At 32.5% G+C, this 230,686-nt stretch carries 265 protein-coding genes, 1 tRNA gene and 1 pseudogene (2 of these 267 cut by a window edge); 67 read left to right on the top strand and 200 right to left on the bottom strand.

All coding sequences use genetic code 11. From position 1 onward, the window contains the following. The 13 genes from AAFU52_RS19690 to AAFU52_RS19630 all read right to left on the bottom strand — a co-directional run. On the bottom strand, positions 1-276 hold the 5' portion of the coding sequence (locus AAFU52_RS19690) for a hypothetical protein (RefSeq protein ID WP_438423261.1). Its footprint begins 171 nt before the window's first position; 276 of the gene's 447 nt are visible here — the first part of the coding sequence; its start codon is at positions 274-276; the stop codon falls past the left edge of the window. A 156-nt stretch (positions 277-432) separates the two neighbouring features. Continuing rightward, entirely contained in the window at positions 433-1,296 is an 864-nt protein-coding gene (locus AAFU52_RS19685; RefSeq protein WP_438423260.1) for a hypothetical protein, read from the bottom strand. Positions 1,297-1,306: 10 nt separating this feature from the next. Then, on the bottom strand, positions 1,307-1,807 hold the full coding sequence (locus AAFU52_RS19680) for a hypothetical protein (RefSeq protein ID WP_438423259.1): 501 nt from the start codon (positions 1,805-1,807) through the stop codon (positions 1,307-1,309). Next, positions 1,807-2,373, bottom strand: coding sequence for a hypothetical protein (locus AAFU52_RS19675; protein ID WP_438423258.1), 567 nt, complete (start codon positions 2,371-2,373; stop codon positions 1,807-1,809). Before AAFU52_RS19675 ends, AAFU52_RS19680 begins: the two co-directional genes overlap by 1 nt. A gap of 10 nt (positions 2,374-2,383) precedes the next feature. After that, positions 2,384-3,661, bottom strand: a complete 1,278-nt coding sequence (locus AAFU52_RS19670; RefSeq protein ID WP_438423257.1) for a major capsid protein — start codon at positions 3,659-3,661, stop codon at positions 2,384-2,386. Next, the gene (locus AAFU52_RS19665) at positions 3,661-4,023 is read right to left on the bottom strand and encodes a hypothetical protein (protein WP_438423254.1); all 363 of its coding nucleotides are present in this window, start codon (positions 4,021-4,023) and stop codon (positions 3,661-3,663) included. The genes AAFU52_RS19670 and AAFU52_RS19665 overlap by 1 nt, the downstream gene beginning before the upstream one ends. 13 nt (positions 4,024-4,036) lie before the next feature. Further along, entirely contained in the window at positions 4,037-4,711 is a 675-nt protein-coding gene (locus AAFU52_RS19660; protein WP_438423252.1) for a hypothetical protein, read from the bottom strand. A gap of 72 nt (positions 4,712-4,783) precedes the next feature. Then, the gene (locus tag AAFU52_RS19655) at positions 4,784-6,202 is read right to left on the bottom strand and encodes a phage portal protein (protein ID WP_438423250.1); all 1,419 of its coding nucleotides are present in this window, start codon (positions 6,200-6,202) and stop codon (positions 4,784-4,786) included. A 3-nt stretch (positions 6,203-6,205) separates the two neighbouring features. Then, a complete protein-coding gene (locus tag AAFU52_RS19650) occupies positions 6,206-7,660 on the bottom strand; it encodes a phage terminase large subunit (protein WP_438423248.1) in 1,455 nt (484 codons plus the stop codon). 80 nt (positions 7,661-7,740) lie between these two features. Next, complete coding sequence (locus tag AAFU52_RS19645) at positions 7,741-8,328, bottom strand: terminase small subunit (RefSeq protein ID WP_438423247.1); 588 nt, start codon at positions 8,326-8,328, stop codon at positions 7,741-7,743. Positions 8,329-8,339: 11 nt separating this feature from the next. Next, positions 8,340-8,513 carry a hypothetical protein gene (locus AAFU52_RS19640; protein WP_438423246.1) on the bottom strand — a complete coding sequence of 58 codons (174 nt, stop codon included), beginning with the start codon at positions 8,511-8,513 and terminating at the stop codon, positions 8,340-8,342. Between the two features lies 1 nt (position 8,514). Beyond that, positions 8,515-8,643 (bottom strand): hypothetical protein, encoded by a 129-nt coding sequence (locus AAFU52_RS19635; protein ID WP_438423245.1) that lies wholly within the window; start codon positions 8,641-8,643, stop codon positions 8,515-8,517. A gap of 36 nt (positions 8,644-8,679) precedes the next feature. Next, positions 8,680-9,081 carry a recombination protein NinG gene (locus tag AAFU52_RS19630; protein WP_438423244.1) on the bottom strand — a complete coding sequence of 134 codons (402 nt, stop codon included), beginning with the start codon at positions 9,079-9,081 and terminating at the stop codon, positions 8,680-8,682. Between the two features lie 179 nt (positions 9,082-9,260). On the opposite strand from AAFU52_RS19630, the gene AAFU52_RS19625 reads away from it, so the two are divergent. Further along, positions 9,261-9,563: a hypothetical protein gene (locus tag AAFU52_RS19625; RefSeq protein ID WP_438423243.1), complete on the top strand. Its 303-nt coding sequence runs from the start codon at positions 9,261-9,263 to the stop codon at positions 9,561-9,563. Between the two features lie 115 nt (positions 9,564-9,678). On the opposite strand, the gene AAFU52_RS19620 is transcribed toward AAFU52_RS19625, so the two are convergent. The 5 genes from AAFU52_RS19620 to AAFU52_RS19600 all read right to left on the bottom strand — a co-directional run bounded on the left by AAFU52_RS19620 (position 9,679) and on the right by AAFU52_RS19600 (position 13,602). Next, positions 9,679-10,953: a hypothetical protein gene (locus AAFU52_RS19620; RefSeq protein ID WP_438423242.1), complete on the bottom strand. Its 1,275-nt coding sequence runs from the start codon at positions 10,951-10,953 to the stop codon at positions 9,679-9,681. Between the two features lie 273 nt (positions 10,954-11,226). Beyond that, the gene (locus tag AAFU52_RS19615; RefSeq protein ID WP_438423241.1) at positions 11,227-11,400 is read right to left on the bottom strand and encodes a DUF2158 domain-containing protein; all 174 of its coding nucleotides are present in this window, start codon (positions 11,398-11,400) and stop codon (positions 11,227-11,229) included. Further along, positions 11,397-12,458 (bottom strand): hypothetical protein, encoded by a 1,062-nt coding sequence (locus AAFU52_RS19610; RefSeq protein ID WP_438423240.1) that lies wholly within the window; start codon positions 12,456-12,458, stop codon positions 11,397-11,399. The genes AAFU52_RS19615 and AAFU52_RS19610 overlap by 4 nt, the downstream gene beginning before the upstream one ends. A gap of 677 nt (positions 12,459-13,135) precedes the next feature. Then, a complete protein-coding gene (locus tag AAFU52_RS19605) occupies positions 13,136-13,435 on the bottom strand; it encodes a hypothetical protein (protein WP_438423239.1) in 300 nt (99 codons plus the stop codon). A gap of 11 nt (positions 13,436-13,446) precedes the next feature. Beyond that, complete coding sequence (locus AAFU52_RS19600; RefSeq protein WP_438423237.1) at positions 13,447-13,602, bottom strand: hypothetical protein; 156 nt, start codon at positions 13,600-13,602, stop codon at positions 13,447-13,449. 105 nt (positions 13,603-13,707) lie between these two features. Between AAFU52_RS19600 and AAFU52_RS19595 the strand changes: the two genes are divergently transcribed. Continuing rightward, positions 13,708-14,379, top strand: a complete 672-nt coding sequence (locus AAFU52_RS19595; RefSeq protein WP_438423235.1) for a hypothetical protein — start codon at positions 13,708-13,710, stop codon at positions 14,377-14,379. 12 nt (positions 14,380-14,391) lie between these two features. Here AAFU52_RS19595 and AAFU52_RS19590 read toward each other — a convergent pair whose 3' ends face one another. From AAFU52_RS19590 to AAFU52_RS19505, 18 genes are all read right to left on the bottom strand, one after another. Next, the gene (locus tag AAFU52_RS19590) at positions 14,392-14,628 is read right to left on the bottom strand and encodes a hypothetical protein (protein ID WP_438423234.1); all 237 of its coding nucleotides are present in this window, start codon (positions 14,626-14,628) and stop codon (positions 14,392-14,394) included. A gap of 112 nt (positions 14,629-14,740) precedes the next feature. Continuing rightward, positions 14,741-14,923 (bottom strand): hypothetical protein, encoded by a 183-nt coding sequence (locus AAFU52_RS19585; RefSeq protein WP_438423233.1) that lies wholly within the window; start codon positions 14,921-14,923, stop codon positions 14,741-14,743. Positions 14,924-14,948: 25 nt separating this feature from the next. After that, positions 14,949-15,581, bottom strand: a complete 633-nt coding sequence (locus AAFU52_RS19580) for a hypothetical protein (RefSeq protein ID WP_438423232.1) — start codon at positions 15,579-15,581, stop codon at positions 14,949-14,951. Then, positions 15,578-16,288: a DnaA ATPase domain-containing protein gene (locus tag AAFU52_RS19575; protein ID WP_438423231.1), complete on the bottom strand. Its 711-nt coding sequence runs from the start codon at positions 16,286-16,288 to the stop codon at positions 15,578-15,580. The genes AAFU52_RS19580 and AAFU52_RS19575 overlap by 4 nt, the downstream gene beginning before the upstream one ends. Then, a complete protein-coding gene (locus tag AAFU52_RS19570) occupies positions 16,281-17,003 on the bottom strand; it encodes a hypothetical protein (RefSeq protein ID WP_438423230.1) in 723 nt (240 codons plus the stop codon). Before AAFU52_RS19570 ends, AAFU52_RS19575 begins: the two co-directional genes overlap by 8 nt. After that, complete coding sequence (locus tag AAFU52_RS19565) at positions 17,003-17,173, bottom strand: hypothetical protein (protein WP_438423229.1); 171 nt, start codon at positions 17,171-17,173, stop codon at positions 17,003-17,005. The genes AAFU52_RS19570 and AAFU52_RS19565 overlap by 1 nt, the downstream gene beginning before the upstream one ends. A 4-nt stretch (positions 17,174-17,177) precedes the next feature. Further along, a complete protein-coding gene (locus AAFU52_RS19560; RefSeq protein ID WP_438423228.1) occupies positions 17,178-17,447 on the bottom strand; it encodes a hypothetical protein in 270 nt (89 codons plus the stop codon). 70 nt (positions 17,448-17,517) lie between these two features. Then, positions 17,518-18,258 (bottom strand): hypothetical protein, encoded by a 741-nt coding sequence (locus AAFU52_RS19555; protein WP_438423227.1) that lies wholly within the window; start codon positions 18,256-18,258, stop codon positions 17,518-17,520. Continuing rightward, complete coding sequence (locus tag AAFU52_RS19550) at positions 18,251-18,673, bottom strand: hypothetical protein (protein WP_438423226.1); 423 nt, start codon at positions 18,671-18,673, stop codon at positions 18,251-18,253. Before AAFU52_RS19550 ends, AAFU52_RS19555 begins: the two co-directional genes overlap by 8 nt. A 71-nt stretch (positions 18,674-18,744) precedes the next feature. Beyond that, positions 18,745-19,965 carry a PD-(D/E)XK nuclease-like domain-containing protein gene (locus tag AAFU52_RS19545; RefSeq protein ID WP_438423223.1) on the bottom strand — a complete coding sequence of 407 codons (1,221 nt, stop codon included), beginning with the start codon at positions 19,963-19,965 and terminating at the stop codon, positions 18,745-18,747. Then, positions 19,958-20,386: a hypothetical protein gene (locus AAFU52_RS19540; RefSeq protein WP_438423222.1), complete on the bottom strand. Its 429-nt coding sequence runs from the start codon at positions 20,384-20,386 to the stop codon at positions 19,958-19,960. Before AAFU52_RS19540 ends, AAFU52_RS19545 begins: the two co-directional genes overlap by 8 nt. 65 nt (positions 20,387-20,451) lie before the next feature. Continuing rightward, positions 20,452-20,613, bottom strand: coding sequence for a hypothetical protein (locus AAFU52_RS19535; protein ID WP_438423221.1), 162 nt, complete (start codon positions 20,611-20,613; stop codon positions 20,452-20,454). Between the two features lie 21 nt (positions 20,614-20,634). Next, positions 20,635-20,763 carry a hypothetical protein gene (locus AAFU52_RS19530; RefSeq protein WP_438423220.1) on the bottom strand — a complete coding sequence of 43 codons (129 nt, stop codon included), beginning with the start codon at positions 20,761-20,763 and terminating at the stop codon, positions 20,635-20,637. 10 nt (positions 20,764-20,773) lie between these two features. After that, a complete protein-coding gene (locus AAFU52_RS19525; protein ID WP_438423219.1) occupies positions 20,774-21,019 on the bottom strand; it encodes a hypothetical protein in 246 nt (81 codons plus the stop codon). A 41-nt stretch (positions 21,020-21,060) separates the two neighbouring features. Then, positions 21,061-21,339, bottom strand: coding sequence for a helix-turn-helix domain-containing protein (locus AAFU52_RS19520; RefSeq protein WP_438423218.1), 279 nt, complete (start codon positions 21,337-21,339; stop codon positions 21,061-21,063). Between the two features lie 6 nt (positions 21,340-21,345). Then, positions 21,346-21,564, bottom strand: a complete 219-nt coding sequence (locus AAFU52_RS19515) for a hypothetical protein (RefSeq protein WP_438423217.1) — start codon at positions 21,562-21,564, stop codon at positions 21,346-21,348. A 2-nt stretch (positions 21,565-21,566) separates the two neighbouring features. After that, on the bottom strand, positions 21,567-21,710 hold the full coding sequence (locus AAFU52_RS19510; protein ID WP_438423216.1) for a hypothetical protein: 144 nt from the start codon (positions 21,708-21,710) through the stop codon (positions 21,567-21,569). A gap of 6 nt (positions 21,711-21,716) precedes the next feature. Beyond that, complete coding sequence (locus tag AAFU52_RS19505; RefSeq protein WP_438423214.1) at positions 21,717-22,070, bottom strand: hypothetical protein; 354 nt, start codon at positions 22,068-22,070, stop codon at positions 21,717-21,719. Positions 22,071-22,173: 103 nt separating this feature from the next. Between AAFU52_RS19505 and AAFU52_RS19500 the strand changes: the two genes are divergently transcribed. Then, positions 22,174-22,578 (top strand): helix-turn-helix domain-containing protein, encoded by a 405-nt coding sequence (locus tag AAFU52_RS19500; protein ID WP_438423213.1) that lies wholly within the window; start codon positions 22,174-22,176, stop codon positions 22,576-22,578. Positions 22,579-22,601: 23 nt separating this feature from the next. Here AAFU52_RS19500 and AAFU52_RS19495 read toward each other — a convergent pair whose 3' ends face one another. Both AAFU52_RS19495 and AAFU52_RS19490 read right to left on the bottom strand, forming a co-directional pair. Further along, positions 22,602-22,850, bottom strand: a complete 249-nt coding sequence (locus tag AAFU52_RS19495) for a hypothetical protein (RefSeq protein ID WP_438423212.1) — start codon at positions 22,848-22,850, stop codon at positions 22,602-22,604. Continuing rightward, complete coding sequence (locus AAFU52_RS19490; RefSeq protein WP_438423211.1) at positions 22,840-23,598, bottom strand: hypothetical protein; 759 nt, start codon at positions 23,596-23,598, stop codon at positions 22,840-22,842. The genes AAFU52_RS19495 and AAFU52_RS19490 overlap by 11 nt, the downstream gene beginning before the upstream one ends. Before the next feature lie 683 nt (positions 23,599-24,281). Between AAFU52_RS19490 and AAFU52_RS19485 the strand changes: the two genes are divergently transcribed. From AAFU52_RS19485 to AAFU52_RS19420, 14 genes are all read left to right on the top strand, one after another. Further along, the gene (locus AAFU52_RS19485) at positions 24,282-25,247 is read left to right on the top strand and encodes a hypothetical protein (RefSeq protein WP_438423210.1); all 966 of its coding nucleotides are present in this window, start codon (positions 24,282-24,284) and stop codon (positions 25,245-25,247) included. Between the two features lie 89 nt (positions 25,248-25,336). Further along, on the top strand, positions 25,337-25,858 hold the full coding sequence (locus AAFU52_RS19480; protein WP_438423209.1) for a DUF4365 domain-containing protein: 522 nt from the start codon (positions 25,337-25,339) through the stop codon (positions 25,856-25,858). A gap of 9 nt (positions 25,859-25,867) precedes the next feature. After that, on the top strand, positions 25,868-26,947 hold the full coding sequence (locus AAFU52_RS19475; RefSeq protein WP_438423208.1) for a hypothetical protein: 1,080 nt from the start codon (positions 25,868-25,870) through the stop codon (positions 26,945-26,947). Positions 26,948-27,072: 125 nt separating this feature from the next. Continuing rightward, complete coding sequence (locus tag AAFU52_RS19470; protein ID WP_438423207.1) at positions 27,073-28,344, top strand: GTP pyrophosphokinase; 1,272 nt, start codon at positions 27,073-27,075, stop codon at positions 28,342-28,344. Positions 28,345-28,471: 127 nt separating this feature from the next. Further along, entirely contained in the window at positions 28,472-29,533 is a 1,062-nt protein-coding gene (locus AAFU52_RS19465; RefSeq protein WP_438423206.1) for a DUF262 domain-containing protein, read from the top strand. Then, entirely contained in the window at positions 29,530-30,150 is a 621-nt protein-coding gene (locus AAFU52_RS19460) for an MAE_28990/MAE_18760 family HEPN-like nuclease (protein ID WP_438423204.1), read from the top strand. Before AAFU52_RS19465 ends, AAFU52_RS19460 begins: the two co-directional genes overlap by 4 nt. 106 nt (positions 30,151-30,256) lie before the next feature. Continuing rightward, positions 30,257-31,030, top strand: coding sequence for a hypothetical protein (locus AAFU52_RS19455; protein WP_438423203.1), 774 nt, complete (start codon positions 30,257-30,259; stop codon positions 31,028-31,030). 232 nt (positions 31,031-31,262) lie between these two features. Continuing rightward, positions 31,263-32,741, top strand: a complete 1,479-nt coding sequence (locus AAFU52_RS19450) for a hypothetical protein (protein ID WP_438423202.1) — start codon at positions 31,263-31,265, stop codon at positions 32,739-32,741. A gap of 64 nt (positions 32,742-32,805) precedes the next feature. Next, a complete protein-coding gene (locus AAFU52_RS19445; RefSeq protein ID WP_438423201.1) occupies positions 32,806-33,033 on the top strand; it encodes a hypothetical protein in 228 nt (75 codons plus the stop codon). Positions 33,034-33,121: 88 nt separating this feature from the next. Then, positions 33,122-33,799 (top strand): DNA-processing protein DprA, encoded by a 678-nt coding sequence (locus AAFU52_RS19440; protein ID WP_438423200.1) that lies wholly within the window; start codon positions 33,122-33,124, stop codon positions 33,797-33,799. Beyond that, entirely contained in the window at positions 33,789-34,412 is a 624-nt protein-coding gene (locus AAFU52_RS19435) for a phosphoribosyltransferase (protein WP_438423198.1), read from the top strand. The genes AAFU52_RS19440 and AAFU52_RS19435 overlap by 11 nt, the downstream gene beginning before the upstream one ends. 35 nt (positions 34,413-34,447) lie before the next feature. Beyond that, positions 34,448-35,320 carry a YDG/SRA domain-containing protein gene (locus AAFU52_RS19430; RefSeq protein WP_438423196.1) on the top strand — a complete coding sequence of 291 codons (873 nt, stop codon included), beginning with the start codon at positions 34,448-34,450 and terminating at the stop codon, positions 35,318-35,320. After that, positions 35,313-35,702 carry a (deoxy)nucleoside triphosphate pyrophosphohydrolase gene (locus AAFU52_RS19425; RefSeq protein WP_438423194.1) on the top strand — a complete coding sequence of 130 codons (390 nt, stop codon included), beginning with the start codon at positions 35,313-35,315 and terminating at the stop codon, positions 35,700-35,702. Before AAFU52_RS19430 ends, AAFU52_RS19425 begins: the two co-directional genes overlap by 8 nt. Then, positions 35,699-36,091 carry a hypothetical protein gene (locus tag AAFU52_RS19420; RefSeq protein ID WP_438423193.1) on the top strand — a complete coding sequence of 131 codons (393 nt, stop codon included), beginning with the start codon at positions 35,699-35,701 and terminating at the stop codon, positions 36,089-36,091. The genes AAFU52_RS19425 and AAFU52_RS19420 overlap by 4 nt, the downstream gene beginning before the upstream one ends. A 17-nt stretch (positions 36,092-36,108) precedes the next feature. Here the strand turns inward: AAFU52_RS19420 and AAFU52_RS19415 are convergent, their stop codons facing one another. Continuing rightward, positions 36,109-37,263, bottom strand: coding sequence for a hypothetical protein (locus AAFU52_RS19415; protein WP_438423192.1), 1,155 nt, complete (start codon positions 37,261-37,263; stop codon positions 36,109-36,111). A 718-nt stretch (positions 37,264-37,981) separates the two neighbouring features. Between AAFU52_RS19415 and AAFU52_RS19410 the strand changes: the two genes are divergently transcribed. From AAFU52_RS19410 to AAFU52_RS19400, 3 genes are all read left to right on the top strand, one after another. Beyond that, positions 37,982-38,458 carry a hypothetical protein gene (locus tag AAFU52_RS19410; protein WP_024769090.1) on the top strand — a complete coding sequence of 159 codons (477 nt, stop codon included), beginning with the start codon at positions 37,982-37,984 and terminating at the stop codon, positions 38,456-38,458. A gap of 207 nt (positions 38,459-38,665) precedes the next feature. Next, positions 38,666-38,857: a cold-shock protein gene (locus AAFU52_RS19405; RefSeq protein ID WP_024769089.1), complete on the top strand. Its 192-nt coding sequence runs from the start codon at positions 38,666-38,668 to the stop codon at positions 38,855-38,857. 371 nt (positions 38,858-39,228) lie between these two features. Continuing rightward, positions 39,229-41,121 carry a PAS domain-containing sensor histidine kinase gene (locus AAFU52_RS19400; RefSeq protein WP_051473680.1) on the top strand — a complete coding sequence of 631 codons (1,893 nt, stop codon included), beginning with the start codon at positions 39,229-39,231 and terminating at the stop codon, positions 41,119-41,121. A gap of 153 nt (positions 41,122-41,274) precedes the next feature. Here the strand turns inward: AAFU52_RS19400 and murA are convergent, their stop codons facing one another. The 8 genes from murA to AAFU52_RS19360 all read right to left on the bottom strand — a co-directional run bounded on the left by murA (position 41,275) and on the right by AAFU52_RS19360 (position 49,869). Beyond that, positions 41,275-42,591 carry a UDP-N-acetylglucosamine 1-carboxyvinyltransferase gene (gene murA / locus AAFU52_RS19395; RefSeq protein WP_024769087.1) on the bottom strand — a complete coding sequence of 439 codons (1,317 nt, stop codon included), beginning with the start codon at positions 42,589-42,591 and terminating at the stop codon, positions 41,275-41,277. 47 nt (positions 42,592-42,638) lie between these two features. Beyond that, on the bottom strand, positions 42,639-43,295 hold the full coding sequence (locus tag AAFU52_RS19390; RefSeq protein WP_024769086.1) for a DUF4290 domain-containing protein: 657 nt from the start codon (positions 43,293-43,295) through the stop codon (positions 42,639-42,641). Between the two features lie 324 nt (positions 43,296-43,619). Then, positions 43,620-43,904: a DUF493 family protein gene (locus AAFU52_RS19385; protein ID WP_024769085.1), complete on the bottom strand. Its 285-nt coding sequence runs from the start codon at positions 43,902-43,904 to the stop codon at positions 43,620-43,622. Positions 43,905-43,990: 86 nt separating this feature from the next. Continuing rightward, a complete protein-coding gene (locus AAFU52_RS19380; RefSeq protein WP_438423188.1) occupies positions 43,991-44,608 on the bottom strand; it encodes a nucleotidyltransferase family protein in 618 nt (205 codons plus the stop codon). Beyond that, entirely contained in the window at positions 44,586-45,641 is a 1,056-nt protein-coding gene (locus AAFU52_RS19375; RefSeq protein WP_438423187.1) for an XdhC family protein, read from the bottom strand. The genes AAFU52_RS19380 and AAFU52_RS19375 overlap by 23 nt, the downstream gene beginning before the upstream one ends. Before the next feature lie 7 nt (positions 45,642-45,648). After that, positions 45,649-47,814: a molybdopterin cofactor-binding domain-containing protein gene (locus tag AAFU52_RS19370; RefSeq protein WP_438423185.1), complete on the bottom strand. Its 2,166-nt coding sequence runs from the start codon at positions 47,812-47,814 to the stop codon at positions 45,649-45,651. Between the two features lie 20 nt (positions 47,815-47,834). Beyond that, on the bottom strand, positions 47,835-48,296 hold the full coding sequence (locus AAFU52_RS19365; protein WP_024769081.1) for a (2Fe-2S)-binding protein: 462 nt from the start codon (positions 48,294-48,296) through the stop codon (positions 47,835-47,837). A 280-nt stretch (positions 48,297-48,576) separates the two neighbouring features. After that, positions 48,577-49,869, bottom strand: coding sequence for a PepSY-associated TM helix domain-containing protein (locus AAFU52_RS19360; protein ID WP_438423184.1), 1,293 nt, complete (start codon positions 49,867-49,869; stop codon positions 48,577-48,579). A gap of 367 nt (positions 49,870-50,236) precedes the next feature. On the opposite strand from AAFU52_RS19360, the gene AAFU52_RS19355 reads away from it, so the two are divergent. From AAFU52_RS19355 to AAFU52_RS19335, 5 genes are all read left to right on the top strand, one after another. Further along, entirely contained in the window at positions 50,237-50,794 is a 558-nt protein-coding gene (locus tag AAFU52_RS19355; RefSeq protein WP_438423182.1) for an AAA family ATPase, read from the top strand. A 1-nt stretch (position 50,795) separates the two neighbouring features. After that, the gene (locus AAFU52_RS19350; protein WP_024769078.1) at positions 50,796-52,703 is read left to right on the top strand and encodes a RecQ family ATP-dependent DNA helicase; all 1,908 of its coding nucleotides are present in this window, start codon (positions 50,796-50,798) and stop codon (positions 52,701-52,703) included. After that, entirely contained in the window at positions 52,703-53,650 is a 948-nt protein-coding gene (fmt, locus tag AAFU52_RS19345; protein WP_438423181.1) for a methionyl-tRNA formyltransferase, read from the top strand. Before AAFU52_RS19350 ends, fmt begins: the two co-directional genes overlap by 1 nt. A gap of 187 nt (positions 53,651-53,837) precedes the next feature. Then, positions 53,838-54,110, top strand: coding sequence for an HU family DNA-binding protein (locus AAFU52_RS19340; protein WP_024769076.1), 273 nt, complete (start codon positions 53,838-53,840; stop codon positions 54,108-54,110). Positions 54,111-54,243: 133 nt separating this feature from the next. Further along, the gene (locus tag AAFU52_RS19335) at positions 54,244-54,804 is read left to right on the top strand and encodes a YqgE/AlgH family protein (protein ID WP_024769075.1); all 561 of its coding nucleotides are present in this window, start codon (positions 54,244-54,246) and stop codon (positions 54,802-54,804) included. On the opposite strand, the gene AAFU52_RS19330 is transcribed toward AAFU52_RS19335, so the two are convergent. After that, complete coding sequence (locus tag AAFU52_RS19330; RefSeq protein WP_438423180.1) at positions 54,801-55,649, bottom strand: aminotransferase class IV; 849 nt, start codon at positions 55,647-55,649, stop codon at positions 54,801-54,803. The genes AAFU52_RS19335 and AAFU52_RS19330 overlap by 4 nt on opposite strands. Before the next feature lie 60 nt (positions 55,650-55,709). After that, positions 55,710-56,102, bottom strand: coding sequence for an START-like domain-containing protein (locus tag AAFU52_RS19325; RefSeq protein WP_024769073.1), 393 nt, complete (start codon positions 56,100-56,102; stop codon positions 55,710-55,712). Positions 56,103-56,300: 198 nt separating this feature from the next. Between AAFU52_RS19325 and AAFU52_RS19320 the strand changes: the two genes are divergently transcribed. Beyond that, positions 56,301-56,374 (top strand) — tRNA-Met (locus AAFU52_RS19320). Between the two features lie 61 nt (positions 56,375-56,435). Further along, positions 56,436-56,582 (top strand): hypothetical protein, encoded by a 147-nt coding sequence (locus AAFU52_RS19315; RefSeq protein ID WP_161635245.1) that lies wholly within the window; start codon positions 56,436-56,438, stop codon positions 56,580-56,582. Here AAFU52_RS19315 and AAFU52_RS19310 read toward each other — a convergent pair. The 11 genes from AAFU52_RS19310 to hisS form a co-directional block, all read right to left on the bottom strand. Continuing rightward, a complete protein-coding gene (locus AAFU52_RS19310; RefSeq protein ID WP_438423179.1) occupies positions 56,579-57,463 on the bottom strand; it encodes an AraC family transcriptional regulator in 885 nt (294 codons plus the stop codon). The two genes, AAFU52_RS19315 and AAFU52_RS19310, sit on opposite strands and share 4 nt — an antisense overlap. 54 nt (positions 57,464-57,517) lie before the next feature. Next, on the bottom strand, positions 57,518-57,982 hold the full coding sequence (locus AAFU52_RS19305; protein ID WP_438423178.1) for a DUF3291 domain-containing protein: 465 nt from the start codon (positions 57,980-57,982) through the stop codon (positions 57,518-57,520). A 152-nt stretch (positions 57,983-58,134) separates the two neighbouring features. Next, the gene (locus AAFU52_RS19300; RefSeq protein WP_438423177.1) at positions 58,135-60,543 is read right to left on the bottom strand and encodes a hypothetical protein; all 2,409 of its coding nucleotides are present in this window, start codon (positions 60,541-60,543) and stop codon (positions 58,135-58,137) included. A 248-nt stretch (positions 60,544-60,791) separates the two neighbouring features. Next, positions 60,792-61,274, bottom strand: a complete 483-nt coding sequence (locus tag AAFU52_RS19295) for a hypothetical protein (RefSeq protein ID WP_438423176.1) — start codon at positions 61,272-61,274, stop codon at positions 60,792-60,794. Next, positions 61,271-67,273 carry a hypothetical protein gene (locus tag AAFU52_RS19290; protein ID WP_438423175.1) on the bottom strand — a complete coding sequence of 2,001 codons (6,003 nt, stop codon included), beginning with the start codon at positions 67,271-67,273 and terminating at the stop codon, positions 61,271-61,273. Before AAFU52_RS19290 ends, AAFU52_RS19295 begins: the two co-directional genes overlap by 4 nt. A 5-nt stretch (positions 67,274-67,278) precedes the next feature. Further along, positions 67,279-68,622, bottom strand: a complete 1,344-nt coding sequence (locus tag AAFU52_RS19285) for a PKD domain-containing protein (protein WP_438423174.1) — start codon at positions 68,620-68,622, stop codon at positions 67,279-67,281. 42 nt (positions 68,623-68,664) lie between these two features. Beyond that, positions 68,665-72,075, bottom strand: coding sequence for a T9SS type A sorting domain-containing protein (locus AAFU52_RS19280; RefSeq protein ID WP_438423173.1), 3,411 nt, complete (start codon positions 72,073-72,075; stop codon positions 68,665-68,667). 3 nt (positions 72,076-72,078) lie between these two features. After that, positions 72,079-74,160 (bottom strand): hypothetical protein, encoded by a 2,082-nt coding sequence (locus AAFU52_RS19275; RefSeq protein ID WP_438423172.1) that lies wholly within the window; start codon positions 74,158-74,160, stop codon positions 72,079-72,081. Continuing rightward, on the bottom strand, positions 74,160-78,899 hold the full coding sequence (locus AAFU52_RS19270; protein ID WP_438423171.1) for a hypothetical protein: 4,740 nt from the start codon (positions 78,897-78,899) through the stop codon (positions 74,160-74,162). The genes AAFU52_RS19275 and AAFU52_RS19270 overlap by 1 nt, the downstream gene beginning before the upstream one ends. Positions 78,900-79,293: 394 nt before the next feature. After that, a complete protein-coding gene (locus tag AAFU52_RS19265) occupies positions 79,294-79,785 on the bottom strand; it encodes a hypothetical protein (RefSeq protein WP_024769062.1) in 492 nt (163 codons plus the stop codon). Between the two features lie 90 nt (positions 79,786-79,875). Continuing rightward, positions 79,876-81,246, bottom strand: a complete 1,371-nt coding sequence (hisS, locus tag AAFU52_RS19260; protein WP_438423170.1) for a histidine--tRNA ligase — start codon at positions 81,244-81,246, stop codon at positions 79,876-79,878. A gap of 319 nt (positions 81,247-81,565) precedes the next feature. Between hisS and AAFU52_RS19255 the strand changes: the two genes are divergently transcribed. Beyond that, the gene (locus AAFU52_RS19255; RefSeq protein ID WP_438423168.1) at positions 81,566-82,801 is read left to right on the top strand and encodes an ABC transporter permease; all 1,236 of its coding nucleotides are present in this window, start codon (positions 81,566-81,568) and stop codon (positions 82,799-82,801) included. 86 nt (positions 82,802-82,887) lie between these two features. On the opposite strand, the gene AAFU52_RS19250 is transcribed toward AAFU52_RS19255, so the two are convergent. Beyond that, positions 82,888-83,367, bottom strand: coding sequence for a DUF6495 family protein (locus tag AAFU52_RS19250; RefSeq protein ID WP_438423166.1), 480 nt, complete (start codon positions 83,365-83,367; stop codon positions 82,888-82,890). Between the two features lie 217 nt (positions 83,368-83,584). Between AAFU52_RS19250 and AAFU52_RS19245 the strand changes: the two genes are divergently transcribed. Continuing rightward, entirely contained in the window at positions 83,585-84,826 is a 1,242-nt protein-coding gene (locus AAFU52_RS19245) for a M20/M25/M40 family metallo-hydrolase (RefSeq protein WP_394331055.1), read from the top strand. A gap of 74 nt (positions 84,827-84,900) precedes the next feature. Here AAFU52_RS19245 and AAFU52_RS19240 read toward each other — a convergent pair whose 3' ends face one another. The 4 genes from AAFU52_RS19240 to rpsF all read right to left on the bottom strand — a co-directional run bounded on the left by AAFU52_RS19240 (position 84,901) and on the right by rpsF (position 89,331). After that, a complete protein-coding gene (locus AAFU52_RS19240) occupies positions 84,901-88,062 on the bottom strand; it encodes a TonB-dependent receptor (protein ID WP_024769057.1) in 3,162 nt (1,053 codons plus the stop codon). Positions 88,063-88,222: 160 nt separating this feature from the next. Then, positions 88,223-88,675 (bottom strand): 50S ribosomal protein L9, encoded by a 453-nt coding sequence (gene rplI / locus AAFU52_RS19235; protein WP_024769056.1) that lies wholly within the window; start codon positions 88,673-88,675, stop codon positions 88,223-88,225. Between the two features lie 18 nt (positions 88,676-88,693). Then, positions 88,694-88,993, bottom strand: a complete 300-nt coding sequence (gene rpsR / locus AAFU52_RS19230) for a 30S ribosomal protein S18 (RefSeq protein ID WP_174412104.1) — start codon at positions 88,991-88,993, stop codon at positions 88,694-88,696. Then, positions 88,993-89,331, bottom strand: a complete 339-nt coding sequence (gene rpsF, locus AAFU52_RS19225; protein ID WP_024769054.1) for a 30S ribosomal protein S6 — start codon at positions 89,329-89,331, stop codon at positions 88,993-88,995. Before rpsF ends, rpsR begins: the two co-directional genes overlap by 1 nt. 171 nt (positions 89,332-89,502) lie before the next feature. On the opposite strand from rpsF, the gene AAFU52_RS19220 reads away from it, so the two are divergent. Continuing rightward, positions 89,503-90,210, top strand: a complete 708-nt coding sequence (locus tag AAFU52_RS19220) for a LytR/AlgR family response regulator transcription factor (protein ID WP_024769053.1) — start codon at positions 89,503-89,505, stop codon at positions 90,208-90,210. Here AAFU52_RS19220 and priA read toward each other — a convergent pair. From priA to nadC, 7 genes are all read right to left on the bottom strand, one after another. Then, positions 90,207-92,660, bottom strand: coding sequence for a replication restart helicase PriA (priA, locus tag AAFU52_RS19215; RefSeq protein ID WP_438423164.1), 2,454 nt, complete (start codon positions 92,658-92,660; stop codon positions 90,207-90,209). The two genes, AAFU52_RS19220 and priA, sit on opposite strands and share 4 nt — an antisense overlap. Before the next feature lie 144 nt (positions 92,661-92,804). Beyond that, positions 92,805-93,371 carry a chalcone isomerase family protein gene (locus AAFU52_RS19210; RefSeq protein ID WP_438423163.1) on the bottom strand — a complete coding sequence of 189 codons (567 nt, stop codon included), beginning with the start codon at positions 93,369-93,371 and terminating at the stop codon, positions 92,805-92,807. 114 nt (positions 93,372-93,485) lie between these two features. Beyond that, the gene (locus AAFU52_RS19205; RefSeq protein ID WP_438423162.1) at positions 93,486-93,923 is read right to left on the bottom strand and encodes a DUF2147 domain-containing protein; all 438 of its coding nucleotides are present in this window, start codon (positions 93,921-93,923) and stop codon (positions 93,486-93,488) included. A gap of 103 nt (positions 93,924-94,026) precedes the next feature. Then, on the bottom strand, positions 94,027-94,590 hold the full coding sequence (locus AAFU52_RS19200; protein WP_024769049.1) for a chalcone isomerase family protein: 564 nt from the start codon (positions 94,588-94,590) through the stop codon (positions 94,027-94,029). A 143-nt stretch (positions 94,591-94,733) separates the two neighbouring features. After that, positions 94,734-95,294 (bottom strand): chalcone isomerase family protein, encoded by a 561-nt coding sequence (locus AAFU52_RS19195; RefSeq protein WP_024769048.1) that lies wholly within the window; start codon positions 95,292-95,294, stop codon positions 94,734-94,736. Positions 95,295-95,327: 33 nt separating this feature from the next. Further along, entirely contained in the window at positions 95,328-96,251 is a 924-nt protein-coding gene (locus tag AAFU52_RS19190) for a YihY/virulence factor BrkB family protein (RefSeq protein WP_438423161.1), read from the bottom strand. A gap of 3 nt (positions 96,252-96,254) precedes the next feature. After that, positions 96,255-97,112, bottom strand: a complete 858-nt coding sequence (gene nadC / locus AAFU52_RS19185) for a carboxylating nicotinate-nucleotide diphosphorylase (RefSeq protein WP_438423159.1) — start codon at positions 97,110-97,112, stop codon at positions 96,255-96,257. 141 nt (positions 97,113-97,253) lie between these two features. Between nadC and rlmH the strand changes: the two genes are divergently transcribed. After that, on the top strand, positions 97,254-97,727 hold the full coding sequence (gene rlmH / locus AAFU52_RS19180) for a 23S rRNA (pseudouridine(1915)-N(3))-methyltransferase RlmH (RefSeq protein WP_438423157.1): 474 nt from the start codon (positions 97,254-97,256) through the stop codon (positions 97,725-97,727). A 105-nt stretch (positions 97,728-97,832) separates the two neighbouring features. On the opposite strand, the gene AAFU52_RS19175 is transcribed toward rlmH, so the two are convergent. The 5 genes from AAFU52_RS19175 to AAFU52_RS19155 are packed head-to-tail and all read right to left on the bottom strand — an operon-like array spanning position 97,833 to position 101,878. Beyond that, positions 97,833-98,858: a hypothetical protein gene (locus AAFU52_RS19175; RefSeq protein ID WP_438423156.1), complete on the bottom strand. Its 1,026-nt coding sequence runs from the start codon at positions 98,856-98,858 to the stop codon at positions 97,833-97,835. Positions 98,859-98,883: 25 nt separating this feature from the next. Continuing rightward, positions 98,884-99,300, bottom strand: coding sequence for a hypothetical protein (locus tag AAFU52_RS19170; RefSeq protein ID WP_438423155.1), 417 nt, complete (start codon positions 99,298-99,300; stop codon positions 98,884-98,886). Positions 99,301-99,328: 28 nt separating this feature from the next. Further along, complete coding sequence (locus tag AAFU52_RS19165; protein ID WP_438423154.1) at positions 99,329-99,775, bottom strand: hypothetical protein; 447 nt, start codon at positions 99,773-99,775, stop codon at positions 99,329-99,331. 24 nt (positions 99,776-99,799) lie between these two features. Next, the gene (locus AAFU52_RS19160; RefSeq protein ID WP_438423153.1) at positions 99,800-100,480 is read right to left on the bottom strand and encodes a response regulator transcription factor; all 681 of its coding nucleotides are present in this window, start codon (positions 100,478-100,480) and stop codon (positions 99,800-99,802) included. A gap of 3 nt (positions 100,481-100,483) precedes the next feature. Beyond that, positions 100,484-101,878, bottom strand: coding sequence for a sensor histidine kinase (locus AAFU52_RS19155; RefSeq protein ID WP_438423152.1), 1,395 nt, complete (start codon positions 101,876-101,878; stop codon positions 100,484-100,486). A 293-nt stretch (positions 101,879-102,171) separates the two neighbouring features. Here AAFU52_RS19155 and AAFU52_RS19150 point away from each other — a divergent pair, with 293 nt between their 5' ends. The 4 genes from AAFU52_RS19150 (at position 102,172) to AAFU52_RS19135 (ending at position 105,591) form a co-directional block, all read left to right on the top strand. After that, on the top strand, positions 102,172-103,074 hold the full coding sequence (locus AAFU52_RS19150) for a geranylgeranylglycerol-phosphate geranylgeranyltransferase (RefSeq protein WP_051473678.1): 903 nt from the start codon (positions 102,172-102,174) through the stop codon (positions 103,072-103,074). A gap of 3 nt (positions 103,075-103,077) precedes the next feature. Beyond that, entirely contained in the window at positions 103,078-103,659 is a 582-nt protein-coding gene (locus AAFU52_RS19145) for a Maf-like protein (RefSeq protein ID WP_024769038.1), read from the top strand. Positions 103,660-103,843: 184 nt separating this feature from the next. After that, positions 103,844-104,005, top strand: coding sequence for a hypothetical protein (locus tag AAFU52_RS19140; RefSeq protein WP_161635244.1), 162 nt, complete (start codon positions 103,844-103,846; stop codon positions 104,003-104,005). A gap of 392 nt (positions 104,006-104,397) precedes the next feature. Further along, entirely contained in the window at positions 104,398-105,591 is a 1,194-nt protein-coding gene (locus tag AAFU52_RS19135; protein WP_438423151.1) for a phage integrase SAM-like domain-containing protein, read from the top strand. Here the strand turns inward: AAFU52_RS19135 and AAFU52_RS19130 are convergent, their stop codons facing one another. From AAFU52_RS19130 to AAFU52_RS18980, 31 genes are all read right to left on the bottom strand, one after another. After that, the gene (locus AAFU52_RS19130) at positions 105,592-106,260 is read right to left on the bottom strand and encodes a DUF6549 family protein (RefSeq protein ID WP_438423150.1); all 669 of its coding nucleotides are present in this window, start codon (positions 106,258-106,260) and stop codon (positions 105,592-105,594) included. It abuts the gene before it with no gap. Beyond that, the gene (locus AAFU52_RS19125) at positions 106,257-106,679 is read right to left on the bottom strand and encodes a TIGR02594 family protein (protein ID WP_438423149.1); all 423 of its coding nucleotides are present in this window, start codon (positions 106,677-106,679) and stop codon (positions 106,257-106,259) included. The genes AAFU52_RS19130 and AAFU52_RS19125 overlap by 4 nt, the downstream gene beginning before the upstream one ends. Further along, positions 106,676-107,179: a hypothetical protein gene (locus tag AAFU52_RS19120; RefSeq protein WP_438423148.1), complete on the bottom strand. Its 504-nt coding sequence runs from the start codon at positions 107,177-107,179 to the stop codon at positions 106,676-106,678. The genes AAFU52_RS19125 and AAFU52_RS19120 overlap by 4 nt, the downstream gene beginning before the upstream one ends. An 81-nt stretch (positions 107,180-107,260) precedes the next feature. After that, positions 107,261-107,740: a hypothetical protein gene (locus AAFU52_RS19115; protein ID WP_438423147.1), complete on the bottom strand. Its 480-nt coding sequence runs from the start codon at positions 107,738-107,740 to the stop codon at positions 107,261-107,263. Then, a complete protein-coding gene (locus AAFU52_RS19110; RefSeq protein ID WP_438423146.1) occupies positions 107,737-108,105 on the bottom strand; it encodes a hypothetical protein in 369 nt (122 codons plus the stop codon). The genes AAFU52_RS19115 and AAFU52_RS19110 overlap by 4 nt, the downstream gene beginning before the upstream one ends. A gap of 14 nt (positions 108,106-108,119) precedes the next feature. Next, the gene (locus tag AAFU52_RS19105; protein WP_438423145.1) at positions 108,120-110,510 is read right to left on the bottom strand and encodes a collagen-like triple helix repeat-containing protein; all 2,391 of its coding nucleotides are present in this window, start codon (positions 110,508-110,510) and stop codon (positions 108,120-108,122) included. A 4-nt stretch (positions 110,511-110,514) separates the two neighbouring features. After that, a complete protein-coding gene (locus AAFU52_RS19100; RefSeq protein ID WP_438423143.1) occupies positions 110,515-110,751 on the bottom strand; it encodes a hypothetical protein in 237 nt (78 codons plus the stop codon). A 22-nt stretch (positions 110,752-110,773) separates the two neighbouring features. Beyond that, positions 110,774-111,127: a hypothetical protein gene (locus tag AAFU52_RS19095; protein WP_438423142.1), complete on the bottom strand. Its 354-nt coding sequence runs from the start codon at positions 111,125-111,127 to the stop codon at positions 110,774-110,776. Continuing rightward, positions 111,124-112,536 carry a hypothetical protein gene (locus AAFU52_RS19090; protein WP_438423141.1) on the bottom strand — a complete coding sequence of 471 codons (1,413 nt, stop codon included), beginning with the start codon at positions 112,534-112,536 and terminating at the stop codon, positions 111,124-111,126. Before AAFU52_RS19090 ends, AAFU52_RS19095 begins: the two co-directional genes overlap by 4 nt. Before the next feature lie 55 nt (positions 112,537-112,591). After that, the gene (locus AAFU52_RS19085) at positions 112,592-114,589 is read right to left on the bottom strand and encodes a hypothetical protein (protein WP_438423140.1); all 1,998 of its coding nucleotides are present in this window, start codon (positions 114,587-114,589) and stop codon (positions 112,592-112,594) included. Further along, positions 114,589-116,784, bottom strand: a complete 2,196-nt coding sequence (locus AAFU52_RS19080) for a hypothetical protein (protein WP_438423139.1) — start codon at positions 116,782-116,784, stop codon at positions 114,589-114,591. The genes AAFU52_RS19085 and AAFU52_RS19080 overlap by 1 nt, the downstream gene beginning before the upstream one ends. Then, entirely contained in the window at positions 116,785-120,492 is a 3,708-nt protein-coding gene (locus AAFU52_RS19075) for a phage tail tape measure protein (RefSeq protein ID WP_438423138.1), read from the bottom strand. Next, positions 120,492-121,088 (bottom strand): hypothetical protein, encoded by a 597-nt coding sequence (locus tag AAFU52_RS19070; protein ID WP_438423137.1) that lies wholly within the window; start codon positions 121,086-121,088, stop codon positions 120,492-120,494. The genes AAFU52_RS19075 and AAFU52_RS19070 overlap by 1 nt, the downstream gene beginning before the upstream one ends. After that, positions 121,085-121,528 (bottom strand): hypothetical protein, encoded by a 444-nt coding sequence (locus tag AAFU52_RS19065; RefSeq protein ID WP_438423136.1) that lies wholly within the window; start codon positions 121,526-121,528, stop codon positions 121,085-121,087. The genes AAFU52_RS19070 and AAFU52_RS19065 overlap by 4 nt, the downstream gene beginning before the upstream one ends. 199 nt (positions 121,529-121,727) lie before the next feature. Continuing rightward, positions 121,728-122,636 (bottom strand): hypothetical protein, encoded by a 909-nt coding sequence (locus AAFU52_RS19060; protein WP_438423135.1) that lies wholly within the window; start codon positions 122,634-122,636, stop codon positions 121,728-121,730. Between the two features lie 3 nt (positions 122,637-122,639). Continuing rightward, positions 122,640-123,182, bottom strand: coding sequence for a hypothetical protein (locus AAFU52_RS19055; protein WP_438423134.1), 543 nt, complete (start codon positions 123,180-123,182; stop codon positions 122,640-122,642). Further along, the gene (locus AAFU52_RS19050; RefSeq protein ID WP_438423132.1) at positions 123,179-123,829 is read right to left on the bottom strand and encodes a hypothetical protein; all 651 of its coding nucleotides are present in this window, start codon (positions 123,827-123,829) and stop codon (positions 123,179-123,181) included. Before AAFU52_RS19050 ends, AAFU52_RS19055 begins: the two co-directional genes overlap by 4 nt. Continuing rightward, positions 123,826-124,002, bottom strand: coding sequence for a hypothetical protein (locus tag AAFU52_RS19045; protein WP_438423131.1), 177 nt, complete (start codon positions 124,000-124,002; stop codon positions 123,826-123,828). Before AAFU52_RS19045 ends, AAFU52_RS19050 begins: the two co-directional genes overlap by 4 nt. After that, complete coding sequence (locus AAFU52_RS19040; protein ID WP_438423130.1) at positions 124,002-125,273, bottom strand: phage major capsid protein; 1,272 nt, start codon at positions 125,271-125,273, stop codon at positions 124,002-124,004. The genes AAFU52_RS19045 and AAFU52_RS19040 overlap by 1 nt, the downstream gene beginning before the upstream one ends. Beyond that, positions 125,266-126,150, bottom strand: a complete 885-nt coding sequence (locus AAFU52_RS19035) for a hypothetical protein (RefSeq protein WP_438423129.1) — start codon at positions 126,148-126,150, stop codon at positions 125,266-125,268. The genes AAFU52_RS19040 and AAFU52_RS19035 overlap by 8 nt, the downstream gene beginning before the upstream one ends. After that, complete coding sequence (locus AAFU52_RS19030; protein WP_438423128.1) at positions 126,147-126,293, bottom strand: hypothetical protein; 147 nt, start codon at positions 126,291-126,293, stop codon at positions 126,147-126,149. The genes AAFU52_RS19035 and AAFU52_RS19030 overlap by 4 nt, the downstream gene beginning before the upstream one ends. Then, positions 126,286-127,488 carry a hypothetical protein gene (locus tag AAFU52_RS19025; RefSeq protein WP_438423126.1) on the bottom strand — a complete coding sequence of 401 codons (1,203 nt, stop codon included), beginning with the start codon at positions 127,486-127,488 and terminating at the stop codon, positions 126,286-126,288. Before AAFU52_RS19025 ends, AAFU52_RS19030 begins: the two co-directional genes overlap by 8 nt. Before the next feature lie 306 nt (positions 127,489-127,794). Beyond that, entirely contained in the window at positions 127,795-128,022 is a 228-nt protein-coding gene (locus AAFU52_RS19020) for a hypothetical protein (RefSeq protein ID WP_438423125.1), read from the bottom strand. A gap of 31 nt (positions 128,023-128,053) precedes the next feature. After that, a complete protein-coding gene (locus AAFU52_RS19015) occupies positions 128,054-128,284 on the bottom strand; it encodes a hypothetical protein (RefSeq protein WP_438423123.1) in 231 nt (76 codons plus the stop codon). Further along, the gene (locus AAFU52_RS19010) at positions 128,281-128,652 is read right to left on the bottom strand and encodes a hypothetical protein (RefSeq protein ID WP_438423121.1); all 372 of its coding nucleotides are present in this window, start codon (positions 128,650-128,652) and stop codon (positions 128,281-128,283) included. The genes AAFU52_RS19015 and AAFU52_RS19010 overlap by 4 nt, the downstream gene beginning before the upstream one ends. 11 nt (positions 128,653-128,663) lie before the next feature. Beyond that, entirely contained in the window at positions 128,664-128,981 is a 318-nt protein-coding gene (locus AAFU52_RS19005; RefSeq protein ID WP_438423120.1) for a hypothetical protein, read from the bottom strand. Beyond that, positions 128,978-129,226, bottom strand: a complete 249-nt coding sequence (locus tag AAFU52_RS19000; protein ID WP_438423119.1) for a hypothetical protein — start codon at positions 129,224-129,226, stop codon at positions 128,978-128,980. Before AAFU52_RS19000 ends, AAFU52_RS19005 begins: the two co-directional genes overlap by 4 nt. Then, positions 129,219-129,491: a hypothetical protein gene (locus AAFU52_RS18995; RefSeq protein WP_438423118.1), complete on the bottom strand. Its 273-nt coding sequence runs from the start codon at positions 129,489-129,491 to the stop codon at positions 129,219-129,221. Before AAFU52_RS18995 ends, AAFU52_RS19000 begins: the two co-directional genes overlap by 8 nt. Positions 129,492-129,750: 259 nt before the next feature. Then, entirely contained in the window at positions 129,751-131,040 is a 1,290-nt protein-coding gene (locus AAFU52_RS18990; protein WP_438423117.1) for a phage terminase large subunit, read from the bottom strand. Continuing rightward, positions 131,037-131,552 carry a terminase small subunit gene (locus AAFU52_RS18985; protein WP_438423116.1) on the bottom strand — a complete coding sequence of 172 codons (516 nt, stop codon included), beginning with the start codon at positions 131,550-131,552 and terminating at the stop codon, positions 131,037-131,039. The genes AAFU52_RS18990 and AAFU52_RS18985 overlap by 4 nt, the downstream gene beginning before the upstream one ends. Positions 131,553-131,682: 130 nt before the next feature. Then, positions 131,683-131,913: a hypothetical protein gene (locus AAFU52_RS18980; protein ID WP_438423115.1), complete on the bottom strand. Its 231-nt coding sequence runs from the start codon at positions 131,911-131,913 to the stop codon at positions 131,683-131,685. A 424-nt stretch (positions 131,914-132,337) separates the two neighbouring features. Between AAFU52_RS18980 and AAFU52_RS18975 the strand changes: the two genes are divergently transcribed. Beyond that, positions 132,338-132,640, top strand: a complete 303-nt coding sequence (locus AAFU52_RS18975; RefSeq protein WP_438423113.1) for a hypothetical protein — start codon at positions 132,338-132,340, stop codon at positions 132,638-132,640. Here AAFU52_RS18975 and AAFU52_RS18970 read toward each other — a convergent pair. The 39 genes from AAFU52_RS18970 to AAFU52_RS18780 all read right to left on the bottom strand — a co-directional run bounded on the left by AAFU52_RS18970 (position 132,637) and on the right by AAFU52_RS18780 (position 151,907). Next, positions 132,637-132,870: a hypothetical protein gene (locus AAFU52_RS18970; protein ID WP_438423112.1), complete on the bottom strand. Its 234-nt coding sequence runs from the start codon at positions 132,868-132,870 to the stop codon at positions 132,637-132,639. The two genes, AAFU52_RS18975 and AAFU52_RS18970, sit on opposite strands and share 4 nt — an antisense overlap. An 8-nt stretch (positions 132,871-132,878) precedes the next feature. Beyond that, positions 132,879-133,166: a hypothetical protein gene (locus tag AAFU52_RS18965; RefSeq protein WP_438423111.1), complete on the bottom strand. Its 288-nt coding sequence runs from the start codon at positions 133,164-133,166 to the stop codon at positions 132,879-132,881. Positions 133,167-133,457: 291 nt separating this feature from the next. After that, complete coding sequence (locus AAFU52_RS18960) at positions 133,458-133,721, bottom strand: hypothetical protein (protein ID WP_438423110.1); 264 nt, start codon at positions 133,719-133,721, stop codon at positions 133,458-133,460. Then, positions 133,718-133,900, bottom strand: coding sequence for a hypothetical protein (locus tag AAFU52_RS18955; RefSeq protein WP_438423109.1), 183 nt, complete (start codon positions 133,898-133,900; stop codon positions 133,718-133,720). Before AAFU52_RS18955 ends, AAFU52_RS18960 begins: the two co-directional genes overlap by 4 nt. 19 nt (positions 133,901-133,919) lie before the next feature. Further along, positions 133,920-134,153 (bottom strand): hypothetical protein, encoded by a 234-nt coding sequence (locus tag AAFU52_RS18950; protein ID WP_438423108.1) that lies wholly within the window; start codon positions 134,151-134,153, stop codon positions 133,920-133,922. A 176-nt stretch (positions 134,154-134,329) separates the two neighbouring features. Next, positions 134,330-134,545 (bottom strand): hypothetical protein, encoded by a 216-nt coding sequence (locus AAFU52_RS18945; protein WP_438423107.1) that lies wholly within the window; start codon positions 134,543-134,545, stop codon positions 134,330-134,332. Positions 134,546-134,553: 8 nt separating this feature from the next. Next, the gene (locus AAFU52_RS18940; protein ID WP_438423105.1) at positions 134,554-134,901 is read right to left on the bottom strand and encodes a hypothetical protein; all 348 of its coding nucleotides are present in this window, start codon (positions 134,899-134,901) and stop codon (positions 134,554-134,556) included. After that, the gene (locus tag AAFU52_RS18935; RefSeq protein WP_438423104.1) at positions 134,898-135,110 is read right to left on the bottom strand and encodes a hypothetical protein; all 213 of its coding nucleotides are present in this window, start codon (positions 135,108-135,110) and stop codon (positions 134,898-134,900) included. The genes AAFU52_RS18940 and AAFU52_RS18935 overlap by 4 nt, the downstream gene beginning before the upstream one ends. Before the next feature lie 34 nt (positions 135,111-135,144). Then, on the bottom strand, positions 135,145-135,432 hold the full coding sequence (locus tag AAFU52_RS18930; RefSeq protein WP_438423103.1) for a hypothetical protein: 288 nt from the start codon (positions 135,430-135,432) through the stop codon (positions 135,145-135,147). Between the two features lie 17 nt (positions 135,433-135,449). Beyond that, positions 135,450-135,629 (bottom strand): hypothetical protein, encoded by a 180-nt coding sequence (locus AAFU52_RS18925; RefSeq protein ID WP_438423102.1) that lies wholly within the window; start codon positions 135,627-135,629, stop codon positions 135,450-135,452. 302 nt (positions 135,630-135,931) lie between these two features. Further along, entirely contained in the window at positions 135,932-136,480 is a 549-nt protein-coding gene (locus AAFU52_RS18920; RefSeq protein ID WP_438423101.1) for a hypothetical protein, read from the bottom strand. Between the two features lie 20 nt (positions 136,481-136,500). Then, on the bottom strand, positions 136,501-136,800 hold the full coding sequence (locus AAFU52_RS18915) for a hypothetical protein (RefSeq protein WP_438423100.1): 300 nt from the start codon (positions 136,798-136,800) through the stop codon (positions 136,501-136,503). Between the two features lie 104 nt (positions 136,801-136,904). Beyond that, complete coding sequence (locus AAFU52_RS18910; RefSeq protein ID WP_438423099.1) at positions 136,905-137,270, bottom strand: hypothetical protein; 366 nt, start codon at positions 137,268-137,270, stop codon at positions 136,905-136,907. A 6-nt stretch (positions 137,271-137,276) separates the two neighbouring features. Continuing rightward, on the bottom strand, positions 137,277-137,573 hold the full coding sequence (locus AAFU52_RS18905) for a hypothetical protein (RefSeq protein ID WP_438423097.1): 297 nt from the start codon (positions 137,571-137,573) through the stop codon (positions 137,277-137,279). Beyond that, complete coding sequence (locus tag AAFU52_RS18900) at positions 137,551-138,522, bottom strand: reverse transcriptase domain-containing protein (protein ID WP_438423096.1); 972 nt, start codon at positions 138,520-138,522, stop codon at positions 137,551-137,553. The genes AAFU52_RS18905 and AAFU52_RS18900 overlap by 23 nt, the downstream gene beginning before the upstream one ends. Before the next feature lie 201 nt (positions 138,523-138,723). Continuing rightward, positions 138,724-139,113, bottom strand: coding sequence for a hypothetical protein (locus AAFU52_RS18895; protein ID WP_438423094.1), 390 nt, complete (start codon positions 139,111-139,113; stop codon positions 138,724-138,726). 10 nt (positions 139,114-139,123) lie between these two features. Then, entirely contained in the window at positions 139,124-139,603 is a 480-nt protein-coding gene (locus AAFU52_RS18890) for a hypothetical protein (protein WP_438423093.1), read from the bottom strand. 513 nt (positions 139,604-140,116) lie between these two features. Next, entirely contained in the window at positions 140,117-140,467 is a 351-nt protein-coding gene (locus tag AAFU52_RS18885) for a hypothetical protein (protein WP_438423092.1), read from the bottom strand. A 5-nt stretch (positions 140,468-140,472) separates the two neighbouring features. Next, entirely contained in the window at positions 140,473-141,252 is a 780-nt protein-coding gene (locus AAFU52_RS18880; RefSeq protein WP_438423091.1) for an HNH endonuclease, read from the bottom strand. Beyond that, the gene (locus AAFU52_RS18875; protein ID WP_438423090.1) at positions 141,233-142,051 is read right to left on the bottom strand and encodes a DNA methyltransferase; all 819 of its coding nucleotides are present in this window, start codon (positions 142,049-142,051) and stop codon (positions 141,233-141,235) included. The genes AAFU52_RS18880 and AAFU52_RS18875 overlap by 20 nt, the downstream gene beginning before the upstream one ends. A gap of 11 nt (positions 142,052-142,062) precedes the next feature. Next, on the bottom strand, positions 142,063-142,773 hold the full coding sequence (locus tag AAFU52_RS18870) for a DnaA ATPase domain-containing protein (protein WP_438423088.1): 711 nt from the start codon (positions 142,771-142,773) through the stop codon (positions 142,063-142,065). Continuing rightward, complete coding sequence (locus AAFU52_RS18865; RefSeq protein WP_438423087.1) at positions 142,766-143,593, bottom strand: DUF4373 domain-containing protein; 828 nt, start codon at positions 143,591-143,593, stop codon at positions 142,766-142,768. Before AAFU52_RS18865 ends, AAFU52_RS18870 begins: the two co-directional genes overlap by 8 nt. Position 143,594: 1 nt before the next feature. Continuing rightward, a complete protein-coding gene (locus tag AAFU52_RS18860; RefSeq protein WP_438423086.1) occupies positions 143,595-143,960 on the bottom strand; it encodes a helix-turn-helix domain-containing protein in 366 nt (121 codons plus the stop codon). After that, entirely contained in the window at positions 143,957-144,193 is a 237-nt protein-coding gene (locus tag AAFU52_RS18855) for a hypothetical protein (RefSeq protein ID WP_438423085.1), read from the bottom strand. Before AAFU52_RS18855 ends, AAFU52_RS18860 begins: the two co-directional genes overlap by 4 nt. Continuing rightward, positions 144,177-144,404 carry a hypothetical protein gene (locus AAFU52_RS18850; RefSeq protein ID WP_438423084.1) on the bottom strand — a complete coding sequence of 76 codons (228 nt, stop codon included), beginning with the start codon at positions 144,402-144,404 and terminating at the stop codon, positions 144,177-144,179. Before AAFU52_RS18850 ends, AAFU52_RS18855 begins: the two co-directional genes overlap by 17 nt. Positions 144,405-144,450: 46 nt before the next feature. Beyond that, on the bottom strand, positions 144,451-144,753 hold the full coding sequence (locus tag AAFU52_RS18845) for a hypothetical protein (RefSeq protein WP_438423083.1): 303 nt from the start codon (positions 144,751-144,753) through the stop codon (positions 144,451-144,453). Between the two features lie 14 nt (positions 144,754-144,767). Beyond that, a complete protein-coding gene (locus tag AAFU52_RS18840; protein ID WP_438423082.1) occupies positions 144,768-145,217 on the bottom strand; it encodes a hypothetical protein in 450 nt (149 codons plus the stop codon). Positions 145,218-145,311: 94 nt separating this feature from the next. Next, positions 145,312-147,396, bottom strand: a complete 2,085-nt coding sequence (locus AAFU52_RS18835) for a DNA translocase FtsK (protein WP_438423081.1) — start codon at positions 147,394-147,396, stop codon at positions 145,312-145,314. Continuing rightward, on the bottom strand, positions 147,393-148,163 hold the full coding sequence (locus tag AAFU52_RS18830; protein ID WP_438423080.1) for a recombinase RecT: 771 nt from the start codon (positions 148,161-148,163) through the stop codon (positions 147,393-147,395). The genes AAFU52_RS18835 and AAFU52_RS18830 overlap by 4 nt, the downstream gene beginning before the upstream one ends. Before the next feature lies 1 nt (position 148,164). Beyond that, the gene (locus AAFU52_RS18825; RefSeq protein ID WP_438423079.1) at positions 148,165-148,551 is read right to left on the bottom strand and encodes a hypothetical protein; all 387 of its coding nucleotides are present in this window, start codon (positions 148,549-148,551) and stop codon (positions 148,165-148,167) included. After that, on the bottom strand, positions 148,551-149,786 hold the full coding sequence (locus tag AAFU52_RS18820) for a DUF7666 domain-containing protein (protein ID WP_438423078.1): 1,236 nt from the start codon (positions 149,784-149,786) through the stop codon (positions 148,551-148,553). Before AAFU52_RS18820 ends, AAFU52_RS18825 begins: the two co-directional genes overlap by 1 nt. Before the next feature lie 40 nt (positions 149,787-149,826). Continuing rightward, the gene (locus AAFU52_RS18815; RefSeq protein WP_438423077.1) at positions 149,827-150,012 is read right to left on the bottom strand and encodes a hypothetical protein; all 186 of its coding nucleotides are present in this window, start codon (positions 150,010-150,012) and stop codon (positions 149,827-149,829) included. A gap of 18 nt (positions 150,013-150,030) precedes the next feature. Continuing rightward, entirely contained in the window at positions 150,031-150,192 is a 162-nt protein-coding gene (locus AAFU52_RS18810; RefSeq protein ID WP_438423076.1) for a hypothetical protein, read from the bottom strand. A gap of 139 nt (positions 150,193-150,331) precedes the next feature. Next, positions 150,332-150,640, bottom strand: coding sequence for a hypothetical protein (locus tag AAFU52_RS18805; RefSeq protein ID WP_438423075.1), 309 nt, complete (start codon positions 150,638-150,640; stop codon positions 150,332-150,334). Positions 150,641-150,644: 4 nt separating this feature from the next. Beyond that, positions 150,645-150,779 (bottom strand): hypothetical protein, encoded by a 135-nt coding sequence (locus AAFU52_RS18800; protein WP_438423073.1) that lies wholly within the window; start codon positions 150,777-150,779, stop codon positions 150,645-150,647. After that, a complete protein-coding gene (locus tag AAFU52_RS18795; protein ID WP_438423072.1) occupies positions 150,776-151,036 on the bottom strand; it encodes a hypothetical protein in 261 nt (86 codons plus the stop codon). Before AAFU52_RS18795 ends, AAFU52_RS18800 begins: the two co-directional genes overlap by 4 nt. 2 nt (positions 151,037-151,038) lie before the next feature. Further along, positions 151,039-151,182, bottom strand: coding sequence for a hypothetical protein (locus AAFU52_RS18790; protein ID WP_438423071.1), 144 nt, complete (start codon positions 151,180-151,182; stop codon positions 151,039-151,041). A gap of 4 nt (positions 151,183-151,186) precedes the next feature. Beyond that, complete coding sequence (locus AAFU52_RS18785) at positions 151,187-151,588, bottom strand: hypothetical protein (protein WP_438423070.1); 402 nt, start codon at positions 151,586-151,588, stop codon at positions 151,187-151,189. Positions 151,589-151,592: 4 nt separating this feature from the next. Beyond that, positions 151,593-151,907, bottom strand: coding sequence for a hypothetical protein (locus tag AAFU52_RS18780; protein WP_438423069.1), 315 nt, complete (start codon positions 151,905-151,907; stop codon positions 151,593-151,595). Positions 151,908-152,039: 132 nt separating this feature from the next. On the opposite strand from AAFU52_RS18780, the gene AAFU52_RS18775 reads away from it, so the two are divergent. The 13 genes from AAFU52_RS18775 (at position 152,040) to AAFU52_RS18715 (ending at position 158,388) form a co-directional block, all read left to right on the top strand. Beyond that, positions 152,040-152,456: a hypothetical protein gene (locus AAFU52_RS18775; RefSeq protein WP_438423068.1), complete on the top strand. Its 417-nt coding sequence runs from the start codon at positions 152,040-152,042 to the stop codon at positions 152,454-152,456. Positions 152,457-152,494: 38 nt separating this feature from the next. After that, positions 152,495-152,854: a hypothetical protein gene (locus tag AAFU52_RS18770; protein WP_438423067.1), complete on the top strand. Its 360-nt coding sequence runs from the start codon at positions 152,495-152,497 to the stop codon at positions 152,852-152,854. Between the two features lie 148 nt (positions 152,855-153,002). After that, the gene (locus tag AAFU52_RS18765) at positions 153,003-153,461 is read left to right on the top strand and encodes a hypothetical protein (protein WP_438423066.1); all 459 of its coding nucleotides are present in this window, start codon (positions 153,003-153,005) and stop codon (positions 153,459-153,461) included. Continuing rightward, on the top strand, positions 153,439-153,873 hold the full coding sequence (locus tag AAFU52_RS18760; RefSeq protein WP_438423065.1) for a hypothetical protein: 435 nt from the start codon (positions 153,439-153,441) through the stop codon (positions 153,871-153,873). Before AAFU52_RS18765 ends, AAFU52_RS18760 begins: the two co-directional genes overlap by 23 nt. A gap of 88 nt (positions 153,874-153,961) precedes the next feature. Beyond that, entirely contained in the window at positions 153,962-154,435 is a 474-nt protein-coding gene (locus AAFU52_RS18755; RefSeq protein WP_438423064.1) for an SHOCT domain-containing protein, read from the top strand. Positions 154,436-154,589: 154 nt separating this feature from the next. Then, on the top strand, positions 154,590-154,748 hold the full coding sequence (locus tag AAFU52_RS18750; RefSeq protein ID WP_438423063.1) for a hypothetical protein: 159 nt from the start codon (positions 154,590-154,592) through the stop codon (positions 154,746-154,748). Further along, positions 154,738-155,271, top strand: a complete 534-nt coding sequence (locus AAFU52_RS18745; RefSeq protein ID WP_438423062.1) for a GNAT family N-acetyltransferase — start codon at positions 154,738-154,740, stop codon at positions 155,269-155,271. Before AAFU52_RS18750 ends, AAFU52_RS18745 begins: the two co-directional genes overlap by 11 nt. 147 nt (positions 155,272-155,418) lie before the next feature. Beyond that, positions 155,419-156,150 (top strand): hypothetical protein, encoded by a 732-nt coding sequence (locus AAFU52_RS18740; RefSeq protein WP_438423061.1) that lies wholly within the window; start codon positions 155,419-155,421, stop codon positions 156,148-156,150. A 9-nt stretch (positions 156,151-156,159) separates the two neighbouring features. Further along, the gene (locus AAFU52_RS18735) at positions 156,160-156,525 is read left to right on the top strand and encodes a hypothetical protein (protein WP_438423060.1); all 366 of its coding nucleotides are present in this window, start codon (positions 156,160-156,162) and stop codon (positions 156,523-156,525) included. A gap of 110 nt (positions 156,526-156,635) precedes the next feature. Beyond that, positions 156,636-157,016, top strand: a complete 381-nt coding sequence (locus AAFU52_RS18730; RefSeq protein WP_438423059.1) for a hypothetical protein — start codon at positions 156,636-156,638, stop codon at positions 157,014-157,016. A gap of 4 nt (positions 157,017-157,020) precedes the next feature. Continuing rightward, positions 157,021-157,590 carry a hypothetical protein gene (locus AAFU52_RS18725; protein ID WP_438423058.1) on the top strand — a complete coding sequence of 190 codons (570 nt, stop codon included), beginning with the start codon at positions 157,021-157,023 and terminating at the stop codon, positions 157,588-157,590. 144 nt (positions 157,591-157,734) lie between these two features. After that, positions 157,735-158,130, top strand: a complete 396-nt coding sequence (locus tag AAFU52_RS18720) for a hypothetical protein (protein ID WP_438423057.1) — start codon at positions 157,735-157,737, stop codon at positions 158,128-158,130. A 9-nt stretch (positions 158,131-158,139) separates the two neighbouring features. Continuing rightward, positions 158,140-158,388: a type II toxin-antitoxin system HicA family toxin gene (locus AAFU52_RS18715; RefSeq protein WP_438423056.1), complete on the top strand. Its 249-nt coding sequence runs from the start codon at positions 158,140-158,142 to the stop codon at positions 158,386-158,388. A 13-nt stretch (positions 158,389-158,401) separates the two neighbouring features. Here AAFU52_RS18715 and AAFU52_RS18710 read toward each other — a convergent pair whose 3' ends face one another. The 6 genes from AAFU52_RS18710 to AAFU52_RS18685 all read right to left on the bottom strand — a co-directional run bounded on the left by AAFU52_RS18710 (position 158,402) and on the right by AAFU52_RS18685 (position 160,597). After that, positions 158,402-158,629, bottom strand: a complete 228-nt coding sequence (locus tag AAFU52_RS18710; protein WP_438423055.1) for a hypothetical protein — start codon at positions 158,627-158,629, stop codon at positions 158,402-158,404. Positions 158,630-158,648: 19 nt separating this feature from the next. Beyond that, the gene (locus tag AAFU52_RS18705; protein ID WP_438423053.1) at positions 158,649-159,110 is read right to left on the bottom strand and encodes a hypothetical protein; all 462 of its coding nucleotides are present in this window, start codon (positions 159,108-159,110) and stop codon (positions 158,649-158,651) included. A gap of 46 nt (positions 159,111-159,156) precedes the next feature. Continuing rightward, positions 159,157-159,321, bottom strand: coding sequence for a hypothetical protein (locus AAFU52_RS18700; protein WP_438423052.1), 165 nt, complete (start codon positions 159,319-159,321; stop codon positions 159,157-159,159). Between the two features lie 305 nt (positions 159,322-159,626). After that, positions 159,627-159,926 (bottom strand): hypothetical protein, encoded by a 300-nt coding sequence (locus tag AAFU52_RS18695; RefSeq protein ID WP_438423050.1) that lies wholly within the window; start codon positions 159,924-159,926, stop codon positions 159,627-159,629. 151 nt (positions 159,927-160,077) lie between these two features. After that, positions 160,078-160,281 (bottom strand): hypothetical protein, encoded by a 204-nt coding sequence (locus AAFU52_RS18690; protein WP_438423048.1) that lies wholly within the window; start codon positions 160,279-160,281, stop codon positions 160,078-160,080. Positions 160,282-160,294: 13 nt separating this feature from the next. Continuing rightward, positions 160,295-160,597: a hypothetical protein gene (locus AAFU52_RS18685; protein WP_438423047.1), complete on the bottom strand. Its 303-nt coding sequence runs from the start codon at positions 160,595-160,597 to the stop codon at positions 160,295-160,297. 208 nt (positions 160,598-160,805) lie between these two features. On the opposite strand from AAFU52_RS18685, the gene AAFU52_RS18680 reads away from it, so the two are divergent. The 4 genes from AAFU52_RS18680 to AAFU52_RS18665 all read left to right on the top strand — a co-directional run bounded on the left by AAFU52_RS18680 (position 160,806) and on the right by AAFU52_RS18665 (position 163,577). Next, positions 160,806-161,756, top strand: a complete 951-nt coding sequence (locus AAFU52_RS18680; RefSeq protein WP_438423045.1) for a septum formation inhibitor Maf — start codon at positions 160,806-160,808, stop codon at positions 161,754-161,756. 36 nt (positions 161,757-161,792) lie between these two features. Beyond that, the gene (locus tag AAFU52_RS18675; protein WP_024769036.1) at positions 161,793-162,080 is read left to right on the top strand and encodes a 4a-hydroxytetrahydrobiopterin dehydratase; all 288 of its coding nucleotides are present in this window, start codon (positions 161,793-161,795) and stop codon (positions 162,078-162,080) included. A gap of 171 nt (positions 162,081-162,251) precedes the next feature. Further along, on the top strand, positions 162,252-162,977 hold the full coding sequence (locus AAFU52_RS18670; RefSeq protein WP_438423043.1) for a YebC/PmpR family DNA-binding transcriptional regulator: 726 nt from the start codon (positions 162,252-162,254) through the stop codon (positions 162,975-162,977). A 99-nt stretch (positions 162,978-163,076) separates the two neighbouring features. Further along, positions 163,077-163,577: a hypothetical protein gene (locus tag AAFU52_RS18665; protein WP_438423042.1), complete on the top strand. Its 501-nt coding sequence runs from the start codon at positions 163,077-163,079 to the stop codon at positions 163,575-163,577. Here the strand turns inward: AAFU52_RS18665 and AAFU52_RS18660 are convergent. The 4 genes and pseudogenes from AAFU52_RS18660 to AAFU52_RS18645 form a co-directional block, all read right to left on the bottom strand. Then, complete coding sequence (locus AAFU52_RS18660; RefSeq protein WP_438423041.1) at positions 163,574-164,092, bottom strand: 1-acyl-sn-glycerol-3-phosphate acyltransferase; 519 nt, start codon at positions 164,090-164,092, stop codon at positions 163,574-163,576. The two genes, AAFU52_RS18665 and AAFU52_RS18660, sit on opposite strands and share 4 nt — an antisense overlap. Before the next feature lie 60 nt (positions 164,093-164,152). Further along, positions 164,153-165,214, bottom strand: coding sequence for an iron-containing alcohol dehydrogenase family protein (locus tag AAFU52_RS18655; RefSeq protein ID WP_438426648.1), 1,062 nt, complete (start codon positions 165,212-165,214; stop codon positions 164,153-164,155). A gap of 78 nt (positions 165,215-165,292) precedes the next feature. Further along, a pseudogene (gene kdsB / locus AAFU52_RS18650) lies at positions 165,293-165,997 on the bottom strand (3-deoxy-manno-octulosonate cytidylyltransferase); the annotation flags it as partial. Positions 165,998-166,143: 146 nt separating this feature from the next. Beyond that, complete coding sequence (locus AAFU52_RS18645; protein ID WP_024769031.1) at positions 166,144-167,571, bottom strand: ATP-dependent DNA helicase; 1,428 nt, start codon at positions 167,569-167,571, stop codon at positions 166,144-166,146. A 136-nt stretch (positions 167,572-167,707) separates the two neighbouring features. Here AAFU52_RS18645 and AAFU52_RS18640 point away from each other — a divergent pair, with 136 nt between their 5' ends. Genes AAFU52_RS18640 through rsmD form a run of 3 tightly spaced genes read left to right on the top strand, consistent with a single transcriptional unit; the run spans position 167,708 to position 169,696 of the window. Next, positions 167,708-168,352 carry a type II secretion system protein gene (locus tag AAFU52_RS18640; protein WP_024769030.1) on the top strand — a complete coding sequence of 215 codons (645 nt, stop codon included), beginning with the start codon at positions 167,708-167,710 and terminating at the stop codon, positions 168,350-168,352. After that, positions 168,333-169,157 carry a DUF3822 family protein gene (locus tag AAFU52_RS18635; RefSeq protein ID WP_438423040.1) on the top strand — a complete coding sequence of 275 codons (825 nt, stop codon included), beginning with the start codon at positions 168,333-168,335 and terminating at the stop codon, positions 169,155-169,157. Before AAFU52_RS18640 ends, AAFU52_RS18635 begins: the two co-directional genes overlap by 20 nt. A 2-nt stretch (positions 169,158-169,159) precedes the next feature. Next, on the top strand, positions 169,160-169,696 hold the full coding sequence (gene rsmD / locus AAFU52_RS18630; protein ID WP_438423039.1) for a 16S rRNA (guanine(966)-N(2))-methyltransferase RsmD: 537 nt from the start codon (positions 169,160-169,162) through the stop codon (positions 169,694-169,696). Positions 169,697-169,721: 25 nt separating this feature from the next. Here the strand turns inward: rsmD and AAFU52_RS18625 are convergent, their stop codons facing one another. The 9 genes from AAFU52_RS18625 to AAFU52_RS18585 form a co-directional block, all read right to left on the bottom strand. Next, positions 169,722-170,177, bottom strand: coding sequence for a hypothetical protein (locus tag AAFU52_RS18625; RefSeq protein WP_024769027.1), 456 nt, complete (start codon positions 170,175-170,177; stop codon positions 169,722-169,724). Between the two features lie 261 nt (positions 170,178-170,438). Further along, the gene (locus tag AAFU52_RS18620) at positions 170,439-171,341 is read right to left on the bottom strand and encodes an aldo/keto reductase (RefSeq protein WP_438423037.1); all 903 of its coding nucleotides are present in this window, start codon (positions 171,339-171,341) and stop codon (positions 170,439-170,441) included. A gap of 46 nt (positions 171,342-171,387) precedes the next feature. Next, positions 171,388-174,312 carry a glycoside hydrolase family 3 N-terminal domain-containing protein gene (locus AAFU52_RS18615; protein WP_438423036.1) on the bottom strand — a complete coding sequence of 975 codons (2,925 nt, stop codon included), beginning with the start codon at positions 174,310-174,312 and terminating at the stop codon, positions 171,388-171,390. A gap of 7 nt (positions 174,313-174,319) precedes the next feature. Then, positions 174,320-174,805: a hypothetical protein gene (locus tag AAFU52_RS18610; protein WP_024769024.1), complete on the bottom strand. Its 486-nt coding sequence runs from the start codon at positions 174,803-174,805 to the stop codon at positions 174,320-174,322. A gap of 113 nt (positions 174,806-174,918) precedes the next feature. Beyond that, on the bottom strand, positions 174,919-175,710 hold the full coding sequence (locus AAFU52_RS18605) for a (Fe-S)-binding protein (RefSeq protein ID WP_438423035.1): 792 nt from the start codon (positions 175,708-175,710) through the stop codon (positions 174,919-174,921). 57 nt (positions 175,711-175,767) lie between these two features. Further along, a complete protein-coding gene (locus AAFU52_RS18600; RefSeq protein ID WP_024769022.1) occupies positions 175,768-176,214 on the bottom strand; it encodes a phosphoheptose isomerase in 447 nt (148 codons plus the stop codon). An 80-nt stretch (positions 176,215-176,294) separates the two neighbouring features. After that, positions 176,295-177,620: a 4Fe-4S dicluster domain-containing protein gene (locus tag AAFU52_RS18595; protein WP_438423034.1), complete on the bottom strand. Its 1,326-nt coding sequence runs from the start codon at positions 177,618-177,620 to the stop codon at positions 176,295-176,297. A gap of 6 nt (positions 177,621-177,626) precedes the next feature. Next, complete coding sequence (locus AAFU52_RS18590; RefSeq protein WP_024769020.1) at positions 177,627-178,577, bottom strand: MlaD family protein; 951 nt, start codon at positions 178,575-178,577, stop codon at positions 177,627-177,629. Positions 178,578-178,663: 86 nt separating this feature from the next. Then, the gene (locus AAFU52_RS18585) at positions 178,664-179,788 is read right to left on the bottom strand and encodes an N-acetylmuramoyl-L-alanine amidase family protein (RefSeq protein ID WP_024769019.1); all 1,125 of its coding nucleotides are present in this window, start codon (positions 179,786-179,788) and stop codon (positions 178,664-178,666) included. A 201-nt stretch (positions 179,789-179,989) separates the two neighbouring features. Between AAFU52_RS18585 and AAFU52_RS18580 the strand changes: the two genes are divergently transcribed. Both AAFU52_RS18580 and AAFU52_RS18575 read left to right on the top strand, forming a co-directional pair. Then, positions 179,990-182,758: a putative LPS assembly protein LptD gene (locus AAFU52_RS18580; protein WP_024769018.1), complete on the top strand. Its 2,769-nt coding sequence runs from the start codon at positions 179,990-179,992 to the stop codon at positions 182,756-182,758. Between the two features lie 57 nt (positions 182,759-182,815). Further along, a complete protein-coding gene (locus tag AAFU52_RS18575; protein ID WP_024769017.1) occupies positions 182,816-183,196 on the top strand; it encodes a RidA family protein in 381 nt (126 codons plus the stop codon). 188 nt (positions 183,197-183,384) lie between these two features. Here AAFU52_RS18575 and AAFU52_RS18570 read toward each other — a convergent pair whose 3' ends face one another. Continuing rightward, the gene (locus tag AAFU52_RS18570) at positions 183,385-183,702 is read right to left on the bottom strand and encodes a 2Fe-2S iron-sulfur cluster-binding protein (protein ID WP_024769016.1); all 318 of its coding nucleotides are present in this window, start codon (positions 183,700-183,702) and stop codon (positions 183,385-183,387) included. Positions 183,703-183,815: 113 nt separating this feature from the next. Here AAFU52_RS18570 and AAFU52_RS18565 point away from each other — a divergent pair, with 113 nt between their 5' ends. Then, entirely contained in the window at positions 183,816-184,157 is a 342-nt protein-coding gene (locus AAFU52_RS18565) for a cupin domain-containing protein (protein WP_024769015.1), read from the top strand. 111 nt (positions 184,158-184,268) lie between these two features. Here AAFU52_RS18565 and AAFU52_RS18560 read toward each other — a convergent pair whose 3' ends face one another. From AAFU52_RS18560 to AAFU52_RS18495, 14 genes are all read right to left on the bottom strand, one after another. Beyond that, positions 184,269-185,270, bottom strand: coding sequence for a S41 family peptidase (locus AAFU52_RS18560; RefSeq protein ID WP_438423033.1), 1,002 nt, complete (start codon positions 185,268-185,270; stop codon positions 184,269-184,271). After that, positions 185,270-186,145 carry a hypothetical protein gene (locus tag AAFU52_RS18555; protein WP_438423032.1) on the bottom strand — a complete coding sequence of 292 codons (876 nt, stop codon included), beginning with the start codon at positions 186,143-186,145 and terminating at the stop codon, positions 185,270-185,272. Before AAFU52_RS18555 ends, AAFU52_RS18560 begins: the two co-directional genes overlap by 1 nt. A gap of 247 nt (positions 186,146-186,392) precedes the next feature. Further along, a complete protein-coding gene (locus AAFU52_RS18550) occupies positions 186,393-186,545 on the bottom strand; it encodes a hypothetical protein (RefSeq protein ID WP_438423031.1) in 153 nt (50 codons plus the stop codon). Positions 186,546-186,629: 84 nt separating this feature from the next. After that, positions 186,630-187,337, bottom strand: a complete 708-nt coding sequence (locus AAFU52_RS18545; protein WP_438423030.1) for a toxin-antitoxin system YwqK family antitoxin — start codon at positions 187,335-187,337, stop codon at positions 186,630-186,632. Between the two features lie 234 nt (positions 187,338-187,571). Next, the gene (locus AAFU52_RS18540; RefSeq protein WP_438423029.1) at positions 187,572-188,150 is read right to left on the bottom strand and encodes an RDD family protein; all 579 of its coding nucleotides are present in this window, start codon (positions 188,148-188,150) and stop codon (positions 187,572-187,574) included. 148 nt (positions 188,151-188,298) lie between these two features. Beyond that, entirely contained in the window at positions 188,299-188,670 is a 372-nt protein-coding gene (locus AAFU52_RS18535) for a JAB domain-containing protein (protein ID WP_438423028.1), read from the bottom strand. 469 nt (positions 188,671-189,139) lie between these two features. Then, the gene (locus tag AAFU52_RS18530; RefSeq protein WP_438423027.1) at positions 189,140-190,654 is read right to left on the bottom strand and encodes an RHS repeat-associated core domain-containing protein; all 1,515 of its coding nucleotides are present in this window, start codon (positions 190,652-190,654) and stop codon (positions 189,140-189,142) included. Positions 190,655-190,886: 232 nt separating this feature from the next. Then, entirely contained in the window at positions 190,887-191,024 is a 138-nt protein-coding gene (locus AAFU52_RS18525; RefSeq protein ID WP_438423026.1) for a hypothetical protein, read from the bottom strand. A gap of 802 nt (positions 191,025-191,826) precedes the next feature. Next, a complete protein-coding gene (locus AAFU52_RS18520; protein WP_438423025.1) occupies positions 191,827-192,717 on the bottom strand; it encodes a tyrosine-type recombinase/integrase in 891 nt (296 codons plus the stop codon). After that, a complete protein-coding gene (locus tag AAFU52_RS18515) occupies positions 192,714-193,631 on the bottom strand; it encodes a tyrosine-type recombinase/integrase (RefSeq protein WP_438423024.1) in 918 nt (305 codons plus the stop codon). Before AAFU52_RS18515 ends, AAFU52_RS18520 begins: the two co-directional genes overlap by 4 nt. Before the next feature lie 151 nt (positions 193,632-193,782). Continuing rightward, positions 193,783-195,315: a hypothetical protein gene (locus AAFU52_RS18510; RefSeq protein ID WP_438423023.1), complete on the bottom strand. Its 1,533-nt coding sequence runs from the start codon at positions 195,313-195,315 to the stop codon at positions 193,783-193,785. A gap of 419 nt (positions 195,316-195,734) precedes the next feature. Beyond that, the gene (locus AAFU52_RS18505; protein ID WP_438423022.1) at positions 195,735-196,076 is read right to left on the bottom strand and encodes a hypothetical protein; all 342 of its coding nucleotides are present in this window, start codon (positions 196,074-196,076) and stop codon (positions 195,735-195,737) included. 1,552 nt (positions 196,077-197,628) lie between these two features. Then, on the bottom strand, positions 197,629-198,450 hold the full coding sequence (locus tag AAFU52_RS18500; protein ID WP_438423021.1) for a hypothetical protein: 822 nt from the start codon (positions 198,448-198,450) through the stop codon (positions 197,629-197,631). Between the two features lie 17 nt (positions 198,451-198,467). Next, positions 198,468-198,968, bottom strand: coding sequence for a hypothetical protein (locus AAFU52_RS18495; protein ID WP_438423019.1), 501 nt, complete (start codon positions 198,966-198,968; stop codon positions 198,468-198,470). A 125-nt stretch (positions 198,969-199,093) separates the two neighbouring features. Here AAFU52_RS18495 and AAFU52_RS18490 point away from each other — a divergent pair, with 125 nt between their 5' ends. Beyond that, complete coding sequence (locus AAFU52_RS18490; RefSeq protein WP_438423018.1) at positions 199,094-199,324, top strand: helix-turn-helix domain-containing protein; 231 nt, start codon at positions 199,094-199,096, stop codon at positions 199,322-199,324. Here AAFU52_RS18490 and AAFU52_RS18485 read toward each other — a convergent pair. The 7 genes from AAFU52_RS18485 to AAFU52_RS18455 form a co-directional block, all read right to left on the bottom strand. Beyond that, a complete protein-coding gene (locus AAFU52_RS18485) occupies positions 199,321-199,770 on the bottom strand; it encodes a JAB domain-containing protein (protein ID WP_438423016.1) in 450 nt (149 codons plus the stop codon). The two genes, AAFU52_RS18490 and AAFU52_RS18485, sit on opposite strands and share 4 nt — an antisense overlap. Positions 199,771-199,987: 217 nt before the next feature. Next, a complete protein-coding gene (locus tag AAFU52_RS18480; RefSeq protein ID WP_438423015.1) occupies positions 199,988-200,365 on the bottom strand; it encodes a hypothetical protein in 378 nt (125 codons plus the stop codon). 9 nt (positions 200,366-200,374) lie between these two features. Next, positions 200,375-204,331: a DUF6443 domain-containing protein gene (locus AAFU52_RS18475; RefSeq protein ID WP_438423014.1), complete on the bottom strand. Its 3,957-nt coding sequence runs from the start codon at positions 204,329-204,331 to the stop codon at positions 200,375-200,377. Between the two features lie 21 nt (positions 204,332-204,352). After that, positions 204,353-208,705, bottom strand: coding sequence for a PKD domain-containing protein (locus tag AAFU52_RS18470; protein ID WP_438423013.1), 4,353 nt, complete (start codon positions 208,703-208,705; stop codon positions 204,353-204,355). Between the two features lie 179 nt (positions 208,706-208,884). Continuing rightward, a complete protein-coding gene (locus AAFU52_RS18465) occupies positions 208,885-209,157 on the bottom strand; it encodes a hypothetical protein (protein ID WP_024771054.1) in 273 nt (90 codons plus the stop codon). A gap of 913 nt (positions 209,158-210,070) precedes the next feature. Then, a complete protein-coding gene (gene pfkA, locus AAFU52_RS18460) occupies positions 210,071-211,057 on the bottom strand; it encodes a 6-phosphofructokinase (protein ID WP_106794450.1) in 987 nt (328 codons plus the stop codon). Positions 211,058-211,094: 37 nt separating this feature from the next. Next, positions 211,095-215,525 carry a translocation/assembly module TamB domain-containing protein gene (locus AAFU52_RS18455; RefSeq protein ID WP_438423011.1) on the bottom strand — a complete coding sequence of 1,477 codons (4,431 nt, stop codon included), beginning with the start codon at positions 215,523-215,525 and terminating at the stop codon, positions 211,095-211,097. A gap of 81 nt (positions 215,526-215,606) precedes the next feature. Between AAFU52_RS18455 and tsaD the strand changes: the two genes are divergently transcribed. Both tsaD and AAFU52_RS18445 read left to right on the top strand, forming a co-directional pair. Then, positions 215,607-216,629: a tRNA (adenosine(37)-N6)-threonylcarbamoyltransferase complex transferase subunit TsaD gene (tsaD, locus tag AAFU52_RS18450; RefSeq protein ID WP_438423009.1), complete on the top strand. Its 1,023-nt coding sequence runs from the start codon at positions 215,607-215,609 to the stop codon at positions 216,627-216,629. A 52-nt stretch (positions 216,630-216,681) separates the two neighbouring features. Beyond that, complete coding sequence (locus tag AAFU52_RS18445; protein ID WP_438423008.1) at positions 216,682-217,386, top strand: 16S rRNA (uracil(1498)-N(3))-methyltransferase; 705 nt, start codon at positions 216,682-216,684, stop codon at positions 217,384-217,386. A 67-nt stretch (positions 217,387-217,453) separates the two neighbouring features. Here AAFU52_RS18445 and AAFU52_RS18440 read toward each other — a convergent pair whose 3' ends face one another. Continuing rightward, positions 217,454-219,139, bottom strand: a complete 1,686-nt coding sequence (locus AAFU52_RS18440) for a T9SS type A sorting domain-containing protein (RefSeq protein ID WP_438423007.1) — start codon at positions 219,137-219,139, stop codon at positions 217,454-217,456. Positions 219,140-219,470: 331 nt separating this feature from the next. Here AAFU52_RS18440 and AAFU52_RS18435 point away from each other — a divergent pair, with 331 nt between their 5' ends. Further along, positions 219,471-220,637, top strand: coding sequence for an esterase-like activity of phytase family protein (locus tag AAFU52_RS18435; protein WP_438423006.1), 1,167 nt, complete (start codon positions 219,471-219,473; stop codon positions 220,635-220,637). Positions 220,638-220,659: 22 nt separating this feature from the next. Here AAFU52_RS18435 and AAFU52_RS18430 read toward each other — a convergent pair whose 3' ends face one another. From AAFU52_RS18430 to AAFU52_RS18390, 9 genes are all read right to left on the bottom strand, one after another. Next, positions 220,660-221,145: a DinB family protein gene (locus AAFU52_RS18430; RefSeq protein ID WP_438423005.1), complete on the bottom strand. Its 486-nt coding sequence runs from the start codon at positions 221,143-221,145 to the stop codon at positions 220,660-220,662. A 74-nt stretch (positions 221,146-221,219) separates the two neighbouring features. Then, a complete protein-coding gene (locus tag AAFU52_RS18425; protein ID WP_438423004.1) occupies positions 221,220-221,591 on the bottom strand; it encodes a DUF1801 domain-containing protein in 372 nt (123 codons plus the stop codon). A gap of 14 nt (positions 221,592-221,605) precedes the next feature. Further along, positions 221,606-222,085, bottom strand: coding sequence for a hypothetical protein (locus AAFU52_RS18420; RefSeq protein WP_438423003.1), 480 nt, complete (start codon positions 222,083-222,085; stop codon positions 221,606-221,608). A 26-nt stretch (positions 222,086-222,111) separates the two neighbouring features. Then, positions 222,112-222,783: an SDR family NAD(P)-dependent oxidoreductase gene (locus tag AAFU52_RS18415; protein ID WP_438423002.1), complete on the bottom strand. Its 672-nt coding sequence runs from the start codon at positions 222,781-222,783 to the stop codon at positions 222,112-222,114. After that, entirely contained in the window at positions 222,780-223,229 is a 450-nt protein-coding gene (locus AAFU52_RS18410) for a DinB family protein (protein WP_438423001.1), read from the bottom strand. Before AAFU52_RS18410 ends, AAFU52_RS18415 begins: the two co-directional genes overlap by 4 nt. A gap of 113 nt (positions 223,230-223,342) precedes the next feature. Continuing rightward, on the bottom strand, positions 223,343-224,251 hold the full coding sequence (locus tag AAFU52_RS18405; RefSeq protein WP_438423000.1) for a sterol desaturase family protein: 909 nt from the start codon (positions 224,249-224,251) through the stop codon (positions 223,343-223,345). Between the two features lie 49 nt (positions 224,252-224,300). After that, positions 224,301-224,882, bottom strand: coding sequence for a sigma-70 family RNA polymerase sigma factor (locus AAFU52_RS18400; protein WP_438422999.1), 582 nt, complete (start codon positions 224,880-224,882; stop codon positions 224,301-224,303). 4 nt (positions 224,883-224,886) lie between these two features. Next, positions 224,887-225,381 (bottom strand): DinB family protein, encoded by a 495-nt coding sequence (locus tag AAFU52_RS18395; protein WP_438422998.1) that lies wholly within the window; start codon positions 225,379-225,381, stop codon positions 224,887-224,889. Between the two features lie 141 nt (positions 225,382-225,522). Next, on the bottom strand, positions 225,523-226,248 hold the full coding sequence (locus AAFU52_RS18390; protein WP_438422997.1) for a DUF1223 domain-containing protein: 726 nt from the start codon (positions 226,246-226,248) through the stop codon (positions 225,523-225,525). Positions 226,249-226,292: 44 nt separating this feature from the next. Between AAFU52_RS18390 and AAFU52_RS18385 the strand changes: the two genes are divergently transcribed. The 4 genes from AAFU52_RS18385 (at position 226,293) to AAFU52_RS18370 (ending at position 229,812) form a co-directional block, all read left to right on the top strand. Beyond that, a complete protein-coding gene (locus AAFU52_RS18385) occupies positions 226,293-226,937 on the top strand; it encodes a DUF4159 domain-containing protein (protein ID WP_024771071.1) in 645 nt (214 codons plus the stop codon). Continuing rightward, positions 226,937-227,458: a TrmH family RNA methyltransferase gene (locus AAFU52_RS18380; RefSeq protein WP_024771072.1), complete on the top strand. Its 522-nt coding sequence runs from the start codon at positions 226,937-226,939 to the stop codon at positions 227,456-227,458. Before AAFU52_RS18385 ends, AAFU52_RS18380 begins: the two co-directional genes overlap by 1 nt. Positions 227,459-227,535: 77 nt before the next feature. Beyond that, entirely contained in the window at positions 227,536-228,624 is a 1,089-nt protein-coding gene (locus AAFU52_RS18375; RefSeq protein ID WP_438422996.1) for an AI-2E family transporter, read from the top strand. Further along, positions 228,625-229,812: a THUMP-like domain-containing protein gene (locus tag AAFU52_RS18370; protein WP_438422995.1), complete on the top strand. Its 1,188-nt coding sequence runs from the start codon at positions 228,625-228,627 to the stop codon at positions 229,810-229,812. It abuts the gene before it with no gap. 22 nt (positions 229,813-229,834) lie between these two features. Here the strand turns inward: AAFU52_RS18370 and AAFU52_RS18365 are convergent, their stop codons facing one another. Further along, positions 229,835-230,305, bottom strand: coding sequence for a hypothetical protein (locus AAFU52_RS18365; protein WP_438422994.1), 471 nt, complete (start codon positions 230,303-230,305; stop codon positions 229,835-229,837). Between the two features lie 30 nt (positions 230,306-230,335). Continuing rightward, positions 230,336-230,686, bottom strand: partial view of a hypothetical protein gene (locus AAFU52_RS18360; protein WP_438422993.1) — the final stretch only. Its footprint extends 1,248 nt past the window's final position; 351 of the gene's 1,599 nt are visible here — the last part of the coding sequence; its start codon lies beyond the right edge, outside the window; it ends in the stop codon at positions 230,336-230,338.

Here is a 230,686-nt window from a genome sequence, read left to right as displayed (position 1 = left end):
CCGAACCTCTGAAAACAAGCTCTCTAAAAATTCCCCTGTGTCTTTTAAATCAAATGGCTGACCTTCTTTTTTTCTTCCATTTGTTATGGATTCTGTACCTGGGGAATAAAAACCAATAGGATTACCATCGACATCTTGACTGTAATCATGTAATCTATTAACATTTACATCAGCTAATTCTTTCTCTAAGGTCCTTATGAATCTAAAAAGCTCACTTTTTATCTTCTGAGGTGTTTGTCTTTTTGCTTTTTGTTGCGCCTGTAGAAATGTTGCCATTGTCTTTAACTGCTATCTTATAAGCTATTTTTAACTCAGCTTCTCTTTTTTTGTGTGGAATCTCTTTAAAGATGTGGGTAGAAGCAAACTCTTCTTTAAATTCCGCAAAGGAGCGGTTATACCCCTTTGCGAAAACTATTCCTTTATAACTGCCCATTAGATAGCAGCAATTACTAGAGGTTTACCACCTTCATACATGATATTTGTTTGAACAACAACTCCATTAACTTCAACAGTAAAACCGTTTGCAAATCCAGTTCCGGTGAACTCATAGACTCCATTTACTGGAGGAACAAAAGAAACTGTCTGTACAGCTCCTGAAGCATCTCTTACGATAAAATCATCAGACTCTAATGAATCAATTTCTGTTCCTGAACAACCGGAAGAAACCTTTACTTTTATAGAAGTAGCGGTAGCTGAATCTTGTGATAATTTCACATCATAAATACCTTCATAATCGGTAAGATCGAAATCAGGCTTTATAATTGACAATGGATATGAGTCAAACTTAAGCTGAACTTTAGTACTTGGAACTCCATCTGCAGGTGCATCTTCTCTAATTCCAACAATAAATGATTTTAACGGTTCTCCTTGAACACTTCCATCTTCGTTTACTTCACATAATAACTCATTGTTATCAGTAACCCTGAACACTCTATTATAGTCAGAGTTTTCATAAGACTTTACTGCTTCGTGAGAACAGGTAGACAAATAATGAGTGTAATTAACTCCTTTAATAGCATCTTTAATTTTGTAATCACTATATCTACCATTTTTGATTTGATTCTCTGTATTGTTGGGCTCCAGTTCTTCAATATCATAAAAAACTACGATATCCTTGTTTGTTTTTGCCTCATCCCATTTCGCATTTGATTTAGCATCGGCTAAAGAATCAAACTTAAATTTACTTTTCGATAAAATGTAGGTTCTAACAGCTCCTTCAAGACACTGCTTCTTACCTCCTGTATTTTTTGTAGAAGAGTCATCTCCTCCGCATGTTTCATTAATTATTACACTCATAATATTTTTTTTAACAGTTAAACTGATATCTTAATTTGCCATTGATTTTTATAAAGTGATAAGGTTGCATATCTATAAGTTTGGTATCAAAATCGCTTAAAGCTTTTATTCCTTTTGTAATTTCTTCTACTTCGAAATATCGACAACGATTTAACACCTTAAGAATATCAACTCTTACCTCTTCATCTGCTCTATGGGTAATTGTAGGTTTTATTTTTTTTAGATCTAACAAGAATATTATATCTACTTCTGTAACTGATTTAGGAAGTTCTATTTTAGATTTTTCATCTTCAATAAAAAAGAACGTGCCAGAAGTACTATCATTAATCAAAACTTCTTTATATTCATTCCCATTAATAAAGTATAAAGGTTTTCTTTTTCCTTTTTTATCCTCCAGGTAAACACGGCCATAACCATCAATACCTTCAAACCTTAATGATTCATATAATTTGATTTGAAGTCTTTGAATTTGTATATCAATACCAACTGGATTTTCTTTTAAATAATTCATCACCAAACTTGTTTTGAGTCAACAATAATGTGGTCTGGGAAAATAATATCAGATGTATTTCTAATTGATTTTTTTAAATCACTTTTTATACCAACTGATCTAACAATCCCATCCACTTTTAACCCTTCCAATTCTATTTTCATAGCTTGATACGCTCCTTCTGCTTTTCTAACAGTAGAGTTGATTCGCGTTGTAGAAATCATTTGTTGAATTCCACTTATCGCTAGCGAATAGCCGATAGCGTCATCAAATAACTCAGGTTGATTTATGATTATATCCGAATAATCTACTTCCGTTTGATACAATCTATTTTTATTGAAAATATCAGCTAGAATAGCTTTTACTGAATCAGTTTTTAACTGAGTTAAGTATGAATTAAAATCGTTGTCCCTCATATTCACCTCCTCTACGGTTTCATAAAGATTATTAACCGTGATTAGTTTATGATAAAAAGAAAACAATCTTCCAGAGGCTCCTCTAATATTAGAGTCGTCAATATTGATTAACTGATAATCTCCAAAACCGATCCTATCCACTAATGACAATATTGACGACTCACTATACATAATATCCTATTTAAACAGACGCTACAATGTTATCTTCAAATACAGCAACTTCATCTTCTGAAAGCTTGTTTATCTTGGTTTGAAGAGTAGTATCTTTTTGGTTAATGGTTGCTTTAAGGCTTGGATTTGCAAGATTAATAGCATCAACAACACTTTGTAAAGTATAGTTAGAACCTTTATAAGCAAATACGGCATCACCTTCTGTTTGAACATCCTCTACAGCTTCTTCTGTATCCAAATAGAAGATAGAGTCTACGTTTTGTAAAACAGGAATAACAATTGCCTGACCAGCCGTTTTCTCACTAACAGGGTCTGTGGTACCAGATTTACTAATAAGGATGTAGTCATTAGGTTTAGCATATGAAACACCTTCATTAGGGAAATTCTCTTCTGCTAGTGTCCCATAAACCAATGACCCTACTTTGATTCCGTTTGTAAAAACTACCATATTAGGTGTCCATCCATTTGTTACGGTTATTTTTCCATCTTTCTCTTTATTGAAAGTTCTATCAATAACCATTACATTAAGCTTTAACTTCTTTTTCAAGTAGCCTATTAATTGATCATCATCTAATGTTGGTATTTTATCACCAACAAAATTCAATGAAAAAGCCCACATTTCTCTAACCTGTTTATTATTAGCCATGTTATAAAAAGTAGATTCATCCATCCAAATGGTGTCTACAATTCTACCGTTATCTCTTGCTCTTTTTCTAATTCTACGAATATCATTGATAGGCATAGCTTCTGGGTCACTCCATTTTACCGAAGCTCCAAATTGGTTTGATTCAGGAATATTATAATTGATACGAATACCGGTACCAACATTATTTTCCTCTTTTATAATCGTAACACCAGATGATAAACCAATTAGAAAAGCTTCTTCAACTGACTCTTTTATACCTAATATACAAGCCTTGGTGTCTTCGAATATCTTTCTAATTAACTCCTTAAGACGTTCAGGGAATTTACTCATGATATGCAATGAATTCATTTGCTTCTCATTAAGAACGTACTTCAAACCTAGCTTTGGAATCTCTCCAGCTGCTGTTTTAATACTTCCCCTTGATTTTAGTGCAACAGGAGAATCAAAAGAAACAACATCTGCAGTTACTCTTGTGAATTTTCCACTGATAGACGAATAGGTCATATCAACGGAATATTCTGGAGTTAAGGCCTGATCATGGATATATTTTGGTTCTTCTTTTGTACCACTAATAAGTTCGTAATACTTTTTTGATACCTTATTAAAATATTTTTTAATAAGGTCTTTGAATATTGATTTCATTAGTCAACTTGATTATAAATCCCGTTAGCTTTCAATACTACTAAAGCAGCTGTATTAAAAGGGTATTTAACGGCGTTGTTATTAATTGTTCCTTGTGTCATTACTCCGGTAGATGGCTTTTCCTTTCTTGTAGTTGATCTTACAACTCCAACAAGTAAAGCTTGTTTTGTTCCATCAATAGGTTGTGGTTTATACACTCCTCCCTCGTTAATTACTCCATGACCAGTACAGATATAATCATCTGCAAAACCTGTCACATCAAGCACAACGCCACCTTCTTTTCCATGAACGTAATGCTTAATCGAAACCTCCCAAGGTCCATCTTGGAAAGATTCGTTCTCTCTATTTAAATCTAATAGCATTTGTTTTTAATTTTTAGATAACAATATCATCGATCTCTTGATCTGTAGCCTCATCACTGCTAAAGCCATTTGGTGGGGTACCTGCAAAATCCTTAGAGTCATTATGTGTCTGAACCAAATCGTTATACTCTTCTTCTAATCCTTTCACTTGATCTTCAAATGAAGTTTCAGATTCCAAGTCGATACGTTTCATCCACGTTTCTTTAATCTCTTCTTTTTTGATAGCTTTTAACACCTTCGAATTTTCAAAAACCTTAGTAGCTTGTTGTAGTTTGTTTTCAATCACCTTACCTTTCTCGAGGTCCGTAACCTTTTCAGTTAATACTTTATTTGAATCAAGTAAAGCTTTAACCCAAGCTGGAGTATCTTCATTTACATTCTGATTATCCGTATTTGGATTAGGAGGGGTTACTGGTGCCTGTGATGGTGTTGGTTTCGGTACCGGATCTACATTCTTTTTCGTCTTAGCTTCTAGATTCCGAACTCTATCGTCTTCTTTAGCTATTCCGTCAAAAGGCATAAAAGCATTGGCACTGTTTACCACTGCATCAATTGCAGCCTCATCAGCATCATCACTAGGCAATTTAGCTAGTCTATCCGATACCTCGTCTATCCTTGCTTGTGATAGATTTACATTAGGAAATAATGCTTTAATTCTATCTTTAATTTTCTGTACCTCTACAGCCATAATAGTCTATGATTATATTGTTAATTGTTTGAATACAAATGTAATAAAAATATTTTATTATTTAGAATCATTCTAAATAAGGTTTTTAACTTGTTGTTTTACAACAGGTTCATTCTCCTTAATTCTTTGTATTTCTTCTTCTGAATTATTTGTTAGGTCCAATAACTCAACTCCAGTTTTTGTGCTAATCAATCCAGCGGTTTTTCCTTGAGACAATGTTTCAATGATATTTTTCAAATCATCAGGAATTATGCTGTTGAATACAACATCGAAAAAGGTTTTAGAGGCCAAAGATTTTAAACTAACATTAGTTGTATTGACATTACCAGCGATGAACACATTGACTATTCGTTCAATGATTGTTCTATTCTGCCCCTCATTCATTTTAGCTTTAATAATAGCATCTAAGAACATTAACTTTATTGCAACACCAGATACATTGCCTAATCCTTTTATGTTGTCAAATGAAATGTCCGGTGTAGAAGTTAAAGAGTATATATATTTTTCCAGTCGATCCATTTCAAGCTTTACTGACTCAGGAGCTTGAGCATATGTTAAGAATTCTACATCTCCATGCTGCCATTTACCATCCTGATCTTTTTTCATTGGAAAATGAAAAGCTTTACCATCCTCATCTTTTCCTGGTGCTCCTGTTACTTCTCCATATATTTTCAAAATAGGATGTCCAGTATAGTCATTTGAATTACCTAGTTTTGATATTGCAACCTCCAATCTATCGATCATATTTTGTGCTATATGCCATTCAGGGTTATCTTGTTCTAGGTAAACTATTGGTATTTTACCAAAACCGTGAATGTTAGCATTATCTAAGCTCATAGAACCACTAGAATCAGAACATTCATATACATTCTTATCATCATATATAAATGCTTTCTTAACCTCTTTACCTGCTTCATTTTTATCTGAAAATTCCCAAACAAAAAACTTCATGTCTCCAAATGAATCAAAGTAAGGAGTCATTTTACCGTTTTTGTTTTCAAGAACCTTAACTTTAATTTCCTTCTTATTGTTAATACCAAGAATTCTATTGAATATATTTTCCGGTTTAATATCCTTGATATGGAAAAGTAAAGCACATTGTAATTCGCTTTTTTGTAATATTTTAAGTTTCTGTATTTTAGAATCAATACGGTTGTTTTTCCAAAGTATATTTATCTCCTCAGATAGTTTATTCACTTCCGATGGTGTTATTGTGACACTAGCACCTACTTCAAATGCAGTTGCTGTCGTTACTATTCTGTTTTGAAATGGAATTGGAATTTTAACCGGTTTAACAACGGTTGTTTTTTCACCTTTTCCAACTATCTTGTCTTTCTGTATTTTCCCTATCTGTGTTTCCCTTTCTTCTCTTTTGATGTCCTTGTATTCCTCAATTAAAGCTTTTATTCTTCCTTGATCTTTAGAATTTGCAGTAAGTAACTTTAATGCTGCTGGTACGTCTGAGTTTATAAGTTTTATTATCTCTTCCATTTCTTAGTAATTAATTCCCATATCTGCTATGGATTCTGTTGTTTCTAATATTTCTGTCTCTGAGTTATATGCGATATGACCATACCTTACACCATCCCAAATGTGATTGTATTTATCAATTGGTTGGTTGATCATTATTCCGTTAATTTCTTTGAATTTGTAGTTCTCTCTTTCTTTTTTTGCGTACTTCCAGAATTCATTCTTGACACAATGAAGTTTCTTTTTCTTCATTGATAATATCCAGTACATTACCGACTTTGTTTTGCTAACCTTAGAAGCTTCCCACCCTTTTGCGACTAGTCCTTTCACCATTTCAACGGTTCCTTTGTTTTCTCCGGTGTATTTATCAGAGCTATCACAAATTATTGGTAGATCCTTTTCAACACCTACTGCTATTAAATACTCGTCTAAATCTTCAACAGTTTCAATAGGAGAATAAGAAAGGACTTCAAACCATATATTTTTTTCGTCCTCTGCATATTTTATAAGTGCATTAGGATCTGCGGTAAAACCAAAATCATTAGTGTAAAAATGTGCAACGTCAGGGAATTCATCTATCCAGGTTAATTGATTAAAGATTACACCTTTCATAGCTCCTCTTAGACCTAACCCGTATACTAACCATTCAAATTCATCAGCTGTTCCGTTTTCTATATTGGTTGGGTGTGGAGGCGGTTGATTTTTATCTGTTACTGGTTTTCCTTTGTAGAGAATAGAATCTTCTGTTACTTCATAGCTATCTGGTAAATATGGTTCCGTAACCAATATTTCAATTTTCTCTTTTGCTGAAACAAATGGGTTGTCCTTAAAGGTTGTTTGAAGAAATGAAACATCTGGCCTAGTAATAACACTATTAAATACCCAATGATCTGTAAAACTAGGATTGTAATCCCCTATCCAATACCTTCTGCACCTTTTAACAGCTTGGAGATATGTTTTTTTTTCAATAAACATCATCTCATTGAATATGGCATAATCACTACCGCTACCGTGACCACTACCTTTTAACTTATCACATCCTAATAAATGTATAGTAGATTCACCAATCTTGAAACTCTCTACTCTTTCAGCGTTATGAAATTTATTAGGTAAGCCAAATAAATCAAGAATACGCTTAAAGTCATCAAAAAGAGTTTTCTTAAAATCTGCAAAATGCTCTCTATAAACATTTATTTTAATGGATTCATCTTTATGCTTAACTGTAGTAAGCCATATAATTATAAAAATCCAACTCCATGTTTTACCACTTCTGGAACTTCCTTCAAGTATTGAACCACTATAACCTTCTATTAGATTCCCTTTCTTGTCAATTACTTGACTGTTTATGGATTCATAAAGATGTGCGTAATTAGGATTAGTTTTGTCATCAAACGTCGAAAGACCTTCTTTTAAGAGGTCTATTTCCTGTTCTTGCAACAATTGCTCTAATTCTTGTATTTCGGAATCACTTAAACTCATTTTATGCTCTATAATCCTATTTTTTGAAATCCCTATAAACAAAGGGCTGAGTCAACATAACTCACACGGTGGAGACAACTTTATTTATTCAGCTTTTCTTTTAATTCAGCAATACGTTTTACTCGTTCCTCCTTTGTTAAATCATTATTCTTTTGATAATTATGCTCAGCATAGAAGCCTATATGTTTGGCTATCTTGTCTATAGTCCAGTCTTTACCATGAAGTTTTAACTCAATTCCATTACGTCCTTGTTTAATAGACTCAATACACATCAACTGTTCTTCTGTGAGTTGATCAAAAGGCTTGAACTGCATTTCTAAGTCAACACCAATGACCTCTAATTCTTTTGTTTTAGGGTTTTCCTCTTTTCGCTCGATTTCTACGAAGTTTATATACTCATCAATACGTGACTTACGTAAAATGTTTAAGTGGTTTAAAATCTCCTTAGAATCAATCCTAAATTCCTTTTCTGCTATCTCAGCAGCTATTGCCTGTAATTCCTTTACCCTTGCATGTACCTTGATATTTTTTAACATTCTGGAAGCAGCTTCATTAACGCTCTTGTCTTTCCATTTAGATGTATTATAAGCCTTTCTATAAGCTGCAGATGCATCATCTAGTTTTACATATTCCGTTGCAAATAATTCTTGCTTCTTTGTTAACTTCATTTATCGTATTTTTAAAACACTATTTTTTCACTAGATAATTCTAATGCATAGCATTCTGTTTCCCCATCCTTTTGGCTAACCAAATAAGTTATGACATTGTGAGGTCTATGTACAATACCTGTTACCAATCTTGGTTCTTGAAGTTCATCAGCTATATGATATACTATGTTTCCTATTTCAAACATATTAAGCCACTTGTAGAACCTTATCCTCTCTCTTCTCTGCCATATCTAATACAGCAAGTCCAATCAATGTAGGATCTGTTGTTTCTTTCCCTTCTACGAATACTTTTCCGTTTTCAATTTTTATATTCATTGTTTAGTTTTAAATATGGTTTGGATACTTTTCTATTTAGCATACCTCCTTTAATTTCGTTTTGTAATATTCTATTATCTCTATTAGTGAAGATCTATCCCACTTGAAAAAGGAACGCTTATATGCATCTACTGTGTCCTGTAGTTCTATGAATGATTCTAAACCTATCTTCTTGATTAAATTAGGTTCATACATAGATAGATTGCCCTCTTCAAAGCAATTACAGTGCTCGCATTGGAGGTTTATATTATTTTCATTAAATCGTACACAGGAATAAAGCTCAGACTTGAAGAAATGTCCGGCTTGCATGATGTCAGCCATAAAAGTGTTCTGACAACTTATACAAATTGCATAATTGCCTTGCCTGTCTCTTGCTTTAATATAAGCATGACATACTTTCTTAACTTCTTTTAATAAATTTGGAATTGATTGAGTCAACTAAATAGGATAAATCCCTATCTCTCTGCTCTTGAGGCCGAGCCGCCACCTTATCTCGTAGAATATCAAAGGTACTGATTATACAGTTAGCATACAATAATCAATTTTAAAACCGTAATTATTTTACGTTAAAACCACAAAAATAATGGATTATTTCCTATTTTTGGGAAAATTTCCCAATGCAAGAATTGAATGATTTCATCGATGTTGATAAAGGGTTTATCGAAAATAAGATAAACAGGGCGTATTGTGGACTGTCCTATATTAAAGTGGTTAATGATGGAATTTACTATGCTCACCTTAAAAATAAAATATATTCTTATCGTGGCATTGGTGGAGATTATTCTGGGAAAAGAAGTTTAAGAGCTAGTATCTCAATATTTACAGGAATAATCGATAGATACAAAAACTTTGAATGTGACGATATTCGATATTATTTTAATGATCATAAAGGAGTTTGGATGTGGCAAGAAGTAGGTTAACAAATCAAACCTAAGTGCTAATTTCTTCCAAATTGATCTACCAATTCCTATTAAACCAAACTTATTTTTATATTCATACCATATCCTATCATTAGAATAATGTTATTATACTATTCTATTGTTGCTGTCGAACGATTTCAAAATCACTCGTATGACTTAGGTTAATATTTTCTTCTTTAAGAGCTTTTTTAACAAATCGTAATTCATTATTCTTATCAGAAGATAAATTTCTTATGGCAATTTTCATAGTATTAATATTATTTGTTTGTTTTAAGTATTGAGGGTATAATTCTAGTAAAGAATTATATTCATTTTTTAGTCTTTGTTTTTCTTCTTTAGCTAAAACCCTACTTACTCTTGCTTCTTCTTTTAAATACAAGGATCTTAATAGATGAGTGGCCTCATATCCTTTTACCTCAGTAATAACACCACTAACAGTAAAATCCCTAGTTAAATCATCAATAAAATCATAATTGCCTTTTCCTGTAACAAAATTAGAAGCATTTAATTCAATCTTTGAATTAACCTTTCTACTTTTTTTAGTCGTAATCTTGAGTCTACCAATAACAAAAGCTTTATCAATAAATCTCATTGTAATTTTTGGACGATCCTTGTAAAGCTGAACAAGAACGTCTTTTGTATCTTGAGGTAGAGCTAAAAACATTTGAGCTAAACTTAATCCATTTTCTGAAGACCAATTATATTGTCCCACATTCTCTATTTCCCATGTAAAGTTAGCAACATCTCCTGTCGAAAAAGCAGAACTAAGAGTCACAATAGGCAGGTTGACACTAGCCGAAGCGGTTGTTTCACTTGAAAAAATCCCTGTGATTGTTTGCTTTAAATTTGGTAACGAAGTTTGTGAAATCTTTGTTTTTAAAATCTTTGGGTCAATTTTATGAATTTCATTTCCATCTTCATCATAAACAATAACAGAACCTATTAAAGAATTGATACCAGTTTGCGTGCTAATCTTCAAATTTTTAGAATCAAGTTTTAATTCCGTAAATTTTGATTTAACTTTTGTAAATTCATCTGCAGGTACTTTTTGCATTATATTGATTAAATCTAACGTGGGTGTTATTTCACCTTTATCAACAGTATAAGAATCTTTTAAATAACCTCCACCATTTAGATATGCTTTGATTAACAAGGTATTTCTTCTTCTTTTATGAAAGTCAAGAATAAGGTTTTTAACACCTAACTTATCGATAGAACCTTTTGATTTATAAATCAGACCCGGATTCATAGATTCAGATTGAGAACCAAACCAATATTCTAATTTCAATATCTTTTGTTCTGTTTTATTTACTACTTTAAAATTTATGTCCTTTGCCCATGAACTTTGAATAAAAAGTAGTAAAATGATTGTGATGGTTAAATTTTTCATAATTAAAAAGTTTTAATAACATCTATTAAGCATGCATTAATATCTTGCAATCATACATCTTGAATATTTTAGATATAGTTACTTTGGTAATAATATTTTTCAATTATAATTGAAGTGTAATTATAATGTAAGAGGATGGGATTTATTATCTAAAAACAATAGATAATTCGAATACGTTAAAAAATAAAAAGCCTCACAACAACATCCCGTAGAACATTGACAATGAGGTAATTTTATATAAAATTAATAAAAAAATGAATACTAAAAACAGTTTTAGTATTTCATTAACATTACAGTTTTTTTTAATGAATGTGTTGGGAAAGAACCACGCATTTCATCACCACGTTTATTTGTCCAAGAGCAATACACGTAGCCGTTATCTTCTACTACTGTAACTGTCATCTTTGGACTATCTGGTTCTAGTTGTACAATATCACCTTCCTTCATTTTTTGTATTTCCTGAAAGCCTGAACAGTTTGAAATATACCATAGAAAACAAATATTTTAGTTATAAAATGGATAAGATACACAGTTAATCCGGCTTGGTTTTCTTCCAAAAAAGCGATTCTATAAAGTGGGGCGAAGTTCCCGAATAGAATACTTAAAAATTTAGGTGAAATTCCGTCAGAAACATATGGCCCATCATACATAGAATAATAAATCCCTAAAGACCCTAACAACCCTACCATAATAGTGAAGAATACTCCTCTCAACCAATTAGTCCCAAAATTATTTGAAATTCTATTGAGAAGTAATAAAATTATTTCCCCTAATTTACTAAACTGGAAATTTTGAATTAGTTCTCTAAAAATGACTTTTTGTTCACAAGCCAATACATTTAAGAAATCAAAAGTATTTCCTCGTTGCTCTAATTCTAGTTTTATTTTTCTTAAAGTCGATAAATTAGTTTGAGTTGCTTTATTTAAATTCAGAAACCGTATATCTAAAGCACTCAGAACTTCATTTTTTATTTGAATTTCTTTTTTGACAGTAACATTAGTTAAAAATTGAATAGCAGAAGTACCATTATATTGTAAAAATAGTTTTTCAAATTCTACATCTTTAATAGTCATATTATCAGAAACATTACGCCAAATGTCTAACTTTTTTATAATAGAGGAATGTATATTAATAAAATTAATGTGCTCCATAAGATATAGGCGTTCAAAATTACATTTCTGTACATTAAATCTATCTATCAAGAAAACTTCTTTGTTAAAAACTTCAGCTAATCCATCAAACATAATCACAGATTTAAAAGAAGAATTATATGCTTCAAATAGAATAATTACATCAAAGCCTTTATTTTGCCAATACACAAGAGAAAAGAACAGTTCCCCTATAATTTCTTCATTTAAATCAATATTAACATTACAATTATTAAATTTAAACCTTAATACACGACTTTCTATTCCAGATCTTTCATTAGTCCTTATCTCCAATGGCGAATTTGTTACAGATACAAAAGGCATTAATTGTTTTACATTATCAATATTCTCCCTCATATCTTTTTATTTATTCTTTTCCTATTTATTTCTCCTTATTTCATTTTTTATACTTGCTTTTTCTGATATAATTAGAATTGAAAATCATTCATCTGTTTATTCTTTTTTTATTGCAATATAAATATACCAAAAATTAGCATTTACCTGTCCCACTCAAATTTATACTGCATCAGATTGTTAGAAATCATATCTAGTTTATTTTCTTTGATTATTATGCCTTCCTTTTTTAGATCGGATTTTAGATGTCTACATATTTTTTTCTCAACATTTATGATAATATATCCTTTTAAGCGTTTGCTTTTTATTTCTAATATCTTTTTAAAGACATGAGCATCTATTGATTCCTTGAAACCAAGATTCATAATAAAATACTGTTTAATTTTTCCCCAAGTAAAGCTAATGAAATTTTAAAACCCTCCATCAGGAAATCTAGAGGGCTTTCTGTCCAATTTTAAAGAAATCATGGGGTAATTATATTTTACGTCCACAGTTAAGACAATGTTTGCTATCTGGGGTAAGTAGTTTCTTGGATTTGCATGCACATAAACTGTGCTTTCTCATCTTGTACTTATACCTCTGAAACTCGTATATTTTTTTTAACCACTTTATCATAATTCAAAGGTATGATTGAGTTGTTTTTTATCCTTGTGGTTTTCCACGGTGAGGAGAGTTATTTTTTAACTATGAACTATTTCAATGTCCTTAATATCTTCTAAATAGATCATTGGATACATATGTTGTCCGCAGATATAAACCTTAAATTGCAAGTAGTAATAATTTCCTCTTGCAAAATTGTAGTTTCCTTCAGTTAAGTGAGCTTGCTTTTCTTCTCTTTGATCATTACAAATTAAATGAACAGCACGAAAGAATTTTGGTTCTGGTGAGTCAATTCTATATCTCTGACCCTTGTATCTGAATTTACATTCGTTTTCTATTAGAATACGTTTCTTGTCTTCCAGTTGTTCTTCTTTAGTCATTGTATTGGTTTTTAATCTTCTCTATGGTCTATAAGAGGTAATGGACATCCTCTACTTGTTGTTTCTGGTTCATTTTCTAAAACCTGAGGACAAAGATCATGATTACAATCTCCACCTCCATCTGCCCAACACTGGGTTAATTTATTTATCTGTTGTTGTTCTTTCATTGTTCTAATTGTTTAGTGTTTTATTTAAGTTCTTTTTCTGTTGCATAATTTTTATGTTTTAAATTGTTTGATTTACCTTTACTCTATACTCTTTAAACCAATTCAATGTTTGACTACATAAAACAGTTTTATGATTTAATATTTGACACAGATAAATCATGGGCCGTAAAAACTGCAAAGATTATTATTACAATTACTCTTGTTCTCTTTGTCGACTTAACACTTAATCTTTCCTATGACCTACACACTTCTAATAAATTATCACAATTAGAAAAAATCACCGCTCTAAAAAAAGTTTATAAGGATACTCCTGAAAACGTTTCAGAGCTTGTCAGAATGGAATCTGACGTTCTTAAAAAGGAGCATTATTCTGAATATTTATCTCGAAAATTTTCCCAAATATTCTTAATCCAAGAAGCAATTGTACAAAAAAGTTCTAATGAAAGTGAAACCAATAGAAATGATAATACTAAAACGATAATACCCATACGTTCTATTTATTGGATGGCTTTAAGTTCAAATGCTGCCTTACTATTTGCAATAATTGCAATGTTATTTCTTTCGATATCATATGTGATTGATGGCGAAAAAGATGTTTTATCTGGCGCAATATCAATATTTGTGATTCTTTGCTTAATGGTAGTTGCAATAACTTGGATTGCTTATCAAATACCTGTAATAATGGGCAAACCATATTTAAATTATATCTTAAATTTTTTAATTCAATTTTTGTTTATAATATTTATAATGAAGAAACTAAGCAACAGTAGTAAATAAGACTTAGAACATCTATACTAATCTTATATCTTCTTTAAATAGCTTATAGATATATTCACCGTTAATTTCTGCTTGCTGTTTACTACCTAGACAATGAAAAAGAAGATGTATTAAGCCACAATCCCCTAAAATATCTCTATACAAATGTTTTTCTTTATTCTTAGCCCAATACACAAAACATGATAGGTGTCCTATCTCACCTAAGTGTGTGGGGTCTTTTAAACACTTTATAAATTCTTTTAACCCCATTGATTCATATTTTTTATACAACCGCATACACGCATCGTAATTAAATGTGTGCTTATAAGTGTGTAATAATCGGTTTTGTATTTCGTAATTGATTCCGCTCATTTTTACTATTTTATTTTACTCGAATTATTAAATTGTCAATTTGAATTTCAGCACATTCAACAGCTTGTGTGATTTCCGTAAAACTTTCAGGATTGTATAGAAATTCTTTATTGAGTTTCATCTGAGCGTTGATTAATTCCTGTCTTGTAAAGGTTTTTTCCATGATTTCAATTTCAAGTATTGGTTTATTCATCTTTTAGGTTTTAAGAGTTGATATTTTATTTTTGTTTTAATTCTTCAAATTCTACTTCTATTTTTTCAACTTTACATTTTCCAATATGAGCATTTAGAGCATTCTTACTTCCGAAATTTTGATTGCACTTAGGGCATGTGGTTGCTTTAACCCTTTCTTCCGCTTCGCTCTCTAGTTGCTCTAATTCGTTAATCTTTTGCTCTAATTCGCTATACCTCTGCTCTCTCTTGCTTAACTCTTGCTGCAAGTCGCTATACCTTTGCTTGTTTTTCTGTTGCCTATATTTGGCCGAAAAAGTGTCTATCAAATGATAACCTACAAATGCCATAAACACACTTATAAAAATGGCGGTTGATATTTCCATCCAATCCTTTGCTTCAAATATTTTAAACACTAACAGAAGAGCTACTGCATCCATACTTGCTATGATGTAAGGGATAGATTTGTGTCTCTCATTAACCGATACGATTAATAACCCTGTAGCTAATGCCAAACCTGTAAAAGATGATGTAATTATCTTTAGATACTCATTAGTTACAATCTCCTGTAGAATACCAGAGAGTAATACACTAAGTTTAACAGCATATCCAATGATGTAGAATATTACTGAACAGGTTATAGCTCTGAGTGAAGTTATTCTATCTTCTAATGTTTTCATCTTCTAAAGCTTTTACCTTCCCATTTGATAATATTGAACATCTCAGGTAACCTATCACCAATACGTTCACCGTATCGTTCGGTTATCTCGGAAGGTTTGTGATTAGTTGTCACATAAGTGATTGCTTTATTCTTGTTTCTCTCGAATAGCACCTCTGCAAATACTTCGGTTTTATTAAATGCTTTCTTTTCAAAGCCTAAATCATCTATGTATAATTTTCCGCTGTAATAGTGTTTAAGTGAAAAGGTGCTTTCTTTATCTCTGGAAGCTCTCATGTAATCATCTATGAATGACCCGGAGCTTATACAATTAAACCAAAGCGAAGCATCGTTTCGCTTTGTTACAAGCTCCTTCCCTATTTTGTGAAGTATTTCGAAAAGTAATGATTTGCCTATGCCATAGTTCCCATATATCAAAAGCCCTTTTTCTAAACTGGGAACACTTTTGATCAAACCGTATTGGTTAAAATCTTCTTGCTTCAAAAAGTATCTGAATATGGTTTTTACAACTTTCTCGTTGTCTGAGTTTATCTCGTAACACTCTTGTGAATGATATTCCCATAATTTCCAAAACATCGCTTTAGTAAGCTTAAAATCGTTTTTAGCTACATCACGTTTCACAGGAATATAAACATCATGATTTTGATTTGATCTTTTTGTGCCAGCAAGATTTCTCAAGGCTGCTATTGCTTTCTGAGGATTAGTCATATTGCTTTACTTTTTCTTTAACTTCGTTATTCATCTCTTTGAGGGAACTTCCTAGTTTTGAAAGCTTATGGTGCCAATTTGTGTTCTCCCATTCAGCTTGGTAGCTAAGCCAACCATGAGTAGTTTCTTCTGATTTAGTTTTGTACAGGATGTACGCCTTTGTTTGTTTTTGAAACTCCTGGAGTTTGTTTTGATTTTTCAATGACTTGAGAAAAGACCAAACTTTCATTTCCCGTTCTTCTCCAACTTGTGAAAAATATTCACAAGTCATTTTCAGGAAATTTTTGTTGATTTCTGTTTTTTCCCTCACACCCCCTTTTTCATATTCTTCTTCTTTTTCATCTTCATCTTCATCTTCAAGCTTAAAGTAACCTTGGTTCAAGCTTGGTTTAAGCTTGAGGTTGTTTTTTAAAATTGCACGAAAAACTGGTTTATGAGGATTATAATTATCCTTTAGAGTGACATAATTAATTGCGATATATTGATTCAATAAAATCAAATCTCCGCTTTTTTCGAGTTCATCTGGAAGCTCCTCTTTAAGAGCTTCGAAATCAAATACGAAACCATTTTCAAACTCGAATAGGTCCATATCAATCTCCCAAACACCGGAAGCGTCACAATTGTTCCAAAGGTAGAACCAAGTTAGCTTCAAGGTTGGTTCAAGCTTGCGCCAAGCTTTAGGTAAGCTTGAAATGTCTATAAATCTTTTACCCATTATTTAATATTTTCATATACGAATATTGATTCTTCTTTAGTTAAAGGTTGAGACGATCTAACCATATTATTTTTGATCGTAAATTCAACCTCTTGCCCATTCTCACGGAAAATGAAAAACCTTTCATCCCATATTGCCGGAATTATGATTATATCATTGTCTGTAAGCATTTTTTCAGATTCTTTGGATTGAAATTGCGATTACATTATTGAAAGTCTTTTTAAGCCTATTTTTCCTACCATGTAGCTTACATTCTACTTGTACTCTATCATTTATTTTAAAGCCTTTTGAGAGAAATGTTCTTAATTCTCTAAAGAACTCCACATTCGCACTCTGACCGTTCATTAAATCAATCGTAGCAATCTTTTTATAAATAGGTGGCCTTCCGTCAACACCTGGTTTATTATCATCTATAATTTCTGTTATAACCCCTGTTAATGTCATATTCCAAATAATAATTTTTACTTAATTTTAATAAGCTAGAAAGGATTATATCCCAACTAGCTTATTTATTTTATATGTAAATCACAGTGGTATACTCTTCTATGGCTTCTACCTCTTTCTGTAGTCTTTCCTCTATGATTTTATCAATCATTTCAGCAGCATCTACACTTTCCAAATAGCAATTGATTTCATGAGCAGAGTTTGCCTCTAGAATTACCTCTACTTTAAACTTTTCGGGTTTTTCGCCTTCAATAACAGGCATAAACAGTGTAAATTCATCAGGAATATTTGAGGTTACCACCTGATCAAAAGTGACATTTACATTTCCTTTTTGATCATCATTATTATTGAAAGCTTGCTTTACTGTTGCTTCAACGTTTCGTAATGCTGTTACTATTTTAGCATGTTCACTTCTATCTTTAAAAATAGATCTCAGAAGCTTGAACTTTTTTGATAATATTTTAGGTTGATAACCTTTCTCTTTATTAATTCCCAATGAAACAAATTGTTTTGCTTGTTCAAGTTTGCCGTTTATTGAGTAAACATTTTTACTTGATTGTTCATTTATTACTAATTTCATTGTTCCATCTGATAATGAAACTAGGCAATGAGATTTTAGTGAATTAAATTCATCATGTCTCTTTTCGCAAAACCTCTTAGGAGCAGTAATCGTTCCTGTTATTTCCACAGAAGAAGGATGATCTGTAAAAGCTTCTGGTGCTTCACCTTCATACTTATAGATAGTTAATACCTTTTCTTCTGATTCCTGTTCCATAGCTTTGTTCATTAGATTGTCATCTGTTTTACTCATCAGTACCTGTTTTAATTGATTTAAGTTTTATTTGTCTTTCTTCTCGATGCATGGCCCTAGATTTAACACATACTCCATTTTCATCGAAATAATACATTGTGTTAGTGTCTTGGTCATCCACTAGATATAGTTTACCATAAGTATCTTGGCTACGGTGATGTATCGCCTCTAGCAATTCTCCATGAGTTTTCTTTTTGGGATCTATCTTAGACTTGATCTGATCGTTGAGTTCCTTCTTTTCCTTATCTAGTTTTGATAGCTCAATAGAAACTTCAGCTAGTTCAGTTTTTTTATCAGTGAGTTCCGTTTCTGATAATTGTTTGGTGTAAGATTCCTCAACTACATCATAACATACAGATTCCAATGTGTCTGTTATTGTATCCTTGTCATATTTAGAAAAGGATGGATCATACAAGCGATTGACTTTAAAATTGTTTTCCATGTTTCCAGTATTTATATAATTTGATTTAGCACCTTTTCTAGCCTTTAATTACTTAAGTCTACAGGCTGCAATTCTTTCGCATTCCAGCTTGGTTGCTTCATATCTATAAGACCAAGATTACCTTCCTCTGAAAAAGCATCGTATGTTGGATATTCCCCTGAGAGTTCACACTCATAAGCTGTTTGTAAAGCTTGGTGATATTTGTATTTACCTATTTCAATATCTTCACCATTCCACACCATTACAGCTACTCCAAAAGGGGCAACTGTTTGAAGCATGATCATAATTGTAGTATTAAAATCCCTACCTGTTACTTGGCTTGCTACTTCTTGATACATCCCTTCAGAAAGCTCATAGCTAAATTTTGCAGTATGATAATAGAAGTGAGAAAGACTCTCACATGACGTACTCTTTACAGAAATAATTGCGTTCTCTCCTATGTTCTCAGCAAATTGCATCGCATCTGGTCTTACCTTTACATCCAGTCCTGTATTTATCTCGTTGGCATATAGAGATATTTCACGCTTTGAGTGCTTTAATAACTTAGGAATAATCCCATCACCATAAGCCAGATAATTGCGTTTTACAACATCTACAATAATTTTATGCTGTTCTGTTATTGCTGTTACTCCTGAAGCTTTTTCAATGATAGTTAAGTAAGCTTTCTTTTGATCTCTTTTAGTGGTGTCGGGGACTTCTGTATTTGCATAGTCAAGAACATCTTGTGCAGTTACAACCTCTCCATCTAAAAAACAACTCTCTTGAGTTTCGAGAACTTCTTCCCAAAATTTAATTAAAGTGTCAAGACCTTCATTACTTGCTTTACTTGCTTCAGGCTCTACTGTTACGCGGCTAAACTTTGTAGGTTCAAGCATACATTCATGTAAGAAATTCCCTAATTTAAAATGTTTTTTGTCCTGAAGTTTATCAAGTTCACGCCTTGCTTCGTCTTCTCTTTCGAAGAAAAGGTGTAAAGGAGTTTTTAAGGCTGCTTTAAGTTGCCCACTTGAATAAGAACTATTTTCAAGATACTTGCTCATATCATCCTGAATGGCTTTTCCGTTTACATTCAGGCTCTTTGTATAAACATGCTCTGTTCCTTCTCTTGTCTTTATAAAATCTGCTATGAATTTTGCAGTTGGATACTCTCCTATTGGTCTTGTGTAGTCAATCGTAGGATTTAACTCTCCTCTTTCATTGGCGTTAGCAAGAGCAGATAAATGATCTGCTCTTAGCTCTTCAAAATTTACATCTATACTATTCATTGCCCCCACCAATTAGATTAACCCCTTCTAACTCGACAACCTCAAATAATGGAATAACATTTCCGTTATTTCCTTTTGTAGACCCTGTACAAGTAACCTGTACACCTTGTCCTAATTCAACACCCATTAAAGCTTGTATTAGAACTGTTTGAGCGCACACAAAAGCTTTTTCACCATCGTGTAATTTTGCTATTAGATAAGGTTTTCCGGTTCCGTCAGTTGATTCTTTGAACCCTAAGAAGAAACACTTTACAGGTTGGTCTTTTTCTGCTAACCAATCCTCTTTAGTCTTGTAGGCAACGGTTAAGGTTCTTCCTGTTTTCGCGCCTTTTAGCATTCCTATTGCGTTAGTAGATGGCATTAAGAATGTTACTTCCCCATTTTTCGGGTACAATTCTGGCTTTACTTGTTGATTTTCCATAATTTTGAAATGATTAAATAATTAAACTTTGGTTTGATTTGCCCACTGTTCCAGCAGTGGGTTTTTTATGCGTGATATGATATTACAGTAGTATGTTTTTCGTCAAAAGGATCAAAAAACATGGATACATTTACTATTACATCTTCTGATTCTATTCGTTTGTATTCTGCTACCGACAGAACATCTAACTTCAATCGATTTTCATGTTTGATTACTGATGTTTTCATATTATTTGGGTTTTAAGTTATTTATGTTAAATAGTGATAGAGAAGTGCTCCACTTAGAATACACAGGTATAGAAAGACCATTGCTACAAAAGCTAGTATCACTATTATTTTTAATGTTTCTAATTCTGATATCATTTCTTTTAGTGTCATGTTCTCTTTATTACAGGTTAAATTTCAGTTTATAATTGACCACCTTTTCCGTATCAAATTCATAGTGGTTTTTTCTGTTTATGATTCTAGCTCCAAACATTTCTTTATTTCGATACAACCATTTACGATCACAATTGAGGTATGCACATACTTCCTTAGTTTTCATAGCAGGCTTAAATTTGACTAGTGAGCTAATCGTAACACCTAAGTTTTCAAAAACTTCTATTGCTATATTTTTAACCTCTGCTTCAGTCATTTTCCCTAATGGAATCCGGTTACTCGTGTACTTTTAGTTTTTTACTTATTCAGTTTTATCATTGCCTGTTCTACTTCTACTCTTTTGTAGTAAACCTTATTGGAAATCCCATACGATTGCAGGATACCGTCTTTTGTCCACCTCCATAAAGTTGTTTTAGTGACCTTTAATAATTCAGAGGTTTCTTCAATTGAGAGGTATTCAATAGGTTGTTTTGGTTGGAATTCCTTTTTCAACTCATCGAATTGAATTTTTACTCCTTCCATAATCATTTTCTGTAACTGCTCTGGTGTTATCTGTATGAGTTGAATACTTTTCATAATTGATCAGGATAATAGTTTACTTAGTTGTTCAATTTGATTTTGTAGGGTGTTTTGTAGAAGCTCCACTACCCTAGCCTGATACTTATCTGGTACCGAAAAAAACCTTATGAACCAGTGATTCTGTAATGTTCTTGGATCTTTACCAAACTCCTCTGCCACTACCTCAATAAACTTCTGCTTATCCTCTACTTTGGCGTATAGTTTTTTAATGTTTTCTATCATGATTAAAAGGGTAATTCGTTGTTGTCATATATAGTACTCACATCACCATCAATTTCATTTGCTATTGAGTTTGCAATTACTTGAGCCATTTCTTTATTTGGTGCTGCTACTTTCTTCTCTATTGTTATTGTGTATGTCTGTTTCATAGCTGATTATTTATATATTAAACTTGAAGCGTGTTGTTTGTCTTGGTGAGTAAATCCACTATCAGAACTAGTTCCCTTTATTGCGTAGTTATAAAGGAAGTTTGCTATCTCAGTAATTGAGGTTTCATTGGTTATTTCAAGATCATCGTAGAAGAATGTGATGTCCTGATAGTCTGTATCTAATTCTAATCTTTCGCAAAGAATATGAAAGCCTGAAGACTCAACTTCTGCAAAGACTGTTCTTTCTTGTGAATCAATCTCTATAGTACCATTTATAAAAAGTTCCGCAAGTGATTCTTGGGTTAAAACTGGATGCGGTTCGACCGAAATCGCAGTTATTTTGTTTGCAGTAGTTTTCATATATTTGCGCTGTTGTTGTTGTTTTACACTACAAATATATAGAACTTTATAGTACTGTGCAATAATTTATAGTACTTTATAGTAAAATAATTATATTTACCATATGGAACTTAAGGAAAAAATAGAGAAGATTTTACTTGAAGAGGAGATTAAAGCTTCTGATTTTATGTCAATTACTGGCATTTCAAAAACTGCGTTCTATGCTATAAGAAATGGTAAAACAAGAAAGTTATCAGAAGAAACAGCCAAAAGTATTTCTGATAATTTTCCAAAATATCAATATAAATGGCTTATGTCATCAGATGGTTCAGATAGTAATAAACAGGACTATATAGGAAAAAACAATCAGATCAAAGTTGATGAGTTCGTTGATATATTCTTTTTATACCAAGAAAAAATTGAAGAAAACGAAAGATTCCAGACTTATAAGGAGAGTGTTGAAAAAGATGCAATAATTAAATATCAGCATGATCTAATTAATAAGATGAACAAAAAGAAAGAAGAATAATCTATTTCCTAGATCTTAAATAATCATTTCAGCGAATCAAAAGTTAATTGATTCTTCTTTTCATAAATAAGCGTATCAAAAAAGTCAATCTGAATTCCTTTTGAATCATTTCTCTCTTTTGTTTTATCATGCTTTAAATTAATGTAATCCCTCTCATCATCACTTAGATCGTCAATGATATCTACAAGTTTATCTTCAAAATGTCTTTCATGAATGAAATCATCTTCTTTTAATCTATTAAGGATTTCGAGTTTCGATCTATTATCTATCATTGCGTACATTTTTTAAAACGTCCCACATTTCCTCTTCAGATTCCTTTTTAGTATTGTTAAACACAAAACCAACTAAATCTTTAATATTTAAAAGAAGCGAATTAACATAACGAGTTTTAGCTTTCAATAATAAGTAGACAGAAAACGTAATTAAAACTGTCATTGCAAGTGCAAAAGCTATATAGGTAGTTTTTTCATAATCTCCTGGTAAAACCGTCCAGTTTATAAAATATAATGAGATAAATAATAATGTAGAATGTAGAATGGTTTCACCGGTTTTAGAATTTCTTTTTCTTAACTGGACCATTACTATATTAAAAATTGAATAAATCAATAAACCAAACGCCCAACCGAACTCACCTAGAAATTGCTTGAAATTATCGAAGTTTAAAAAATGCTCTTCTTTTTCAATAACCAAGTATTCTTCCCAAACTTTGTCAGTATTATTTTTTTCTTTTTGATAGTTATTATGAGCAACAGTTCCTTCGGCCGATTTCTTTAGTATATTGAGTGCTTCAGTTCTTTTACTCTTTGCTTGACTATGCTTAGCAACTATGTCTTTATATTCCTGAGAGTTTTTAGGAACAAATTCATGAACGAAAAAAGCGACGGAACATACCATCGCTATAATATAGTATATAATATTATTTTTAATCTTCGTCGTTACTGGGCTTGTCGTTTCCTCCACCACCCGTGTTGACGCTGTCTCCTTGTTCTGTGTTTTGGATTTCGATTGAGTTGAGTTCATCGTTCAATTCAGTTTTTTCACAACTTACTAATGACATCCCGAATACTACTGCTGCTAATACTACTAGTTTTTTCATTTTTTTATCTTTTTGGTTCAAACAAATTTAGAAATTTGAATAGCCTAAAAGTTACAATAAAAAACTATTTAGTAAACGTGTTATTAACCATAGTAATCGAATATCATTTAATGGTATGTTGATTCATTTTTATTCTTCAAATATAGGGACATTTCCCACTTAATTAAATACGGTTTTTCCGTAAATTTTCTTTCGTAAGCCTAGTGTTTATTACGGTTTTCCGTAAAATAGATTACACAAGATTGCATGCTATTTCATGTGATTAAATAGCAATAAAAAAATAAATTTTGATGAGGGTAGGAATTATAAAAATAGACACAAAAATTAAACCAGAATTACGGGAAATCATCACTTTTTTTGAGCTCAAAAACGTAACCACTTAATACACTGAACTTTAAACTCATGAATAGTTCGAATTTTAACAAAAAAATGCAATTTCAAGAGAAGTGAGTTTTGCGGTTTTACCGTAACCTATTTTCTAATAGCTTTAGTAATTTGGGTTTTAATAAAAATGTAATGGATATGTAGATCACGTAACTACATATCGTAAATATAGCAGGTATAGTTACCAGATTAACTATACTCAATAGTTAGCTGTTATTAGAAAATGGAAACCGAATTCAATTTTTACACAAACTTTAAAGAAGAGACATTTGATGGTGATAGTTGTTTTTTGTGTGGAAAAGAATGTGAAACCAAAACTGCGGAGCATATTTTTCCAAAATGGCTGCAACATAAATATGACTTATGGAATCAAAAGCTTACTGTTACTAATGACACTACAATCCCGTATAGAGTTCTAACAGTTCCTTGCTGTGAAAAATGCAATAACGAAGACCTATCTAGAATGGAAGGGAAATTTCAAGAACTTTTGGAAAGGTCTTTTGAAAATTTAAGCATTGAAGACGAGCAAGTTATTTTTCAGTGGACGGCAAAAATTCTTTATGCTACTCGTTATAAGGAATTGTCATTATTAACAGATAGGAAAAATCCTGAATTAGGTAAAATTCTTACCCCATATGAATTAGAAGGATATTCTGCTCTTCATTTATTTTTGCAGTCAATCAGGTTTAAGACAACGTTTCATTCGCCAAAACCCTGGAGCTTGTTTGTTTTCAAATGCACAGATGAAAAATTTTTCTATCATAATAATATTCCTGGACTCTGTGTATCAATGAAGTTCGGTAACGTTGCTATCACTATTGTTTTTGAAGACAATAACATAATTGAAGAATTTATGGTTGGCTTTAAAAAACTTAAGGAATACCCTATCAATTTCGCTCAATATCTAGAAGTGAATTGCAATATATTTTATAGTGCTGTGATAAAAGAAAATGTCCCTAAATACATTACTGCATATAACAATGTGACTAAAGAAATTAATGTAAACACTATGGGATCTCTAAGGTCTAGGAAGTGGGATGAAAAAGAATACGCTTTTTTATTCGACTATCTTTTAAAAAGTTGTGGGATAGACATTGGACACAGTACTTTACAGGAGGATGGTTCAATTACTTCATTTTTAATCGATGAAAATGGAGAACATTTAACTAGAAAATTATTTGAAAAATAAAAACAACAGCTAACAAAGTACCCTATGTAAAGTCTATTCCCTAATTGTAGGCAAAAACATGTGGTTTAACTATTGAATTACAAAATAATATGACAACAGAGCAAATTAAAGAACAACTTTCAAATAAGTTTATTGGCATATTAGCTAATAATAAAGGATTTGCTCTTGATAAGCCTGATCTAGACATTGGTGTCGATTATCAATTAAAGAAAATCTATACTTACATCACTCCCAAAGGAAAAACAAGGTATAATTATGACAGTAGATATATTGATCTACAGTTAAAAGCTACTACGGAAAATTCAATTATTGATGAACCCGATTTCCTAAAGTATGACTTGGAAGCAAAAACTTATAATGATTTAATTGAGAGGCAAGAAAATGGTACTGCCCCATTAATTTTGATTTTATTTATTTTACCTTACGACCAAAATTCTTGGGTCAACATTAATCATGATGAAATTAAATTAAGAAAACATGCTTACTGGTACAAACCGACAATAGGTTCTGTTGCAACAAAAAATGCACATAGAATTAGAATTGATATTCCAAAATTAAATAAACTTGGAATAGATTGTTTTAACGAATTACATCAATTATTTTATCCATAATTCGAGTAAATGATTAACGAAAATATAATATCATTTCTTATTAATAGAGACTGGCAAGTTTTTAATGAAAATAGTTCTTTTATTGAACTTTCTCCGCCTGAAGAATTTCAATTAAAAGATGAGTTTAAATTACATGTGCCCAAAAATTTAGACAAAGTTGATACAAATAATTTTATAGATAATATTCTCGATATAGTTGGTGAATTTTATTCACTCTCCGTTGATGATTTAAATATTCTTTTAAAACAAGAAAACACTGTTTTTAAAGTTCGAGTATATGATAAGCAAACTGAAGAGGGTAAAATACCTTTAGGTCGATTTGAAGAATTAGTTGATAGAATACGTTCGATTTTAAGTGGTACAGCCAGTTTTGTTATTGATAAAAGTGTAATTTCTACCAAAACCCCCGAAGAAGTTTCTAGATATTTAAATCTTTGCAATTTCATGCAAACGGAAAAAGGGAGTTTTGTTGCGAAAATTCAACTCCCATCAAAAGAATTGATAAAAGAAAATGAACTTTTTGAAAGAAATGAAATTTACTCTCAAGAAATAAATAATAAATTATCTGAAGTTTTAACCTACATAAATCATAATATATTTGAAGGAGATATTAAAGTATCTGAAGAATATTTGATTGAAAATGAAAGTCGAATTAATATTAAATTATTTAAGGATATTGAATCTCTCTTTGAAAAAGCAAAGATTAAGAATGTAGATTTCACTTTTCATAACATTGAATCAAGTAATACTGTCATAAATAAAAATATTACTAAACAAAAGCTTTATAAATTAAATCAATTTGTCGAACAAATTGAATCACATTCATATGAAATAGATGTTTTTACTCTAACAGGTCAGATTGTTGCTTTAAAATCTAAAAACCCTGATGGCTTAAAAAATAGTGTATCATACGTTGGTATTTTTGATAATATGCAAATTACAGTAGCTGCAAACTTGGATAGCGAGCAATATAAACAGGCAATTGAAGCCCATAAAATGAAGTTGAACATATCAATAACTGGGCTTGCAAAAAAGACAAAATCTAGGGCAAGGTTTCTTGAAATAACTGATTTCACAATAGAAGACTAGGTAAAGGTTATAACTAATATCTAGTTTTAAACTATATCGAAAATATAAAGAATTCAAAATGAATAATATGTGTACTAGTACGCATATAGTTTTGTTAGGTACAATATGACGAAACCAACTATCGAATGACCATAATAGAAAAATTTTTAAAAGAATATAACAAACAGTATGATTTCTATTTAGAATTGGCTCGTATTGGAAATAATAAATTAGAAACTGAACTAGCGAAACGTGGAATTAGAGCAATAGTTTCAAATCGAGCAAAAAAACCTGATAGATTAAAAGAAAAACTCGAAAATCGAGATAAAGAAAAAAAGTATAAAAGCACAGATGAAATCTTTAAAGATATAGTTGATTTAGCAGGTATTAGAGTAGCTCTTTACTTTCCAACCGACCGTGAATTAGTAGATGAAATTGTGTCTGATTTGTTTGAAATTGAAAAAATAAAAAGATTTCCAGATTCATCGCATAAACCAGTTTATAAAAAAAGATTTTCAGGCTATTGGGCAACACATTATAGGGTCCACATTAAAAAATCTGACAAGCTACTTAAAAGATATCAGAATACAACATTTGAAATTCAAGTAGCATCTGTATTAATGCACGCTTGGTCAGAAGTTGAACACGATTTAGTATATAAACCATATTCAGGTCAATTAACCGAAGAAGAACTATCTATTTTGGATGAAATAAATGGTTTGGTGTTAACTGGAGAAATAGCACTTGAAAGATTACAAAAAGCAATCACAAAAAGGACTAAAGAAAGTAATCAGATTTCAGATAGATATGAATTAACAAATTTCATTGTAAACTCGCTGGGTCCAAACTATATTGACAAATTAAAACTTGGAGACACAAAAATTCTGAATAATTATTTTAAAAATATTTACAATTATAAACCACAAGAATTCAAATACTTTCTTAAGAATATTAATCAAAGCGTTGATGAATCAATTTCTGACCAATTAATTAATATGTTTTTAGATGATTATCTAAAAGAGAATATGAAAGATAAGTCCCTAAAAGAGTATTTTCATAAAATACAACCTAATCGAGATGCTTCTGGTTTTGAATCGTTTGTAAAAACTTGGATAATTTTAGAAAAAACTTATATGGTTTTACTAGAAGAAAATGATTTAAAAGACAAGCATAGAAAATATTTTGTGCCTGATTTTAATCGTTTGAGAACTATTACAAAAATTACTTTGAAAGACATCAGAAATTTAACATCATATAGAAAATTGAGAAATCAATTAATTCACGGAATTGAATCCCCAAATGATGCTTATTTGAATAATGCGTATGCTGGTTTAAGAGAAATTACAGTTAAACTAATTGAACAACTGAAAAACGAAGAAAAGAAAACAAAACTATTAAATGAGTTGAACGGAATATAAATACTGTACCTAACAACAAGCTAGTAAATAAAACATTATAATTATATAATAACCATACAGGGAATATAAAGGACATATGTCCTTTACATCTTTGTTGTGTTTCATTGAATAAAGAATAAAATTAACCATGGATAAACTAGATAAATTAGAAAATATACTTGAGAAAACAAGAAATGGACTTTCAACCGATAGGCTTGATATGTCTTTCGGTGAGATAATGAGTATGTATGAAAGAGATGAAATTGTAATTGACCCCGAGTTTCAAAGACTATTCAGATGGGATGATTATCAAAAAACTCGATTTATTGAGTCTATACTTATCGGCATACCTATTCCACCAATTTTTGTCGCAGAAGATGAAGATGGTCGTTGGGAGCTTGTAGATGGTCTTCAAAGAATATCTACTATATTTTCTTTTTTTGGTATCCTAAAAACAATGCCTGATAAAAACAATTGGATTCTGGGTAAAGGCGATTTGGTAGAAGACTTTGAAGATTTAGCTTGTAAGGATTTACCTTTAAAATTCCAATTAAACATAAAACGAGCTTCGTGTAGAGTTGAAATCATCAAATGGAACAGTGCTTTTGATATGAGATATGAACTGTTTAATAGATTAAATACTGGTGGATCTGATCTCACAGATCAAGAAATTAGAAATGCAATTTTCAGGGGCGTTTCAAAGGAGTTCAATTCATTCATTAGACGTTGTTCTGAAAATCAAAATTTCATCAATATTATAAAACCTACCGCAAGACAACTTGAACAGCTATATATGGATGAACTTGTTTTAAGGTTTTGTTCTCTAATTGACTCACCAGCTGAATTATCTCAAAATATTTCTCAGCATATGACAAAATATATGAGAGAAGCAGTAAAACAGCCTGAAAAAATTGAAATCCTTGAAACTCTTTTCAATGAAGTTGTTTCTATTTTAAATCCGATTGGTAAAGAAGTTTTTAGAGGTACAAACAGAGTGTTTTCAACGAGTTTATATGACTGTGTCATGATTGGGCTTTCAAATAATATTGAAGTATATAAGGAGATGAGAACGGACAATTTAATTGCTAAAATAAGTGAGTTAAAAGAATCTCCGAGCTTTAAAAAGGCTTCAGGTTCTGCTTCAGCAAGTAAGTCAAGAATTTTAAAAAGAATTGAGGTTGCAAATGAAATATTTGGTACTGAAAAATGAAAGTCTTTGTACAAGAAATAATGGCTGATATTAATTGGCGTGTTTCAGAATTAGCAACAATTAAAAGTTTGCCGATTAAATATAACTTTCGTCCAGACCATAAGGAGCTACAAATAAAATATTCGATACCTGCTCTTTACGCTATTTGGGAAGGCTTTGTTAAAAACACTTTTACTATATATTCAAATCATTTAAATTCATTAAATATAAATCGTTCGGAGATTTCACCACCTTTATTGACCCATCAACTTGATTCTGAATGTGACTTCAACAATCCAAGAACTGCTTTTAAATCAAAGAAAAAATTAGTTGAGCTTATTGATAATATACTTGATGATACAATTACTATTAAGCCTAGTGTGCCAACCGAATCAAATGTGAACTTTAAAGTCTTAAATAGAATACTTGAAAGGTATTGCATTGAACAGCTTGACGATTCCTACGATAGAGGATTAAATAGGTTGCTTAGGTTTCGTAATATGATAGCCCATGGTGAAAATGCATTAACTGTGAACATGACGGATGTTACAGAGTTTATTTCCCTTATAGAAAATCTAATGCTTGATTTGATTATTAATATTGAAAAGAGTGAGGCCAATGAATCGTATACGAAATAGAAAAACGAAAGCACAACAAGATGTATAGTGCATACTCTTCGGGATACGCACCATACAAGAGACGTTAGCGCAAATACAGAAAAACTCATCAAACCCAATTTAAAATATGTCTATTAATGACAAATTATTACAATTACGACTAATCGCAAGAAAGAAAGGTAAGTATGTAATGAATAAATTATTTGATGACTATTTAACCGGTCATATTGACAAAAAAAGAACAATTTCTTGCCTTTTATGCGGTTCTGAATCTAATATAACTAAGGAACACGTATTACCTAAATGGGTATTTGAAAATGACCCAAATAGAACTTTTAGAACAGATGTTAATCAATTATCTCAAAAATATATTGGAACAACATTACCTATGTGTTCAACTTGCAATTCCGAAATACTGAATACACTTGAATTGTATATTCAAAGAACCATTTCAGAAGTTGACCTAAAAACAAAATATTATAGTCCCGAAAACTGGAATAATATTATACGATGGCTGGAAACCATTGATTTCAAATTCCAGTTATTGGATATTACAACAAAATTTAGGGCTCATAAAAAAGCTGGATATGTTCCTTTTTTGGCAGATTTGTCAATAGCAGAAATGAGAGATTTTTCGATTAGAACGATTCAATCGAAAGCTAGGTTATCTTTAAAAAGAATTTCAACAAAAGACAAAAGTAAAAGAGCTAATTCTTTGATTGTTGGAACAACTAAAGTTAAAACATTTAATTACTTTCATAAATCTGGACAGTTCATACATCTTGAGATCCCAAAATATAATAAGGTCTTTTTTTATTTTTTTGAAAGAGAGTTTGAAGACGATGATGATATAGAAACGGAAGTTATGGAAATAATTAAATCAGTTTATGAAATGGATTAAATCTGATTTAAAAATCTAAAAATAAGTACTTGTGCTAACAAACATAAGAAAACATAGGACGTTTGTACATAACCCAAAATTTAGAGTTTTACATGAAGTCCGTCAAATCTTTTGATTTGACTTTAAAAGTGAGTGATACGGTAAAATAAAAAGATTTAGCTACGAAGGTAGATAAAAACAAAAAAGTTTCTTTACCTACCCTACTGGCCATAGCAAAAACCATTCAATACAAATGAAAAACACTACATTTAAATATCAGAAATATGATTGGGAAGGAATTTCTTTTCCTATCGTTGTATCACAGATTCAAAGTGTGACAAATCACTACATCATTCCTTTTGATTCAGAATTAACTATCTGGAGAGATAATGATTATTGGCTAAAAGGTTCGATTAAGGGAATCGTTGATGATGTTAATGATTTGGAATATAGAGAAAAGGGAGAAATTAAGAAAGTTGGGTTTATTCATGGTGAAACTTTAAAAGCTAAATCCAAAGGTTCTGAATTCTTAATTGAAGGACTTGGACTGAACTCATTAAGCCTAGATCCTATTCAATATGATAATGGTATAAAGATTAGTTTTACTTGTGATATATTTTTAGAAAATATTATTCTTATAAATAATTCAACCATTAAATCTCAAATTATCTCTGAATGGTATTTGTGTTCGCTGCCAGAAATCTTGTTTGCAAATCGTACCACAAGATATGATAAACACCCAAGATATAAGATTCGTAATGGTATTGATTTACCTATTGAAAAAGATTTTTCACAGACAAAACAGTTAGGTTCATGGGATTTTGTAATCGTAAAATATGAGAATTATGAAATTGTAATTCAAAATATTCAAAAAGATTATTTACCTCCAAATATAGATGGAATTGCAATTGAATATAGAAATATAGCTGGTGAATTTCCAACCGTCGAATTTAGAAAGATGTTTCGAGAATATATTTCTTTCATTTTAGGAACTAACATTCAAAAGATAGGAGTCTCTGAATATGAACTTGGGTATAAACTATTGTCTTGCAAATCACAAAACCCCTGGAAACGTAGTATTAAAAAGAACAGAAATATAAACCCTATTCCTTTAAGAAATGGGTCCGATAGAAATTATTTCGAATCAATGCTGAATAGGTTATTACATAATTTCAATGAATTATATAGGAAAGTATCTCTATCCGATTGTTTATGGAAATTATGGATTGGTTCAGATTTACCGATTGGAACTAATCTACCAATTATTGCATCTGGTTTTGAAATGTTAGTAAATACATATTTAAAAGACAAAAAGGTTTTAAAAAAATATACAAAAGAAGAGAAAAGTATCTACAATGATCTAGTTCAAAATGAAATTGATTCTTTAAGTAAAAAGTTATCTTCTTATGAATTTAGAACCTTTGTTTTAAACAAACTCAAGAACCCATATAATTATGGAATAGGTGAGAAAATTAGTATATTTTTTAAAAGCATATCAATAGAATTTGAAAGGGGGTCACTCGAAAGTGAGGCTATAAAAGCTCGTAATTTAATGACTCATCAGGGCATTGATGTCAATACCGAGGAAGAACAAAGAAAAATTAAGAAGATATCGGATGCATATGTTACTTTGATAAATAGGGTTATTTTAAAGCTTTTAGATTACGATTGGTACTACGTAGATTATTCAAAAGAAGGAGTGAATTATTTGAAAATGGATGAAAATCTATAATACAAAAGTGCACATCAACTTACCCCATTTAAATATATTGGATGAATTTTAAAAAATAGTGATTATGATAAGTAAAAAAAATGATTCCTTATATGTCTCACTTGAGAATAATAATTTCATCAAACCTAATGAAATTATCAACAAAGAAGACTCATTTGAATTCTTTGAAAAATGTAAAACAAAAGTTGTATTTTCTAAAAATTGGCTTAACAAGCATTTAAAAATGGATGAATGGCTAGGATCTGACAAGGAAGGAATTGTAACTGAATTAAGGAAAAGTTTAAAAAAATAAACTTTCAACACCATTAAAAATTAATTCATTGAAATTCAATTTAACTGTCAATTTTGTATTATTGTAATTAAATCAGTATTTTTCTTTTATGAGTATAAGCAACTATAAAGAATACAAATCTCATCTAACAGAATTCGAATTAAAAAATTCTCCAGAAGATTTATTTTTTGAAGGTGATTTTCCTTTAATTTATGAAGGACAACGTGTGTCAGTTGTAGGTTCAAGAAAAGTAAGTGATGAAGGTAAAAGAAGAGCTGAAATTATAACAAAGGCACTGGTTAAAAAAGGTATTACAGTTGTTAGCGGATTAGCTGAAGGAGTAGATACAATAGCTCATAAAACAGCTATCAATTATGGAGGAAAAACTATTGCTGTTTTAGGAACCCCGCTTAACAAAGTTTATCCTAAATTCAATGAAAATTTACTTACTAACATAAAGAAAGATCATTTAGCAATTTCTCAATTTCCAGAAAATTTTCCTTTTCGACCTGCTAATTTTCCAATAAGAAATAGAACAATGGCTTTAATAAGTGATGCAACTATAATTATTGAAGCTACTGAAAAAAGCGGAACACGCCATCAAGGTTGGGAAGCATTAAGATTAGGAAGGACAGTTTTAATCTTAGAAAATATCATGAAAGACAAATCTATGAAATGGCCTTCTGAAATGATTGAATATGGGGCACAAATTTTAACTAGAGACAATCTAGATATCATCTTAGATGAGTTACCATACTTAACTGCTAAAATTGATTATGCTTTCTAGTCTAGAGTTTGCTACTTTATTAGAATATTGTCCTAAAGGTAATTCGCCCAATGCAGAATTGTCAAAACGAGTTTGTGGTGCTTTAAAAAATGGAATTCCAAAAACTACAATTAACGCTTCAAGGCATATTAAAAACATTCCTATTCTTACTGATTTTTTCAATGAAGATGCAGTTTTGATTCCCATTCCAAGAAGTTCACTAATTACAGAAGGTACATTATGGCCGACTAAAGTAATTGCTGAAGAACTTGTTAAAAATGGTATTGGGCAAGAAATTTCAACTTGCCTAAAAAGAGTTACTCCAGTTGCTAAATCAAGTTTTCAAAATGGTGCTGATAATAGACCATCTGTCCAGAATCACTATGATAGTTTAGAGGTTGAACCAATAATGATTACTTCAACAAGTATTATTCTTATTGATGACATTCTTACTTTAGGTAGAACAGCATTAGCTTGTGCATCAGTTCTCAGTGAAAGATTTCCTGATATTGAAATAAAAATGTTTGGTATGATGAGAACTCGAAGTTTTCGAGATAACGATATTCTTATTCAACCTCAAGTTGGAAAAATGAGATACAGCAACTATTCCGGTAAAGTACAAATGCCCGACTAAGTAGGTTAATTATTAATCACCTAACCAAAAAATAAATGCCAAGATCAATAATTTTCGGAGAAATCCCAGGTATTAAAGAAGGACATTGGTTCGAAGGTCGAAAAGAAATGATGCCATCAAGTTTTCACAGAAACTGGGGGTCTGGGATCGATGGTAATGGAAAAGAAGGAACAGCAGCAATAGTTCTTTCAGGAGGTTATGAAGATGATTATGATCTTGGAGATGAAATTCTCTATACTGGTGCTGGAGGAAATAAGAATGGAAAGCAAATCGCTGATCAAACTTGGGAGAATAGTGGAAATGCCGGTTTACTTAAAAGCATGGATGAAGGTTTACCTGTAAGAGTTATTAGAGGTCATAAACATAAATCAGATTTCTCTCCAAAAAGTGGTTATCTCTATGCTGGACTATATAGTGTTGTTGAAGCATTTGAAAAGGTAGGAACAAACGGTTATAAGGTATGTCTCTTTAAACTAATTTATTCGGGTACCAATCCATCCAAAAAACTACCCGAAGAGATAGAATTGGATTACAGTGTTAGAGATAAAAAAAGAAAAAAAGGAACAGTACTAAGAATTGTTCGAGACTCCAAAATAGCATTAAGCGTAAAACAGTTATATAATTTCCAATGTCAAGTCTGTGGAACTGCAATAAAAACCAAGAATGGGTTTTATGCTGAAGGTGCTCATATACGCCCTTTAGGTAAACCGCACAATGGTGATGATAGTGTTGCTAATTTACTATGTTTGTGTCCTAACCATCATGTAATGTTTGATAAAGGAACTTTTTCAATTTCGGATGAACACCTTCTCTTGGGAGAAGAAAAAGGAAAACTATTTGTACATGATAAACACCAAATTGATCTAAACAATTTTAAATATCATAGAGAATGTCATGGGTATGATTAAAGTAGTTTGTGGAATAATCTACAATGATAATAAGGTCCTAATATGCCGAAGAAAACCAGAGAAATCACTTGGAGGATATTGGGAGTTTCCCGGTGGTAAAGTTGAAGAAAATGAAAACAATGAAGAGTCACTCATTAGAGAACTTAAAGAAGAACTAGAAATGAAAGTTAACATTGAGAGCTTCTTCAAATCTTCTGAGCACGCGTATGAAAATTTCACCATTGAATTAATCGCTTACGTATGCAATTTTGTGAGTTCGAGCTTCAAACTCACTGATCATGACAGATATGAATGGATTGAACCAAATGATTTGTTAAATTGGAAGCTTGCTCCTGCAGATATTCCAATAGCCGAAGAATTAATAAAAATCAGCAAACAATGATTACTGCTTTCCAGTTCTTCAAAAAAGTATTGATTCCAAAAAATAGTTTTTTGATTTTTTGCTTTCTATTAATAACTCAATCATGTGTTTCTACAAAATTTAATAGTGTTGATAAAAGAGCTTGCAAAAAAGTAGAACATAATTTAGAAATAATTTCAAATTTCATTTTTTATTCAAAAGAAAATGTAGGGGCAGTTGTTGATTCCTCTATTTTTATGGGAAAAATTTCTGGTCATGCCTCTGAAGCAGGTTTCCAATACTCAGGACAAGAACCACCTACTATGAATGATTATTACACTTGGACAGCCTGGTACACCGTAAATCACAACAACATAAGATATAATAAAGAAAAAGATGAAATCTATGTTGTTACTGAGGATCAAAATTAATTATACTTTCAAAGGTACTAATCCAAAGAAATGATTTTCTCATGCGCTTCATCTCTTACATGAAAAGGGAATTCATCTTTATAAATACTATGCGTACTTTGTTGGGAGTGTCCTACGATTTCTATAGTGATTCTCTCATCAATTAGCATTTGTTGCGCTCTAGTAATAAAAGTGTATCTAGGTGATTTAAAATAAGGCTTTTTAGTAAGCTTAAGCTCATCTCTTAATTTATCCAATATTGTATATATTCCTTGTCTAAATGACGAATACCTGCCATTTAAAGGCACTAAATACGGTTTACAATCATATAGATCCAAAATCTTTTGCGCTTCTGGAAATATTTTATTCGAAACTAAAACATTTGTACCTCCTTTATGCCTCCTAAACTCTATTCTACCATTTATAACATGTTTGTCATATCTAAGATTTTTTAGATCAACCATATCTATCCCACCGAAATAAAAGCATAACATAAAATAGTTTAAATAATTTCTTTTACCTCCATATACTACATTAGGATTAACTTTATAATCATTATCTCTTATCCGTATCAAATCAGTTTTAGAAAGAGCTTTATTTTTAGTTTTTTCTTTCTTTGGCTTGGATCCCTTGAAAGGATTATTTTTTTCAGTTAGAATATTCCATAATGCCGAAAGCTTATCTATGTAAACTATAACACCATTTGGATTTCTTTTTTGACTGGTATTCTTGACTGGTGTAACCAAAAGAGCATTTACATAATCCTTCACAACCGATTTAGTTATATCTTCATATCTATAACCTGGATAAAAGTCATTAAAGCTATTTAAGGCATGCAAATAAACTTTTGAAGGTAACTTATTAGCAACTTTAATCGCATCATTGTAATATAGTCCTGAAGTGTTTCCGCTTAATATCTTCTCAGCCTGTAATAGACTTATATTATTATTTTTTGCATCGGCAATTAGTTTCTTTACTTGAATCTTTTTTTGTTCTAGGTAATTTAGAAGTTCAATATAATCAGGGTGTTTTTTCTTTGGTAGAGCATTGTTGTTATCCCAATTTTCACGACTTGAAAAGTAACCAATTCGGATTGGTTTATCTTCACTATTTTTGGTTAAATATATTATTATTGGAAATCCCTCTTTTGTTTCGACGTTCTTACGTCCATCAAGTCTAATCTTTGCCCTCATAAAATATTGCGGAATAATTGCGGAAAAAACACCCTTCAAATATACAAATGAAGGGTTTATGGGCAAAACAAAAGCAAATTATTGTTTCAAAAAAACTTGAATATACTAGAATAACAAAGCGATACAAGCTTATTTAAAAAATATTTATTGTTACTACTACTTACGAATTGCATAACTAGAAGCCTTAGGAAGTTCTCTTAAAAAATTTACAATAGTCTTAAAATTCAACCCAAAAGTGGAATAAAAATGATTCATGATTGTGTGATTTAAGGTTAATTAACTCTAATATAACAAGTTATTAACAATAAACCAAATTATTTGTTCATTTAATGTTAATAATTTGTTGAAAACAATTAAAAATCTGTTATATTACACAAATTATTCATATTTATAAATAATTAACACGTAGAAACCTACTTTTATTGTTAATAACTTTGTTAACAACTCTCTCAACCCTTATTTATCAACAACTTAGACATCAAACAGTTATCCAAAAAAGTACAAAAATATAAGACCGTCTAAGCACCAAAGGGTCAAAAGATCGATATTCTATGATTGTAAGTTAAAAGTGAGTTCACCATTTGTAACTATTGTTTTATTTAAATTGCATACATGAAATAAGCCATTGTTATTTGGTAATAATACCCAAATGACTATTGTGATTTTATATTGATCTACATGTACACATGTATGATCCTAAAACACTTAATACCAATAGATGAAAACCGCCACTGTAAAAGAGCTAAAAACCGAATTAACAGATCGTTCGCATCAGGAGCTTATAGAACTATGTCTTCGTCTATCACGATTTAAAAAAGAAAATAAAGAACTACTTACCTATTTATTATTCGAATCAACCAATGAAGAAGATTATATCATAAGTATACAGAGGGAAATTGATGAGCAATTCGAAATGATTAACACTACATCATATTATTATATTAAAAAAAGTATTCGAAAAATTCTACGAACTATAAAGAAGTACATTCGGTACTCAAAAAACAAAGAAACCGAAATAGAATTGCTTCTTTATTTTTGCGAAAAATTAAAAAATTTCACCCCTTCTATACAAAACAATACTGTTATCAAAAACATGTATCATCGCGAAACATCTGCTATCAAAAAAAAGATTACTGTATTACACGAAGATTTACAATACGATTACAAATTAGAATTACAAAAACTATATTTTTAAGTAATTACATAATATACAACCATTTATATTACCTAATTATGACCACCTAAGAATAATCGAGAATTGATAAATTAATTATTTTATACCTATATTAGCAATAAACACTTAAAAATCATGTTAACAAGTAAAGTAAAAAACATCTTGATGATGATCATTTAGATATTTGGCGTTATCTTTGATTTTTATTAACTAATTTAAATTTCAACAATGAACAAAGGAACAGTAAAATTTTTCAACGATGCCAAAGGATTTGGATTCATCACTGAAGAAGATTCTAACAAAGAACATTTCGTACACATCTCTGGACTAATCGATGAAATTAGAGAAGGTGATGCAGTAGAATTTGATTTACAAGAAGGCAAAAAAGGATTAAACGCAGTAAATGTAAAAGTAATTTAATATATACTACTTAATTTTTTAAAGCACTACAACCTGTCAAAAATGACAGGTTTTTTTTATTTATATCAAAACCAAAGTCCAGGTTTGAGCACTTGCACCAGATATAAGCTCATCTTCTCATTTTAAAAAAATAAAAACAAACATAGCTAAAGCAAAAACAAACTGTAAATCAATCTAATATATATCAAAATCCCTTTTTTTTGTTTAACCTTAAGTAATAATTCCTAATTAAAAATCGTTTTTTCGGGCTTTATATATCTAATGTTTTAACAATTGTTCGTAGCTTTAAGGGGCTTAAAACATAAACGCTATGCACAAATAGGTTAACCAAAGAATCTAAAAACGCCTATTAAATGTAGCATTAGACTCTTATGGACACACTAATTTTCTATCAAATCTTAATTTTTCTTTTTCAAGGATTTGTTGTTGCCTTCCTAATATTATTACTGTTTCGTTTACGAACGATAATAGGCTTGGGAGTGCTATTCGCTTCTTTGGGATTGTTTCAATTTGTACAGGTTTTTATGGCCAGTACGCTCTATTTTAAAATATCTGATGCCATTGTAGTTTCTCCTGGTTCATCTGTTTTATTTTCTGCTACACTTTTTGCAATACTTTTAATATACATTAAAGAGGATGCAATTACTGCTCGAAAACTAATCTATGCATTAGTTATAGCTAATATTATATTATGCTTTCTTCTACTAGCTTTTAGAATGAATATGGAAGGAGCCTATAGCTATAACCCTTTTGAAATTTCTACAGATTTCTTCTACACTAATGTATTGGTATTATTTGTCGGAACAGGAGTACTCTATCTAGATGCAATATTGATCATATTTTTATACGAATTTATCTCAAAACACACCTCTAGCCTACTCCTTAGAGTAATGTTCACCATGGTATTAGTCCTCAGTTTTGATGCTGTCTTTTTTACATTAGGTTCATTTTGGTATTTTGAAAACATACCAAAACTTCTGTTTTCAGGTTTGTTATCAAAGGGATTTATGGCTGTTTTCTATAGTATTATATTTACTATATATCTAAAATATTTTGAAAAAGAAGCCTACCATGTTAACTATCATGCTTTTAAAGACATTTTTCATTCCTTAACATACAAGCAAAAATACGAAGTAGCCGAAAAAGCAGTTCAATTCACCAAAGGTAGGTACCAAACTTTGACCAACCTGATACCGGTAGGCGTATTCATGACCCAAAGTGATGGAAAAACCATATTTGTAAATCCCAAATGGTGCTCCATCTCTGGACTATCACAAGAAGAAGCTTTAAATGATGGCTGGCTTAATGCAGTGCACCCAGAGGATAGAAAAAAACTAAAACAAGGATGGTATGCAGCTACAGATAAAAGGAAAACCTCTGATGCCGAGTACAGATTTCTTAAACCCGATGGCTCTGTTACCTGGGTATTAGGTCGAGCGATACCAGAGTATAATGATAAACATCAAATTATTGGGTATGTTGGCACCCTTACAGATATTACAGATATCAAACTATATGAAATTGAATTAAGTCGATTAAAAGAAAAAGCCGAAGAGAGTGATCGACTTAAATCTGCTTTTCTTGCAAATATGAGCCATGAAATAAGAACCCCTATGAATGGTATTCTTGGTCTTGCAGAACTCTTAAACGAACCAAAACTAACTGGTGACGAACAACAACTTTATTTAGACCTTATTAAAGAAAGCGGAGCACGTATGCTTAATATTATCAGAGATATTATCGACATCTCTAGAATAGCTGCAGATCAAGTTAAAGTCTATATCGAAGAAGTTGATATCAACAAACAAACCAAGCATCTATTTAACCTCTTTAAGCCACTAACAGATAAAAAAGATATAGTACTATCGTTATCAAATGATTTACCAACAGAAGATGCAATCATAAAAACCGATAAAGAAAAATTTAATGCCATTCTTTCTAACTTGATAAAAAATGCTATTAAGTATACCAATGAAGGAGGAATCGAATTTGGATATCTAAAAGATGAAGAGGTTCTTCAATTTTATGTAAAAGATACTGGTATGGGAATCGCTAAAGACCGTCAAAAAGCTATTTTCGAACGATTTGTTCAGGCAGACCTTGAAGATCGCTATGCCCTTGAAGGTGCCGGCATTGGATTATCAATTGCCAAAGCTTATGTTGAAATGCTAACAGGAAAAATTTGGTTAGAAAGTAAAAAAGGAAAAGGATCTACATTCTATTTTACTATTCCGTACATCAAAGCATCTCAAACAACAGTTTAATTAATAGAATTCAAAAACAATACATTTCTGAACATATATGAGTACTGAAGCTCTTTTATTTGGCTTTACAGAATCGTTTTAAGCGATAAAAGATGAGTGAAGGATTAGACAAAAGCCTTACAGCTAATTATTAAATCTTGTATCACAAATACATCACACCTCAACTCTAGTAATTTTAGCTCCTATTGCTCTAAGGCGTTCATCAATATTCTCATATCCACGATCAATTTGTTCGATATTATGAATAGTCGACATTCCTTTGGCGCTTAATGCAGCAATTAATAAAGATATTCCTGCTCTAATATCAGGAGATACCATTGTAGTCGCTTTTAATGTAGATTGAAAATCATGACCTATAATTGTAGCTCTATGTGGGTCGCATAATATAATCTTAGCTCCCATATCAATAAGTTTATCAACAAAAAACAAACGACTCTCAAACATCTTTTGATGAACCATTACTTCTCCTCTGGCTTGAGTAGCAATAACCAGAACTATACTCAATAAATCGGGTGTAAATCCAGGCCAAGGTGCATCGGCAATAGTCATAAATGAACCATCAATATAACTTTCAATCTGATATCCATCAGTATGTGCAGGAATATAAATATCATCCCCTACCCGCTCTAATGTAATACCTAATTTTCTAAACGTGTTTGGAATCAATCCCAGGTTCTCCCAGCTTACATTCTTAATAGTGATCTCACTTTTTGTCATTGCAGCCAATCCTATCCATGATCCAATCTCAATCATATCAGGAAGTACACGGTGTTCACATCCTCCTAGATTTTTAACTCCATCAATTACCAATAAATTAGAGCCAACACCAGAGATTTTTGCTCCCATAGCATTAAGCATCTTACATAATTGTTGTAAATAAGGTTCACAAGCTGCGTTATAGATTGTAGTTGTTCCTTTAGCAAGTACAGCTGCCATTACAATATTTGCAGTACCGGTTACCGAAGCTTCATCAAGCAACATATACGTACCTGTTAAACCTTCTGGTGCCTCGACACCATAAAAACGTTCTTCTTTATTATATCTAAATTCTGCACCAAGATTAATAAATCCTTCAAAATGGGTATCCAAACGTCTTCTTCCAATTTTATCACCTCCCGGACGCGGAATATACCCTTTACCAAACCTTGCTAATAAGGGTCCAACAATCATAATAGATCCCCTAAGACCACTTCCTTCTTTCTTAAACTGTTCACTCTCCATATATTCTAAATTGAGTTCATCACTCTTAAAAGAATATTTCCCTTTTCCTAGTTTTTGGACTTTTACACCCAAATTCCTAAGAATATCTATTAATTTATTTACATCTCGTATATCAGGAATATTAGATATTATAACTTCTTCTGGTGTCAATAATACTGCGCAAAGAATTTGTAAGGCTTCATTTTTGGCGCCCTGAGGCGTGATTTCCCCTTTGAGCTGATGCCCTCCTTCTATCTGAAAAGTACCCATGTAATCGTTAGTTCGTTAGCGGTTAGTAATTTGGTAGTTGATTAATTTTAATAGCGTTTTTTACCACGGTTGCTTCGGTAATTCTTTTTACCACTATTATTACTATTTGTTGTAGTATGTTTTTTCTTTTTTCCTCTCATCAAGTTTGAAGAATCTGTAAGATTTTCATCACTTCCTTTAAGATCTATTTTACCATCACTTAGTTCAAAAAGATGATTAAATATTGCACTATCCTCTACTGTATCTTTATTCCAGTTCAGATAGCACTTTTTCATATGATTTGCAATTGTTAAAGTAAGTGCATTTTTCAAATCGCCATCTTCCCAACTATTTGCAACATCAATCATTCGTTTAATATTGTTTCCATAAAAACGATATTTTGGAAAATTCTGAGGGTATTCAAGAGGTTCTGGTCTTTCCTGTAATTTTTCTTTAGTCAACACAGGAAAAGGAGTATCCACATCTAATTTAAAATCACTCATTATAAATAACTGATCCCATAACTTATGCTGAAACTCTGGTACATCTCGTAAATGCGGCTGCAAATTACCCATTACTGCTATAATAGACTTAGCAACCTTATTACGTTCTTCACGATCTTCGATAGCAACCGTATGGTTTATCATTTTCTGCATATGACGACCATATTCTGGAATGATGAGCTTTTCGCGCTCAGTATTGTATTCTATATTATATATATCCATAAAATGTATGTGAAAATTGTGTAGAGATAGCCTAAAAAATCAATATGTAAAGTGTTGTGAATATAAGTCTTTGAAAACTATTTATAAGTAATTATGTATAACCTCTTTAGATTCAGTTTGACAATTGATTACTTTTCGGACTATTCTATAATTTGTTTCGCAAAATACTAAAATAAAATAAGTAAGCTACTGTCATTACTATATTTTATTTATTAATCAATGGTATTTAACAAAGAAAAACAGGTATTAAACGCATCTCAAGTTTTATACTTACTCGAGAATTTGTCATTCTAACACTTTATAGTATTTTTTTTTAAGTGGTTACTATAACGAAATTACCCCCTCTACTTTTTCAGCAACTTCTTTATATTTATTAATCACCTGATCAGGGTTTTTCATTCTAACATTGATAGACACACTGGTATACTTAGCATTTTTAGATTGTTTTGTATGAATTACCGCACCCAGATTATCAAAAATTACTTCGATTTGTTCAATCTTTTCAGCATTTGTAGGTACAATAAACTTATATAAATATGAAGTTGGCCAAAGTGATGTGTTTGCCAGTTGTTCTTTTAATTTTTTATAAAACTCTTCAGGGTCTTTCATAGTATCATTTATCAAATCAAAATTTAGACCAAAGATACATTTATGATTTATAAAAACGAAGTTACCTATAAACTCCTTTTACTTTTTTAAGAAGAAAAATTGCTTTTTACCATAGCAGTATATTGTGCTATCGTATCAATATCTATTCCTTTACCAATAGCATCAACTGTATTTATATTATCTATATGTTTTTTAATAAGGTATCGCGCGCCAAAATCTGCTTGTAATTGCGATAATTCATAGAAGTACTTAGAAGGAATAATTGCAGGAACCCCAATACCAAAACCCAAATCTGTGGCGATAATGGCACTTGGTTCTTCGCTAAACTTAGTAATTAACGAATTAAAATGAGTTGTATCTAATAATGGTTGATCTACCAATGAAATCAAAACTCCATCATACGGTAATTTGTCCTGTTGTATTGCCATAATTCCAGAACGTATTGTAGATCCCATTCCTGATTGCCATTTTGTATTTCTGAGTATTGTAACAGGAAAATGACAAACTTCTTTATATATAGTGTCATAATGTGCTCCCAAAACCACATAGATTGCTGCTTTTTGCACTAATAGTACCTTTTGTATTGCATGGCCAATTAATGTAGTGTTATTCCACGGCAATACTTGTTTTGGTTCTCCCATTCTACTCGAGGAACCTGCTGCAAGGATAAGTTGTGCTATTTTAGGTTTTGGTAGAAATGACATTTATTTTTTTCCTTTTAGGATCATCGTGAATCGCTCCTTTTTTCTCTTGTAATGGTATCGGGTTTTGGCCTCTAATCACAGATAATATTTCGGCAATTATAGAAATTGCGATTTCCTGAGGAGTTTCTGCTCCCAGATTTAAACCTGCAGGGCCATGAACAGTATCCAAAAATCTATCTGTAACCTCGGGAAAATACTCTATAAAAGCAGACAATAATTTTTCTCTGCGTTGTGCTGGTCCTAATAATCCAATATACGTCGGTTTGGTTTCTTTTAACGCTTGAAGATATAATAAATCTTTAGCGAAATTATGAGACATTAAAACAATAGCTGTCTGATCATCTATATGATCCATACTTAAATCTTCTGGAGCACTATGTATCACTTCTTTGGCTCCGGGAAAATCTTCTAATCTCTTAGGATATTGTGGAGAGCCAACAATAGCTACTTCCCATCCAGTAGCCGATGCTAACTGACATAATTGTACAGCATCATGTTCTGTACCTATAATTATCAACCTGAAACATGGTTGTATTTCCCTCATAAAGTCATCTAGACTATCATCTGGTTCAATTTCATGCGAAAAAGAGAGTGCCTGGCCTCCTTTAAATTGAACAATCGATCCCATTATAGAAGTTACCTCATCCATTTTAGAATACCAGGAGGTAATCTCAAATGGCACTCGGGATTTTAAATGTTTCTGTATGGCCTCGATCCCAATATAGCTAATATCAAAAGTCTCAATCAAAATATATAGTAATCCTTCACACCCTAATCTATATTTACCATCATAAGTCATCATTTTTGATTCTCCGGATGCAAATACAGATTGTGATTGTCGTAGCACTTCCTTTTCAACACATCCTCCACTTACAGCACCTGTCATTTTTCCATTTTGAAGAATTAGCATACCAACCCCTGGTCTTCTATAAGAAGACCCTTCTACATCTACTACAGTAGCCATAACAGCAGGTATTCCCTGCTGTTTGGCTTTATGATAAGACTCTATTATTTCTTTGAATTCGTGTGTCATAAGCGTACTATCCCAATGGCGCTTTGGAGTTCATATTTTTAATAAAAGGTTGCTTATATAATCGTATTCCTTTTGCAGCCTTAATTGCATTTGCTACAGCAGCTCCTGCAGGAGGCAATGTAGGTTCTCCTAATCCTGTTGGAGCAATATCACTTTCTACAAAATGTGTTTCGACCACAGGAGTTTCATTAATACGAATTAAACGATATGTATCAAAATTCTTGTCTTGCGGCACCCCATCTTTAAATGAAAAATCACCATACATCGCATGACCTACTCCATCAATAACTCCTCCTTCAATCTGGTTTTTAGCCCCTAGCGGGTTCACAACGATTCCACAATCTACCACGCAAGTAACTTTTTTAACTACAGGAATATCATTCTCTAATACTACATCTGCTACCTCTGCTACATGGGTATTATGGCAATAATATGCACTAAACCCCTGATAAGTTCCTTCTTTTGCTTTTCCCCATCCTGATTTATCTACAGCCACTTGTATTACTTTCTCTAATCGTTCTGGTGAATACTGGATTCTATCATCTGTGGTTCCTTTTACTTTCTGTAGTAAGTCCAAACGAAGTTGAATACGATCAATTTCTAATAGTTCGGCCAATTCATCAAAGAAGCTTTGTTCTGCAAAAGACAAGAAATTAGTATATGGGGCTCTCCATGCTCCTGTTGTAATTTCACTATTGTAATTAGCGACATCTACCTGATAATTTTCAATAGCTCCAGCTGGAAAAAAATTAGGTATCAACCCATACATATTCGAATTTACAGAAGCTTCCTTAAGATGATATCCACTAATTTTACCATCTTTAATTGATGCACTGATTTTATATTTTATTGCCGGACGATATATCCCTGCAGACATATCATCTTCTCTAGAATATACTACTTTGACAGGTTTTTGGGCAATTTTTGATATTTCTGCTGCTTCCAAAGCAAAATCCCCATAGAGTCGTCTTCCAAAACCACCTCCCATTCTGGTCATTTCTACAGAGACATCTTCTGGGTCGCGTTCTAACAAACTGGCAACCCTACGCGCTGTACCTGCCGGTGTTTGTATAGGCCCCACTAAACGAATTTTTTCTGGAGTAACATCTGCAAAGAAATTCATAGGCTCCATACAATTATGGGGTAAGAACGGAGATTCATAAGTTCTCTCGATCACCTGATCTGCCTGAGCAAATGCTTTTTTAACATCCCCATCGGAACGTAGTGTGTTAAATTCTTTACCATTAAGAAGACCTATCAATATTTTATCATGATCTTCTGTATTTTCTAATTTTGAATCTGAAGTCCAATTAGCTTTCAATGCTTTTTTTCCTTTCATTGCGGTCCAGGTATCTTTTGCTAAGACTGCAATTTTATCCCCAAACTTAACCACATCATGCACTCCTGAAATTGCTCTAACAGCAGTATCATCAAAATCAATCAACATTTTACCAAAAGCAGGAGGTCTTAATACCGAAGCATATACCATTCCGTCTTCTTTATAATCCATTCCGTAAAGAGACTTTCCGGTAATAATCTTATCAACATCTACATTAGGAATATCTTTTCCTATGATTTTAAAATCTTTAGGGTCTTTTAATGTTATATTTTCTGGTACTTCGAGGGCTGCTGCTTCTTTAACGACTTCTCCATATCCAAGTGTATCGCCATTGGCATTTATAATTACACCATTTTCTGTTTTACATTCTGAAGCATCTACTCCCCATTTGGCTGCTGCTGCATTAACTAACATCTGTCTGGCTGTAGCTCCTGTTTGGCGTAGTGGTTCCCACCCTTGTCTAAGAGATTGGCTTCCTCCAGCCACTTGTCTTGTAAAGTTTTTGGTATCCAATACACCTTGAGCTACATGAACATTATCCCATGATACATCAAGCTCTTCTGCAATAAGCATAGGCATAGAAGTCTTAACCCCCTGGCCTATTTCTGGATTTGGAGAGAAGATAGTTACCATTCCATTATCAGCTATCTTGATAAAGGCATTAAAATCATTAAAGTTTAATTGAGAAATATCAATAGGTATATCAACAGGTGGTGTTGCTTCAGGTTTACATGCCTGAAATAAATTAAACCCAATTAACATTCCGCCACCAGCCAATGCCGATGTTTTTATAAATGACCTTCTACCGAATGAAGGTGATGCATTATTTTTCATACGTTTAAAATTTAAATGGGTTAACTCATTTTACTGGCAGCAACTTCTACAGCTTCTTCTATTCTGTTGTAAGATGCACATCTACATATATTACCGCTCATTGCATCCCTGATTTCTGATTTATTCGGGTTTGCATTTTGTTTTAAGAAAGCAGCGGCAGACATCATTTGTCCCGCCTGGCAATACCCGCATTGTGGTACATCTACTTCTTTCCAGGCTTGTTGAACGGGATGTGAGGCATCTTCAGATAAGCCTTCGATCGTAGTAATTTCCATATTTTCTACCATAGAAACCTGAAGCAAGCAGCTTCTATTAGCAGAACCGTCTACATGTATAGTACATGCACCGCATTGACCTATACCACAGCCAAATTTGGTGCCAACCATATCAAGGTGATCTCTTAATATCCATAAAAGAGGAGTATCCTGATCCGCCTCAACACTGTGAGATTGACCATTAATTTTTAAATTATAAACAGGCATGAGTATTAATTTTTAAGATTTGTATTTAACTAGTCTAAATAAAGCAAATGCATATCAATTGCTATTGAAGTTACTAAAAATTCACTTCGTTGATCCAACTTTAACAGATCATTACAAATTATTATGATTCCTGAGAATCATTTTATATACATAATATTCACTTCTTATTAATGTCGTATATATACTATATCATTCTATATATAAAATTCAGCATATCAAAATCCATCCGTTTTCGATTTAGCATTTACGAACTGTATTTTATAGCACGATATGGAGTAACCTAATTAATTTTGTTTTCTACACTTCTCGTTTTTCTTATTTTAAAAACTAATAAATAATATAATAAAGCAAATACTGCTGTCCAGAAAATAAAGATTACACAATGGGCCAAAATAGTAGCTTCGTATCTTGTATGTAATCGTTTTAGCATAAAGTAAAACAAACAACTAGTAATTATTGTATTTATAGCGTTTACAGATATTTTTTCAATCATACCTTTCTGTTTCAATCGAGCCTTTCTCTTTAAAGAAATATAGATACCAGAAAGTATCAAGATTGAAATAAAAAGTCCAAAAATGAACCAAATTATTTTAGTTGTTATCCCTCCCCAATACCCGAAGTGCAAAGGATCTACAATATCATTAATCCACATAATAGTAGTACTGGTTGCGGCGTTTTGTATATGTTCTATTTTATAATTATATGGATTGATATACACACGGTTTGCTCTTTGCCTAACTAATGGAACATTACTATTTCCCATTAAATATATTGTTTCGGTAGAATCAATAGCAGGAGAAATATTTTTTACTTTAAGATGAGGAATAGCTTCTTCTGCAATCTTAACTGCCTTATCATAATCTATATTAAAAGGAAACGAACTCTTCTCCTCTTTTTGATAATTAAGAATATCTAATTTTATATGTTTAGGGTTTACCATTGGTTTAATACCCGCAATATTTGCACGTTCTGCAAAATACCAGCTACTAATGATCACAATAAGAAAAATAAAAGGAATAGTCCATAAACCAACTACCCTATGTAAGCTTCTACTAAATTTATTTGACCCTTTTTTTATATCAAGTGTAAAAAGCTTTTTCCACCAGGATTTATAAAAATAAAGAGCAGAAATTACCGAAACAAGCATGAGAAATCCAAAAAGTAAGACAATGTAATTTCCTATTTGAAAAGGTATAAAGAGATAATAATGTAAATCCCTTAGATAAAGTTGAGCCATAAGACTAGTTTCTCCCTGAATCTCTCCTGTATAAGGGTTTGCAAATACAAACGAAAGCTTATTATCCTCTTCTTTATACAACAAATCACATAGGTAAGGCTCATCATGTCGTATCCAATAGGTGATTTTAGCTTTTGGATATGTCATCGCAAAATTATTTGAAATAACATTTCTTGAAACAAAAGTTGATTGTGGTATAGCTCTATAATTTGATTGAATTAACCAATCTAACTCATGACTAATAGTAGAGATTGTTCCAGAAAAACAAATTATAAAAAAGAGTATGCCTAATTGATTACCAATCCACCCATGTATTAAAAACAACTTCTTTTTCACTTTTTTCTAATTCTTAAGTACATACTATATTACACGTTCTAATGCCTTCTATCATTAAAGTAAAACAATCATGCTCTCTACATAAAATCTTTTTGCTGAATGACTTGATTATTCCTTCAAATTGAATATCCATTTCGACATCCTGTTAAAAACTCAATATTTGCATTTCATCGAGGTGTAGATGTTATTGAGAGAAAATAACGATCGATTTTATCCCAATACATGTAAAATATAATTTTATCTATTTGATTTTAGCAACTACCATACTATACATCAAATTGTTTCTGTTTGTTAGAATATAAAAACTTTAAACAACTTCTTTTCAAAATCCTTTTATAATTACGAAATTTGCACCAAAATTATTCCTTTGACAAAGAAAAGAATTGTAATTACCGGAGCACCCGGAACAGGGAAAACCTCGGTTATCCATAAACTTGAAGAAGCAAAATTTTTCTGTTTTCATGAGATTATACGAAGTATGACTCAAGAAGCTTTAAAAAGTGATGATTCTAAAGCTATTGTTTCTAATCCCATAATTTCTGTTTCTGATCCTTATCAATTTAATACACAAATCCTTAACGGAAGGGTCGATCAATTTAAAGATGCCATATCCCAAAAAGAAGATCTCACATTTTATGATAGAGGCATACCAGATGTTTTGGCTTACATGAACTATTTTGACCAGCCCTATAGCGATGATTTTATAAATGCTTGTAAAAAGCATATGTATGATCAGGTATTTCTACTACCACCATGGGAAGATATTTATGTATCCGACAATGAACGCTATGAGAGTTTTGAACAAGCAGAAGAAATTCATCATCATCTGTTAGAAATTTATAATCAATTAGGTTATGATTGTTTTGAAGTACCTTTTGGAACTGTACAGGAACGTTATGATTTTATCCTCAAAAACATAAAATAATTTGCTAAAGTCTCCTCTTAAAATATTACAGCAGTATTGGAAACACGATAGCTTTAAGCCATTACAAGAAGAGATTATAGCTTCGGTATTGGAAGGAGAAGATACTTTTGCATTGCTACCCACAGGTGGAGGAAAATCAATTTGTTTCCAGGTGCCTGCTCTAATAATGGAAGGTATCTGCATTGTTATTTCGCCATTAATTGCATTAATGCAAGATCAGGTACTGCATCTTCAGCAAAAAAATATAAAAGCAATTGCTCTACCTAGCGGTATTAAATATTCAGAATTAGATACTTTGCTTGATAATTGTATTTATGGCAATTATAAATTCCTATACCTTTCGCCAGAACGTCTTCAGCAAGACATTGTGCAAGAGCGATTAAAGCAAATGAATATTAATCTTATTGCAGTAGATGAGGCTCATTGTATTTCACAATGGGGAAATGATTTTAGGCCATCTTACAAAAAAATAGAAGTACTAAGAAAAATACATCCTTCTGTACCTGTAATTGCATTAACCGCTTCTGCCACCAAAGAAGTAGTAGATGATATTGTACTAGAACTGGATCTTTTTCAACCCAAAATATTTAAACAATCATTTTTTAGACCTAATCTGGGATACAGGGTAGAAAATGTAGTCGATAAAAATCATAAACTCACTCAGATTTTAGATAAATACCCGGGAACATCTATCGTTTATGTACGAAATAGAAAATCTGCGGTTGAATTAAGTGATTTTCTTAATGCAAGTGGATATTTGGCAACATACTATCATGGTGGTGTGGATGCGCAAGAAAAAACTAAACGTTTTAACCAATGGTTAAAAGAAGAAATTAGAGTAATGGTTGCTACAAATGCCTTTGGAATGGGAATCGATAAACCCAATGTGCGGACAGTGATTCATTATACAACCCCAGAAAGTATAGAAAGTTATTTTCAGGAAGCGGGAAGAGCAGGTCGTGATGGCAAGCAATCTTTTGCCTATCTTTTAAAAAACACAAATGATAATCAAAGATTACACAATCAATTTATAAAAGTATTACCCGATGTAGATGAAGTAAAACTAGTATATCGAAGACTGTGTAACTATTTTCAAATATCATATGGTGAAGGTGAGCAAACTGTTCATAATTTTGAATTCAATACGTTTTGTAAAACTTATGAGTTAAATACGCTCATTGCCTACAATACGTTACAATTTTTGGATCGCTGTGGTGTAATTAGGTTTACGCAACGATTTACCAAAAAAAGTAGTGTTTATATTCTTACGACGGGAAATCATCTTTTAGAATTTCTAGAAAATAACATAGAGTATCAACTAATTACCAAAGCTATTCTTAGAACTTACGGCGGTATCTTTGATGAAAAAGTGACAATTAATCTGCCTTTGATTGCTTCAAAAGTAGGGAAACCCGAAGCAGAAATAGTTAATGTATTAAATAAATTACAAGAAGCCGAATTACTAGAGTTTATATACAAAATTTCTGATGCAGAAATTATTTTCTTATTACCAAGAGAAGATGACCATACAATCAATCGCATTAAACACCACCTAATAAAACAAAATACTTCAAAAACAAAGAAGGTAGAAGCGATATTAAGATTTACAGGAAATAATACTGAATGCAAAAGCAGGCAATTACTTCATTATTTTGGAGAAAAAGATACTACAGATTGTGGTATCTGTAGTTTTTGCATCACTAAAAAAAGTAATTCCACTTCAGCAGATCTCTATAAAATACAAGAAGATATTATAAGACTTTTAGAAAGAAAAAACTTATCTTCAAGAGATTTACTGACACAGTTAGCATATCCCGAAAAATTAGCATTACGAGTATTGCGGGAAATGAACGAACACCAAATTATAAGGATTAATCACGATAACCACTATCAATTAGTACAAAAATAATGAGAGACTTACGAATCCTGTTTATGGGGACACCGGATTTTGCCGTTGAGACCTTAAAAACAATAATAGAAAACAAGTATACTGTAGTTGGTGTTATTACTGCCCCCGATAAACCGGCGGGAAGAGGTAGAAAACTTAAAGCATCTGCTGTTAAAGAATATGCGTTATCCAAAAATCTAAACGTTCTTCAACCAACAAATCTAAAAGATGAGCATTTTATTGAAGAGTTAAAAGCTTTGGGTGCTAATCTTAATATCGTCGTTGCATTTAGAATGCTTCCGGAAATAGTTTGGAGTATGCCCGAATATGGAACTTTTAATTTACACGCATCTCTTCTTCCTGATTATAGAGGTGCAGCACCGATTAACTGGGCTGTTATTAATGGAGAGCAAAAAACAGGAATTACTACTTTTTTTATTGATGAAAAAATAGATACCGGTCATCTTATTTTTCAGAAAGAAGTTGAAATAAAAAATGATGATACCGCAGGAGTACTACATGATAAACTAATGGAAAAAGGTGCCGATCTGGTATTAGAGACTATACAAGCAATAGAAAATGATTCGGTAACGGTAAGCCCACAACCAAAAGACAGTGCTTTTAAAACAGCATATAAACTAAATCGTGAGAACACCAGAATTAATTGGGAAGAGGACATATATACTATTCATAATCTGATTAGAGGATTAAGTCCCTATCCTGCTGCCTGGTGTGAATTGTACAATAAAGGGAGGGCTGAAAAAATAAAAATATACAATGCTCAACCTATTGAAGAGGCTCATACATATGATATAGGTAAAATTATTATCGAAGATTCGACAATCAAGATAGCAGTAAAAAAAGGATACATTATATTGAAAAAACTTCAACTGCCCGGTAAAAAAGCAATGGAGTCAAAAGCATTATTGAATGGTTATGTCTTTTATAGAGATGCAAAAATGTGTTAGCCCCTATGTAATATAGGGTTTAAAAATCTATCTAAAACAACATTGGTTATTAACAATCGCATTGAGTTATCAACAAATCCCTGTATTTACTGGGCCAATCCTTGCATGAATCATAAATCCGTATAAATTTGTAAAGCGTTTAACATAATAGATTGGTTTAACCAACAATTAATTTAAAAACAGAATTATGAACAAAACAGAATTAATCGATGCAATGGCAGCTGACGCTGGAATTACTAAAGCAGCGGCTAAAAAAGCCTTAGAATCTTTCTTAGGAAACGTTGAAGGTACTCTTAAAAAAGGAGGACGTGTTTCTTTAGTAGGATTTGGATCTTGGTCAGTTTCTAGAAGAGCTGCAAGAGAAGGTAGAAATCCACAAACTGGTAAGACTATTAAAATCGCTGCTAAAAACGTTGTTAAGTTTAAGGCTGGTGCTGATTTATCAAGTTCGGTAAACTAATCAGTTCGTTTTCGATATTATTTAAAAGCTCCCAAATTTGGGAGTTTTTTTTATGATTTTTCGGCAAAAAACTCCTAACTACTTTGATTATTAGAAATAATTATTTAGATTTAAGATAAGTTAAATTGTTAGTATGATATCACTACAACCATCAAAAGGACATTTATTAATCGCTGAGCCGTCTATTATAGGAGATGTGTCTTTTAACCGTTCGGTGGTCCTTTTGGCTGATCATAGTGAACAGGGGTCCATTGGCTTTATAATGAACAAACCACTTGAGTATTTTCTTGCTGATCTGGTTCCAGAAATTGAAATAGAGTTTAAGATTTATAATGGTGGACCAGTTGAACAAGATAACCTATACTTTATACATAAAGTTCCCGATTTAATTCCTAACAGTGTAGAAATATCTGGCGGTATTTATTGGGGAGGAGATTTCTCTATTGTCTCCCAGCTTATTGTTGAAGATAAAATCACTCCAAATGAAATCAGGTTTTTCTTAGGATATTCTGGTTGGGATTCTAAGCAACTTAATCAAGAACTTGAAGCCAACTCATGGGTAATTGTAGAAAATAATTACAAAAAGAATATTTTCGGAAAGTCCTGTGATACTTTCTGGAAAGAAAAAATGATAGAACTAGGAGGAGAATATGTCCTTTGGTCTAATGCTCCAGAGAATCCTACATACAATTAATCCCCTAATCTTATCCTGGTATTTAATATTCCTAATAATCTCTTACTTGTTTTAGAAGTATACTCCTTTTTCCTAAACTTGGTAATTGGTATAATTCCTGTAATTACATTAGTAATAAATAATTCATCTGCTTTTTGTAACTCAAAAGGAGAAATAGAAGCTTCCTCTATTTGATATTCTGGTAATTTCTCAAGAATTCTTATCAACTGAGTTCTTAGTATCCCTTTTAGACACCCATCTGCTATTGGAGGTGTCTTTATTGTATTACCTTTTACAAGAAATAAATTTCCGTTCAAAGCTTCAATAATCATTTTTTCAGAGTTGATTAACAAACAATTATCAAAGCCATTTTCTTTGGCAAAAATTCCACCAAGAACATTAACCAGTTTATTTGTTGATTTTAAAGTAGATAGGATATCTGTATTGATATAATGATCTTTAAAAAGAGTAACTTCATACTTCTGATCAGGAATCGTATAGAAACTGGATTCTAACTTAGAAACCAATATATTGTATTCGATATCGTTAGAAGCGGGCGTATATAGCCCGCCAGAGACTCTATTTACCATTAATTTTATCCTTACCGAAGAATTTGTTAACCCATTTGCAGTGACAAGATCTATGATTTCTTTTTCTAAGAATTCTGGAGTAAATGACATAGGGATTTGCATTCTAAGAATACGCATTGAAGCCATTAATCGAAAATAGTGATCTTCCCAAAATAAAATAGTACCAGAATTAACTCTGATAGTTTCAAATAAAGCGTCTCCATATGCATATCCTCTATTATCAATAGCCAATACTGCTTTATGATCTTCTAGTAAATTTCCGTTGATATTAACCATAAAAAATTCCCATAAATTTTAATGTTTATGGGGTATAGATTTTTATTATAAAAAGAAGAATTATGCTGAGCCTAATACCTGTTTTAGATTCCCTATCATATTATCCCATAACATTTTACTTTCGTCCATTTCATCATCTTCAGAATAATCAGTAACCATAAGAGAAACGTCTTTGGTTATTTCATCAACCTGAATACGCATTTCAAAGAAATAATCATTTCCATCATTTTCATCTTCTACCCATCTAAATTTTATTCGCTCACCACTTTTTTTGCTTAAAAGTTTTGCTTCCTCTTCAGAATCATCCCAGATAAATGTAAACAACTCCCCTCTTGAGTTTACATTATCAGAAAACCACTCTGAGAGACCAGAAGGAGTAGATATATATTGATATAATAGTTGCGGCGACGACTGTACCACAAATTCAAGTTCATATTTTATTTTTTCAGACATATCATTAATTGTTGGTAAGCCAATATATAGATTAATTATCGACTTTAAAAGTACATTGAAAAAAAAATTAATTATGCATTATTGTTTGCGTCAATCCATTTTGTTTTTATATTTGCACCCTCCTTAGGAGTACTACAAAAAGTGTTCTATAAAAAGAAGCTGTTTTAAATAGTTTTTTTATACTAAAATAAGGAATATGGCGAGGTAGCTCAGTTGGTTAGAGCGTCGGATTCATAACCCGGAGGTCGGGGGATCGTGCCCCCCTCTCGCTACAGGAATAAAAAAGGAAAAGCTGACTTATATAAGTCAGCTTTTTTTTATTTAATTCAGAAAATGTATTTTTATGTTGTGGGGATATTTACCGATCATAATGCCGATATTGTTCAGATCATAAGCCTTCCTTTGGAAGTTATTGGGTTTACTCTGGCATTTATTGAAGTGCGTAAGCCATCTCTAGCAGCACATCCCATTACTAATTAATGTTTTTCTCTAAAAGATTTTGGAGAAATAGATACATATTTCTTGAAAAACTTCCAGAAATAGGCAGAATCTTCAAAATGTAACTCAAAAGCAATCTCGGATATACTTTTTTTGCTAAAAATCAGAAGTCGCTTAGCCTCTAAAACAACACATTCTCTAATCAATTCTCCTGCTGTTTTTCCTGTTGATTTCTTTACTGTATCATTTAGATAGGTTGGTGTAATATGTAGTAAAGAAGCGTAATAGCTAACGCTTCTTTCTTTTTTATAATCTTGTTCGATTAACTTCTTAAAAGACTTCACAATCATATTACCCGATGTACCATCTCCAAAACTCTGATCATTATGCATCTGTCGTTGGATATGGATCATCAAAATATTAAGATGATTTTTAATGATCTGATCTTTCTCAACATAGTCATTAGTAAATTCTTTCCAAAGGGCTGTAATACTACTACTAATCATTTTTTCTTCCTTATTAGTTTGCACTACTAAAGATGTATTATGTATTGTCGTATTTATAATTTCAAAACTGGTATTCGCTCTGGTATGTGATAACAAAACATCTGGTGAGAAATGCAATACAAATCCTTTAAAATCATTAGAATTTTCGCATGCATGAACTACCCCTGGGTGAATATAAAATAGTGTTCCTTTCTCCATTTTATACATTTCTTCATCTATCATGATGTTTCCACACCCATGGGTTACCCAAATGATCTGAAAGAGATTAAAATGTCGATGAGGATGATGCGCTGTAGTATTAAGGCCATTAGATGATTCTTCTAGGCGTCTCATATTAAAAAATGAGGCAACCTCACCTTCTTTATTACCATACAAATGATAATTTGGTATCTTATCTACTGCTTTTACAGATATCATATATCCCGATTCATTGCTTTATATTCTCATCAATATAAACATAAAATCATAAACTTAAACCTCTTCACCTATACTATTAAAAGTCTTTTTAAAATTAAAAGCATCAAAAGTCGGTCCATATTCTTCTATATGTTTCAATTTAGACAAGGCTTCTTCTGTTGTTGGTATATGATCGTGATCTACCCACCATAGCACCATATGAGGACTTTTCATTCTTTCAAACCACTTTCTACCATCTCTCACAAAATAACTATGTACAGTACCATAGGCATAGTCTTTAAGAGATTTAAGATCTTCCCAAACAGACATATTAATAAGCATCATATCATCTTCTAAAGGGGATTCAATATTTGCCGCAGAACTGCCATCATCATCTTTTAATCTCCATACAAATCCTGGACTTTCATCGGCCAACTTATTAATCGGTTCCAGAAAATCAACAAATTCTTTTAGTAGAGGAGAATCCAGCGGAGCTTTCATTTTGGCAATATTAATTTCTGCAATATACTTTTTACTCATAATTTTAATTTTTCACTGTATTGTTACAGTATCAATATTCAAAATTAGAGATAGACAGTTAATTTATTTATATAAGGATCACGGTTGTTTCTGTACTTTTTACAGAATTCTATCTTTGGGTTATAAAAATGAGAACCAACTATCAGTATAAACTAGTTTTCTTCTTTTAATAGTTTATGAAATACATCTGCCAGTCGTATTTCGATAAATTTCACAATATCTCTTTCTGGTTTATCATTTTGGTACATAGAGAAGACTTTTGATGCATTGCGTCTTTTTAATGTTTTAATATCTCCTTCTGGATATTCAATATCTTCCGGTTTCAAATTCCATTTTAATAAAGATTGTAAAAGTTCGGTATGTGATTTATACCGTTTCTCTAATACCTTTTGTCTATCCAGATCTTCTTGATTTTTTTCTTCTGCACTATTGATTCTTCCACTTAGTACTGTAAACTCATCCCGTATCTGGCGGTCAATCTCCTGTGCCTCCTCAACTAGTTTTAAATAGGATTCATATATTTTTTCATTGTAAAACTCTGCAAAGTCAAAATAAAGATTCATTGCTTTAAGGTAACTTATGGCGACCTCCTTGTATACTCTTTTATCTTTTTGTTCGGTTTCTACAAGTTGTTCTCCAAGATCACTTAACTTACCTCTTTTATCTTTGATAAGATGAGCAAAACCTTCTTTCTCTGGTAGTGCTAATAACTCTGGAGTGATATCTGTAGGGAGTCCTTCATAACGATATTTTCTATACTGAATTTTAATAGAGTCATTGACTTCTTTCGGCTTTTTAGGCTTCTTATTGAAATTGATTTTGGGTTTCTTAAGTCCAAATGCATAATTATAACTAAAAGTAGCTGTAAATTCGCTTAAACCACCTGTATTGCCACCATTTCTAAATAATTGTACAGCATTAAGATTGAAATTGTGTCTTTCTTTTAAAGTATAGGTCACCGCCCCTCTTAGGTTCGTAACATTTGTTTTAGATGTGAGGCTACTAGAACTATTATATCCTGCAGAAAGTCGGGTGTTCAATGTTTTTTTAAAATATCGCTTACCGACACTTACAGTAGGACCCCAAGTCGTTGCTTCTTCTCTTCCAATTGTATTATAAGTCCCATTAATTGATGTGCTTATACTTAGGCTTCTTTCTGAAAAATCTATCGTATGACCAAGGTTCATATTATGAAAAGTAGAAGCATCTCCCAATCTAACCACGCCACCTTGTTCATTTGAGACATCATTGAGTGCATAATTCATCGTTAGATTCTGGCGAGAGGTCTTTTTTCCTGAAAGCACATAGTTAATCGTTAAAGTAGCTGTTTGTGATAATTGCTTGTAATCCAGTTCCTCTATCTGTTCATCTAAAAGATCGGCATCATTAATCTCATCAAACTGATTAGGCTTGATATTAGTAAACGTACTAAAGTTAGAGTACATACCAGAGATATTCAACCTATCTGATACAGAAAGGGTTGCATTTAATGATCCAACCGTACGATTGGTGTTATTAGCCTTTAAGTTATCAAGATCATCTCTTTGATACCCAATATTAAGAGCTAAGCTTAATTTGTCCTTAAAAAACGTATTAGAGGCATCTAAGGTTATGTTTTCAAAATCATTATTGAAATAATACGCTCCCAGGGTTTCATAACCAGGTTCAATGCGTTCGTATCCCAAACCAAGATTTACTCGTCCTACGCCATAACCTAAACGTGTTTTGATAGCTGTATAATATTCTGTAGAAGCTCGATTATTAAAAAAATTAGCTATCGGCGAGATGTCCGAATTATCTACCTCTTCGGCTCGGGTATCTTTGGTAATCGCTGTAGAGGCATATTCGGCCTGAAGGCTAAAACTTTTACCTAATTTAACTTCTCCTTCTATACTTACTACCAGATTTTCTTGGGGTAATACACCTTTGGCTTCGGGGATAGAATCAATAGAAGTTGAATTATCCTTGGCATAAAAACCAATAACTCCTATTCTATAACGCTCTTTTTCAAAACTCGTTTTTAGTCCATATCCCATACGGCTATACGAAGGAATAGTTCTTGCATCTTCATTATCCTCTACTGCTTTTAGCAAACGGCCACCCATAGCACTTATTTTTAAAGCTCCGGGAGGGGTAAGATCTATACCTCCACCCGTAAACTGATGACCACTTAAAGTATAGGGAGAAAAGGTCATACTTACATTACCAATATGACCAGTAACCCATTTATATTTTGGATGTAAACTAATACGGTTAAAATCAAAAGGAAGCTGATACCCCAGATTCTCTCCCTGGTTCGAAAAACTATAGGATATAGGTAATGAAAAGCTATAAATATTGATGTTAAGCGCTCCTTGTAAAAAATAGGTAAAAGGTTCTCTGTTATTATTTTGGTTGGAACTATAATACACTCCGCTGGCAGAAACCTGACCACTAACTTTTAGAGGTTTGCTTTGAGTGATTGTTTCATAATCCAGAGTTTGGCCATAACACAAAAATGGGAATACCAAAAACACTAATAGTAATTTCTTTAATGGATTTACATTAATTGGTATACTCAAAAATGATTTTATATTAAATTCCCTCACAATTTCTTATAACATAAATGAGATTACTTTTCTCTCCTTTTTAAGTACACTATTTTATATTTTATTTATCTGTCAAAAACCAGAATTTGATCTATACGACTTGACTTCTATTTAGTTTTGATTGTAGTCTTAGATCGAATTATCACACTACAATATTACTTTTAAAAAAAGAAAAATAGTTCACGGTTTTCAGGGATTTACGTTTTTACCTCGTCTAAGAATCAGCATATTGGTTTCCAAATAATTTTCTCCTTTTCTATATCAGATGGCATTGGCACATCATATTTCGATTTTGTTCTTACTTCCCAAACTTTTTCTATTTCTGAGAGTTTAATTTCACCAGAATAATATTCCATTCCTTTAGAATCTATAAGCTTTACAAACGGTAACTCTTCACCAATTTTTTTATCATAAGTTTTTAAGCTAATACTTCTTATATCCTCAAAATAATGATAAGCCTCAAATACAATTCCTCTATAAAGAGCTTTGGTTATAATCCCAAACGCATTCATTAATACATCCTTTTTGATAATTTTTATAAATCCCCCATGAATACTTTTCTTAAATTCATCAATTGGGCATTCTTTTTCATTTTCATAGATTAATATGAAATGAGTAAAAGGAATTGGAGCTTCATGTCTTACTTCATGAAATCTTATTTCATGTCCATGATAACTTGTATATTCTCCGTGTCTTATTATCATTCTACAGAAACAAACTTGTTTTTATCTTTATCAAATTTTGCAATTAATTTCTCAGAACCATCTGACATTAATATAAGCATAGGGTCGCCATGTTGAGGTGTATAACGCGGAGACTCTAATTCGGGAACTCCTAGTCTACCATGGTTTCCAGATGTAAACCCGTTCCCTGTGTATGGATAAGGTAATCCCGATCCTTGAGGTATCGTCAAATTTGGGTTTTTAACTTTGTATCTAATTATACCGCAACTACCGTCAGACAACTTAAAAACTGGACCTTTTTCACTCTCATAATCAAGCCTCATCCCATAGAAAACATCCTCATACGTTTTTAAGTGTTTTGCATCTTTTGCAGCCGTAATAAATCCGCCAACTGTATTATAAGTTCCATCCAAATATTTTTCTATATCAGATTTGGAGATCACTTTTTGAAGTATTGTATTTCCATCTGGTATGGGAATCGAATTCCTAATAGCACTTATTATAGCTTTATCATCTTGTTTTAGTTGATGATATTTCATTTTCTGATAGATTTTCTTAAAATTTTCTACACTTATTCCATGCTTACCTACAATTGAAGCTACATTATCAGAAAAGCCATTAATTGAATTAATAGTAGATCTGCCATATTTCGCATTATCAATTTTCTTAAACCCAACCTCTTTTCCTTTTCTTAAAATTACATGCTCTTTATATTTGCCTGCAACTTCTGCTCCATCTGCCTCGTCCAGAAATTTTTTCTTTATCAGATTTCCTTTGGTATCTATACGTGCTACTTCTGTATTTTTACCATCTATTACAGTAGTAATTATAACATCTCCTTTCTTGATTCCTGAAAATTTAATCGGTAATTTCCAATCAAGTTTAAAAAACTCATTTGCTTTTTCTAGACCTCGGAAAAGATTATTCTTACTTACTGATGAACCATTATTTATAAGTTGGTTAAATCCTAAAAATGAGTCTTGCCCTTCATAAGTAAAACGACCAGAGGTTTTAGCTAGAATTTCTAGATTTTTACCATCATTACCCAATCGAATATTTTCAAAAGATTCAAGAACCCTCCATGATTGTTCAAGCTCTGACTTTCTTGTGGGAGATGCCTCATCGTACATTTTTTTGACCTTTGTATTTGTATACTTAGCATCTAGTAAAACAGTTCTTAATGAAGGGGTCACACCGCTTGCAACGATATCTAGGTCATTTATCGTTTTTTTCAATTTGTTTAGGGCATTTGGGTCTTCTTTTATTGTCTTTGATAATGTCTTTGCCTTATTAATAATAGTCCCTCCTAGACCTTGTACTTTTATAACTGTTTGAATATGTCCTAAATAAGCTCTTATTTCCTTACATGTTTCATCTGCATCACAAGTTTTTGAGTATTTTAATAAAGCCTCTGTACTAGACAATAAAAACTTATGATTTTCAAAATTCTTCAACGCAGTAGCCAAAGCACTTTGTGCCTTCAATTTCCATAATAAGTTTAGTCTTTCATCTGTTATCTTTTCATGCAATCTACTCATCACACGATTAAAATCTGTTCTACTTATATTAGTTGGTAGAAGGTCTGGATTATTATCTACATCATTACGAAGTTGTTTTGATAAATTTGCCAATTCATCCATTTCTTTGACAAAACCAGTAACTCCATTTATCGATGCCAAAATATCTCCCACAAGACCAAATTTTTGACAAAAAGTCATTTCTTTTTTTGTCGTTGGTGACACTACTGAAGTCTGATTAGTTTCGGCACAATAATCGGAGTATTTAAGTACCATATTGGTTACACTTACCATTGTTTCCGTATACTTCAGCCCTTCATAAAACTGTCCTAGCTTACCTAATGTTTTTATATGTCTTAACTTAGTAAGGTTACCTACTCCAGTAGCCGTAAGCGCGACTTCAAAAGTAAGTTGTATTCCTTGTTCTATATTACTTGTACTATACTTTTCATCAATAGCCTTAAGAATGAATATTGGCACTTTTGTAGATTCAACATTAATACCAGAAGTGGCAATCTTATTATATTTTGTCAATCGTATAGGATCATAAATATCATATGTTCCTCTCACTACAGGCTTTTTTACTCCTTTTCGTGCAGTCCCATAATCATCATATCGATAAGTCTGAACATATTCTATAAATTCGACGTCGGTCTTTTCATCTTTAAACTCAACCTCATAATCACTTAAATAAAAAACTCCATATTTACTACTTTCATACGGTATATCGTATACCATACCTGAATTGTATTTAGAGTTTTTCCAAGCTTCATAAATAATATTAATGAATTTTGTGAAATTATCCTTACCTCCCCAATCATCTATCTTGCTATAAAGCTCTCTAAAAGCATTATTGTCATTAATTTTCCTTGATCTTAAATCAGAAAGAAAGGTATTTTCATTATCTTTTGCTATAGCTTCCAAAATAGTTATTACAGCATCTTCTTCAGAAACGCCTATATCATTAACAGAACAGTTTAATAATAATTTTAAAGTTTGCCATAATCTCTCTTTATGAAAATCAACTTTATTAGCTTTTATTAAGTAGTCTTTAGGGATTTCAGAAAAATAGGTATCAATATCATCGCATTCCGTACCTATAGAGATACCATTTTGAGGAAAAAACTCATCATTAAGATACTTAATTATTTCTTTTGAATAATTTGATTCATTAGGTAACGTATAGCTTTTGTCTCGATCAATTTTTATGGCATTGCAAAAATTTTCTACCTCATCGTGATGGTCAAACTCAAAAATATAATCCTCTTCTTTTGTCTTTAAGTTTAATTCGTAATAAACTCCTCCTGTGATGTTCTTTTTTATTTCGAAAACCTCGGTTATATCATTTTTTCTTTGAGATTTATCTTTTGGAAACAGGTGTTCTTTTAATTTTTTCAATTCTACTGGATCAACTACTTCATTTGGCCTAAACACAGGTATAGTTGTAAAAATTTCTACATTTTTATACAGTAAACTGTTACGTTCCTTTTTTCTATTATTATTATCGACTTCTTTGATATACTTCGGAACTAAAGTAGAACTTCCTTCAAATCGTCCTTTATGTATTGATACACTTAGATTGTGATCTTTCCAAGTTCCATGAAAAGTTCCTATTTTTCCAAAAACAGATGTATCTATACTTAGGTTATCTTCTTTTGAATTCAAATACGCATATCGTATAATTTGAAATACTTTACCTATAAATTCATCATCCGAAAAAAGAAACTCCCCCTCTTCATCATCCTGAAATGGATATAATTTAAAATCAGGATTATGAATTTGTGCCCAATCCAAATGTGATAATTCTACTCCATTACCATAGTCCATAAGCCAATTGGTAGCTCCTTTTGATGTTTTCAGCTCTGTAAATGGGTGTTCTAATCCAAAGACACCATGGCCAAGTTCATGAGAAATTGTTCCCGCCAAATTATCTTTACCTTCCTCTTCTTTTGAAAGGTTACCATTAAATATAAACCCAAATTGTCGTTTAATCGGCATAAAGCCAGCAACACCACTTCGGCTAGGTTGTATATTGCTGCCAAACACAAAAAGATAATAGGATTTACGAGAAGTAGTTATGCTTGATTTATACGCCTTAATAATAGCATTTTGATCTTCTGTATAGTTGGTAAAGAAACCACTATCTCCCATCTGTACTGTATCCCCTCCGTAAAGAGATTTATCTACCTTAAAATCACTAGCAATTGTAAGGTCAATATTAACCGATGCTTTACCAAAGATTGTATTGATTTCTGATGTAAGTTCTGATTTACTTGGCAATGAAACTCCATCAACCGGTATAATAGTTACATTAATATCTTTTTTAGACAAATGCCAAAGAGAAAATACACCTGCTATAGTTTGTTGTTTTGTATTATCCTTTGACTCTATCGTAGCGTATATATTTTCATGCTCAAATGCATAATACCCATTGAGTTCTAACGTAATCTCATTACTTCCGGATACTTCATACTTAACATTTTCACCATTAGCTGTTTTAATAACAAGGTCTTTAATCGATAAGCTACTATCGGTAATGGTAACTTTTGCTTTTATTTTATCTGAAGCTCCATTTCCTACTGCCTTATTGATAATAGCATATGGCTTACCTTTTGCATCCTTTATTTGACCGTAATACTTTCCTAATTGTTTTTCCTGCCCATTTGGTATTGAATCAAATCCATAAGCATAACTGTTATCGGCTATAAATTCTACTTTGATACCCTCTGCAGAAAGTTGAGAGACATCTCCATTTTCATCAACTCCAGGAGTGTTTTCTGAATCAACACCTCCACCATCTGCCAATGGTTCTCCCTGTCTAATGTTACCATCTTCGTCAACATGGTATACATCACCATTACTATCAATAATAACCACATCATCTCCACCAGGATACTTTGAAATTGCTCCTGTTACCGGATCTGTTACGGTTATAGTACCATCATCATTTACTCGAATATCATTAATCGTTATATCATAATCAAGCTGTACAGCTTCTAGATCATTATCTCCTTCAAAGACCTCTGTCACATCATTAACAGATTCAATTCCTTCCCAGTTTTCATCATAGTCTGTTACTACAATCCCATCCAAAAGTTGATAATCTGTATTGATACTAATATTGTCAAAACTCACTTTTAACTTAGTATCCTGTAAATACGGAACCACAATATATCCCCATCCCGAAAAAGAGCCACTATCCCCTTTTACCTCTTTTACCGTTACCGGAAAATCTCCTGCAGTAAATACTTCATTTGTAACCAACCTTTCTAAAGGGTCCTGATTGGTAATAATAATCTCGGGTGTAATACCACAGTTATACGTTGACTCTTTGTCGTCTGCCAGTATGGTAGTAAACTCATAGATTTGAGAATAGGTAAACGGACCATTATCCAGGCATTGTCCCCCAACTCTAAACTCATACGTCGTTCCTGGTTCTAGATTATAAATAGTTGTATACTCATTAATAGTGCCTCCCTCAAACCAAATCGCATTTTCTGTATCCTTCTTACGATATTGCACATTATACCTCAAGTGATCTACGCCTTGCCATAAAATCTTTTCGCTGGTTGTATTTTTTGCCTCCGCCAATATATATTCTGGCTCTGCACATTTACCGGTATAAGTAAAGTAATAGATTTCGCTATATCCGTCATTTTTAAACACAGAGGTTTCACTGATCCCGTCACTTATCATGGCTCGTACTCTCCACCCATATGTTTTATCTGGCAGTAAAGAAGTTTCTGCAGGTCCGTATAGCAAAGTAGTAGCAAAAGTATTGGTCTGATACAATGGTCGACTAGCCAAAAATGCAGCTTGCGGATCCATTTGATTATCCCAAAGCTCAGCCAATGTAAACTCATATTCTACATTTGTAGCATTAAGATGCCTAGGAGTCCACTGAAAAATAATGTTTTGCGGATCTCGCATCAATACTTGTTCTCCTCGATTAGGTAGATTTAAAAATGGTGGATCATTAAGAACTAGATAAACTGTAGCACAGCTTTTTCGAGAAATCTGTTGCCCCGATTGCGCATCATATACTTCAAAACAAAAACGATACAAGCCTTCTGGTAAAGGCACGCTATATTGCTGCGGGTTAATTCCTCTTAAATTCTGAAGGGCAAAATAAGGTTGTAAATCTAAATTAGTTAATCGTAATGGTATCCCTCCATCCAGGAAAATCGGATTAGCTCCGATCACTACATCATTACTCTGGATAGACAAACCTGCATTATTTTCTACAAAGAATTTTAAACGCACTTGTCTATTCGATTCTGTTATATCGGTTAGTAGTAAATTAAGTATTAATTTATCTGATGAGGCTGTATTATACTCTGATAGTTTTAAACTATATGGGGGTATTATCTGAGGAGTAACATTTACCGGAAAAACCTGTGCTTGTAATGCACAAGAAAACAAGAATATTACTAGTAAAATATAATACGTGTGTCTTTTAAGCATAGCTGAATCCTTTATCCTATTTATTATACTTATACTCATTTTAATTACTCTTTTTGAACTTTAATATCCACCAGTATGTAAGAATTCTGTCCATCCTCTACAAAGTTCTTAATCTTAATAGCTCCTTTCTTTCCTTCCTTAGTTTGAAAAAGAACAATTCTTGGTACCGTCGTATTATCAAAATCTTGTAACCCTCCCGGAGTTTCAGTTATCACCAGGTTCTTTAACAATGTGTCATCCTGCATAGCATCAAACTGTGATGGTGTTAATGAAGCAGAACAATTACACAGTTCTTGAGAATTAATAAAAATTGTGTTTTTGGGGCTTTGTAATTCATCAAAAGTAGTTCCTGATAATTGATCAGGGCTCACAAATCGATTACGATTAAAAGTGTTGCTTAAACCAAAGAAAATCAAATCAATATCTTGTTCAATACCTGGTGTTATCTCATTAGCTGTAAATAGTGTACGCTTTGCTATGGTATAAAAACTCCCTCTTGTATTCGCAGTATGAGCTGTATTAATCCCAAACCTAATATCATTTAATTCTCTAAGATTTGTATTTTTAAAAAATTCAATCTGTTTGGTGATAGTCTTTGTGTCTTTTCCGTTAAAGGCCGTTAATCTTATTGTTTGAATCCCTTCTTGAGTAAATATTATCTCTGGATTTTCTTCTGCGGAAGAAGAAGAAACAGTTCCTTCAAAAGTCCATTGATATGAGGTAGCACTAATTGAGTTATTCTGAAATTGTACACGAGCAGGTATTTGATAATCATCGTCATCAAAAGCTATCTGATACTCGAAGTCTGAAACTAAAAACGGAGCAACAGTAATTGTTTTTTGTAAATCATATGTTTCTCGCCCGTTACCAATTTCTAATCTAATCACATGATCTCCGGGCTCTGCGAATACTATTTCTCCCGGATCACGATCGGTAGAGCTTGCCGGAGTTCCTCCTTCAAAAGTCCAGGAAAAACTATCTGCTCCAGAAGAGTTATTTTGTATTGTATAACTAGCCGGAGAGAAATTATCTACGAGATTTGTGATTTCAAAATCAACAACCACCGGGTCATCAATTTGTATTTCTAAAGTTTTTGTGCCTTGGGATCCATCTTGATTGGTTGCTGTAAGCTCAATAGTATACACTCCTTTTGCGTCATACCGTATGACTCCCGGATTACGATTTACAGACCTGGAAGGCACTCCGCCTTCAAAAGTCCATTCATAATCTTCTCCTCCTTTTGTTCTATTAAAAAAAACAACCTGAACTGGTATTGAAAAATCATCATTAAAAACTTCAAATTTGAAATCAGTAATAACAGGTATTGCCTCTTCTTTGGCACAACCAAAAAGACAAAGTATAGATAATATGTGTATTATTTTATTCATAGCATAAAAGCACTTCTAGAGACTCTTCGTGACAAAAATGGTTTACTCAAACACTAGTTTACGAGTTTCTGACCCTTTTGGAGTTTCTAATAACATCAAATACACTCCTGTGGGCAGTGTAAGAGAATAGTCTAGTAAAAAATCAAGATTATTTTTTTCTACACGTTCGTGCATTGTTGCTCCCGACATTAGGTTTACTATTTTTAATGTGATATTAGACTCTTCTGCCAAACTGATCTTTGTTTTAAAAGAGCCTCCATTAGGGTTAGGGTAAACAATAAATTCTTCTATAAATTCTCCTTGAGAAGCAAATTGTTCTGGCGCTTCTATAGCCGGTTGAACCAAAATAGTTTTTGTAAAATCCTGATAGCAATCTATCTGATACGATCTTAAATTAATGTCATACGGGCCTTCTTTCTCAAACTTGAGTATTAATTTTTCTTTACTTTCTAAAACAACTTCTACTCCTTCGGGAATTGTCCACTCTACAGTTTCTCCTATAGGCTCACTCACATTAACTAATATTACCTCTTCATCGGTATATGCTTGTGTTGTAATTAAGAAATCAGAATCTATTGGGGTATCAAAAACCTCAACTTCTATATCTCCGATTCCTATACATCCAAGACTGCTGGTAATTGTAGCTACATATCTTCCTGCCTCTGTAATCTCGACAGTACTTGCTGAACTTGTAAATCCATTTTCGCTAAACCATGAATAGGTTGCTCCAGGGTCATTGATCGCAATATCAAGAATAAGTGATTGATCCTTACAGAGTGAACGTTTTTCTTCTAAATTCACTATAATAGGATCGGGATCTATTAACTTTTCTTCATAAAATGCTTTACATCCTTTATTATCTGTTACCTCTATTCTATATGTTCCTGAGGATAATCCATTAATAAATGTAGAAGTACTACCTGTACTCCATGTATAATTATATGGTGGATTCCCTCCTTTAATCTCTACCTCGATTTGCCCATCATTACCTTCAAAACATGTTGGAGATATTACCGATATGGGGTTTATTTCAAGTCCGCCAGGCTGATCGATTTTTACGCTTCCTTCTATTTGACAACCCTTAGCATCTGTAACAAAAATCAAATATGTTCCTGCTATAAGATTGGTTATTGTTGGAGTAGTTTCTCCATTACTCCATTCGTATGTATATGGCGGTGTTCCTCCAACAACAAAAGTCGTTGCTTCTGCATCGTCTCCATTAGCACATGTGACAACCGTATTTGTAAAAGAAATCCCTAGTTTATCGGGTTGTGATAAATATTTTGTGCTATCAATAGCCTGAACTAATCTATATTGTCTGGTACCATCTACATCTGTATATGCCTCATAGGTTCCTAATACAATACCGTTTTTATCTTCTACATTTAAAGCATAATTGCCTACACTTTGATTCTCTATAATACTATCATTTACTGCAATATTTTGCCAAACACCTCCTATATTCTTTTTCCATCGGTAACAATATGGCATAAAATTAGCTCTACATTCTCCTGGATTAGCAATGGTATTATCAAATTTCACACCTCCCTTTGCATGCACCACCAGTGCTCCATCCTGAAATTGATCTGGAATTCCCAGAGGAGTATTAAAATCAAAGCCATCACTATATTCGTTATCAATATTACATGAAATAGGATTATAAATTTCTATGGTTACCTCAAGTGGTTCGGGTTGTTCCAGATTATATTCAATATTGGTAAAGAAGCATCCATCTTTGTATGTGGCAGCATTATAGTTAGCATCTCGTGCACTTAAATTATATACTCCCTCACCAATGGAATGTAATATTATCTGATATCCCTGGTTTCCTGGCAATACACTTGTTGTCGTAGTAGTTAGTATATTTCCAGAATTATCTTTCCATTCAAAAGTATAACTATCATCATTTAATGCGGTTCCTCCAAAAATTCGAACTTTAAAAAAACCATCTAAAAAACCATAGGCTGTCGGTTCTTTATATTCTAACAATTCTACCTGTAATGGTTCACCTGGTTCTTCTATGATTTCAGACTCTACGATATCGTCTCCCAGTCTAATTTCTCCTGCAACATTTATTTGTTCTCTGGCGACACAATATACATTTCCACCTCTAACCTTTTTACGCACCTGCACTTCATAAGTAACCGGTTTTAAACCTGTTATAATATGGGTACTAGCATTTACAAAAGGTAGCCATGTTAAAGAGGATGCTCCTGCTTCTTTTATAGCATATTCATATTGTCCCGTACCACCTCCAGCCGCACTTAGATGTATTTCTCCATCAGTATTATTATTAATGTCTGTATCACCATCATTACACCATACATCTACGATTTCTGTGACTTCAAAAGAAACCGGGGTAGGTTTATTTATATTTACAATAGCGGTATGACTTGCATCTCCTGTGTAATATACAAACCCATTATACCCTCCTATCATATCCAATTTAAAACCAGCAGTACTGGGTGGAAGCCCTGTCAAAACATAGCTATTAGATCCATCAAGTGAAATATTAGAATATGATTCTACAGCAGCATAAATTGTATTACCATCTGGATCAGTTCCTATTGGTCTTGACATATCGCTTACGGCTATTCCCAAATTATCCCCTGGTTCTAATGCTCTGTCAAAAGTTACTCTTACTTCGCCATCAATACTATCATAACAACTAACATCTGTAGTTGTTGGAGGTGAAACAATATGGGGAGCAGATCTGCGCAATCTAAAACTAATGATATTCTCTGATGGCTTATCTGCACAAGGTAAAATCCTAAAATAAATATTTTGCCCTATTGCTGATTTTGGCAAAAAATCCTGCGGTATTGCTCTAAATATATTAGGTGTTGCAGGTAAAGGAATATTTTGCCATGAGCCATTAGGGTTAACAGCTCCAGGTGATAACTGGTATTGCCATTTATAAACTCCAGTATTAAATCCTGCAGTTGCAGTTACTTCAAACGAATCTTCATATCCTATAATATCAGAAACTGCAGAAGTATTTAATGTAATAATGGGTCGTACATTTATAATAGCATTTCCAGGTACAGCAGATGGAGTTGGTGAAAACTCACTAAAATTGTAATCTCTATAATAACATCCAGTAATATTAATATTACCATCTCTTCGTTTAGATTTACAATTACCTATTGAGTTTCTTCTTCGTTTATTTGTATGAAAACGTAAGTGTACAATTTTATTGTTTTCATTAAAAGTAACCGGGGTCATTACTAAAGGTTTATTCTCATACACTCCCGGGTCAAAAATTCTTGTTTTCGTTCCATTTGCATATGTTGCTTCTATATATTGCAACCCTTTGGAGCCAGAACCACAACTTGTTCCAGGGCTACCATCTCCAACATATCCTCCTATTGTAAGCTCATAACTTTGAGCAATACCAGAGGTTCCTAATAATAAGAAAAAAGTCGTAAAAAGTAAATAAACTATCTTTTTCATCTCTTAATATTTTATTTTAATCGTTTCCATAGTAGCATAGCCTCCTGCTTTTAGGAAAGGTTTTATATGGTATACATAGGTATTGTTAGGAGAAATATTAGTGTCTATCAAATTTGTTTTTGATGACAAAAGTTGTTTCCACAATACAGGTGTCTCATTCTCTTTTGATTTATATATCAATACCTCATGCACTTCTTTGGTTGTTACACGCCACGATAAGTTAATTTTCTTGCTTACCCTATCTACCGTTCCCGAAAATCCTTTAATTACCTCATCTAAATCAACATTCTTAATCACAACGGTAATCGGTACAGAAGGCGCCGATACTAATCCACTATCATCCTGGGCGAAAATAGCATATCGATACCTTTGATTTGATTCTAGCTCTGTATCGGTATATGAACTAATGGTATCTGTTTCGAATAATAACTGCCATCCTTTATCGGCTTCATTTGTGTTTTGGCGATACAATTGATGATGACTAACATCATCGCTTGAGCTATTAATCCATTTTAGAAATACCCCTTTATCAATTACTTTATATTCTTCGAATACTGGAGAAGAAGGTGGCACAACATCTGGTTTTTTTAAGGTAAGTTTTTCAGAATACTCAGACATATTAAAGCGCTGATCTACAGCAACAATCTGGTAATATACTTTTTTATTTAAAGATTTTACTTGAACTGTATCCTGAAACGAAGTACTTTCTATAGGAGAAATGGTTATTTGTGTTACTTCTTCATTTTTCAGATTTCCTCTAAATACGCGATACCCTAACATATCTTTTTCTGTATTTGCCTGCCACTTTAATTGTACTACTCCCAAACTATCTACGGTACCTACTAATCCAATAGGTGCTGACGGAGGAATACTATCTATAGTTTGAACGAATGCACTTAATGAGGTACTTTTTTGATTATTTTGCCCATGAGCTGTAATCTTAAAATAATTAGAAGGTTCTGGTTTTTTAAATGTTGTTTTACGGGCATTTGGGCTAATATTAGATACTACAGGTTTATATGGACCAGCCTCCTGGGCTGCCCAATTTAATTCGAAGCTAGTAATCTCTTGTTCTGCTTCTTTTAAAAAATCCCATGTAATAATTACATTTCCTTCTGTATCAAACGCATGTTTAGAAATATGCGGTGTTGCTGTTAATTTTTTAACTCCCTTAGCAGAAGCAATTTTAGAAGCTGGACTTTCTTCTCCAAATGGTGAAATCCCAATTACCCGATAGTGATATGTTTTATTATTTTGTGATATGGTATCTACATAAAACATTCGTTTTGCAGGATGGCCAGGTTTATCATTAAGGTTGACTAAAGGTATATCTCCTAGTCTATTAAAGTCTGAACCATTTTCTGAGCGTTCTACAAAATAAGAAGTAAAAACACTTTTAAACATCTCATATTCCCAGGTTAATAAAATACTTTTATCATCAGGAACAGCAATAAGATCGATAGGAGATGGTAAAGGTTCTGAGTGCACCGTATTAACAATAACCGAACTTGATATCTCTTTTATACTTTTTGTTTCAGGAATTCTGCTTTTTATACGGTACAAATATTCTTCTCCCGGGGTTATTGACTCATCAATGTATCCTAAAGCAGCCATTTGAGCACCTTCAAAATTCATATCTGCCGCATATAATGAAAATGAATATCGCTGCTCTATCTCTGCAGACTTATTAATAATCTGAGCCACTCCTCCTTCTTGCATTTCTTCTACTTGAAAACCTTCACCGTATATAGCTTGAGCAATAATAGCTGCGTAATCATTTTTATGAACTATATCTTCCCATTCTTCTACAGGTCTGGGGCGAATAGAATCTTGCAAAACAACTCTTTCATATGGTGGTGTTAAGAGTTTTCCTTGTTTTTTAACTGTAAATCTCTCTAAAAGATATCCATATTTATTACCTTTTAACCATACTCCAGCAGCAGTTGGTGCCCATCGTAATAGGACTTTACCATTTTGAAACCTGGCAATGATCTGAACTTCATTTTGAGAAGTATCTTCATTACTCTGGCCATAGCCCAAACTAGTTATTCCAAAAAATACTATTATGTATAAAAGCCTTTTCATTAACGTATTTTCATTGGGTTTTTAAATTTGTAATATGCACTACTTCCCGTTATTCCACCAGGAAGCTTATAGGTAAGTTTCACATTATAGTTTCCATATCTAATAAATAGATATTCACTATCCAATATTCGTAAAGCAGGATCATTAGCAGGAATAATGCCGTCTACATAATCATTCATCACCTTATTTCTTACATCTAAATAATCAACCTTATACACTTCTGGTAAATTGTATCGATACGGAAAATTAATCGCTCTCCAGTTTAGATCCACTCCGTGTTCCAGACTAGTAAGATAATTTGAACTAATGGGTAGAGCTCTTTTGGGTATAAATCCTAAGATCGAAGGATCTCTGCTAATCGTATACTTTTTACTTATTCCATAATATCGATATAATATAGGGTCTATATCTTCTATCAAATAATCATCTTTTAATGTAGATTCTACTACTACCAAAGATTTCTTTTCTGAATATTTATTTCCTCTAAGTTCTACAATATCAAAACCTTCATGATTTTTTATCTTAGACGTTAGGTATACTACATCAGAAGTAATTTTGCCCCAATCATTATCCGTAATACTTATATCTTTAACTTTTGCTGCAAAAGTTTTATACTCACTTGATTTAAATTCATAACTCAGCCTTTCTATTTCTCCTTCTTTTATTACATCTTGAGCATTGTTTTTCCGAATTTCGAGTGTATTATTTTCTCCCAGATCTTTAGTCTCTGTACTGGTATTATCCTGATTCGAATCTTTTGAAGATTTGGTAGTACTTACTATAGTCATTAAATACTTAGTCTCTTTATCTGTTTTAGGTATAGTATAACTTACTTTATTCCCCGAATTATTATAGTTAAAAGCAGATTCCTCTATTCTTCCATTATCATCTACATATTTTACTATACTTTGCCATTGCGCATTATCAAAAAGATAATCCTGCCCTCGTTGTAATTGTATATACCCGGTATTATGTTCTCCAGAATAAAATAATTGTTGATCTACTACTGGATAGGAATATTGTATATTATGTAAAGGGATATGATCGGGAGCTGTTCCTGTGATAAAATTTCTCTCTTCAATCTCAATCACTTTTTGTCCATCTTCCAAAATAGTTTTGAAGACACCATCTATTTTTTCCTGAAAGCTTACTTCTACAGTAGCTTTTAATTTAGTTGCCGGAGGTAAAATATCATCAGAGATAAATGTTGCTCTATCATTCATATACCCCCACTCTAATTCTCCTATAATCTCTTTTTCGGTTTCGTCAACAACGGTAAACCTTTCTAGAATAACTTTATATGTTTTATCGCCATCATCTTCTGGAATTACAATAGGTTGATTTACTTTCATTGCAAATGTTGCTTGCGGAGCTGCAAAGACATCTACATCATTATCTCCATCTTTGGGTGTAAGATCAGTAATCATTTTTATACCTCCTAATGGTGCGGCATCTTCAAACTCACATTCTTTACCTAATGTGATCTTAAATCGATAACTTCCTTTTACCAGACCTCCCAATAAATCAAAATATCCTCCTGCATACCCTCGCATCCAAAACGGATTTGGTCCTTTGGCTTGCATTAGTATTGCTGTTCCTCCTTTTATAATCGGAATCTTTTTCTTTATAAAAAATAATTTGATTCGAATCCCTAGCTCTCCCTGCAGATATGCATATGCTTGTCCGTTAGCATACCATCCATTAATCCCAACTTCATCACCTGTATTTACACAGCGAGCATCTCCATAATCTTTAAGCATGATATCGAATCCTAAACCAGCCTGAAAACGTGCATAAAAAATAAGGAATCGTAGATCTCCAGTATCAAGTTTAAAATCACTTCCAAAGGCAAAACCTCTACCATCTCCCAATGCATTTTCGTCTCGCATATAGTCCAGAACTTCTGCTTCTACTCCAAGTATTTGAGCTACCTCGGGTGGTGGTGGTGGGCTACCGGGTATTCGATCCCCAGTCATAAAATACCCTCCTGTTTCCATAGAAAGAGGGCCAATTCCCATTTTTAGACCTAATCTATCTGTTGGTGTCCCCATATGAACATACCATTCATCTGGAGATATATGTACAACACCCCATCCCGCACGACCTCTGGATGCTCTTCCTACGATAACACTACCTACATTAACATATAAATCCAGTGTAGCATGAAATGACTTATTAACAAAATCAAGTTCCATAGCTAATTTTGCACTAATTGCTACTTCTCCTACAATTTCTTCAGGATATTCTTCTGTTGCTTTATCCATGAATGTTTTGCCTGCTTTGGTGTCCATAATGCCATTTACCATTTCATTATCTACCATTCCACTAAGCTTTTCAGACAGTTTTGCTACAGGGTTTTCAAAACTAAATGCTTTCATGGCCTGTGCTTCTCCATAAAATCCAAGTCGATTTACACCTCCACTTTTATTAAACTCTATTTCAAAACCGGCACTTACTGCAATTGCGCTTTCATCTCCGATTGCTGCAAAAACAGCTGCTTTTACCCCCAATCGTGTAGATTCATCAGGAATATAAGAAAGCCCAGAAGGTGAGAAATCAGGTCCTGCATTAGGTCTTCTACTCATTCTATAGAATGCACCACCGGCAAATCCATTTATTTGAAACGGTCCAGCTTGTATTTTTAAACCTTTTATCGCAGCATCAACATACCAATATCTAAATTCATTTTTTCCAAAAATCGCTTTACAGCTCAGTGGTCCAAAACTACCAAACGTACCCGTGATTTCTGCAGAAAAACCATCTCCATACACAGGGTCATTGTCCATTAACAGTAAAGAACCTTCTAATTGTATGGCTCCCATGTCTGCTATAAGATGAATTTCAGAAATATCTAATCTGTCATATTTCCATCGTTGCTTATACTCTTTTTCTTCAAATTTTCCGAAAATTCCTAAACGAGCATCTGCAGCAAACCCCTTTCCCATCAGGTTTACCTTTAGGTCAAATTCAATTCCAGCTTCATGCTCATTTGAAGAAAAAGCAATATCGGCTATAGATACAGGGAAACTGCTTAGTTTTACTTCATCTTTATACCCGAAATAGTCAACTTTCATAATTGGTGAAGTCGTTTGGAGTACTAAATTTTGAAATTCGATTCCTTTAAATTGAACAGTTGCATCATCATCTGTTTTTTTCCCTTCATTAGCCAATGATTCTTTTTGACTTGCAGAAATAGCCATTCTTCCGTTAAGGATAGCTTTGGGTTGAAAAGAACCATCTTTTACCATTAGTTCTACGGCAGAATTAGGTAGTAATTCTGCTTTGGCTTGAAACACATCAAATTGTAGTGTGTCTAAAGTAGAAACAACAAGGCCATATTCTTCTTCTGATATGATTCCTTTATATCCCAATCCCATTTTCTTATCATCATCCTGTTCTTTTCCATTATCAGAAATCGGAAGTAGGATACGGCCACTAAAATCCGCTCCTATTAATCTATTTGAAGCCAATTCGATACCAATCTTATCAACAGAGAAAGCCCATGCCTTAGATTCTGATGTTCTTCCTGATTCTAAAGGGATTATATTTTCGGCAGCAAATTGCCCTGAAACTCCATAACTATCAATGAGTAAATTAGCAGCTTCAAAACGTACTCTATCATTTTTAGAAATGCTTTCTTTTGTTTTAAATTCTTTTGGAAGTACTACTTCTAATGACTCAACAAATACTCCTCGCCATGATTCTTCACTGGGCAATAAAAGTCCTTTTTCGTAATAGTGCTTTGGAAAAGTAACATTTTCTGTTCTTAGGTCACTAAAATCAAATACTGCTTTGTTTAGCGAAAACATAAATTTGTCTTTCTGATTGGTCAGAACAAATGGTGTAATTCCGATCTCTACGATCAGATCATTCCAATTTGATGCTACTGCTTTAAAATTTCCGCGTACTCTATTAGGTATCTGCCTAATTTTATTATCCGCACCAGTATATGATCTCGTTTCTTCTAAAAGTTTTCCTTTCTCATCAACCGGAAGTAACATATTACGAGAAAATTGAACTTCTCCATCCAATCTCATTTCTTTTACCCCATCGCAATTAATCGTTACAGACGTTTTGTTTTGGGTATCTCCGGTTTTAAAATCAAACCCTCCTTTTAATGACAGTAACCAATTTCCTCCATTAAAAGGTATAAACACATCTCCAAGTAATACTAAATTAGCATCGCCCATTAATCCACCTTGGTGTGAAAGTTTTACATTATTAGCTCCAAAAAAAATCTCTAGAGGATCTCCTTTTTCATCTGTTTGTGGGAGAATAACTCTTACAAAAACAGTGAGTTCTGTATATTCTTTATTAAACCTCGCTTTTGTAAAACCAAGTTGATATTCGACTTCGTTTGCTATGTATTTTACCCCAACAGGTAACGTTTGTATATCTTCATTACTAAATGATGTAACCCATTTTCCTTCCTTATCTATTTCTTCAAAACCAACTTTAGCTTCTTCTTTTCCTTTATTAACTAATTCTCCCGGTGCATTGTATTCTTTCTGAATATTACTAAATGTAAATTCTGGAGCATAGGAGACATCTAAAACATTTTTTAGAGGAAATTCTTTATCGAGTTCGGGAAATTTAACAAACTTAGAAATCGTTGTATTCTCTCTTACTACTTTTTCTCCTTTATCTGTTTTAACAGTAAGCGAATCTTTACCATTACTAAAAGGGTATAATAGTGCAGGGACTATCCAAGATAAGATTAGAAGTACTTTTATTTTCATAAAAAATAATTAAAAGTGATGGTACAATAATTATATACTTAAAATCTCTAAAACTGCTATAGTATTATTATTTATATAGGTATCTAAAAGTTTTAAAGAGTTAACATTCTGTGCAAATATATACATATGAATAGCAAATATATCCCCCTGAATTCAGTGAAAAAAGCATGTTATTCAGTATAATTAGTGATTTTTAGGAATTATAATCAAATGCACCCAACATAAGCTATGTTGTTAAAATTGAATATGAAAATCGATTACAAAAGCAGGTGTAAAGAAGTATTTAAGAATCAATACACCTTGCCTGTTTTGGTGTTTCAAATAGGTTATATTACCTACCGAAAGAGAAATTAGTGATTATTTATTCCCTTTTTAAAATATTGAATTAAAAAGACTACATTTTAGAAGATAGCTCTGCAAGTTGCTCGGATTTAACTTGCATATATTCACTTAATTTTTCTATTTCTTCCCCAGGAAGTATATTCATAAGGCGGTTATATTGCTTACTAAGATCGCTACTTGCGTCACTTAATTTAAGAAAAGAATCCATATCGTTTGCTTCTACAGCTTTCTCATAATTTGCCACATATCGTTCATAATCCTTTATATACTTTTTGGAATATGTATTATCTGTAGTATCAAAGGTTCCTGGTATATGGTATGTTTTATCATCAGTAGTACTTTCCTTCTTGGCAGGTTTTTTCTTTTTGGTCGACTTTTTCTTCTTTTTTGCTTCGGACTCCTCATCAACTTCTTCAATAAAATCAGATGTATCTCCTCTAGCAACTTCTACCGGCTCCAAATTATCAGTTTTAGCTTCTTTTTTGCAAGAAACTACAGATAATAATGCTAGACAAAGAAAAATGGTCAAAATAGGGGTTTTCATAATTTTAGTTTTAAGACAATATATAGTTAAATTAATGTTATAAGAAGTAACGTTAATTTAGTATTTTATTTCTTAAAAGTAACAAAAAAATTATCGTAAAAGCTCTTTTAAGCCCTTTAAATCCATTTCTTTTTGAGTTCCGGATTCCATATCCTTGACCGTAAATGTATTATTATTCATTTCTGAAGTACCTGCAAGTACAACAAATGGTATTGTTCTTTTATTTGCATACCCCATTTGTTTCTTCATTTTGGCATTATCGGGATATAGCTCTGCTATTATCTCATCATTTCTAAGTGCATTAACTGCTTTCAGGCAATAAAACGCTTCTTCTTCTCCAAAATTTATGAATAGTACTTTTGTCGAAGGAGCAACCGTTTCTGGGAACAATCCTAATTCATCAAGAACAAGATAAATTCTATCCAAACCAAAAGAAATTCCTACACCGCTAATATCTTTTAATCCAAAAATTCCTGTTAGATCATCATATCGACCGCCACCACCTATAGATCCCATTTTTACAGTATCTGGTGCTGATACTTCAAAAATAGCTCCTGTATAATAGTTTAATCCTCGTGCTAATGTAACATCAAGATCCAAAATTGCTGTTTCTAATGGAATCTCTTTAATAGCATTAACTATAAATTGTAATTCTTCTACTCCTTGCATCCCTTCTTCAGAAGAAGCTAACATATTTCGTAATTTATCTAACTTTTCTGATGTCGTTCCTGTAAAATTAAAAAGTGGTTTTACGTTTTCTATAGCAGCTTCGGAAATACCTTTATTCAACATCTCTTTCTTCACTCCATCTTCTCCAATTTTATCTAATTTATCCAGTGCAACCGTAAAATCAATTAATTTATCGCTTGCTCCTATTACTTCTGCAATCCCAGAAAGAATTTTGCGATTATTAATTTTAATGGTTACCCCCTGAAGTTTTAGTTTGGTAAAAACAGAATCATATAGCTTGATAAAATCAACCTCTTGCCATAAAGAAGCGCTTCCTACCACATCTGCATCACATTGATAAAACTCTCTAAAACGTCCCTTTTGTGGTCTATCTGCCCTCCATACGGGTTGCATTTGGTATCTCTTAAACGGAAAATCAATTTCATTCTGGTGTTGCACAACATAACGTGCAAATGGTACCGTAAGATCATAACGAAGTGCTTTTTCGCTAATCTTTGTAGTCATTTTAGTACTATTCTTAGATGAATATAAAGCTTCATCCACCTTATTTAGATAATCTCCACTATTTAATATCTTAAAAATCAATCGATCTCCCTCTTCTCCATATTTACCCATCAAGGTTTCACTATTCTCAAAACTAGGGGTTTCGATAGGATGAAAACCGAATAATTGAAACTGTGATTTAATAACATTCATAATATAACTTCTCTTAGCCACTTCTATAGGTGAAAAGTCACGTGTTCCTTTTGGTATTGATGGTTTTTGTGCCATTATCTAGTTTTTAGTGAGTATTGGATAGACTATAGATATAGTACAGTACCTATTTATCTTTGTAAGCCTGCAAATATAATATTCTATTAGTACTCATAAATCATTTTAATTCGTACATAAGCAGCAATTAGTTTACTGATAATCAATATCATAACTACAAATCATTAACTAACCTTTACTAACTACCTGTTATTTCAAGCTGCAAATATCTAAAAAAAGTATAAAGACCTTGATCAATACTTATAAAAAATCTGGTTTTTTGAGTAACTTTAAACACGTTTTGTAGTCCTATATAAAGAACTCACTATTAAAAACTATTATGTTTTCACTTTTTAGAGAAAATATCCGAATTGCAATGGACTCTATAAAAGGGCAAGTTCTACGAACTGTTCTTACTATATTAATTATTGCAATTGGTATTACATCATTGGTTGGAATACTTACTTTGGTTGGTGCTTTAGAAAATACGATTTCTGGAGATTTTGCTTCAATGGGTGCTAATACTTTTAATATCCAACGCTACGAATTTAGTACGAGAAACAGTAGAGATCGAGATAAAATCAATCCTATTATTAGCTATCGTAATGTAAAAGAATTTAAAGATAAGTATAGTTACCCTTTCTCAAAAACATCTATTCATTTTACTGGTACTCGTAATGCCGAAGTAAAATATGATAGTGAAAAAACAGACCCGGAAGTATCTGTAGTAGGAATTAATGAAAATTACCTTGAAAATACCGGAACCGAAATAGATAATGGTAGAAATTTCACTTTTTTTGATGTAGAAAACAATAACCACGTATGTCTTATTGGATCCGATTTTAAAAAGAATTTATTTAAGGATACTAATCCTATGGGTAAAACCATAAGTATTAGAGGAGTAAAATTTAAGGTAATCGGGCTTCTGGAGAGCAAAGGAGCTACATTTAGAAATAATCAGGATTTACGAGTCCTGATTCCTTTACAGATAGCGAGATCCATTTTTACACTTCCTAATATTAATTATGGTATCAGTGTAAAGGTAGATGACAAACAATTTCTAGAAGGTGCTCAGGATGAGGCTATTCTGACTTTTAGAAACATAAGAGGACTAAATCCGATCGAAGAAAATAATTTTGGACTTGAGCGTAGTGATGACTTATTAAATCGAATAGCCAGTATTACTGTTTATCTGTACTATGCTGCCTGGATTATTAGTATTATTACCATATTTGGTTCTTCAATTGCTTTAATGAATATCATGTTGGTTTCTGTTACCGAACGAACCCGAGAAATTGGGGTAAGAAAAGCCTTGGGAGCCAAAAAACATACTATCGCAGGTCAGTTTTTTATGGAAACCATTATTATCGGTCAAATTGGTGGCCTTGTAGGGATTATCCTGGGAATCCTGATTGGAGGAGGAATTTCGGCTGCGGCAAATTTCTCTTTTAGCACTCCTTGGCTTGCTATATTTGCTGCTACTACTATTTCTTTTGTAATTGCAGTTGTTTCTGGATTATATCCTGCCGTAAAAGCTGCAAAACAAGACCCTATAGAATCTTTGAGATACGAATAGTAATTAACTACATATTACCTTTCACAATATATAAGACATTTCTTATGATACTGTGATCACTAATTATTATTTTAAAACAGTTGCTATTACTCTCTGTTTTCGATCATATTAGCAAAATAGTGATATAACTCCCCTTTAGTGATATTTGCTCCTTTTTGGATTAATGTAAATTTATCCAGGTTTTTATCATCACTATATTCCTTAGACGCATTATAAAATACCACTTCGTCATTTAGTAAATTACCCTGCAACCATTGATAACCTTCTTGTGTAGTGATATCAATAGCTTCATTATTCACCTTTACCGCAATAAGACACATCTCATTATCCTGCAATTCGAACAAATGTATCTGATCTTTCGAAAAATGTTCTAGATATTGCGCATTGGCAAGTACTTTTTCCCATACCAAATCACTAAAAATATCAATTTCTTCTTCGGCGACTTGAGGTTTATTTTCTTTAATATCACTCCACTCTTCTGCTGTAATGGATTGTGTTGCCAAAAAGTTGATGAACTCTGCATGTAATTCTTCTAATTGTTCCTTGCTTAATCTTTGATATTTCATTGTAAAAAAATTGACTGCAAAAGTAATTATAAAAAGATGATTTTAAAACAATAAACACTGTCTTCTAACCTCTATTTTCCCTTTACCCCAAAATATAAAATCTATAACCTCTAAAGTCCTTATATTTATCATTCAACAAATAACATCACACAAAATGAATACTTTTTTCACTACACGTTCTTCACATATCTTTTTATTTCTCTTCATAACACTTACTATGAATGCTCAAGAACTTTCTAAAACAGAAAAAAAAATCATTAAATCGATAGAAGCCAATCATAAATCAGCTATTCAATTTCTAGAGAAAGTAGTAAATATTAATAGTGGAACAATGCATCATGCTGGTGTAAAAGAGGTAGGAATGGTATTTAAAGAACAATTTGATGCAATTGATTTTAACACACGTTGGATTGATATGCCTGCAGAAGTAAATCGAGCCGGACATTTGTTTGCAGAAATTTCTGGAAGTAAAGGAAAAAAAATATTACTCATTGGGCATTTGGATACTGTATTTGAAAAAGATAGTCCTTTTCAAAAATTTAAGAAAGATGGAGATATTGCATATGGTCCCGGGACTAATGATATGAAAGGCGGAGATGTTGTTGTGTTATATGCCTTAAAAGCATTACATGAAAATAAATTACTTAATGATGCACAGATCATAGTTGCCTTTACCGGAGATGAAGAAAGCACAGGTCAACCATTAGATATTAGTAGAAAAGATTTGATCGATGCTGCTAAAAAAAGTGAAATAGCATTAGGGTTTGAGACATCTACAGGATTTAATTATGCCACAGTTGCCCGAAGAGGGTCTTCTGGATGGAAATTAGAGGTTAAAGGAAAAAGAGCACATTCATCTGGCGTTTTTAATGAACGAGTAGGTGCAGGTGCCATTTTTGAAGCTTCCAGAATTTTAAACGCCTTCTATACAGATGTTAAAGGAGAAGAGTTTTTAACTTTTAATCCTGGAGTAATTCTGGGAGGAACAGAAGTTAAATTTGATAGCTCAATAAGCGAAGGAGAAGCTTTCGGAAAAAGCAATGTAGTACCACAAACGGTTATGGTAAAAGGAGGATTACGTTTTATTTCTGAGGAACAAAAAGAAAGAGCACGCTCAAAAATGAAAAAAATTACCGAAGAAAATTTACCACAGACCAGTGCTACTATCTCTTTTAATGATAGTTATCCTGCTATGCAACCCACAGAAGGCAACCTAAAACTACTAACATTATTAAATAAGGTAAGTAAAGCTCTTGATCAAGGGGTAGTTGAGGCATATGACCCGGGTAAACGAGGAGCAGCAGACACTTCTTTTGTAGCTGATTATGTAGACTGCCTGGATGGATTAGGAACAATGGGAAGTGGAGCACATACTCCAAAAGAAACATTAGATCTAACTACCTTTGAAGCTCTAACCAAACGTACAGCAATACTCATCTATCGATTAATCAATCAATAGTTTTAATAAAACAATAAAAAAAGCCTTCAATGTGAAGGCTTTTTTTGTTCTTTAAAATAGAAATAAATTCTCTTTTAGAATATATATCGTAATCCTACCTGAGCCTGCCATCTTGATTGAAGACTCGAATCATATCCATAAGTATCAACCAAATTTGAATCAAAAGAATAGGTAGGTGTATTTGTAGCTGTATCTACATTAACTCCTAAAACCTGTACATTATTTGGTTGTTGTACTAATCCCCAATCCGAATTAATTAAATTACCAACATTTAAAACATCTAAGCTAACCTGAATCGTATTCGTTCTTTCTCCTACATTAATATTAAAATCCTGTAGCAGCTTAACATCCACCTTATTTCTCCATGGTGCTATAGCTCCATATCGTTTTGCATAGCCTCCTCTATTATCCCTAAGATAATCATCTTGTTGAACATACGCTTCAAAAGCTGCTCTCTGCGCTTCTCTTTCATTAAAAGAAGCTCCGCTAAATGAATACGTAGCTAATTCGGTCTGTGTAGGAATATAAATCAAATCATTCAAAGAAGATCCATCTCCATTAATATCGCCTGCATAGGTGTAATTAAATCGACCACCTTGAGCAAATTCAGCAAAACCAGAAATAGTAGTTGCAAATTTCTCGTTACCATATGTCCATTTTTTAGAAGCAATAGCAATGATTCTATGTTTATCTCCATATTTAGAGTACGATAGAACATCATTATTTACATTTCCTAAAGCAGGATTACCTGCAAATGCATCTCCGGTAATTTCTGCTTCAATAGAATTTACATCCTTAGCATCCAAATAACTATAGGCTACACTAGCATACAGGTTATTATCAAAATTCTTAGCTGCTTTAAAAGAAGCGTTTACAATTCTTCCTTTGTTAGAATTGGTTAGCACAAAAGCATTATTAGCACCTCTATCTGTAGCTCCATATATTTGTCTATTATCAACTCCTGATAATGTTTGAGTTGGTTCACGTAATCCCCAATTCTGAACATGAATTCCATTTATATCCTCTGTATACGCAAAATCACCAGTAAGGATCACACCATTATTCAATCTATAATCAACTCCTAAGCTAGATCTCCATACCTGCGGAAACTGAAAATCAGGATCTACAATCTGGAAAAAACCATCATCTGCCCCACTCACCTGGTTTCCTATCCACACAAATGGTAGTCTACCTGTAAATATACCTGTACCTCCACGGAGTTGGAAAGTTTTATCTCCTTTAACATCATAATTAAATCCTAATCTTGGTGATATCAAAAGTCTATCTGTAGGTAAAGTAGTTGAGTTTAAAGATACCTCTCCTTCGTTAGGATTAAAATATACAATACTTTCATCTCTGCTAGCTCCATTATCAGTATCTATATATTCCTGAATACGCTCATCGGTATCAAAATATAATGGTTTATCAAACCTAATCCCGTAACTAAACTTAAATCGTTCTGTAATATTCCATTCTTCCTGAATATAAAAAGCCAATTGCCCCACATTTAACTCTGCTAGTTTCCAACCTCCATCATTACCATCTCCTGCAGCGTTTAGTGCTGTAAAACGATCTTGAGCAAATTGTATATTAGCAGCGACTACACCATTATTTGCATCATCCAAAAAGGAACTTACCGAACCATAGGGTGAAAATAACCCACGATATGTAGATCCAAAATTAGCAAAATCTTCATATGCCGTTAAATTAAACGAGTTCTTAAATCTAAACATCTCGAAAGAAGCTCCAACTGTAACCGTATGATCTCCAAGAAAAATATTAAGATTATTAGTTGCCTGAATTACTTTTTGATCTAATTTATTATTGATAGAAAATGGTTCATGACCAGCAATGATATAATTTGATCCAGCTCCATCCTGAATTGTTATTACAGGTGCAGGTGCTGATAATGGATTTCTAAAATCATCAAAATGCGTGTAACCTGCCTGGAATTTATTAGCAAACTTGCTTGAGAATGTAGAATTAACTTCTAACTGAAAAGAGTTTATATTATTATTAATCTCATAACCCGAATTTTCAAACTGCAATGTAGAAGCGCTAGGTCCTCGGATTCCTAATGCCGTTGGGTGTGCAGGTTTTTCTTTAGAAGCTCTTAAAAAATTATAAATAATAGCTGCTCTATGTTTATCATTGATATTCCAATCTAGCTTAAGGATTCCTTTGGTAGATTCAGAATCATAAGTAAATCCCTGATATGCGCCTGTAGTATACCCCAAATTTGCCAGTGCATTGCTAACCGCAATCATATCCGATTCTAATACACGAGATTCATTAATACCACCACTACCCGTATTAGGTAACCAGGATGAACCTAAATCAGTACGTTGATCTCTTTCTGCATTAGCAAAAAAGAACAGTTTATTCTCAATGATAGGTCCGCCAATACTAAATCCGTATTGAGTTTGCTCCAGATCAGACTTAAATACATCCTCTCCCTTTACTTTACCACCGGTAAGGTCTTCATTTCTAAAGAATCCATAAACAGTCCCTTTAAAAGTATTGGTTCCACTTTTTGTAACTGCATTAACAGATGCTCCTGTAAACCCTGATAATGTTACATCATAAGGAGCTGTAGATACTTGAATCTGTTCGATAGCATCCAACGAGATTGGTTGTGAATCAGTCTGGCCTCCCGGAGTTGCAGCATCTAATCCAAAAGGATTATTAAATACAGCTCCATCTAAACTGAAATTATTAAATTGATCATTTCTTCCTCCAAAAGAGTTTCCGCTTGCTGTAGGTTCTAATCTTGTAAAATCAGCAGCAGAACGTGATATTGTAGGTAATGTTTGTAATTCTCTTCTACCAACACTAGTTTCTGCACCAGTGCGATCACTACTGAATGTAGAATTTTTATTAGTAGTAATTATAACTTCTTCTAATTGATTACTATCCTCAACCAACGTTATATTAAGGTTAAAGGTTTGTCCCAATTGTAAAAACACTTCATCAATAAGTTGCTTTTTAAAACCTACATAACTTATTGTTATTCTATAGGGCCCGCCTACACGTAAATTGTTTAGATTAAAACGCCCGTCAAAATCAGTCACTCCACCATAAGAAGTACCTGTAGGTCCATGGACTGCCGTAACATTAGCACCTGGTAGTAATTGACTCCCATTATCACGTACTATTCCCGAAATATTGGAAGTAGTAACCTGAGCATTGATCGTAGTCCCCATCAACACTAAAATTAATAGAATAATTTTTTTCATGTAATAATAACTTTTAATTAATTGATTAAGAATGAAGTTGTTTAAACTTTTTCGCTAGAATCAAAAAAGTTTAAACAACTTCAATAAAAATAAAATAAAAAAATCGCTCAAAAGAGCGATTTTTCATAATATTATAAAACAGTTATCAACTGTTATTTACCTATTTAGCTTTAGTAATTACTTCAAAAGCAACAGGAATAATTACTTCTCTATGAAGGCGTACAGAAGCTTCATACTGACCTAAACGTTTAATTGTTCCACCAGGCACAGTAATAAATTTCTTTTCTAATTCAACACCTTCCTTAGCAAATACTTCTGCAACATCAGCATTAGATACAGAACCAAATAATTTATCTCCAGCTCCAGCCTTCGCTAAAATTTTGATTTCTAATCCAGTAAGTTTCTTTCCTATTTTTTCTGCATCTTCGATCTCTTTCTTTTCTTTAAAAGCACGTTGTTTCAACGTTTCAGCAAGTACTTTTTTTGCAGAAGGAGTTGCTAATAATGCAAATCCATTAGGAATTAAATAGTTACGACCATAACCATTCTTAACTTCTACTACATCGTCTGCGAATCCTAGATTCTCAACGTCTTTCTTTAATATAAGTTCCATAATATGTTATGACGAATTTTATTTTAATAAATCACCAACGTATGGCATTAAAGCTAGATGTCTTGCTCTTTTTACAGCAACACTTACTTTACGTTGATATTTTAATGAAGTTCCTGTAAGGCGACGAGGTAATAGCTTACCTTGTTCATTTACAAATGCCATCAAGAAATCCGGATCTTTATAATCAATATACTTGATACCAGACTTTTTAAAACGACAATATTTCTTCGTTTTTGATGTATCTATATTAAGAGGAGTAAGATATCTAATCTCTCCGTCTTTTTTTCCTTTAGCTTGTTGTTCTATAGATGACATAATTAAGCTTTTTGTTTGTTTCTATTTCTTCTCTTCTCTGCCCAAGCAATTGCATGCTTATCAAGGCGTACAGTAAGGTAACGCATTACTCGTTCGTCTCTTCTGTACTCAACTTCTAAAGCATTGATAGCTTCACCAGGTACCTGGTATTCAAATAAGTGGTAAAATCCACTTTTTTTGTGTTGGATTGCATATGCAAGCTTTTTAAGCCCCCAATCCTCTTTTGATATCATCTTGGCACCATTAGAAACAAGAATGTCTTCGTATTTCTTAACTGTTTCCTTTATCTGATCTTCAGATAAAACGGGATTCAAGATGAAAACAGTTTCGTATTGATTCATAAAAATCTATATTTAAATTAAAATTGGCTGCAAAAGTAAGACTATTTTTTGGATTTTCAAACCCTAATATCATTTCGATGAAACACTATTTTTATCGATAAAAAGCCGAAATTGTTTGTGGAAATAAGATATATTCATTAATATTGTATTGGAATATATAACACTATACAAGTGGAGCAATCTCAATTAAAATGTGCGGTAGTAGATGATTCCCGCCTCCAAAGACTAGCTATTGTAAAGCTAATAGACGAACATTCTTCACTAGAATTAGTGGCTGAGTGGAATAATGCTATTGAGACAAAAAATGGTTTACTCGATACTCAAGTGGACTTATTATTCTTAGATATTGAAATGCCAATCCTTACTGGCTTTGATCTTTTGGATGATTTAGAGAATAAACCTCATATTATTTTTGTCACAGGAAAAACAAAATATGCATTTAAAGCTTTCGACTATGATGCAATAGATTATTTAAGAAAACCATTAAAAAAAGATCGTTTTAATGCTGCTGTTGACAAAGCTCTTAGCATGTCCCGTATAGGAGGAGAAAATGCTATTGTAGAAGATGACGATTATATTTTTGTAAAGAGTAATCTGAAAAAAAGGAAAATCTTCCTTAATCAATTAAAATATGTAGAAGCTTTAGGAGATTATGTGAAACTTATAATGGAAGAAGGTGATCCTATTGTTGTTTTAGCTACAATGAAATCTTTTGAAGCACAACTGCCTAGTGACCGTTTTTTAAGAATTCACAAATCTTATATTGTGAATCTGGATAAGGTAGAGCGTTATAATAGTCGTAATATAGAAATTGCGGATGAAAAAATACCGCTTAGCAGACATAAAAAACACTCTTTGATAGAAGCTTTGAATAACTAGTAGTTATCTACATTAATTATAACTCTTACTCCTGAAAATTCTTTTATACTTTTAAAAGAAGTGTTGATTTTTCTTATCACTTCTTTTGTTTTATTTAAAGATTGACCTTGCGGTATTTTTATAATTATATTTTTATGATATTGATTTCGTATTCTTGAGACAGGAGGAAATTCTGGTCCCAGAACATTTTCATTAAATACGTTTCTAAAAGATCTAGCTAACCAGTTTGTAGCTTCATTTACCTTATTATAGTCCTTATGTTTACCTGTAATCTTTATTGTTTTATAAAAAGGAGGGTATTTATATTGATGTCTTTCTTCGATTTGATCTCTATACATCCCAGAATAATCATTAACAGATACTTGTTGTAAAATCTGATGAAAAGGATTGTATGTTTGGATCAAAACTTTACCTCTTTTTTTGGTTCTACCTGCTCGACCTGCTACCTGCTGCATTAATTGAAAACTACGTTCATGCGCTCTAAAATCTGGAAAATTAAGTAGGTTATCTGCATTCATTATACCGACTAAGCTTACATTTCTAAAATCCAATCCTTTAGAGAGCATTTGTGTACCCACCATAATATCAATATCTCCTTCTTCAAAACGGTTTATGATCTTTTCATATCCATGTTTTCCTCTGGTTGTATCCTGATCCATTCTCCCAATATTATGATCAGGAAAAAGCTCTTGTAGCTCTTTCTCTATTTGCTCAGTTCCAAAACCTTTTGTAGTTAAATCAACGCTATCACAAGCCATGCATTTTTGGGGCATTGCAATATGGTACCCACAGTAATGACATCGTAACTGATTTCTGAAGCTATGAAACGTAAGACTAACATCGCAATTCGGACATTGAGGAGAGTGTCCACAAGTATTGCATTCTACTACAGGAGAATATCCTCTTCTGTTTTGAAAAAGAATAACTTGCTCTCCTTCTTTTAAAGCATCATGAATACCTGTTAACAAAGTATCACTAAAATGCCCAGTCATTTCTTTTTTTCGATATTTTGTTTTTATATCTACTAAATTAATTTCTGGCATTAGTACATCACCATATCTTCTGGTTAATTGTACAAATCCATATTTCTTTTGCCTGGCATTATAGTATGTTTCAAGAGCTGGAGTCGCAGATCCTAATACTACTTTGGCGCAAAACATTTTGGCTAAAACGATCGCTGTATCTCTGGCATGATATCTTGGGGCAGGGTCATATTGTTTAAAAGTGTTTTCGTGTTCTTCATCTACTATAATTAACCCCAAATTGGCAAATGGTAAAAATATTGCTGATCTAGCACCAATAACCACCTGTGCTTTTGGTTTTTTGGTTTTTACATTATTCCATGCTTCTACTCTTTCATTAACAGAATACTTAGAGTGATATACTGTGAGTTTCTCTCCAAAATATTCCTGTAATCGGGTAATAAGCTGTGTTGTTAGCGCTATTTCTGGCAGTAGATACAATACTTGTTCTCCTTTCTGAATAACTTGTTCTATAAGTTTTACGTACACTTCTGTTTTACCAGATGAAGTAACTCCATGAAAAAGACATACGTCTTTATCTTTAAAAGATTTCTTTATTTCTTCATAAGCCTTATCTTGATATTCATTAAGCTGTTTAGTATTTGCTGTCGTTTCTCCTGTATATTGAACACGATCGGTTTGCAAATGGTATTCGTCTAATATGTTCTTATCAACTAATGCTCGTATTACAGCTGCAGAACTATTAGAAGCTTTTACAAGCTCACTTACCTTAATTGATTTGGTAGTTTGGGCCTGTAATGTAAATAAATGCATCAACACCTCTCTCTGTTTAGGCGCTCTAGACATTGTATCTAATAAAACTCGTAGTGATTCTTCTTTATTATATTCTGTGTTTAATCGAATATATCGTACTATTTTAGGCTTATATTGCTCATATATTTCTTCCTGAACCGTAATAACTTCTTTTTCTATTAATCGTTTTATGACGGGTAGTACATTTTTTTTACTAACAATATTCATCACTTCTTGTATACGAAGTAAGCTCTGATATTGTAATGCTTCATAAATCAGAAACTCATCATCTTTTAACAAGGATTCGTCAAAAAGAGATTTTTCATTTTTCAGAATTATAGTTTCACTTTCTAGTAAGAAGGCTCCAGGAAGAGCAGCTCTCATTACTTCTCCTTTTGTACACATATAATAGTTAGAAATCCAGGACCATAGCTCTAACTGATGTTGAGTAACTATTGGTGATTCATCAAGAATATGTTCTATTTCTTTAGCTTCATATACCAAAGGGGGATTTTGATGTATCTTCGTTACTAGAGCAGCATACACCTTACTTTTCCCAAATTGAACAGCCACCCGCATTCCTGGTTGCAAAAAAGTAGCTTCAGTTTTATTAATACTATAGGTAAACTCTTTATCAAGAGGTATAGGAAGAATTACATTTATAAAGTATGACATTACCAATTATAACAAAATTCGGAATAGTTTAGTCTAAAACAACAAAAATACAAGTTTAACCCATAGAATAAAGTTTAATTTTAAGAATAAAAAAGTCCGATTTATTAATTAAATCGGACTTACTACTATATAAACTTGTATTCTTTATTTACTTAACCCTAACATTCCGCCTTTAATAAGTTTGCAAGCAGGCTCATTTCCTAACCAGATTTTAAATAGGGCATATTTAAAATCTCTACCTTTTATAAAACCAAGTTCTTCACCATTTTTATAGGTTTTGATTCCTTTTCCTTTGATGTATACTAAATCAAAATAATCATTAATCTGCATTGGCGAAGTAAATAATTTTAAGAACTTTTCGATTCTAACATCTAAGGTTTGGGTATTACCAAACATTGCATCATCAAAGCCTTTTCTAAAAACTTTAATCATTCTCTTATTTGTTACTTTCTTAGATACTATATTTAAACGGATAGACATACTCTCATCAGAATCTAAAACTACTCCCGGATCATTATATTTTTTCTTGGTATATAAACCTCCCGAATAGGTATCAAACCCAAGAATACTTCTCATTCCTGCTCCGTTTAATGATAGCTCTTCTCCCTCAAAACTAACTTTATATGGTAATACAATATCCCCTACTCTTACCTGCGCCATAGCGAAGGTAGATATAAGGACTATAGTTGTTAATGTAATTATTTTTTTCATGGTTTAGATTTTTATAATTTCAAGGGGTTAGTCCTGAATCTTTAAAAACCTAACCAAAAGAATTGTTAAAATTTATAATTTGATAAATTCTAAGAAGGAAATATATCTTATGTATTACACACGAATCCACTTTTGTGTTCTATATAAAAAAGCTATATACCCTCTCACATTAAGGACATTTGGACTATCCTCATCAATCCAGATTTTACATCGATATATTTTTCCGTTCTCTGGGTCCATAATAGTTCCATCTTCATATTGATCCCCACCTTTTTCAAGCTCTTTGATAATCACCATTCCTTCTATAGGTTTATTATAATCACTGCCTTTACATTCGATACATAACTTATTCTTCTCTGCTTCATCTAATACTTGTAGAATCTTCCCAAACAGCTTGTTTCCTTTCTTATAAATTTCTACGATAGATCTCGGCTCTCCAGTATTATCATCAATAGTTTTCCATTGTCCCACTATTTGTTGTTGTGCATTTACTGTTGTCGATATTAGTAATGTTGCTACAAAAAGAATTTTGCTAAAACTCATAACTTTCATGATAATTTGTGTTTATTAATCCTAAGATAAAAAAATATGATAAAAACAAAAAGCTACCGATTAAAATCGGTAGCTTTTTACTTATTATTTTAATGGTATTAGGTTATTGTATTCCTAACATTCCATTTTTAATTTCTTCACTTGCTGGTTCATCTCCAAGCCAAATTTTAAATAAAGCATATTTAAAATCACGCCCCTTGATTACTCCAAGTTCTTTTTCGTTTTTAAAAGCAGTTACTCCTTTGTCTTTAATATATACTATATCAAAAACATCGTTCTTTACTATAGCTTCAGAGAAAAAACTAATAAATTTATTTATTCTTTTATCTAGGGCTTTTGTATTACCAAAAGTGGCTCTATTAAAACCATCTTTTACTGCTTTTATCATTTTCTTTTGTGTAACAAAACCAGAGACAATATTCAATTTTATAGCCATAGTTTCATTTGCATCAAGGATTTCTTTAGGGTCTTTGCTCTTTTTTGTTAAATAAAGTCCTCCTGCATACATATCAATCCAAAGTACTTTTCTCATTCCGGCACCATTCAATTTCAAATCGGTATCACCAAAATTCTCTTCATAAGGCAAAATAGCTTTACCAATCCTAATTTGCGCAGTAGCGGCAGACAGGGAAATTAGTGCTACCAGTACTAAAGTAATTTTTTTCATTTTAACTAAAGGTATTTGGGGTATTAATATTTGTTTGTACTTATTTTTTAAAGCGCACAAATATAAAAAATATTATGCACGCACAACATCTTGAAATACATTTACTTAATTTTTTAACAAAAATACGATTATATCCTATTGGTTTAACTACCAAGCATTTCTTTTTTAAGTCCTTTATCCGCAGGTTTATTTCCTAACCAGATTTCAAAAAGTGCTTTTTTAAAATCTAATCCCTTAACGTATCCTTTTTCTTTACCATCTTTATAGATTACACTTCCTTTTCCCTTTTCATATACCATATCATACACCTGATCTACTTCAATTTCATTATTAATAAAGCCAATAAATTTTTCTATTCTTTCATTATATGCCTCCATATTTCCGTTAGTTGATTTTTTAAACCCTTCACGTAAAGCATTAGCCATTTTACTTCTAGACATCATACCAGAAAGAATATGCAACTTAATTGCCATAGTTTCATCTGCTTTAGCTATTGCGCTGGCATTACTACTTTTTTTCTTAAGATATAAAGCTCCTGCATAAATATCAAAAAAGAATTTTTCTCTAAGGCCTCCTCCATTAATCGTCAAATCTTCTCCATTAAATTTTACCGTATTAGGTAATGTAGCATCCCCTATTTTGGTTTGAGCCTGTGCAGATACAATAGTAAAAAGGGCAACAAATAATATACTTAGTTTTTTCATATTAAAAATTATTAGAAATCTATGTTAGTGAAATTATGTATTAAAATTCTTTCTTAATTGGTTTAATGATGCATTTAGTTCAAAACCCAGCAGTACCAAATTAGCATTAAGCCATATATATAGCATTAATATCAACATTGCTCCAATCGAACCGTACAATTGATTATAATTTGAGAAATTATCAATATATATCCCAAACAGATATGTTGTGATTATAATCAAAAAGGTAGTCATAAATGCTCCCGGTGAAAAGAACTTATTCTGTTTTCCTTCTGAAGTACCGAAATAAAATAAAGTAGCTATGATCACAAATATCATAAAAACAAATAATGCATATTTACCCAAAGTTAACCAAAAAACAGTATCATCAACAACACCCATTTTATTTAAATCATCTACTAAATACGAAAAGTATAAAGTTCCTATAACCGTAATTAACAATAACGATGCCACGATAATTGACACTCCCAGCGCTACTACATACTGCCTTACAAAGTTTCTATTTAGAGTTACATGATAAGAGTATTCAAAACCAGAAAAAACTGCATTGACTCCATTAGTCATAAAAAGTATCGATAGTACAAAAACAGTAGATAGTAGTCCTCCTCGAGGGTTAGATGCTATATCTTCGAATATCCCAGAGAAAAAATCTGAAGATTGATTAGGTAATGCTCCTTTCACAAATTCAAAAAAATTCTCCTCAAACCCGTCTATTGGCACATAAGGAATCAAATTAAGAAGAAATAATAAGAATGGAAACAGAGAAAGGAAAAAACTCCATGATATCGCACTGGCTCTAGCCGAAAAAGTACCTTTTATAATCCCGATAACATAGATTTCTATTAGGTCGTATATCGATAACCCTTCAAAACCAGGAAGAATAAGTTTCTTCCCTATTTTGACCAATATATTGATCACAGGAATCTTGTTAAGCTTATCTTCTACGGGTTTTGACATATATTATACAGCTTTCAAACTCAAATCCAGATTATAAACAGAATGTGTTAGCGCACCGCTGCTAATATAATCTACTCCACATTCTGCATATTTACGAACAGTTTCTTCATTAATTCCTCCACTGGATTCGGTAAGACACGAATCACCAATTAATTTCACAGCTTCTCGAGTATCTTCATAATTAAAATTATCAATTAATATTCGATACACTCCTGGTGTTTGAAGTATTTCTTTGATCTCATTAAGATCTCGGGCTTCAACAATAATTTTAAGATCAAGGTTTTGGTCAGAAAGGTATTGTTTGGTCTTTTCTATAGCTTTGGTAATTCCCCCGGCAAAATCGATATGGTTATCTTTTAGCATTACCATATCATACAATGCAAACCTATGGTTCTCTCCTCCTCCAATCTTTACCGCCCATTTTTCTAATGCTCGTATTCCCGGAGTTGTTTTTCGAGTATCTAGAATCTTTGTTCCTGTACCATCCAAAAGAGTAACAAAATGATTTGTTTTGGTAGCAATTGCACTCATTCGTTGCATGGCATTAAGTACTAATCGTTCTGCTTTGAGGATAGACTGTGAACTTCCTGAAACATAAAAAGCTACATCTCCGTATTTAACACGAGACCCATCTTCTAGTACAGTCTCAATTTTTATATTTGGATCTACATAATTAAACACGCTCTTGGCAAAATCTACTCCAGCAAGGATACCTTCATCCTTAACTAAAAGTTTTGCTTTTCCGATAGTGGATTCTGGAATACAAGCTAATGAACTATGATCACCATCTCCTACATCTTCACGTATGGCATTGGTAATTATCAAATCAATTTCTTTATTGAATTGGGTTTCGCTAATCATATTGAATGGTTATTTTTGCTAATGTAAAAAAAGAAGTCGGAAGTACGAAGTGAGAAGCACATCGTATTTTTATTTACTTTACACCATAAATCTAAGTTTCACCTGGTTTTTGAGTAGAAATTACTACAATATTAAATACACATGAATATTAAATTACTTGCCGTAGGCAAAACAGATGACAAACAACTCAATGACCTTATCAACAACTATATCAAAAGGTTACAGTTTTATATTAAATTTAGTTTTGAAATCATTCCCGATATTAAGAATGCAAAAAATCTTAGTGAATCTCAACAAAAAGAAAAAGAAGGAAAATTAATTCTTAATCACGTCGAAAATTCTGATGTATTGGTATTATTAGATGAAAATGGGAAGCAATATGATTCTGTACTATTTTCCGAAGTATTGCAAAAACATATGAATAGCGGGATCAAACAATTAATTTTTGCAATAGGAGGTCCTTATGGATTTAGCCCAGAAGTGTATAACAGGGCTAATAGTAAACTATCATTATCTAAAATGACATTTTCGCATCAAATGATACGTTTATTTTTTGTAGAACAATTATACCGTGGGTTTACCATTTTAAAAAATGAACCTTACCATCATCGATAAGGTTCATTTATAATGTGTACTTATTATTTTAGTTTAACATCACTATAAAATAACTTGGTGAAAGAGGTAGGAAAGACCAACTTTTTACCAAAGGAATTTGCAGTATTATTCCAGGTATTCTTTTAGATATTGGTCAAATGACTTGTTTTCCAAAAAAATATCTTTTTGATACTCTATTTTTAATTTCTCGAGAACTCGAGTTAAGTTAAAGCCTAATGAATAATAATATCCTCCTCCTAAATTGTACATCCATTCGTCCTGTTTCAAATCATAATCTTTAAATCGATTGGCTACATATTTATTATCGATTTCGGATAAAATATGATTATTAGAATTAGTCGACAACATCAATTTAACACAGTACTCAACGTATCTGGCTGTACCTTCTGATTTTGACAAGCTAGCTTCTAATTCTGATATGTCAATTCCAAATTCGTTCCTGACTTGAGAAAATCTTTGCTCTTTACTTTTTAAATATTCCGAAATATGATTTTTAATACTATCATTATTGTTTTCTTGTAATATCTTAAGAAGAAGCTGGTTTTCGTGTTTAATGTTTGTATTGAACCAATTCTTATTTTTAAAGAAATAATTTAATGTATCTCTATCAAAATCTCTTTGACTTGACATTTGTTTCTTTCTAAACTTTTTGAATTTTTTTTGATATTGATGAAATATTTCATGAATAACCATTGTCATCCATTCTTCTGTATCTTTAACATCGGTTATGAATTTTTCTGTCAATTCGACATCACTAAACATTCCTAATGTATTTTTATATTCTAATGCCGAAGTATTTTTATCTTCATAAGACACATTCATATAAAAATTTGTAGTGTCAATTATGGGAGTAAACCCAACGGATACATCTGAATCATTACAGTTATACGCTACTATACCAATTTTTTCTTTCAATGCGTCATTAGCATTTATCGTAAAAAGACCTTCTTTTGTATAATATAGCATAGGACCAAAAAGTAGCTGCTTATCAAAATCTTTCCAATATTTTTTTGCCACATTACTTTTTGTATCCACCAGATAATTGATTCTTTCACAGGTCAAATCAGAGTCGTTTTTGTTACAACTAAATAGTCCTAATAAAGCAATTGAAAATACTATAAGTTTTCTCATATCTAAATTATTATGAAAGGTCTAGTTATTCTTTTACGATATCTTTAAGATCGCTAAACATGTCTATGAGATCTTCTACTACGTCTGCAGATACAAATTCTTTATCCATAAAAACGTTTAGTTTTCCTCTTTTCAGCTTTACAACATACCCTGTCTCTCCTTTGGTATTATATTTCCAGGTAGATGTCGTTCCGTTTTTAGTCATTTCGGGAGTTAAATGATCTTTTAAAAACTGTTTTAGTTTTCCTGTTTTGGATGACGGAAAGCTAGCTTTTAATGTATACATATCTTTTGTATTAGAGATAGAAATGTTTACTCTATAGTTACTTTCTCCCGGTTCGTCGCTAGAATAACTAATAGACACTTTAGAGTTTGAAGTTGTTTGAGCATTGCTCAAAGAAAGAGCAAATACAAGACTTAATACACAAATGATTGTTTTCATAATTTTTGTTTTTTGATTGATGATTGATTTAATTTTCGTTTTTTGATGTAATTGATTTTAATTCTTTGCCTATTCTTTCAAATTTCTTAATCAGTTTATTCGAGGCCAGTTCTTTATCTACATTGATTCTTAATCTATTTTCTTTGAGCCGTACTTCATATAATTCTTCATTTTCAGTTTCTTTTCTCCACAAATAAGCCTCATCCTCGATGGTCATATTTTCTTTTCCAAATTGATCGATGAGGTAAGTTTTTACATCATTTTCCATATACTTCATAAATCTAATTTTGATTCTAAAACTCTCTTCCATATCAATTATAGCAAAGGATCTAGAATAACTTTTTTCATTCGAATCATCACTAATACTTATAGTCACTTCTGATGATGACTTAGAAGAACTTGTGGAGCTTGTTTGGGCATTCATGGTTAGTAATCCTATAAGAAGGTTTACCAAAATGGTGATTAATGTTTTCATATTGTTTGTTTTTTGATTGATGATTTAAGCTATATTAAATGTGAGACCAACCCCACGTACACTTTCTATATTTATGTTATTGTCTTCTTTAAAATATTTTCTTAATCGACTTATGAATACGTCCATACTTCTACCCGAGAAAAAATCATCATTACCCCAGACATCCTTAAGCACATCTTCTCTTTTTATCATTGCATTTCTATGTTCCCATAAATATTGAATTAACAATGTTTCTTTTTCTGTTAATCGTTGTGATTCTTCATTCAATTTTAATTGATGATTAACAATATCAAACTCATAATTCCCTATTCTAACAACATCTTCTTTTACGGATTCTACTTTTCGTGTTCGTTTTAAAATATTTTGAAGTTTAAGGACCAGAATATCTGCTTCAAATGGTTTCACGATGTAATCATCTGCGCCTAGTTTTAATCCTCTGATTTTATCTTCTTTCATTTTCTTAGCAGTGAGAAATATGAATGGAATTTCGGGATCAATATCTACTACTTTCTCTGCCAATGTAAATCCATCCATTTTTGGCATCATTACATCAAAGACGCATATATCAAATTTTCCTTCAGAAAAGATCGATAGCGCTTCTTTACCATCCTTGGCCCAGGTTACACTATAATTATGTATTTCGAGGTATTGTTTTAATATACTTCCAAAATCAAAATCATCTTCTGCGAGTAGTATGTGTTTCATATATTAAATTGTTGGTATAGTTATTTTAAAATTTGTTCCTTCATCGGGTTTACTTTCAATATCTATTTTACCCTGGTGCGCCTTAATGATTTGGTCGGTATAGAAGAGTCCCAAACCTAATCCTTTTACATCGTGTACATTCCCTGTTGTTATTCTATAAAATTTTTCAAAGATTCTATGGTATTCTTTTTCAGAAATCCCGATCCCATTATCTCGAATCGAAATTGTATACCCTTCATTTTTAAGTTCTGTTCGTATCTTAATTTTGACTTTTTCTTTACCGTATTTTACAGCATTCTCCATTACATTAAATAAGGCTGTGGTAAATAGAAATTTATCAATATTAAGATCTACATCTCTAAATTCTATCTTCGTACTCACTTCAACTTCTTTATTCTTAACCGATAACTTAAAATCGGCTACAACTTCTTTAAAATACACACTATCCAGCACTTTTTCTTTCTTTAAAATAATTTCTTCTGATCCTAAAGTATTATTCATCACCTGATCGATTAATTTTTGTAATCGGTTATTTTGTCGATCTAATATATCTAATGCACTAGAGAATATTTTTGGTGAATTTTGAGTCTCTTTGTTTCTTAAACTTTTAGACGCAATACTTAACGTAGCTAGTGGAGTTTTAAGCTCATGAGTGATATTATTTATAAAATCATTACGTACATCGGCAATTTTCTTTTGTTTAATCACTGTTTTAATCGAATAGAAAAGTAAGGCTACCACGAATAATAACAATACAACAGAGAATAAAAACAGGCTTGCCATTTGCCCAAAAACTATTCTTTTCCATCCAATAATACTAATCGAATCTACTGTTCGAATTTCTAGATTAAGTTGAGTTTTTATAATTTCAACACCACTATCATCCTCTATATCTTGTTCTGTAAACCATCTACCACTACTTATTACATTACCTTCTTCATCAGGGAAATCTTCTCCGAACAGAAAGTAATTATTTTCTTCTTTTGCTTTAAAAACGGTATCTAAAAGGTTATTATCATGAATAATAATACTCTTTATTGTTTTCTTATATTTTAACTCATATCCCAGATTAACTTTTCCCATTTCTTTTTCATAGTACTCGTTAAATGTATCATTTAACGAATCTGTAAAAGGCTTGAAACGTTCTATAGTTTCATTTTTAAGAAGGTTATTCTTTCTATACTCTATTAGGTTTTTTGTTAATTGATTATACCAAAGCTCTGCTATAGAATCCATTTCTTTGGTATTATCGATACTCGAGACGGCTTTCTTTGTTTCTTTAATAAACACATCTTTTTTAAGTTGATATGTGTTATAAATCAAATACCCCTGAATCCCAGATAATGCTAATAAGGTCAAAATGGATGTAATGATAAGTATGTTTATTTTTTTCTTCATTATGGTAATATATAGCTTGTTTATTTTTTTAATACTTGATGTATTAAAAGGTTGCTACGTTAACAAAAAATGTAACTTTCTTTATTTTAGCACCCATTCGTTTTTTGATTGATGATGATCCCAAAAGTATAGCAAACATCTTTTGAATCAATAAAACCAGCCTTCATTAACCGTCTATTAACGTTAACACACCTAATCATTACTGTAAAAACAAGGCTTTTAAGTATCTATGTTAATAGGCCAAAAATTAGTATTAATTATTACATTTGCTGACTAATTAACCAATCACTTCTATGCTATCCTATTTGAAGCTTATAAAATTTGATAACTTACTTATAATTGCCTTTGCACAATTATGTATTAAATACGGCCTATTTGCCCCCTTTAATATTGCTATTACTCTAAATGGTTTAGGTATTGCTATTCTAATGATTGCTACATTTTGTATTGCTGCTGCGGGTAATATAATTATTGAAATCTATAATCAAGAAGATACTGGTGTAAAAGGCTTATTATATGATTCTATAACTGAAAAATCAGCCAATCGATTATTCATTATTTTTAATATCGTAGGGGTACTTATTGGGTTTTATCTGGCCAATCTTATTGATAGACCTGGTTTTGCAGCATTGTTTATAGTAATTTCTGGAGTATTTTATATCTACGCATCTTATCTGAAAGAAATTTTAGTTCTTAAAAATTTTATTCCTGCATTACTTGCTGCATTGAGTTTAATTGTTTTGGGGATTTTTGATCTTCTTCCTGCTATCACCGAAAAAAACAGAGAATCACAAACCGTTATTTTTTCTATTATCTTAGATTACTCAATATTTACATTCATTATTGTGCTATTAAGAGAACTAGTAAAAGATTGTCTACACATAGATAGAGATCATAATATTGGGATTAGAACTATCCCAATAGTTTTGGGTAAAAATCGAACAACAAAATTAATTGGAGTATTAACATTACTTCCTATTTTTTCTATTGTTTATTATATATACACTTATCTTTTTTCAAACAGTAAAGCTGTTATTTTTGTACTGATCCTTATTGTTGCTCCACTGCTCTATTTTATGATTAAAAGCTTTAGTGCCGAATCAGATAAACAACTTACCAGATTATCATTGCTTTTAAAGATAATTTTATTTACCGCATCTATCTCACTCTTATTTTATCAATTTGTTTTAGTATAACGTATGTTAAAAGATATATTAATAAATAAAAATGTAATTCTTGCATCTGGTTCTCCCAGAAGACAAAAGTTTTTTAATGACCTGGATCTGGATTTTACAATACAATTAAAAGAGGTCGACGAAATATATCCCGATCATCTCAAAGCCGAAGAAATTTCGGATTATCTGGCTAAGCTTAAAGCAAATGCATTTACAGATTTACATCCGAAAGATATTTTAATCACCAGTGATACTATTGTTTGGCATAACAACAAAGCCTTAGGCAAGCCAAAAAACCTGATAGAAGCTTCAGAAATGATTAATTCTCTATCTGGAGATACCCATGAGGTTATTACTTCGGTATGTTTTAAAACAATCAATCAGACTATTATAGTACATCAAACTACCAAGGTTACTTTTAAGAAGCTATCTACAGAAGAAATCGAGTACTATGTACAAACTTATAAACCTCTGGATAAAGCAGGAGCTTATGGTATACAAGAATGGATTGGTTTTATTGGAATATCTAATATCGAAGGGAGTCATTTTAATGTAATGGGGCTTCCCACACATCTTGTTTATGAAACATTAAGACAATTAGCTTAGGAACACAATCCAAGCAAACTTAAAACACTCATTATACAATACACATCAAGTATTTTAAATAATACTTCCCTAATCTTTCCGTTTCTCGTAGTTTATCTAACAACAAAATGTTAAATGAGGTTTTTCCGTAATTACTTGATTTTTAATTTGTTTATATTTCTTTATTATTTTAAAACTTAATATTATGCTAAAGAATCTCTTAAACTTAAACGGTATCAAAACACTTAACAAAACAGAACAAAAATCCTTAAAAGGAGGCTGGACTTATGTTATGTGTCACTCATGTGATCAATACTTACCTCCTGGATATGTATGTATGAATGAAGTTTTTTGCGGGCCTAACTAATACTATATAAAAAATAAAAACGGGATATATTGATCCCGTTTTTATTTTTAAATTACCAAATACATCTTTAACATACTAGTTTATTAACTTCAACCTATTCTACACTTCTTTATCACTATAAATAGATTCATCTTCATATTGAATAAAAAAGAACACTCCATACAGCCTACATTATTAGGTAATTTCTCATTCATCTATCAATTAAAAGAATTAGATAGTTACTGAAACGTTAACAGTACTTGCCAAATCTGAATAACTCTCAAATCACATTAAAACACTATACTTGCCAATAATACAGTACATTCAATAATTGATGCTAAATTAAATTATAATCAAATATAGTAAAAATTCGTTAATTTTTTACATAAATTTGTACGTAAATTGTACGAAGAATGAAAGCATCTATTAAAATGTATAAATCGGATGGATTAACTTCTGGAATGTATCCTGTAAAAATTATTATCACTCATAAAGGTAAAACCACTAGAAAAGAAATAAGTCTAACGGATCCTAACGATTGGGATCCTAATAATCATTTCCCTTTACCAACTCATCCAGACTATGATGATTTATACGTAAGAATAGCGAATTGTAAAGCTAAATCAATGACATCAAAATTTAAAAAAATGATAGACGTTTATGAAGCTATGGATTTTATAGATTATGATCAGGAAGAAGAAAAAGATACGAGAATTGATTTTTATGCTTTTTTTAAAGAAAGGATAGAGTATTATAAATCAATCAAAAAAGAAGGAAAGGCTTATGTACATGAGTATGTCTTAAAAGATTTAAAGAAATTTAAAACAACTCTTGCTTTAGATGAAGTTTCATTCAAATTAATTGATGACTACAAAGAGTATAGAAAATTATTAAAATCAAAAAATTCAGGTATCCAAACATATTTAGCATGCTTCAGGTCTATTTATAACAAATGCTGCAGAGCTTATGAAGTACCAAACAAAAGGCCGTTTGATGGCGCTGCAAAAGATATACCTCATTCTAAAAAGAGAGTAAAAAACGTTTATTTAGATATAAAGACTATCTCTTCTTTAGAAAAAATACAAAGCAAGTATCCATCTCATCAAAGAACAATTGATTTGACCCTTTTACAATTTTACCTCGGTGGCCAATATCTAGTAGACTTGTATTATATAAAAAAGGAAAACATTCATAACAACAGGATTTTTTTTAAAAGAATTAAACTTGGTGAAAAAGCAGTTGAATTTGATGTTAAAATATTTCCTAAAGCTCAAATACTTATTGATAAATATAAAACCGAAGATTCTGAATATTTATTCCCCTGGAGAAAAGATAACAAAGGGTATAAGGGGTTTTATCAAGTACATCATAAAACGTTGAAAAGAGTATTTGAAATTCATAAGTTAAAAACGTTGCCAAAAAACGAACCTGTTTTAACTCGATCTCCTCGTCATACTTTTGCAACTATAGGAAAATTTCATAATATTAATGTAGATATTATACGCGAAATAATGGGGCATGAAAGAAATGACATGGATACCGTTTATAAAGATAAATTCCCTCAGAAAGTGAAGGATAAAGAACACTGGAAAATAATTAAAACCTAATCAAAAACTCCACAAACTATAACCTACTCCTAATCCAAATGTTGGACTTAAAGTGTAGTCTACTCCTGCAAATACAATAACATGAAATTTGTTGTTTTTAATGGTAACTATCTGACTTTCTATATCGTCAACCTTTAAATACGGATTACTATTTGTCATTGAAACCTCTAGCTGTGTTTTAAAGAAACCAACTTTACGATTTCCTATGACTAGTCTTTGAGTGTTTGGAATATTAATTTTATCGATAGTAACCCCAAAATTAGAAACGTTACCAGATAATTTATAATTAGGGTTATTTAAAGCAAAAGAACGCTTAAAAGGTGTTTCGACTGGGTTATTGAACGGGATTTCTATAGTATCAATTCTAACAACCGTTTTAATTTTTACTGCAGCTTTTACTCGCTTAAATTTCTTTAATAATGCTTTAAGAGAATCATCTTTAACAAATATTCCTTTTCGAAGTTCTTTATTCGTTACCAATAAAGCCTTTTTTGAACTGGCTAATTCACCGTTTTTCAGCTTATAAGTGTATACAACATCTTTTAAAGTTGAAATATTATCCTGATACCTATCTATATCTTTTTTTCGTCTTAAATCGCTTTTAAACAATAAAATACACAGTATGAATATACCAGCAATCCAATGTATGTTTTTTTTTAAATTTTTCATGCTTCCAATCTTCTATATTGTAATAATCTCCTCTTCGGATAGGCAGAAATTTTTACTTGATTATTTTGATTTCCTCCTAATACATAAATCCAATTTCTAGTTTCACGTATGAAAAAAGCAACATGGCCTTTCCAACTATTTGGGCTCTCTCTCCAGAAAACAACAATATCTCCTAATTTAGGTTCTGATACCTTCTTACCAACCTTCAACCAACTTCTAGCATCTAGCCTCCCTGTATACGGCAATCCTGATTTTTTACATACCCAGTTTGCAAAAGCTGAACACCAAGCAGTTTCATCGTGTAACTTTGTTCCATTGAATCCTATTTCATCAAAATACTTAAGGACTTCAGGATTATCTTTTTTTCCGTAAATTTCTTTTACTCCTACTTGAGATAAAGCCAACTCAATTGTTTTCATATTTCTTCTTTTTTATCTTCATTTAATGGTGGGCATACATCCGTTTGGTTAAGCTTAAAAATTATCTTCTTTTGAATCATATTTCTGATCTTAACAATCAATCCTATAATTGGCAAGTTTTTTTTAAATAGCTGTCTGTAATTTTTATTTGACATCTCCAACTCGTAAACAATCATCATATTTAATAAAACATGTCTTATTAATTTTGATACTATCATGTCATTGGCTGCTTCTTCTCCGTAGATTTGAATCATGTTTAACTCATAATTGTATGCTGTCATTAAAAGAATAGCATAAAAACATAATCTTATACCCCCAGATAGGAATGATTCGAATGTTGGAAACCTCTTATATCCCCAGCATTTAATAATATACATAGCACCATTAAACAAAACACTCAATAAAAGTACGGTAAAACCGTAATTAGAAGATTGAAGCAAAGTTTTCGCTAAACTCCATTCGACATAAAGAGAGAAAGGGGCTAATATGACACTGAACATCGCCAGCGATTTATAATATTTCACTACGGTATAAAAGAATATTTTAAATAACATTTATTTTTTTTATCTAGGGGTACCATTTTATAATTTTCTATTCATAAGTATTATTCCATATATAGTAAATATCATTGTCACTGCTATACCGTATAAATGACCAACATACCAATTAACACTTCCCATAAAGAAAAAACAGGTGTAATAAATTACATTGCTTATGCAAAGCATTCCTACACCGATAGTAAACCATCTAGTAGACATGCATGCTTTATGGATTATTAGGTAAGGATATATCCAATACACCATCAAGAAGCCTAATACATTTTTATTAATCCCAGATATACAAGGATTTATCTTAACACCAGCTTCTCTCAACAAAAAGAAAACTAGGTTATACGCTACGATCACAAAGGGTAAATAACTAATCCATTTTTTTACATTAGTTTTAACAACCATTCTATCAATAGCATCAACTAAATATGAAGCTGTTTTAGGTGGCGTTCCTGGATCAATACCTCCCTGATCTATAGGATCCTCGTCTTGTTTTTTTCTTATCGCTCTCATTTTACCGGCGTGATTTTTCTTTGAATTGGGTTTGAAACTTTTTTCCTAAGCCATAAATAGAATAATGCCGTTAATGCTATCGGTGTAACAACAAAATAAAATTCATTATTCTCTACATGTGGAACCGTCCATTCTAACCCCATTTTGCTAAACAAATAATTTAGAAAAACAATAACATCTTGATCATATTCAAATGTTACATAAGACAGCGACAAATGGGTGAAATAATCCATCCAATTATCTCTCATGTAGTATTTAAAGGAAAATTTACCTACAATTCCTTTTTGTTTTTTCAACTTATAGATTGTAAATTTTATCACAGTAATCATGATAAAACATATAATCAACCCTTTTAAAATATCCATTTTTTTAAATTTTTTTAAAACACTTTGTAACCTATATGTAAATTCCAACTCGTATTTACCGGTGACGAAACTCTAATTGCAGAAAGAAATATTTCATCTTCTACAGTAATGTCCTGAGCTGTGATATTAGATACTACATTATTTAATATATCTCCGGTCATGGAAACATCTCCTGAATCATATAATATCCTTGATACTATACCTCCAGAATTTGACCTCCTTGCAATTAAATAGAATCTGAAAACAGAATCTTCTGCAGGATTAGCGGTTATTTCAATCTTTTTTAATGTGACGTTTTTGGTTACATAATGCCCTCTGAATGTACCTGTTAAATTGGTTGCGGAAGTTTGATAAAAACTAGTTGCTGCATAATTGATACCATTGCTCGTATATGTGTAGTATCTTCCAAGTAATGATCCATAAAGGTTATTATTGGTTATTATTGGCACATCCACTGCAGGAGTATCTGGTGGGGACACTACTACGTTAGTATATGGTATTGATTTTCTAAATGTAGGTAGCCAATTATTAATTGGTATTGCAACAGATTCTTTCGTGACATCTAAAGTTGCCCCCATAGTATCCCTTATATTCCCTCCTCCTGCATTACCGTTTATTGCATAAGTTAATTCTAGCCCATTAGGATCCTCACTACATACTATATTGATATAATTGTCTCTTTTAATTTCAACGGAGGTAATGATCTCTGTACTGGATCCGTTTAAAATTGAGAATCCATAATTCGGTTGTGATATAACTTTGGTTATGTCCAGGGATAATGGTTTAAACGGAATATCAAAACCAACCCTGACTAAGTAATCGGTTCCATAAGAATGGTTTACTATTTCTTTTACGTTAAAAAAATTATGCTGGTTAACAGAGAATAATACTTTCTTCATGTTTGCACCAAAAACAGCACCTAGCTCTGTATTCGATGTATCATCAACATGTACACCATCTGTATATGTAAATTGATACATCGCAGTTCCTAAATGCACATTATCTACTTCTTCAGACATTTTAGTAAAAGCCAAAGGAACTCCCTCACTAAAAGTGACTCCTGTTTTTGATGCTATCTGATAAACAAAAAATTGAACATCCTCTTTTTGCCCTGTAATCGCCAAAACGTCTGTGTTTATTTGGGTAAATAAAGCCTGTAATGCATCCTGATACTCCTGTGTAGTATCATTCCTGTCATCTGCATTTTCACCTTGTAACCATCCTAATGCACCAAGCGTAAATGTATCTCCTGCGTTTAATGCAAATTCCTGAGCTTTTTGAACCGATTGCACTAATTTCCTGTATGCGGTTCCGTTGGTATCTGCTAATGTTGCTAAACTTGCTCCAGATACACCAGCAGAGCAACCTAACAGTTTAATGTTTTCTGAAACAATATTGACATTATTTTCTTCTAATAATAACTTCTTAATCGCAATACATGCACCTTTGGCCGGAGTCTCTACACCTAGTCCAGTGTCGATCATCTGTTTAAAATCTGTTTGATAGTATAAGTCTACATTAGCCTGACTATCGATGTTATAATTTAGGTCGGTACTTCTATCAAACTGATAAACCCCTGTTAATTCGGCCTCTGATAAATCACCGGCACCTCTTACTGACAATGACTGACCGTAAAACCAAATACCAACTACATCATAATCTCCTTTTGTTCCTTTAATAGATTCTATGGTTTGACTTGAAGATGTTCCTGGTATTCCCTGCGGTCCAGTTGGTCCTTGCGCACCTATTGCTCCATTAGCACCAGTTGCTCCGGTTGGTCCCTGTAATCCTGTAATTCCTGTTGGTCCTTGTGCTCCTGTTGCACCAGTAGGGCCTTGTGCGCCAACTGTTCCGGATACAATTAAATCTCCTGATCCGAGAACGCTTTGACCATTAATTGTTTTAATATTTGTGCCACTAACTAGATTGTTCTGCTTATCTGAAATATCAATACTCCCTCCATCCTCTAATGTGATAGTATTACCTAATCTACTAAGTTGTTGATTATCTGTTCCAGAACCTCCTCCTGATAATGATGATAAATCAATTGTCTTAACAGTGTCATTAGATAATTGAAATGTTACAATATTTGTAGTAGTGTTAAAAGAGAAAGTTGTGATGGTTTGATTTGGATCTCCTAATATTGTTGTAAGATCTACAGAACCACCATTTTCTAACGACAACACATTACCTAATAAAGAGAGTTGCTGATTATCACTTGCACCACCTGTTATTGCATCATTAATCCATCCTGCAAATGTTGATAATGGTACATATTTTGCTTTTTTAACCGAATCAACTAATACAATACTATCGTTTTTGGTTCCTAATTCTTTTACTCCTATTTTTTGTGCATTCCCAAATACACAAAAAAGCATCCCGATTACAATTAATACTTTTTTCATTTTTTTAACTTCCAAAAATTATATCCCAACTTTCAGGTGCATTATCCACTCCTCCTAGATAAACACCACTAACTAAATGGCTACCATCTGATAATAGACCTCCTACTCCAATATCACCTATTTCTATATCTGGTCCAGTGTTAGGTGTTGGTAATTTTCTTTTTTGGTATCTAATCCCACTATCAGTTTCTTTAACTATCGAATTACTACACATACCTTCATGATAAACTGTTAAACTCATTCCTTTTATTGTTTAGATAGAACTAAGATTCCCCAATCCAGGCACTATCTGTTAATCCTATATTTATTAAAATATGTCTATAACCGGTACCGAATCCAAAAAATTCAAAATACACTACATCATGACATGATCTTATATCTAATCCATCAAGCTCTATATATAGTTTACCATCTGGCTTTTTGGTTATTCCTTCATTACTAATTGTTGCTGTTGAAATAATAGATTTTTTACTCTTAGCATAAGATAATATTCCAATCGCATTGTCATCATAAGGACATGTGTCAGATTCTAAAGCAAATCTAAATATTTGTCCTCTTGTCATTTGAACACTTACTGTTTTAGTTTTGTCAATTATTACTAGGTTGTCTGTGTTCATGGTGCTGATCTATATACTCCTGTTATTTCAATTTCACCATTAGTAAAATTTGAACTCGCGGTAACATTAGCGTCTTTAAATCCTATATTTATTATAGCAGCAGGGCCCGCAATTGATGTTATTACCGGATATAATCTTGACACATCTGAAGAGCTGTAACCACTGCCTCTAAATCTGCCTAAATTAAGTATTTGTATACCTCCAGTTGCTAAAAATGGAATCCCTCCGATTTGTATATTACCAGTTGCTGTTCCTGTTGTTGAACCAATTGTGATTAAAATTCTTATTTGGGTTAAATTTCCGATCTTATAGTAGTTTCCAAAAGCACTAATTGCGTTATATGTAGCGCCTCCCCCTGCATCAATTATGGTAGGTGTAAATGAACCATTAGTAGATAAATTATTTACTAGTTGATCAATGTAGTTTTTTGTTCCAACATCTTGAGGATCTGTTGGATCAATTACATCCGATATTTTGGCATTAGCAGAATTACCCTCAGATAACACAGCCGATAACGTAGGTATAGATACTGTGATTAAAGAATAATTGTTTATATCCGTTTTTGTCCCACTTTTATAAAAGTACTGGCTTCCGCTTCCCGAAGACAGTATAATAATATCCCCTTGCTGAAAAGTATAATTTGCCGAGTTTGTAGAAAAGTCTAAAATAGATGTTTCTGTAGCTGTAATAAAATCATTAATTGCTAGACTCGGGATATGTGAAGTTGGTATTTTATTATCTCCATCTAAAGGCGCATATCCATTAGCAATACCTTTTTCACTTAACAATTGATAATTACTCAAGTCTACATCTTGGTTGTTATTCACCTTTTTAAACCACACGGTACCATTATGTGCAATTATGTCATCATTTTTTAGTGTAATGTCACCAGAACCAAAATTAAATACTGTTCCTGTTGGCGCTGCTCCTATTACCTTGTATTCATGTCCGATAGTTCCTGAAGCATCTGTTAAAACTGGAGTTGAAACTGAAACATCAAAATTACCTTTATACTTTGTTGTGACATTTAGAACATTCAATAGAGTATTATAGGAATTGTTTACATAATCTTCAGTTGCAAAATCCGGTTTACCCTGTAAATCGGCATACTGACTGCTTTGCCCTACTTTTCCAATAACTACTTTCGTAACTCCATTCTGTTTTATAAGTATTCTTCCAGTTGGAGTTGTATTATCAGCTTCTAATTCTTGCTCAAATTCAACACCGCCTGATCCTATTAAATTTATAAGATCGGAATATTCAATCCGAACTAATTTACTCTCATTTGGGCTATAAAAAGGAAAACTAGCATTGTTCTCCACTGTTGCCAGTTTTGACAATTGAGGAGTACTCAAACCATTTAAAATAACTTGCTCTAATTTTGCTATCCTTTGTTCAAGTGTTGGCATATTTCAAATTTACTTATTTTTATTTAGACTAAATAAGAATAATGATAAAAAAATATTAATTATTATGTTTTAAATAACCCTCTCCATTTTGTGTAACTAGGTAACCATCAGTATCTATATTGGAAATCACTCTCAATCCAGAATCACTAACAAACTGCTCATTGTTTGGTGTTAAAATAACCGTAGCATCATAAAGATTAGTGTTTCCAAGTTTTTCAACCTCCAATTCTGGATCGGTATAACCGACACCATTAACGAATAATCTATCAAGTACTATTGCTCTCGTCAAAGTTTGTAATACTGGACCAGGAACACGATTAAATTTGAAACTGAATTTATCTGTGTTTTTGCCTCTAAGGTGTGTGATTATAGTATCTGTTCGATTACTGTTTACATCAATTTCAGGTAAATACTCCCCTAATTCTAAAAAAGGAAGTCTCAGCAAATGAGTAATACCTGTTTGGTAATTAATCTCATTATTTTCTGTATTGCTATATCTTACTTCATGAGTATTTGGGAAGTTTTCTCTTACGTTAAGTCGTTCACTGCAATAATTAAAAGATGTATTAAATCCTTCGACTTCCAAGTTTAATTGATAACACCCTTCATAATTTTCAAAATTGATATAGAATTCATACACTTCGTATGGTAGTTGATTATAGTTTACAAGAGCTTTTCCTTTTCCAAAATCATTTGCTCCAGTAGCTATGAAATTGGTAAGTGCAACCCAAGATTTTAAGTCATCATCATAAAATATGTCAGTTATCTGATACCAGTCTAGTATTAATAAAGAATTGGATAGTCTGATAAACATTCCAACTTTGTAGAATGATGGTATTCTTTTTACGAATGTATTAACTCCTATCACATCACCTGTTTCGGGATCATATACATCTCCTCCATTAAAGTACACACCTACATAATTCCCATCATAATATTTTATATACGCTTCTCTAGAATCAAATATGTTTATGTTGTTCGATTTTTTTACAACTGGCACATCTATTTTATTGTTTGAAGAATCAATTAGAGTACATGTATGTGTTTCATAACTACTTCTGAATTGAATAGTATGGTTATCCTTTTTCTTTACGAAATGACCGAAATCTCCAGTATTTAATCCTGATTCTTGGAAACTTAACGTGTTATAAAAATTTTCAAATTCAGAGTCCTCTTGTAGTGCAAAATGAAAACTATTAAGTTCACTTAGTTCGAAATAAGGTAATACCTCACTCGAAACTGTTGAACTATCATCCACAACAGTAAATGCTAACTGTTTTTTACACCCGTAAGTATCACGTACATAAGCGGTGAAGTTCCCAGGTAATAACGATGTAAAACTATTCGGAGCCTGCCAATTAGCATCATCAAGACTATATTCCAGTAAAGAAAAAATATTCACAGTACTTACCCCTGTTGATGATACCTTTATTTCAACAGAATAACCATTAGGAGTTAATCTTTGTTCAACACCTGTTATTGTGTATTGTGTTACTGGAGAAAATGATTTGGTTATTTTCTCTGCAGAATGAAAAAGCTCTATACTTGTGGTTACTCCCCTATCAATTGTTAAAGTAAATGGATTGGTAGATATATTAATGTCTTGACCCCCATATCTTGCTAAAGCGGTTTGTTTATTCGTTGTTATAGATAAATCAACCTGAGTGCATGGGTTAGCAACATTTGACGCGTAACTTTCTGCTGTTATAATATATGGGTCTGGTGGCGGTGTGTTTGAAATAGATACAATAACACCAAAACCACCTTCTACGGTTGCTCCATCAAAAAAGTTTGTTTTTGTTTTGTGGGTAATTTCTAATTGATTTGTGCTTACAAATCTAAATGAATACTCATTAAATTGATTATAATCTGTATTTAAAGCCTGATAAACATTTGAAATCGTCGTATTTATATTGTCGCCAATCTTAGCCTGATTAGCACCATTTCTATTTGTGTAAAATATTTCATAAACTGCATCGGTACCGTATTTAAGGAATAAAATATCCCCTTCCATAGGTAATGAGTTAAATTGTATCAAAACTACACTTGCCATTATATCCTTGCTTTTATAAGTTCAAAACTTGCATCTCTTGTTAATTCGCTTTTAAGTACCCATCCATATTGTGTTTCCCCACTTTTATAGGTGTAACTTGCTAAACAATATATATTAGGTATATCCCTACCATTAACCTCAAAAGACCCTTCAATTTGTTTTTTTAATTCGTAAGTTAATTTTGCTTTACAATTAACTTTTACCGCGGTCATTCTTGCATACTCTAATTCATTTATTGGTAAATTCCCATCTTCTGATCTATTAGGAACATTAGCGTATTTTGTGATCATTCCTGAAAAACCTGTAGTGCTGCTATATCTTATAAATTTATCAGCAAACTTGTGTAAACTGGCCCCAAAAAACCATCCCCACCTTAATAATGATTGTAAAGGTGTGAGTCTAAAATTACCGGCACTGTCTGGATCGTAAACTTTCTTTGGTTGTTCTTGTAAATCATCTTGCCATTTTCTAAGCCTGTATGCTCCGTTTTCTGGTATGGAATCCAAAAGGAAATTTTCTTTATCATAAGATGTATCCTCTGTTGGTGCTATTTCATAATTTTTTCGTCGTAGTAATTCCACTGCAATTAAATCTGATCTTAGTTTACTGAGTCCATCAAACGTACTTTCCATTGTATTGGTTGGAAATCCATATACATTTTTTGCGTTGGTTTCGAAAAGTCCAAATTGCTCTTCATAAGTGCCTGCTTTCTCATTTCCAAAATCTGCACTTCTCCACGCATAATCAGGATTGAAAGATTCTTTGTAATCGTATACCTCACCTAAATGTATTTTTACTGTGTTTCTGAAGAAATGTTTCAACTCTTCAACTACTAACATTTTTTTACCTCCATGAATCTCTACTCCATAACCGGTACACAAGTATCCTTTGACACTTAATAAGTCTTTTAATGATGTGGTTATACTCTCTAACTGTTCTAAAGGTTTTCTGTCTTCATCTAACTTTGGTAGATTTCTGATCATTTTACCACTCGCTATTAGTAAATCTTTATACGGCCCATCTTTAAAATAGTCGGATCTAAATTGATTACGATTTCCTAAAATAACCTCAGTAGTTCTATGCAGTGCTTCATGAAAAGTTAAAGCATTGTTTGTTGTTGGTGGGAACTCACTATCTTCTTCTATGAATATAGAACAGTTTTTTTCATCAACCGTGTAATCTGTAGCTGCGCCTGCAGCAGCAGTTACAAAAGTTACAAAGGCTAAAACTTCATCCTTTTCTAGAGTTATATTTATTGTTTTGTTATAAGTGTATTCACTTTGGATACCAGTAAATTCTGAAATTATAATTTGCGCACTTTGGGCTCCAAGGTATTCACCTGGATTACCTTCTTTTGCCCGAACTAGATAGTGTATCAACTCTTTATTTGCTCCTGTTCTAAAAAAAGCTTTAGATGTACCGGAGAAAGTTATTTTTAGATTTTTCCTTCTGTCATTTTTTCCATAAAAATATTGGCCTTCACTAAGTACCCATTGCCCTGCAAAAGTTACTTTTCTAAAACCATCCACTCCTATTACTGGTCTTACTAAATCATCACTATCATATATTATATTATGATCACTGATAAAACTTGTAGTAATTGTACCTAAACCCGGCTCATTTTCTGCTATATGAGTAAAACCTTCTTTGTTTTCTAAAAGAGTACGATTAAACAATCTCCTACCAGTAACAACCAGCTTTTCATAATTTAAATCGGTTATTTGATTTCCATTAATATCAGCTGGCTTAGTAAATGCCCCATCTTTAAAAGTAGTTCGGTCTAATTCAAATTTTTCACTTAATTGAGAGTCAATTTCCTCATCTAAACCACCGGAAACTACCTGAACTGTGAATTTTTCTTGGTAGTCTTCATACTGTTTCATGTTGATTTCTTCTTGGTAATCAACCTCAAAAACATCTGTATATGGGTTTTTTACCTCAACTCTGAATTCAATATGACCATTAGGAGCATGTAAATCAAAATACCTCCTTAGATAATCCGATCCTTCTTTGACAAATATTATTTTATCAATGTATTTAGTAATAAAGGAGAGTCTTTTTTTACCTCTTTCCATTGATTTAGGAATGTCATGCCAAAACAAAGGGCTTTCATCTTCTCCTATTGGGCCATTTATTAATTCTAATGAGCCAAACTCATTACTTAAAAGTGTATATTTTATCCTTTTATCAAACATCTACCCTATTCTGTTTCTTAATGAAATGTGTCTATCTAAATCAATCTTTGGTGCTTCGTTATGGATGTTAAATCTTGCTGCTTTTAAACCATCTTTTACTTCTTTTTTGATTTGTCCATACATTTCTTTTGCACTTGCATCATTTGAATTATTGATTTTAACCAATGGAGGTAGAAAACCGCTATTCATTAATGCCGACCCCATAAAAGAGTTATCTAATGCGTATTGTTGAAAATCTGGTAGTGACTTAAAAATAGTATCTCCTGGTTCCGTAAATCCAATAGTAGGACTACTAGCAACCCCTTTAATTTTACCAGTTTTACTCATTTGAACCTCTGTTCTTCCTGGTACTTCTCCATATAACATTGGACCTCTATAAGAATCTGATTTCTTTTTTCCCTCTGCATATTGTGGGATAGGAGTTGCTGCAACTACTGCTGCCTGCGCTACACCGACCGCAGCAGCTAATACCATTAAAGGTATTTTTGGACTCGCTTCACTTATTGCTTCAGCGGTATTTATAGTTATTTGCGCTAAAGAGATAGCCTTATTAAACCTTGCCTGTTTTCTTTGTTCTTGTACTTTTTTTCTTTCTAATTGTTCGTTAGCAGCTTCTCTTTGATCTTCTAGGGCCTTTCTTTCATCTTCAGTATATCTTTCACTATCTAATAGCTTGTCATATTTTTCATTGTTTTTTTCAATTTCAGAATCTATTTTTTGAACTCTTCTTTCAGTTAATGCATCACCGAGATTACCAAGTTCTTGCATCAATTGAATCGTTTTTTGGATAATCTTTTGACGCATTTGCTCTGCTGAAAGCTCTTTCTTAATCCCTTCCTCAACTAATTCAGCTCTTAATTTTGCTATATATTCTTCTACAGCTATTCTCTGATCCGCTCCTGTTGCTATTGCTTTCAGTTCTGTCTCTAATAAATCGAGGTGCTTTATTGCTGCTTTTTTCCTTTCCTCAGCTATAAACTCCTGAGTCTGTCTTTCGATTTCCCTGGTCGATTTCCCTTGGCTTAATAATTTGGCTCTAAGGTCAGTTACCTGTTCATCTAATCTTCTTTCAAAATCACCTTCCAGAATTTTAGCACGTTCTAATTGTTTTTTGAAATTAGTTTCAAATATTTTATCACGATTCTTTTCTGCTTTATCTGTGGCTTGAGTTTTATCATGTTCAAATTTTTCTTGAATTCTTAACTTTTCATCTGCGCCACCCTTTGATGTAGAGATCTCGAAATTTTTCTCTAATACTAAAAGCTTCTTTTTCGTATCTAAATAATCATTGTTTGCAAGTAATCTGTCTTCAAGTGAATTTTCTTCATTATCAATAATTTTCTTGTTAGCTTCTAACTGAAACTGTAGCCTTTGTTTTTCTAATTCAAATCTTTCTTTTAGAGATTTCCCAGAACCATCACCTTCATCTTCTGTTGTATTTAATTTATCTTGACTTTTGAGTAAATCATCCAGGATAGATTGTAACTCCTTAATAGTTTCTTTAGTTCCGGCCAAATCACCAACTACCTCTTTAGTCTTTGGAGTATTTGCTACTTTTTTGTTTGATTCTGCAATGGATTCGGATAAAACCTTCCTTTCGTCGATTTCTTCTTTTACTCTCTTTTTAAGTTTCTCAAGATTGTTTTCCTCTTTTTCTGTTAATATTTTACCCCACCTTTCACTACTTTTGGCGATTTCTTCAGCAATCATTTCTGCCTTTTTTTGCCTTTCTTCTTCTACTTCTGATAATAGTTTGGACCCATCTTTTCTTCCTTTAATCTCTTCTTTAACAAGCTTAATTTTTTCTGCTACTGCTTTCTTTTCATTCTTTATTTCATCACTAATCCTATCTAATTGCTCTCTAACTAGTGCAATATTAGCAGCAACAATTGCTTGTCTTATTTTATCGGCCTCTTCTCTTGCTTCTCTCAGCGCTTCTGCCGATGCTTTTACTCCATCTCTAAACGCATACCATGTGGCAACTCCAGCAGCAACCACATTCATCAATATACCTAGAGGATTAGATTTTGTTGCTATATTAAAAGCTTGCATTTCAATTCGCGCAGCTTTAATACCACCGGATAAAGCTATTTTTGCTATTCTTAAACCGAATGTTATTGCTGTATACCCTCTTGTTATTAAAGATGATGCTAATAAAAGTCCTTTGTAGATCAAAAATGCTTGTGCCACATCAACTACGGTATCAATCACCTTGTCGAGATTATCAGAGAGGTAATTGACAATTTTTGCTAACCTATTACTGTAACCTCCTGCCTGATTGGATCTAATTATATATTCTTCCCATCTAGATTTTAAAATAAGTAAAGAAGCGTCTAAACTTTTAAGTTGTTCATTTACTAAATCATCCAAAGCACCGGAGTTTTCACGTATGGCTTGGGCGTTTATCTCCATTTCTTCGGTGTTTTCCGCTAATATCACACCTATTTTAGCTGCTTGAGCTCCAAATAGCCCAGATGCAATGGCTAAAACTTCAATTTCTGATTTACCCGATTTAACTGCCTTATTCACTTGTGCAAGAGCATCACTAAGTGTTTTTCCCTTCTTGGCTAGTTTTTGTTGTGAAGTTGCTAATAATCGTCCTGCGCTCTCTGCTTTTAATCCATTATCTGCTAATATTCCTACTACAGCCCCAGTATATGCTAAATCTTTATTTAAAATTTTAGAAATAGGCGTGATATACTGGAAAGAATCGCGCATTTTTTGAAAATTCAGCGAAGTAGAAGTTCTAACTGTTGCAATTATATCTGCATATTCTTCTGCACTATCGCTTCCTTTTCCAAAGGCATTTAATGTTTGTACTAAAAATTCTCCTGCTTCTGCTCCAGTTGTTTCTAGACCAATGGCAAGATTATTAACAGGTTCCAATAATTGTTTTACTTCATCCTTACTTTTACCAAGTGTAATTAAAGATTCAGCAAGTTTTGCCACGTCGGTGGCTGTGTTTACCGATTTTCCAGCTACACTAATAATAACCTCTTCTAAGTCCTTTAGATCCTTCCGGTTTGTTCTAAGTATCCCGGAAAGGTTTTGCATTGATTTATCAAACTCCCTTATTGATTTGAACCCATCTCGCAATATTTGTACAAATAAAAATATACCAGATGTTAATCCGAAAGCTGATATAAAAGATCGTAATGCTCTTGTTGCTCCTTTTAACCTTCCTGGGTAATTTCCTACATTATCTCCAAACCTTTTTATAGGTTGGTTAATATTATCAATTGCCGTCCGTAATTTATTAACCTGGTTTCTGGCTTTTACTGTTTCATTAGCGGTATGACCTAATTTAGCAGCGAGGTTACGGTATCTTTCTTCAGCTTTGGTGAGTGCTAACTGTAACCTCCCATATGCTGATAATGATTTTTTGTTTTCGTTGTTTAGTTTTCTTGTTTTGTCACGGATTTCAGCAATTTTTTTACCTGTATTGCTCTGTGCATCATTATAATTTCTTAGGGTGGTATTATATTTTTTCTGAAGTCTTTCTGCATCGGACATTATCTTTTTACCCTTGTCTAATTCCTCATTAACTTCAGATATAAGTTTTTTACTTCCGCTAGGAAATTGAACTTTTTTAGCTTGCGCCTCAAGTATCCCCATCTTCTCGATCATCTCGACAAGTTGTTTAATTACACGCTCATTACCTTCAAAGGTTTCTTTGCTTGCTGTTTCTATGAAGTTATTCTTAGCCATTAACTCGCTTGTTTAAGCCTTTGTTTATTAATTTTTATAGCACTTTTTTTAACTGCTGAAAATCTTCTTAGTGACATGTTTTCGGGTAAATGCCTATCCTTTATATCAGACATACTTTCAATCACCTCTTCGTAATTTGATACTTCTTTGCTTACGTGTTTTTTTAGGTTTTCTTTTTCAATTTCTAGTTCTGTTTCCCAGCTTGGTATGTACTGTTCAACAATTAGTGTTAACTGATCTATTAAAGATGAATCCTTGATAACCTTGATCTTTATTCTAGACAGACCTGAAATGATACTGTTTATTTGATCTTCATTAAGATTGTTTTTTAAAGCAATGTTTACTGATATTTTGCAGATATTGATTTTTAAAACCAGTAGCGCAATTCTATTTCGGGTAGTGATCAATAATGACGCTTTTCTATTTCCTTCTAGTTCGAAATACTCATCTTGAATATCTGACCATGCCTTTTCTAAATCTTCGTTGCTTGGATTTCCATCTTTGATTAAAAAAGATAGGTCTTCATTATTCAGGTTGTAAAAAAACAGATTAGCTGGAATCTCTCCATTTTTCCAATAGTCGATCTTACCTTTCATAACCCTGTAATCTTTTTTAATGCTGCGATGTAATCTTTTGCTAAATGAAGTCGCCAAACTTCTTCAAAGGTTTTTTGATTTAATGATCGTACATCTTCACCATACTTTTCAAACAACATTGTAGACTTCTCGTCTGTACTCTCGAACATGAAATGACTTGGTTTAGAATTCTGTACAAATAGTTTCTTAGAAAAAGATTTTGTTCTTATTAAATCGACAGTACCTCCTGCCGATGGATTTTGGATAATTTTCTCTTTCTTATAAGCATCACTTTTATACTCACCAATGATATTGCCATCAGGACGTAACCCAGACTTTAATTCAGCCCTCTTTGCGTTTATTACGTCTTGGCTTTTTACTATCAGCTTCGACGCTTCTTTCCTTAACACTGGCATTGTCAGTTTTTGTAATCTGCTTTTTATTTCTGCAACTGATGCCATTCAATACCTCCTTTACTTTTTGTTTTTTCTGTGCCTCATGTAAAAACTTATATTCCTGAAGATTAGATACATATTCAATCTGCTCTTCCTTTGTCTTGTTTTCGAATAAATTTTTATTTATCGAAGCATTTTTGTTAAGCCAAAGAATTTTCATATCCTTAATTTTTTAAGGGCGGGTATTTCACCGCCCATTAATTGATTATACTATTGTAAAACTCGCAGATTCTCCCTTGTAAAGAACATCTGTAGTAGATTTCACAATATCATATGTTCCATCATTTAACTTTACTGTTGCTGCGTCCTCAGATGAATAAGCATCATGTGTCAATGTATACTCTCCTGTTGCACTATTAAAAGTGGATGCCGTAACAGTTTTCCCGGTAATTTTAAAATCTCCAAACGCAAGTCCTTTAATCTCAACTGCTGGGTTGTATTCTGCTACCACTTTAACTACTGTTGTAGTTGCTCCAACCGCTGGAAGGGTTACAGTTATTTTTGCATCAATAACACCTCTAACTTCATCAATAGAAAATCCGTTAACTGAATCTTTTAAAAGAGCCATTTTGCTATTGTACTGCGCATCACTTGTCAATTGAAAACCGATCATTGTTTCGGAAGGATCTGAACCATTGTTGTTTTTGAAGGTTTTCACATTCAAATAACCACCAGATAACCCGGTAAGTTTACCATCTGCTTTTGTAGCAACTCCAATCACACCATTTTTCCATCCTAAAATGAAATTATAATTACCATATCCATTAAAAGAATAAGCTGCTGCATGCCAGCTATATTCGTTAGAGTATGTAAACTCTAACTCTGGTAATCCTCTTCGTGTTGGAATCTTGATTCCAGTGTTGTAAGTCTTAAAAGTGGTATCCTCATTTTGTTCATTGAAATCAACCGCTTTTAAAAACGGATGAAAAACCCCCTCTTGGATTTTTTGCACAATGTAAGCTGCGTTAAAATCCTCAGTCGCTGGGTCAAATTCCCAACTAGGAGATACCGCAATGAAACCATCAGGGATTTCAGTCGGAATCTTACAGGAAAGAACACCTGTTCCTTTTCGTGCGCCTGCCTCGCAATCTATATAATTAACTTCTGTTGCCATTTCTTAAATAATATTTTTAGTATTGTATTTTATTTCTCCCATACAATTATCAGTTAAAGTAAGATTGACTTTAAGCAATAGTGCGTCCCAATAATCATTTGGTATTTCTGCGCCTGTTACGAATTTTCCATAATTTGGATAGTTCGTGCGCCTGTAGAAATTATTGTTATTGTCAATCTTATTTAACTGAATGTTGTTTGCTCCTTTAAAAGCTTGGATAACTAACTGCAAGTTTGGATATAGGTAGTTGTTGTATACAAAATTGAAACGTTGGTCATTAAACCAATCAAGTTGTGTATTCATAGCTAGAATAAATTCGAAATCCCCACTTACCCTAGTCTCGCCCTCAAACAAATCATTTGGTAGCTTATACCATAATAATGGATATGCTTTTTGCCCGTTTGATTGCCTAGTTTGTAATACATTGCTTAATTCATCCTGATCACCTAAATGATAGAATAACTTATCTGTTTGGTTTCCAGTTTCAATATTGTACTTTGGTATAGTATCAAACACTTCACGAAATATCTTCTCTACCTTAATCATATCCCGAATCTATTTATGTTCTCTATTGGCGTGAATTGCCAATCTGGATACGATTCTTTATGATCGGATAGATATTGATACATCGATACTCGTCCTGTATTATCATTATCTCCACAATAATCTTCGAATATTGCGCCATTATGATAAGTTATTACAGGAGAAGTGTTCCGTTTTGAACCTCCATACCATTTAACCATTTTACGCCATGCATCAGTTGTTGATGGTGATACTGATACTTTTTCACTCTTTTTTGACCCTGAAACAGTACCAGATGTGGTATTTTTCCTAGTATCATCATTCAAGTACATGAAGTATATATAGTAAGCCATCATAGACTTATGGAGTAACCCCACTTTTTCAACTAAACCAGGCCAGTAGAATGTCTTTCCATCTTTTTGGTATTCTTTACCATTTAAAAGATCATCCCAAACACTATCTACTGAAGTGGTTTTTATGCTTCCTTGGTTATCGATGTGTAAGTATAAATCCTTACACATCTTATAACCAAGTCCTTTTTCCAAAATCTCACGTTCATATTCGTCAATGAAGTATGTATTCTTCAACTTGTTGTTAACAACAACTGAAGCACTTTCACTTACTTGTGATAAGTATAATTCACCGACAAAATATGATCCGTTAATTATCATTTTTTTGCTATTTTCTTTAAAATGAGCATGTCTGCTGTGTTAGGGTGTCTTTTTAAGACAGTTCCTTTTTTATCATTTCCGTGGTCTTTGATTAAAGTAATTTCAACTAATGCGAAATTGCTTCTATCAGTATTTTTTGGAAATGTTTTTGCTTTGGTTTCGTTATTTTCCATTATGGCCCAGGTGTTATTGCTGTTACAACATCAGCAAGGTTTCCGGAAATAATTCCTCTACGATCGTTTGTGGTTGCATAAAGATGGTATCTCGATTCACCAATCATTGTAATCTGATTTTTCCCGAAATCATCATTCTCCCATCCGAAACGAACCGTATATCCCCACAGGTTTCTAAGTTTCACATTTTTGAAATCTCCAATCACAAAAGTTCCCGCTGCTATACTTGGTTTTGCAACAACACGTACACCTTCGATAATATTACCTTCAGCATCAGCAAAAGGAGGCATGATATAATTGTCGTTTCCATCCTTCGTTAACATCTTCTTTAGATTATCTAAAGTGTTCACAAAAACAACATTAGGCATGTAATACCCTTCACTATCATTTGCAATACCAGCAACTAAAGCCGCAATTGCATCGTAGTATTGTGGATTTGTTACGGTAACTCCCCCTAGAATAGCTGCGTTAAAAGGTGTTGCAATTGAATTGATCCCATTTGTAGCTCCTATCAAATCATTTTGACGAGCTATATCATGCTTCTTTTTTAGTGTATTCGTCATTGCTGACTCTAACCATCCAAAATCATACAAAGCCTCCTCTGTAGCTTTCATTCTACCAGCTACTTTTCTAGGTTGAGAATATGCTGTTACATAATCAACATCAATAAGAGGTTTCAAAGAACCTTCAGCTACTATAGCAGCGTCACCTTCCCCAGGTTGTTCATCTACATATGGAATAGATGCTAAATCAGTATTACCCACATCCAAATATTGCTCCAAAAACATTTCTGTTCTAGCATATGGGCTTACTCCTGATACCGATTGAGCTGCATAAATATCTGCTGCCCCTGTTGGAGTTACGTTTCCTGTTGCAACAACTGCAGGTGCTTTAATTCTGAATTCAAATGACCCAGATCTTGCTGCTTCATTTTTCTTAAAAAATTCTTTTATCTCATTATGCTTTTCTTTCAATGCTTCTGAGACAGCACTTTTAAAATCAATCACACCTTTAGGGTTGTTTCCTTCCTTCAAAGAAGAAATCTCCTTATTAGCTTCTTTCAATTCTGTCTTAACCTTCTCGAAATCTTCTGATTTCACAAAGTTCTCTAACTCTTTTATCGCTTCTTTTTTGTATTCTTCTAAAGCATCTTTTGCTTCTTGTACTTGTTCTGGAGTAGCTGCTTTTTCAATGGCTTCATCCACTTTCTTTTTTAATTCGGCTACGTTTTCATTTACCTCGTTAGCCATTTCTTCTGCTGTTTTACTCATCGTAATTCAGTTTTAAATGTTTACATAATTCGCTAATCGAGGGTTCGTCCTGAATGTCTTTCGACGGTTCTTGCTCTGCCTCCTGGGTGTCTTTCGACGGCCCTGTATTATTTTTAGAAGTTCCTTGTACAGTTGTAAGCTCATTAGCCCCGAACAAAACAGCCGAATACTCAACTAGTTTTATTTCCTCAACCGCCCAAAAGAAACCTTTTGAATCTACTTTGCTCTTATTAATTACCATAGGATAAAACTTATCCCAGCTTTCCTTTTCGTACTTATCTTCCTCTTCTTCAGAGTTCATACAAAGGGTAATCTTGATGTATCTTAATCCGATACTATGCTGCTTTATCTCATCATCTGAATACAGGTGAAAGCATTTTTTGTCATATTTTTCTTTTACTATTGAATTACCAATTAAAGCTTGCCCTTGTTTTAGGTCCGATTCGATATTAAAAATGGAAAGGTCTAACCACTGAGATCGCATCTGTACATTACCTCCGATTATATCATCTGTAGAATACCAATGATTTTTAAGGTGGTAAATCAACTGTTTATTGCTTGCTCCTTTTTCTTTAATGGTTCTATTCCAACAATCTGGAATCAATACATCCATGTATGAATCACACCATCCTGCCATGTTAGCAATTGCATCAACTTCTATTTCTCCATCTTGTAAATCTTCCTTGACTGAAACAGATTTAGTAACCTTTGATCCTATCTTGTCTTTTGAGTTTGCTTTTAGGTTTAAACACCCATATTCAAAATCATCACTCTTAATTTGTGATGAACACTTTTGTGCTATGATTTTCTTTCTGTTTGATTTTAAATAGGCGAACAGCTTACTTTTTTCTTCAAAATGTGGTATTGCAACTCTCATAATCTTTCCTTTTTTTCGTAAGATTCAGCACAACCGCAATCTATATCTGTGCAATTGTCACACGTTTTAAATATGATCTTACCAGCAGCTTTCTTTTTCTGCTTTATGGATTTCTTTAGTGCTTCTTTATCGATCTTACTCATCACTTAATACTTTATCTAATTCGCTAATCTTCATTGCATCCTCAGGTTTCATTTGAGACTTAATCAGCTTTTCATATATTTTCGTTTTTCTCTCTCGAGTTTCGAGCTTTTTATCTTCCAGAATTGCCATTACAGGCAAATGTATATAGTCAAGGTGAATTGTTTCTTTTGATTCTTTTAGATTGAAAAAGTTCTGGTAAGTGTTGGCGAAATCTTCACCCTCAAACATGATAGAGTTTTGAATCCATTGTACTACTGCTTGGCTTTTATTAGCGTAAGTATCTTGACCATTCATGTACCATGTAAATACTTCTTTTGTAATTCCATACGCCCCTAGTATTCGCACGAAATCACCAGCCATCTGCTCATCATATATTAAATGCGTAAAGTCATTAGCTAAAGAGTGAACATCTAAATTACTTTGAGATGCAATAATATCTTTATGAAATAAATTGTTTTCAATTTCCTTCTTTTCATCCGGCTTCATCTCTTCTCGCATATGCTCGTCCATCGTCTTGTTAGAAGTGAGAAACTTTCTACTGAAAATTAGATTTACATTTTTTGACTTTTGAGCTTCTTGGATGTTACTTAATTCTGGTATTAATGAATCTATACGGGATGGACTTTTGAAGTATTCTCCATCTCTCATTCCATTGGTTACATCATAAAAGAAAAGTAAATCTGATACCGGTATTTCTTTTTGATAACCTGATAAAGTGTATTCTATTTTTTGTTTTTCAATCTCCTTAATGTCAGTGTTAGCAATCTGCATTTTTGATTGTTTGTTGACATCTTTGTATTCTATACAAGTAGGTATTAGGTGCTCTAATGCATAGATGTTCCCTAAATCTTTAGGGTTTGCATTGTTTTTAGTTTTGATTACTCTGGTAATATTGTTTCCTAAAGATTTAAACCATAAATGTTTGTATAGAAAATCTGATTGTGATTGTGAGTAGTTAGGATCACTTATTAGGTTGACAAAAGGATGATTCTCTACTATATCACCTTTTTCATTCTTGACGTATACTTTTGCTCTACTGAATATTGAAGATCTAATATCTAAAGCAGTGAATAGAGCAATGTTTGTTAGTGAAATCTCTAGGTAATCTTTAGACAAATAATTGTGTTGGCCTTTTAGAAAATAAGAAATGTTGCCGTATCGGTCTCGTACTACTTTAAGACCGCCTCTAAACATCCCTTTTAAAGAAGATAATATTCCTATGTTTTACTCTGCTCAGTCGGCATTGGATAGGTGGTCTGTGCGCAATAATTTAGATCTGCGCTAGGTTTATAAAAATGCTTATAGATAAGCTTGGTATCCTTGTTTGGACGTATAATGTTAATACTTTGACATTTGGAGCAATAAACATCCCCTAAAGCAATATGCCCTAAGCGATTATTACAACCCTTACACTTTGTTTCTGTCATTTGTAATACAAAAATATAGTGCAATTTACAAAATTATTTTTATTTAGTCTAAATAAAAATAGAAGTAATTTAACTACTCATTGTCATTGTTAAACGCTACTACATTTTGTTCAGGTACTAAAACTCTAAACACCCCATAGGCATTTCCCCAAAAACCTCCAGTGTTAATTTCTTTTATTCCTTGATAAATTGCGTTATGTCGTTTAAGTTTAGCCAATAAATCCTTCTCACTTGTTTTTCTGGTGGCTAATATTTCAACAATTAAGTATTTCTCCCCGTTTAATTCTGTTGTTATATCCATTTATGTTTATTGATTTCTCCGTATTTAGGTATTAAACAAAACTAAACCCTCTTTCAAACGCAATAGTAATAATGTATTCTGCTAATTCGAAATGCTCTTTATTGATTTGATCATCTAAGTGATACTTCAAAAAGTTGTTTGGCGTTTTATCTATAATATTTTTATACTTTTCCAAGTTTTTCAAATACTCTTCGTGTGTTTCTTCTGGCGTTGATTCTACAATCTGCGCAATCCTTCGCAAAACCATATCTAATTTTTTCATGATACAATGACTAATTTCATTATTTCGCTTAATTCAGTTATTCTATTTTTATAGAATAACTTGTCGTTCTTATGATCTGGTCGACGATATAAAGACCTCCCATAGAATATAGGAAATTTAACATTTATACCTCCAAAACCTCCTGTTCTCTGTCTATAAATTTGAAACTCTCCAGTTGGGGCGTAGTTCAGGTAGAATTTATCTTCAAAATCATCCATAACACCAAATTGTTTAGGCTTGGAATTATATACCCATATTTCATTAGGTATATACATTGGCTCATAATTAATCCATTTAGGTTTAGAACATTTTGTCCATCCGAGTTTTTTAAGGTTACTTTCCCAGTTTTCATTTGTTAATTCATCCATAAAATTCTTGTTTATTGACTATCTTCATTTCTCTGATTAAACCACATTTTAATTAATTCCTCTTCGGTAATATCCTCTAACATGAAAGGATCAAAACCTTCTTTGTATTCTAAGTACTCCAAAATAAGCTTAGAAAGTATATCTATATTCTCAACATACTCATCTAGCATCACAACCCAACCTTCTATTAATGGGAATGACCCAACAATATAATCATTCATGTATAAGAAATGCCTAGAATCAAACACCTGGTAGTCATCTGCTTTTATTCTATAACATTCTTTTTCGCTTCTGTAAGCTATGTAATAACGGCTTGGTTGATCGCTCATTTAAAGTTGTTTCGAGGTAAATTAACCTCTGATTCCTTATTCTCTCCAATTACAGCTATTCCTCCTTTCTCAAAAGTCGGAGTATAACTTAACATAACAGCTTGCCTTGCCCACCAAACTTGCTCGTGAGCAAATGCCAATGTTTTCCATATATCTTTAAATGGTTTCCTTCTGGCGTATTCGGTATTCACTAATATGATTAATGATATTAGTTTTAGTTTATGTTGTTTTTCGGCCTTAGTCATCTAAATAATGGTATTTAACTTCATTTTCTTCATTACTAATAAAAATACAATTTTCTATTACATATTTTGCATCCTCCAGGCTTTTGAAATAATTAAATAAAGGAAATAGTTTGTTATTAACCTTGATAAAAGGTGGTGTAATAAAATCAGTTTTAGTATTAGTCATAATATTGGTGCCATTATCCATCTTTTTACCCATGAATTTCTGGATTGTGAATATTCCGTTTGCTTCTTTGATTCTGAAATCAGATTTTTTTAGTTTCATTTTGTTATCTGTTTTTTGACTCGAACAACAATGAATCGATCAGTAACATATCGGAATCTCTTTTTAACTGTGAATTGATACCTTAAAGTGTGTTTGTTGATCTTTGTGTACTTGTTTAATGTTTTTTGAGATCCGTATAATTGAAGTTCTTCGGTTTCTTTATTGTAAAAAATGTACATCAATTTAGTTTGTATAAAGATACGGCTTCAATATATAAAAATCAATACTTTTACTATATATTCTTTAAATAAATGGTAAACTAAAGAGTTATCCTATATTTCTTCCGCATCCAAACTTTAGCATATCTTGATTCGTCCATGAGGTGATCATTTCCTTTTATGGGTTTTCCATCAATAGGCACTTTATATTGATCCGTTTCAAGATAATACCCATTATACTCACTCTCGTAATTTATTGAAGTATCAGTATAGTAATTCTCAGCTCTATTAATGAATTCAATCCCGGACTTTACCGAACCTGGTGATTTATCAGAAGGCCGTGCGTTATACCCTGCATTTCTAAGCTCTCTTATAGCGTCTTTTGCTGCACCATCTACGATCATAGGCTGCTGTTTTCTGACTCCTAACATTTCAAGTTTATCAACAAGTACCCCTTTATTTATTTCTGTAGCTTCGGATTTTAATTGTCTAGAAGATTTATAAAGCATTTCATGATCATAAAACTTACCATCATTATATTTATGTTCCCCGAGTGCATTAGGTGCTGTATCTCCTATATCTAACCCGTAAACAGCAGGGAAATCCATATTAAGATAATCTCTTAAAGATACTCTTTTCCAATTATTGTATACTTTGTTGTGACCTCCATCACTTACCAACCCTTTTATCTGGCTGTAATAATATTTTGGTGTAGTATCTTTATATCTCTCATATCTGGCTCTAGTGTTGTGATCTATGTTCTTTATGTTGTCATAATACGTTCCTTTTACAGATATATGGTTTGGTATTCCTTTTGGTTCTAGATCGTAGTAACCCTCATATTGTGAATCAATTGTGTTGTGGTAATTACGTACTAGCCAATGTTCCTTTGGCGGTGGATTCCATGATCGTATTATTTGAATCTTACCCTTTGTAGTTCTTAATGAATCGGCAAGCTTGTTGTACTCCTCCTCTCCTACTTCTTCACATTCCTCAATATAAACATGTGTAGCCCCTGCAATAGATTTCATATTGGCCGTGTTGGCTTTTGTAGAAGCTCTGAAACCTTTTGATTTTATGATGTTTCCATTAGGTAGATAAATAGCTGACATACTGGAATCATTAATTTTAAAATCTTTTAAATAGTCATAAGAGTTAATATCTGAGACCTCCTCTATTCTATCTTTAAAATCCTGCCATAACGAATCCCTTATGCTGCTCTGTATAGCTCTAACAAAATAACCTCTAAAGTAAATAGAAGTTCTCATTTTAAATAATGCGTGTAATGTTATATTATGGCTCCCTCCTCTAGCACGACCACCCCATACATCAGCTTCATAAAAGTCTTCAGTAAATATAGGTTTAGAATATGAAGAAGGTATTATTTTCATTCTTCTTCATCTTTCGAAAAATCTTTGAATATAACTTCAACCTGTTGCGGTTGTGATGATGGTATCTTTTCACCTCCAGAGGTTAAATCCTTCTTATCTGTTAAGCCTAAAGAACGAGATATTATGTTGGCATTTAGAAGATCTGCCGCAGCGTTTGTGAACTGTTGTTCGTAAATCGTTTTCTCTATATGTGTGATGACTGTCGAAAAATCTTTTGATAGTTTATCCTCTTTTCCTCTTAATAACACCTTAAACTGTCTTAAATAAGCATCATTACAATCCAGGTACAAACAAAGTCCATTCAGTGTGTATACTCTCACCTTACTCACTGGATGATCAACCACTCCTTCCTTTGCGCTGTTTATTACTTTATTCTCAATTAAAGGATTATCATCACACCATTGGAAATACTCACAAGCAGCTTCCCAAAGCAATTCAGGAGTAGCAAAAAGCTTATCTCTTCCGTGTTTACTTCTTAGTTTCCAAAATTGATTTCCTTTAGGTGCTCCCACTGTTATTTCGTTTTAAATATGTAAGTGTATATATCTTTTTCAAAATCTCCATTACTAATTCCAACCTTATAAGGTTCTATTGATACCTTACTCCAGTTGGGTTTTGATCTATTCTTTTTTATACTAAGTTTCATGACTTACCCTGTTGTTCTGCCTTATCCATTAGATTCTTTAACTTCTTGTTGAATTTAGATTCTTTGGATTCTTCTTTTGACTTTCTTTTTTTGTAGGTCATTATAAATTGTAGACTCAGTGAGATCCATAAAGGAGATAAAGCCCACCCCCATGACCAGTTTATATGATCTGTTAGTTTTAATGCAATGAATAATAATGCTAGTAATTGACTAAATGTTAGTTTCATTATTTATTTTGGTTTTTCCTTAACCTTCTTAGCTTCCACTCTAAATATCGTTTATAAAGTGAAAGAGTTGAATCCACTAATTTTAGTGCTAGTAAGACAACGACTAAATATGCTAACCATTCTGCTATGTTAATTGTTACTTCCATGTGTTTTTTCTTGTGTCAAAAAAAAGAGAAGGCATTGTTTAATACCTTCTCTTTGCCTCATAACTAACAATCTTAAATAGTAATCAAAAAAACTCAATCTTTTTTTTATGAAAACAAATGTGGCCTCAATCACTTTATGTAAAGATACAAATTATTATTCTTATTTAGTCTAAATAAATATAATATTTACACTTTAACCATAGTCTATATACTTGAATAACTTATTAACATTTCATTATGATTTTAGGGAAATTTCCTAGTTTTGGAAAAATTTCCAAATGTCAGTATCAAACAATGTAATCGAAATAAAGGAGGAGTTTATTAAAAAAAAGATAAACAGGGCCTATTGTGGACTTTCCTCTATTAAGGTGGTTAATGATGGCATATACTACGCTCATCTTAAAAATAAAATATATTCTTATAGTGGTATCGGTGGAGATTATTCTGGGAAAAGAAGTTTAAGAGCTAGTATTGTAATATTTACTGGACTAATCGATAGATATAAAAACTTTGAATGTGATGATATTCGGTATTACTTCAATGATCATAAAGGAGTGTGGATGTGGCAGGAAGTGGGTTAACTAGATTTGTGGCTATTAGAACAAATTATTCGAAATCTTTGTTTTTCTTTCTCACTAAAAGGAAGATCTATTGAGGTAATGTCCATATTAGTGAATTTGTTCATATCCTTCAGTCTCCATTCTTTGAAATCTTTTCTATAGTAAACAAGTAAGTTGTCTGCTACAAATCCCAGATCGGTTTCTTTCCAATTATTTTTAATAAGAAAATCTTTTAATTCTTTAATATTCATAATATAATTTATACTTTGAGTGAACTTAATACTCGTGAAGCAGTTGCAGCTTCTTCCAGTGTTGCGCCAAAACTACCTATTGCTTTAGGTATCCTTTTGATACCTTCCTTTATTTCCTCATCAGTTATATTGGTGGTGTCATTCCCAAAGAAAGCTAATTGATCTCGCATACTTTCTATTAATATTCTTTCCTTCTTTTCCTCACTCAAAAAGCGTATAACAATACGTGAAATCCATTTCTTATTCAAGAAATAATTTATTACATTATACAAACCCTTTTCGCGTATATTTTCCATATTACAAATTTACAATTATTTTAAAACTCCCAGGTAGCTAATCAGGGAGTTTAGTCAAAATTTAAAACAAAAAACAATGGGGTAATTATATTTTTCTTCCACAGTTAAGGCAATGCTTACTATTTGGAGTCAATAATTTCTTAGAAGTACATCTACATAAATTATGTCTTTTCATGTTGTACCTGTACTTCTGAAATTCGTATATTTTTCTCAACCATTTTATCATAATTCAAATATATGATTGAGTTGTATTATAACCTTGTGGTTTTCCACGGTGGGGAGAGTTATTTTTTAATTAAGAACCGGCAATTCAAATGAAGTATTTTTTATAGCTATAAAACTAACCCACTCATTAAACCATACATCACCAAATACAGGTGTATAATTATAATATTTACAAGCCGATATGTATACTTGTTTGTTCTCTATTCTTACAGGGAAACCTTCATTATCTACATTCTGATTACCTAGTTCCATCTTTTGTAGTATTCTTCCAAATTCAACTCCATGAGTAAAAGATGGTGAACCGTCTGTAAATTTAATTGCTAGTTTCATGTTTTTATTATTTGATCAACTTCCTCATCTTTAAAATCTCTGGTAGTTTTATAACCTTTGGATAAACCATATTCCAAGATTTTCCTTACCTGACTTTTGGTTAATTTTTTGTCATTATGCTCAAACGCTTTGTAACTTGTGTTTATCTGGTTTAATGCTCCTTGAATATCTGCGTGCATGATTATTCTTTATTTAATGTTAGTTCTTAAATTTTATATTATGACAGCATTCATCACATAAATAATGTCCATCAGTCTCACACTCAATATAATCTCCAGGCTTTCGTTTTCTAGGATTATAACCTGTACATAAAGCCGTTTCACTTCTTCTTCCAGGAATACCATCTGGTAAAACCTTTTTTGGTTTTGATAATTTCCTAAAACATAATCTTCCTAGCCATAACCAAAAATTAAATTCAATATGTATTTTCATTTCATTAGTTCTTTATATTTCCATTTACAAGCACTCCGGATGATTTAAATAAAATATTTTATTTTCCAGCTTATTTATTTTACGGTCAATTTCTGATCTTTCATTTTCTAACTTCCATATTTCTAATTCTAGCTTTGGTATGTCGTCTTGTGTGTATACTTTCATAAATTTAGTTTTTAAAAATCATAATATTTCTTAACTATTTCCTGCATAGAAGACATTCTGTCTCCATCAATTATTCTGTTAGCTATTCTATGCGATTCTTCTTGTATATAGTGTATCTCTTCTTGACTAAGAATATCTTCAACATCTTCAAATGATGTGGTGTCGTTCGCTAGTAGTATTGATTTACACCAATGTTTTGCTATGTTTTTTAATATTATTTTATCCATTTTATATTTCATTTCTCTCTATTATTAAATATTTCGTTTGCTTTTTCTATGGCTTCAATTCGAGACTCTGTCCTTGTTTGAAATTTGCCATAGTGGCAGAATTCTTTATGACGCTCCTCTATATATAGATCATAATCTTCACAACGCATTTCTTCCACATCTAAATCAATTATAATTCTTATCCCCACACTATCAAACCAATCTTGGTATACGCCCCATTCCATGGATTCTATCGACCGGTAAAACTTTGATAAAATAGCACCATCTGGATATACACTATAATCTGTACGTCTGCCAAATATCATATGTAAATACCACTCTTCAAACGCTTGTTTTGCTGCTCCTGATAGTTTCATAGTTTTTTATTTTTTAGATTTTGCATTGAAATTGTATCGGATTCAGTAGTCGTAAATTGTTTTTTACATTCAGGACATTTATACACCCACCTTTTACCTTGATAAACATTTCCGTTTGATGTAAACTTTTGATCTTCTTTTACAAGTTCATAATCACAATCACAGCCAAAAGGGCACTGTTTAAACTTTAATTCTTTTGGGGTTTTCATAACATTTCTTTTAGTGCTTCATTCGTTAATAAAATTATCCATGTTTAGTAACATTTAGAATATTGTTTTTTCTGTCTTCTTCATTTAACTGTTGTTGAAGAAATAATTTTGCTGCTCTTAATTTTGAAATTACTACATCAATACTTTCAGTTTTAGTAAACGAAATTAAAGTATCTACAAAAACACTATCTGTGGTTAATCCTAAATTTTCTGTGTTGATAATGATTAAGTGTTTTGGCCTGCGCGATTCAATAATTAGAAAGGTGGAACCTCCTACTATTAGTCCTATAATTATTGTTATGATTAGGTGTTTTGTTTTCATGATGTTTTTTATATTGATTAATAATTGTCCTTTACCCACTCTTCAAAACCCCCGCCAAAATTGGTGGTTAAATTTTCTACTTTTTCTGTAATAAAAGAATGATGCTGAACACCGCCTTCTTTTATTTCAATTACTGCTTTGTCATCATAGTACCTTACTATTTCAAATCTAAATCCGTTGTGATTAGTTACATTCATAATATAAATTTTATATTGATTATGTAATAATACATAAGATATTTTACATAACCAAATATATTTGTAAATATTCTTAGTTTATATTACATTTGTAAGATGAATAAGAATATTACATCGTTCTATGTTATTAATCTGAATAACATTACTGTGGCCTTTGGGAGTAACCTAAAAGAGCTTTATACATCTTTTAGTAATATTGAGCCAAATTGCCGTAACTATCAGTACTACTATCGTGAATTTGCTAAAGAAGCTATATTCCACAATACTATCGAAGGAAAAGATTATACTTTTCAGCAGCTAGTCTAATACCTTAAATCTGTCCAGTGTATTAACTTGCCTGTGAAATCTTCATTAAACCATCTGAAGAAGTGTTCTACTGATTCAAAACCATCATTGATTGCTAGTTGTTCTATTTGATTTTTATTCAAACAATTACCATCAACAATAACTTGAAAAGTTTTATTACCCGTTGATCGTGTATAAGGGGTCTTAACATTAGCTACTTTTACTATTTCAATTCTTTGTACTCCGGTACATTTAATTGTCGGTGTAAATTGAAATTGTTGTTTGGTTCTGTTATTGATTACTGGGTGAATTTTATTCCCTGCTCTCCATCTGTTTTTTTCATCCCTTCGGATGGTGTGTAATTTAGGATCAGAATTAAAAAATGAATCATCATAGTTATTACCCATATTTAAATTAAGTATCCCTTCTTCACCATGCCATTTGTAATATTCTTCATCGTTTAAAACAGGTGCTAATGAATGCCATATCTTTTCAGGAAACCTGTTTCTTATTCCTTCTAAATCGCCCATATTTTTAGGCCATTTTGTACTAAATGGAAGTATCATACTTTTTTGTTTTTAGATAGTTATGAATTAATTCCAGATTGCTTAATTCTCCAATCAAGATATTTTATTTGTTCTTCTGGGTTTTCACCAACAACCTCTTTTGCTTCGTTACAAACTACTGTCGCAAAATGTTTTGCCATGTCTGATAAATATTTATACATTTCTAAGTCTGAAACATTACCTGTGGTTATACTTACTCTTGATTCTGATATGAGCGCATCAGGTTTAATAATTACTTTAGCAATTCTTTGACTTTTTGGTTGTGGTAATTGATTTTTATTACTCTTTTGACTTCCTTTTTTTCTGTTGCCCTTTTCCATTATAGTTTTAAATTATTTTGTTTTTGTTTTGTAAATAAATCTTTTCGTTATACCTGGTTACTCTTCTGAATCCTGTTATGTGGTTGTGTAATTGAAACCAGTTTTTAGGTTTTGAGCTCTTTGATTTCATGATTTTGTAAAATTTCATCAGCTACACTGAACAACATTAATTGATTGTCTGGAACTTCTGGTGGTGGGGCTTTTGGGTTTTCTGGATCATCAGGATCTCCATCATTATCCCAATCCCATTTTTGCCAACTAGTGCATATTGGATTATCATTTTCATCGTAAACCCATTCTTTAGGGTATTCTGGATCATTCACACCATATACCATAGTTGCACAAAGTATTTCGCATTGCTTTGGACCTTCTGGGTCAGGATCACAGTGTAAACAATTCATACAAAACTTATCAGTAAAATACATTCCTTCGGTTCCGTTACTTGGTTGGTACTTTTTTAAAGGCTTCATATTTTTTTAAGTAAATTCAAAGTATTCGTTATCGTTAATTATTGTTGTCATAAACGGGAAGCTATCTTTCGGTACATTCTCAATCTGTTGTATCAATATGGTTGACCCTGTAAAAATTATTCGTTTCTCATTATCCTTTTCAATTTGCAGTGTCAAACATTTGGTGTTTTCCTTATGTTTGGAGTTTTCAATTTTATAATCCAATACCTTTATTGGAATATTGAAAACTCTTTTGATTGGTATTTTATCTCCTGTGAAATTGGTTACTCTTGGTTTTATATTAAAATCTTTGAAATTGTTCATCTGGAAGAAGTTTTTTGGTTAAGTGTAGTCCATTACAATGTTTTAACCATCCCAAATACGAAGCCTTTGACTTAGTATTAGTATTACTTCTCAGCTTCCTTGCAAAATTTTTCTTGATTCGTTTTCTTAATAAAATGTGAGTATGGTAGAACACATACCCTACAAAGTCAATCCCTCTTGATTCCACTGGGAATATTTGATAGTTCTTTTTTATCTCTAGGTTAAGATTATTATTTAGGTAATTTTTTATATCATAGAATATATTGTGTAAATAAGGTTTGCTGTTGTGTAGTATCACTATATCATCTGCATATCGGAAGTAATATTTTACTTTCTTCTCTTCCTTTATCCAGTGATCAAAATAGCTCAGATAGAAGTTTGCAAAATATTGGCTTAAATAGTTACCAATAGGCAATCCTTTTGCACTATCAATTATCTCATCTAATAACCACAACAAGTCGTTATCCTTAAATTTTCTTCTTAATAACGTCTTTAGAATTTCATGATCAATACTTGGGTAAAACTTCTTTATATCTAGTTTTAAGCAATAAGTAGTATCAGAAGTATTTTTGAGTGCTTTTTTTAATTTTCTTAATAGTAAATGAATGCCTCGCTTTTTAATACAACTGTAAGTATCCGCAGTGTAAGTTGATACAAAAATAGGTTCAAGAACATTCATAATGGCATGATGTGTAATTCTATCTGGAAAATATGGCAATCGATATACTTCTCGCTCCTTTGGCTCATATATCTTGAATATGTCATACTTAGAAGTCTTGTATGTTTTCTCCTTTAACATCTTATGTAATTTCAAAATATTAGCTTCTCTATTCTTGTTATGAAGTATAACACCATATTGTTTTGATTTACTTTTCTGCGCTTTGTGATCAGCTTCAGTAAGGTTTTCAATACTAATTATCCTTTGATATAGATTACCGATTCTTTTCATTTCCTTTGCTTTAAAAAAGTCGCTTTCCATTCCTGTACCAACGCCTCTAGTGGTTTGTATTTTTTTGCAATGTTTGCAAGGTCTGTGATGTTAATATTCTACATAGGTGAGAGCTGACATTCGAATTCGTATTCCAGTTATCGTAGTCGTTGTACTGAAAGCCTGAAGAACTCCGCTCAACACATCACACAACCCTTTTTCTTATAAGAAATACTCCTTATATGTTTCAATGAATTGATTCGCTATATACTTACACACTTCCCTTGAAATAAAGCAAAGGCGAGAGCCGACATCCGAACCCGCAGCCCAGTCAGCGTAGCCGTCGCACCGAAAGCCCGAAGAACCCTCCTCTAAATCAAACCATGGTTCGTATTTCCATTCATCAGAATTTGTGAAATCTGGAATCCATTCTTTTCCATCATTCGCAAGTCTGTTAGCTGCTCTTACTATGATTACAAGTTTTGAATGTGCAATCATTGAAGCTCTATCTTTTTCGGGATAACAAGAGAAATCAGGGATTACTTTTTCGGGATCTAATCCCTCTACCTTACAAGCTTCTTCAAATGTTTTTAAATTTTGGTAATTTTTCATTGTTTTGTTTTTATTCGATTATCATAAATTTTCTGTACACTTCTGTAAATTGCTCTCCTGCGTATTTTGCAAGTTTTGAAGATTTAAAGCAAAGGCGAGAGCCGACATCCGAATGCGTAGTCCAGCGAGCGTAGGCGTGGGACCGAAAGCCCGAAGAAGACATTTTAAACCAAGGATAATATTTATACTCATCTGACTTATCCCAATCTGGAGTATATCCTTCGTTTAAAGCTTTAGCAATTAGAATAGCTTCCTGATTACCTATGATATGATCTGATACACCTGGCTTTTGTAATATTCGGTAGTCAATTACATCTTGGTCCTGTTCTCCTAATTCCTGAAGAACATCATCCATCGTTTTAATTCTTTCTGTTACTTCTTTTAGAAAGGTTTTCTTTCCTAGTAAATTTTCAAGGAGTTGTTTACCCTTGTTCGATGCATCCTGGTGAGCTTTTAATGCTGCTTCTTTTTTGATTTCTAGTGTTTCCATTTAACTTAATTTAATGTCCTGTTTAAATAATTCTAATATGTATTCTGCGTGTATTTCGATATTGTGTTTTGCTTCCACGCAATGAAAAAGCAAGTGTATCAATCCGTAATCGCCTAGAGTGTCCCTGTATTCATGCCTTTCTTTGTTTTTAATCCAAAGAATAAAGCAACATAGATGTCCTATCTCTCCGATCTTATGACGATCTTTCAAACACTTTTTGAACTCCTCCAAATCAAGTCTTGCGTATTCATTGTACTTTCGCTTACAGAAATTATAATCAAAGGTGTGTTTGTATGATTGTAATTTTCTGTTCTGTATTTCATAGGTAAGACCGCTCATATTGTTTAATTTTTGCTTTCTAATTCCTTAATCTTATTTTCATAATACACTCCTCTTTCACATATTCCAGCTATCTCTTCTATGTCATTGGTTAGATTATACATGATCTCTAAATTCATTAATTGAAATCTATAGTAGTTTATTAGTATGTGTTTGAAAAGCGTGTTCATTGGTTTATTTTGACTGAGATTCTTTAAATTGTTTATCAAACTCACCTTTACCCATATCTCTAATTGCAGTTGTTACGTTTTTATAACCTAGCTTTACAGCGAATTGAGTCATTTGAGTATGTCTATCCGGTGATCCTATTTGTGGGTGAATTTTCATTTCATTGCCTAAAACTGCAGGAACTGGGGAAGCGCCTCCTGTCATTTTGAATGCATCAAGTTGAATTTTAGCAACTTTAGCTATTCCATCGGTTACTTTTACTATTGCCTTTGCTTTTGACTCCTCAATAGACCCGTTGTTTAGCCCTCTTAGGGTATCGAATAATACTGCGTTTAATTCTGGTAGATCGTTTGCCATAATGTTTATTTTTTTAGTTTCTTTTTAATTTTATTATTTAGCTTAATAATTTGTTGTAATGATTCAGGATATTGGTGTATTGTGTTTTTTAACATCAATTCAGAATTAGATACCATAACCAGGTTATGCTTATTAAAATCTTCTGAATTTCCATTTTTGAAAATTATGTTGTGGTTTTTCGGTATTTTAATTTTATGTATTTGCTGATATAGATACCGATGTTTTAACTCCCATTTATTAGGATTACTCGTTTTGATTTCTATGTAACCATCTTTAGTAATTCTCTCACTTCCTACTGGTTTCCAATTGTGAGGTCTATTACCAATTCTAAATCTTGTAGCTTTAGTTTTTTCGATAGATTCAGCACTCATGTAATCCTTTTGCTTTTTGCCTTTGTTTTCCGGTATTCTACTTTTTTGGTATCTGCTTTCTTTTTTTCTTTTATTTATAATTTCTCTAGGAATTTCTAATCCTAACCTCTTTAACCTTCCCTGAACACCACAACCACTTCTTCCAATATTACTTGCAATCGTTTTTACAGGAAGAACCAAGTAATTATCTATTATATATTTATCTTGTTCTGTAGTAAAAGTCGTTCTTCCTACTAAAGCTCTTTTTCTAAATTCATTTTGAACTTCTTTAGATGGAGTTAATCCTTCTGATTTCAAAAACCTTTGAACAACAGTCCTAGAACATCCAATTGATTCAGATAACTCTCGGCTACTCAATAGCAAACAGTTTTCTTTTATAAATTCTTTGTTTTCTCTACTTAGTATTGTGATCATTGTACTTACCTAATTGAAAAATTGTTGTTTGTGATGTATTTTGATAAATCCTATACTTGGATGTGTGGAAATATTGTATATCATTTTCACAGGCTGTTAATTCTAGATTCATGTTCTCGAACTTATTTACTCTATCTACTGATATTGCTATTGAACCTGAACCAATACCTGTATCTAAAATTTTATCTCCTTTATTTGCATATTCAAGTAATAACCAATCATAAATTTTAGTCGGTTTTTGAGTAGGATGGACCCTCTTTTCATATAGCTTTTTATTTCCTTCCACAATCTCGCCATTCATTTTACTTCCTTGCATCATTCCTGCCCACATATATCTATAGATAAATGTTGGTTTATTGAAAGATGTCCATATTAATTCACAATCAAACTGATCTGAATTACCATTACATTTATCCCATATTATCCATCCTATCGGGTGTTTCTTTATAAAGTTTTCAAATTCGTTTCTTCTTGGGGGTTGAAACGGTTTTTCAACAATCCAATCAAAAAAATTACCTCCAAATACAATTTGATTTTTACTCACTCTAAACAATTCTTTTCCATAATTAGAATCTGCAGGACTATTATCCCAAGTCTTCTTTTGATAGATAGGATCAGGGGCTTTTAAATATTTCCCATTTTTCTGTTTTATAGGAGTATTTCTACTCTTATGATTTTTAGAACTTTCTTTTATACCATACTCAGGATCAACAGGAGCAATATCAAAATGATTATTTTCATATTCTTGCATAAGAAACATTCTATCTTGTTTGAATAGTTTTATGTAACTAGGTAACATTTTATCAGTTTTTATTTTCTAAAGCTTTTACCTTCCCATTTGATTATGTTAAACATCTCAGGTAGCCTATCTCCAATACGTTCACCGTATCGCTCTGTTATCTCTGAAGGTTTGTGGTTAGTTGTCACATAAGTGATTGCGTTGTTTTTGTTTCTCTCGAATAACAATTCTGCAAACACTTCTGTTTTATTAAACGCTTTGTTTTCAAAGCCTAAATCATCTATGTATAATTTACCAGTGTAATAGTGTTTAAGTGAGAAAGTACTTTCTTTATCTCTAGAAGCTCTCATGTATTCATCTACAAAAGCTCCTGAACTTATACAGTTAAACCAAAGTGAGGTGTCATTTCGTTTTGTTACGAGCTCCTTCCCTATTTTATGAAGAATCTCAAAGAGCAGAGACTTACCAATACCATAGTTTCCATAAATCAAAAGCCCTTTTTCTAAACTCGGAACACTTTTGATTAAGCCGTATTCATTAAAATCTTCCTGCTTTAAAAAATATCTGAAAATCGTTTTTACAACTTTATCATTATCCAGGTTTATCTCATAGGAATCTTTCGAATGATATTTCCATAACTTCCAGAACATTGATTTAGTGAGCTTAAAATCATTTTCAATCACATCTCGTTTTAACGGAACATACACATCATGATCTGTATTTGATCTCTTTGATCCAGCAAGGTTTCTTAACGCCTCTATTGCTTTTCGATGATTAGTCATATTGCTTTACTTTTTCTTTTACTTCTTTGTTCATTTTACTCGAAACACCACCTAATTTTGATAGTTTGTGAATCCAATCAGTGTTTTCCCAATCTGTCTGGTAACTAAGCCATCCATGGGCTATTTCTTTGGATTTGTTTTTGTATTCGATGTAAGCCTCAGTTTGAGTCTTGAATTCTTCAAGTTTGTTTTGATTGTTTAAGGATTTTAAAAAGGAATACACTTTCATTTCTCGTTCTTCTCCCTCTTGAGAAAAGTAATTGCATATTTTCTTTATAAATTTTTCATTTTCTTCAAAATCAAAAGCGCGTATATTTTCTTTTCTTTTCTCTTCTATACTATCCTCTTCTATCCTTTGTGGGTTTACGGGTGAGTCACTTGGTAGTTTTAAGGGTTTAGGGTTACTTTTTGGTGGTTTACGGACACCTTTTGATATTAAAATCTGGATTAATGAAATTCTGTTAATACAATTATTGGATCTTTTTTTATAAGCATCCTGAATACTATCAATAAAATCCTGACACCAAATTATTCTGTTTTCCTCCCATAATTCTCTATCGAATTTTTCAAGATCAACCAGATCATTTATGATAGCTTCTAAGACCTTTTTTGCGACTTTGCATTTAGCTGATAAAAACATCATGGTCGTATTCTTAGACAGGTCTAAATAATGATAATTGGTCCGTGCTAATTCCCTTAAAAGTTTTACAAAAACAGCAAATCCATCATTCCCATAAGTTTCTTCCAGATAAAACATTTTATTTCCATCTTCACACATAAAAGGAAAATAATCCACGTTATTTCGTTGTTGTCGCGCCATTCTATAATTGGATTATTGAGTTGGTGTAATTAATTGACAGTTGAAGTAGGTCGATATGTTTAATTACTATAGAATTATAAAGACTTTCTCCTTCAATTATTTTTTTAATCTCATCTATTTGCCTTCTATATGTTTTGCTGGTGTCGTAAATGTTTTTGATTGTCTTGTTTGCATGTAACGCTGTTGCGTGATTCAATCCATATATTTCTCCTGATTTTTTAAAAGTGTACTTCAAATAAAAAATAGATAGATACATTACAATTTGTCGCGCAAATACAATGTGTCTTTTTCGGGTTCTAACTAATAAATCCGAATTCTTTAGACCATAAAAATCACACACTGTTTGTTGAATTAGTTCTATTTTCATAACCCTTTGCTTTTTAATTTGTCATACACTTTTTTCCAATACTCATGTCCTTCTTCAGTATTCTCTTCATCCCATTCAAAAGCACATATTAAAGCTTCTGATTGCTTTTTAAATCGGGTAGTTACATTTAAACCTCTTTGTTCTTTGAAATACAATACTGCATTAACAGCATGGATTTGAGGCAAACAATGTAAATGGTCAATTATTCTTTTAGACTTAATCATTGTTTTCATTGTATCTGTTTTTTATTTCTTCTATCTTGCCTTTATAGTTTATCCTCTGGTGCATTTTAAAAGCTTTTTCATAGTCTTTTATCCTGTAATACTCATGCTGTTCTATTGTGGTTTCATGCTTATTTCCAATCCAAATAAAAACCCAAAAACCAAACATTATTGATAACCCAACTATAAAAGATGCACTAATGATAAATTCCAGATTCTCCATTACTTAAGTTGTTTAATTTTTTCCCTTACTTCTTGTTGTATTTTCCTTAATGATTCTCTATGAATTGTATATTGAGCTTGTCTTTTTTTTGATGGCACTCTCTACATAACATCGTTATATTACCGGTGTTAAATGCCTTTTCTGTCCTTCCTTTTTCTTTGCAGCTTTTTACGCTTTCATTGTGACTGCAATCCAAATACGTCCCGTTTGAGATTCCACATTCTTCACAAAAATTGTATCCATGCTCCTCAAACTGTTCTCTAACCTTTTGTGCTTTTGCCTTACTTATTAATCGATCAATTACAGATTGCTTTAATCTTTCCCCGTTGCTACATCTATAAGTATTCATAGATTAATCTGTTTTTAAGCCTCAATAGTTTTCAATACCTTAGTAAGAGCATTGATCTTGTTGTAGGTTTTTTTCAATTCCTTTTTAAGAACTTCCTTTGTGGCATCACTTAGACCCAGATTATAATCGTTAATAATCTGATCTCTGTAATCTCTTAGGTCAACATATTTTTGATTGATTAAATCTATTCTCTGAGAAAAGCTTTTAATCGTTCTATAAACAGTGTTGTTTTGTTTTGACCATTCATTTTTTTTAATCCCTACTTCCTCTATTAAGCACATGTCTTTTAACTCGGTAACTCTTCCTACAATCTCATTTATAGGTATGTGATGCTTGTTTCTTATGTCTACCGATGAACAAGGCTCATTGTCTTTTATAAGTTGAAAGACTAATTTTCTTTTCTCTGATAGTTTTCCTACTACAGAGAGATAAGATTGATTTCTGTTTTGTATTGAAGTATTCATATCGTTTTTATTTTTTATCCACAGACAGCTTTTAGGAACATCTTAGCATTGATTATTAAAAGTTTATTCTGCCTGTGGGATTTATATAAATTGTTTATCCTTTATAAAACCCTTGAAACCTGACCAGATCCAAATATTCTGGGGAGTTAATTAATCCATCTCCTTTTCCTGAAAGCGATTCTGCTCCAGATTCTCCTAAGACTACTTTTGAATCAATCTCTTTTGGTACTCTAAAACATATTTGTACTGGGAAGTTCACTTTAGCATCTCCAGTAATAACTTTTACTGAAGCTCTTTGTGTTGCTGCTAAAACTCTAAATCCTGAAGACCTACCCTTTTGTAATATTATTTTCAGATTCTCCTCTAATGCTTTTTTTGTAGAAACATGAATCCTCTTCATTTTAGGACTTCCATTCTGATAAAGTCCTACAACCTGATCTTCGTAAACTTTCAATTCTTGTCCTTTTTTTGATGCAGAAACAGCATCGGCAAATTCATCGAACACTATTAATGTTTTTTGTTCTGAACCTGATTTAACAAGTTCATTCATCTTCACAATTAGTTGTTCCATTTTATTCTCTATGTCCTCAATGTCGTTGTACACTTCAATATTTGAATTCGCTTTCAATGTTTGAAACTCAAATTTTGGATCAAACACTACTATGTTTTGTATTTTTGCTTCAATCGCATAGTGTATGATGGATTCTATTGATACCGACTTTCCGGACCCTGTTGCACCACACATTAATACATGGGGTGTTGATTGATTTTGTAAATCCCAATAGATACATTTATCAAAATTATCTACACCAATAGGTATTTTCAATCCTTCTAGATATGATTTATCAAAAATCAAATCTTTATCTCGTTTTTTAGATGATTCTATTGATATGTAAGATTTTCCCTCGTATACAAATAATTGCTTATTTATTCTGATGCTAGATACATCCAGAGCATTTGCTATATCAAGTTTATATTTGTAAATCTTACTTAAACTTGTCCCTGCAGAAACACTTAATAAAAATGTATCATTTGAGTATCCACTGAATGTATGATCCACTCTGGCAATTATTCCTAGAGTTCTTAATATGTGTTCTATTTTTTCCTGTTTTGTCATGTCTTTATCTGATAAGTTGTATTGGATAAATTCGGAAGCATTATTTCTGAATTTTTTTATCACACTTGGGTTTATTGAGCCAATCGAAGCATCTCTAATTTTTTTTAGTCTATTAGAAATAATTTCTTTTTTTGATTCAGGAATATTAAAGTCTTCCACTTCGGAAATCATTGTTTTGGACCAAAATTCATGGATTTCTGCTTTGTCTATGAAGTTGTCATTTTCATTTATCAAATACACGTAATCAGGATCAGAAACCGCTTCAAGCATTCTTTTTAGTGGCTCATAAACTAAAGCTTCATAAAGCTTTATAGTGTCTTCAGACATTTCGACTTTAAAACAGTTCAATTGAGGTTTTCCGTTCCTGTTATTTGAATATTTATTTTCTACAAACCAAACCTCATCTACTTTTATTTTTAAGGCTGACTCTACACAATTGAAGTAAGTTATTGCTTGTTTACCTATACCGAATGCTAATTCTTTTTCATCTGAAAAAGTAGCTTTTGACTTATGATCAATAACAACTATTTTGTCATCATGTGTCTTTGCAATCAAATCTACTTTCGCATGACATGGAAGAGGTATATCTACACCATTTATGTTTAAAAACTCGTCAAAATATCTTTCAATAAATAGAATTTCTTTGAATTCGTAAACCTGTTTTTCTCTTAAAAAATTCTCTAACAAAGAAACACTTAGCTTATACGCTTTTTCTTTACAAGCATCTATTGTTGGTGTAGTCTTTTGAATTTTCCAGATATTAGCCCTTTGGTTTTCTATAAATTCAAAAGCTATCTTCTGAAGTTCCACTAAATCCTTTTCTTCTTTATTTTTTAGTGACTCGAAATAATAATCTAATGATAAATGATACGCTTGACCTGCAATTGTTGAAGCTGATAACTTAGGTGGAACCCTATATATGTAGCTCATTTCAAATGCCTTTTCATTTCTTGAAAATGAGCTTATCTTTGAAAAGCTCCAGCTGTCTATAAGAAAGTTGCTAAACAACTGATCGTATTCATCTGGACTCAGGTTTCTATATTTATGGTTTCCTGAATTCATGGTAAATCGACTTTATTTTCCGTAGAAATTTTATCCTTTAATTCCTGAACCTGATCGTATTGGTCTATGTCAATGGTGTTATCAACATAATTATATTGCCCTTCTTGCTCTTGAACGGATTGATCAACCAATTGAGCCGTTTGCATTTCAATAGACATAATTCCCCACTTTGAAAGAGTACTTTTCAGTACGGTTTTCATAGCCATTGCATCAAACTGATCTTTGTCCTGCCACGGAGATTTTTTTGAACTATACGCTTGAGAATACTTTTTTGCGTGTTTTATCACTGACTCTTTCGTCCAATAACATGTTTTTTCCATGCCGTTTGACAAACTAAAATATGCTGCATATCCTACAACTTTTCCTTCACCTTCTGTGTTGAAATCGGCTATTAACTCTTCGGTAAGTCGATTAAATGAAGTGAATTGACTCTCATATACTTCGGTCACGTTTATTCGCTTATATTGGCCAGTTCTAAGTGCTAATTGTACGTAGCCTTTCCACCCCATTTGAAACTGAGCTTGTCCTTTGTATGGTACAATCCACGCAAAGCCAAGATTTTGATTTATGGGAAGGTCTAAAGTTGCTGCTGTAGCTGCTGCAGTTAAAACTGTATTAGGATCTGATTTTGATAATAATTTATTACTTCCAACAATTTGTAGAACTGAAGAAATGAATCCAGGAGCTTTATCCCCTAACAATTTTTCAAACCTTTGTTGAATTGATTTTCCTTGGAAAAGCTGTTTAGTTGTTAATTTCGCTTCCATACTAATTTGCTGTTATTTGATTACTTACTTGATTGCTTGGTAGGTATATTATGAACTGTTCTTTTTTTGAACTTTCATAAATATGAATGTCTAGAATAGATTTGCTATAAGGTCGCTTTGCTCTGATAAAAGATGTTTTTAAATAATACATCTGGTTGTTATCTGGGTTGAATATTTTACTATCATCCCCTTTTACTTCAAAACTTTGTGAATCATAAGCGTATATGTACTTATTGAATCTTACATTAAGTTCGTTTTGAGTTTGCTTTGGACTAGTTTCCTCAATAACAAAAAACTTCTTTTGTGTATTTACAGAGTGTAACTTATGCCCTTGGCTAAATCCTTTTACAAATAGGATTAAGAGTAGTATTTGAATTATCCTTTTCATTATTTCTCTGATTTTAACTCCCCACCTTCAAACCAATACCACTTATCAGCCTCTATCAATTCTCCTTTTATTTTATGTTTACCTACTTTAGCTCTGTATATATCCTTGATATACCAGTTGTATTGATCGTCTTGTCTCCAATCAGTAATAACTATCCACCCTTTTGATGCTTTTGATCTTGACGAAACACCTAAAGAAGAACTTATGCAGTTGTCTCCTGAGGTGTTGGCGTGTGCTTCGTCTCCTGAGGTGTTGGCGTGTGCTTTGTATCCTGAGGTGTTGGCGTGTGCATAGCCTCCTGAGGTGTTGGCGTATGCTTCGTATCCTGAGGTGTTGGCGTGTGCTTTGTCTCCTGAGGTGTTGGCGTGTGCTTTGTATCCTGAGGTGTTGGCGTGTGCATAGTTTCCTGAGGTGTTGGCGTGTGCTGTTCCTGAGGTGTTGGCGTGTGCTTCGTCTCCTGAGGTGTTGGCGTGTGCATAGTCTCCTGAGGTGTTGGCGTGTGCTTTGTATCCTGAGGTGTTGGCGTGTGCTTTGTATCCTGAGGTGTTGGCGTGTGCATAGCCTCCTGAGGTGTTGGCGTATGCTTCGTATCCTGAGGTGTTGGCGTGTGCTTTGTCTCCTGAGGTGTTGGCGTGTGCATAGCCTCCTGAGGTGTTGGCGTGTGCTTTGTCTCCTGAGGTGTTGGCGTGTGCTTCGTCTCCTGAGGTGTTGGCGTGTGCTTTGTATCCTGAGGTGTTGGCGTGTGCATAGTCTCCTGAGGTGTTGGCGTGTGCTTTGTATCCTGAGGTGTTGGCGTGTGCTTTGTATCCTGAGGTGTTGGCGTGTGCATAGCCTCCTGAGGTGTTGGCGTATGCTTCGTCTCCTGAGGTGTTGGCGTGTGCTTTGTCTCCTGAGGTGTTGGTAGTTTCGGTATCACACTTTACTTTATCAAAAACCAAATCAAAGTGTACCTTAAACATTTTAGCAATTGATATTTTTGAAAATATCTTAAGTTTGTTTGTAGATGTTTTTGTTTCTTCAGTATGATTATCTCCTATTGCCTCTACTTCACAAAATGTATTTTTTCCATTAGGGGGGTAAAAATCAAATACATCTAGTGGTTTTTCACAAAAGTGCATTCCTTTACTACACACATTTGGCTTTAGTTTTTCCTCAAAAGTTTCGTTTTCATTGTATTGTTTTTCTCTACACTGTAGATTTTCGTCGAATCCTTTATATCCTTTTATATTGCTCATTATTATATTGTTTACTATTAGATTTTTAGTTTGATTAAGATTATCTAGGCACTCCGTATCCGGCTAAAACCTTCTTATTGTCTTTAGAAAATTCAAAGATTTCGTATACGTAGCTTTTGGTTTGTTTTGCATGTTGTGACGCCTCTTTGACACACTGGAAGAACTTGGTTAAACCATCTTCAATTCTTCGTGTTACTTCGATATTGTTTTCTGTAAAGTATTTCATTGGTTATTTGTTTGATTATTACTTATGGTATGATATAACTGTAGTGTGTTTCTCATCCACCGGATCAAAAAACATTGATACGTTTGATACCACAGAGTGTTTTTCTAATTTTTGATATTCAGCGACACTTAACACTTCCATTTTTGATCTGTTGCTATCTTTGATAATTGATGTTTTCATAATATTTAGGTTTTAAAATGTTATCTATGTATGGCGTAGCTTGCTGCTTTACCCCAAAACTTTAAAAATTTGTGAATGGATTTGATCATCTTTACTACCCTTGCCCAATTCATTTTTGATCTTTTCATTTCTGTAAGTTTTAATCCTTTACTACTTTCTTTAAATAAGAGGTGAGTATTACCCTTCTTCCTTTACTGTTAAAAATCCAATCCTGATCTTTTTTAAGTTTACCCTTCATCATCCAATTGCGTATAGTTTGGCGAGTTTTTACCTCTGGGAAAAATTCCCCATCTAGTACTTGTCCTATGGTTAAAAACTTCTTTCTTAAATATGCTGCCTGCTTTCTCGATATATCAGCCTGTAATTCTTCTCGTGGAGCTGCAATCATATCATTCTCTTTAAAGAATCTTTTTAGCTGCCCTAGTGTTATCGTGGTATTTTCATCCATAATTCTACTTTAAACAGTGATACAATACCGACACTCCAGCTATAATCGAATACAATAATCCTAATGCTATCACTGTAAATAAACAGGCTGTCCAAACCGCATTTTTGAAATCCTTTATCGCTTTTTTACTGTGTTTCATTTCTCTACTGTTTCAGGTTGTACAACTTCTATCGACAATACTCTTGATACCTTTTCGTCAGTGTCCTTTTTGCAGTCCTTTGCTGCTTGCTGAATAGCATTAAAAGCCACATAGTAAACACTCTCATCCTTGTAATCCCCATTAACTATTTTTTTAAAGTTTACAGGAAGTGCTCCGTATATGTCTGCTGCTCTTTTCTTACCTCCATCAGGCAAATTCCCATACCCTTTTTTTACTGCTTCTTTAATGTTTTCCATGATTAAAATGGTAATTCGTTATTATCATCTATTTTGTATACTTCTCCTCCGATCTGATTAGCCATTGAATTAGCAATCATCTGGGCCATTTCTTTATTTGGTGATGGCACTTCTTTTGTGATCGTTATAGTGTAAGTCTGTTTCATTTCTTTATTTTTTTATGAATATTTTCTTTACTGTTTTGTCCGAGAAAATGAATATTAAAGGAGTGTTGAAATGACGTTCCCCGATCTCCATTAATTCGTTTTCAGAAAAAATCCCACTCCTCAAAAATTTTCCTGTCATATCAAAAAGATTGTATTCTAAACCTGTACAATCACAGTTTTGAGTGTAGCTTATTATTTTGCTTTTTAAGTGATTCATCTTGATTGAACAATCAACATTTCCCGATTTGAATTTTACTCCTGTAGATATGTTTATCTCACCGCTTCCAGAAATATCACCACTTACTACAAAATTGCTTTTGATCGTTAGGCTTGTATTGTGTATTCCTAATTGTGCGCTTACCACAATAGGAAACAAAAACAGTATGAATAGTGTTAGCTCTCTCATTTTATTAGATATTAAAGGTTGCGTGCATTTCTGTGCTTAATCGGTCTGAATGTGACCAAGAAGAATTTTCTCCTATCTCTGAAATACAATAGTTATGTATCCAGTTGCTTACTTCGATGTAAGTATTTGTTTCTTCTGGGATAATCTCATCCTCATAGATGATCGTTAAATCCCAATCACCATATATAGGTGATGTATTAAGTAATACATGAATCTTCTCACTGTCTGCCTCAACAAAAACAGTTTGCATCTCTCTGTCGATCTCAATTACTGAATCACTTTTTAAAAATGTTGTGATTTGATTAGTTAGAGTTTCCATATATTTGCCTTGATTTATTAGTATTACAATACAAATATAGAGCAAGCTCTATAACAATCCAAATATTTATGTCACTTTCTATATAACTGTGACTTATTTATAGTGATTCTAAATAACATAAATAACTTAACAATGAACTTTGATCAAAGAATCAACAGGATAGTTGATAGAATTAATTCTAATGGCATAACTGCATACGAGATAAGTCAAAACACAACCCTAACTATCAATGGAATACAAAAAATAATAGATGGCAACACAAGTAAACCCAGGTCTCGAACTCTGGATGAAATTGAAGCCTATTTGGACAAAAAATTATCGGTTGCTGTAGAGGGTTCTGAAATAGAACATGGAAAAAATGTTCCAATGTTCTACAACAAAAACGGATCCGCTGCCACAATGAAAGACATATCAGAATACGTGGTGCGCAATGTAGATAAGTTCAAAGAAGACATTGCTTTTAAGAATATGATAGATAAGGAGGCCTTAATGATCTTGTTGAAGGCCAAAAAAGGTGACACAATTGACATAGATTTGATCGGGAAGTAAAAATTATTTAAATTTATTTACTCTTAAAAACCTAAATTATGAAAAGATCTCACCTTTGGTTAATCCTGATTTTAATGATAACCGTATTTGTTGTTTTTATAAATCAGATTAGACCTGATGATCCATATATTACAGAAAGTGAAACCATCTATTCGGACCCATGGAGAAGCCCTTTTACTGAAGAAATTACTTCTATATCAAAATCTTTTACTAAAAATAATATTAAAGGTTGTGGAGATTATTTCATAAAAACATTTAAAGCACAACAATATTTAGTTGCTTGCACAAGTGACAATATTGAATGGAAATACTATGTAGTTTATTCAAATATGAATAAAGTATATCTAGCAAACAGTGAAATGATTAAAAAGCTTTCACCTCCTGTTATCAAAAAATGAGTTTTTACTTTGTACTAAGAACTATTGATATAGATTTGATTGGGAAGTAGTCTATCACTCTTTTATTATTTAGAATCAGTATAAATAATTTTCCTTATATTTATCACCTACTATATAGAACACCCCAAAAGTCTATTTAATCAATATTATGTCAAATACAACCATTCTTGATAAAACTACTAAGATTTTAAACTTTAACCCAGTTGATAAGTCTTACACATCGGATGATGTCTTAGATGCATATTTGAAAGGAAAGTCTGAAATGGACCGAAAGATTAAAGAAAAGATTATCACAGGACTTCAAACATCTGCGATGACTTCAAACTTGGTTTATGAAAAACTTAAGAACATAAAGGTTGACATTAAAGAAATGTATTTAAGGTTAGTCGATTTGGATAGTTACGAATCTTTAGTAATAATATCTGATGAAGATTATTATGACAAGACTAAGAGATGGGATTCGTACAAGATTGCTCGTCAATTAAATTCAAATATTGATGATTTGGATATTGCTTTTTTGTTTATGCCAAGTTCAGACAGCATAAATTACGACATTATTAATTCTGAAGGTTTCTTATTTAAATATGGCGACACCACCGAGAGCTAGTTGCCTTGATCATGCACTTCACAATTTTAACGCTTGCAATAAGGTAAAGGAAATTGAAAAGTGTGATGACTGGACTATTACTATAGCATTTTATTCATCATTAAAGTTTGTTGAGGAACTTTTGTTTCCTGCGGATTATCCTCATCCATGCAATGAAGTAAACATTACAGAGTTTGAAAACTTCCATCGATATGTTTCAGCACACGGTCGAATTGGTAGACCTAATCCACATAAAATTTTATCTGAGTTAGTTGAAAATTACATAGAAGATGATGATGTAGTTAATTATTATGAAGATTTAAAAACAGCTTGCTACAATGCAAGGTACATCAACTATAATGTTGGTGAACAAAGAAAGCAAATGTCTCTAGAAGCTTTAGAGTATATTAAGAACTTTGTTGTAAGTAAATAGTTGATCTATTGTGGAAAACCACAATAAAAAGAATTAAACAATAATTACTTTTGATTTAAATAATTGTCTTACTTTAAAACCTTGGTATATGAAATATATCACTACTCTTTTTCTTTTAATCAGTTTATTTTCTTATTCGCAGAATAGTTACACTACCAAAAGTGGATTTGAATACAAAGTTGGAGATACTATAACTTTAGGTTCTCCAATGCATATCAGTAGCTCACCTTTTATTGCATCCACTTGTAAATGGGAAACAGTATTTAGCAAAAAGAAGGGTGAGAACTGCAGGAACATGAACTTTACTAGTAAAGATGCAATTATATATGAGATTGATCTTAGTAAACCTGTCAAAATTCATTTCAAAATTTTTAGTCGAAAGTTCTATACTACAATAGAGAAAGGAATATCTTCTGGTGAAATTATTATTCCTGGAACTGAAAAAGAAAAACCCAAAGCCGATAAATACGATCTTATTGCTAAACTGAAATCTCTTTTAGATGATGGAGCCATTACCAAAGAAGAATATGAAAGTGAAAAGAAAAAAATACTGTCTAACTAATTACAGTTCTTTATTATTCTATACTAAAATAGGATTTTTATTTAGAATCAATATAAATAATACCTAAAAATGTTATATGTTATAACAATAATTTACTTTTGCGGTATCATTATTGTAATATGTAATGTAAATAAACACTAAAATCTGGCAAACAATGGCAAAACCAATTAAAGAAACACCTTTTCTAAGTGGTAAAGATGCTAAAAACTTTATCCAGGATAATAAGGATGTGAAAAAAATTTCTGAAGAAGAAAAAACAGAAATCCAAGAAAGTTACGAAGTACTGAAAAGCATCGCAGAATTTGAAATTTGATGAATTAAAATTAATCAGGTTAAAGCCTGATACTAAGATATTGCCGTTTGACTGTGATGATGCAGATTTAAACGGCTTTCTTTTTGATGATGCCAAAAATTACGCAAACAATTTAATAGCTGTTACTTATCTGATTCATGACGGAAAAAATACTTTAGCATATTTTAACTACCTAAATGATAAAATTTCTCACACTGATATAGGGAATGTCGATAAATTTATTCAAAGAATTGGTATTCATTTACCAAAAGAAAAAAGTGGGCACAAAAGCTATCCAGCAGTTAAAATAGGAAGATTAGCAGTAAGTAAAGACATTCAAGTCTCTGGTTTGGGAACTAAAATTATTCAGTTTACAAAAAACTACTTTAGCACCAATAATAAAACTGGCTGTAAATTCATTACTGTCGATGCTTATAAAAATTCATTAGGGTTCTACGAAAAAATGGGGTTTAAATATCTATCCAGCAGAGACAAAAAATCTGACACCAGGTTGATGTATTATAATTTGGAAAGTATTACTTGATAAAAGTTAGAAATCAATTTCCCCCTTAAGAAAACAAAAACCACACTCCAGAATTATATTTACTAATTGTGGAAAACCACAATGAAAATAGTTTAATGATAATTATTTTTGATTTGACAAATTATCTTACTCTTTAAACCTAGGCTTATGAAATATATCACTACTCTTTTTCTCTTCATGAGTGTATTTTCCTATTCACAGAAAGTTGTCAGATCCAAAGTCACCGCAAATAATGGTATAGAATACAAAAGAGGCCAAGAAATAACATTTTCAGATTTTTCTTATAAAATAAAGAAGATTTACAATGATAAGAAAACAGGGGAATTGTTTTTCGAAATAATCGGTGATCAAAAGATTACAATCAATGTAAATCAAGAAATTAAGAATTGTAATATTAAACCATGTGAGATTGTAAAAACTATAGACTACGATAATTGTAGATACAAAAGAGATGAATTTGACAGGTTTACCAAAAAATCTGTTAAACAAACTAGAGGAAAATTAATTTATTCCGATTTTTCCAGATCTGTAAGTGTGCATGGATTTAAAGTTGATGGCAGCAAATATCTAGAAGTTCTATTTACTGACAACCAATTATTTTCTTTTAATGAAGGAGGTAGTTTCATGCTAATGCTAAAAGATGAAGAGGTAGTAACTTTAAATTTTGAAAAATCTATAGTTGCTGATTATGCAAGAGCAGGAAATTTCGATATTTGGAAAATACGAACATTATTGCCACTAAACCAGGCTCTTTTTAATAAATTGGTTGATTCTAATGTTTTTGAATTTAGATATTACACCGTAGATAGATATGTCGAAAAAAAGATAGGTGAAAAATCTAGAAATAATATAGCAAGTGTCTTAAAATGTATTGAATAAAACCAAACTATGAAATCTATAATTATAAGCTTATTATTCCTTCCGCTATTCTGCTTCTCTCAAACTTTTGAAAGTGGAGTAAGCTCATATGCTGGATTAAACTTAAAAGCTCAATCAAAGATTGAAATTAAGGACTCTATATTAACCGTTGTAACTCATAACAAATCCAAGATAGATTCATTGTCATTTAAAGTGTTGAAAAAGGTTCATGGGGGTAAACAAATATATTTCACAGATGGAATAAAAACACATTCCTTTTCTTATGGAGAGATGAAAGGAAAAATCAAAGGATTCAAATATACACATGTGGTTAATTTATCCTATGATAATATTCAAGGGCCAATTACAGTTCTTTATTATTCAATACTTAAGTAATATAGCAAGCGCCTTAAAGTGTATTGAATAACAAACCAAAAGTTAAGTTAAAATAAAAAACTATATTTGTCGAACTACCCCTATCCATACCAATTTAAGAATTACCATCAATGGCTAGAAACGAAAAAAGCAGAAAAAAAAATAACGCTGCTAGACCCAATTTTTGGGGAATGTTACAAAATGTTTTAATCGCAAGTTTACACAAAGGACAGCTCCTACCAATGACAGGAACTCTTGGAGTTATCATTTTTATGATAAGACTTCCATCCGATCAATTGTTGATTTTTTTGGATAAAATGCTAAATTATTCATTATTTAACTGTATATTAGGATGGATAATTGCAATAATTGTTACCTTTGGTAGTATATATATCACCAAAAGACAACGTAGAATTCACACTACTGAAATAAAAAGATTGGCTGAAGAGAAGAAAGCTCTACAACAAATAATCTCCAACAAAAAGCTTCCTTCTAGTAACAAAAAAAAGTGAAATTATGACAACATTAATTTATATTATTCTTTTCCTTTCAATATGGCATTTATTTTATGAAGCAGTAGTTGCTCCATCTTTAAGACATGGTTTAAGATATGAATTTTTCAAACTTAGGGATAAATTAAGAAACCTAGAAATGAAAGGTTTGAGCAAAAAGGATGAAGTAATCTATGATGTCCTAGATCATACGATTTGTGATATTGTTTATTCCATGCATTACATTAGTATAGTTAATTATTTTAAATTAAAAAATAGTGAACTAAGTGATAAAAAAACAAAAGATAAGTTAAAGGAGATGATAGAGTTCATGAATACTCCTGATAACCCGGAATTAAAGGAAATTGATCATGAAATGAATAAATTAGCATCCAAAATATTATTTATAAATGCAGGAGCATGGTCCATGTATTTAATTCCATTATTGCCATTGTTATCTATTTTCCATGCGGTCTCATTAATTAATGGTAAAATCAAATCGTTAGTATATAAAGTATCGAGCAGACTAATATATTTTAAAGAGAAAATATATTCAGAAACAGAACATATGGATAATAATATATCAATGATTTAGATTACTTCATATTACTTTGATTGCTTTAGGATATGAAGCATTTTTCATTATTTAGAATCAATTTAAATAAAGTTTGATTTAACAGCTTTTTCACCAAAATTTGTCACTGAAATTGTATTATTGCTTTACTCAATAAAGATTATTATGGAAGAATACTTATTTGAAGGATCATACAAAAGTACTTCTAAACGTGTTAGAGTAAAATTATTATTAGCACACTTCAAAGATGAAAATAATGTACATTTTATCTATTCTCCCCATTTAGATTTGACTGGTTATGGAAAAAGTCTACCTGAAGCTAAAAAATCTTTCAAAATAGTTTTCGAAGATTTTGTTGATTATACTCTTAAAAAGAAAACTTTAGGAAAAGTCTTGACTAATTTAGGATGGGATTTAAAAGGTTCTCTAAAAAAACCTAAAAAAGTGATTGCTCCCAGTATTACAAGTGTTATTGCAGATAATGATTATGTGTCGGACATTTTTGACAACTATAATGTAAACACTTATCACGAAGAGGTTGGTATTCCTGCAATGGCGTAATCATCTTTTATGTCAACTCGAAAGTTATCTAATATTCCTTTAAAAAAATTCCGCAAATTTCTGAGTGCACAAGGTTTAAATGTAATTAAGAATACGAAAGGTAGAGGAGGACATGAAAAATGGTCTAAGTCAGGAATAGATTTCCCTATTACAATTCAAACTCATATAGATCCTGTTCCAGAATTTATAGTTAAGCAAATTCTTAGGAAGTTAGAAATGGATCGAAATACTTTCTTTAAAGAGTTTCTTAAAATATAAACTCAGCAGGACATTACCTCGAAACAGTTTGATACAACAGATACCTTTGTTCAAAGGTTAGGACATCAAATATATCTGATAAGTTTGTTTTATGATTCTTGAGTTCGTTTTTTAAGTCGTCAATCTCTTTTTCTTGTTGCTCAACAAGATTTTCATAATCGGATTTTAATTCCTCAAAAACATCATCATCCAGATACTTAGATTTTTTCCTTAGAATTTTTAATTGCTTTTTCTTTTTCATGCTCGCCTATATTAAAGAATTAGTCTAAAGAATCTATTACATCTACTGTATCATTGAAATACTCTTTTTTGTCTTCTTCTTTAATATATTTTTTCTTAATATCGATTCCAATATGTCGGGTTAACTTCTTAATATTAGAAAGTAGAATTTTATTACTTCTTGATAGTTGCTTAATTAAAAAAGTAACAAACGCCAACGTAATGAAAGACGCAACACAAAAACCTAATGCATAAACATGTAGTAGCACATCGTCTAAGCCTAATTCCCGTGCATTAAACACCCAATACAACTGTATGAAGTAAATATATATAGGAGCAAAATAAGATACTTTGTAAGCTCTTAAATAAGCTCCAAAACATAACAGCAATGGTGAAAGTGTTTGAGTTAAAACCCAAATAAAAGTTTTAGCACTTTTAAAACCGTAAGTTTCTGTAATACCAAAAGTGGTAACCTTATCCGAGAATAATAATAACCCAGACAAAACCACCACTATTGATGCAAATATTTTTAAAGCTGTTTTTTTGTGATTAATTTCCTCCTCCCTGCTCTCCTGGTCTTTCGATTTCGTCTGGGTCAACTTGGTAAATTTCAAGTTCGTTGTTTTCGGCTGTTTCTTCATTGATGTTGGATTTTTCACAACTAACAAACGATAACCCTAATACTACTAATGATAATACTGCTAATTTTTTCATCTTCCTTAAATTTTTATGGTTTTCACAAAGATAATTCTTAGCAAAACCAAAACACTCAAGATCAATGAACTATTTAGTAAATAGCACATCATGTGTAGTATATAACTATCATCTGATAGTACATTACACTATTTTACAATTGACGATATGTGTGTTGCATTCTAGGGGTTTTCAAATATAGGGACATTTCCCCATTGAACGAATACGGTTAAACCACAAAACTACTTAAAGATATGCAACTATTATTACGGTTTCCCGCATTTAAACCAATCAGTTGATTTAGTTTTTATTTAAAGTTTGCTCCTTTACTTATACTTTCTGAAATACAGACAAGAAGATTCATATGTTTCTTGCGAAGTACAAGTGATTTTCGATAATTGAAATTTATCAAACCAATCATTAAAACTTGAATAGGCAAAAAAATCGCTTCCTGTTTCAAAATAAAAAGATAAATTAAACACAACTAATTCACTATCAATAAATGTCGCATTTAAAGATTTAAAATTCATAATATTATCACACATAAAGGAGAATTTAAAAACTTCGTTGCCAAAATATTCCTCTACTTCTTTTCTGCTTTTAAAATAATTTTCAAATTGTTTCATTTTCCTCTTTTTTTGTATTTTTAAGTTGTGTTTTTAGTAATTAAGCAGGTAATATCGGGGTAACTACCCAGCAATTACCTAACTAATAATCAATAAGTTATTTTTTTATTAAGGTATTTAATTAGGAAATGGTTTTAAATATGTAATCACATTACCTGTTTTCAAAGTTTGGACAATACTCTCCAAAGTTTGGAGGTGTCATTTCTATTCGTTGTTCTTGTCCAGGACAACCCACAGTGAAATAAAATTCACTTAAATCCCTACATCCGCAATCACCACTATCATCATCCGATGAACATGAAGTGAATAAATACACAAATAAGATTGCTAAAATTGATAGTTTAATTGTTTTCATAATTTTCATAGTTTTATTTGTTGTTATGTTTTTGGTTAGATTTAACAAGGGCCTCTTTTCTGGTTTCGTCTCGATCAGCAAAAGAATTTACTTTCTTATTATTGATATAAAGATTATAGCAAAGTAAAAAGTGATCAGTTGGTTCGATATGAATTATGATTTCTTTTGATTCATAGAAGTCAACAGCTACGCCAATTTGCATACTTAGTGGCATTTCGTAAAACTCACTAAGTTCATAGTCATAATGAAGCGTAAACCAGCTTTCGAAATCTTCTCTTGTTTTTTTTGTAAAAAAAATAGTACTTTGTTCTTTCATTGTTTTTTAGATTGCTACTACATTCTTGGCATAGTATTTTACAGGATTCAAGGTGATTTAATTTTGTACGATTTTTATACGAATAACTTTAACTTTTATTTTAATTCACTTATAAACAATCTATTAACTCACTTTCTGCGTTACTGAAACGTTAACAGTACTTGCCAAATCCAAGGTTTATTGTAATTTGCTATATAAAAACGTTATCATGAAAAAGTCAATACTACTATTCGCTTTATTGGGCGTATTAGTCTTTATTGCTTGTAGCAATATTAAGGCAGACGAAATGACCAAAGCTTCTACATCTAATGAGATCATTAAAGAGAAGATGCCTCCTGCAAAAGCTCTATCCGAAGATTTTAAGAAGTACTGGTATGCAGGTAAAGCAGAAATATCATCATATCAACTAGAACAAGCTCGATATGGAGAAATAAGAAAAGGAACGGCGGTACTAATTTATGTTACTGAAGATTTTTTACCCAAAAAACAGGTGAAAGCAGATCGTCAAAACACAAATAACATACCTGTTTTAAAACTTAATGCTACCAAAAAGTTTAACACAGGAATCTACCCATATTCAGTTATGCAAAGTACATTTTATCCTGTAGCAGATAATCAACATGCCATTAAAGTATCTAATTCGATGCAAGAATGGTGTGGTCACGTATATGCGCAATTAAATAACAAAAAACAATTTGAGATTACCTCGCATTCCTATTTTGAGAATGAAGCGGATCAGGATTTTAAATTAGACAAAGCTATTTTAGAAAATGAACTTTGGGCAAAAATCAGAATCAATCCAGATGCATTACCACAAGGGGACCTACAAATCATCCCTTCTTTTGAGTATTCTAGATTGAGACATAAAGATATTAAAGCATACTCGGCTAAGACGTCTGTACAAAAAGACACTGATACTAATACATATACAATAGAATATCCCGAACTTGATCGAAGTATCAGTATCACTTTTAATGCCTCTTTTCCGTATGAAATTGAGCATTGGACAGAAACATATAAAAGCGGGTTTGGCCCCAATGCAAAGAAGCTTACTACAAAAGCAACTAAAATCAAAAGTATTAAATCTGCTTACTGGGGTAAAAACAGTAATAAAGATGAAGTCTTACGTGATGAATTAGGACTTACGAATCAAAAATAAACATCAATTAATTTACAACTAACTAATACTATACTAATGGTAAAATTATCAGAATCTGACATAAAAGAAAAACTAAACACTATTGATGGTTGGGAATACCATGATAATGCTCTTCATACCACTTTTGAATTTAACGATTTTAAAGATGCTTTCTCTGTTATGACTCGTATTGCTTTTGAAGCCGAACTACAACAACATCATCCAGACTGGTCAAATGTCTATAATAAATTACATATTAGTCTTTCTACCCATGATGCTGGCGGTATTACTGAAAATGATTTTAAACTCGCAAAAACTATAGATAACATTATCGAAGGAGAATAGGGATTAAACTTAATTGTAATCAAAAAATAAATATCAAATTCTAAGGTCAAAACTTCTTGTTTTACTTTTTGAATTTTGGTACTTTAGGCCTAATCAAAATTGATCGTACACAAACATTTGTCAAAAACTTGGTTTCTACTTATGTTTGTATTTAGATTTTAAAATTAGCATATGGGAAGAGCTTTTGAATTTAGAAAAGCACGTAAGATGAAACGCTGGTCAGCAATGGCAAAAGCGTTTACTCGAATTGGTAAAGATATTGTAATGGCTGTAAAAGAAGGGGGTCCTGACCCAGCTTCTAACTCGCGTCTAAGAGCAGTGATCCAGAATGCCAAATCTGTGAACATGCCAAAAGATAATGTCGAAAGAGCAATTAAAAAGGCATCTGATAAAGATCAAGGTGACTATAAAGAAGTTCTTTTTGAAGGGTATGCTCCTCACGGAATAGCTATTTTGGTAGAAACAGCAACAGATAACAATAATAGAACGGTTGCTAATATACGATCCTATTTTAACAAGTGTGAGGGTAATCTGGGAACATCAGGTTCTGTAGAATTTATGTTTGATCATACCTGTAATTTTAGAATTAATAGTGAAGGATTAGATCCTGAAGAACTCGAACTCGAATTTATTGATTTTGGAGCAGAAGAAGTTTTTAAGGATGATGATGGAATATTAATTTATGCCCCTTTTGGAAGTTTTGGAACGATACAAAAAGAATTAGAAAGTCGCGAAATTGAAATTCTATCCTCAGGATTTGAACGTATCCCGCAGGTAACCAAAAAAATAACCCCAGAGCAAGCTGCTGATGTAGAAAAGTTACTGGAAAAAATAGAAGAAGATGATGACGTTCAGAACGTCTACCACACTATGGAAGAATCTTCTTCTGAAGAATAAAGATATATTCTAGTTATCATAAAAAAAGAGTTTAGCATGGCTAAGCTCTTTTTTTGTTATGTTTACTATAATACCCCGACTATAGATAAAATATAAGCTATGAAAAGATTAGCCATACTTCTTCTATTTTCATTTGTGGGCATACTACATTCCCAACATATGGATAATGACAAACTAGAGTTAATTATCAAAAAAAATGCAGATACTGTAAATGGTATTCCCGGTAACTGGAAATTTATATACAAAGAGACTCCAATGCTTTGTGTTACTGATAAAACCAATAATCGGATGAGAATTATTTCTCCTATTACATCATCAGGCAATCTTGATAAAGATTTATTACTTGATGCAATGACTGCCAATTTTCACTCTGCTCTTGACGTAAAATATGCTATCACCAACAAAATTTTATGGTCGGTTTATATTCATCCTTTAAAAGAACTTACCGAGGAGCAGGTAAACAGTGCTATATCACAAGTATATTATGCTGCAAGGACTTTTGGCTCTACTTTTTCTAGTACAGAACTTATTTTTGGAGCAGGAAATACAAAGAAAAAATCTAAAGAAGCTATCCCAGAAGAAAAAATTCGAAAATTTTAAGTTCCGTCGAAGCTATTTTCAGAAACTTTACCCTTAACCCCTACAAAGAAACTATACATACATTCGAAATCCTTTTTAATATCCTCTGTGGGATAATAAGGATCAGAGACTACACATTGTTTTTTTCCAAAATCAAAAGCAACCATAATAATAGGAACATTTGCAGCTTTAGCGATATGGTAAAATCCAGTTTTCCACTCTTTAACTTTTTTCCTTGTTCCTTCTGGAGCAATAGTTAAACGTAACTCATCTTTTTTTCTAAATATCTCTGCAATAGCTTCAACCTTATTCTGGCCAGGAGTTCTATCTAAAGAAATCCCTCCTACTCTTCTAAGGTACCAACCAAGTGGCCATCTAAAAAGTTCTTTTTTGCCTAAAAAGCTTATCTTAATCCCAGCTAATTGCCGTATCAAAAGGCCAATATAGAAATCGTGCCAACTTGTATGAGGCACTACAATAACTATGCACTTTTTAATTGTATCAGCACTGAAATTACCGACAAACTTCCAGCCCATAATTTTGTAATATATGAAGGAAGAAAAATATCGCATGAAAATAAAAGATTGAAAAGCAATTTACAAAGAACGATATAGTTCTTTCAGCATATCAGCATTTATTTTAGATTTCCAATTGTATCCCAGAGCATTTTCCCAGAGTGGTTCTAAGCTTAGTGCAACCTTAGTCATAACATCTAATTGATCTTCGGTTACATTAGCACAAACTCCTGTGGGTAAACTAATATTATGAAATTCTTTCATTTTTTTGAATACAGCTACACCTTCAGGATAGTATTTTTCTAATTTATCAAATACAATACAATTACCTATCCCATGCTTTGTTCCCAGCACATATGCCAGTCCATAGCTCATAGCGTGAGCAACACCAACCTGAGAATATGCAATACTCATTCCGCCATGCCAGGAAGCCATCATTAGTTTTGCATCTACCTCTTCTTTACTCAGATTATTTTCCAAGAAAATCTCTTTACATAAATCTAAGGCCTTTTCGCCATAACTCTGGCTAAATGCATTCAAATACGTTCCATCTAACGACTCTATGCAGTGAATATAACAATCCATACCCGTATAGAACCATTGATCCTTAGGAACATCTTTTATTAACTCTGGATCTAATACAACCTGATCAAAGGGTGTAAAATCAGAATTGATTCCTAATTTGCGTTCGGGTCCTGTAAGTACTGTAGTACGAGACACTTCTGCTCCTGTTCCTGAAATCGTAGGAATTCCTACATGAAATACAGCTTTATTTTTTACCAGATCCCATCCTTGGTAATCTGCAGCACTTCCTGGATTGGTAAGCATAATCGCTACAGCCTTGGATAAATCCAATATAGAGCCTCCTCCTATTCCAATAATTCCACTTGGAACATATTGATAATCATTTCTTATTTTAGAAACTATCTCATCTACCTGAGATGTTTTGGGTTCTTCAACAGTTGATACGTAAATTATCTCATCTGTATACGATAATGGTATCCTATCCTCAATAAATGAGGTGTTGTTTTTAAAAACGTCATCTACCAAAAAGATAAAAGGAGCAATACCATTTCGCACAGGCGAAATAATATCACAAATCTGATTAAAAGCTCCTCTCCCAAATACTACTTTTGGTACCATTGGGAAATTTTTATGCATAGAAGTAGATTCTTCTGGAGTAATTATAGATTTTGGATTCAATAGATTTTCTTTATTTATTATTCTTTTTGCTCTTTCTAAATCTTCCGGGGTATCGATTTCTACACCTTCGTGGTGCGTTTCAACCATTTTAATATTTTTACCGTATTCAAGATATCGAATACATTCGATTTTCTCTGACGCTTCTAAAGAACGCATTGGTAAACGGTAAAAATCTAAAATAGCTTGTTTCTTAAATGCATAAACACCTTTGTGTTTATGGTATACATGGTTTATTTCTTTATCTCTTGGATATGGTATAGGTGCACGAGAAAAATATAATGCGTAATTATTTTCATCTACAATAACCTTTACACTATTAGGGTTCATGATATCATCCCAATCATCCATAGGAGTCATTAGACTAGCTAAGTCTATACGATCAGAGTCTTCCTGATAAAATACACTTAATACTTTTTCTAAGCTCTCTCTATCGGTAAAAGGTTCATCCCCCTGGACATTAACTACAATATCGACATCCATATCTTCGACTGCTTCGGCTATTCGATCACTGCCACAGCTATGTTCTTTCTTGCTCATAATAGCCACACCACCATGAGAAGTAATTTCTTTATAAATAACATCGCTATCAGTAACTACATAAACAGCATCAAAAAGTCCGGAATTTAGAGTAGCTTCATATGTTCTTCTTATGACGCTTTTTCCTTCGAGATCTTGCATTAGCTTGCCAGGAAATCGCGTGGCAGCATATCTCGCAGGTATCATCGCGATAGTTTTTAGAGTATTTTTGTTCAAAATTTGTTGCTTTTCTAGAGTTGCAAAAATAACTTTTTTTAATCAATTTTCGGGCCAACCATATATTTTATATCATAAAAATTCACAAAACACCAAATATGCCCCTTTTGTAGATTTTAATTTTCAATAAAAAAATCATCTTTAAACCCAATTAAATATAATTTTTTCTTGGCTCTGGTTACTGCCGTATATAACCATCTTAAATAATCTTTATTAATCCCATCCGGAAGATAAGGTTGTTCTATAAACACATTATCCCACTGCCCTCCTTGTGATTTATGACATGTAATAGCATAAGAGAATTTAACCTGTAAACTGTTAAAAAACTTATTATTCTTTACTCCCATAAATCGTTTGTACTTAGATTTTTCATCCTCAAAATCTTTTAGTACTTCTTGATACAATTTATTTGATTCTTCATATGATAAAGATGGAGTTTCTGATGTTAATGTATCTAATAACAAGACGGTTTCAAAAGGTTTTTGATTTGGGTAATCAACCATATTAACATTAACTATTGCAAATCGAAATCCATATAATTCTTTTATAGAAAAAATCTCTAAAACTTTAATTATATCTCCATTTGCAATAAAACCAGCCTCACTTTTATTGTCTAACCAAAAATAATTATTCTTAACCACCATCAAATAATCTCCGGGCGATAGTTCTTCTTCTTGAAAAAGTATCCTTGAGCGAATCTGTTGATTATAAATATTAGCTCTTTTATTAGAACGAAGTATAATCACAGATTCTTCATGACCTACACTAGAATATGCCTCATTTAATGCATCCATAATCTCATGACCATCAAAAAATCTAACTATATCGGGATATCCTGATACCTGAAATTGAAAAGAATCGTAAAAACCATCATTAATAATTTCTCTTAGCCGGGTAGCATTCATTAAAATACCACTATTTTCTGCTTGTCGTACTACTTCATCCAGCTCTATCTGAGTAACTTCTTTATTAAACCCCATTGCAAGGTTATTAGGATCAAGCGCAGGGCTTACTTCTAATTTTACAGGTGGCAATTGCGCCGTATCCCCAATAAAAAGAATTTTGCAATTATGTCCAGAATACACATACATCATTAGATCATCTAGTAAAGATCCATTTTCGAATAATTTACTATCGCTAGGAGTATCTGGTATCATAGAAGCCTCATCTACAATAAAAATAGTGTTACGGCTTTTATTTTGTTTTAATTGAAAAGCTAATCCACCACTTTTATTCTTTTTAGGATAATAAATATTCCTATGAATAGTCTGGGCCTGCTTTCCCGAAAAATTACTAATCACTTTGGCTGCACGCCCCGTAGGAGCAAGTAAAACTGCATTTAATTTAGCTTTCCATAGGTTTTTAACCAAAGATCCTATCAAAGTAGTTTTTCCTGTACCCGCGTATCCTTTTAATAGAAAAAGTGATTCTTTTGCCCCTGATAACACAAAATAAGATAGTTTTTGTAAGACAATATCTTGTTTTATAGTAGGTTCAAAAGGAAAATCTTCTTTTAATAATTCATAAAATTCTTTTTCCTTCATTAAAAAAACTTGTCTATATGGTTCATATCTCTATTAATAAATCAAAGATAGGGATGATTTTTTGGCAATAAACTTTTACGATTAAAAAAAAATTGTAGATTTGCGTATACACTAATGTTTAAAGCTAAATCATAAAATGAAAATTGTTGTTCAATTAGTTCTGTGGGTTATTATAGGAGTTTTGGGATACTTAGTATTCAATTCTGTTAATGGTCCTGTAAAGTTCAATAAAATAAAGCAAGCTAGATATGCAAAAGCTGTTGAAAATTTAAGAGATATTCGTACAGCTCAATTAGCATACAGATCAGTGACTGGAAAATTTGCTAAAGATCCTGTTAAATTAGTTGCTTTTATAGATACTGCTAAATTTACATTAACCCAAAGAAGAGATTCTAGTTTTATTAGATTTAATAAGATACTCAAAATTGATGAACCAAGAGATACGGTTATTGTTGACACTCTTGGATATGCATCTGTAAAAGATTCTTTATTCAAAACAGGAAATCATAAAAATATGATTAAAATACCTATAAGTGGTGTTGAGTCTAATTTTGTAATGGATGCTGGTTATATTAACAAAAATGACCTTAGAATCCCGGTTTTTGAAGCTAAAGTATCTAAAGATATATTACTACACGATCAAGATAAAGACTTATTAGCTCAAGAGAAAGAAGTACGTTCTGTTGATGAAGTTAATGGTGGGTTTCTTTCGGTAGGATCAATGACAGAAGTAATGACTTCTGGTAACTGGCCAAGAACTTATGGTGCAAACGATCAATAATACAATTGATAATACATCAAAAACATTGTCCATTCAGGTAAGCTTGAATGGACTTTCTTTTTGTACCGTAAATACTAATAATCAAATAACATCTATAGAGCACGAAACCTTTGGTATACAATTAACTCCTAAACAAGTACTTGATAAAATCAAATATACTTTTGATCACAATCACAACCTAAAAGAAGTTTTTGATACTATCGAGGTAATATATCAGAATGAGCTATACACTGTAGTTCCTAAACCTCTATTTAGCGAAAAATTATTAAATGAGTACCTTAAGTTTAACACGAAGGTGCTTCAAAATGATTTTATCGCTTTTGATGAATTGAATCCCCATAATATTGTAACAGTATACATTCCTTATACCAATATTAATAATTTCTTTTTTGATACATTTGGGTCTTTTACCTATAAACACTCCAGTACCATTCTAATAAATTCTTTGCTTACTCAAGAAAAAAACAGCGAATCTATTACCGTTTTTGCGAACATGAATGATGCTTCTTTTGATATTATAGTAATCAATAAAGGAAATTTGATATTAAGTAATACATATAAATATCAAACCAAAGAAGATTTTTTGTATTACCTATTGTACACTACAGAGCAATTACAACTAAACCCAGAAGAATTCAATTTGGTATTTTTAGGAGATATTTCTAAAGATAGTGAGTTTTTCAATATTGCATATGCTTATATTCGTCACATAAGTTTCGGAAGCCTTCTTCAGAAACCACAAATAACAGAAGATATAGCATCTTTTGAGCCTCATAAACATTTTGTATTACTTAGTCATTTTTAAATATGCGTATTATCTCAGGAAAATATAAAGGAAAAAGACTTACAGCACCTAAAAAGTTGCCCGTACGTCCTACTACTGATATGGCAAAAGAGGCGTTGTTTAATATCTTAAGAAATCAATACAACTTCTCTCAAATATCTGTTTTAGATCTTTTTGCAGGAACAGGAAACATAAGCTATGAATTCATATCCAGAGGAACAGAGGATGTAACTGCAGTAGATTCTCACTATGCATGCCTTGGATATATCAAAAGTGTAGCAAAGGAACTGGACTCTCCTATTGAAACCATAAAAAGTGATGTGTATAGCTATCTCGAAAAAGTAAAACGGAAAACAGATATCATCTTTGCTGATCCCCCATATGATTTTACTACAGATCAGTTTAGTAAAATTGCAACATTAGTTTTTGAAAATAAATTATTAAATGAGCATGGGGTCTTGATTATTGAGCATTCTAAACATACCTCTCTCGAGGAATCACCATATTTTAGTAATTCGAGAAAATATGGAGGATCTGTTTTTAGTTTTTTTGAAAAATAAATCTACAAAAAAGCCTCCTTATATATTAAGATTCAGTCATTACCGAGGTTCTGATCGAAAATTCATCAATAGTCGTAAGGTTGCTTAAAGAATTAATTTGATAAGCAGCATTACTAATAATCTCTTCATAAAAGGCCAAAACTTTGACATCAAACCCAGGAGTATCTTCTGCTGTAATTTTAAATATATCCATTTGGTAAATGAAATTATTTAGGATATGATGACTAGAAGAAAGCATAGCTTTATAAATATTTAGTTTTGCATTTTCCATCTTTACTTTTTTAGCATTTTGCCGTGTGTCTATAAGTAGAAATACAAAAAATATTAATATTGGAATTATCATTTCGTCAAATTCAAATTGCTCTATACTTGCCAATAATGCAATAGCTTTTTCAAATAATTCTAATTCTAAGACAATGGATGTTACGTAAATAAAAATAGATAACACTAATCCGATACATGTTAGTTTATACTTATTCATTAGTTTAGAGTTAGGGGGTTAGGGGAATAACGATTTGTGAAGAATTTAAATGTTACGGTTTACAAATACTACATAAAATTGTAAATAAACGTTCGATTTTCAATACTAAATATATAGGAAAAAATAGCAACTTGTAGTAATTTACATGTATTTTAACATTATTTGTAGTTATAGTTAAAGTTCTTTTATAAGTATGTTAAGTAAATAAACTGACAGTCAACTACATATCCAAGGACTATTTATGATCAAAACAGCATTCTTTTAAGCCACTTCTTTCCCTGTAGAAGCTACCCAAATCATAAACCATTCTTCATCAGTAATTTTAATCGCTAAAGCATCTACTGCTGATTTAATACGATTAATTTTGGTCGACCCAATAACTGGAAGAATACCAGAGGGATGTTTTATAATCCAAGATGTTAGAATCTGATCAGACGTAACATTATATTTTTCAGACAACATATTAACCACTTTATTAATCCTCACAACCCTATCTTCAGGCTGTTTCATAAAGAATTTTCTTCCTGCAAGTGTAGAATACCCCATGGGTTTAACATGTTCGGTAATACATTGATCCAAGGTACCATCTATAAAAGGGTCCAAATGAAGTGGAGAGACTTCTATCTGGTTTGTTGCCAAAGGTATAAACTTATGTAACATCTCAAATTGTTGTATCGTAAAGTTTGACACTCCAAAATGCAATACCTTACCCTCATTTTTAAGTTTGGTAAAAGCCTCTGCAATCTCTTCAGGATTCATTAGCGGACTTGGTCTATGAATCAAAAACAAATCTATATAATCTGTATTTAGATTCTGTAAAGATTGTTCTGCACAACTTATAATATAATCTTTACTGGTATTGTATGATTGAATAACAGTATCAGGGCGGTTAGGTGTTACTAATTTAATACCACATTTGGTAACAAGTTGCATTTTTTCGCGAAGAGAAGGTTGTTTTTTAAGTGCATTACCAAATAATGTTTCTGTAGTATAATGCCCATAGATATCTGCGTGATCAAAAGTAGTAACATCTACAGCAAGACAACCTTCAATCAATTCCTGAGCTTGATCTATGGTTAAATTAGCTCCCCATTCTCCCCAGTTCATACACCCGGCTACTATACGCGAGCATATAGAATCTTGACACGAAACCTTAATACTCATATTTTTAACTTTTGAAAATTACTACCACTCTTAACATCATTATCAATCAATAGTCTATCGCTTCATATATTAACCTTTGTATCTCTGAACGAATATCATGAGATATAAGTTTTCGATTCGCGGCATTAGGGAAAGTACGATTACTTAAAAAGACATATATTATTTCCTGTTCTGGATCTGCCCAGGTAAATGTTCCTGTAAAGCCACTATGACCAAAACTAGTCATTGATATACAACCGCAAGTCGGTCCTACATCACCCAATTGTGGTTTATCAAACCCTATTCCTCGTCGTACGTTTCGATGGCAATAATGACATGTATTAAACTCATCTAATGTTTCTTCTCTAAAATATTGCTTGCCGCCATAATATCCTTTATTGAGATACATTTGCATTATCTTAGTAACATCATTAGCATTAGCAAAAAGTCCAGCATGCCCAGCAATTCCTCCTAACATAGCTGCTCCCTGATCATGAACATACCCATGAACAACCTCATCTCTAAAAATCCTATCATGCTCTGTAGGAACAATTCTCTTTTTTCTGAATTGCGTTAAAGGTAAATACGAGGCATTATTAGCTCCCAATGGTTTATAAAAATGTTGCTGAGTGAGCTTATGTAACGTATTGCCATAATGATTCTCTATATATGTTTTTAAAAGATAGTACGGCAAATCACTATACTTATATTTTAATCTATCCCTTAATTCACTATCTCTAATTCTTAGAAGTAAAGAATCCTTCATGTCACTTCTGAAATAAAGATTATTAGTGACTTCAATATTAAAATCTTTAGAGCGGCTTTTTCTATAATATTTCTTATCAGGTTTTCGTGTCACAGAATCCATTGTTTGCAAATAAAAAGGAATCCAAGCCTTTAATTTTGCATAATGCGACAGCATCGATCTTAAGGTGATATTTTCTTTATTAGATCCCTTAAAAGAGGGTAACATCTTTCCTACCCTAGTATTTAAAGAAATTATTCCTTTATCCTTTAGCTCTATAGTAAGTGGTAAAGTAGCTAATATTTTGGTCAAAGACGCCAGATCATAAACATCAGACCCTTTAACTTTTCTAAATTTATTATAGGTATGGTACCCATAATTTTTATTAAACACTACTTTTCCTTTCCTTGCAACGATTAGCTGTACACCCGGTGCCATTTTTTCTTTTAGTGCAAAATCCACTATAGAATCAATTCTATTAAGTTTATAAGAATTCATCCCTACACTTTCGGGCAATCCATAAGATAACCTATTTAAGGCTCTGGTCTCATATCCTGTACCTGCAGGAAATTCTTCTCCAATACTTACAGGAAGTTTTCCTTTGGCCTCTAAAGCTCCAAAAAGTAATTGTGCCGTTTTCTCCTGAGCCACCTTACTATTTTGATAGGACATCACTATACCTTCAAAATTTGTAGTGGTTAGCATATCTAACATTGCATAAGGTCGTGCAAATATACTAAGAACTGTAGTGTTTAACCTGGCAATCTCGTATAACCAAACCAATTCTTTATCCTTAAACTTATATTCTGCCCAGGGTGAGTCGTTAGATTTATGAAAACCTACAATAACATAATTATAGTTTTTTAATTGCTCTACCATTTCACCTAATTGATTGGCTTTTACCCATTCGACCTGAGCGTATTTGCTTAGTTCTTCATAAAATGTTTCTCCAGAATCGTCTCCAAGGGAAACATAAGCAATTTTTTTTAGGTCAAGGTTTTTAATCGGCAGTGTAGCTCTTTCATTTTTTATGACAGTCAAAGAATTTTCGACCAAATCATGAAGCAGCACTTTATTTTTTACACTATTTAATTCCTCATAAAGGAAATCTGTTTCTACAGGTTGATAGGCATTAAGGCCAGCTTTATATTTAGCCAATAAGATCTTTCTTACAGAATACGATAAACGCTCTTCTGTAAGAGCTCCAGAGTAATATGCAGATACTATTTTTTGGGATGCTAATGGCACATCTTCCGACATTAAAAGAATATCATTTCCTGCCAAAAAAGCTGCTAAATCAATATCGCCCGGGGCTTTAAAATTAGAAGCTCCTTTCATATTAAGAGCATCTGTAAAAATTAATCCTTCAAACCTTAAACTATCTTTTAATACTCCAGAAACTACTTTTTTAGAAATAGAAGACGGATAGTCTGATCTATATTCTAAACTAGGAATATTAAGATGAGCAACCATAATACTGGATAGCCCTTCATTAATAAGTTTTTTATATGGATATAATTCGATACTATCAATTCTTTTGGCATCGAAATTAATAGTAGGTAATGTATTATGTGAATCAGTATCGGTATCCCCATGGCCAGGAAAATGCTTTGCACTAGCCAGAATCCCCTCTCGTTGCATGCCTTTCATAAAAGCCAGTGCTTTTTGAGTTACCTTTTCTTTATCTTCTCCAAAAGAACGATTACCAATGATTGGATTTTTAGGGTTTGTATTAATATCTACAACAGGTGCAAAATTAATATGCACTCCCATTCGTTTGCAATGCCTTGCTACTTGTCTTCCTGTTTCTTCTATTAGATGATTATCTTGTATTGCTCCAAGGGTCATATTCCAGGGAAAAGCCTGTGTCGAATCTAATCGCATACCTAGCCCCCATTCTGCATCTATACCTATTAATAATGGTATTTTGGATAATTTCTGATATTCATTATTTAGCTTAGCCTGTCGCTTAGGGCCTCCTTTAGAAAAAATAACGCCTCCAATCATAAACTCTTCAATGAGTCGTTTTATTTTATCTGTTTCTCTTTGAGGATCAGAAGAAGATACATTTACCATAAATAACTGACCCACTTTTTCTTTAAGGGTCATTCTATTATAAATGCTATCCACCCACCTTTGTTGGGTTTCAAAATCTTCTGCTAATAAAGGGTTTTCTGATTGAGCATCAACGCTAAAAGTGATTAGAAAAATTATAAAAGAAAAATACTTTTTTATGATATGCCGCACGAAAATTTTAATTTAAAAAACGGTTATGCCAACTATCTCTTGCTGGGACTTCCCAATTGATTCGATATTCGGCAATATTAGTAACCAGGTTATTGAAAACGATAGTATTTGGGGATACTGATCTATTTTTAGCCATTTTCTTAAAATCTGTAAGAGGTTTATAGGCTACAAATTCTCCTTGCTTAAAAGACACATTCATCTTGTCCATTAAGTCTACATCATATGTTTGTTCTAATTCCTGAACAAAACGAACAGAGGCATCTATAGAGCACCCTGTTGCCTGATTCATCCCCTGGTCTAGTCCAATGGTTATAAATCGTTTATACTTTATTTCATAACCTGCTTTTAGATCAGCACCATGGGCTGTCCACTGAGTTATAAATTCTTTTATTTTTTTTTCGATTTCTTCCAGTTCATCCAACGTGAATGACCGATTTGCCTGATAAATCCACACTCGAGATGTTTCCGGAAGGTCATTAAAATCTACCAACATGAGCTATTTTTTACTAAAGTAACAAAAACTATTGCTATTTACGATTATAGAAAAGAGTTAATATGAAAAAACATATTAACTCTAATAAAATTGTGTATAATTAAGAAAAAAAATTACAAATCCTGAGCATTGGCAATAAGTTCGGCCACATCCATCACTTGTATACTTTCTTCTTTTTCTTTACTCTTTACCCCGTCTGTCATCATTGTATTACAAAAAGGACATCCCGCGGCAATAATATCTGGTTTGGTTTCTAAGGCATCTTCTGTTCGTTCAACATTAATATCCTTATTTCCAGGTTCTGGTTCTTTAAACATCTGGGCACCTCCAGCTCCACAACATAATCCATTTCGTTTACAGCGCTTCATTTCTACAAGCTCTACTTCTAATTTTCTAAGTAAATCTCTTGGTGCTTCATATACATTATTTGCTCTACCCAGATAACATGGATCATGAAATGTAATTCGTTTACCTTTAAATTTTCCTCCTTCAACTTTTAATCTACCTTCATCCAGAAGGGATTTTAGAAATTGAGTATGATGCATTACTTCATAATCTCCTCCTAGTACAGGATATTCATTTTTTAAGGTATTAAAACAGTGAGGGCATGCAGTAACTACTTTTTTAATTTCGTAGGTATTCATTACCTCTATGTTTGTAACCGCCTGCATTTGAAACAAGAATTCATTACCTGCTCTTTTTGCCGGATCTCCCGTACAGCTTTCTTCGGTACCTAATACAGCAAAATCTACATTAGCATTATGAAGTAATTTCACAAAAGCTTTTGTGATTTTTTTAGCTCTGTCATCAAAACTACCAGCACAACCCACCCAAAACAAAACTTCTGGTTTCTTGCCTTCTGCCATATATTCTGCCATTGTTGGCACCTTTACTGTCTCACTCATATTATACTATTTAAAGTTTAGGAGTTTACCAAGAGGTTAACATCCTAAAACTCATATTTAATCATGTTTTCCATCATCAAAAACTTCGATGGTCACAACTCTTTCTACCAATTCTGTAAATTTACCAGTATATCGTGTTGCTTTTACCAGGTGATTATCAATCCAATGGTAGTTTCCTCCTCTTGGTTTTCCCATCAAAAGGCTATGGTATTTAAAACCACATTTCTTTAACCATGTCTCGGTCACATCTCTGTGTTCTTCGGTTCTTGAAGTAAAGAAGCATATAACATGTCCTTGGTCATACCATTTATTTAATGTAACTAATGCATCAGGAAAAGGCTCACAAGTAACCATTCGTCCTGGTTCTTCATTAGGTACATCTTCGGTTATAGTCCCATCAATATCAATAAGATAATTCTTGACACCTTCTGGCAAGACCGGACTCACATGTTCTCCTTCTTCTATTTTATCATGCAATAATCTTTCTACTTCTTCCTTTTTCATAATTTCTATTAATTTGTGGTTTAATTGGTTAAAAGTTTTGGTTAAAGTTTAATTTATTTTGATTGGTTATTTAATAAAAATTATTCGTTGCTCCAGTTTAATCTGTCCATTTGGTTAAATGGCCATGGAGCTCCATTATTTTCTATATTGGTCATCATATTATTTAGATCAGATGGTGCTGCACTTTGCTCCATTACCAGGTAGCGTCTCATATCTATAATAATAGACAATGGACTAATACTAACCGGGCAAGTCTCTACACAGGCATTACAACTGGTACAAGCCCACAATTCTTCAGGAGTAATGTAGTCATTCAGCAATTGTTTTCCATCATCTACAAAGCTACCGTTCTTATCAATATTATCTCCTACTTCTTTTAAACGATCCCTGGTATCCATCATAATTTTACGAGGGGATAATTTTTTTCCTGTTTGATTTGCAGGGCATTCGCTTGTGCAACGACCACACTCGGTACACGTATATGCGTTTAGTAATTGCACCCAGTTTAAATCTGCAACATCTGATGCTCCAAATTTCTCTGGTTCTCCTTCTTGTTGATCATCGGCAGGAGCAGCAAAAGGATCTGCACTTGGATCCATCATTAATTGCACTTCTTTGGTAACAGCTTCGAGGTTATCAAGCTCTCCTTTAGGATTAAGATCCCCGTAATATGTATTCGGAAATGCCAACAGGATATGTAAATGTTTTGAAAAATATAAATAATTTAAGAACACTAATATCCCTATAATATGCACCCACCAGCATGCTCTTTCTAATACTATTAGAACTGTTTCTGACATCCCATTAAAAAGTGGAGATATATACTGACTTATTGGATACGCTCCAGCCTTGATATAATGATCTGCTCCTAATGTTTGTAATTGAAGATCTGATGCATTCATTACCAAAAACAAAGTCATCAAAACCATCTCGAAATATAGAATGAAGTTTCCATCATTTTTTGGCCATCCTTTCATCTCTGGATTCCAGAAACGTTTTAATTTAATCACATTACGACGAATCCAAAATAAAACAACTCCTACAAATACAAGGAATGCCAAAATCTCGAACGAACCAATTAAGAAATCATACAATCCTCCTAGAAGCGCAAAGATTCTATGTGTACCAAAAATACCATCGATGATAATTTCTAATACTTCTATATTGATGATAATAAACCCTAGATATACAACAATATGCAATATCCCAGCTACAGGTCGTCGTACCATTTTAGACTGTCCTAATGCTATCCTAGCCATATTTTTAAATCGCTCTCCTTTATTATCAGAACGATCTACGTCTTTTCCTAATCTGATATTACGAATGACTTTGCGGACATTTTTTGTAAAATATCCAATACCCGCTACCAAAACAAGTATAAATAGGATATTAGGTATGTATTGCATAATTTTTTAATTTATTGAATCTGTTGGTTTTTCGTAAGGAGCATTTTTCTTTCCAAAAACCGAAATATGAACATATCGTTTTGGATTTAATCGTAAATCCTGTATCAGTAATTCCAGTTGTTTACTGGTTTTTTCTAAATTATCATATAATTTATCGTCTTTCAGTAATTTCCCAACTGTTCCTCTTCCTGAGTTAATGTCTTTTGAAATTTTCTCAAAATTGGTCAATACTCTTTCCAGGTCTTTTCCTAATTTGGCCACATTTATCTGAGCTAGAGAATCTGAAACCTTATTAAGATTAGTCGACATTTTATCCAGATTGGTAAATGTATTATTTAACTTTTCTTCATTACCCGAAAGAATAGTATTTAAAGAGCTGGAAGCTCCTTTAAAATTCTTAACTGTTATACTTAAATCTTTAAAAATAGAATTCAGATTATTTTTATTATCTACATTAAGAATCCCGTTAACCGAGTTTAAAAGCGTGTCTGCATCTGTAATTGCAGCTTCAAGTTTTTCTTGCAAAGGCGCGAGCTTATCATTTACCAACTCTAGAAGACCTGCTTCTATCTTGCCTGGTAATGTATCTTTATCTTTTGCTTCGAGGCCTTGCTCATATATAGGCATTATAGCTAGTGATTTTCCACCTATCAAGCCACCGCCATATACTTTGGCCATGCTGTTCTTTGAAAATGAAAAATCGCTATCTACATTAAACTCTACAACAAGGTTACCCTTGGTATCTGCAAAACTAATAGAAACCACTTGTCCTACAACCATACCATTTATGGTCACGGGAGAAGAAGGTATTAATCCTTCTACATTATCATAAATAGCATAAAAGGTTCTATCGTTTTCTAAGAGATTTTTTCCCTTCAGGAAACTATAGCCAAAGATTAAAAGTGCTATTGCGCAGATTGCTAATATTCCTGTTTTGACTTCTCGAGTAAATTTCAAAATAGATTATATTTTAGGACACAAATTTAGAATAAAAATACATTTCTACTGGTAATTCCCTAAGGAATTATCAGTATTTATTTAGATTAATTCGAAGATGTATCAGCTTTTAGAGCTTCTGTTAAAGGAATTAATTCACTATTACGAAAAGCAACGACAAAGCTAGAATCAAATCCTTTACCGACTGCAATTTCTCTTAATTCTTGTATTAAAGTATAATTAGACGTACTTCCGTAGTAATACTTATACAGGTCTCCCGTTTTATTTTTAGACAACTGATCCAAACCATTAAAATTAAACGATTGTAATTCTATGTCACTGGACCCTGCTGCAATTTGCACCTTAAACGTGATATCATCATACACCCGATCTCCTTCCATTTTGGCAGTTACTCGTGTTACTTCGGGGGTTTTGGGCGGATCTACTTTATAAATAGCATCAAGGCTTTCTTTATAATCTACAATCGAGGTTGTGATGGATTTTGCCATAGCTCCCTGTCCTTTTTTAGAATTAAGATATTTTCCTTCGCTATTATTGGTTAGAAAACCTAATTCGATAAGAACACTAGGCATATAGGTTTGATGTAAAACCACAAAACCAGCTTGTTTTACTCCTCTACTCTTTCTTTCTAATGATTTTTTAAATCTATTCTGTACAAAACTAGCAAGTGTAAGGCTCTGATCCAGGTATTCTTCCTGCATTAAAGTAAGCCCGATAATTGATTCGGGAGAATTGGGATCAAACCCATCATAATTCGCTTCATAATTATCCTCTAGTAGGATTACCGAGTTTTCATTTTTTGCTACATTAAAGTTTTCATTATTAGCATGTAACCCCAATACAAAGGTTTCTGTACCATAAGCTTGAGAGCGGTGGGAGTTGCAATGTACAGACACAAAAAGATTTGCTCCGGCTTTATTGGCTATGCTTCCTCTTTCATGTAACTCTATAAAGGTATCTGTTTTTCGAGTATACACTACTTTAAACCTACCATCGTTTTCTAAAGCCGTACCTACTGCCAAAACTACACTTAATGCGATTTCCTTTTCTTTATATCCATTTCCACGGTTCCCGGGATCATGACCTCCATGGCCAGCATCCAAGACAACAACAAATTTTTCTTTTTCCTGAGCAACCACATTGGCATCAAAAACAGGTGTGACACATAAAAAAACTGATAAAAAAACACTACATACTATACTTCGTCTCATCAACTACAATAATTTTACTACTAATTTTGAAACATTTTCGTTATGTTTCAGTATTTAATATAACAAGTTAAAAATCTAAAGATTGTGATTTATATAATAAACCTATATCTTCTATGTTTATACAGCTTAGAAGGTATGCTTTTGACATAATTTTTTATTTTTTTATGAATTACAATCTAAGCATAAAAAATATATGTAATTTTGGCACTTCAAAAACTGAGCCATAGTTATACAAAAATAGGATTTAAACCATTGCAAACAACGGTACGTTACATACTTTATTCACTAAGTTTTTCACTGTTTTGTATTTCTCAAATTACAGCACAGGAAATAAACGAGACTAAGGAGGTTCCCATTCCTGCTAATCAGGATACTATAAACTCTATTATAGTCAATCCAGAGGAATTACTCAATGAAAAAGCTCAGGACACGGTCAAAAAAGACACACTTGCTGCAGAACCACAACTGTTAACAGATAAAGTGGTCTATAAAGCCACTGACTATATGAGGCTAAGTCGTAAAGAGAACAAGATGTATCTTTATGATAATGCCGAGATCGTGTATGGAGAAATGCAGATTAATGCTGGATTTATTGTAGTAGACAATGCTAAAAATGAGGTATATGCCTATGGAATTAAAGATTCTCTGGGTGAATATGTACAAACTCCTGTTTTTAAACAAGCACAGAATGTAGTAGAACCAGATTCTATTCGTTTTAATTTTGATACCGAAAAGGCATTGATATATAATTCTCGAACAGAACAAAACGGGTTTAGGATTAAAAATGAAATTTCAAAACGTGAGAATGATTCTGTGATTTACATGAAAAATGTAAAATTTACTACTTCAGAAAATATTGAAGATCCAGAATATTATTTTTATGCCCGTAGAATTAAGTTTGTCCCTAAAAAGAAAATTGTAACGGGGCTTGTTAATATGTTTATTGCCGATGTCCCTACTCCGTTGGGGTTACCGTTTGGATATTTCCCATTAACAGAGGACAGAACTTCGGGATTTATTATTCCTAGTCCGGGAGAAGAAAATAATCGTGGATATTTTCTTCAAAATGGTGGGTATTATTTTGCTATTAGTGAATATGTAGATCTAACCCTTATGGGGGATTATTATACTAATGGTAGTTATACTTTTGCTGCAGAATCTGCCTATGCCCTACGTTATAAATATAGAGGAAATCTTAGGTTTAGGTATGAAAACAACCTGCGTAGCGAAAGAGGGTTTCCTGATTTTGCCAAAACCACGACATACAATATCCAATGGACTCATAGCCAGGATGCAAAAGCCAATCCGAACTCCAGGTTTTCGGCTTCTGTGAATTTTGGTAGTAGTGACTTTTTTCAGCAATCTACCAACCAACTCAATACAGGTAATTTTCTGAATAATCAAATCAGTTCTAATATATCCTATGCTAAGACATTTCAGGGAGATCCCCAGGTTAATGTTAATCTTGCAGCTACTCATAACTCTAATACTAATACTGGAACTGTAAATTTATCACTCCCAAATATGAATCTGAGTGTATCACGAGTATTTCCGTTTGCTCCAAAAGTAGGCGCTAAAAAAGGGATCATACAGAATATAAATACACAATATAATTTTAAAGGAGAAAACAGAATACAAACTACCGATGATGATTTATTCTCGGCTGATATGTTTAAAGGTGCCAAAATAGGAATGCAGCATACGATTCCTTTAACTACAAACTTTAAGATATTCAAGTACCTTAGTGCTACAGCAGGGACAAATTTTCAGGAAAACTGGGTATTTGAGACGATAAAGCAAAGTTATGACTCTAATGCTAATGATGGTGCTGGCGAAGTGGTACGAGATACTATAAAAGGCTTTGATGCTTTTCGTACGTATAACTTTTCAACGAGTCTGGGAACAACCATTTATGGTACTTTCAAGTTTAAGAAAGGTAAAAAAATAGAAGCGATTCGCCATACCATGAGACCTTCTATTAGCTATAGCATCAACCCTGCGTTTAGTGAATTTTATGATAGCTATACGGTTACCGATGATCCTAATACAACTAATATTAATGAAACAGAAGTTGTAGAATACTCCAGATTTGAAGGGGGTTACTTTGGAGCACCGAGTAATGTATTTTCTAGCAGTATTGGATTTTCTCTTAGTAACAATGTAGAAATGAAGGTAAAAAGTAAGGACAGTACTGCTACAGAAGCCAAAAAAGTCACCCTATTAAATAACCTTAACTTTAGTACATCTTATAATGTTGCAGGAGATTCTTTAAAGTTAAGTCCGCTATCTATTACTGGTAATATTCCTATTATCCAAAATAAGCTAGATATTAACTTTAATGCACAATTAGATCCTTATGCGTTAGATAACAATAATCGCAAAATCGATGTGTGGAATATCGATAATGGAGGTAGTCTTTTTCGCTTAACCAGAGCTAGTGCTAATTTTGGGTATTCATTTTCTAGTAAAGATTTTGAGAAAGGAAAAGTTAATGAAGATCCTCTGGATAATCAAAACTTTAGAAATGAAGGCCGGCCTGACAATCTGTTTGGGGGAGTTACCGATTTTGGGGAGGATCGTTCTTTTGATAAAAACAAAAGTAAAAATGCAGATAAAGACATAAAAAACTATAATTACAAAATACCCTGGACTTTGCGACTGTCATATAATGTTAATTATAGTAATAGTGCTCGGCAAAATGAAATATCATCGCACTCTATCATGTTTTCTGGTGATGTAGAACTCGCGCCGCGATGGTCTGTTGGAGTATCTTCGGGATATGATTTAAAGAATCCCGGGTTTACATATACCAATTTAAGATTTCAGCGAGATCTAGAAAGTTGGGTTATGAATTTTAATTGGATTCCATTTAGTGAAAGAACATCATGGAATTTCTTTATAGGTATCAAATCATCGATGCTTAGTGATATTAAATGGGACAAAAGACGTGAACCAGACAGACAGTTATAGGTAGTTTAAAGTTTCTAGTTAGCAATAAAATTATAAATTAATACAATATACTATCACATGAAAAAAATCATAACTACGACCAAAGCCCCAGCTCCTATCGGTCCTTATAGTCAGGCTATTTTAAACGGAAATACATTATATACATCAGGTCAGATTGCTATTAATCCAGAAACAGGAGCATTAGTTCTGGATGACATTACAACTGAAGCCAAGCAGGTAATGCAGAACCTAAAAGCTGTATTGGATGAAGCCGGAATGACATTCGAGAATGTTCTTAAAACCACTATTTTTTTAAGTGACATGAATAATTTTGCTGAAGTAAATGCCGTATATGGTAGTTATTTTAATGAAGAGACTGCACCAGCAAGAGAAACTGTAGCGGTGTTAACTCTACCTAAATCGGTGAACGTAGAGATCTCTGTAATTGCTGTAAAGTAATCTACTATACCAGTATTGTTAGTCCGAGCTTGTTGAAGTTTTTAGCGATTAATCTTATAAAAATCTCAACAAGCTTTGTTTAATCTTCGTTTTACATTAAAACTCTACTTGTTACACTTCCTTTTTTATTTTTGGCAACATCTCATTATCGATATAAGATGGGATCGATATCAGAAAACACATAGTGATTAATCCCCTCCTATAATTTCTATTTGCATAGCATCAATATGTTCGTCTAAAAGAATTTGACATGCCAATCTGCTGTTGGGATAATACTCTAATTGATTTTTTAGTATGTTGTTCTCCAGTCCTTCAAAAAACTGCATTGGAGTATTAGATAAATGAACCCGAATATGGCAGGTACCACACAGCCCTCTACCTTTACAATCCCCTATTTCATCATGTAGCCTGTTGACTAATAATTCCATAAGGTTGCGATACTCAAATCTTTTAAATTCTAAAACATAAACATCCCCAATAGTATCTTTGACATATACCGTATACATTACATCTAATTATGTCTGCAAATTACAATTAGGAGTTTACTTTACCTTATGATTTAACTCATAAAATAAGTAGAAGAGTATATGTAGCTTTGTTGTATAAAAAAACAATTACTATGCAATTAACCTCATTACTTAAGGATCTTACCTACGGGGACGCAAAACCTGTAATCACCAAATTAATAGAAAATGATGCTACCAAAGAAATTAGAATCGTTTTTAAAAAAGGACAGGAAATGAAAAGTCATAAAACCCCGTTTCCGATTACTGTGTCTATTTTTGAAGGCGAAATCAATTTTGGTGTTCATGATGCCGATCATATTCTTAAAAAAGGAGATCTTATTTCTCTGGAGCCTAGCATCATTCATAATCTAATCGCACTAGAAGATAGCATAGTACGACTATCGCTCTCTAAGAACGATTCTGTAGAGAGAGTACAAAAAGTAACCGAGCAATAAACCTCATATATAAGTAAAAGCAAAAAACAGTCACTAAAGTGTGACTGTTTTTTGCTTTTACTATGTTTCATGGATTACGAATCCGAGCTGAAACAGTATTAAAATAATGCCTTATTGCAGTTCCAAAATTGCACGCTCCAGAACTTCATCTTTTGTTAAATCACCCCAATCTACAAGTGCTTCAATATCTGGTGGAACTCCATTTTCATAATCAGGACTCTTATCTAATGTCAGTGCTTGTGTAATAGAGAATCTATATGTCCAACCATTAGGTAATTGTCCTCCATTAGGCAGGCCAAGGCCTCCTCCTGTAGTATCTCCTATAAGCGTAATGTTTGGAAGCGCTTTGGTCGCAAGTGAGAAAAATGAACCTGCACTATACGTTCCTCGATCTACTAATACAACAATTTTATTTTCATATCGTATTCCATTATACGGAGAAACATATACCGGCTCAGCTTCTGAGAAATCATTTCGCCCTGGACCGCTTTTTATTCTAGAATAGTTAACCAGCGTTCTACGCTCAACAAAACGGCTTAAGATTGCAAAAATATCGGTTACAGCTCCACCTCCATTTTCTCGCATATCTAAGATTAATCCTTTTGTATTTTTATATCTATTTAGAACAAAATCCAGATTCTTAGCATCCACAGTACCAGGAAAAGAAGGAAAACGTACATAACCAATTTCTTTATTATCAAGAAAATTATGTAAAAATGGTCCTGTAATGTAATAGTCTCGATTTAGATAGTGATCTTCAATGATACGCCAATCAAAATTATCCTGTCCTAAGTAATCTACTCTAAATGTAGAGACATTAAAATTCGATATTAGATTCGTATGATCATCTCTTAACTCTGTTAACATCCCTCCCAATACTTTAAATAGTGAATCCTGACTCATTCCATCATAAATTTTGGCAGAATATTCGGATTTCACAACATCCCAATCAATATTTTTTACATCAAAGTAGGAATATTTCTCATTACATTCATTCCATAGATATTCAAAATTATCTTTTGGATTTGTAGAGGCCAAGTCGTTTTCAAAAAGCGCTTTCTCACAAGAGATAAGTGATAGACCTATTAATAATATACTATATAGCTTTCTCATTATTTATTATTGGTATTAAATAGAAAAGTGAGTTTAAGAAGATGGGCAGACATTTCGAATTTATCAAAATCTCCTCCGGTTTTATAAGCATCCCATACATACGAAAATCGTAATGCATTTTTGTTCTTAAGAGAAATTGTATAGTCTAAAGAGCTATTTACCCTAAACCCAGAAAACATATCGAACTCATACTCATCAAATATATTTGCTTCATTTAACAAGCCTGATTGCCCATTATACACATATCCATTTCGAAACGAGCTATTTACTAATCCTACATTTAGCCTAAATGCTAAATTTCTTGTTCTCTTTTTCAGCTTATATTTAATAAATAAGAATTTTTTACTCTTTTCTTCTTTGCGGCTTATATCTTTTTCGATTTTAACAGAGCCAAAAAGAGTTGGAATAATTTCGACTCCCACTCCGTTATTACCAAATCCCTCATTCGTTCTAAAATTAGTGGTGGTATTAAATAATCCACCTACTTTTACATTTAACTTTGGAGAACTAAGCATGTTTAACCGGTATAACCTAGAATAGTACAAGGATACACTATGAAGCTTACTACTTTGGGAATGACTGTTAAAGCCATTATGAAACTGTCCAAAAAGGTAGGATGCTCCAATTTCGGATTCTCTTTCTACATCGGCTTTAGTATATGATAGCGCTATGTTTCTTGGTGTCCCTTTATAAAAAAGTGGAGAGGTTGCAAAATCTCTAAAAGATGATCTCCCTAACCCTGCAGTAAACCCTATATAGGCAGGTCTGTTTTTTCTTTTTTCTTTCTTAGAAAGCTCCGGATTTTCCGTTTGCGAAATACCTGCTACCGATATAAACAGTAACAGTATAATGACAATTCTATTTTTTCTTATCATTTAGATGTTAGTTTTGATTTTAATGATTTAATGATATGAGTGTAAGTTGTTAACTTAATGACAACTGAAAAAGCAATAGGTTGCATCGTTTCCAAAATCTTTAATGAACTTAGTGTGGGTTTTATCTTAAATCCACGCCATCAGGTTTATTAATAATTTACCATAACAAAAAAACAGCCACATTATAAGTGACCGTTTTGATATTACTTATGTTTCACGGATTGCAAATCCGCGCCATCGGGGCTTTTCATAATAAAACAAAGAAAAATTGTATTTCGGCAAGCTCTGTAGAACTATCGAGAATAGCTTTTTTGATCCCAAATCCTATTCTCGATACACTTCTTCCTATGGGCGAAGCACTCGAATTGACGAATTTGGGATTCAAAATATCAAAATGCACAATGGGTTAATTATATAATTCATTTGATAATCAAACTTTATAATGCTTTTTTTCAAAAGCACTAGTTTGAGACATTACCATCTCTTAGTGCTTTTCTATAGATATAACAATACCATTCTCATCAAAATACTCCCAAGTACCTACTTTCTTATCAAGTTCATAACGACCTTTCTCCGCTATATTACCATTAGGATAATATTTCTCATAATTACCATGCCATAAGCCCGATTGGTAATGATAAATTTCTGTTATAAGACCATCTTCACTATATTCTTTCCATTCACCATCATTATTACCATTATGATAATAGCCAGACACCATCAACTTCCCATTTACATAAAATTCTTTATGATTTCCATGCAATCCTCCGTTTTGAATTTGAGTCACTAATTTAGGATTACCATTGGGATGAAAATACTTCATTTCCCCTATTAACATACCATTTTTATACTCTTCTATAGAATGGATAGCTCCACCGTCATGATATGATTTCCATATCCCTTGCTTTTTATCATTTTTATATTTTCCTTTTCTAACTAATTCTTCTGTTATTAAACTATAAGCCTTAGATTCTCCTTCTTTAAGTCCTTCTTTATAAGGTATAGAATCTACTTGTGTACCTTGCTGATCATAAAAACCCCATATTCCTGTTCTTTGAGATTGCTTAAGATGCCCCATAGCTTTAATATTCCCATTTTTATGATATTCTATACTTTGCTGACTTTTTAAATAAGAACAGCTGGTAAGAAAAAACATTAACAATATTACAATAGGTTTTACTATATTATTCATGAGTTATTATTCTAATTTCTCTGATAACCATTTTTCTATATTTTTAACTGTATGGGAGTTTAGTTCATCTTGATGAAAATTATTATTAGTCAAATGCACTAAAAACTCTTCATTAACTTTATATTTAGAATACTCCTGACGGCACGGATTTGCAATCCGTGTTTTTAAAACTTCAAAATAAATTTAAAACAACAATTTCTATACACCTCTATTTAAGTGATCAAACTCGTTTATTTATACTTCTATCACTTTTGTTTTAGAAAGTGTATCATGCCAGCCCGAACCATCACCCAAAAACGAAAGCGCATTAAAAGGAATATGCCTGCATAAACTACGTACTAATATGGTTTGTATATTGGGATTATTTCCATACTCATCAACTACTTTTGTTCCTGTAATTAGTTTACCAATGGTTCTACCTGTGGTTATTTCAAAAAAAGAATAATAAATCATTCCTAATGTAAAACCTAACCCATAGTCTATAATTCGGCTATCAGTTTCTAAAATCAATATCACAGATGGAAAAATAAAGGCCAAAACAATACCAAGTATAAAACCAAAAACCAAAATACATATAGAATCCAGGATATAGTTGGTAAACCTTTTTCCTTTGCTGGCTTCTTTACTAATTACTGTTCTCGTTATCGTAAGTTGCTTTTCTTTTTCTGCAAGTATTGGGTCTTCTTCAAATGTAATACATGCATCTTCAAAATTTGCAATCGCATCGGTTAATCTGCAAACTATCCCCTGTTTTGTGTCAAATTTTTGATTTGTACAGATTTTACAAAATTGTAAATGTTCTTGTCTGGTCATAACTGTATCTAATTATTCTTTTATTGTTTTCAGATACAATAATACGTCTCGCCAGTTTCATTTTTCGGGACTGGGCAATTATTAATAATTTACGATAACAAAAAAACAGTCACATTATTAAGTGACTGTTTTGATATTTTCTTATGTTTCACGGATTACAAATCCGCGCCATCGGGTTTAGTCTAATATCTGAATCACTAGGCTCTAAAGTACCAGAAGGATGATTATGAGCTATAATAACACCACTTGCACATACTTTTAAAACTATAGCAAATAATAGTTTTACATCTACATAAGTACCATTAGTACCTCCTTTCGATAGATTTTGTACTCCTAATACTTCGTTTGCATTATTGAGTAGTAGTACTTTAAATTCTTCTTGTAGCTCTATAGTTTTCTGATTCCAAGTATTGAGAAATACCTTGTAAGCTTCTGTAGAACTCCTAATTTTTGTTCTGTGTTTTTTAGCAATATGTGATGAGTAGCTGATCTGTATCTCAGCAATGTTGTTTGTTAGCATAGATTTGGTTTTGATAGGGTTGTATTGTTTTTTTTTCCTACTTTCTGGCAGGTTAAAAACTGTTTTCTTAGTTCACTTTTATACATAAAAAAACAGCTACATCTCTGTAACTGTTTTTTAATTATATGATTTTGACAATCAAACTTTATAATACTCTTTCTCAAAAGCATCAGTTTGACCCATTACCTACCAATCTTACCATATTATAAACTTAAAAAACAGATAAATTGAACTCGAAAAGGAAATAACTCCAAACAAAAAATAATACTTTTTTTTATTATATGTTCGTCGAATTAATACGACAGATGCTACACCTATTAAAAAAGATAATATCATTGGGATAAAAAATAATCCTATTTTACTATCAAAAATTATTAAAAGAGATTTCTTTACTATGTTATTATATTTAATAAAAAAATATAATACTAATAGGCTAGAAATACTACTTAAAATTAAGTTGTCTTTTTTGTTATTTTTTAATTCCATTTATATAGTTAAAACCTGATTTAATAGCTCTAGTATCGGCATTCGTATCACTACCTCCTTCATTTACTTCAGCTCCTCTTAATGCTTTTTTTAGAGTAAGTTGATTATAAGAAGCTTTAAGTCCCCAAATAAAGTTTCCAGCATCCGGTAAATTATATAACGTATTGTTTTGGCCAAATCTTATGAAAGCAGCATCATCATGAAATCCAGATCCATAATATAATTCACCTAACACATCTTCTGAAATACCTCCTACTTTATCTCTCAAAAAAGAATAGGTAAAATCATAACTATAATACGATTCAATTCCATAATCATAATTAAACCAAAGTTTTTGCATCCATGTCATCCCATCTGACCAATAAATAGATCTTAATCTCTCCATTTCCCCAATCAATTCTTTATTAGAAACTGGAACATATACTTGATCTCCTATATTAAATTCTTTAGTTAAAAGAGGTGAATCTAAGCCTTCTTCGTCATTAATTTCTAGATTATTACCTGATTCATCTAAAAAAACATTGTGAAATTCATCTCTTTTAACATCTTTTACTTTACCATCTTTTCCAAGAGTGATAATATCATTTTCATTTGATTCATTATTTGAGTCTTTAGAATTATAAACCTCTATTAAATCATCATCAGTTATCCCATTATCCTTTTTCCATTCTTCTGTTGAATACATTCCATCAGGATCTATATATCTAATAGGATTATTTCCTGCATAAATATATGGGCTTTGAAACTGTACTAATGGATCAGTATTCATCCATCGTCCTAGAGATGCATCATAGTTTCTAGCATGAAAATCCAACCATTCTAAACCAAGTTCGTCTTGTTCTTCTTTACCACCAAAACCGTAGTTATGCTTTCTACCATTTACGTCAAAATTGTATCCTTTATGTTGCAGTCCAAAAGGATAATAATTCTTCTCTTGCTGTACGATGATTCCTTCTTCGGTTTCTTGTAGCACACTAATATCATCCAGATAAATCTCCTCTTCTGCAGCTATACTACTGGTTAATCCCAGTTTGATATTTAGCTTAGAAGCATCTTGTTTGATCTGGTAGGTAGCTTCAAAATTACCTTCGCCAGCATCTCCAGCAGAATACCATCCTGTACTTGCATTAGCAGCATCAATCTCATTGACCAGTACACGCATCTTATATCCTTTGCCATTGGCATCCAGTTTCAGTCGTATCTTCACAGTTTCACCAGCACTAAAAGATTGTGTAATCTTTTTATTTGTACCACTGTACATATATCGTACTTTAACACCTAAACGGCCATTAACGGCAGATACGCCTCCGCCACCCCAGCCATCGGTACTACTATCAAAAGTATCATTTAAAAAGGTTTTGTTACCGCCTTTATTATAGCTTAAACGTATATTGCCTAAATGATCTTTATATTGATAGATGTACTTAAAGCCATCTGAGTGTTGTTCTACATACCCTTCTGAGGTATTAAAGAACTCCAGATTACCATTCTTATACACATAATTACCGGCATACTCCTTTATGCAAAAAATCTAGCTTTTGAACCTGTTTTCTAGTCTACTATTACTAAAATGTAAAATTTAAGAACGTCCTCTCAGTCATCTATCAATCTTTATAGCTAAAATAGTAAAATCTATATTCCCTACCACATTAACAAAACAGTATTTATTTTACTATGTAGTGCTATATTAGTTTGCCAGAGGGAGCAGCAATGAAAAGTATAAAATCTCTCTACTTTTTCTTATTATCACAACTCTTTTTAAGAATTTTCTTCATTATTACTTTAACTAATTCTACAATAGTGTTTGCTACAATTTTACTTACTAATTCTTCATTATTTATTAAAAAATCTAAAATATCTACTCCCATAACTACACGGATTTATGATTAAAAAATATTAATCCGTGTTGTCGCTCTAAGTGTAGTATTTTTTACCACCTATATGTGGACACTTTTTTATATTTGATTATCAGATAGTTACATAAAAAAAAGAGTTGTAATTCCCTTGTTTTTTAACATTTATAAGGACAGAAGTACGGAAAACTTTTTAACTCGTTGAAAAACAAATATTTACACTCATTATTTTTTCTTAAAAACTCATTTTTACAACTTTAAAAAAGCAGATTTTTAGTTTTATAGAGTGAATAATTGTGATTTCTATTAAAATAGAAGTTGCATGAGATTATGTGGCTGATCTTCTACTTTAATAGTAATCCTAGCCTATCTGGTGATTGAAGATGAGCTGCATGCATGCAAAACTGGGCGTAGCCTTGCGAAGTGGAGCAGCTGACACACAAGAGGTAACGTAGTGACTTGTGTGCCAGATGAAATATTGTGACCTTAATTTGATAATAGCTTCTTCACAATATTTTAGCTAAGCTGCGAGATAGCGGCGTAGCCAATGTAGTAGCGGTTTTGCTTAATGAAAAGTATAGCGATAGCGTACCTTATTGTTTTTAAGCAAAAGAGTAGCTACGGGTGATGATTGAAGGCATCACGTGAAGACAAGTAGTAATTGCTGACGACCAAAGGTGAGGAAGCTATTACGGTGCGTAGCAACTTGCGTAGCTGTGCATGACTGATTGAAGAACTCCTTTGATCAGCCCGTAATCTGGGGTAATCACTGGCTTTTGCTCCAAAACTCCTGAACCTTATGGTTTCATACTATTTTTTAGCTCAATGGATGAAACTTATTAATAGCTTCATGCAGATTTTCTAGATTATCTTGCTTATAAGATTCTGTAGAACTAATATGTCTATGACCTGCCATTTGCTGTACTTTCCTGATGTTATAGTATCCTAACCAGTTAACAATAACACTTGCTCTAATGTGACTGTTATTGCTTACTTTCTGATTATGATGTTTTAATTTCTTTAGAATTGGCCGTAAAACCATTCTAAATTGTGGTGTATTGACAGGAAACAACTTTTCATCATATGTACCTATATGATCTTGTATAATTGGGCGTACTTTTTCTATGTATTCTTTGAACTCTATAATCTGCCAAGATTTTAGAGCTAGTGTTCTCTCTGCATTTCTTCTTGTACTTGGTATATATATTGTCCCTCTGTGCAAATCAATATGCTCTAGTGCTAGTGATTTAAAATTATTGCTTACCAAACCCTGATATACTAATAATCCTACTATCACTTTATTACGTTTTGCTGTAGCTCTATAATAAAAGTTATCCTTCCATATCTTATCCGTTTCAAAACTGTAGAACAAATCTTCTAGTTCATCACCTGTAAGTAGGTTATAAAACACTTTTTTGCGTTCTCCTCGTATTTTTAGATCATCTGCAATATTATCTGTTCGAACTCCCTGTTCTATCAGGTAATTAAAATAATGTTTAGCTCCTAAAATATGCCTGTTAATAGTTTCTGGTTTGTTTGTAGTTTTTAAGTGATTAATATAATTCAAGAATTGTTTATAGCTTAGGTTTTCAGGTTTGGTACGTTTTGATCTGCACCATTCTTTTAGCTTACCAATATTATAAACATTTCTCTCTATTGTACTTTGACTCTGATTTAGCTTTTCTAAATATGTATAATAATCTTTCATAGTGATTCGAGTAAGTGTGTGTAAATTTGTGTTGCTTTTAGAGAGCTATGCCCTAGAAACTGTTGTATATCTTCAATCTTCATTCCCTCTTGTAGTAAATGAGTAGCAATACTATGTCGTAAACAATGTGGAGTAATGTGCTTCTCTCTTAAGATTTCATCATCAATGAGAGTTAATAAATGATGTAGTCTTCTTCCTAAATCCTGACCATGCAACCTACTGCTGTATTTATTGATAAACAATGCTTCTGTACCATGATTACCAGTATACATTGGCCTTGCTTCAAAAATGTAGTCTTCCAGAATTTTCAAATTATATGTATTGATAGGTACATATCGTTCTTTATAATTCTTCCCTTGCCTTACAAATACACGTCTTACATCAAAAAGAATATCACCAATATCTAAACTAACTGCCTCTGTTCTTCTCAATCCACAACTGTATAATGCTACAAGAATAGCTCTATCTCGAAATCTTATATGCCTGTATTTACTACTGTGATCAGTAGCTTTAAAGAGCAATTTAATTTCTGCTAGCGTAAGTACATCTTTTATAGTATTTTCTCCTTTTTCTAAGCGCAAGTGTATTTTAAAAGCTATACCTCCATGTTTTTTGAGATATTCCCTGAACTTTCTAAGTGCGTTTTGATGTTTGTTTAAGTATGCTTTACTTAATCCTCCATCTTTTCTCTGATTACTTCTTTCATTCAGATATTTGTAATAGCTTTTTACAGTGTCTATAGTAATCTGCTCTAATCTTTGGATATCCCGTTGTTCTAGCCAATAAAAGAATTCTTGTATAAATATTGGTGTATAGTATACTGCCTTTTCATTATATCCTAAGATATCTAACCACTCCTCAAAATCCTCTAAAAGCCTCTTGTAACTTCTATTTTCTAATTTCAGTTTTTTCATAGGTAATGCCTGTCAATGCTCTTGACTTAATTTTTTTCATTCGGTATGTGTTTTTATGAATTTTGTAAAACAGCTTAGTTAAACTGCTGTATTTCTACAAATTATGCGTTCCATTTATGCAATGGAACAGCATTGAAACGGTGGAACACCTTTACTCAGGTAAGGATATACTAGTAATCTTGGTAATACAATCTTGTAGTGCTTGTTCTATAGAAGATTCTAAGTCTTTGTATTCATTAGGATTAGTGATTTCATATCGCACTATTGTATCTCCTTTTTTATTTTTCTGTGTTCTAATATAATAATTTTCAATTAGCTGCTTGTGATATCTCCATTGTGTTGTTTTCTTTATTTTTAATACTCTTCTGATTTCTAGTGCTGTAAAATAGCTTTGCTTGTTTTCTTTTAAATAAGATTTTAATCTTTCGAGATAGTTTCTACATGCTCCTGTAATGGTATCACTTTTACGTAACAGCACTTCTTTTATCAGTTCATTGGCAGCTTTAATATCTTCTATTGTAGTTTCGATATATTCCTCTCCTGTCTGCTGATCATACTTTCTTTTTCTCTTCCTCTGGCAATAGAAGGTAACAGCTTCGATAAATTGCAAATAATGTGTATTAGTCCTTCTGGGCTTAAATACTACCAGAGGGAGTGATAAATATTCTGCATATGGATTGATCACTTTAACAGGTTGTAATACACACTGCACATCTTGTAAAAATCTGACTGCTTCATATTCCTCATGCTTATCTATTTTACCTGCGAAAGATCTACGTTGATATTGCATAATCTTTTGATCCTGTACCTCTGATTCATCCATATACAGTAAGAAGCTTCTATTGCTATTATCTTCATAAATAGACTCTTGTGTAGTACAACCTGCAATAGATACAGGTCCTTCTACTACCAAATGAATGGTTTTGCTTTGGCCACGTGAATCTTTATGCACTACAGTTTTAGTAATTCTCTTTTTAGACTGTAACTCTCTGAGAGGGTACAATACAGATTCTGCTCCATCCATATCTTCTATTAGAATCAGTTTATTTCTAAGCTCTGTTCTGTTAAAGTAATAGAAGGCATTTGCAGAGAGTACAGTGATCTCTATTTTGTCTTCCTCTGGTATCAGTTCTGCTACTTTGCTTTGTAGATGCGTTTTTCCTGTACCAGAAGAGCCTAAACTAATACAATGTAAAGGATTGTTTGTTTTCCTACTGGTAAAGATCAGATACATTAATAATCTGTTGGTTTCTTCTCCAATAACACCAGATACACCTATGAGTTCATTAGTCTTTTGTAGTAGGTTCTTTGACTCTAAGAATTTAATAGCTGCCTGCTGCTCTTTATCTGATAACACTTTGATTTGTTGCTGTGTAGCTGCATTTTCTTTTTCTAGGGTATTAATACGATATTGTTCTAGTGCTGCTGTAAGTTCTTGTAGTGTTTTTCTGGTAATTATTGTTCCTATTTCTATACGTTCTGCAATCTTACGTACCAGTTTCTCTACCATAGTATCGTTATATAAATCAATACTATGTCGTAATACATTACTATTTTTTGGTTTACTAATACCTAACGTTACTCTCATTCTTTCTAAATTGTTGAATTTAATACCTCCCAGAACATGAATTTCTAACGTATCGGTGATGTACTCATAGTTTTGAGGATTTGTAGTATCTAACATATTTTGTTTTTAAAAAAGTGAGTATTTACAAGCTGTTTCAGCTATCTATAATAGAGAAATGGTAGTAGTAATAACACTTGTTCTGTATGACAAAAACTATCTTACTATTATGAGATAGTTTTATTAATTCTACCTGCACCTTTTGCCCTTCTGATAGTCCTGAAATATTGTATTTTACTTCTACCAGAAATGGACAATGAAGCTCTTTTAGTTTGTTGTATTTGTTCAAAATCATAATTCTATAGGGATTGCAATACATTAATCTATTGGTTGATTTTTTCTGAGTCATGTGTATTATAGCTATATAATATTAATAGAGGTGGTTTGATGGGATTAGATTTTAGCTGAAAAAGAGGGAGATCTTTATATATAAAAACAAACAGGAGCTTACTTGTGTAAACTCCTATTTAGTTCAAATTCTAAATCACTTCGGCATCTGCTACAAGATGCTCTGCTATCATTTCTTCTGTATTATCTACATATTGCCACCTGTGTTCTAGTGTCATAGTATCACCTGATTCTGTAGTATACTCATAAGGATCACATTCTACTTTCTGAATAGTACCAGGAAACTGACTCCCTATAATACTTTGACAGGTTGGCTCATCAAATGTAGTAGGCACAGAACATTGTTTTGCTGTAAAATACATTTTGCCTGTAGTATTGCTCTTCACAGCTTCTACGCCTCCTTGTAGAATAAGTACTAGAAATTCGTCTCCTTCTTGAGTGGTTCTTTTTTTGTAATCTGATACGGTTACCATAAGCTTTATATTTAATAGTTAACAAGGTGGGGGTACTTCCCCTACCTCAGAAAAGGGAGGGGTGTCTTGCTAATTATCAATCTCTTATAGCACTACAAGAAATTTTTCAAAAAAAATTATAAAAAATTTTCTGTGTAAATACTAATCAAAAGTGGAGCTAACTATAACCTTACTATTTTTCCTTACTTCTGGCAATACATAAATAACAGATTCATTATGCTATCAAAAGAAAAGGTGAGGGCGACTTATTAATTACCACACGCTTATGGATATGTAATAATTGTACCACCCCCACCATAGAAAATATAATTAAAAACAGAAGTGTAGCTAATGTAGTACACAGGTCATTGATTTTCCAGAAAGGAAAAAATGAAATGGTGGAACAATATTACCTTAGGAAATTTATAGTATAGCATCCAATGACTCTACCTGTATTCATTAGCCTGCAGTTGCCAGAGGAGACAGAAGTGAATAGTTTTTTATTAGAAAAACTAATACGAATTCTTAGAATCATATTTTTGCATCTAAAAATCAAAATTCTATAGCAGATATCAATATTTTACTAATTTTTGTCTTCTCTGGTAAACTAAGTAAAATTTTATAGTATAGCTCAACTTTACGAATAACCGACTTCTATGCGTGTAACAATATTTATTATTTCAGATTTAAACATAATTTACCCCTTAGTACCAAGAAAAGACTCTTACTACTTTGACATCATATTACTATGATGCGATATTAACCAACAATTTCCATTGTGCCGTACGCTAATGATCCTAACAATCATCCCACCTCCAAGAACTTCCCAAAACAGTTCTCCCACAACATTATATGCTGGCAATTTTTTAACCCTATCGGGGACATCTCAAGCTCTTATGTAAAAATGATAGAGCTTTACAACCCGACGTCAGAACCTATAACTGTGCTTTTGGCATCCTCTAGGCTGTTATACACTTTGCTTTGTGTATAAGGTCTACAAATCATATAGATTTGAATTGTAAAGGTTTATAAAAAGAAAAACCCTAGCTGCATCCTGATCTACAACTAAGGCTTTCATATATATTGAAACTTAAAGTTCCTAATTTAATTTCTTAGAAAATTGTTGTTTTTGATCAGGATCACAACTCTACAAAGATACGAAAAATGATACTTTTTTCCTACAAATATTATTAACATTTTTATTAACAAACATCTGTTTTTCAACACTTTAATATCAATCACATGTACTTGTTACATTTAGAATTCATTTCGTAATCTTACAAGTGTTAAAGTGCTCTTATTCATCTTTATTTATCTAAGTGATTTAGTGCAATTATATGTATTTAGTGCTCTTAGAAGTAAAAAATAACAACAGATTAAAATAATTATGATTTAATGAATTCATCTGTTTTTGCTGTGCTTCCGTATGATTTGATTGTAACTTATTAATTTCCTCCTCCTCTGGCATACTAACATAGTATCTAAAGTATAGCAGAGAGGTATATTATAAAAGAAAACCCACCAAAATTGATGGGTCATGAATTTTTATGATTCAGATACGTTTTGTTTATGTTTAATTATAAGAAAAAGTGTCTACATCAGAGAAAGGAATGCTACTGTTACTATCTGTATATGTTGCTTTTGTAGGGTATCCATCTTGATCATACTCATAGATTGCTGAAAATGTAAGTTTTCCATCCTCGAAATGCTCTTTAGGATTTGAAGGAGAATTAAAATAAGATCGTGTATTTAAATTATCTAATGAATTGCAGGTTTGTAGATAAAAGATCCCAAATTCATTGAATAACACATACATAGGATTTACCTTATCGTCATAATTGCAAGTATCTGAATTTATTTTAATAGGATTCCCATTTTTGTCAAATTCTTCTACAACTAGTGATATAGGGGCTCTTAGCTCATCTTCTTTAACTAACATTTTAGAAATTCTACTATTCTGATCATATTCGATATCTATTTTAAAGCCTCTAGAGTCACTCTGTTCAATTACACGATTTTGACTGTCATATTTGATAGTACCAACAATAACAAATTCTACACCTGAAATATCCGTTGACAAATCTTCTGGATGAAATCCGCTTTTGTGGTAATATGTTTCTATTTTTCCATTACTACCGTATTCAAACTGATACATCGTTCCAGAACACCCATAAAATAAGGCTTTTACTAGCTTTTCATCAGTATATACAAACTGATCAGGATAATATCCATTATGTTCTTGTTCGAATTTCTGCGAAACAACCTGTTTTATAAGTTTTGTTGTTCCTGTGATAGGAGGAGTGTCAGGATTGTTAGTTTCTGGCGTTTCATTGTTATTATCACTACTACACGCGTATAGTAGTATGATTAGAAAAAGAATCAGGAGTTTTTTCATTTTGTTATAGTGTTAAATTAAAATTTTGGTTTAAAACTGTATTTCCCATTATTTGCGATAGTTAGTTCATACACATTTGAGTACCATGTATATATCATTTCTTTAGTTTTAGTAGTGGTAAGGTCTTGATTAATTTTAGTTACTCTTCTTCCTGTGCTCTTAGTAGCTTCTTCGAGAGAAACAACAAATACATTATTCGCGCTTCTTCTAATTCTAGGGTTTCTATAGATCCATTCAGCGTTATAGAAACCATACCAGTCTTTAACAAAGTTTAATGCTTGTTGTTCGGTATAAAATTTAGATTTTGTTTTAGCTTTCTTACGAGGTTTGTTTTGCTGTTTTATTTTTTCTTCAAGCTTCGGGATCACTACGTAAATAAGCGAATCATATAGATGTATATACTCTTTTGCTGTTTCTCTGGCATATTCTTCTCTGGCTTCTAATTGCTCATATTCAGATTTAGAAACACATCCAAATAGCAAAAATGATGAAATGATCGAAGTTACTTTTTTTATCATACTCTCTTAATCTTAATCGATTTGTTGAAGTGGATTCATTTTATGATTTCAAATATAGTTTTTAAATTCAAAAATAGCGCATATATGCGTTGTTTTTATTTTGAAGGTTTACGCAATTTTAGCCTGTGAAGGCTATAGATCATAAATACATTACTGCATTTGGCAAACACTTAAGGGGCTTAAGAAAAAAATCTAAACTCTCTCAAGAGCAATTAGCAAATGATGCTGATATCCCAATAAGTCAGGTAGGTAGAATAGAAAGAGGAGAAGTAAACACTACTGTATCTACAATGAGAGCACTATCCAAAGCTCTCAAAATTCATATTACAGAATTATTTGATTTTGATAAAGATTAAAACTTGCAATGATCTGCCAAACTATAGAATTCTTCTTTTGTAATTATCAAATGATCTAGCAAATTAATATCTAATAGATTACCCGATTCTTTAATTTTCTTAGTAAGCCTAATATCTGAATCACTAGGCTCTAAAGTACCAGAGGGATGATTATGTGCTATAATAACACCACTTGCACATACTTTTAAAGCAATAGCAAATAATAACTTTACATCTACATAAGTACCACTAGTACCTCCTTTTGATAGATTTTGTACTCCTAATACTTCGTTTGCATTATTGAGTAGTAGTACTTTAAATTCTTCTTGTAGCTCTATAGTTTTCTGATCCCAAGAATTAATAAATACATTGTAAGCATCTGTAGAGTTCTTAATTTTTGTTCTGTGTTTTTTAGCAATATGAGATGAGTAGCTGATCTGTATCTCAGCAATGTTGTTTGTTAGCATAGATTTGGTTTTGATACGATTATATTGTTCTTTTCCTACTTTCTGGCAGGCTAGAGAACTGTTTTCTTAGTTCACTCTAGAGCATAAAAAAAGAGCTGCATTTCTACAACTCTTTTTTATTTATTTAATTTGTTTGATAATCAAACTTTATAATGCTCTTTTTCAAAAGCACCAATTTGACCCATTACCAGGGCATTACCAGTTTGGCTTATTACCTTTAATACTTAATACCAAATTCCTTAAATACGCTATTTCTATATTCAATTCCTGCATCAATCAGAACAAACTTTCTTTTCCAAAAAAAGTGATTGATATCATCTTCAGTGATGAAATTGACTAATCCCAAGAACCTTTCATCTAATAACTCAATCTTATTTTTAAAGTTTTTATAATCGTTATGATCTTTAAAAGAAGTGTCTTCTAATAATAATTGTATTTCATCTCTAACAGCAATATCATAATCTAACTCAAAAATATTTTGATTATATCCATCTCCACAATCTTCTATAATTTCATTCCAAGAGTTCGTTAATTCTGTTAGAGATTCAAAATTACTTCTAATTTGATACTTCTGAAAAAGGTTTTCTAGTGTCATAATAATAAATTAATATTTTTTTACTTGTTCAATAAAGTAATTTAATGCTTTATTATTTTTAATTTCCATTTTATAAAATGTCTGAATAATTCCTTGTTTATCTGCTACTCCAAAATGCCCAGTTTTTATATTCATCTTAAATATAGTTCCTTGTTTATTTACATAAGTCATAAAGTTTGATCCGTTGCTTGCAAAAAACTTTTGAGCTCCTTTAACATAAGACGAAAAAGAATTGAATTCACCGATTAAACTACCTCCATTTGTGATTGCTTTCCAACTTTTGGTTTTCCATAAATACTTAATGTTTTTAACATGTTTAGCATAATGAATGAAAGCTTTTCCTTTTGAAATAAATTTAAATGGAGCACCTCCCGGTACTATCCAAGTTGCTATTTCTGGAGCGACAGCAACAGATAAAAAATTGTTAAAAGCAATAGTTCCATCATAGTTAACATAAAAATTTTCTCCACCAATATCTACTGTTCTAGTCGTTGTTCCATCCCAAAATTCAGACCAAGCATCATCCCAACGACTTATTTCGGGTAATACTTTTGTTTTATTTTTATATAGGTCGTGAGCTATTTGATTTGGATTTTTTTCTTCTTGCTCACAATCATCACAAGAAGCTGTCTTACCTTTTCCATTAGAGAAATTACCATTTCCTGTATTTGTCCAAGTAGTTCCACTAGCAGAACTCTCAAATAAACCATTTATAAAAGATTCTGTATCAGCACCACTAGGATCAGCCCAGAATACAGGATTATTATCAAAACCATTATAAGTAGAGTTAGAATGATGTGTAACAGGGTCAATCCTTGCCCACCTTGCAATAGCAGGATCATATTGTCGCAATGGCATTTCATAAAGATCAAGACCTAGACCTTCTTCTAATTCTATACCATTATATCCATATGGATGTTTGCTACCATTCACGGCAAAATTGTATCCTTTATGTTGTAGTCCAAATGGATAATAATTCTTTTCTTCCTGTACGATGATCCCTTCTTCGGTTTCTTGTAGCACACTAATATCATCAAGATAGATTTCTTCTTCTGCAGCTATACTACTGGTTAATCCCAGTTTGATATTTAGCTTAGCAGCATCTTGCTTGATCTGGTAGGTAGCTTCAAAATTACCTTCGCCAGCATCTCCTGCAGAATACCATCCTGTACTCTTGTTGGTAGCATCAATCTCATTGACCAGTACACGCATCTTATATCCTTTGCCATTGGCATCCAGTTTCAGTCGTATCTTCACAGTTTCACCAGCACTAAAAGATTGTGTAATCTTCTTATTTGTACCACTGTACATATACCGTACTTTAACACCTAAACGGCCATTGGTTGCAGATACGCCTCCGCCACCCCAGCCATCGGTACTACTATCAAAAGTATCATTTAAAAAAGTCTTGTTACCGCCTTTATTATAGCTTAAACGTATATTGCCTAAATGGTCTTTGTATTGATAGATGTACTTAAAGCCATCTGAGTGTTGTTCTACATACCCTTCTGAGGTATTAAAGAACTCCAGATTACCATTCTTATACACATAATTACCGGCATACTCAGTCTCTATTAAAGAACTTCCCTCTGTTGCAATCTTTTTTAATTTTGCTCCAGTGGCGTCGTAAATATAATTAATATTTCCGGTATGATCTGTATTATTTACAGTTACTGTTTGAGGTAGATTTAAATGATTATAGGTAATCCCTGTAATCCCTTTGTTTTGATCCTCAGTCATATTACCATTAGTGTCGTAAACATAATCATTAGAAGTATCAGTAGCAGTATTCACCGCATCATCTTTAAAGCCAAACTGATCTATAGGGGCAGCATCACTAACTTTCATGAGCTTATTGCCGCTGTCATACGTATAAGAGAGTATATCCATATCCCCAAAATCTGTGGCTGCTGCATTAATATGTCCTTTTCTATTTAAAGAAAGAATGTTCCCAACCTTATCATACGTGATATTACTTATCGAATAGTTACCAGTATTATCTGTTGCACTTACAATTCTATTAAGGGCATCATAACTATACACATATGAAGTGCTTACCGGATTGTTCGGAGGGTTAGGGTTTACACTTTGAGTTTTCCAATGGGTCTCTGCTATATTACCATTAAACAGCGGTGTAGCTCCAAGTTGTGGGGTATTGTAATTGATGCCAAAAGCAAACAGATCATTCCCCAAGTTATTTACATCATTGATCCCTTTTAACCAGCCTCTTACATTGTATTTGTAGTGAATATCCTGTAATCCATTACCCACTTTTTTAGACACTAACTGCCCTAAAGCATCATAGGTATTGGCTGCGATAACTTCTGGATCCTGAGTATTGATCTTTTGGGTTTGGTTGAGTACTCTACCCATATGGTCATACATAAAACTATCTATCGTTACAATCGCTGCATGACTATCTTTGATATGCGTGGTTGTGGTTTCTTCTACCTTACCCACAAAATCCAGCTTGGTTTCTATAATATCTGTAGTGTTTAGATACTCATTCTTACTGGCTACATAAATCGGTCTTGATTTGGTATCATAATAAGTAACCGTAGTGATCCAATCCAGAGTTTCTAACACCCGTACTTTACTAACTACCGGTAAGGATTTGGTTTGCGCTCTAGGGGTTACACCATATACCATGGCTGGTGCATTAAAAAAGGTATCTTCACTGCCTAAAACAGTATAGTCCCCATAATAATTGATGGTGAGTAGTGTAGCATTGGTCACTTTGGGATAGCCCCCATCATTATAGTACAATTGTACCCCATCTACTAGTACAGGAGCAATACGGTCTACCCACAATGCATCACTATAGGCGGTAGCCTCGGTTTGTAGGGCTACACGATCCTTGGGATCGGTGATTTTACCGGTGTAGGCTACCCGGCCAAAGGCATCGTATTTGGTATAGAGCCATGCATTAGTTGCTTTTAAGTTGGTATCCTGGGTCATAATCGGCTGATCGAGTTTGTTATACACAATATACTCCTTGCCTTTGCCAGGGATCTTCTTCTCGATCAATCGGTTTCTATAATCATATTTATATTGGTAGCACAATTCAGTAAGCTCAATAGCAGAGATACTTGTAGTACTCGTATCTACTTTAGGTGGTATTACATAGGTTAAATTCCCAAATCTATCATATACATAATGGGTATCATGCGCTGATCCTGCATTAAAGGTTCGTTTTAAAACAATTCTACCTTGTTTATCCTTGTACTCTTTAGTAGTATGATTATTACCAGCTGCCGGAGTCCAGTTTTCATCTTGAGTAATGGTTATGTACAATTGATTTGCACCATAAAAACCATCCTTTACCAAGCTAGGAGCTTCAGTATCGTTTGGATTGGCAAAGTCTACTTTAAAATAGATTACTTCATTAACTTTATTAGTATACCAATCTGTCTTAATAGCGTGATCTGCATCACTATTAGGGTTAGCTTTCCAAGCTGTACCAGGCGCACCTATTTTTATTACTCGATTAAGAGGAGATTTATCAAAAATACTCTCTGAGTAGGCATTAACCTCTCCCAGATTAGTATTAGTAATCCCGGGAAAATCATCTGTATAGTTGTCTTTGTAATATTGGTTAATATCTTGATTTACATTAATATCTTTATAACTCCCCACCGTATTACTTGCCTCAAAAGGCAGGTATTGTTTGTCTTGTCTGCCATACACATCATACTCGATATGGGTTACAATATCCTTACCATCTTTAGAGGCTTTGATTGCTCGTTGTTGTATCGGTCTACCCAGTCCATCAAAATAGGTAACACTCTCTATCGTCTTATCAATATCATTGATATTAGTACAATTTACAGCCTCTATCTGCGCAATAGTCATGGCTGTTTGAGGAACTGTCGAATGTATATAATTCTTATCCGATAACACCACCTGGGCCTGAAGCTTCAACCCCATTAGTAGTATCGCGATGCTATATATTATTTGTTTTTTCATCTTACTATATTGTTTATGAGATTAATGTTGCTCTCCTGTACCATTACCACCTCCTCCGGAGGATTTACTAACAATCACTGGCATGGTTTTTAGTACCGATTGGTTTGTTCTGGTATCTGTCACGGTAGCTTGAATCTCATACTCGCCGTTGTCTGTGGTCCCATAAGAGAATGAAGTCCCTGTCCTATTCGAGGTATAAGTAGACGAAGGACTTGATAATCGCCATACTTTCCAGGTAACAGTACTGTAATGCCCTGATCCTGCACTTTTTGTTAAATTAAAAGTTACACTAGGATTAGCATTGGTAAGAGTGGCATTATCAGGGGTTACATTGATCACCATAGGGTTATACGAATATATCGTAACACTCTTTTCTTTAAAATGTCCTGAAACCGTGTTATCTATAACACGAAACTTAACAGTATATTCACCTGCAGTTGGGAAATTATTAGAGTAACTGGTGCCTGTAGCACTTTGTTTTACGTTATTAACATACCACTCATAGCGGCGAGAGCCTGATCCTCCGCCAATTCCATGAGCACTAAAAGATATGTTTACACCTTTTACAACGTATGTTTTACTAGCAACTACCGAAGGAACATTTAGCGGATTATATACATACAATGATCGAACTTCGCTATCGATAGATTTACCACTTCTGTTATCGATCACTTTAAAATACACCGTATAGGTGCCTGCTGTGTTGTTGGTATAGGTAAAGGTGGTAGCAGTACTGGCTTGTTTTATAGTGTTTACATACCACTCATAGCGAAAGTCACCCGTTCCTCCACCGATACCCGTGGCACTAAAATTAACATTGGTACCAGTTATAACACTACTATAATTTGCACTTAATACTGGGATATTGATAGGAGGATACGCCACTACTACAGTCATCGTTTTACTGACTCTATGTTTAGTTTGCGTATTATAGGCAAGTACCGTTACAGTATATGTGCCTTCACTAGCAAAGGTTTTGGTAAAACTAGTGGTACTATCACATTGTTCTTGTGTACCATCTACAGACCAGGTATAAAGGTTTGCACCGCTGCTTCCTGAAGTATTAGCAGTAAAAGTAACTGCTTGATTAGGTTGAACAGATCCAGAAGCCGAGAGATGGATAGTCATATCTCCTAAAACATCGGATTGTTGACCCTGATAATTATAGCGTAGCTGTTGGGCTATATACTGTTCCTGATCCAGGGTATATTGCAAACGGTTCAATGCATCATATTGATAATACATGGTATAGCCTTCTGGATCTGTCATACTAGTCACCCCAACAAGAGGATCATAGGTATAGCCGCTTATTTCTGCATTTTTAAAATAGGTATGCTCTCGTAAATCCTTAAACAGGTTACGCATAGTTGTTTCTTCCGCTTCTATATCTTCAGTATTAGAAGCTGTTTGTAACTGCGTAATCAAAGAACTTGCTGTTGCTGGTATTCCAGTGTAACTAGCGTTATCAATCTTAACAATAGGTTGAGTATTATTATATCCCCAGACATACATGATATGACGACCATCGACTTGTGAAATTTCTAAAGGATTTCCATGAGTATCATATTGAATATAAGTAAGGCGAGCTTCTGGATCATCACCGCCTTTGGCAATCTTAGTAATCTCCGGCAATACTATTCCATTACCCCAATCCTTAAACTCCAGAATTTGGGTAGTCATTGGCGTAGTACCTTCTGTGTTTTTTGTCTCTATAGGAGTCGTAATCCTGTTTTGAGCCACCAGAGCATCGTTAACAATACTACTCTTATCATAAGGATATGCATAGTTTGTCGTTATGGTATTGTTATGACTATCTGTGTAGGTTTGCGTCTTTAATTGCCCATATAGGTTGTCATACGTATAGGTAACATCCTTGGTAATAGTGTTTCCTGCACGAACTTCTATTTGTTTAGAAGATATTACTGGAAATATCTCTGAGTAATTGACATATTCTTTTACTCCAAAATAATTAGGGACATCTGTGTAATTATATTCTGTTACAGATTCTGGGTCATAAAAAAAGACGATTTGACCTACTTTTAAATTATACGAGTTTAAATGCTGTAAAGCTCCAAAATTCATATCTATGATACTATCTTTATTGATAGTACTAGCAATTGAAGAATATACGTTGCCATTCTTTTTCAATAGGTCTTGTTTGAGTACTTTCCCTCTTCTCCAGTTGTTTTTTTCGGTTGGAGCAAAAGGAAAAATTTCTTCTTTATCGGGACCTCCAGAAAAGAAACGTTGTGTTCGTTGGTCTTCTCCATTATCTCCTAATTTAATTTCTTGAACAGATTTGTATAAGACCGGACTCCCAATATAGCTACTTAACGGGATAGTACTTGATGATCTGTTTTTTATTACGGCACACTCGTTTTGAGCAACATATCCATGTATTTCACCAGTTTTGTATATAGGTTTAGAAAGATTGATCCCTGTAGATTTTCCTGCTTCATCGTCATAAGAATACGCTTTAGTAATACAATTTCCTTCTCCATCACAAGATTTTACCTGTGCTACCCGAATACCTCCAAAAGGGATATTAGCATATGTTGGTGTAGGGGTATTATCATTGGGCTTATAATATTTTATGTTTACGCTGGCTTTAGCATAAGAAGGATTGATAGGCTCTATGGGCCTATTGATATATACTTCTAGTTCATATTCTCCCGGATCCAACTTAAATATGGTTGTATTCATATATTTTGGATCTTTTGGATCAGGGTCAATTACAAGCTGATCATATAGGTAATTACATATGCTACCTGGAGTAACACAACTAACTGTTGATGCTACATTTTTCTTTTTAAGTTTAACCAAGGCTTCTGCCCCTCCACCTGTGGCTTGTAAATCATATGAGATTGAAATATAAGTTCCTTGCCCGGGGATTTCCCCTGGAGTGAAAGTGATTGATTTGGTTTCGGTAACAAATTGACTATCTGGATAATCAGTTGATTTTAAAAGTAATTCATCCGGAGTATTTAATCTATCTTCTATACCAATTTCTCCTGTATCTAATGCCCCATATACTTGATTTTGAGCATAGGTAATTTCAGAATATCCTTTGGTGGGGTAATATATCCTTTTCAACGCTCCTAATCTGGTGCTATTAAAATCAGGAGATCGATTTGAGTTTGAAGAAATCAGACTTCCAGAAGTATTTGTGTTCCCATTGTAATATCCCCAATAATCTTGCTTATAGTACGGAATCTCTAAATGTGAACTGCCAAAATACTCGAATGTGTAATAATTTCTTTGGGTATCAGGCGTGTGTTTACCTCTGTGAATTGCTGTAAGTAATTTTCGTTTTACGGTCTTATCATCATAAGTAAACGCATATTGCATAATATCCTGCCCTACTGTATTCTTGATCTTAATACCCTCAAGTGTTACCGGGTTTTGTCCTTCGAGAGCAGGGTTTAATATCGTATACTCAAAGGTTACGGTTTCTGATGGGGTAGTAATCGTACTAATACTTAATCCCTGGGTATTCGAAAGTGTTTCACTTTTAAACAGCCCTATTAGATTTGGTTTAGCCTGGCAATAGTTTGTCTCATATGTAGGAGCCGCAGTTACCCAGGTGTCTGAATGTACTTTTTGAAGTGTATGTTGATTTACATAGGTAAATGTAATTTCTTTGGTATTAGGTAATACAATTTTGTTGATCACCCAAGCCGATGTATATACCTGAATATGATCTCCGTTCTCTGTTGTAGTCTCTTCTATATCATTAAAATAATATTTGATCCCAGAATCATCGATAAGTTCGAAACCACCATTATTGGGTAAACGTGTAAGCTTGTAATTCTTATATGGTGCAAAAACAGCTTCGTCATTATGGTTTAGATAAAAGGTAGCCGATAAAGATCCTACATTAATCATATATTTATCAGATTCGGTATCCCATTTTCCGGACACAGACCCTCTAACAAGTGCATTTTTATCTGCATTTGACATCCCGTCTTTATTGGTATGAAATTGATATACTTTTTGACCAATAGTATTGGGACCAACATACCCAAGTGGTGATTCATCAGGAAGACCTCGAATCTGACGAGTAATCATACCTTTTCCTATAAAATCCCAGCCTAACCCAACGGCTCCGGGGATAGCTTCTACTTGCAGACCCGCATAGTTATAGGATAATGAAATCGGTAAACTAAAGCCTGATTCGTTAATGGTATGCAATGGGATGCCGTGATTGATCCTTCCTGTAGAAAGATTCACAGGGATTTCTCCATATTTCCCCAGACTAGCAGCCTCGGGAGAAGTTGGAAAAATCTGCGGTGGTTGTGCGGGTGATGGCTCTGCCTGACCAAGAACTGTAAGTCCCAGAAGCAAGAATGCCACCGTAGTGATAAGATGTTTCATATAAAAGTAATTAGTGACTGATTTTATTTTTTATTGTATTCCAGTAGCAATATTACGGTATCCCAGTTTCGTTTTTCGGGACTGAGAAAAAAAAATGAAAGTTTTTTTTGAAGTGAGATAATGAGGGGGTCAGATTTAGGGTTTCAGGTTACTAGGTTTTGGGTTAACCGTTCTCTTAACTACCCTATAAAAGGATTAATAATATTCGTTTTTCGATCTTTTGTATAGAATCCAAAAGTAAAATCTACCGGTTCGGCATACACAAAACTTTGTACAGTGATGTCATACTCAACAGGAGCATCTAAACTTTTCATCGTATTAATGATGCGATATAGTTTTGTTTTTGAGATTCCTAATTTAGAGATCAGTTCTTCTGGTGATCCTGTAGCTTGCAATCGAATAAGCTGATCAATGCGTTCTATAAGTTTGATCTGTTTGATAATACTATTCATAATGAGTTGCAGATTAAACCTTAATAATGTAGTAGAGCATTATCTAAGGTAAAGTAATGAGAATATTAGTCATTGTTTAATGCAATTATGGGGTAGTTTACATATGGTCCCTAACGGAACTAAAAAAAGAGTTTTTATTATATAATACCAGTTATAACATCTGCTATGAATTTGTTTCTTTTGATATCCTTGTGATAGTTCATCCTACTTTTTTTGTTTTCTCAAATGTAAGGTTACAGTCTAGTCAAAAACAAGAAAAGCAAGTCGGTATTTATCAAATACGACTTGCTTTTCAATAATCAAATTATTGATTTTCAAATAATTAAATACATGCCGTGTTTAAAAACTAGTATTTCAAAAAAAAGTATAAGTTCGAGAGGTTTTTATGATGAAATAAGAAAATTTATGTCAGTCAGAGTGATTTTCGGTAGGAAATTGTATCGAAGACAAGTAAATTTTCAAACAAAAGCCTTGTCATCCTGAGCTTCGTCGAAGGGTCGATACAATTTTTCTCCACGTCATCTCGAGCGCAGTCGAGAGGTCACTATGAAAAATCACTACCATTGACGTATTTCATAATGATTTGTTTTTCATAAACTTATACACTCTTAAATTTCATCTAATTTCCTTTGATTTGGCTTTCTGTTCATTTTCTTTGCTCGCCCGGCAGCAAACAGAACCAAAAGAAAAGGCGCTTTTTCAAGGTATTTTTTAATTTCATTGAAAACCAGATTTATTTTGCTAAAGTCTTTCCAAGGCTTCAAGATTTTTTAACGCAAAACAAATCTTATACTGGTGAAAAAAGATTTCAAAGCCCTGCTTTGGAACGTCAAGCTTAAACACTAGATAAAATTTTTATTGGATGTCTCAATTTGACGGCTTTTTTAAACTAAATCCTTACATCGAATTCACGTTAAGTAGAAAGAATATCAGAAATTCGGAGTAATTCTTTATTAATTTCGTGACCTTCTCTTAGGCCAACATCAAAACTTGTTGCTGTAATCTCATTATTAATAATGCCGACCATTACATTTTTCTTTCCATCAAGAAGTAATTCTACCGCTTTAACACATAATCGACTAGCCAGTGTTCTATCAAAACATGATGGGGAGCCACCACGTTGCATATGTCCCAAAACGGTTACTCTTACCTCATAATCTGGTAGGTTTTCTGTTACATAGTCTGCCAGTTCATATACATTTTTTCCTGTTTTGTCACCTTCACTTACCACAACTATACTCGAAGATTTACCTGATCGCTTACTGCGTTTTAGTGATTCTAATAATCGATCAAGGCCTAAATCTTCTTCTGGGATTAAAATTTCTTCTGCTCCTGCACCTACTCCACTATTAAGAGCAATAAATCCTGCATCACGCCCCATTACCTCAACAAAAAATAATCGGTTATGTGAGCTGGCCGTATCTCGTATTTTATCTATTGCATTGATCACTGTATTTAATGCAGTATCATAGCCTATTGTATAATTCGTACCCGCTATATCATTATCTATGGTACCAGGAACACCGATTACAGGAATATCATACTCTTCACTAAAAATCTGTCCTCCTCTAAACGTACCATCACCACCAATAAGAACCATAGCATCTATTCCTATTTTTTTAAGGTGATCTGCCGCTTTTTTTCTACCCTCGGGAGTTTTAAAATCCACAGATCGGGCAGATTTAAGTATCGTTCCTCCTCTACTAATAATATTACGAACACTTCTGGCATTCATTACCGTATAATCTCCTTCTATCATCCCCTGATATCCTCGATAAAACCCTATACATTTCACATTATAATAAGCACATGCTCTTGCTACAGCACGTATTGCAGCATTCATTCCCGGAGCATCTCCTCCCGAAGTCATGACACCAATGGTTCTTATCTCTTTTGCCATAATTAAATATTTAACAGGATGATAAAAATAACCAGAATTAGTTATTCTTCTCGGTAAAGTTAATAAAATTCGGAGATTCTATTTTGGTAGTATCCTTAGGTTTTGCAATAGAATCTTTTACTTTTTTACTTTTAAAGATCTTAGTCCATAACTCATTAAAATTATCAAAATCGACCGAATATGAAAGTCCTATCCCTTGTTCATACCCCTGATTTCCTGAACCGACAAATTGAATTGTATTTTGTCGATTAAAGATCTTTCCTCTTAGTGATCCTTCTTCATTAAAAAGGTATTCTACTTCTACATCCCCAACTACATTAGATTCGTTAACTCCCCCAATAGGGACTCCTACTCGTCCGTTAATCAGAATTCTGTTACTAATCTGAGTAGAAAGCGTTAATCCAAATTGATCTGCGTCTTCCTGATCCAAGCTTTTAACACCTTGAACATAATTTAATCCTACCTGAAATTTATCATCTTCGTCAGAAAATATTCCATTAAAAAGGCTAGATGCTCGTTCTGCAACCAAACCACCAGTAAGTGCATTAGCATCAAGAGTTCCGTTATAAAACTGTCCAGAAGACACCAAAGAGAGTGCTTGTAATTCTTTATTAGACTGATCGCTTAGTTTATAATCCAACTCACTTTTTATCACAGAGCTTAAGTTTGGAAATTCTATATTAAAATTAACATTAGGTTGAATTAATTCTCCCTGAAGGTCTATAACTACTTCTACAGGAATTTTACGATTTATCGAAGAGTTCTCTAACAATATTGCAGGATTTGCTTCTGTTTTATATACTGCACTAAGATCCAAAACTGCTCGTGTAGGACTCCCATCCCAGTTAATTGTTCCTCCTTCTCTAACGGTAAACAGCTTTTCTACAAAGGCTCCATATCTAAAATTATATGTTCCTTCATAAGCTACAAAATCGCCCCACATATTAAATTTACCATTGGTATTAATCTCAATAAGTAATGTTCCGGCTCCGCGTCCTTTTAATGAACTTCCTGTACTTTTATCCACGACCACCTCTACTTCGGCATTATCATTTACATCAAGTTCAAAATTAAGTTCTAGTCCCTTTATATCATCTAATATAATTTCTTTTCCTTCTAACCGAGCTCGTTTCTCCTCAGGGCTTAAAAAGTGTATATATGAATTATCTCCTATAGATTCTGTTTCGTTTAACGGGATTTTGAAAATAGTCCCTCTTTCGGTCGTTGCATTAACATCAATAACCAGTTCATCGGTTGGCCCTTTGATAGTTGCTTCGCCGCTTATAAAACCGGTACCATAGTATAGGGACTCTTCATCTTCTTCGGTATCCAAAACAAGGAGTCTTTCATTAGCTAATATTTCTAACCCAAGTTCCCATTTAGAAAACCTACGATGTGCAATATATCCACCAAGAATACCTCTGGTTTTATATTTTGTATCTGTAATATCAACATCATCAAAATTAAAACGTTGTTGTTTTAAACTTACCTTTGAGTTATCATCAAAATCGAGGTCAATATTAAGATAGGGTACAGTAAGTCCAACTCCATCTAATGTCAATACCCCATCCATAGAAGGATTTTTATAGCTACCAGATATTTTTGCTTCTCCCGAAACGAATCCTCGTATATTGGTAATCACTATTCCTCCAAGTGCACTAAATTCTGAAATATCGAAATTATCTAATTCCAGATCCACATCTATTGCTGGATTCTTTTTTGAAACATTGATCCCTCCTATTGCTGATAATGTTTTTTGTTTTTCGCTATTAATCAATCGTGTATTCACATTATATTGAGTAAGATCCTCGTTTCCGGAAACATTAAACCTTAATTCCCCCAGTAGAGTCTTATTAACCTCTAAATCCCGAATCACTACAGTAGAGGTCGGAAGGTAATTCCCATTTTCCTGAAGAACAGATAATTCTCCATCTACTCTTCCCTTAAAATTTAAACTATCAATCCTGGGTGTAATTTTATTAAGATCTACATTTTCAAAGGTTGCTTTTAGGTCTTTATAATCTTTACCCCTGGTAATACCATTAAGTTTGATCTCTTCATCCAGATAACTAAAGATTACCGATCGTATATCTATATTTTTAAAATCATTATCAAAAATGATCTTATTGTTTGTTCTACTCTTTTCTCTATTGGCATACCAGGTATGGCCTTTGTATGTGAAATCAGATTTTTTTATCCCTACTACAGAATTATTTTCTTCGTTTATAGTATGATAGAACTCCAGGTTAAAGTTGTCTTTATTATTTTCTCCTCCTTTAAATTCTGAGTGCATAAATAAGGTATCCTTTAAGGTTACATTAATAAGACTAAACTCGGAAACATCATAATATTTTGAGTCTATACTATCAATAGCGATGTAGGTATTAAATAATGGGTTTTTATTATCAATCTGGATATCTACATCCTCCATAAAATTATCAAAGGCTTGAATCGAAGGTGATTTAAACGTAAGTTTAAACTCTGATTCATTACTCTCTACTTTTCCTTTAATACTAGTATTAGGTGCAAATTGAACTTCTGGAAAGAATACATCAACTATTTTATTATAAATATTGAAATCAAACTCCATAAACTCATCATCTGTAATTTCGGTAGCTTCAAAATTGGTATACAAGCTTCCTATAGAATTTCTAAACAGGTCGTAAACATTTTCAAACCTAAACACTCCTTTTACATTACCCTCTACAATATCCGGACTATTGATTGTAATGGTACGTATGTTCTTATCATCAAAGCTTGATGTGATCTCAAAATCTTCAAAATAAAATCCAGCATCCTGGTTGGTGTACAATGTTTTTTCAAAAGCAATAGTTCCGAAAGCATCATTGATACCTGTTCCTTTCATGTTCATGTATACATCACCATTAAAAACAGAAATACTATCTCTGGTAAATAAGTTTAGTTTATTAAGATCCATATGATCTACATAGGCCTTAAAATTATAGTTATGTATTTCTTGTGATAAATCAGCTACCCCATTAAAACTAAACCTCACATTAGGGTCTTTAGAATTAAGATTACCATCAAATACACGGTCTTTAAGGTTCCCTTGTGCTTTTAAATCTGTATACGTATATCCATTAAAATCAAGCTTGCTAATATCACCTTCTATCTTGGTATCTAAGCTTTTTAAAGTAAAACCTGTTCCGTCTACATGAATATCAAAAACAGAATTTCCTATTGATTTTCTACCTAATAGCTGACCAACATTAAAATTATTAGAAATAATATTTCCGTTATACGATGCGCGTTCTATATCATTAAGGTTCTCAAGTAAAACAAAGGCATTGATCTTTCCTAATTGCGAAAACAGGTCCATATCAATATCTACAGTTTTTGTAGTTACAATAGCATTACCTACTGCACGTACACTACCGAATTGATATAATTGTCTTGGTAAAGAGTTCCCTAGTACTCCTGGCAACAAATTCACCAAATCGTAATAGTTACTGGTTAAATTTGTAAAATCTCCTTCGAGCTCAAATTTTGAGGCATCACTTACTGCATTTTTAATTCTTATATTTCCTTGTATTGTGGATCTGTCTAATCCCGAAATGTTTGCATTAACTATTTTAAAATCATTAAGCACTCCTCTAACCGATGTATTTTGCATTCTCAGCATTTGGTTTTTTCCAAATTCTCTATAAAAAGGAATCAAATCATTGGTAGAAATAGTTGCTTTATCAAAATCTGCAGTGATATTTACTTTATTTTCAAAGTCGTCTAACCCTCCAACATCATAAGAAAATAGGATTTCACCTTTGATCTTAGAATCCTTGGTTTCTATAACCAGTTCCTGAAACCTCATATCTGTCGCAGTTATCGTAAAACAGGTTTGAAGTTTGGAGACATCTAATCCTCTAAAATCTTTAAATGATAACGCATCTATAGTAATATACACATCATCTCCGTCTACTACCAAGCTCTCTGCATCAAGAACAATATTGGTGTATTCTACGGCTTTTGGGTTTCTTAAATTCTCATTAGTAAAACTATATTTTCCTCGTTGCAGATTAATATTTTTTGTTGAAAGGATAAATTTTTCTCCAGAAGGTGGTTTTTTCCCTGTATTAAATTTTCTAACAAACGTCATCAGGTTATCACTACTTTCATCTTTATATATTTTCATATCAAAGATCAGGTCTTCTATAGAAACTTGCCCCAATTCGGGTCTGCCTTGAGTAACTTGTGTAATACTTCCTATCGAAGTTTTGATACTACTGGCATATATCAATGTATCCTGATGATGGTCTCTAACTAAGATTTCTTCAAGATATACATTACCAGCATAGGTTAATCCAATTCGGTCAATATGAATATCAACACCATAGGTTTCATTAAGGTAATTGGTAACTTTTTCTGCAAAATATGTTTGGACCGCAGGAATAGAAAACAGCACTACCAAAAATGCAAATAGCGATAAAAGGACAAGAAATGTCCTTAACAATATTTTCCTAAATTTCCTGATACGTTTTATTGTTTTAACTTTGTTGACAATATTAACAATTTCTATGCCCTTTTCCTCATAATGAATCCACAAAAAATATACATCCTCGGTATTGAGTCTTCATGCGATGATACTTCTGCTGCTGTATTATGTAATGGACAGGTTTTATCCAATGTTGTTGCATCGCAAAAAATACATGAGTTATATGGTGGTGTTGTACCCGAATTAGCTTCTAGAGCACATCAGCAAAATATTGTTCCTGTAATCGATCAGGCAATTAAACAAGCAAATATAAAGAAAGAAGATTTACATGCCATCGCCTTTACCCGAGGCCCTGGATTAATGGGATCTTTATTAGTAGGAACTTCTTTTGCTAAGTCATTCGCTTTGGCTTTGGATATTCCGTTAATAGATGTTAATCATATGCAAGCGCATATTTTGGCTCATTTTATTGAAGAAGATGAGTTTGAGACCCCAGAATTTCCTTTTTTGGCAATGACAATAAGTGGTGGACATACACAGATTGTTAAGGTTAATGCACATTTTGATATGGAAATTATTGGTGAAACTATCGATGATGCTGTTGGAGAAGCTTTTGACAAAAGTGCAAAGATATTTGGTTTACCCTATCCGGGTGGGCCATTAATTGATAAATATGCGCAGATGGGTAATCCAAAAGCATTTCCTTTTCCTAAGCCAAAAGTTGGCGAACTCAATTTCAGTTTTAGTGGACTTAAGACTTCTGTCCTCTATTTTGTTCAGAAAAAAGTAAAAGAAGACCCTAATTTTGTAGCCGAAAATCTTAATGATATATGTGCTTCTTTACAGTATACAATCATTAATATTCTGATAGATAAACTAAAAAAAGCTTCGAAACAAACCGGTATTAAAAGTATTGCAATTGGTGGCGGTGTTTCTGCAAATTCGGGAATTAGAAAAGCATTAAAAGAAGGAGAACAAAAGTATGGATGGAAAACTTATATTCCCAAGTTTGAATACACCACAGATAATGCTGCAATGATTGGGATTGTAGGGTATTTAAAATATCTGGAAAAAGATTTTACTGATATGAGTGTTGTAGCCAAAGCCCGAATGAAATTCTAATCCCGGGAATTATATAAATGTATAACCTGACTTTTGACAATAAAAATGTAAAATGCAATTATTCTATAACCATACCTTAACAGCATCCAGTAGCGAAATAAAATTTTCGAGAGAAGAAAGTAAGCACATTGCCAAAGTATTAAGAAAAAAAGAGGGTGATCAATTGCATATTACCAATGGTTATGGAGTTTTATTTATTGCGCGTATCACGTTTTCTAACCCATCCCAATGTATTGCAAAAATTGAAAGCCATGAGCAACAATATCATAGAAAATATAGACTGCATCTGGCTGTTGCTCCTACCAAGATGAATGATCGATATGAATGGTTCTTAGAAAAAGCTACTGAAATTGGTATCGATGAAATTACTCCTGTTATTTGTGATCATAGTGAGAGAAAAATCATTAAAGCAGAACGATTCGAGCGTATCCTGCAAAGTGCAATGAAACAATCGCTACAATGTTATTTACCTAAACTAAACCCTGCTATTACATTTTCGGAGTTTATAAAACAAGAAAATAAAGACCATTTATTAATCGCTCATTGCGAAGAAACCAAAAAGCAATCTTTAAAAAGTGTTCTTCTGCAAGAAGTAAACACTACTATTCTTATTGGTCCCGAAGGAGATTTTTCGACAAAAGAAATTGATACAGCACTACGTTCGGGATATACCCCTGTTACATTGGGAGAAACCCGATTGCGAACTGAGACTGCAGCAATTGTTGCTGCGCATAGTGTAGCTTTTATAAATACATAAAAATGAGCTACCTCAAAATAACTGAAGCAGCTCAATTTTAATTATCTAGTTACAATACTAAATATTTTTATTTCTTAAGGAATTTCATCATACGAGTTTCTCCATTTTGAGTCCTTAGTTTAACTATGTACATTCCTGGCTGTAAGTTTTCTGTAGATAGCACTATTTTTTCTTTTTGGCCTATCTCTGCATTTTTAATAACCATCTTACCATGCACATCAAAAACCTCAACCTTTGTGATTGCAGATGTTTTTTCGATATTTATAGTAAGTAAATTATTTACCGGGTTAGGATATAGTAATCCATCTTTTTCTAATGTTTTATTTTCTTCTGTCTTAGAACCAACAACATTTTCACACCTACCTTCCTTATACTCTACTCTAATTACTTTAGGTTGTATTCTTTCATAGTCTTTTACAAAAATCTGTTGTGCACTTCTGGTAACGCATGGTTCATGCTTTATTACTTTCAAGTCTATCTCTTTCTCACAATCTGTACCTGTTTTTCCTGTTGCCGTTGTTTCTACAAGATAGATATCTCTCGAACCCGTTACTCCTATAGAGTCAGTAAATCCAACAAAGGCAAAACCTTTATTAAAAACATCAATTACAAGTTCATCTGAGCTCTCTCGGCCTGTTTTTCCGTAATTACGTACCCACTGAAGGTTACCTCCAGTATCCGTTTGAAATAACATTGCTTGATACGTTGAAAATATGGTATTACTTCCCACTATTGTATATTGCTGATTTCCAGCAGTATCAAAGGTTTCTTCAAGACCATAACCATATTCATCTCTTCGGGTTCCATAGGTTTTCATTCCCTGAAAATTTCCGGTGCTACTCATGTATAATAAAAAGGCATCATTAGAATTGTTAATTCCAAAACTATTGGTGTACCCAGTAAGCACAAAGTCTCCTTGTCTATTTTGTTTTACACAAGTTGCCAGATTCGTATAATTTATTGCTCCGTCCAATTCTTTAGGATAGCCTAATATTCTATTCCATTCTATCGTAAGATCAGGCTTTAACTTGATGACAAATATATCTTCAGGTGGATTCGTTAGGGTAGCACTCCCCCCGCATCTATAATTTGTACTATATCCCGAGATAATATAACCACCATCTCTGGTTTGTTCTATCCAGCTACCTATCTGATCTCCCCTGCCCCCAATCACAGTGGCCTTTGTAACATTACCCATAAGATCTGTTCGTACTACATAAACATTAGACCCAGGAAAAGCATTACCATAACTAAATGTATTACCTACCATGATATATCCAGGTTTACCATTTTCATCTTTTATGTTTTGCGCACATCGAAATGTATCAAACTCCTTACCTCCATAAACTGCTGAAAAAACTGGAGAACCATTGCTATCCACTCCCATAAGAAATGCATCGCCTGACCCAAAACCAAAACTTTTGGTATGTCCTGCAGCAATATAAGCAACCTTGTTATTGGGACTAAAATATTCTGATTGTCGTACCGAACTAAAATATTCTTGTCTAGTACCACCATACACACGAGACCAAATTTGGTTTCCGTCTAGATCGGTTTTCATCAAAGTAGCTTCTATATCGCCTATAAAGCTTTTTGAAGTATACCCACCGATTAAATACCCTTTTTCAACCTTCTGAAGTTGGTCAAGGGCCCAGCCTAACTCCCATTTTTCTGTTCCATAAGAGCGTTGAAATTGTGAAAAGCCCATACTTGTAATAAAGCAAAAGGCTACACTACATACAATTGTTTTCATGATGATTTATATTTAAATTGGTTAAAAATATATTCTTCTATATTGCAGCATAGCTTAGGTTCAAATAATCGGCCTCCTTTAGCTATTGATTTTTTTGAGTATCCGGCAATGAGAAATCAAAGACTTTTCCTGATGTTTTCCTACACTGACTTATTACTACTAATTTACAAAATAACACAATGATTATCAAGTGGTTACACCCCATAAATACAGGGGTAAAAGCCTGTTTTATTTTAAGTATTTACTAGTAAATTACAAGAGAGTATTTGTGAATTTATAGAGAGTATCTTTCGTTACGAATTAATATCTTTATCCCTTAATGCAATTCATTATGATACAGGTAGTAAAAAAACTTTTTTTGATCGTTTTGGTATGTTGGTGTTGTTCTTCAAATACGAGTGATACAGAAACAGAGACAGATGATAAACCTACGCCAATACTCCCTGTAAATGAGCAAAATACAATTAGTGCTCTTGAGTATATCGATGAATCTGTACTTGCAGATCAGGAAATTGATGGTATTCCTATCGGAGGCTTTTCTGGAATTGATTATCAAAATGGCAAGTGGTATATTATCTGTGATACTTCTACCCCACCTATACGATATTATGAAGCAGATGTAACGTATACCATAGATGGTTTTACTTCGGTTGGTATTACCTCTATGATAGAAATTAAAGATGATGCAGGTATTTCATTAACACAAGGAGTTGTTGATCCTGAAGCTATACGATTTGATTCTGTTACGGGTACCATTATATATACCAGTGAGGGTTCTATCACTAATGGTGTGGATCCGGCTTTGATCGAAATAGCTCCTGAAGGAAATCAAATCAAACGTTTTACACTGCCTGATAACTTTAAGGCCAACACAGTAGATAACGCCTCTGGACCAAGGCATAATGGAGTCTTAGAGGGCCTTTCATTAGATTTTGAGAATAAAGGATATTGGGTTTCTTTTGAGTTACCTCTTATCGAAGACGGTCCAGAACCTACTACAACAGATACACAATCTCCTGTGCGAATTACATTCATAAACAAAACATCAGGAACTGCAGAACGGCAATTTACCTACGAACTGGATCCTGTAACGCGTGTGCCTACTTTAGGAACAACATTTGCTATCAATGGTTTGGTGGAGATTATAGAATACGACACCAATAAATTTCTGGCGTTAGAGCGTTCTTTCTCTTCAGGATATATAGACGGAGGAAATACAGTAAAGATTTATAAGGTAGATGCTACAAATGCTACAAATACGCTGTCTATAGAGACATTGACTACTGCAACCTACACTGCAGCAACAAAAACGTTGCTTTTTACTTTTGACAGCATTCGAAGTCAACTCACAAATAACACCGTAGACAATCTCGAAGGTTTTTCATTTGGACCAAAATTAAAAGATGGTAGTCGAACGATTGTTGTAATTTCTGATAATAATTTTAATTCCTTTTTTCCGCAACTTAATCAATTCGTTGTTTTAAAAGTAGTGCCGTAATGGTATCCTATTCTAATACTTGTTAAGCACTTAATTTTATTAAAAACCTTTCGATTTGTCTTCTGTGTCTTAAAACATGTACAATAGCATGTTCTAACAACTGCTCAATATTATACCGCTGTCCCCACGCTACTACTATTTTTTTATCAGGATCTTTTTCTTCAAGATTTAAATTAGGGTAATCTATAAACAATTGTTCATTGTATATAAACATTTCTTGTAATCCGGTTTGATATTCTTTTACACTATTTAATGTTTTGCGTTCTACATAATCGATCTGTTCCCCTAATGATTTTCTTATTTCAATACCATAACAATATCCAGCTCTTATAACATGGGTCAAAATAGTCTGTATTGACCTACAATCCGGGTCTTTGGTTTTATCATCCACAATAGCAATCAATTTCTGGTTACTAATATCAGACAAAACAGAAATAACTTCTGTCAATGTCTTTTCATATTCATCCAGTAGTGCTCCTACTGCACCTTGATCTCGATATTGTTTCATCTTTTTTTAGTTTGTTTGGGTAAATTGTATGTTATCCTAATTTTGGATTGTATTCTTTTTGTTGATTTTCGATACTACTTCTTAGTAATTAGAATAGTTCCGTTTCTATATAAATCTAATGCCTGATTCAAAATTAAATTGATTGTAGATACAGGTAGATCTTTGTTTGGATCTATTCTGAAAATTTTCATTCTTGAACGATCACCTGATTCTAATTGGGGGTGATCAAGATGTTTTCCTTCTACCATAAGAAAATAGGGTTCATGAGTCTTTTTATCAACCCATAAGTAACAGAACATTTTTCCTTTATAACAAAAACACGGCATCCCGTATTTACGTGTTTCGGTAATATCTTCATCTTGATTAAGAATAATACTACGCATGGTCAACAAACAGCTTTTGTTGGGCTCATGCTTATCAAAATAAAATTGATCGTTAGTACTCATTATTTTCTTATTGATTATTTCAGAAAGAACCATCCATGACTACCTGCAACTGCTCCTGCGGTTGTAAGTAAACTTAACACGAGTAAAATCCAGTGCATACGGTGCATAAATCTAAATGTTTTTGCAGGATTTTCCTCAGCATATTTTTTAAACAATTTATGCAATACAAGTGGTTCTAAAACATAGAGAATTAGTGAGAATAATATCCAAACCAAAGTCATTGCATGAATCCACCAAAATCTATAATCAAAATATCTATCCCATGCATCAAGTACATACAGCATATAAAACCCTGTTATACCCGTTATTAATGTTGTGATTTTGGCTTGCAAGGCAAATTTACCTTCTATCTGTTCAAAGGTTTTTATCTGGTCTTCCTTTGATTTTAGGTTTTTAACAGCTGGAATAATTACAGTTGTTACCATAGCCACTCCACCTATCCATAAAATCACAGCTAGAACATGTAGTACTCTTGCCAAAGTGAAGTATTCCATTTTTTTCTCTTAATATTTAAATTACATTACCATTGAATTTCTGATTGGGTTTCGGCATCCCAAAATGTACCCGTTATAAAATTACTAGTCACAAAATCAACTATTTTTGATGCAGACTCCTCTGAAGATATCCTACCATTGACATCTGTACCTGCAATAGTTGTTCGCACCCAACCTGGATGAACCGAAGCAACTTTTATTTTATCTATAAATCTATTTGTCAAAATTTTAGCATACATATTTATTGCCGTTTTTGACATTCTATAAGCCACAGAATCTGTTAATTCACATAATTCTATTGAGCCCATTTTAGAAGATATATTGATGATTTTTCCGCCATGTACTACATATTTACTAAGTAACTCTGTAAGAAATACGGTTCCGGTTACATTTACATCAAATGTATTTTCAAATGACACTTCTTCTGGTTCCAGGGAATATAAATCAGGCCCAATCCCAGCATTGTTAATTAAGATATCAATACTCAATTTTTTGTGTTCGAGCAGTTCTTCTAATTTTTTTATACTACTCTTATCAGACAAGTCTAGTTTGATAACCTCAAAATTATTATGAGATATCGTTTTGATTTCACCGGTTCTACTCGTGCCTATAACTTTATAGCCATTTTTAATAAAATGTTCTGATAATGCAAAACCAATTCCCCTACTTGCACCTGTTATAAATACTGTCTTACTCATTTTGCTATTTGATTTAAATGATGTTCCATATGATTTATGTAGTCTTCAATTAAAAACTTAAAATCAGATTTTTCTCCTTTATTAATTTCAATTTGATATGCTAAAGTATGCTCATCTTGCACTTCAATTATTTTTCTTATTCGTTTGTTAATGGCTAACCAAAAACTCAATATTTCATCAGAATTAGCTTCATTATAATGATTTACATTAACGAGTTCATTTTGATTATATTTTCGAATTTTATAAGGTTTCTTTTCAAATTGGATTTCTGTAAATCTTTGCAGGTTATTTATTCCAGAATCTATCAGGTGACCTAAAATTTCTTTTTTCGACCATTTATTTGGTGAAGGTTTGAATTTAAGTTCGTTTTCACTGCTATCACGTATTAGCTTTGCTCCCTTTTCTAATAGATGACTAAGTTTCTGTGCTATTTCGGATATTTGCATTTTTGACTATTGTATATGATCAGACTGTTGTATCAAAGTTACAAAAGGCAATTGTACTTATGTACATTTACAAATGTATATATTGTAATCATTTTTGAATTAAATAATAGTAGTCACTTTACTTGACAACATTCCTTAAAAACTCGCTTAAATGGAAATAATAACTGTTGGAGGTAGTTTTTCTGTTTCGGGTATAAAATATGGTTTTCTATGACCCCTACATCGTCTACTTCTCCTATACGATTATAATACGTTCCAAAAACCAAATCCCAAAACGGTATGATATTCCCGTAATTTTTAGCTTCGTGTAGTAGTTTACTATGGTGAAAATGGTGTATTTGCGGAGTTACGATCAAATAATCCAAAAAACCTGTTTTCGTTTTGATATTGGCATGTGAAATATATGCTATCACCACATGTGTTACTCCTACCAAAAAGATAGCTTCTTCATGAAATCCTAAAAGTAAAAGAGGCACCATTTTAAACACTGTATTTAAGAAGATATTAATTGGATGTATCCAATTTGTTTTAAACCAGTTTAGTGAAGTTGGTAAATGATGAATAGAATGTATTTTCCAAAGCAATAAACTTAGTATCGAATTACGATTTCCAACATGACTAATCCTATGGTAGGAATAAGGCAAAAATTCGCCTATTATATTTGCAATCACAAATATAAATATAAGCGGAAAACCGCCCCATACCTCTAACGGTTTAAAGAAAAGCTGTTGTAGGTATAGTACAAATGTTAATGAAATCGTTTTTCCTAACGCATCAAAAAGTGCAGCCGAAAATAAAAAATGCTTTACGTCTGACCAAAGGTTACTTTTTTTGGTTTTCCATTTGGTTTTTAATGGGATTATTTGCTCTAGTACCAAAATATAAATTGCTGTAAAGAGAAAGATTATATATGATGATATTTCAAAACTCCAACTCTTACTTATCGTTAAGGATGCAATTACCCCAGTTATTAATAGTAAAACGGGAACGACTAAAAGGGGTAAAACTTTATTTTGCTTCATTATTCTATTTTAACTTGTAGTCGTGCAAATAGAACAAAAAGATGCAAGTTTATAGAATTAAGTTTATTTTTTCTATCTCGGTGATCAGCTCTGGTGGTAATTCACAATCATTTTTGAGTAGAAACCCTGTTATCTGCCCTTTTTTATTGTATGATATATCAACACAATCTGTCACTAATTCTTTTAGTTTTTTTCGTCCTCTTTGTATTCTTGACTTAGTAGCTGTTAAACTCAGGTCTAAAATTTTGGCAATCTCTTTTTGAGGTTTTTGTTCTATATCACTTAGATAGAGTGCTTCTCCATATTGTTGTGGAAGGTAATTTTGAATAACAAAACCCGATAAATCACACACACAAACATTAGATATTGATGTTTTGGGGATCTCTGGTTGATCTTTTATAATTGTGGTTGGTATTTTATTTTTTCTATAATAATCTGCAATCGTATTTCTTGTTACTTGAAAAAGCCAGGATTTATGATTATTAATTTTCTCACTTTTGCGTAATGTAGTATATAGCTTTATACCTACATCTTGTAATATATCTTCGCCTATATCTTTATCGCCAATTTTTGTCTTAATGAAATTTAACAACGGCTTTTTATATTCTTCCCAGATACTCTCGAATTGCATGCGATTATCTTTTTTGTATTACTTCTTCTGAGGTTAACCCAAATATAGGAGGAGTCTTTATATCCAATAGTGCCAGATACGTGTATAGCACTCCCCTGTGATGAATTTCATGTTCTACCATAGCTCTTAGCAATTTCCATATTGTTATTTTATGGCCTCCTGGTGTTTCACATTTTTCATGCAAATCTTCTGGTTTAAGTTGTGAAAGAATTTCTGTTGATTCAAGATGTAGTTCATTATACAAGTTAATTGTATTTTGATATCCTTTAGCATAACTTTCTCCACAGCCAGTATATAAACTAGGTCTTAGTTGAACATTTTCGACATACATAAACCTTTCTGTAAGTGCCAGATGTCGTATAATATCACCAATAGTAAATTTTCCTTTGCTAGTGGTCCATTCTATTTTTTCTGTTGGAATACATTCAAATAATCTCCTGGTACGATCTTTTATCCTAGAGTAATACGTAAGAAAACTATGTATATCGTTTATTTCCATAACTTCATTGATCTATATATAATCCTCACTTAAAGCTAAGATTAAAACGCATTCATTCAAAGTTACTATAATGATTTTGAATAGTACAGAATCTGTACTATAAAACTATAAGGGATTCAAGAATATGCTATGCCCCAGAAATCATTTAAGAAGGGCCAACTTTGTAGCTCCTGTAGTTTTTAAAGTTTTATCTTGTGTATATGCGATTACAGATAGTTCATCATTTTCTGAAACCCAATCAGGAATAGTCAGCGATACACTACCGGATTCTTCTTTTTTAACTATACGATTCGCTACGATATTCGTATTTTTTAATGTCCTATTTCGGTTTTCGCCTTTGGATATATTAGTAATACGCTCAGAAACTACCAAAGCTAATGTTATCGTATTGAATGACTCTCCATTTACTCTATAATTAAAAACAATATGAGAAGACTCTTGTCGTATCTCTTTTATCAAAATAGTAGAGTTGGCACTAGCTTTTGAATATTTTTTTAAAGCTATATCCGCCTTATAACGATCCGACCCCGTAAAATGCTCACTCCCATTCACTACCAATTGCGGAGTATATATTGATCTACTTCTAAATTGTTGTGCATAACTTCTTTGATAATCACTAAAGATTGATGTGCTAAATGGATCTTTCCACCCCAATCTATTCCAATAATCTACATGATATGATAGCACAACTACATTTTGATCTTTATGTTTTTTCTTAATATCCTCTAGTAATTCATCTGCCGGCGGACAGCTACTACAGCCTTGAGAGGTAAATAATTCTAATACTATTGCTGATTTATCACTTTCCTGAGCATTAACAGGTATCAGAACAATAAGCGTTAATAGCATCATAAGCTTCTGTAACATGTGCATAATTTTAGTACTTTTAGGCTTTATTTTAGACGAGTATGATGATAAAACTTACTGGATATATCTTCTTTTTTTTGACTACCATATCAATTTATGGGCAAGATATTGCCATTTTACAATATAAAGGAGGTGGTGATTGGTATAGTAATCCTACTGCTCTTCCTAATCTTATTACATTTTGCAATCAAAATATTAATACTGCAATATCTGCCAAACCAAAAACAGTAAAACCAGAGAGTGTTGATATATTTCAGTATCCATATATTCATATGACAGGACATGGTAATGTTTTTTTTACAGATGTAGATGCCGAAAACCTAAGGAATTACCTATTAAGCGGTGGTTTTTTACATATTGATGATAATTATGGTATGGAACCTTATATCCGAAAAGAACTCATTAAAGTTTTTCCTGATAAGGAACTGGTAGAATTACCTGTGACACACCCTCTCTTTTCTTCAAAATATAATTTTCCGGAAGGATTACCCAAAATCCATGAGCATGATGGAAAACAACCACAAGCACTTGGGATTATCCATGAGAATCGCTTAGTACTGCTCTTTTCTTTTGAAAGTGACCTTGGCGATGGTTGGGAAAATCCAGAAGTACATAACGATCCAGAAGAAGTAAGATCCAAAGCACTAAAAATGGGAGCTAATATTATTAAATACGCTTTTGAGAATTAATGTCAGAGCAATTACATCATCATAATAATCAGTTTATAAAAAATCAATTTCCGATAACTCTTGTATGTGATCGGGTGAATTCGCCAGCGAATATTGGAAGTATATTTAGAATTGCAGATAGTTTTGGTATCGAACAAATCTATTTTTGCGGAGAAGGTATTACCGTGGTTAGTAAGCGTATGCAACGTACAGCAAGAGCTACACACGAGAGTATACCTCATCATCAAGCAGAAGATATTATACATACCATACAACAATTTAAATCCGATGGGTATACGATCCTGGCATTAGAAATTACCGATACAAGTATACCTGTTTCTGATTATATCCCATCACCGCAGGAAAAAATAGTGCTCGTGATCGGTGAAGAAAATTTTGGAGTGTCTAATGAAGTTTTGGCATTAGTAAAACACAGTGTACATATTAATATGTATGGTAATAATAGTAGTATGAATGTTGCAACAGCAACAGGAATTGCTCTATATGAAATTACAAAACAAGTAATGAATAGTGAAAAATAATACTCTAGAGTTTATATAAAAAAGCACAAATCAAAACTTTGTAACTTTGAACCTTTGATGCCTTGAAATTTTAAAATATGAATTCAAAAACAATTGCATACGGAATCTTAAGAGCGGTAGCTATTATTATTGGTGTTCTGGGATTACTGTGGTTTCTCTATAAAATACAATCTGTCCTTATATACATTGCCTTTGCTTCTGTAATTTCTTTAATGGGTAGACCATTAGTGTTATTTCTTAAAAAGAAACTGAAATTTAAAAACTCATTGGCCGTAATCACTACGCTACTAATTGTTATAGGGTTATTTATGAGTATTTTCATGTTGTTTGTTCCTATCGTTAGTGAACAAGGGCAACTAATTGGCGAAATTGATATCAATAAATTGGGTAATGATATAAATAGACTTAATCAGGAGGTTAGTACTTATTTCAAAATAGAAAAACTAAATTTTGTAGAACTGATCAAACAAACTGATCTGATGCAATTTTTTGATTTAAAAGTTATCCCTAATGCTATAAACTCGTTTTTAAGTGGTTTCGGAGCTGTTCTAATTGGGTTATTCTCGGTCTTATTTATTTCTTTCTTTTTGTTGAAAGATAGTCTTCTTCTTGAAAATAGTTTATTAGTACTTGCAAAAAAAGAAGATGAAAACAGATTTATGAGAGCATTTACCAAAATTAAAGATTTACTCTCGCGTTACTTTGTTGGTCTACTGTTACAGATAGTTATTCTCTTTATTTTATACACTATCCTCTTATTGATATTTGGGGTCCATAATGCAATTGCAGTCGCTTTAATTGCTGCTATTTGTAATCTAATCCCATACGTAGGCCCTCTATTTGGCGGGATATTTATGATTATACTGGCGATTACCAGTAATTTAGGATTTGATTTCCAAACTGTGATTTTGCCTAAACTAACTTACATTTTGATTGGTTATCTGGCAATTCAACTAATTGATAATTTCTTGAATCAGCCCTTGATTTTTGGGAACAGTGTAAAATCCCATCCGTTAGAAATCTTTTTGGCCATCCTTATTTTTGGATTGCTTTTTGGTATCGGAGGACTTATCGTTGCAGTACCTTTTTATACTGCGATCAAAGTAATTTCTAAAGAATTTCTTTCGGAATATAAAATTGTAAAAACACTTACCAAAGATCTCTAATTGAATCCTTTACTACTACATAAAGAGGTCCAGGAATTTATTACTGAAAAATCTAATAGTACACTCGATATAAGTACTCTGATTTTAAGCGGAAGCCCTTTTGAAGGAATCTCTGGTAAAGAACTAGCTCAACAAATCCAGGGAAAACGTAAGGCAAAAAGAAAACTACCCTCCTGGTATGCTAAAAATAGAATCTATTACCCACCAACACTTAACCTAGAGCAAACTTCTTCTGAAATAACTGCTTTGTATAAAAGCAAGCTTGTTTCGGGAGCTTCTTTAATCGACTTAACTGGTGGTTTTGGGATTGATGATTATTTTTTTGCCAAACGGATCACATCAGTAATTCATTGTGAACTAAATGCAACGCTAAGCAAAATTGCTGCGCATAACTTTGAAATACTCGGTCAGAAAAACATCCAAACCAGTATTGGAGATGGATTAGATATTATGAAAAATCACAATACCCTGGATTGGATTTACATCGACCCTTCCAGAAGACATGATAGTAAAGGAAAAGTATTCTTTCTAGAAGACTGTTTACCCGATGTACCTTCGAATTTAGATATTCTCTTTAGCAAAAGTAAAAACATTCTGGTCAAAACTTCTCCCTTACTGGATATTCAAATTGGAAGTAAAGCATTACAAAACATAAAAGAAATTCATGTCGTTGCTGTAGAAAATGAAGTTAAAGAATTGATATGGATTCTTGATAAAACCTATACCGGTGATATCAAAATCATAACTATCAACATTCAAAAAACGATACATCAGGAATTTTCTTTTTTATTAAAAGATGAAGCTATACAATCTGCCGATTTAGGATTGCCTATGGCCTATCTTTATGAACCTAATGCTGCAATTCTAAAAAGTGGAAGTTTCCAAAGTATTGCCACTGCATTTGAGTTAAAAAAGCTTCATGTTAATTCGCATTTATATACTTCTGATCATAAAATTGATTTCCCAGGGAGAAGGTTTGAAATTATAGCAGTGTATCCATATCAAAAAAAGGTACTGTCTAAAACAGGAATTACCAAAGCAAACATTACAATACGTAACTTTCCGGAATCTGTTGCTACACTACGAAAAAAGTTTAAAATCAAGGACGGAGGTGATAACTATCTCTTTTTCACAACAGATTACAACAACAAAAAGAAGGTAATTTATTGTAAAAAAATTACTTCTTAAAACAATGAACTCGTTTAATTACCTACTCAGAAAAAATAGAAGAATATGCTATAAAATTTTCTATGTATAATTTTAACTCCTTATCATCTACCTTATCGATATTATCAAATATATAATCCTTATCTTCTTCTAAATTTTTATGGTACCCAGCAATTTTAGGGGCATTGTTTTGAATACTTAGTCTAACCATTCTCAATTCTATATTATCTGGTTCAGACAATATAGCTGCATCTATCATTTTCTTTGCTTTGTTAAAATACGATATTTTGCTAAAAAGATTCCAGGAAAACGATGCTTTTAATGCAAGTGCTGCACCATGATAAGCTTGATAAATTGCTCCATCATTTTGCAATCCTTTTTGTGTAAGTTCATAGAACTGCTCAGTCTTTTCTTTAGATTCACTACATGTCTTATAAGCATCTCGTATATCTTCAATACGAACAGTATCACCTATGGAAAAGATAAAAAATACTATGATCAATAAAATCTTCATTACTTTTTTATCGTAAAAAAAGCCGATTTATTATTTGGCCAGTGATATTTTAAGTAATAGATTACTCTTTTTACCATCATAAGCTTCCATAATCATGCTTTTATTGGGTAGCATTGCAGCTTTAGTAAGTTCTATCACATCTAATCGGGAATTTCTGATATCACTTCCGGTAAGAATTGCCTCTTTAGTAACCTCTCCTGTAGCATCATCAATGACATAGGATGTAAGGTAAATAAATTCTTTTTTACCATCAAAATATCGTGTAGGCGTTTCATCGAATGATCGTTTTAGGTTAGTAAAGTCATCAACATAAAACAAATATAGTTTACCATCATTTTTAAAATTTAAAAAAGACATACTACGCTTACTATTTGTTCCCAT

The sequence above is a fragment of the Aquimarina macrocephali genome (assembly GCF_051627225.1).
Taxonomy (GTDB): domain Bacteria; phylum Bacteroidota; class Bacteroidia; order Flavobacteriales; family Flavobacteriaceae; genus Aquimarina; species Aquimarina macrocephali.
This window is presented reverse-complemented; position numbering and strand designations above follow the sequence as displayed.

Coding starts and splice junctions, on each gene's coding strand:
- AAFU52_RS19685 (WP_438423260.1), bottom strand. CDS start 1,296: ATGAGTGTAATAATTAATGAAACATGCGGAGGAGATGACTCTTCTACA.
- AAFU52_RS19680 (WP_438423259.1), bottom strand. CDS start 1,807: ATGAATTATTTAAAAGAAAATCCAGTTGGTATTGATATACAAATTCAA.
- AAFU52_RS19675 (WP_438423258.1), bottom strand. CDS start 2,373: ATGTATAGTGAGTCGTCAATATTGTCATTAGTGGATAGGATCGGTTTT.
- AAFU52_RS19670 (WP_438423257.1), bottom strand. CDS start 3,661: ATGAAATCAATATTCAAAGACCTTATTAAAAAATATTTTAATAAGGTA.
- AAFU52_RS19665 (WP_438423254.1), bottom strand. CDS start 4,023: ATGCTATTAGATTTAAATAGAGAGAACGAATCTTTCCAAGATGGACCT.
- AAFU52_RS19660 (WP_438423252.1), bottom strand. CDS start 4,711: ATGGCTGTAGAGGTACAGAAAATTAAAGATAGAATTAAAGCATTATTT.
- AAFU52_RS19655 (WP_438423250.1), bottom strand. CDS start 6,202: ATGGAAGAGATAATAAAACTTATAAACTCAGACGTACCAGCAGCATTA.
- AAFU52_RS19650 (WP_438423248.1), bottom strand. CDS start 7,660: ATGAGTTTAAGTGATTCCGAAATACAAGAATTAGAGCAATTGTTGCAA.
- AAFU52_RS19645 (WP_438423247.1), bottom strand. CDS start 8,328: ATGAAGTTAACAAAGAAGCAAGAATTATTTGCAACGGAATATGTAAAA.
- AAFU52_RS19640 (WP_438423246.1), bottom strand. CDS start 8,513: ATGTTTGAAATAGGAAACATAGTATATCATATAGCTGATGAACTTCAA.
- AAFU52_RS19635 (WP_438423245.1), bottom strand. CDS start 8,643: ATGAATATAAAAATTGAAAACGGAAAAGTATTCGTAGAAGGGAAAGAA.
- AAFU52_RS19625 (WP_438423243.1), top strand. CDS start 9,261: ATGCAAGAATTGAATGATTTCATCGATGTTGATAAAGGGTTTATCGAA.
- AAFU52_RS19620 (WP_438423242.1), bottom strand. CDS start 10,953: ATGAAAAATTTAACCATCACAATCATTTTACTACTTTTTATTCAAAGT.
- AAFU52_RS19615 (WP_438423241.1), bottom strand. CDS start 11,400: ATGAAGGAAGGTGATATTGTACAACTAGAACCAGATAGTCCAAAGATG.
- AAFU52_RS19610 (WP_438423240.1), bottom strand. CDS start 12,458: ATGAGGGAGAATATTGATAATGTAAAACAATTAATGCCTTTTGTATCT.
- AAFU52_RS19605 (WP_438423239.1), bottom strand. CDS start 13,435: ATGACTAAAGAAGAACAACTGGAAGACAAGAAACGTATTCTAATAGAA.
- AAFU52_RS19600 (WP_438423237.1), bottom strand. CDS start 13,602: ATGAAAGAACAACAACAGATAAATAAATTAACCCAGTGTTGGGCAGAT.
- AAFU52_RS19595 (WP_438423235.1), top strand. CDS start 13,708: ATGTTTGACTACATAAAACAGTTTTATGATTTAATATTTGACACAGAT.
- AAFU52_RS19590 (WP_438423234.1), bottom strand. CDS start 14,628: ATGGGGTTAAAAGAATTTATAAAGTGTTTAAAAGACCCCACACACTTA.
- AAFU52_RS19585 (WP_438423233.1), bottom strand. CDS start 14,923: ATGAATAAACCAATACTTGAAATTGAAATCATGGAAAAAACCTTTACA.
- AAFU52_RS19580 (WP_438423232.1), bottom strand. CDS start 15,581: ATGAAAACATTAGAAGATAGAATAACTTCACTCAGAGCTATAACCTGT.
- AAFU52_RS19575 (WP_438423231.1), bottom strand. CDS start 16,288: ATGACTAATCCTCAGAAAGCAATAGCAGCCTTGAGAAATCTTGCTGGC.
- AAFU52_RS19570 (WP_438423230.1), bottom strand. CDS start 17,003: ATGGGTAAAAGATTTATAGACATTTCAAGCTTACCTAAAGCTTGGCGC.
- AAFU52_RS19565 (WP_438423229.1), bottom strand. CDS start 17,173: ATGCTTACAGACAATGATATAATCATAATTCCGGCAATATGGGATGAA.
- AAFU52_RS19560 (WP_438423228.1), bottom strand. CDS start 17,447: ATGACATTAACAGGGGTTATAACAGAAATTATAGATGATAATAAACCA.
- AAFU52_RS19555 (WP_438423227.1), bottom strand. CDS start 18,258: ATGAGTAAAACAGATGACAATCTAATGAACAAAGCTATGGAACAGGAA.
- AAFU52_RS19545 (WP_438423223.1), bottom strand. CDS start 19,965: ATGAATAGTATAGATGTAAATTTTGAAGAGCTAAGAGCAGATCATTTA.
- AAFU52_RS19540 (WP_438423222.1), bottom strand. CDS start 20,386: ATGGAAAATCAACAAGTAAAGCCAGAATTGTACCCGAAAAATGGGGAA.
- AAFU52_RS19535 (WP_438423221.1), bottom strand. CDS start 20,613: ATGAAAACATCAGTAATCAAACATGAAAATCGATTGAAGTTAGATGTT.
- AAFU52_RS19530 (WP_438423220.1), bottom strand. CDS start 20,763: ATGACACTAAAAGAAATGATATCAGAATTAGAAACATTAAAAATAATA.
- AAFU52_RS19525 (WP_438423219.1), bottom strand. CDS start 21,019: ATGACTGAAGCAGAGGTTAAAAATATAGCAATAGAAGTTTTTGAAAAC.
- AAFU52_RS19520 (WP_438423218.1), bottom strand. CDS start 21,339: ATGAAAAGTATTCAACTCATACAGATAACACCAGAGCAGTTACAGAAA.
- AAFU52_RS19515 (WP_438423217.1), bottom strand. CDS start 21,564: ATGATAGAAAACATTAAAAAACTATACGCCAAAGTAGAGGATAAGCAG.
- AAFU52_RS19510 (WP_438423216.1), bottom strand. CDS start 21,710: ATGAAACAGACATACACAATAACAATAGAGAAGAAAGTAGCAGCACCA.
- AAFU52_RS19505 (WP_438423214.1), bottom strand. CDS start 22,070: ATGAAAACTACTGCAAACAAAATAACTGCGATTTCGGTCGAACCGCAT.
- AAFU52_RS19500 (WP_438423213.1), top strand. CDS start 22,174: ATGGAACTTAAGGAAAAAATAGAGAAGATTTTACTTGAAGAGGAGATT.
- AAFU52_RS19495 (WP_438423212.1), bottom strand. CDS start 22,850: ATGATAGATAATAGATCGAAACTCGAAATCCTTAATAGATTAAAAGAA.
- AAFU52_RS19490 (WP_438423211.1), bottom strand. CDS start 23,598: ATGAACTCAACTCAATCGAAATCCAAAACACAGAACAAGGAGACAGCG.
- AAFU52_RS19485 (WP_438423210.1), top strand. CDS start 24,282: ATGGAAACCGAATTCAATTTTTACACAAACTTTAAAGAAGAGACATTT.
- AAFU52_RS19480 (WP_438423209.1), top strand. CDS start 25,337: ATGACAACAGAGCAAATTAAAGAACAACTTTCAAATAAGTTTATTGGC.
- AAFU52_RS19475 (WP_438423208.1), top strand. CDS start 25,868: ATGATTAACGAAAATATAATATCATTTCTTATTAATAGAGACTGGCAA.
- AAFU52_RS19470 (WP_438423207.1), top strand. CDS start 27,073: ATGACCATAATAGAAAAATTTTTAAAAGAATATAACAAACAGTATGAT.
- AAFU52_RS19465 (WP_438423206.1), top strand. CDS start 28,472: ATGGATAAACTAGATAAATTAGAAAATATACTTGAGAAAACAAGAAAT.
- AAFU52_RS19460 (WP_438423204.1), top strand. CDS start 29,530: ATGAAAGTCTTTGTACAAGAAATAATGGCTGATATTAATTGGCGTGTT.
- AAFU52_RS19455 (WP_438423203.1), top strand. CDS start 30,257: ATGTCTATTAATGACAAATTATTACAATTACGACTAATCGCAAGAAAG.
- AAFU52_RS19450 (WP_438423202.1), top strand. CDS start 31,263: ATGAAAAACACTACATTTAAATATCAGAAATATGATTGGGAAGGAATT.
- AAFU52_RS19445 (WP_438423201.1), top strand. CDS start 32,806: ATGATAAGTAAAAAAAATGATTCCTTATATGTCTCACTTGAGAATAAT.
- AAFU52_RS19440 (WP_438423200.1), top strand. CDS start 33,122: ATGAGTATAAGCAACTATAAAGAATACAAATCTCATCTAACAGAATTC.
- AAFU52_RS19435 (WP_438423198.1), top strand. CDS start 33,789: ATGCTTTCTAGTCTAGAGTTTGCTACTTTATTAGAATATTGTCCTAAA.
- AAFU52_RS19430 (WP_438423196.1), top strand. CDS start 34,448: ATGCCAAGATCAATAATTTTCGGAGAAATCCCAGGTATTAAAGAAGGA.
- AAFU52_RS19425 (WP_438423194.1), top strand. CDS start 35,313: ATGATTAAAGTAGTTTGTGGAATAATCTACAATGATAATAAGGTCCTA.
- AAFU52_RS19420 (WP_438423193.1), top strand. CDS start 35,699: ATGATTACTGCTTTCCAGTTCTTCAAAAAAGTATTGATTCCAAAAAAT.
- AAFU52_RS19415 (WP_438423192.1), bottom strand. CDS start 37,263: ATGAGGGCAAAGATTAGACTTGATGGACGTAAGAACGTCGAAACAAAA.
- AAFU52_RS19410 (WP_024769090.1), top strand. CDS start 37,982: ATGAAAACCGCCACTGTAAAAGAGCTAAAAACCGAATTAACAGATCGT.
- AAFU52_RS19405 (WP_024769089.1), top strand. CDS start 38,666: ATGAACAAAGGAACAGTAAAATTTTTCAACGATGCCAAAGGATTTGGA.
- AAFU52_RS19400 (WP_051473680.1), top strand. CDS start 39,229: ATGGACACACTAATTTTCTATCAAATCTTAATTTTTCTTTTTCAAGGA.
- murA (WP_024769087.1), bottom strand. CDS start 42,591: ATGGGTACTTTTCAGATAGAAGGAGGGCATCAGCTCAAAGGGGAAATC.
- AAFU52_RS19390 (WP_024769086.1), bottom strand. CDS start 43,295: ATGGATATATATAATATAGAATACAATACTGAGCGCGAAAAGCTCATC.
- AAFU52_RS19385 (WP_024769085.1), bottom strand. CDS start 43,904: ATGAAAGACCCTGAAGAGTTTTATAAAAAATTAAAAGAACAACTGGCA.
- AAFU52_RS19380 (WP_438423188.1), bottom strand. CDS start 44,608: ATGTCATTTCTACCAAAACCTAAAATAGCACAACTTATCCTTGCAGCA.
- AAFU52_RS19375 (WP_438423187.1), bottom strand. CDS start 45,641: ATGACACACGAATTCAAAGAAATAATAGAGTCTTATCATAAAGCCAAA.
- AAFU52_RS19370 (WP_438423185.1), bottom strand. CDS start 47,814: ATGAAAAATAATGCATCACCTTCATTCGGTAGAAGGTCATTTATAAAA.
- AAFU52_RS19365 (WP_024769081.1), bottom strand. CDS start 48,296: ATGCCTGTTTATAATTTAAAAATTAATGGTCAATCTCACAGTGTTGAG.
- fmt (WP_438423181.1), top strand. CDS start 52,703: ATGAGAGACTTACGAATCCTGTTTATGGGGACACCGGATTTTGCCGTT.
- AAFU52_RS19340 (WP_024769076.1), top strand. CDS start 53,838: ATGAACAAAACAGAATTAATCGATGCAATGGCAGCTGACGCTGGAATT.
- AAFU52_RS19335 (WP_024769075.1), top strand. CDS start 54,244: ATGATATCACTACAACCATCAAAAGGACATTTATTAATCGCTGAGCCG.
- AAFU52_RS19330 (WP_438423180.1), bottom strand. CDS start 55,649: ATGGTTAATATCAACGGAAATTTACTAGAAGATCATAAAGCAGTATTG.
- AAFU52_RS19325 (WP_024769073.1), bottom strand. CDS start 56,102: ATGTCTGAAAAAATAAAATATGAACTTGAATTTGTGGTACAGTCGTCG.
- AAFU52_RS19315 (WP_161635245.1), top strand. CDS start 56,436: ATGTATTTTTATGTTGTGGGGATATTTACCGATCATAATGCCGATATT.
- AAFU52_RS19310 (WP_438423179.1), bottom strand. CDS start 57,463: ATGATATCTGTAAAAGCAGTAGATAAGATACCAAATTATCATTTGTAT.
- AAFU52_RS19305 (WP_438423178.1), bottom strand. CDS start 57,982: ATGAGTAAAAAGTATATTGCAGAAATTAATATTGCCAAAATGAAAGCT.
- AAFU52_RS19295 (WP_438423176.1), bottom strand. CDS start 61,274: ATGATAATAAGACACGGAGAATATACAAGTTATCATGGACATGAAATA.
- AAFU52_RS19290 (WP_438423175.1), bottom strand. CDS start 67,273: ATGAGTATAAGTATAATAAATAGGATAAAGGATTCAGCTATGCTTAAA.
- AAFU52_RS19285 (WP_438423174.1), bottom strand. CDS start 68,622: ATGAATAAAATAATACACATATTATCTATACTTTGTCTTTTTGGTTGT.
- AAFU52_RS19280 (WP_438423173.1), bottom strand. CDS start 72,075: ATGAAAAAGATAGTTTATTTACTTTTTACGACTTTTTTCTTATTATTA.
- AAFU52_RS19275 (WP_438423172.1), bottom strand. CDS start 74,160: ATGAAAAGGCTTTTATACATAATAGTATTTTTTGGAATAACTAGTTTG.
- AAFU52_RS19270 (WP_438423171.1), bottom strand. CDS start 78,899: ATGAAAATAAAAGTACTTCTAATCTTATCTTGGATAGTCCCTGCACTA.
- AAFU52_RS19265 (WP_024769062.1), bottom strand. CDS start 79,785: ATGAAAACCCCTATTTTGACCATTTTTCTTTGTCTAGCATTATTATCT.
- hisS (WP_438423170.1), bottom strand. CDS start 81,246: ATGGCACAAAAACCATCAATACCAAAAGGAACACGTGACTTTTCACCT.
- AAFU52_RS19255 (WP_438423168.1), top strand. CDS start 81,566: ATGTTTTCACTTTTTAGAGAAAATATCCGAATTGCAATGGACTCTATA.
- AAFU52_RS19250 (WP_438423166.1), bottom strand. CDS start 83,367: ATGAAATATCAAAGATTAAGCAAGGAACAATTAGAAGAATTACATGCA.
- AAFU52_RS19245 (WP_394331055.1), top strand. CDS start 83,585: ATGAATGCTCAAGAACTTTCTAAAACAGAAAAAAAAATCATTAAATCG.
- AAFU52_RS19240 (WP_024769057.1), bottom strand. CDS start 88,062: ATGAAAAAAATTATTCTATTAATTTTAGTGTTGATGGGGACTACGATC.
- rplI (WP_024769056.1), bottom strand. CDS start 88,675: ATGGAACTTATATTAAAGAAAGACGTTGAGAATCTAGGATTCGCAGAC.
- rpsF (WP_024769054.1), bottom strand. CDS start 89,331: ATGAATCAATACGAAACTGTTTTCATCTTGAATCCCGTTTTATCTGAA.
- priA (WP_438423164.1), bottom strand. CDS start 92,660: ATGTCATACTTTATAAATGTAATTCTTCCTATACCTCTTGATAAAGAG.
- AAFU52_RS19210 (WP_438423163.1), bottom strand. CDS start 93,371: ATGAAAAAAATAATTACATTAACAACTATAGTCCTTATATCTACCTTC.
- AAFU52_RS19205 (WP_438423162.1), bottom strand. CDS start 93,923: ATGAAAGTTATGAGTTTTAGCAAAATTCTTTTTGTAGCAACATTACTA.
- AAFU52_RS19200 (WP_024769049.1), bottom strand. CDS start 94,590: ATGAAAAAAATTACTTTAGTACTGGTAGCACTAATTTCCCTGTCTGCC.
- AAFU52_RS19195 (WP_024769048.1), bottom strand. CDS start 95,294: ATGAAAAAACTAAGTATATTATTTGTTGCCCTTTTTACTATTGTATCT.
- AAFU52_RS19190 (WP_438423161.1), bottom strand. CDS start 96,251: ATGTCAAAACCCGTAGAAGATAAGCTTAACAAGATTCCTGTGATCAAT.
- nadC (WP_438423159.1), bottom strand. CDS start 97,112: ATGATTAGCGAAACCCAATTCAATAAAGAAATTGATTTGATAATTACC.
- rlmH (WP_438423157.1), top strand. CDS start 97,254: ATGAATATTAAATTACTTGCCGTAGGCAAAACAGATGACAAACAACTC.
- AAFU52_RS19175 (WP_438423156.1), bottom strand. CDS start 98,858: ATGAGAAAACTTATAGTATTTTCAATTGCTTTATTAGGACTATTTAGT.
- AAFU52_RS19170 (WP_438423155.1), bottom strand. CDS start 99,300: ATGAAAACAATCATTTGTGTATTAAGTCTTGTATTTGCTCTTTCTTTG.
- AAFU52_RS19165 (WP_438423154.1), bottom strand. CDS start 99,775: ATGAAAACATTAATCACCATTTTGGTAAACCTTCTTATAGGATTACTA.
- AAFU52_RS19160 (WP_438423153.1), bottom strand. CDS start 100,480: ATGAAACACATACTACTCGCAGAAGATGATTTTGATTTTGGAAGTATA.
- AAFU52_RS19155 (WP_438423152.1), bottom strand. CDS start 101,878: ATGAAGAAAAAAATAAACATACTTATCATTACATCCATTTTGACCTTA.
- AAFU52_RS19150 (WP_051473678.1), top strand. CDS start 102,172: ATGCTATCCTATTTGAAGCTTATAAAATTTGATAACTTACTTATAATT.
- AAFU52_RS19145 (WP_024769038.1), top strand. CDS start 103,078: ATGTTAAAAGATATATTAATAAATAAAAATGTAATTCTTGCATCTGGT.
- AAFU52_RS19140 (WP_161635244.1), top strand. CDS start 103,844: ATGCTAAAGAATCTCTTAAACTTAAACGGTATCAAAACACTTAACAAA.
- AAFU52_RS19135 (WP_438423151.1), top strand. CDS start 104,398: ATGAAAGCATCTATTAAAATGTATAAATCGGATGGATTAACTTCTGGA.
- AAFU52_RS19130 (WP_438423150.1), bottom strand. CDS start 106,260: ATGAAAAATTTAAAAAAAAACATACATTGGATTGCTGGTATATTCATA.
- AAFU52_RS19125 (WP_438423149.1), bottom strand. CDS start 106,679: ATGAAAACAATTGAGTTGGCTTTATCTCAAGTAGGAGTAAAAGAAATT.
- AAFU52_RS19120 (WP_438423148.1), bottom strand. CDS start 107,179: ATGTTCAGTGTCATATTAGCCCCTTTCTCTCTTTATGTCGAATGGAGT.
- AAFU52_RS19115 (WP_438423147.1), bottom strand. CDS start 107,740: ATGAGAGCGATAAGAAAAAAACAAGACGAGGATCCTATAGATCAGGGA.
- AAFU52_RS19110 (WP_438423146.1), bottom strand. CDS start 108,105: ATGGATATTTTAAAAGGGTTGATTATATGTTTTATCATGATTACTGTG.
- AAFU52_RS19105 (WP_438423145.1), bottom strand. CDS start 110,510: ATGAAAAAAGTATTAATTGTAATCGGGATGCTTTTTTGTGTATTTGGG.
- AAFU52_RS19100 (WP_438423143.1), bottom strand. CDS start 110,751: ATGAGTTTAACAGTTTATCATGAAGGTATGTGTAGTAATTCGATAGTT.
- AAFU52_RS19095 (WP_438423142.1), bottom strand. CDS start 111,127: ATGAACACAGACAACCTAGTAATAATTGACAAAACTAAAACAGTAAGT.
- AAFU52_RS19090 (WP_438423141.1), bottom strand. CDS start 112,536: ATGCCAACACTTGAACAAAGGATAGCAAAATTAGAGCAAGTTATTTTA.
- AAFU52_RS19085 (WP_438423140.1), bottom strand. CDS start 114,589: ATGGCAAGTGTAGTTTTGATACAATTTAACTCATTACCTATGGAAGGG.
- AAFU52_RS19080 (WP_438423139.1), bottom strand. CDS start 116,784: ATGTTTGATAAAAGGATAAAATATACACTTTTAAGTAATGAGTTTGGC.
- AAFU52_RS19075 (WP_438423138.1), bottom strand. CDS start 120,492: ATGGCTAAGAATAACTTCATAGAAACAGCAAGCAAAGAAACCTTTGAA.
- AAFU52_RS19070 (WP_438423137.1), bottom strand. CDS start 121,088: ATGAAAGGTAAGATCGACTATTGGAAAAATGGAGAGATTCCAGCTAAT.
- AAFU52_RS19065 (WP_438423136.1), bottom strand. CDS start 121,528: ATGGCATCAGTTGCAGAAATAAAAAGCAGATTACAAAAACTGACAATG.
- AAFU52_RS19060 (WP_438423135.1), bottom strand. CDS start 122,636: ATGGCAACAGAAGTTAATTATATAGATTGCGAGGCAGGCGCACGAAAA.
- AAFU52_RS19055 (WP_438423134.1), bottom strand. CDS start 123,182: ATGATTAAGGTAGAGAAGATATTTCGTGAAGTGTTTGATACTATACCA.
- AAFU52_RS19050 (WP_438423132.1), bottom strand. CDS start 123,829: ATGATAATTAACGGATCATATTTTGTCGGTGAATTATACTTATCACAA.
- AAFU52_RS19045 (WP_438423131.1), bottom strand. CDS start 124,002: ATGGAAAATAACGAAACCAAAGCAAAAACATTTCCAAAAAATACTGAT.
- AAFU52_RS19040 (WP_438423130.1), bottom strand. CDS start 125,273: ATGAGTAAAACAGCAGAAGAAATGGCTAACGAGGTAAATGAAAACGTA.
- AAFU52_RS19035 (WP_438423129.1), bottom strand. CDS start 126,150: ATGAGAGTTGCAATACCACATTTTGAAGAAAAAAGTAAGCTGTTCGCC.
- AAFU52_RS19030 (WP_438423128.1), bottom strand. CDS start 126,293: ATGAGTAAGATCGATAAAGAAGCACTAAAGAAATCCATAAAGCAGAAA.
- AAFU52_RS19025 (WP_438423126.1), bottom strand. CDS start 127,488: ATGTTTAGAGGCGGTCTTAAAGTAGTACGAGACCGATACGGCAACATT.
- AAFU52_RS19020 (WP_438423125.1), bottom strand. CDS start 128,022: ATGGATATAACAACAGAATTAAACGGGGAGAAATACTTAATTGTTGAA.
- AAFU52_RS19015 (WP_438423123.1), bottom strand. CDS start 128,284: ATGAAAAAATTAGATATGGTTTTGCGAAGGATTGCGCAGATTGTAGAA.
- AAFU52_RS19010 (WP_438423121.1), bottom strand. CDS start 128,652: ATGGATGAATTAACAAATGAAAACTGGGAAAGTAACCTTAAAAAACTC.
- AAFU52_RS19005 (WP_438423120.1), bottom strand. CDS start 128,981: ATGAGCGATCAACCAAGCCGTTATTACATAGCTTACAGAAGCGAAAAA.
- AAFU52_RS19000 (WP_438423119.1), bottom strand. CDS start 129,226: ATGACTAAGGCCGAAAAACAACATAAACTAAAACTAATATCATTAATC.
- AAFU52_RS18995 (WP_438423118.1), bottom strand. CDS start 129,491: ATGAAACTAAAAAAATCTGATTTCAGAATCAAAGAAGCAAACGGAATA.
- AAFU52_RS18990 (WP_438423117.1), bottom strand. CDS start 131,040: ATGAAAATAATACCTTCTTCATATTCTAAACCTATATTTACTGAAGAC.
- AAFU52_RS18980 (WP_438423115.1), bottom strand. CDS start 131,913: ATGAAACTAACATTTAGTCAATTACTAGCATTATTATTCATTGCATTA.
- AAFU52_RS18975 (WP_438423113.1), top strand. CDS start 132,338: ATGTCAGTATCAAACAATGTAATCGAAATAAAGGAGGAGTTTATTAAA.
- AAFU52_RS18970 (WP_438423112.1), bottom strand. CDS start 132,870: ATGAATATTAAAGAATTAAAAGATTTTCTTATTAAAAATAATTGGAAA.
- AAFU52_RS18965 (WP_438423111.1), bottom strand. CDS start 133,166: ATGGAAAATATACGCGAAAAGGGTTTGTATAATGTAATAAATTATTTC.
- AAFU52_RS18960 (WP_438423110.1), bottom strand. CDS start 133,721: ATGAAACTAGCAATTAAATTTACAGACGGTTCACCATCTTTTACTCAT.
- AAFU52_RS18955 (WP_438423109.1), bottom strand. CDS start 133,900: ATGCACGCAGATATTCAAGGAGCATTAAACCAGATAAACACAAGTTAC.
- AAFU52_RS18950 (WP_438423108.1), bottom strand. CDS start 134,153: ATGAAAATACATATTGAATTTAATTTTTGGTTATGGCTAGGAAGATTA.
- AAFU52_RS18945 (WP_438423107.1), bottom strand. CDS start 134,545: ATGGATAAAATAATATTAAAAAACATAGCAAAACATTGGTGTAAATCA.
- AAFU52_RS18940 (WP_438423105.1), bottom strand. CDS start 134,901: ATGAAACTATCAGGAGCAGCAAAACAAGCGTTTGAAGAGTGGTATTTA.
- AAFU52_RS18935 (WP_438423104.1), bottom strand. CDS start 135,110: ATGAAAACCCCAAAAGAATTAAAGTTTAAACAGTGCCCTTTTGGCTGT.
- AAFU52_RS18930 (WP_438423103.1), bottom strand. CDS start 135,432: ATGAAAACAAAACACCTAATCATAACAATAATTATAGGACTAATAGTA.
- AAFU52_RS18925 (WP_438423102.1), bottom strand. CDS start 135,629: ATGAATGTAACTAATCACAACGGATTTAGATTTGAAATAGTAAGGTAC.
- AAFU52_RS18920 (WP_438423101.1), bottom strand. CDS start 136,480: ATGATACTTCCATTTAGTACAAAATGGCCTAAAAATATGGGCGATTTA.
- AAFU52_RS18915 (WP_438423100.1), bottom strand. CDS start 136,800: ATGGAAAAGGGCAACAGAAAAAAAGGAAGTCAAAAGAGTAATAAAAAT.
- AAFU52_RS18910 (WP_438423099.1), bottom strand. CDS start 137,270: ATGAAGCCTTTAAAAAAGTACCAACCAAGTAACGGAACCGAAGGAATG.
- AAFU52_RS18905 (WP_438423097.1), bottom strand. CDS start 137,573: ATGAACAATTTCAAAGATTTTAATATAAAACCAAGAGTAACCAATTTC.
- AAFU52_RS18900 (WP_438423096.1), bottom strand. CDS start 138,522: ATGAAAAGAATCGGTAATCTATATCAAAGGATAATTAGTATTGAAAAC.
- AAFU52_RS18895 (WP_438423094.1), bottom strand. CDS start 139,113: ATGAAAAATTACCAAAATTTAAAAACATTTGAAGAAGCTTGTAAGGTA.
- AAFU52_RS18890 (WP_438423093.1), bottom strand. CDS start 139,603: ATGGAAACACTAGAAATCAAAAAAGAAGCAGCATTAAAAGCTCACCAG.
- AAFU52_RS18885 (WP_438423092.1), bottom strand. CDS start 140,467: ATGGCAAACGATCTACCAGAATTAAACGCAGTATTATTCGATACCCTA.
- AAFU52_RS18880 (WP_438423091.1), bottom strand. CDS start 141,252: ATGATCACAATACTAAGTAGAGAAAACAAAGAATTTATAAAAGAAAAC.
- AAFU52_RS18875 (WP_438423090.1), bottom strand. CDS start 142,051: ATGTTACCTAGTTACATAAAACTATTCAAACAAGATAGAATGTTTCTT.
- AAFU52_RS18870 (WP_438423088.1), bottom strand. CDS start 142,773: ATGACTAATCATCGAAAAGCAATAGAGGCGTTAAGAAACCTTGCTGGA.
- AAFU52_RS18865 (WP_438423087.1), bottom strand. CDS start 143,593: ATGGCGCGACAACAACGAAATAACGTGGATTATTTTCCTTTTATGTGT.
- AAFU52_RS18860 (WP_438423086.1), bottom strand. CDS start 143,960: ATGAAAATAGAACTAATTCAACAAACAGTGTGTGATTTTTATGGTCTA.
- AAFU52_RS18855 (WP_438423085.1), bottom strand. CDS start 144,193: ATGAAAACAATGATTAAGTCTAAAAGAATAATTGACCATTTACATTGT.
- AAFU52_RS18850 (WP_438423084.1), bottom strand. CDS start 144,404: ATGGAGAATCTGGAATTTATCATTAGTGCATCTTTTATAGTTGGGTTA.
- AAFU52_RS18845 (WP_438423083.1), bottom strand. CDS start 144,753: ATGAATACTTATAGATGTAGCAACGGGGAAAGATTAAAGCAATCTGTA.
- AAFU52_RS18840 (WP_438423082.1), bottom strand. CDS start 145,217: ATGAATACTTCAATACAAAACAGAAATCAATCTTATCTCTCTGTAGTA.
- AAFU52_RS18835 (WP_438423081.1), bottom strand. CDS start 147,396: ATGAATTCAGGAAACCATAAATATAGAAACCTGAGTCCAGATGAATAC.
- AAFU52_RS18830 (WP_438423080.1), bottom strand. CDS start 148,163: ATGGAAGCGAAATTAACAACTAAACAGCTTTTCCAAGGAAAATCAATT.
- AAFU52_RS18825 (WP_438423079.1), bottom strand. CDS start 148,551: ATGAAAAGGATAATTCAAATACTACTCTTAATCCTATTTGTAAAAGGA.
- AAFU52_RS18820 (WP_438423078.1), bottom strand. CDS start 149,786: ATGAGCAATATAAAAGGATATAAAGGATTCGACGAAAATCTACAGTGT.
- AAFU52_RS18815 (WP_438423077.1), bottom strand. CDS start 150,012: ATGAAATACTTTACAGAAAACAATATCGAAGTAACACGAAGAATTGAA.
- AAFU52_RS18810 (WP_438423076.1), bottom strand. CDS start 150,192: ATGAAAACATCAATTATCAAAGATAGCAACAGATCAAAAATGGAAGTG.
- AAFU52_RS18805 (WP_438423075.1), bottom strand. CDS start 150,640: ATGGATGAAAATACCACGATAACACTAGGGCAGCTAAAAAGATTCTTT.
- AAFU52_RS18800 (WP_438423073.1), bottom strand. CDS start 150,779: ATGAAACACAGTAAAAAAGCGATAAAGGATTTCAAAAATGCGGTTTGG.
- AAFU52_RS18795 (WP_438423072.1), bottom strand. CDS start 151,036: ATGGAAAACATTAAAGAAGCAGTAAAAAAAGGGTATGGGAATTTGCCT.
- AAFU52_RS18790 (WP_438423071.1), bottom strand. CDS start 151,182: ATGAAACAGACTTACACTATAACGATCACAAAAGAAGTGCCATCACCA.
- AAFU52_RS18785 (WP_438423070.1), bottom strand. CDS start 151,588: ATGAGAGAGCTAACACTATTCATACTGTTTTTGTTTCCTATTGTGGTA.
- AAFU52_RS18780 (WP_438423069.1), bottom strand. CDS start 151,907: ATGGAAACTCTAACTAATCAAATCACAACATTTTTAAAAAGTGATTCA.
- AAFU52_RS18775 (WP_438423068.1), top strand. CDS start 152,040: ATGAACTTTGATCAAAGAATCAACAGGATAGTTGATAGAATTAATTCT.
- AAFU52_RS18770 (WP_438423067.1), top strand. CDS start 152,495: ATGAAAAGATCTCACCTTTGGTTAATCCTGATTTTAATGATAACCGTA.
- AAFU52_RS18765 (WP_438423066.1), top strand. CDS start 153,003: ATGTCAAATACAACCATTCTTGATAAAACTACTAAGATTTTAAACTTT.
- AAFU52_RS18760 (WP_438423065.1), top strand. CDS start 153,439: ATGGCGACACCACCGAGAGCTAGTTGCCTTGATCATGCACTTCACAAT.
- AAFU52_RS18755 (WP_438423064.1), top strand. CDS start 153,962: ATGAAATATATCACTACTCTTTTTCTTTTAATCAGTTTATTTTCTTAT.
- AAFU52_RS18750 (WP_438423063.1), top strand. CDS start 154,590: ATGGCAAAACCAATTAAAGAAACACCTTTTCTAAGTGGTAAAGATGCT.
- AAFU52_RS18740 (WP_438423061.1), top strand. CDS start 155,419: ATGAAATATATCACTACTCTTTTTCTCTTCATGAGTGTATTTTCCTAT.
- AAFU52_RS18735 (WP_438423060.1), top strand. CDS start 156,160: ATGAAATCTATAATTATAAGCTTATTATTCCTTCCGCTATTCTGCTTC.
- AAFU52_RS18730 (WP_438423059.1), top strand. CDS start 156,636: ATGGCTAGAAACGAAAAAAGCAGAAAAAAAAATAACGCTGCTAGACCC.
- AAFU52_RS18725 (WP_438423058.1), top strand. CDS start 157,021: ATGACAACATTAATTTATATTATTCTTTTCCTTTCAATATGGCATTTA.
- AAFU52_RS18720 (WP_438423057.1), top strand. CDS start 157,735: ATGGAAGAATACTTATTTGAAGGATCATACAAAAGTACTTCTAAACGT.
- AAFU52_RS18715 (WP_438423056.1), top strand. CDS start 158,140: ATGTCAACTCGAAAGTTATCTAATATTCCTTTAAAAAAATTCCGCAAA.
- AAFU52_RS18710 (WP_438423055.1), bottom strand. CDS start 158,629: ATGAAAAAGAAAAAGCAATTAAAAATTCTAAGGAAAAAATCTAAGTAT.
- AAFU52_RS18700 (WP_438423052.1), bottom strand. CDS start 159,321: ATGAAAAAATTAGCAGTATTATCATTAGTAGTATTAGGGTTATCGTTT.
- AAFU52_RS18695 (WP_438423050.1), bottom strand. CDS start 159,926: ATGAAACAATTTGAAAATTATTTTAAAAGCAGAAAAGAAGTAGAGGAA.
- AAFU52_RS18690 (WP_438423048.1), bottom strand. CDS start 160,281: ATGAAAACAATTAAACTATCAATTTTAGCAATCTTATTTGTGTATTTA.
- AAFU52_RS18685 (WP_438423047.1), bottom strand. CDS start 160,597: ATGAAAGAACAAAGTACTATTTTTTTTACAAAAAAAACAAGAGAAGAT.
- AAFU52_RS18680 (WP_438423045.1), top strand. CDS start 160,806: ATGAAAAAGTCAATACTACTATTCGCTTTATTGGGCGTATTAGTCTTT.
- AAFU52_RS18675 (WP_024769036.1), top strand. CDS start 161,793: ATGGTAAAATTATCAGAATCTGACATAAAAGAAAAACTAAACACTATT.
- AAFU52_RS18670 (WP_438423043.1), top strand. CDS start 162,252: ATGGGAAGAGCTTTTGAATTTAGAAAAGCACGTAAGATGAAACGCTGG.
- AAFU52_RS18665 (WP_438423042.1), top strand. CDS start 163,077: ATGAAAAGATTAGCCATACTTCTTCTATTTTCATTTGTGGGCATACTA.
- AAFU52_RS18660 (WP_438423041.1), bottom strand. CDS start 164,092: ATGGGCTGGAAGTTTGTCGGTAATTTCAGTGCTGATACAATTAAAAAG.
- AAFU52_RS18655 (WP_438426648.1), bottom strand. CDS start 165,214: ATGGTACCAAAAGTAGTATTTGGGAGAGGAGCTTTTAATCAGATTTGT.
- AAFU52_RS18645 (WP_024769031.1), bottom strand. CDS start 167,571: ATGAAGGAAAAAGAATTTTATGAATTATTAAAAGAAGATTTTCCTTTT.
- AAFU52_RS18640 (WP_024769030.1), top strand. CDS start 167,708: ATGAAAATTGTTGTTCAATTAGTTCTGTGGGTTATTATAGGAGTTTTG.
- AAFU52_RS18635 (WP_438423040.1), top strand. CDS start 168,333: ATGGTGCAAACGATCAATAATACAATTGATAATACATCAAAAACATTG.
- rsmD (WP_438423039.1), top strand. CDS start 169,160: ATGCGTATTATCTCAGGAAAATATAAAGGAAAAAGACTTACAGCACCT.
- AAFU52_RS18625 (WP_024769027.1), bottom strand. CDS start 170,177: ATGAATAAGTATAAACTAACATGTATCGGATTAGTGTTATCTATTTTT.
- AAFU52_RS18620 (WP_438423037.1), bottom strand. CDS start 171,341: ATGAGTATTAAGGTTTCGTGTCAAGATTCTATATGCTCGCGTATAGTA.
- AAFU52_RS18610 (WP_024769024.1), bottom strand. CDS start 174,805: ATGTTGGTAGATTTTAATGACCTTCCGGAAACATCTCGAGTGTGGATT.
- AAFU52_RS18605 (WP_438423035.1), bottom strand. CDS start 175,710: ATGAGTGAGACAGTAAAGGTGCCAACAATGGCAGAATATATGGCAGAA.
- AAFU52_RS18600 (WP_024769022.1), bottom strand. CDS start 176,214: ATGAAAAAGGAAGAAGTAGAAAGATTATTGCATGATAAAATAGAAGAA.
- AAFU52_RS18595 (WP_438423034.1), bottom strand. CDS start 177,620: ATGCAATACATACCTAATATCCTATTTATACTTGTTTTGGTAGCGGGT.
- AAFU52_RS18585 (WP_024769019.1), bottom strand. CDS start 179,788: ATGAGACGAAGTATAGTATGTAGTGTTTTTTTATCAGTTTTTTTATGT.
- AAFU52_RS18575 (WP_024769017.1), top strand. CDS start 182,816: ATGAAAAAAATCATAACTACGACCAAAGCCCCAGCTCCTATCGGTCCT.
- AAFU52_RS18570 (WP_024769016.1), bottom strand. CDS start 183,702: ATGTATACGGTATATGTCAAAGATACTATTGGGGATGTTTATGTTTTA.
- AAFU52_RS18565 (WP_024769015.1), top strand. CDS start 183,816: ATGCAATTAACCTCATTACTTAAGGATCTTACCTACGGGGACGCAAAA.
- AAFU52_RS18560 (WP_438423033.1), bottom strand. CDS start 185,270: ATGAGAAAGCTATATAGTATATTATTAATAGGTCTATCACTTATCTCT.
- AAFU52_RS18555 (WP_438423032.1), bottom strand. CDS start 186,145: ATGATAAGAAAAAATAGAATTGTCATTATACTGTTACTGTTTATATCG.
- AAFU52_RS18545 (WP_438423030.1), bottom strand. CDS start 187,337: ATGAATAATATAGTAAAACCTATTGTAATATTGTTAATGTTTTTTCTT.
- AAFU52_RS18540 (WP_438423029.1), bottom strand. CDS start 188,150: ATGACCAGACAAGAACATTTACAATTTTGTAAAATCTGTACAAATCAA.
- AAFU52_RS18535 (WP_438423028.1), bottom strand. CDS start 188,670: ATGCTAACAAACAACATTGCTGAGATACAGATCAGCTACTCATCACAT.
- AAFU52_RS18525 (WP_438423026.1), bottom strand. CDS start 191,024: ATGGGAGTAGATATTTTAGATTTTTTAATAAATAATGAAGAATTAGTA.
- AAFU52_RS18520 (WP_438423025.1), bottom strand. CDS start 192,717: ATGAAAGATTATTATACATATTTAGAAAAGCTAAATCAGAGTCAAAGT.
- AAFU52_RS18515 (WP_438423024.1), bottom strand. CDS start 193,631: ATGAAAAAACTGAAATTAGAAAATAGAAGTTACAAGAGGCTTTTAGAG.
- AAFU52_RS18510 (WP_438423023.1), bottom strand. CDS start 195,315: ATGTTAGATACTACAAATCCTCAAAACTATGAGTACATCACCGATACG.
- AAFU52_RS18505 (WP_438423022.1), bottom strand. CDS start 196,076: ATGGTAACCGTATCAGATTACAAAAAAAGAACCACTCAAGAAGGAGAC.
- AAFU52_RS18500 (WP_438423021.1), bottom strand. CDS start 198,450: ATGAAAAAACTCCTGATTCTTTTTCTAATCATACTACTATACGCGTGT.
- AAFU52_RS18495 (WP_438423019.1), bottom strand. CDS start 198,968: ATGATAAAAAAAGTAACTTCGATCATTTCATCATTTTTGCTATTTGGA.
- AAFU52_RS18485 (WP_438423016.1), bottom strand. CDS start 199,770: ATGCTAACAAACAACATTGCTGAGATACAGATCAGCTACTCATCTCAT.
- AAFU52_RS18480 (WP_438423015.1), bottom strand. CDS start 200,365: ATGACACTAGAAAACCTTTTTCAGAAGTATCAAATTAGAAGTAATTTT.
- AAFU52_RS18475 (WP_438423014.1), bottom strand. CDS start 204,331: ATGAAAAAACAAATAATATATAGCATCGCGATACTACTAATGGGGTTG.
- AAFU52_RS18470 (WP_438423013.1), bottom strand. CDS start 208,705: ATGAAACATCTTATCACTACGGTGGCATTCTTGCTTCTGGGACTTACA.
- AAFU52_RS18465 (WP_024771054.1), bottom strand. CDS start 209,157: ATGAATAGTATTATCAAACAGATCAAACTTATAGAACGCATTGATCAG.
- pfkA (WP_106794450.1), bottom strand. CDS start 211,057: ATGGCAAAAGAGATAAGAACCATTGGTGTCATGACTTCGGGAGGAGAT.
- tsaD (WP_438423009.1), top strand. CDS start 215,607: ATGAATCCACAAAAAATATACATCCTCGGTATTGAGTCTTCATGCGAT.
- AAFU52_RS18445 (WP_438423008.1), top strand. CDS start 216,682: ATGCAATTATTCTATAACCATACCTTAACAGCATCCAGTAGCGAAATA.
- AAFU52_RS18440 (WP_438423007.1), bottom strand. CDS start 219,139: ATGAAAACAATTGTATGTAGTGTAGCCTTTTGCTTTATTACAAGTATG.
- AAFU52_RS18435 (WP_438423006.1), top strand. CDS start 219,471: ATGATACAGGTAGTAAAAAAACTTTTTTTGATCGTTTTGGTATGTTGG.
- AAFU52_RS18430 (WP_438423005.1), bottom strand. CDS start 221,145: ATGAAACAATATCGAGATCAAGGTGCAGTAGGAGCACTACTGGATGAA.
- AAFU52_RS18425 (WP_438423004.1), bottom strand. CDS start 221,591: ATGAGTACTAACGATCAATTTTATTTTGATAAGCATGAGCCCAACAAA.
- AAFU52_RS18420 (WP_438423003.1), bottom strand. CDS start 222,085: ATGGAATACTTCACTTTGGCAAGAGTACTACATGTTCTAGCTGTGATT.
- AAFU52_RS18415 (WP_438423002.1), bottom strand. CDS start 222,783: ATGAGTAAGACAGTATTTATAACAGGTGCAAGTAGGGGAATTGGTTTT.
- AAFU52_RS18410 (WP_438423001.1), bottom strand. CDS start 223,229: ATGCAAATATCCGAAATAGCACAGAAACTTAGTCATCTATTAGAAAAG.
- AAFU52_RS18405 (WP_438423000.1), bottom strand. CDS start 224,251: ATGAAGCAAAATAAAGTTTTACCCCTTTTAGTCGTTCCCGTTTTACTA.
- AAFU52_RS18400 (WP_438422999.1), bottom strand. CDS start 224,882: ATGCAATTCGAGAGTATCTGGGAAGAATATAAAAAGCCGTTGTTAAAT.
- AAFU52_RS18395 (WP_438422998.1), bottom strand. CDS start 225,381: ATGGAAATAAACGATATACATAGTTTTCTTACGTATTACTCTAGGATA.
- AAFU52_RS18390 (WP_438422997.1), bottom strand. CDS start 226,248: ATGTTACAGAAGCTTATGATGCTATTAACGCTTATTGTTCTGATACCT.
- AAFU52_RS18385 (WP_024771071.1), top strand. CDS start 226,293: ATGATAAAACTTACTGGATATATCTTCTTTTTTTTGACTACCATATCA.
- AAFU52_RS18380 (WP_024771072.1), top strand. CDS start 226,937: ATGTCAGAGCAATTACATCATCATAATAATCAGTTTATAAAAAATCAA.
- AAFU52_RS18375 (WP_438422996.1), top strand. CDS start 227,536: ATGAATTCAAAAACAATTGCATACGGAATCTTAAGAGCGGTAGCTATT.
- AAFU52_RS18365 (WP_438422994.1), bottom strand. CDS start 230,305: ATGAAGATTTTATTGATCATAGTATTTTTTATCTTTTCCATAGGTGAT.